We start from the raw sequence: 197,628 nt of genomic DNA, 5'->3' as shown, positions 1-197,628 counted from the left end.
GCACAGAACAAACATCGGATCATCGACGATCATATGGTGAAGCGCGTCATCCAGGGAGAATTGTCATAATTCTCCCTTCCTTTTGTATCTCACGCGGACAGATTGACCGTCACCAGCAGGACAACTTACGCCGTCAACTGTCGGACATTATACGTTAGCAGTAACAACATAGCAAAAATAAAGATGCTGTAAGAAAACCTATGCTTCTCGGCGTAATATTAATTCTTGATAGTTCTGAAGACTCATTCATGCAACGTACTTAAATAACACTTCCATCTTCACATTTTACAATCTTATAAGAGGCTTTTTCGAAAGCTGAAGGTTCTGCCCCCAAATTTGAGGGGAGCTTGTCGTCTTCCCCGTTTTGCGTAATCTGGCAAATCGCTGTTACCGGAATGTATGCAAATTTATGATTTACTTTATAGTAAGTGCAATTTTCTTATCTTGTTAAACTTCTTTATTTTTTCTTGCGACCGCCGCTTTTTCTTGTTCAACTGCTATCTAGGCAAGATCTTGATTTTCCTTCGCCCGCTAAACTCTATCCTTTCATAGAATACGTTTTTAGTATAAATTTCATGTTGTTGCCAATCGTGGTCGTGAGCTGATAAATTTAAAAAAGGACACTCATTTGGATGTCTCTCCTCTATTCTCAAACTCTATTTCCTGCCCTTAACCCCACACAGAAAACAGCCACCTCCTCCTCAGCGGACGGAAATGGCTGTTATGACTGTACCGGGAGTTGGACGTGTTTGCCGTCAGCGCGCCTTCGCGAGTTTCGTGCCGCGAACTGATGCCGCAGCGTATACGACAAGCGCTGTCCAGATGAGCGCGAAGCCGATGAGAAGAACCGGCGAGACCGATTCCTTGAACACGAATACGCTCAGTAACAGCATGATCGTCGGCCCGATGTATTGTACGAAGCCGAGCGTGGAAAACGCCATCCGGGCGGCCGCTCGCGCAAAGAAAAGCAGCGGTAGCGCCGTTACCACGCCGGAAAGAAGCAGTTCGACGAACGTGGATACAGGTAGCGTCCATGCCGTTGTCTTTCCCACGGTAGCCAAATAGATCCAGTAGCCGAGCGAAACAGGAAGGACTACAGCCGTCTCCGACAGCAAGCCTACAGAAGCGTCTTGTCCAATCTTCTTCTTCGCGAGGCCGTACAAGCCAAACGTCGCGGCCAGTGAGATTGAGATCCATGGGAACCGTCCGTAGTCGATGGCAATGATGAGCACCGCGGCGCTAGCGATGGCAATCGCGAGCCATTGGCCACGGTTTGGCTTCTCACGAAGGAAGACAACCGCAAGCAGCACGTTCAGCAACGGGTTCAAATAATAACCGAGGCTTGTCTCGACGACATGGTCGTTGTTGACCGCCCAGATGAAGATGAGCCAGTTAGCAGCGATCAGCAGTCCGCTAGCGGTGAGCGACAGCAGGAGCGAGCGGCTAGCCGCAATCCGCTTAAGGTCACCCCAGCGACGCTGGACGGTGACGAAAATACCCATGAAGACGAACGACCAGACAACCCGATGTGACAGAATCTCGCCTGCTGGCACATCGTTAAACAACTTCCAATAAAGCGGGAGAACCCCCCACATGATATACGCGATAATAGCATTGATCAACCCGTTGTTCATAATCAGTTTCCCTCCTCTCACTCCGTTGTCTTAACGGATTATACGCCTCGATCATCGTTTAAGTAAAGGGATTAATATTGGGGCCCAAATAATATGTTACGGTATTGTATTAAATAGAAAACCGTGCCCGATATGGTCAAACATCCCGCCGCGGGACATCGCATCCAATGTTTTCTCCGCCATCCGCAGCGCTGCCTCGTTTCCGTCCGTTGATCAGCAGCTCCGCTTATTCTTGATCTTCGAAAGTTTCTATTTCTATTACATGGAATGAATGGAAGTGAAATCCAACTAATTCCAATGTCAATTCAACCGCAGGGGGCATGACAGAAAAGTTATACCTTGCGGTTTTCATAAAATTCGCTTCTGCTACCAATAGTAGAGTATAGTAGAGTAGAGTAGTTGAAAATAGAGATTCCAGGAGGCTGCAGCCATGTCACAGGAGATTTGGATTAACCTACCGGTCAAAGATGTTGAGAGGTCAACCGCCTTTTTCAATGAGATTGGATTCCAGGCGGTGAGCGTTGGTAACGAGAGAGCCCAGCTTGCCATTGGCCAAACAACGATTCTGCTGTTCCCGGATGCGGCGTTTGAGAAATTTACTGGTTCAAAAACCGCAGATACTTCCCGCAGCGCAGAGGTGATATTTTCCATCGGCGCTGAAAGCAGAGAAGAAGTAGATGCCTTTATCCAAAAAGTAGAGTTTGCCGGAGGAAGCATCTTTGGCAAGCCGAGTGAAATTGAGGGCTGGATGTACGGCGCAGGATTTGCCGACCTGGACGGTCATCGCTGGAATCTGCTGTACATGGATAAGAGCAAAATGCCGAAACGCTAATATGGAAACGCCGGTCACCTGCATAAGGTCACCGGCGTTTTTTACACCCCGTATAATCTCTATTTGTCAGCGAAAGGCTCGCCCTTGATTTTCCATTCTCATATATCTTAACCATCTGTTACTTGAACTCTGCTGTAAATGTTCGTCTTTGCTTTGGCATAGTTAGATCCGCTCCTTATCTCTTCGATTGTTTGCAAAGTACTATATGCTGTTACTGGAAATAATTTGATTTACCGTTCGCAACGCAGAAGAGATCGCTCCTTCAATCCAACCGGGAAAAAGACTTGTATTATCGCCAGCAAAGTAAATTCTACCTTGTGCGGCAGACAGTTTCGGGAGCATTCGAATCATCTGTTTCGGCTTATACCAAGCATATGCACCTCGGGAGTATGGATTATGATCCCAGGAAAAGACCATCCCGCCTTCATAATTAGACGACAATTCGGGAAGCACCTGTTTGATTTCTGATACAGCTGAATTAATATTGCCAGTTCTGGATATTTCCCGCGCCGATTCACCGGAGGAGTACGAACAAATTAACCCCCTCCCTGAAGACATTTGAGCGAAGGTAGCATCAATCAACCATCCAATTTTGAGATCTGTATTTATTGTAGTAAAGGAACTTAAGTTGTTCCAGAATCTAGTTCTGCTTTGTACGACGGTACGCGTAACGGATGTAGTAAGTTGATTTTGAATGACATCATTTTTTTCTTTGCTAAGCGGCGGAGAAAAATGAATCGTGCGCAGGACTGTAGAGGGAATGGCCACAACGACCCGATCACAGTTGATAGTGAAAATTTCGCCGGAATTATTATATTGGACAGTTACTCCTTTATTACTATGTTCAATGTGCGTCACAGCACATCCATAACTGATATTTGAGCCAATTGTAAGGGCAAGCTTTTTCGGCAATTGATCCATTCCACCCACTATAGTTCGTGTACCACTTTCGGAACTGGTCATTTTTAGGTCAAGCAGACGCTGTAATGCAGATACTTTGCGAATACCATCTCCTAACATTTGCATATATCCAATTTCAAACAGCTTAATCGCACCCGAAGATGCCCCTTGACCTTTAAGATATTGTTCCATCGTCATGGAATCGAGCAGTACCGCTTGTTTTGTTGGCCACCCCGGCAAAAAAGGATTACCCGTTGCTTTAAGTCCCGGCTTAAGATATTTTTCGAACATTCCCGCATATCCTAAAATTCTTTCCTCGGCTGTAAGTGAAACAGGCCATAGTGCAGGTTCATCCGGAGAATCTATTATTAATCTCCCGTCGATATATGACAGACTTCTATTGGGGACTGGTAAATTTATCAATTGAACCCCGACTTGCTGGGCATAACTCAATGTGAGAAAATGATGCGCTCCAATGAAGGCAGCCCCCATTTCACAGAACAACCCGTCAGAAAATTGATCCCGCATCGTGTATACTCGACCACCCGGTTGACTATTTGCCTCTAATATACGCACATTATATCCTTGTTTCATAAGCTCTAAAGTGCATACCAACCCCGCCATCCCCGCCCCAATAACTACAATACGCTCCGGAAAACGACCTATCACCATAAAGTCCGATTCCTCCATATATTCCCATTAAAGGCATCATGTGCGATTATAATCATTTCGTTCGTGGGCTCTTCTTATTATTCTATGCTGTCCTTTACTTCAATAAAACAATAAAGAAGCTGCCTATCCCCGGGCCGGAAAGGATGCAACCTTTAAAACGGCTGCATCCGCGCTCCCGCTGTCCACATATTTGTTAACGTACGCAACCAGACTACCGCCCTGTTTCCAAGGCTTCCCGGAGTAATGCCGACAATGCAAAAATTTCTTGCTAGGACCTTAAAATCGATTTTTATATTCAGGAAAAAGCATCATTTTAGTGTTAATCTGACCACAGTCCCCATTGAGTTTCATATACACCGGGGCAAAGACCAACAGTGAAATATGCATTCCTAACATCGGATTTTGCGGTGTTATATGCTATTGTTGCTGTCGCTAAAGCAATTGCATATCCTCCAGTAGCTGCCCATGGCTGTAACGTAACGCCCCACTAATAAGTGCAATTGCATCCCCCAATGTTCTAAATTTTTCCCTATTTTTTCCATACCCCTGCAATAAAAATAAAATATTGGAAACTTTTCGGATAATTAGAAGTCTATATAAAAATAACACTTCAAACATGGTGGTGAAAAATTTGAAAAATAAATGGATTGCTTTGCTCGCTTGTATGGTGACTTTTATTCCATTTTCGGCGATACAGGCAAAGGCTCCAAAAGTGGGCGACTACGTAGGCGAGGCGTTAGCGACCGACATAGCAGCTTATGTAAACGGGGCCCCCATTCCGTCGATGAATATTGAAGGCTATACGGCGGTAACGGCGGAGGATTTGCGCAGCTACGGCTTCGACGTGGCGTGGTCGCCGACCTCGCGGTCGCTCGTCATTGAACCTGCAGCTCAGAAGGTGCAGCCTGTCGTCAAACCGAATCCAGCGGCCGATCGACCGATCGGAACCAAATTCAAGGATGTGCTGTACACGGACATCCGCACCTACTATGGCGACAAGCCGATTCCGTCGTACAATATTGACGGTCAAACGGCTATTAGGCTCAACGATTTGGCGCCATTCGGCACGGTCGATTGGACTCCGGAAAAACGTACGATTTCGTTCCAGGCGTCCCCGCCTCCCGCGAAGCCAGCAAATCCGCTACGTCAAGCAGGAGCAACGCTAACGGTGTCCAGCGAGAAGGACATCAATATCAAGCTACAGTTTACTGATGACGGCGAGTATCAGGATGGAACCAAGGTCGGATTCCCAAGGAACGGACTCCCCTTCTTCCAGTTAGCGCATTTCGCCGATCAGCTTGGCTATACGATAACGACCGATGGCACAAACGTGACGGTGTCCAGCGGGCTCTATGCTTTTCGTTTGCATCCAGATTCGCAAGAGGTGGAGCTTTACTGGGGGGATTCCTGGGTGAAGAGCTACCAGCTTGTCTTCCCTCCTCACAGAGCAGATGACAGTCTGTATCTGTATTCGTTAGACATGGGGAGACTGTTCGGATATACAGGCACCTGGAATCAGGAACAGCGGACGCTGGACGTGCGCTATGAATCGTATGCTGTCAGCGATTATGGCCTGCCCATTAAAGTAGATGGAGAGACAGCAACGGTCAAAGCGGCCGCGACACTCCCCTCCGATATGCCCTTCGGCAGTGCCGGCGAACTAAGGCTAAGTCTGGATAATAGCCATACATTCGGCAATGGCGGCTCGGGTGCGTTCGGTCAGCCGATCAATCAGAACGCTGTCGTTTGGGCGCAAGCCCCGATCCCGCTCGCCCTGGGTGACAACAACATCACGGCCAGGCTCTCATCGGGCGAGCGTATCCTATATTTGGCCCATTACAACGTGCAGACCTCCTTTGCCGATTATCCGCTGCAAGTGGATCTCCTGAGCTTTTCATTGGATCAAAGCAAACAGGGCTACCTGACTACCGATGCGACCGATTTTACGTTAACGGGCAAAGCATCCGGCAGTTTTTACATTAGCACGACAAAATGGGAGCTGGGCTCGCCCCCAACCGACTCATCACCAATGGCTGTCAACGTAGATGAAAACGGAGCTTTCCAAATGCCTTTGTCGCTGGAGCAGGGCAAAGGCTTGTATAAAGTGGATGTATTGACGACAGTTGCGACACCACGCGGTAGTTTAGGCTATCTGGATGCCGGGCACTTTTACGTAAATTTGCTGAGTGACGGACAGTAAACTGGATTTCGGGTGTACGGCAGATCTTACCCCTGTCGAGGCAACCTAGGAAAAATATACAGGAGAAGGTATCTGCCTTCGCGTTGTTATGAAATAATGACTATTGGATTTTTCAGCGAAATTACTGAATAATATGCTTCCGTTTTAAAAGGGCTATCGCCTCATTGACGCAGGAAGTGTTTATGAAAATGGCGGTATTTTCCCCATAGTACATAGCTTTTACTCTCACATGGCGGAATAAAGCTTCATAGATGCTTCGGATAACCCCCGGGGTGCCGGCGACGGTGTTCAGAAACTGAATTACGATTTCTTCCCGGAATCGAACCCCTAAGGAGCGCAGCACTTCCCGCACGCCGCGATTCGCCCGGACGCTGAAACGCCCAGGGGGACCAACGACGAGCTTCACGAAATTAAGGTTGCCTCTCTTGGTTTGTGTGTACCCGGTGATGCTAATTCCCCGATTGGCGATACCGTTCAAGATACGATTGAGGGTTTGATCATGGACGTGAACAGAAAATTGCAATCTTTTCAAATAATTTGTGTTTGAGGAACCCGGCATTTGTGCACTCCCTCCAGTTTTGCAATGAATATACACAATGTATTCGTTATGGAGGGAAAGAACACGGTACTTGCCCATGGGCTTGTAAATTCAAATATCCGTTTATTAACGAGTTGAATGCGGCGTTCACAGCATCTCCCCTTCACAAAATAGACAAGCACCGTTCATCATTTTTTGCACGCGTGCAGGAATAATGACATATTTAGAGAATTAATCCATATGTTTAATCTAGAAAATTGTGGAGGTCGATTTGAAATGAATTCAGTGAATTACCAAGGAAGGAATGTCATTATCCCGGAAAATCCAGTTTCCCGCTTTTTACTAAGCGATACCCGGGCAGCTTGGATCTGGCTGATCATCCGCGTGTATGTCGGATACGAATGGCTTGTCGCGGGTTGGCACAAAGTAACGGCTGACGCATGGGTAGGAGCCAAAGGCGGCACTGCACTTCAAGGCTTCGTCAAGGGAGCGTTGACGAAAGCGGAGAGTGGAGCGGACGTAACCGGCTGGTACGCCTCCTTCTTACAAAATGTTGTACTGCCCAACGCCAAAGTATTTGCGTACATGGTCGCTTATGGAGAAATACTGGTAGGACTTGGTCTTATCTTGGGCTTGCTTACCGGAATTGCAGCCTTTTTTGGCGGATTGATGAACGCCAGTTATTTGTTTGCCGGCACTTTAAGCACCAACCCTCTGCTTTTTGTATTAGCCACTTGGCTAGTATTGGCGTGGAAAGTAGCCGGCTGGTACGGGCTTGATCGCTGGGCGCTCCGATACTTGGGCACGCCGTGGCATGCCAAAAGCTCGACAAGTATGAAGCTGTAATATTCGAATCAAGGAACATCATCGTTCATTTACTAATGCTTCCCTTTAGCAGACAGGTATAAAAATCATCCTGCTGCTTGAAGGGGAGCATTTCTTATGGGCCAGCTTCCCGGCTCACAATAAGAACAAGATAGTGACTTGAAACTCTGAAAGCGCATCAGCTCATCGGCAGCTTGATGTACACCGCCGTTCCCCAGCCCTGCTTACTGCGGATCACGATTCCGTACGGCTCGCCGTAGGCCAGCTTGAGCCGCTTATTCGTATTGATCATGCCGATCCGTTCCGAATATTCGTCGTCGCTGTTCAGATCGCGTCTTATTTTGCGAAGCCTCTCCCTGCTCATTCCCAGCCCGTTATCGATAATTCCGATATGAACATCCGGTCCGACCAGCTCAATCCGGATTTTGATCAGGCTGCTCTCTTCCTTTTCCTTGATTCCGTGATAAATGCTGTTTTCCACGAAGGGCTGGAACAGCAGCTTCATTACCCGGCAGCCGATGACGACCGGGTCGTATTCCCAGATCATGTCGAATTTGTCCTCATACCTGTATTTCTGAATTTCAATATAGCTCTTCAAATTTTTGATTTCCTTGTTTAAAGAGACCGGCTCCTCCGGATTGGTCAGCGAATAACGCAAAATTTCCGATAGATTATCGATAATTTTCGTCATCTGGTTCGGCCTGCCGGTTAGCGCAATCGTCTCCCAATTCAGCGTTTCCAGCGTATTGAACAAAAAATGCGGATTGATCTGCGATTGCAGCGCGGTCAATTGCGCGACCTGCAGCTTGTATCTCCGTTCGGACAGCTGCACCTTCAGGAAGCTCTGCTCGATAAACGTTTTGATTATATTTTGGATAATGTAACCGAACTCGTCCTTGTCCTTGACCCGATCCGGCAGCGGATGCCCGCTCTCCGCAGAGTCGATAATATGAATGACGTTGGATATTTGCTTGTAGCGGCTGCGCGCGAAATAAAAAGCAAGAATAAAGCCAAGCACAAACGAAAGGAGCAGCAGCAAAATCGTAAGCTTGATGATCGTGAACGGAACTTGATACAACGCCTGCTGCGGCACAATGGAAATATATTTCCAGCCGTATCTTGCCGAGTTGAGCTGCGAGACGATATACGCCTCATTGTCGATTTTGGTCGTATAGAACGCTTCGTCCGACTTATTGATCGTCTCCAGATTCAGGTTCATGTCGTTCAAATATTTCGGCAGCTTGTCACTGAATACAATTTCGTTATTCTCATTGACGACGAGGATGGATTGTTCCGGTAATGTAGATAACGATTTCAGCATCTTCTCGATATACTCAGGCAAAATATTAAGCACAATCAAGCCGTTGACGGAATTGATTCTTTGATAGATCGTAACGAGCCGGGTCGGCTGCGCCTCGAAGCTGAACGGCTTGACGAGCCGCGGCTCAATCCACATATTGACATGCTCGTCCTGCTGAAGGAACTGGTTGTACCAGGCCGTGTCATAGTAGGCGCTAAATTCGGTCAAGCCTTCTTTGGAGGAGATAAACCGTCCGTTATCGTTGGGAAGATAAATATAGAAGGAATCAATGTACGGCCTTGCGTTGGCCGGCGCGCTCAGAAAGCTTTTGAGAATCGTATAAGAGATGATCTCCTCATGGGTTAAGCTGCTGTTCCTCATCATCGCGGCCAGCGCTTCAATAACTCGCTGATCGTTCCCGTAGACCAGACTCATCGGATCGGTTTCGCTCAAAATCAATTCGATATTTTCTTTCGTCTGCTTCAGCAGGTTGATCGAGTTTTTATTGATATCTTCCTTGATATAATTCTGAGTAATGAGAATGGACAGCGTCCCTAGTATGATGAGCGGTATAAGCAGAGGCAGCAAAAACATCGATAAATGCTTGACGAAAAAACGGGTCTTCATACGCTCTCCTTCCATTCTGTCGGTCTTTAGTGTCAGTGGGGAGAATCGCGGTAATCCCTTGGGCTTTTGCCGAAATACAGCTTGAACGCCCGCGAGAAATTTTTCGCATTGTCATAGCCTACCAGATTGCCGACCTCATACGTTTTGTATGTAAAATCCCTCAGCAGCTCGGCGGCCTTTTCCATTTTCACGGAAATCAGGTAATCGGAAAAGTTTTGTCCGGACCATTTTTTAAAATATTTGCTCAAGTAAAACAGATTCATATGAAAGCTGCGCGCCACTTCCTCCAGCGTCACCTCTTTATAGTGCTCCATCACATGGGACTTGATCGCCGCGACTTTCTTCTCGTGGTAGCTCTGTCCCTCGCCGTCTCCCGCGTCATCGGCCGTTTCTTCGCTCTGCGCTTCCAAGGCGGCCGGCGCCGCCGTCCCTCTGTGCCGCTCCTCGTCCAGCTCTGCCTTCACTCTGGTAAACACATCCAGCAGCTCTTCATATTTGGTCGGCTTGATAATATAGCTTTTGACACCGTAGATTAAAGCCTTCTGGGCATATTCAAACTCCCTGTAGCCCGTCAGAAACACAACCTTCGTTTTGTTCTTCCGGTTGTACAGCTCCTCGGCCAGCTCCACCCCCGACATGACCGGCATTTTAATATCGCTCAATACGACATCGACTTCATGCTTCAGAATGAAATCCAGCGCCTGCTTGCCGTTCTTGGCTTCGGACACAATTTCAAAGCCGAGCTCAGCCCAAGGGAAATAATTGCATATGCCGTTTCTGATTTTCGTCTCGTCGTCGGCGACCAGCAGCTTGTACATTTGAACCTCCTGCTCCGTCATTGTCGCGTTTCCCTTCAAGGTTATAAATTTGCGGTCGTAGAACTACTTACTTAATTATAGAAGATCGGCCATCGGCATGACAACCCAATCACAAATAATGAAGTCAAATGTCAAATCATGCGACCTTTCGTCATTTTGGTTTGGCGAAATTTCGGACAAATTATCAAACCTTTTGCCAAACCAGATGGATTTAACCTCGTAGGGCCTCTTGATATAATGAATCATGCGATGGAATGCTATTGACAATCATGACTGAAAAGGGGAACGTAATCATGGCTAAAGTAAAGAAGCTCATTGTCTCTGCATCAGTAATTTCATTACTCTCGACAACTCTCGCTGCATGTGGGAGCGAATCTCAAACTTCACAGGGAGGCGCTTCCGACTCCGGCAAACAAGTGAATCTGCGCTTTGCATGGTGGGGCAACGACGCGCGCCACAAAGCGACTTTGGATGCAATCGAACTGTACAAGCAAAAAAATCCGAACGTTACGATTGAAGCCGAATACGGCGGTTTTGACGGCTACGCTCAAAAAATGAAAACGCAATTGGCGGGAGGAACGGCCGCCGACGTTCTCCAGCTCGATCAGCCTTGGCTTGCGGAGCTGAGCAACGGCAATGAATTGCTGCTCAACCTGAACAGTCAGCAGACGATCGATCTGAAAAGCTTCGACGCGACCTATTTAAAAGATTATGTGACCTATAACGATAAGGTTGTCGGGCTGCCGATGGGCACGAACGGACGGACCCTGTTTTTCAATAAAACGTTAGCCGACAAGCTGGGCATTCAATACGATCAGAACTGGACTTGGGACAGCTTGCTCGAAGAAGCAAAAAAGCTCCACGACAAGGATAGCAAGATGTTCTTGATGAACAGCGACCTGGGCGTGGTCAACATTATGCTGATGTCCATGCTCAAGCAAAGAACCAACGAGCCTGCGGTCAAGGACGACTACACCTTGTCGTTTACAAAGGAGCAGGCCGCAGAAGCCTTCTCGTGGATTCAAAAAGCTTATCAGAACGGAGTTTTTCAGCCGCTTGGCGAAGCTCAGCTGTTCTCGGCAAAAACCGAACAAAATCCGAAATGGATCAATCAGGAATTCGTCGCAATCGAAGGCTGGAGCAGCGAATTCTCTAAATTCCAGGACTCGCTTCCTAAGGGAACCGAGCTGGTAACTACACTGCCGGCCGCTTTCAGCGATGCGAAAACCGGTCCTGCGGGAATTCGTCCCTCGATGGTCATCAGCGTCAATAAAAGCTCCGAGCGTCAGGAAGAAGCGCTGAAATTCGTCAACTTCCTGCTGACCGATCCGGAAGCTGCCAAGCTGCTCGGCGATGTCAGAGCGGTGCCTGCGGTCGAAGCCACCAGAAAAGCGGTTGTTGAAGCGAATCGATTGGATAAAAACATCGCCAATGCCGTAGACCTTGCGTCCAAAAAGCCGGCCGTACCGGATAACGCCATTACGCAGAACTCGCAGCTTAGCGATATCAGCCAAGATATTGTCCAAAAGGTCGCCTTTAACAAGCTGACTCCCGCTCAAGCCGCCGACGAGCTCATCAAGCGTTATGAAGATAAGCTGAAAGAACTGAAAAAATAATTGTTGCACGCAATGGAAGTGCCGCTGAAAGCTCAGCGGCACTTCTAATTCCAAACCGTATACGTAAGGATGATGATAGGTGAAAGTAAAAAAGAATTACCAGTATATCGGCTTGCTTTACATCAGCCCTTGGATCATCGGCTTTGCGCTCCTGGAACTGTACCCTTTCATTGCATCGTTGTACTATTCGTTCACTTCCTTCGATCTGATCAACCCGCCGAAATTTGTCGGATTGAAAAACTACATGACGATTTTCACCCAGGACGAAACCTTTTATAAGACGCTGCAGGTTACGCTCATTTACGCCCTGATCGCGGTTCCCCTCAAGCTGGCATTCGCTTTGTTCGTCGCCGTCGTCCTGACGGTCAAGATGCGCAGCGTCAACTTTTTCCGAACCGTGTACTACTTGCCTTCCATTCTCGGAGGCAGCGTTGCCGTAGCGGTGCTCTGGAGATTTTTGTTCATGAAAGAAGGGATCGTCAATCAGTTCACTTCGTTTTTTCATATTCCGCCGGTCAACTGGCTGGGAGAACCGAGCACTGCGCTGTTTACGATCTCGATGCTCAATGTGTGGCAGTTCGGCTCCTCGATGGTGCTGTTCCTTGCGGGGCTGAAGCAAGTGCCGGGCGAGTTGTACGAGGTGGGACGCGTGGAAGGCGCCTCGAAGCTCAGAATGTTTTTCTCCGTGACGCTGCCTTTGATCACACCGATCCTGCTGTTTAATCTGGTCATGCAAATCGTCAACGCGTTCCAGGAATTTACCGGCGCGTTCGTTATTTTACCTGACGGCGGACCGCTCCACTCCACTTACCTGTTCGGTATGAAGCTGTACGACGAAGGTTTTAAATTTTTGAAAATGGGCTATGCATCTGCTTTGTCATGGGTGCTGTTTGCGATCATTCTCGCATTGACTGCGCTTGTCTTCAGATCTTCCTCCTACTGGGCCCATTATGAAGATGGAGGCGACCAACGATGAGTTCGGAAACATTGCGAAAGTCCATTACGTTTATTTTTATGTGCTTGTTCGGTCTGGCCATGATATATCCGCTGATCTGGCTGTTTAGCGCGTCGTTCAAAACGAACGAGGAAATTTTCGGCTCGCTGAACCTGCTGCCGAGCAGCTTTAACTGGTCAGGCTACATCAACGGCTGGAAAGGCTCGGGACAATACACATTCGGCCTGTTCTTTATCAACACGTTCAAGATGGTCATTCCGACGGTCGTTTTCACGATTATTTCGACGACGGTGGTGGCTTACGGGTTTGCCCGGTTCCATTTTCCGCTGAAAAAGCTTTTGTTTTCATTGATGCTGTCCACCTTGATGCTGCCAAATGCGGTTGTTATTATTCCGAAATATATTATGTTCAAAAACTTCGGTTGGCTTAACAGCTACCTGCCGTTTATAATGCCGGCTCTGCTCGCCACTCACGCGTTTTTCATCTTTATGATTGTGCAGTTTTTCAGAGGCTTGCCGAGGGAGCTTGACGAGTCGGCCAAGATGGACGGCTGCAACTCGTTCATGATTTTGGTCCGCATCCTGCTCCCGCTGTCGGGGCCGGCCCTGATCTCCGCGGGCATCTTCCAGTTCATATGGACATGGAACGATTTCTTCAACTCGTTGATTTATATTACGAGCGTGAAAAAGTTTACGGTCTCGCTCGGCCTGCGGATGGCGCTGGACAACTCGGCCAGCACGCCATGGAACCAGGTGCTGGCGATGTCCGTCGTGGCGGTCATCCCGTGCGTGCTTGTCTTCTTCTTCGCACAAAAATATTTTGTGGAAGGCATCGCCACAACCGGGATCAAAGGCTGAGCAAGATCTCCTATATCGACAGTCCCTCGCGCCGTTATTGGCCGCATTGGCTGACGGTTGAATAACGTCTAACGAACAAAGACGGTAACAGTCTCGCTCGCGAAGCTGTTACCGTCTTTGTGAATGTATAGGCAAGCTGCGCCCGTCGCTTCATCCGACGGCGCTATTTCCGAACACATAGCGCTGCACCAGGCCCGCTAAACTCTAAACCTGGCAATCTGATTTTGTAATTGCTCGGCCATTTGGGATAAGGAAGCAGCGGAGGAGAACACCTCTTCCATGGAAGCCAATTGCTCCTCCGTAGAAGCGGAGGCTTGCTGGATTCCCAGTGCGGATTCCTCGACTGTATTGGAAATAAAGATCATGGAGTTGCTGACATGGTCCGTGCTAGCATACATTTGCTCCGCAGCTGCCGCTACTTCTTGAATTTGAGTCAGCACCTTTTGCACCGACCGGTCGATATGCTGAAACGATGTTCCTGCCGTATGGACCACGAGAATGCCTTCGTCTACTTCTTTAATGCTCGACCGCATTGATTGCATAGCCGCGTGTGTGTCTTGTTGGATCACGGATACAAGGCCGGTAATCTGATCGGAAGATTTCGACGATTGTTCGGCAAGCTTGCGAATTTCACTTGCTACTACCGCAAAGCCTCTCCCTTGCTCTCCTGCGCGCGATGCTTCAATGGAGGCGTTTAATGCCAGCAAATTCGTTTGTGCCGCTATGTCTGAAATCATTTTTACAATGTCCCCAATATCTTGGGATCGTGTTTCCAATCCATGAATGACTTCCGACAGCTCTTCAATTGTTTGATGTATAGAGCTCATTTGATCAATGACGCGTTGAATGGCATGATTGCCTTCCAATGACTTTTCGGCGGCATCCGAGGCAGACGATGAGACACTATGCGCATTGACAGCAATTTGTTGTGCGCCTACGGACATTTCATTGACTATGTGTACACTTTCTTTGACACTTTGAACTTGTTTGTCCGACCCGGCGGCGACCTCCTGAATGGCCGAGGCAATTTGTTCAGCAGCAACGTTCGTCTGTTGGGCGCTCGCTGTCAGTTCTTCCGAAGAAGCGGCCACATGTTCGGCGCCGGCAGCGGTTTGAGCGATGAGTTCACGAAGGTTACGAACCATTTGGTTGAAGGAATCGGCTAAATCACCGACTTCATCCCGAGTTCGCGCTTTAATTTGATTCAGTGTCAGATCGCCCAGAGCGATTTGTTTCGCCGCATTTGCGATGAAAACAATGGGTTTGGATATGAATCGGGAAATAACGAAGCCAATTAACACGGCCATTAGGAACGCAATGACACTAATAACCGCAATGACTTTCTTAACGGATGCGACCAATGCCGAGTTTTCTGCGCTACCCTCATCCACAAGCTGCTGCTGCCCGTCGGCAATTTCTTTAGCTCGGCTCTCTATGTCGCGGCCAATCTGAATCACATCTGAGGCGGCCTTTGCCGCAGCTTCCTTATTGGTCCCCATTAAAGCAATAACTTGGTCGGCATCTTGTTTGAATTGTTGATTAAGCTCGTATAGCTTGTTAATGTTGTCTTTGTCTACGTCGCGCTTTACCATCTTCAAAGTGGAATTCATAAGCTCTGTCAGGTTGTTATGCGCTTGATTGAACCTGTCTAATCCATCTTGATTCGGGCTTAACAGATAATCCCGTAAACTGCTCATCTGCTGGAGCGTCTCCGCCCTCATATCTTTGGAATTGGATAAGATTTTTTCCCGCCTATCAACCAAATCGCTATATGAATTGTCTACTTTTTCCAAATAATAATGAGACAGAGTACTTATCAGTCCTAGAAGAAGCGCTATAGCTAAAAAACCAGTTAATATTTTATTACCGATGGTGAATCTCATACGATACCTCTTTTTCTATTATTTTCAATTTTCAGGAGCGGCCGTCTTCACAGTACCCTTTTGTTCACATCTGAAAGAATCCGATACATCCTAACACACCCATCTGAACAATTTCTGAACAGCCGAAACTAAAAAAACCACCCCTGTTCCCCGTAAGGAATAGGAGCGGCATCGCTCTGCGATCAATCGCAATCATGTAATACTTTTACAGCAGCATGATTTGGTCCCGATCTGCTTCTTGCCCCTGTGCCTGTAATGGCCGATGATATTGAGGCAGCTTATCGTACAGAATCCGCGCAGCTTCTACTATCTCTCTATCCTCAACAGCCACTACTCGGGTGCGGACTTCAGACTTATCGATCTCCACGAGGCGTATGGAAGGATGGCACATGCACGCTGCAGTTTGAATAAAGCTCCACTGTTCTTCCCTTGCGATGGAGTGCACGTGATTGTGGTCGTTGAAGTAAAAGCCGGTTCCCTGTCTTTGTCGTAAAATAGCGCGCATATCAATGGCCAGATCCATATGCATCTTTTCATCCGTTGACGTAGCTGTCGTGTTATATAGGGGATGATGGGCAAACACGAAGATCGGTTTTGACGGAGAAGCATGCATTTGCGTTTCCAGCCAGTCCAATTGGTCCGCCTTAAAATGACCGCTGTAATCTTGCGGGTCCATTTCCCTGGTCGAATCGACAAACACGAATAGGGCATCTTCGGTTTCCAATACATCGTTCAACGGGTGATCCATCAATGATTGAATTTTACTTTTAGGTAATTCATAGGCATCGTGGTTGCCTAATATATGGCGAAACGATACGCCGGAATTACGAATATGCCGATAAACATGTTCAAATTCTTCCTCCAACCCCATGTGAGTCAAATCCCCAAGGGAGATGTGTACATCCGCTTCCATTTCAAAGAATATTTCCAAAAAATTTTCATAAAATCGTTCTTTAGCCAATAACAGCTCTTCATTCCCTTGTACCAACTGATGATCGAAAAAATGCAAATCTCCGATTATGGCCAGACGCATCGTTCCAGCTGAGGCAAGCGAGCCAAATGGCGTATCCTCTTGATAGACGCGCCAAGGAAAATCAAGATGGAGGCTACCACAATTCCGGGTAAAACCAATTTAAAGGCAATATGCCGAAATACACCGTAATCGTTACACCCGTCAATGATCGCAGACTCAAATACTTCCGTCGGAATTTGATCGTAAAATCCCATGAACAGCCAAATGGCCAACGGCAGCGAAAAGGTAATGTAGCTGATCAGCAGCCCGGTCAAAGAATTCAGGAGACCCACATTCTGATAAATAATATAGAAAGGAATCGTATAGACAAGGCCGGGAATCATCCGAACAATGATGACTGTGTATAATGCGGTATATTTGCCTTTGAAGTTATATCTTGAGAACCCGTAACCCGCCATCGTTGCCAACAATACCGCCCCGACGGTAGTTGCGACGGAGACAATCAAACTGTTCAAGAAATAGATTCCGGCTCCCCCTTTGGAAAATATTTCGATGTAGTTCCAGGCTTGAGATGGCACTGAACGGGAACCACAATATGTTTGACAACGCTTTTCCCATTGATTTGAGAAAGCAAAGATTGTACGGCTTGCCTGCCCATTTCCTTATAATTTTGCTTGATAAAATGAACATCCGGTAGACCGACTTCGTCAAAGGTTGTCATTTCTGCTTTGTTCAATAAAGACAACTGTTTCAAAGCTTAAGTCTTAAAAGCGCTTCATTATACTTTTCATCAAGAGTCGGAAAAATGATCATGCCATAGACGCCGATTCCTCTGAATTTTTCGATCGATCTTCGATAGAAGCGGCGTACTTATTGTTTTTACCCAGTATTTGATTCGTAATGTCATTATCCGATACGAAGGTTCCTTTGCCCTGGACTCTGACAACAATTCCCTGGTCCGCCAAGCTTGTCAAGGCATTCTTTGCCGTAATACTGCTCACATGATACTGATTCATCAATTCGCTTTCAGACGAGACCCGATCGCCCGGCCGCAAAGTTCCTTCGCGTATCTGATTAACGATGTATATATTTCTAGAAAAAGACTAAGAGCTATCCCTACGCCATGAATGGCAGAAGGATAGCCCTTTGTTTACCTTATCTTATTTGTTTACCTTATCTTATTTACCTTGTTTCACCGCTTCTATGCCGCCGATTTCTATCATTCTGCCTTCCAGGCGCGAATGCTCGCCGGCAAATCCGATCTGATGCCCGTAAATCGATTTTTCCAAAGAGGTAGAGGAAATCGACGGCGCTTCCCCTCGCAGAACTCTCACGAAATCGGCTACTAGCAATAAATCTCCGCCGCCGTGGCTGTCGTTCGTAACCGGCACCTCAACCCGTTTTTCCGAATACTCGTGTCCTTTGCGCGGATCGGGATGCCGGATGACAAAGCTGCCGTCCTCCAAAACGCCGGTTATTTCTCCCTTCGTGCCGATGATGTGAATGGTGCGGCATGGCCTGGAGGTTGCTCCTACCATATTGTGGCTCGCCGTACAGCCGTTGTCGAACTCAATGATGACCGACTGATGGTCCACTACATCGTTGTCGCAATGCCATACGCATCGGCCGTACGGATTGTCCGTCCGCAGCGATTCGATGCGCTGCTCCAGGCTCGGCTCCGATCCCAAGTACGAATTATCCCATACATAAAAGCCCCATCGCCCTTGATCGATATAATGCTTGCGCGCGGAATAGATGCAGCTTTCCTCTATTTGACAGTCGACCAAGCAGCGCTTGCCTGCGCCATGAGGCGCGTTTGCCGGCTTAAACTGCAGCAGCCCGCCGAAGCTGCTTACCTTGCTTGGCTTGTCGCCAACCATCCAGGAAATAATATCCAGATCATGACAGCATTTGGCCATCAGCATGGACGACTTGCATTTCTCTACCGAATTCCATTTCCCCCGAATGAAGGATACCGCCATATGATGATAGCTTACATGCTCGGCGGTTTGGATATTTACAATGTCGCCGATTTCCCCGGAGGAGACGGCTTCGCGGATCGCTCTGTAGAACGGAGCGTACCGCAGCACATGACAGATCATGACGGTTCGTCCATATTGGGTTGCCGTCTGATACAGCTGCAGCATTTCCTGCTCCGACGTAGCAATCGGCTTTTCGAGAAGAACGTCATAGCCGGCCTTCAGCAGCGGAAGGGTCGTTTGCACATGGAGATCGTCCATGGTTCCGTTAATGACCGCGTCCGCCAGTTTGGGCGCGCTTGCCAGCTGCTCCACCGTTTCAAAGCAGCAGCTGTCATTCAGGCCAAATTGTTTGGCCGTCAGCTTCCTGCGCTCCGGGTCCGGCTCTACGACGCCCGTTACTTGCAGCTCGTCCGGATGCTTCTTCGCATAGGAAGCATACAGCAGACTGCGGTGTCCTGCCCCTACAATAACGACGGTGATCGGTTTGCCGCTCTCCGATCTTTCGCAATGCTCAACATTCATCGCTCTTCATTCCTTTCACTGTAAGCTCTTGATTATTTTTTATTTTTCGAGTTGTACCATTCGGTAGCTTCTTTAATAATTTGATCTCCGCCACGCTTCTTCCAATCCTCTACAAACTTATCAAAGCTGTCGATCGGTTCTTTGCCGGTAATAATTTTTGCCGCCATCTCCATCCACAGGCCGTTTTTGCCCAGCTCCGGCTTCGACAGCATGGTCGGCGTTATCGGCATACCGACGCCATCGTTGACGCGTCCTTCATTTTTAGCGACACTCAGCGCGTTCAAGATCAAATCGGAATCCTTGCGGCCCTTCATAAATTCCTCGTTGGCCAGATAGGACGGCCCGACAAGACGCAGAAACATTAAGTGCATGTTTTCTTTATTGATTGCATCCACGGTAGTTGCATATTTATATTGGATCTTCGAGTTTTCCACCGTATAATCCTCGTTCTCCAAGCCATAATCCAGAAATTTTTGGGCTTCATCGGAGTAAAACCAATCCAGAAACTTAATCGCCGCTTCAGGATTTTTATTCGATTTAGGGATGGCCCACACATTGCCTACAGATGAGCTGAGACCTGTCCCTCCTTTGCCGTCGGGACCGACCGGCGCCGGGATATTGATGAGCGAGGACGAAGGCTCGGTCTGTCTGACCTCCGACTGCCATTTATCCGGATAGCTCGGGTCATGGACCCACATGCCGACTCTTGCTGCGCCTTTAATTTTCGCATCCCAATCTTTGCCCTGCTGCACGAATATTTCGTTGTCCATCAGCTGCTCTTTGTAAAGGCTGCGGTGAAGCTCCAGAGCGGTCTTCATTTGAGAGCGGATCAAGTTCGGAACGACTCGTTTAAACATCATTTTTCGCACTTCGTTCAACAGCAGCGAAAGAATAATGGGCGCCGAAAATCCGAATATGAGCTGATACAGGCTGATCAAAAGCGTATTGCGCAAAATCCGCGAAAATTCGGGGTACGCAAACAAATGTTCAAAATGCTTCAAACCGACAAACGGACTGCCCGTCACTCCTGAGAACACATTGTAATCCTGGAAAGCGATTACATTCCCGGCAATCGGGATGTAACGGAATATAACGAAAAATAACACTCCCGGCAAAATCATCGAGTAGACTTGCCAATTTTTCCATACAATCGATTTCCTAATCATATTACCACCTCATCTGTCGAATCATCCGGATAAGAAGATCATAAGCGCTTTCATGCAAACCGTACATGCCGTTTCTTTAGAAAACCTGCGTTTTTTTCTGCGGCTTCTGCAGATTGCGGCCAAATGAAAAAACCTTGAAGCTGCTCAAGGTTCTATTCAACGCCGATTCTTTTTCTATACTCTCTTGGGCTATATCCGAAATGCTTCTTGAAGGTTCTCGTAAAATGGGGATAATCGCTGTAGCCTACCGCTTGGGCCGCTTCGTACGTTTTGCAGCTCGAGTTATGAAGCAGCTCCTTCGCTTTCTCCATGCGCAGACGGGTCAAATATTGCACGAAGCTTACTCCCACCGCATCCTTGAACGACTGGCTCGCGTAGGATAAAGACATGTTCATCTGTCCGGCGATCGTTTGCAGCGACAGTTCCTCGTCCATGTAATGCTCCTCGACGTAAGCCACGGCCTGTTTGATTACGTGAAAAGCGCCGTGATTCCGCTTGGCCTGGACGCTCCGCACATGCGCGCTAACGCCGTCTTCCAGCAAACGCCATGCTTCAAGCTGCCCGAATGCTTCCTGGAACCGGTTGAAATCTTCGCCGCTCGGCTCAAGCAGCGTATATTTCTGCAGCTCCTTCCCTATAAACAGCAGCAGCTCATAGCATAGATGCTTAAACTGAGCCGGATCGGCCGCTTGTTCCGTACATTGAACATAAATGCCGGCCAGCTCGATCTGAATTTGTTTTTCGTTCAAGTCCCAGATCAGGTCGGCTATCCGCTGCCCGGACGTTTTACAGTACCACAGCCAGCTGCTTCTTTCGGAGGCCATTCTGGCTTTAGCGTCCAGCTTGCCGCGGATTTTCCGCAAAACCTGATCCAGCTGCTCCGGCCGAATCGGTTTCAACAAATAATCGGCAACTTCGGATTGCAGAGCCTGCCTCGCATACTCGAACTCCCCGTAACCGGATAGGATGACAATCTCGCACGGCAGACCGCGTACTCTGCATTCCCTGATCAGCTCCAGCCCGTCCATGACCGGCATGCTGATATCCGTAACGATCAAGTCGGGCGGGTTCTGCAAGGCCAGCTCCAATGCTTCCCGCCCGTCCTCCGCCGCTCCGGCTACCGTAAAGCCGCTGCCCGTTTCCGAAATCAGCTTGTGCAAGCTTTTCTTAATCATGTACTCGTCGTCGACAATTAACACTTTATACATTAGGCCAGCTCTCCCGTCTCATGCATCTTCCCGGCGGCAGCCGGCAGTATGACCTGGATAACGCTCCCGAGCTCGTCAGATTGCAGCACTTGAAGGCCGTATGGAGCGCCGAACAACAGCCTGATCCGCTGGTGCACATTGCGAAGTCCGATCTTTGTCGATACTTCATCCTCCCCATCCTTCATCGCCGGCTCGGATTCTTCCTTCAGAAAAAAACGGTTATAGCTGTCCATCGTCTCCCGGTCCATTCCTTTTCCTTTGTCTATGATCCTGAGCAGGTAGCGGTCATCGCTCCATTCCCCGGCAATGCCTATATAAGCCGGTTTAAGCCGATGCTTCTCGTAACCGTGGCGAAAGCAGTTCTCGACAAGAGGCTGAAGGGATAACCGCACCGCTTGTACATGCGAGATCGCTTCTTCGTCGATATGCATCTCGATGTGCAAATAAGGGAAACGCTCCTTTTGAATTTCCAGATACGTCCAAACATGTCCGATCTCGCCCTTAAGCGAGATAACCTGCATCGAATCGCCGATGCTGAAGCGGAACAAATCGGCAAGCGCCGTAGCCATTCGGCTGATCGGCATCACTCCTTCGACAATGGCGTAGGAATTGATCATTTCCAACGTGTTATACAGGAAATGAGGGTTTACTTGGGATTGAAGCGCTTGCAGCGCCGATTCCCTCTGTTTGATAACCAATTCCCTCTCCCTGATCTGGGACGTATGCACCTCTTCGATCAATCTGCGCAGCTCGCGGACCATTTTATTAAACCCGTGATACAGATTGCCGATTTCATTGCCCCGATGCTCGGGGGCCGTGACGCTCAGGTTGCCGTTTTCCGCTTGTCTCATCAGCCGTTCCAGCTTGGAAAGCGCATTCGTAAGCGAAAGCGAGAAGCCCCCGATAACCAGGATGACAACGGATGCAAAAATAAGCCCTCCCCATATGGTCACATTGCGCAAGGACAGCAGCTCGGCGGTCAATTCATGAATGGGAACCTGCGAAACGATAGTCCAATCCGTGTAAGGAGACTTATTAAATACGACCAGATCTTTCGAGGAGTGCTCGGAATGAATAAAAGCGCCTTGCTCGAGGTGTTGAATTTGCTCGGAATACCAATCGGGTACCGAAGCGCCACGCATCGACTTATCCGGATGGTATATCACCTGCCCTTTGGCATCGGCAATCCAGAGGAATCCGGTTTGGCCGATCTGAATCTGATCGACAATTCTGGATATTTCATTTAACCGCAAATCGATGATCAAAACGCCGTTCGTCTTATATTCGGACGCATCCTTGAACTTGCGGGTAATCGTCAAGAGCGGAATGTTATCATGCCAGCGAATCCCTACAACGGAATAGTTTTTAGTAGCCGGCATGTCCAAAAATCTCCGGTAGTCTTTCTCCGATAAAGACGAGCCCGAGCTGGAAACGGAAATCCCTTCGTCGGAAAAAATGCTGAACGAATAAATTTCCGGACGTCCGAACACGACCTGCTGCAAAAGCTCGTCTTGAATTTTTCTCGTCATCATAAACCGCTCGAACGATTGATCCGGGGTCAGCTTCATAAAGTCCCGGATCAGCGGATGCGTAATAAGCGGAAACGTCGTCCGTTCCAAATCCATAAAATAAGCGTTCAAATGCTCGTTGACCTGCTTCACGATCTGCTCGTTAAAATCAACCGCCGTGCGCTCTATCGATAATGTGGATTTATCGTACCATAGCTTCCCGAACACGAGCAAAGGAATACATACAAAAAATATAAACAAAGCAATCAACTTCGTGCGTATGGATAAATTCTTTTTCCCCATGTGCTTGTGATCTCTCCGTGATGAGAAATTGGAATCGCAAACCCGTATCGTTCGTTCGTACCGACCCATTGACATTTAGAATAACATAGTATTTAAGGTTGTTGTAACCATTTTATAAAAAAAATTTATTGCATATGTCCGTAAAAAAGCCGCCGAAAGGCAAGTGTCCTGCAGCAGCATGGCAACGAATTACTTACATTTTTTTCCTGCAAAAAAAGACAAACGGGCGGGTCTCAGCCTCCCATTTGCCTATTTTGATGCAGTCTGCTTATTTTTTTCTTTTGAACACGCAGATGACTTCCTTTGAAGACCCTTGGTGTTGGCTCGTGTCAAAACATGATACCAGCTCCCACCCGTTTGATCCCATCGCATTGAGTTCGTTGTCGAATTCTTCTACATCCAGCTTTCCTCCGGTAAAAAAACCTTTGGTGAAAAACTTCAGCGTTCTATATTCCCATTGTTCCATAATTGCATATTCCTTCCTTTTGCTCGGATCATATAAAAAAGCGATGAGTGCCTTGCTATCTTGCTTGGCAAGCATTTCAAGTATATTGTACCATACCACAGAAACCTCCGGAATATTTTCCGGAAGTCCCGCATCTTCCCTCCGTCCCCCTTATCCTCACTATAAAAACAACAGCTTATGGTTATCGAAATATATTTGATTAATCAACTTACGTTTATTATTATTAAAGCAAGACGTTTATTTTCTATATGAAAGCTTGGGGGATATGTACGATGGCAAAAGTGGATCGGAGAATTCTGAAATCGCAAGAAGCTATGAAAAAAGCGGTGATTGAATTGATGACGGAAAAAAATTTCGATGAAATTACCATTCAGGACATTGCCGATCGGGCAAATATTAACCGCGGGACGATTTATCTTCATTATCAGGACAAATTCGATTTATTGGATAAGCTCATAGAGACGCATATTAACGAGTTAAGGGAAATGGGTGAATGGGCTTGCAAGCTGGATTGGTACAGCGGTCTTTTGCCCTTTTTTGAATACTTCGAGAAAAACTATTTATTCTTTTCGACCATGTTGGCGAGTAAAGGGGCTCCTTCGTTTCGAACGCGGCTTCTCGATTATATTACGGAAGGATTCAAAGGCGAGATAGATAGAGAAAGCGGCAAAAATGCCGATTTAAGCGAAGAGGTTATGCTGCAATATGCCGGAACCGCTTATGTCGGCGTCATTGAATGGTGGATCAAAAACGGCATGCCGCATCCGCCGCAAGTTATGGCCAAACAAGTTGGAGTCATGCTGGAGAGATCGCTCTGACGAATGGCCGGCATCGCCTATTCTCTAGCTGCAAGACGTCCTTCCATCGGCGATCGGCAAGTAAAGAAGCACGCCGGTACCGGCGCGCCTCTTATGAATACCGGAGCGGCAAATACCGGCGTATTTAACCCGGACTGATTGCTGCGCATGCGTTCATCTATATCCCCTTGCTCAAGACTCTTCGAATAATTTCTCTCCCTTGTGCAATCGCCAGGCGATCTTCGCATTGCGCGGCAGATCCCGGGGAGTCGGGGCATGAGCGGCCAAGTAACGGGTAGCTGCGAACAATAGCGTTTGTTTGGCCCGTTCGGCCGACTCCCCGCTCGCGGAATCCCACCGTTCATATTCGGCAATAGCGGCTTCAAGCATTTGGAAGGAATGAAATTCGGCGTCTTCCCTCAATAAGGCGTGACCGAGCGCGTTGATCAGTTTAGATGGCTCTCCGCCCGCCTGCAAGAAACCGGCGACCCAATCGAAAGCTTCGTTAACCTGCTGACGCTTATCCATAATATCCAGCAAGCCCGAGGCGTTCAGCGGGTCTATGCCTGCTTTCGGTTTAGGCTTGGGCGCGGCAGGTACGTTCAAGAACCGGTCCAGGTAGAGACTTACGGCGCCGTAATAAACCGCGCGAAGGAGCAGCGGATGCCGGCTCCGGTTCAAAATCTCATGTACCGCATGCGCATAAGTGAACGTATGCAGTACGGCAATCCAATCGCCGAAATCGTTTTGGGTATGAAACCGGCAAATGCGTTCCGCAGCCGCAAGAGCAACGAATTGAGCGATTTGCACCGGGGAACAGCCGTCCGTCAGCAAATCGGTTATAGCCTGGATCGTCTCCAGCGGCTGATCGCCAAGCAGCAGCTTCAGCAATCGTTCTTCTTCTTCCTGGCTTAACGCTCTGGCGTCATGAAGCGAATTCAGCTGTTCAAGAGAGAGAAATGCCTGCTTAAGCGGCTCGACCAGGTTGACCGGGGATTGCCATTGATGCAGCTCTTCACTCCGCGTCGGATTGCCGAGCAGAGGCACCAGCGATGTAAGAATGCGTTCTTGCTCCGAAGGATCGGCCAAGGCGAGCGCTTCGAAAGCTTTGTTATGAAAATCGAGCGTATGGCCGCCGTCCAAATAAAAATGATCCGTTACCGCCAGCAGCATCATTTCCATGATGCGCTCATGCGTGAAGCCCCGGCGTATGGCCGTCAGCAGCACTCTCTGGGCGCCTTGGGTGTCTCTAACCTCCAGACAATTCCGATACCAGGCAATCAGCCGTTCTTCGCTCACTTCGCTGGCCGGCAGCGGCGTCAATAGATGGCGTTCCGCGCGGCTGGAGCGATTTCCGGCCACTTGATGCAGCCCATGATAGAGGGCGAGGATTTGAGAGTCCTTGTCCAGCTTCGGCAATATGCGGGTCATCGCGGTCAGAATCGTTAAGTCAGCCCCCCAGCCCGTCCCGTACTGCACGCCGAAAGCAATCCCGGCCCGCGCTATTTCCGGCGCAGCCACGCCGGATTCCATGAGGCCTACGACAGCCTTGGCGATGACGATTCCTATATTCTGCTCCAGTCCCTCCTGGAGCCGTGCCATATATTTCTCCCGGTTATACGCGTTCTTGGGAAGCGGGTTGACCCAAATCTCCCCGTCTGCGCATAACACTTCATGCGAGGAAACATCGTCCGCCCAAGGATCAAGCGTACCGCCGCTGCATACGTCAAACCGCGCATGATGCCAATGGCATGTCAATATGCCTTCGCAAAGGCTGCCCATATGGAGAGGAAAGCCAAGATGCGGACAGCGATTATCTACCGCGTACACGTTATCTTCGTGATAAAATACGGCGATCCCGCCTTTAATAACAATAGACCGCTGCTGCTTAAGCGCTTCCAATGAGCCGGCGTGCGTCCATTTATCCATTGTTTTCATCCGTAAACCTCCTCAGCTTTTCGGTGTGAGCTTTGTCCGCCCCTATTCATTATAACAAGGAGAATACCCGGCATGGCGAAAATTTGGAAAAAAATCCGTTCTTTACAACCGCACTTGCTGATTTTAATCAACGTATGTCTATATTTTAAGCGAACTCGGGATCATTGCAATCGTCTGGCCGCGAAAGCAGCTCAGGAAATTCCCGCCGCTTCCGCAATATATTCGACCAGATGGAGCGCACGCACAGAACCGGATAAACCGGCTCTTTCAATGCCTAATTTCATTTGCAGCAAGCATCCGGGATTCGTGGTAATGACCGCGGCGGCCTTCGTGCCGGTTACATGCTCCATTTTCCGGTCCAAAATGTCAATAGAGGCCTCGTAATGGACGATATTATAAATTCCCGCCGAGCCGCAGCACATCTCCGCCTCTTTCATTTCGATCAGCTCGACATTCGGAACGCTGCGGATCAGCTCAAGCGGTTCTTGGGTTACTTTCAGAACGTTGGTCATATGGCAAGAACGCTGGTAGGTCACCTTCTCCGGCGGATGATCCGCGACAAGGACGCCGCCGCACCATACGAGCAGCTGGGAAATGTCCTTCGATTTCGCCGCGAACCGCTTCGCCCTCTCCGACCACTGCGGGTCGTCGGCAAGCAAATGGTCGTACTCGGCTAGCATCGCGCCGCAGCCGCCGGCGTTGTTCACGATATAGTCCGCCTCTCCCCATTCAAAAGCGCGTTCAAAAGCGGCGATATTTCTTCGCGCGAGCGATTTGCTTTCGTCCAATTCTCCGGAATGGGCATGCAGCGCCCCGCAGCACGTCTGGTCATCGATCACGACGACGTCGCAGCCCGCTTCCGCCAGCAGCTTAACGGACAGCTCGTTAATGTTTCTGAACATCGCATCCATCACGCAGCCGGAGAAAAACGCAACCGTAAACTTCCGTTTTCCTTTGGCCGCAGTAAACCGCGGGAGATTCCGCCGTTCTCTCGGGGACACCGCAGGCGGCGTCGCCGCTTCGAATTCGCCCAGATGTGCGGGCAGCCTGCTCATGACGCCGCTTTTTCTGGCGACGGCTTGCAGACCGCTCTTCTCATACAGCCATTTGCCGTTTCCGATGAGATTCATCGCCAGGCGGCTCGGAAACACCTTTTTGAACAGCGTGTACCGCAGTATCCGCACCGGCAGGGAATACGACTTGCGCCGCACAATCGCCGCCCGTGCCGCCTCCAATATCGCGCCGTACTCCACTCCTGTAGGGCATGCCGTTTCGCAGGCGCGGCAGCCGAGGCACAAGTCGAGCGGTTCCTCGATGACGGAAAGATCCGTAATTTTTCCTTCGCCCGCCATCTTCACCAGGTTGATGCGCCCCCGCGGAGAATGCGTTTCCTTCCCCATCGTCGCGTAGGTCGGACAGGCCGGCAAACAATATCCGCACTGCACGCACGCGTCCGTCTTCTCGTATTTCAGTTCTCGGCGCAGCGCCACAAGCTGTTCGTTCATTCGCTCAACACCAGCTTTTGTCCCGGCTCGGGAAAAATTTTACCGGGATTCATAATATGATTCGGGTCCCACGCTTCTTTAATCCGCTTCATCATGTCAAGCCCGGCCGCTCCCAGCTCCATCTCCATGAAAGGAGCCTTCATCGTGCCGATGCCGTGCTCTCCGGACAAGGTGCCACCGAGCTGGACGGCCGCTTCAAAGATTTCCGCGACCGCCTGCTCCACCCGCCGCATTTCCTCCCGGTCCGACTTATCCGCCAAAATATTCGGATGAAGGTTGCCGTCCCCCGCATGGCCGAAAACGACCAGCTCAATGTTATACTTCGCCTTGATCTGTTGAAGCCGGCGGCACATTTCCGGGATTTTACTGCGCGGAACGGTGGCGTCTTCGGAAATTTTGGTCGGCTTGATTCGGACAATCGCGGGAGAGACGAGCTTCCTCGCCTTCCACACCTCGTCTTTCTCGATTTGCGTCCGGGGAATCCGCACCTCTCTAGCCCCGGCCTCGCCGCATACCTTGGATACTTGCTCGGCCTCGTCCTTAACGGCAGACGGATGACCGTCCAGCTCGATCATAATCATCGCCTCGGCGTCTTTCGGCAGGCCCGACGGCTCGTAGTTTTCCACGGCGACCATGGATGCTTGATCCATCAGCTCCATTTTGGCAGGCAGTATGCCCGAGGTCAAAATTTTCGATATCGCGCTCCCCGCATCGATAAGGCTGTCGAAGATCGCCATCACCGTCTCCGAGGCGGGCGGCTTGGGGATGAGGCGCAAGTACGCTCGCGTAATAATCCCCAGCGTGCCTTCGGAGCCGACGATCAGCTTGGTCAGATCGTACCCCGTGACGTTCTTCACGGTCCAGCCGCCGGTCCGAATCAGCTCGCCCTGCGGCGTAATCACTTCGAGCCCGATGACGTAATCCTTGGTCACCCCGTACTTCAAGCCGCGCGGACCGCCCGAATTTTCCGCCAAATTGCCGCCGATCGTCGATACATGAGAGCTGCTCGGATCGGGCGGGTACATCAAGCCCTTCTGCTCGGCTGCTTGATGAATGCTCGCGGTCAGTACTCCCGGCGACACGACGGCGACCAAGTCCTCCTCGTGAATCTCCAGCACCTGATTCATCACGGACAAATCGAGCACCATGCCGCCTTTCACCGGAAGCGGTCCCCCGCTTAAGCTGGTCGCCTGCCCGCGCGGATATATCGGGACGCCTTCGCGGTTAGCCAGCTTAACCAGCCCGATCAGCTCCTCGACGCTTTGCGTCTGGATAACGACATCCGGCAAATACGTGCCGAAGGAAGCGTCAAACGAATAGCTGTACCTGTCGCTTTCGTCCGTCAGTACCCTTCCGGTTTTGACGATGGATTTGATCTCCTGGATATGGGAAGCGTTTACTGCTTTCAACCGTTTTCCTCCTCATCTATGAATATGCATTGGATTTTGGCCGGCCCCGGCTCTTCCAGTCACTTATTTGTAATAGAAATTGTTCCATAATAATAGATCAAAATCAATCCTTGTTTTGATCTTCCCAGCGCTGCCGAATCCGATTTCGGTAAAAATACGCGTATTTATTCGGAAAATGGTAAATTTAATTTCATCCAAATATAGGAATAAGAAAATAAAATGGATATGTATATATTTTCTTCACTTAGGAGGAGAACCGGTGCTCAGCCTTTTTACCCAATCGAGATGCAGATTATTTGTCTTGGCGGTTTCCTTACTCTTCGGAATTGTAGGCATTTCGTGTTTGGTTATCTTCCAACCCCAAAAAGCTGAAAGCATCTTATCCGAAGCCATTCAGCAATCAGGCTGGTCCGTAGCCGCAATTAATTATAGAGGCTTTGGCTTAAGCGAAGGGGCTCCGACTCAAGAAAACGCATTTAACGATGCTGCTCTTATTTACGATTATTTCATTCAGCGGCAAGATATTGACCGTGAAAGAATCGTCCCCATGGGATATAGTCTTGGAACGGGGGCGGCCGTTCATTTATCGAATCTTCGGGCAACGAAAGGAACGGTGCTTGTCGCTCCCTTTCACAATCGTACGGACAAAATAAGCCGTTTGTTCCATCTATCCTATTTTCCCATGTCCGTCATTTTTAAGCAGCCGTTTAATTCCATATCCGTTCCATGAGGCTTGTTGACAAATGGGGAGGCAAAACGTATACAAAAACAATTGCCGGCGCCGACCACTTCTTGTTGTTTACTAGAGATGAGGCTTGGACGGAGATCAATGCCTTCTTGGCGGATTGGTAACGAGCAGACAAATAAGCGCCTCCATTAAGGAAGCGCTTTGTCTTGATTCAATCAAGAATGCCTGTTTTTTTCAGGTCTTCGATGTTGAAGTAATTTATTTTGTTATACCGTTTTATTTTGATATTTTTAACAGTGGTCTCAGCATTTTCTTGGCTTCTCCATCCATCTGGCAATGTCAAACGAAGATATTCTTCAGGCTGGGTAGAGAAAGGTGAGTTTGTAACTACCAAATCGTTTGGCTTCTCTTTGTCATAAACAACATAGTACCCATAAATCACGTCTAGAAGCCCTGACTGCATCCATCCTTCAGAAAGTTTAGGCGGTAAGGTTTTACGTCCCTCAAGTGTTGCTCTCACAAGCTCTCCATCATCTTCATCTGTAAACGTCCCAATAAAACTCCCATTTTTATAAGCATCGAAAACAATAGTACCATTCAACTCAACAAGCCCGGAACTATTGACAACCTTCGTATCAGGCTTTAATGTAATATTCCCTCCGGGAGTTGCCGGTGTCCCCGTCGCCGGGTCTGCTGATTGCTCCGTTGTCGCCGCCGCGTCGGACTTTCCATTAGTACCGATCTCCACACGTTTCAACTGATCGTTCCATGTATAATCCACACCGGTCAGATCGCCTAACTTGGCTAAAGGAACATAAGTGCTCCCGTCATAATTGAGGATTGGATTCGTCGAGTCCTTATATTCTTTTCCGTTTACAAAAAGCGGATAAGTAACCTCCGTCAATAGGTACTGCTTCACGGCATCCGCTAAAGCGGTCGTGCTAATCGTAAGCACACTGCCGATGATCATGCCGGCGACGATTTTTTTCACAAGCTCTCTCCTCCTGAAGCATAATATATATACTCTAACAGGATTCTTTGAAATTTTCCATAAATTGCTGCATTTTTGTCACGTCCCATTTTAACCGCTTACTCAAACCAATCGGTTACAGCTCCCCTGGAAGCTGAGGATACTTGTCTGGCATACTTGCCGAGCGCCCCGGACGATGCTTTCAATGGCGGCTGAACCCAAGCCTGGGCGCGCCGTTCCCATTCGGATTCGGATATATCGAAATGAATTTCCTGCGTCTTGCTGTCAATGGTGACTAGATCGCCGGTTTGCAGAAAAGCGATAGGACCGCCGACCTGCGCTTCCGGCGCGACGTGGCCGATGACGAAACCGTGAGAGCCTCCGGAGAACCGCCCGTCGGTGATGAGCGCGACTTCGCCGCCCAGCCCTTTGCCGACGATGAGCGCGGTAACCGATAGCATCTCGGGCATGCCCGGCCCTCCCTTGGGACCGCAATATCTGATGACGAGCACGTCGCCTTGTACAATCTCATTGTTCACGATCGCTTCCGTTGCCTCCGCCTCGCTGTCGTACACTTTGGCAGGGCCGGTAAACCGGTGTTTGCGCATGCCCGACATTTTGGCGATGGCGCCTTCGGGCGCAAGGTTTCCGCGCAGGACGACAAGCGGACCGTTCGGCTTCAGCGGATCGTCGAAGGGACGGATGATCTCTTGATTTTCCGCCAGGTCCGGAACCTCGGCCAAATTCTCGGCCAATGTCTTGCCTGTCACCGTCAGGCAATCGCCGTGCAGCAGCCCTTGGGCCAATAACAATTTCATCACGCCCTGAACGCCGCCGATATCGTTCAGATCCTGCATAACGTGCTTCCCGCTAGGCTTAAGATCGGCCAGATGCGGAACCTTCACGCGAATCCGTTCGAAATCGTCGTAAGTCAGATCGACTCCGGCCGAATGGGCAATGGCGAGCAGGTGAAGGAAAGCGTTCGTCGAGCCTCCCAGCGCCATCACGACCGTAATCGCGTTCTCGAAAGCCGGCTTCGTCATAATATCCCGGGGATAAATCCCCTTTTTCAAAAGCTCCATGACGGATTGCCCGGCATTCTCGCATTCCTTGGCTTTATCCGGAGAAATCGCCGGCGTCGAAGCGGAGCCCGGCAAGCTCATCCCCATTGCCTCGGCGGCCGTGGCCATCGTATTGGCCGTGTACATTCCCCCGCATGCGCCGGGTCCGGGACAAACGCTGCATTCGACCTTATGCAGTTCTTCTTCGGTTATCCTGCCGTCGTGATACTGCCCTACCGCCTCGAACGCGCTGACGATGTCCACCGGTTTGCCGTCCAAATAGCCCGGTTGAATCGTACCTCCGTATACATAGACGGCCGGTACATTCAATCTGCCGATGGCCATGAGGCAGGCAGGGGTGTTTTTATCGCAGCCTCCGATCGCCACCAATCCGTCGAAGCGTTCCGCTCCGGTTACGATCTCGATGGAATCGGCTATCGCTTCCCGGCTCGGCAAGGAAAAGGTCATTCCTTCGTGCCCCATGGAAATCCCGTCGGATACGGTAATGGTATTAAAGATCAGCGGAGCTGCGCCATGCTGCCGCAAACCTTGCTTGGCATGCACCGCAAGGTCGTTGATATGCATATTGCATGGGGTCACTTCGCTCCAGGTGCTCGCGACTCCAATCATCGGCTTCTTGAAATCCTCGTCCTTGAAACCGACGGCGCGCAGCATGGCGCGGTTGGGGGCCCGATTGACCCCTTCGCTGATGACTTTACTGCGAATTCTTAAATCCTTATGATCGCTCATGATTCGTTATCTCCTTCACTTAGAGTCTCATAAAGCTCGTGCATAGGGCGAATAATATTTTGTTTCATGATCTTGAGCGCCTGCTCGGAGTCCCCTTCCATCAGCGCCTCGATGATCCGGTCATGCTCGTCGGCCGAAGCCATGGTCGTCGTCATCGCTTGTTTGAGAAATACGTACTTGAACCGGCGGATATGAATTTGCAAGGATGCGCTGAAGGACTCGACGTACGGATTATCCGACAGGTCGACAATCAGGTTGTGAAACTGCTCGTCCAGCTCCATCGCCTTATACGGCTGCTTGGTCTCGATGGCGAGGCGGAAATCGGCATTCAGCTGCTTTAAGGTCTCGACTTGCTCCGAACTTATTCCTTGCGCGGCCTGCTCCGCCGCCAAACCGTGCAAAGCGGCCAGCGTCGGGTACATTTTCAAAATATCTTCCTTTTCGATCATCGTGACTCGCGTTTCCTTGCCCGGGTGCATGGATACCAAACCTTGAACCTCCAGCAGCTGAAAAGCTTCCCGTATCGGGGTTCGGCTCACCGACAACGTCTCGGCCAGCTCCGCATCGAGCAGCTTCTCTCCCGGTTGCAGCGTGCCGTCGATAATCCAGCGCTGAATTTGTGAAAAAGCTCTTTCTTTGGCGGACATACGAACCGGTGCGGAAAAATTTTGCGGTATCGGCAATGGAATCATCCCTTTACTTGTCGTGTTGTTATATGCAATATATCGCATATGAATGAAAAATGCAATAAGAAATCACTAGCGCACGGCAAAGGCATTAACGCAGCAAAAAAAGCCCTCACAAATGAGGACTTTCTCCAAGCAAGCGAATGAAACATCAGATGGCTGCTCACATGCCGCGCCAATATTCCCAAGTATGACCGCCGGGATGCTCGATATAAGTAAATGAGGTTCTTTTCACCTAATGTCCGTTAATCCCCCTATATTCAAACATGCTTATTGGCTGTCCCGCTTAAAGAGCCGTCCATGATGATGCATACCACCTATTTTTTTCCTTTTCCTGCCCGTGTTACCATTTGAACTGTATCGATCTTCAAAGAAAGGAGTCATTGCAGAAGCCGGATTTCAAATTAAGAAAGGATGATGATGTAATGAAAAAACGTTTGACCGCCTCATTGCTGGTACTCATTGCTTTATTCCTGGTCGCTCTCCCGGTAAGCGCAAGTTCGGTGGACCAATGGGTGGAACTCGACTATTGGAGCTCCTCTAAGGATTCTTACAGCCGATACGGCACGGACGTGTATATTAACGTAAGCAACACGGCGGCCGGCAGCAACCGAAGCAGCATATATTTTGAAGTCGTGGATGCATGGGAGGGCGTCATCGACTCCGGCGTCGTCATCCCTTCCTATGATTATTACAACAACATTCAAAACGGCGACTACGTGACATCCAGGGAATACCACTTTGATACGGCTCATCCCGTTCATGTGGTTCTCTACAGCATGAACGGCTACGGCAGCGAAGGCGATGCCTATATTGTGTGGGAGAATAATTAACTCATTTCGTTACGCGAGCGAAGCTCAAAATTCGCCTGTACATCGTTTTGTCCTTCAATGTGTTGAAGATGCTCATATCGGGCTTCGTATTGATCTCCAGAATCCATGGCTTCATGCGGGGATCGACGGCGATGTCGACACCGAAAGCGCGCTTGGTTTTGTAGCTTTTGGCGAGAACTTCGCTGGCTGTTTTGCCCAGATTTTCTATACTTTGAATGTATTTTTTTCGGGCATCCCGTTTCAGATGCGATTGGAGCAGCAGCTCAACGGGGAGCGGCGTTCCACCCGAATGATAGTTCGTTACTATTTTGTTAGGCCTAGCCAACCTTCCGACAATGCCTGTCGGGATGAATTGCCGATGCTTGTTCTTTTGCACCATGACCCGGATGTCAAACGCCCGATCATTATGCTTCAGCACGGCTATCCCTTTCTGAACGACAAACGGACGTTGGACTAACCTGCTATGAATGGAACGATATAAAGCGTCAATCGTAGGAAAGTGCCTGGAGGCGGTCCCGCTTCGCAGCGAAAAACCGTTTTTCATTTTGCCGATTTTATATATTCCATACCCTCCTGTGCCCGTATCTGGTTTCAAGTAAAGCGATTCGTACAGTCGGATCATTGCTTTTATATTGGCTTTAGTGGCGATCCGGGTATCCGGCAAAAAAGAACTTATAGATTGAAACCGTTTCATGAAGCGGTATTTCCCCAATTTTCCCATTTTATACTTCACCCTCTTCACATCATCAGCCTCCCGCGTTTTCACCAAACTAATATATGTGCGCAGAGGACATGTGCGGTATGGGCGAACGTTGATTTTTCAACTAAACATAAGCAGATACGTTAAAAAAAGCATGATCATTTTCCCAGCGGTTTGGGGGTGATCATGCTTTTTCCGTGCATGTTTTACATCGAAGACTTCTCCGCACGAACGGAAGCCGCTCTTCTCCCGCCCGCCAGGCGCTTGACGGACAGCCAACTGCTTGCACAGAGCACGCAGGCGCCGAACAAATACGGCAGGTCGATATGAATATCGAATAAAATGCCGGCAATCACGGGTCCGAATATATTGCCAAGGCTCATATACGCATTGCTCATCCCGGCCACAAGCCCCTGCTCCTCTCCGGCTTCCTTGGACAGCATCGTATTGATCGTCGGGCGTAAAATATTATTGAACGTAAAGAACAGCATCGTCATGAGCATTACATAGTAAAAATTGCCGGAAAATAGAAGGCACATCAGCGACACGGCGGATAACAGCAGCATGGCGCCTATTATCCGCTTTTCCCCGAACCGAAGCGTGATCCGTTCCGTTAGGAGAACTTGATTCAGCGTCCCTATTAAAGAACATACGGTAATGAGGATGGCGATCTCGCGTGTAGTGAAGCCGTATCCCTGCACTACGAAAAGCGGAAAAATCGCCTCGAAATGGGTCAGACCGAACGTAGTGGCAAAAACAATGAGCAGCAATATAAAATAACGGGAGGTCACCGAAAATGCAAGCTGACGAAACACATTCTCCCTGCTATTCCCGGATTGCCGGCGCGCCTGACGCACCTCCGGGGATAACGGCTCCCGCAGCAATTTCAGGCTGCATATCATGGCGAGCAATCCTGCGCACGCGGATGCATAGAACGGCGCTTTGATCCCCAGCTCCGCAAGCATCCCTCCGACGCCGGGCCCGATAATGAATCCCGAGGACATCGAGGCCCCGATCCACGACATCGCCTTGCTGCGCTGATCGTCAGTTGTAATGTCGGCGGCATAAGCCATAATGGCCGGTACCAATGCCGCAGAGCCCATGCCCCCGATTAACCGCGACACGAATAATAAGGGCAGCCCTCCCGCAACGGCCGCCAATAAGTTGGAAACGGCGAATAAGCAGAGCCCGGCGATAATCATCGGTCTACGGCCGTATTTATCGGACCACTTGCCCGCAATCGGGGAAAAGAGAAACTGTGTAAGTCCGAAGCAGGATACGAGCAGCCCGGCTGCCTGACCTCCCGCCCCAAATTCCTTGAGAAGATCCGGCAATATCGGAATGACAAGCCCCATGCCCAGCATGGCGAGAAACATATTTAATAGTAATAATGGAAATGCCGACTTGGAAAGCATCTGTTATCTCCTCTATAATCAAAATGAAAAAGAGCCTCGGATAGCGGCTCTCCTCCTTTTCTATGCCTCTAGTATATTACCATGCGTCTATTCATAAGGAAAATATATAAAATGTTACAATTCCTAATGTTTTTTATATACTGTGCTTCCATTAAAGCCATTTCAAGCCAATAGGTCCCAAGTCTATCATGCAAGCTCAGCTTTTCTTCCATTTGCTATGCCGAGACCAGGTATGCCTCGAACGGCGATTTTGCTACAATGAAATGGTTGTTTTAAGATCATACATTCGGGAAAGCAGGGACATTCATGCAGTATAAACATTCGGATGCAGGCGGGATTCCCCAGTCATCCGTTTCCATCGGTTCCTCTCCGGCGAAGTCCAAGGCGATCATGGTTGCGATTTTGGGCAGCTTGGCGATGATGGGCCCTTTAACCATCGATATGTATTTGCCGGCGCTGCCTACGGTAGTTACCGATTTCCGCACCACCGCTTCTACCGTTCAGTTAAGCTTAACCTTTTACTTAATCGGCTTGTGTCTGGGGCAGCTGCTTGCAGGCAGCATCAGCGACATCCGCGGCAGACGCGTTCCGATGCTGGTGGGACTGCTCGTATATGCTCTATGTTCGCTGCTCTGCGCATGGAGCCCGACGGTTTGGTGGCTCATTATTTTCCGGACGCTTCAAGGCTTCTCGGGCGCGGCAGGCATGGTCATCTCGCGGGCCGTTGTCCGCGATCTGTACTCGGGTACGGAGCTGACCAAATTTTTCACCTTATTGATGATGGTCAACGGCGCCGGTCCGATCGTCGCACCCATTATCGGGGGTCAATTATTGCGGTACACATCCTGGCATGGCGTGTTTGTCCTGTTATGCGGAGTGGGGATCGTCATGTTCTGCGCAGTTCTGTTCGGCTTGAAGGAAACATTGCCCGCGCATAAGCGCTCGAAGGGCGGCTTCGGGACTACGATCGGCACATTCGGCAGTCTTCTTAAGGACCGGGTATTCATGGGATATGCGATGTCCTCAGGCTTCGTCACCGCAGCTCTATTCGCTTATTTATCCGGCTCGTCCTTTGTTCTTCAAAACATTTACGGAGTTTCGCCGCAAATGTTCAGCTTTATATTTGCCGTCAACGGCGTCGGTTTCGTGGTGACCTCGCAAATTACCGGCAGACTTGTGGGCAGAGTGCCCGAGATTAAACTGCTCGTGAGCGGGTTCGTGATGGCCGCAGCCGGAGGCGTTCTTCTGCTGCTGATGCTGCTGCTCGGAGTGGGGCTGGCGGGGGTGTGGATCTCGTTCTTCCTGATTGTAAGCAGCGTAGGGATCGTCGGGCCGACAAGCTCGTCATTGGCTCTTCAAAGCAAAGGCAAAACTGCGGGAAGCGCCGCCGCGCTGCTTGGCGTTCTGTCGCTGATCTTCGGAGCGATCACCTCTCCGCTTGCCGGAATCGGCGGCGATCAGTCCGCTCTGCCTCTCGGCATCCTCATCGCAGCCGCCTCGGTCGGATCGATCTTGTGCTATGTGATCCTGATTCGCCGCGCGCATCGGAATAGCGGGACGGCATAAACCGTCTCGTCATCTAATCCGTCATTTCAATGAAAAAAGGCAGCCCGTCGGCTGCTTTTTTATTATCGCAAACTCGATCAGGAGAGCTCTTCCTCATTATCCGCCAGTTGAGTCTGCACATGCTCCTGCCTCGCTTGTTGAAGCTGTTCTTTGGCCTCCTGAATGTCCTGATCTCTGTTAACATTGCTGTGTCTGGCTTCATTCAATGCATGAAGCGCATGATTCATCGCGTTCTGGGCCTTGGTCCTCGCGCTTTGCTCTTGCGGATTCCCCTGTTGCTCCGTCATTCGCTATTCCTCCTTCATATAGGTAAACAAAATTAATATGGTCGGAATATTCGTTTGTCATTCATATTCTCCTGGGCTTTGCAAATAATATTCAAAGCACATCGAAACACTAAACCAAAAAAATCATCGGAGGACAGCAATGGATAACGAAAAAGAACGAGTGGAAAACGTCGAGAAGCCGGAAAATGCTGCGGACATAGTCCATGTTCCCGAAGGGGCGAAGGATTTTGTCGATATTATCGGAGACGAGAATCTCGATGCTTTTGGCAACGCCGGTTCCAATTCCCTTATCGGTCCGTAACGCGGCATAACCGCCTGCATGAAAACCTCGCCTTCCACCGGGACGATTCCTGTTCACCGTTGGAGCGAGGTTACGCATGAGGCGGTTTATTTGCATTGCAAACAGTTGAAATTACAGCTGCTTGCCGGTTTGGAATGATTCTGCGCAATTACGGCATATGCAGACTTTACCCCGCAGCGGTTCGGGCACCCGGTCTCTCAGCTCCCGGGGGATCGCTGCACGGAAGCACCAGCAGTCTCCCTGCTTCGCTTCGCAGTGATTGGGGCCGTTGCATATAGGGCAGCGGCGCTCATCGACGCCTGTTGTGTCGTTATTCAAGAAAGTTCCCCTTTCCGGCGAATCGGCTTTAATGAGACAGCTTGGCTTTGAGCCGTGCCTTCTCGGCCTCTTCTTCGGTAAATCCATCCTTCACCAGCTGTTTTTTGACTCTTACCGCAAAAAGGTCGGCTCCCAATTCCAGCTCCGGCGTATCCGCCGCTTTATACCGCTCGGACATCTGCTGAGTGGCATGCTTTAATTGCTTCCTCTTCTCCATGATCCCACCCTCTTGAATTTTTCCATATATTCTCATTATACATGATTTATATAGGGGAGCAATCCGTTTTCTTTTTCTATGGGAAAAGCCGGTTTAGGTCTGATCGAACCGTACGATCGACTGCTTCTTCTCGTTAACGATAAGCTGGAAGACGTCCGGGCGGCTGTAATGCCCCACGGCATCGAAGTCAAACCGGCTTTGCGTAATGAGAGAGCGGTCCAGCACAGCTAGCAAAATACCTTCCTGATGATAGAGCGGTTGGGCGATATATTCGCCGAGCGGTCCTACGACAGCGCTTCCCCCTCTGCTAAGGACGTCGTCGTCGCCCTCAATATCGTCATAGCACGACAAATCGGCCGGATAGGACGCCTTGGTCGCAAATTGGTTGCAAGCAATGACGTAACACCGTCCTTCGCAAGCGATATGCCGGATCGTGGCCTGCCACGTATCGCGGGCGTCCGCCGTTGGGGCCAGCAAAATATCGATGCCTTTGGCATACATGGCCGCCCGGGCCAGCGGCATATAGTTTTCCCAGCAGATCAACCCGCCGATTTTACCGAAGGGGGTGTCGATAACGGTTAGCGTACTGCCGTCGCCTTGTCCCCACAAAAGACGTTCGGAACCGGTAGGAACGAGCTTGCGGTGCTTTCCCAGCACTTCTCCTTCCGGCCCGATGTATACGATGGAATTATACAACGTGCCCGTGCTGAACTCCCGATCCCGCTCCACAACGCCGATTGCGAGGTACACGCTGAGCTCCTTGGCCAACTCGCCGAGCAGCGCGGTTTCTTCACCCGGTATGTCGATGGCGCTCTCCCAATAGCGCTGCCAATCTTTCCTTCCGTCGGACGTACGGCTTCCGACCCGCGCACCGAAGCTTAAGCCTCGCGGATAGCCGGGTATGAACACTTCGGGAAAAACGATCAGCTCCGCTCCTTGCCGAGCCGCTTCCTTCGTCATCTGCATGATCTTGTCCATAGCGGATTGCTTATCGAACAAAATCGGCGCGGCTTGAACGACGGCTACCTTCATCTGCTGCTTGTTCATTCCATTATCCCCCGATCTATGAATATATTCCGATTCGTTTACTATGATAAAGGAAAAGCGCGTAAAACAAACCATCCACTTCCGGTTATTTCGAACCATCCATGTTCAAATAATCGCTAAACAATTGTCATCGTTATGATAAAAACCAGAGTCTTCCTTTAGAATAAGGAATGGTATGATAAACATCACAACGACGTATTATTTTACGAAATAAAGGGTGATAAAATGATGTGGAAACCCGACCGGCAAGGCAAAAAGCCGCTATACGAGCAAATTGCCGACCACCTGGAGCAGCAAATTTCTTACGGCGAATTTCCGCCGGGCAGCTTGCTCCCGTCGGAACGGAAGCTGGCGGAGCAGCTCGGCGTAAACCGCAGCACCGTCATCTTGGCGTTCGCCGAGCTCCGATCGATGGGCATCGTTGAAAGCCGGACAGGCAGCGGAACGCGCGTCAGCCGAACCAAATGGGAAGCGATGCCGAAGCATACGCCCAATTGGAGCCGTTACTGCGAGGGAGGAAGCTTTCTGCCCAACCTGCCCTTCCTGCGCAAAATTCGCGAAGCGCTGGCGCAGCAGCCTTCTCTGATCGATATGGCCAGCGGCGAATTATCGCCGGATTTGGCGCCGACGGACGAAATTGCGGCGCTCATGAGCGAGCACCGGTACACTTCGTATTTGGGCTACGACAATCCGCAAGGCTATGTCCCGCTTCGAGAAGCGCTCGTAGGCTATTTGGACGCGTACCGAAAAATTCAGACGACCGGGTCGTCGATCCTGATCACTTCCGGCTCTCAGCAGTCGTTATATTTAATTACGCAATGCTTATTGTCTCCGGGGGATGCCGTAGCGATTGAAGATCCTTCCTATTGCTATTCGCTGCCGATGTTTCAATCGGCCGGGCTCCGCCTATTCCGGCTGCCTGTCGACCAAGACGGAGTGCGTCCGGAAGATATTCGCATTTTGTACAAAAAGCATCGCATCAAGATGGTGTTCGTCAACCCGAATTTTCAGAATCCGACAGGAACGGTATTAAGCATGGAGCGGCGCAGGCAGCTGCTCCATATCGCAAGCGAGTTGGGACTGCCGATTGTCGAGGATGATCCGTTCAGCCTGACTGCGTACGGCGAGGAAGCTCCCGTGCCTCTGAAGTCGATGGATACGAACGGCTCCGTTCTGTATATCGGCTCATTTTCCAAAATCGCCGCCTCGGGCCTCCGCATCGGCTGGATGGTCGCTCCGCATTCGATCGTGGAACGGCTGGCGGATGCCCGGCAGCAGATGGACTTCGGTCTTAGCGTGATTCCTCAGCAGGTGGCCGCCCAGTTCATCCAATCGTCATACTTTCAACCCCATTTGGAACGATTGCAGCTTCAGCTGCAGTTCAAGCGGGACCTCGCGATCGCCTCCCTGCGAAAGGAGCTGCCGGATTCGATTTCCTTCACGGCGCCTCAAGGCGGGCTGCATTTGTGGTGCCAGCTGCGGCATGATGTGCCCGACGGCAAGCTGCTGGAGGAAGCCGTCAGGAAAGGCGTCGTGTTTGTGCCCGGCAGCGTCTACGGCTCGGATGCGGGTTTCGTCAGATTCACTTATGCGAGAGCGAAGGCCGAGGACATCGAGACGGGCATTTCCGGCTTTGCGCAAGCGCTGCGGGAGCTGCTGAGCTGATCCGCCCCTTATAAGAAACAACCGCAGATACGAGGGCTCTGCGGTTGTTTTTTCATCGTTATACAGCATAATCCACATCGATCCGGCGACGATCACTACAAGAATGACCAGCCCGATAAATATAGCCCCGAGCAGAGCCGTTACGCCGAGCCAGCCGATCGGCGCGCTGCGCTGTCCACGGTGCATGGCAAGCAATGCCAAATAAGACCTTCCGGTTTACGGAAAGGTCCTACTGTGACTGGCGTTCCGCCTTGTGCGAGCCGGAACGCAAATAAGGCGCATCCCCCGGGAGGCCGGAAATTAGCTATGCGTCTGCACCGAGCCGATACGCGCGCTAACATGGGTACCCGCTTTTCCCGTCATCGCTGTAAATGCTTGAACCGCCGCATTAGCCACTTCCATGTCCTGAGTGCTGCTGCCCCCGCTTACGCCGACGCCGCCGACAAGACGGTCGCCGCTCATAAGAGGTATGCCGCCCCCCAGAATAACGATACGTCCGCCGTTGGTCGTATTAATCCCGAACGAAGGCCCGCCGGGCTGCGCCGCCTGCGTTAAATTGGCCGTCGGCATCCGCATGGCTGCACTTGTCCAGGCCTTGTTCTTGGAAATTTCGATGCCGGCCAGCCGCGCCTCATCCATCCGGTGAAACGCGACCAGGTTGCCTCCGTCGTCTACAATCGCGATATTGCTGGCGAGCCCCATTTGCCGGGATTTTTGTTCGGCCGCGTCGATCAACTTTTTGGCCGCCTCCAAAGTTAACTTAACCAAGCTCTCACTCCTTCCCCATACTGCTACAACATATGATGGGAATGTGAAAACCGTGATCAATGACTATCCGTTCGCAAGGTGAGCGCTCTCCGCCGACAAGGAAGCAGTGCCTCATACCGATACGCCGGTGCTTTTGGCAGCAGCCGATGCGTCGTACTTTTTGTAGACCGCCGCCAAAGCGAACAGGAACAAACAAGCGCATAGCGTGCCGAGCGGAAGCTGGGGCACAATATCGTCCGGAAATAGAAACGGCAGCAGCGGGAATGCATAAATGGCGGGCATCCGAACCTTCATCAGCAGCTGCAGCAGCAGCATCAGAACGATATCCAGCAGGGTAACGAGCAGCCAAGCGTCGATAGCGTAAAATAGCAAGGTGCCGACCGTCGCCGATACGGTCAGCGCAATCCCCTGCTTGAAGGCCGTTTTTCCGGTATAGTCCGGCTTCTGGATCGACTCGTAGATCACGACGATGACGGTCGGAATGACGGCCAGCCGCTCGAAACCGGTAAGCCCGCAAACGCCGAGCCAAAGAAACAGAAGGAGCAGGAACATCCACGTATTTTTCGAGGGGGAATGGACTTTCGGCTGCAGCGGCCGATGCCATCGGAACCGAATCACCGCAAGCATGAATACGAAAGTAAAGGAAAAGATAAGGAGGACCAGCGTCCAGTCATGCGCATCCGTAATCAAAGGCAGCAAGCCGGTCGCCAGCGACGGAGCGAAATTCGACCGGATCAGACGCAGGACGAGCATTATAAGAATAAACGTTAGGCCGACCTTCGCCAGATAGACCAGATGCAGCTGATTGACGGTAAATCCGATGACGGACGTAAGGGACGGCGCCAGACAAATGTTGAGCGGGTCCCTCAGCCAATTCGGATCGCGGTACGCCCACATGGCGACCGCCATCGCCGCCATTTCCGGAAGAATGCATTCTTTGGTGCCCCATAGAACGGAACCTCCGACCATACCCAGGATAAAAGCAAATGCCGCAAAATACGAACCTACCGTCGCTTTTTTCGCTATATTCATCTACTCTCCTTTCTCATCGGTTCGAATAACGTCTTGTTTTCCTTAACTACTTGAAGTATACATGCGCAATGTATAAAATAATAATATACGTTTTATATTATCTATAAGTACACTGTATAGAAGGTGTGGAATTGTCCATTAACTTGCACGCTTTGATGCTGTTTTATCATGTCGCTTTAACCGGAAGCGTCACGGAAGCCTCGAAGCGGTTAAATATTAGCCAGCCCGCCATTTCAGCGCAAATTCGCAATTTTGAAAAGCAGTACGGCATGATTTTATTTGAAAAAAAGGGCCGAAATCTGGTGTTAACCCCGTTTGGGCAAAAGCTTTTTAAACCGACTGAAAAATTGTTTATTCTGGAAGAACAGATTCACACTATGATTGAGGATTATCAGAAGTATCCCAAAGGAAAGCTGCGGATCTCCGGCAATTATCTTGCAACGAGTGTCCTGATTCCGAAATGGGCATCTCTTTTTAAGCAAAAATATCCCGAGGTCGAAGTGGTCATTTCAACTGTCAATTCGCAAACTGCATTCGATAGCTTACATCATTACGAAGTCGATATCGCTATATTCGGGAACAGCAATATTACCACTCAAACGAGCCACTCCCTGCAATGTTTGGAATTATACAGCGACGAATTTGTATTCGTAGTGGCGCCCAACCATAAATATGCCAACCGGCATATCTCCATAGAAGAAATGATCAGGGAACCGTTCATCATGCGGGAAGAAGGGAGCACGACAAGAAGGAGGCTAGTTGAAGTATGCGAGGCGCATAACGTGAACCCGCCAAAGATAGAGCTGCAATTTAACGGTCTGAACGAAGCGATCCAAGCCGTCGTAGCCGGATACGGGGTAAGTTATGTTTCTCTTCTTGTAGCAAGTCAATTCATTCAACGCGGAGAGTTGGCGACCGTAGAGGTCGACGGAATCCGGCTTACGAATAAAATCGTGCTCTGTTCTCATGAGCCGGCTTACCTCGAAGAATATATCCGCGACTTTATTTCGATAATCCTTAAAAATAAAGCTTAGCTGGAATTCCACATAAGCCAAAGAACCCCTTGGAAATGATTCCGCGGAGTTCTTCAGGGGCATTCTATTATTGCTAGACTCGATCAAGATGATACTCGATTGTTCGAAGGAATGACTTCGTCAACGACCAGTTCCTTTTGCGGCGTCGACACTTTCCCTTCTTTATCTTCAACATGAGCTTTCACGTAATATACACCGCTTTCCGGAAACATCGTCCGGGCGCGATACGTGCCGTCCAGCCAATGGGTAGACGTGATCCATTCATGCTTCTCGCTGTCTTTTCTCCAAATTTCAAACTCGACCTTGCTAGCATCCTTTACATCTTGATCCCCCTGTGTCAGATGAGCGTCTATAAGAACGGCGCGCCCAGGCAGAAGCACTTCCTGAACGGTTTGCACATCGACAATGACCCTGGAGGCTTGGCCATTCTCGACGCCAGCGGTTTGCGAACAAGCGGCGGCGATAAGAAGACCTGCAAGCGCCGGTAATAAGAGCATGCTCTTTTTCATATCATTCATCCCCTATCTTGTTGTTGTTTCAACCACCCTTGCAGCTTAAGTATACATAGGGGACTCTTCGATGAATAATATATTATTTGTACTATCTATATAAAAAGAGAATAGATTGCCGGCGATCCTACTTTTTAAACCGTTCCATGAGCAGCTTCGCTTGCGCCTCCATCTGCTTCTCGATCGAGATCGGATCGCCCGGGAGGAAATCGTTAACATTGACCTGAATAACCCGATTTTGAGTGACGACCGGCAAGCTGCGCCAGACCGGAGCTTCTTTAAGCTCTTGCTCCAGCTTGGCGTTATCGCCCTTCTGCCAATCGTAGACGGTCAGAAATACATAGTCGCCCACATAGTCCGGCAGCGTCTCAAGCGAAACTTTCAAATAGGACGGCTCCTTGTCCATAACGGCTTCCTGCACTTTGGCGGGCGGCTTTCTCCAGCGAGATCGTATTGCCCAAGTCATCAATGCCCTCAGACAAGCCTAACGGCTTCAGGAATGAGGAATCCCGGAATTGGCTCAATTGATTCGAGGTCGCTCCTATCGGTTTCACTCCTACAGCCAGCAAGTGCCCCATGAATTGATCGATGAGAATCCGCTGCGGATGCGCCGGAATCGTCACTTCATGACCCGCGTAATCCCGGAATACGCGGGTCATGTTCTCCGCCGCCGATGCCGCTTGGCCGTTGCCGGACTGGGACGTCGAAGCCGACGCAGAGTCTGTGCCGGGCGCCTTCCCGGGGGAACTTGCGCCGCAAGCGGCTAACAGTACGGCCAACAGCACGCTAATCGCTGTCGTCATAGTGAATTTGGGGAATAACTTCATCGCTTTTCTCCAGCTCCCTCTAATCAATAACGATTCTCATTATCATCGCAATAGTATACTCTATCCCCGTCCTCGTGACCATAGACGATTATGCTCATTGTGCCCGCTTCCTTCGGTATCGTTTCCGTCGGCTTCAAAGAACATATCTGGCGGCTGCGACATATTGGAGCTATAAAAGGGTGGTGATTTCGTCGAGTAGAAGTTTCCTTTAATGGCAATGATAGTGTATAGTTATAGCGTTAACATCAATAATTTTCCATTTAGGAGTGAAACTGATGTCCGTTAATGTCTATTTTAATTTCAACGGGAACTGTCGAGAGGCGGTAGAATTTTATGCGGAGGCGTTCGGCACGAAGCCGCATATCATGACCTTTGAACAAGCTCCGCCGAATCCCGACTTCCCTCTGCCGGAAGAAGCCAAACATCTGGTCATGCATGCGCGGCTGAATATCGACGGCAGCGTAGTCATGTTCTCCGACGTATTTCCCGGCATGCCTTTCACCGCCGGAAGCAACATCACAATTTCCATTGTCAATAAAGATGTAGACAAGCTGAAATCGTATTATCATAAGCTGAAAGAAGGCGGCGAAGTCCGTATGGAGCTTCAGGAAACGTTCTTTAGTAAATGCTACGGCAGCCTTAAAGACAAGTTCGGCATCGAATGGCAGCTCAATCACGATAACGGCGAAATGGGAATGTGAGAAAAGCTTGCCAATTGTAGCGAGAAAAGAACCTGGAGCTCAAAAACGCCCCGGGTTCTTTTCCATTCAGTATAACCCTATTCATCCGCTCCGATATTCACCGCGGCGCCCTGCACTCTGGGCTGGCCGTCGATATCGTAGTCGCCGATTATCGCCGTATCGGTATAGCCGGCATCGATCGCGGGAGAGACCGCCTTCAAATGAAAATCATGGCCCGCCTCATTGACAAATTGAGGATCGGCGAACAATGAATGCGCATCGTTGCCGGTAGCCGTTTGATAAGCGGAGAATCCGGTGCGCAGCGTATTTTTCCACTTCCACAAGCTGCCCGCACTGCCGGCCGGGGCGAAGTACAAGTTGTAATCGACCGTATTTCCCGTATTTTGAGTATACCCGTTATAGATCAAATAGTTGGAAGAGCTTGCCGCCATAATATTGTTTTTGATCACATTGTTTTTGGTATCGTACTGCACCAGCAGTTGTCCGCCGTTTAACCCGACCGTATCGTTTTTGTACAGCGTGTTGTTGACGATTTTACAATCTGTGGTGGAGCCCCTGTTCGTATCGTACCCGCCCATAGCGATGCCGGTATAGCGGTTGTTGTATACGATATTATTGCGGACGGTGATGTTGCTGGTCGAATGGTTTTTATGCTCCGAAGCGATTTCTATGCCGATGTCGTTGTTATAGCTGTAATTTTGCTCGATAACGGTGTCCTTGCCGCCGTCGACATAAATGCCGTCGGCCGCGTTGCTGCCGTTAGGAAGCGTTTTGCCGTAGGACGGATTGTTGTTCGATGAAATGTTGTATACGACATTCCCCTTGACGAGCCCGTTGCGTGCCTGATCATTGGCTTCGCTTGGAGCCGTGCCCTCGAAACCGATCACATCGATGCCGATATTATCGTTATCGTGAACAAGATTATTCGTAATGGCGAACGTATCGACGTTGCCGTTTACGACAAGCGATTCGCTGGAGCCGAGCACAAGATTGTACAGCTCATTGCCGTCGATCGTGATACCGCTGATCGGGCTTTTCTTGCTGCCGTAAACGGCGATGCCGTGCGCATCCCGTCCCAGCAAATCGGAACCCGTAGGAGTCGCCGTATTTTTGATGTCATGCACTTTGTTGTTCAAGAGGCTGATGCCGCTGCCGGCTCCTTCCACGTAAATGCCGACAGGCACTTTGTTGCGGGTCGACGTCGTAAAGTTGCGGATCTCGAAGCCTTTCACCGTAATATAACTGGCGTCGATAATTTGTACGAGCCCTTCCTCTTCGGTGACGGACAGGCCTGTGCCGTCGATGACCGGCAGCTCCGAAGCGTAATTGGTGAATGTAATCGGACCTGCTGCGGCAGAGCCCGAACGCGTAATGCTCAGCTTCTTGTTATAGGTGCCGCCGCGCACATATACCGTGCTTCCCGGAACGGCCGTATCGGCCGCGTGCTGCAGCGTTTTCCAAGGGGAAGCCAGCGTTCCGGCATTCGAATCGTTCCCGGTTGGCGACACGTAATACTCGGTTCCGGCCGCCGAAGCTTTCGGCGGAGCCGCATTTCCAAGAGCCAGCCCTAAGGCAGCGATGCTGAGGCCGATCAATGCTCGTTTACCGAATTTCAACATAAATTATCAGCTCCTTCAATCCAACATGTTTTTGCAGACTGCGTCTTCTTTTCCATCACATCCGCTTCATCACTGCCGGCTAATCCAACCTTGCAACATTCATTGTAAAATATACCGGCTTTCTTATTCCGGCCCTCATATTCCGGCTTCATTGTCGTTGCCGCTGGCTCCTATGCCGGAAGCCGGGTGTCGCTCGGCCATCACCTCCTTTCATACGAGTGCGCAAGAGCACCCTCCCGCCGTTAGCCGATACGGATGGCCGGCGAGCTGCCGCATGCGCTCTGCCCGCAGCCCGGAACGGCCGCCGGACAGGCGCGAGGCGCGCGAGCGAACCGGAGCTGCGCCGTCTTCGTGTTTCGGACGACGCCGGCCGATCGGACCCGCTCGCCGCCGCAACCTTACTACGCCTGCAAGCGCGCTACGCCCTCCGCCGTCGGCAGGCTGCCGGTACCTCCGACGCCCAGCGTCGATAGCGCGCCGCAAGCGTTGGCGTACCGCAGCAAGGCTTTGCCTGTATACCCGTGCAGGTATCCGTAGATCATGCCGGCATTGAAGCAATCCCCGGCTCCCGTCGTATCGACGGGCGAGACGCGATACGGCTCGGCGAAGACGATCGCACCGTCCGGCTCGCATAGCGTTGCCCCTTTGGAGCCTTGCTTGACGGCAATCCGGCCTGCGGATCGAGGCATCTGCGCGAACGCCTCCTCAAGCGACTCCGCTTCGAAGATGTGCAGCACCTCTTCCTCGCTCGGTATAAACCAATCCGTATGAGCGAGCAGTGCGACGATCCCTTCGCGATCCCACCGGTTCCGCACGTCCCAGCCGGCGTCGAACGAGGTAGTGACGCCCAGGCCGCGCGCCCGCTCGAACAGCTGCGGCCAATGCGGCCTCATGCCGTCCTGCAAATAATACGAGCCGAAGTGAAGATGGCTTGCTTCGTCCAGCAGCGCGTCCGGGATATGCTCCGGACCGACCAGCGGAATGCTGCCCGGATAAGTGAGCAATCCGCGGTCCGCCGGCGTAGAGAACGACATCGTCACCCCGGTTTGCACGCCGGGCAAGGCGACGACATGCTCGGCGTTCACGCCCATGCGCTCCAGCTCGGATATGCAGAACTTGCCGAAATCGTCGGCGCCGACCACGCTGACGAAGCGTACGTCCGCGCCCAGTGCCGCAAGCGCGCAGGCGGTAATCGCCGAGGAAGAACCGAGAACGACCTGAAAGCCGTCGACGAGCTTCTCGCGATTCCACTCCGGCATGACGTCCCGGCCGGTAATAATCATATCCACATTCAGCTCTCCGACGACGACTACGGTTGGGGCGCAGCCCCTTCTTTGCGCGCTCCTCATCGCAATACCGGGATGAAATCCCGCTCCGCTTCGTACAGCTCCTCGAACATGTCGCCGATTTCCTTCAGCGAGCATACGGCGGCCGACAGAGGATCGATCATAAGCGCATGCCGCGCCATTTCCTTGTCGTTCTCAAGCACGGCGCCGACCGCCAGCTCGAAGAACGCCATATTGGAGCGGCACAGCGCCGCCAAATGCTCCGGCAGCGCGCCGAAGCGGCACGGATTCACGCCGTTGCGGTCGACCATGCAGGCGACCTCGACGACGCCGTTTTGCGGCAAATTGGGAATGAGCCCTTCATTAGGCACATTGCCGTAAATGACCTTCGGCTCGTTCTTCAGCATCGCTTCAATAATGATCGCCGCGTACTCGTTGCTGGATTCGAGCTTCAACGGCTGCGTCCCTTCCAGCTTCCGCAAGATGTTCTCGTCGTTCTCCTTGCGCCAGATCGGCCAATTGTCGGCATAGTACCCGGTCGCGCCGTTATAGCCGGAGCTGCAGTGCTCGTCGATCAGCTCCTGCCGCTTGCGGTAATACGGAATGTATTCGGAGAAATGGCCGCTCGATTCCGAGACGAACGCGCCCAAATATTTCATAGCGTCGAACCGCACGGGATCTTTCCTCAGCAGATCGGGATTTCGAATGTTCTCGCGCAGCACCGGATACAAATCCTTGCCCTGATGCGTCAGCTCGACGAACCAGGACATATGGTTGATTCCCCCGGCTCTCCACTTCAACTCCCCGTACGGAACGCCCGCGTATTTAGCCAGCTGGCGCGACGTATTTTGAATCGAGTGGCACAGCCCGACGACCGGAATGTCCGTGATACGGGAAGTAAGCAGCGTCACCGCCGACATCGGGTTCGTATAGTTCAGAATGATGCTGTCCGGGCATAATTCCTCGATATCCCGCACAATGCCCATCCAGCTCGGCAGCGTGCGCAGCGTCTTGAACAGGCCGCCGGGTCCCAGCGTATCCCCGATACATTGATTCACGCCGTATTTGAGCGGAATCTCGTATTCGTAGCGGACGGTTTGCAGGCCGCCGACTTCAATCTGGTTAATCACGAACTGCGAGCCGGCCAGCACCTCTCTGCGGTCGACGGAGGCGATGACATCCCAGCGCTTTCCGGTCATCTCCACGATTTTCAAGACGAGCCTGCGGGCGATATCCAGCCGGTTCGCATCAATGTCGACCAGCGCGATCGTACCGCCCTCCACGCCTTCAATGTTCAAAATATCCACGGCGATTTCTTGCGTAAAGGCGCTGCCCGCGCCGATAATCGTTATTTTGGTCATAGGTTTTCTCTCCATTATTTGTTTATTTCATGCCGGTCATCGTCAAGCCTTTAATGAACTGCTTTTGGAAAATAAGGAACACGATAATGACAGGAATCGTAATCAGGACCGCCGCCGACATGACGACATTGTAATTGACGACATGCGTGCCGTTAAAATAAACGAGCGCCAGCGGAACCGTCATTCGGTCGATATCGTTGAGCACGATCAGCGGCCATAAATAGTTGTTCCAGGCATTCATGAACGTGAAGATGCCGAGCGCCGACAGCATCGGCAAAATCAGCGGCGCAATGATGCGCACCATCAGCTTCAGCTCGCCCGCCCCGTCCAGTCTGGCCGCCTCCAGCAGATCGTGCGGGATCTCCTCGATGAATTGCTTCGCCAGAAATACGCCGTACGAGCTGACCAGATTCGGCAGCACGATCGCTGTCAAACTGTTGATAAGCCCGAGCTTGGCCGTAATCAAATACGTCGGAATCATAATGACTTGAAACGGAATCATCATCGTCGCCAGCACGAGCAGAAACCAAATCCGCTTTCCCCGGAACTGATGCTTGGCGAACACGTAGCCCGCAAGCGCGCTGGTGAACAGCGTAGCCGCCGTGATGATGACCGAAGTAACGGCGCTGTTAAGCAGCCATGTCCCGAACGGGGCGTCCTCCAGCACCGTGCGGTAGCCTTCCAGACTGGGATGCTGCGGCAGGAAGCCGCCGGAATCCGAGATAATATCCATGTTGTCCTTGAAGGAAGACAGCACCATCCACAGATAAGGAATCAGCATCATGCCGGCCGTCAGCACGAGAGCTGCAATGACGGCGGAGTCGATCCAAACATTTTTGCGATGCATAGTATTTAGCCTCCTGTCAATACTCCCACTGCGTACGGCCCCATTTCAGCTGCAGCAGCGTGACTAGCAAGATAATGACCAGGAACAAAGTGGCCAAAGCCGAAGCGTAGCCCATATTCGAGTTGGAGAAGGCCTGATCGTAAATATGCAGCGCCAGCACCCTCGTCTCATTGAACGGCTCGCCTTTGGTCATAATCTGGAACTGCGGGAACGCCTGGAAATAAGAAATGACGGTGGTGATCGTAACGAAAAGCGTCGATCGGCTGAGCAGCGGGAGCGTCACATGCCTGAACAGATACCAGTGATTCGCCCCGTCCAAAATAGCCGCTTCGTAATACATCTCCGGTATCGAATCGAGACCCGCCATGAAAAGCACGATATTGTAGCCGATATCCGCCCACAGCGTCATCAGAATGACCGAAAACAGCGCATAATGCGGGTCGCTCAGCCATTGGACGGGAGCCAGATGGAGCTTGCCCAGCACCATGTTGAACAGCCCGTTCTGGTAGCTGAACATCGTGCTCCAGACGATCGCCGTACCGGCCAGCGGGGCAATCGTCGGCAGGAAAAATACGGTGCGGAACAAATTCTTCAGCCAGCGCACCCGCACCCGCTGAATGGCCATCGCGATCGCCAGCGTTATGACCAGATTCGCGATGACGGTGATGACGACGAATTTGCATGTGATCCACAGCGATTTCAAGGCGACGCCGTCCGTCAATATTCGCATGTAATTCGCCGCGCCGACATATCGGGCGTGATCGCTCATCGGATTGTATTGAAATACGGATAAAACGAGACTCCAGGCAATCGGCAGGAAGGCAAATACGCCGAACAACAGCAGCACAGGCGTTAAAAAAGTGAATACAAACCGCCTTTCGTTCCGGTAACGGACGGATTTCTTTTTTACAGGTTGCATTGGCTTGTTATCGCTCATCACAGTCGCTTCATTCATCCCCTGACACTCCGATCATTTATGGTTGTCCTGACTGTCGTTGATCGCTCTTTCCATCGTTTGGAGGCCGGCCTCCACGCTCTCCTGCCCCGTTGCGATCAATTGGAAATGGTCGTTCACTTGCTTGAAGAAGTAATCGCGGTCCGCTATGGGACCGATCCACTCCCCGTACCGGAGAACCGCAAGCGAGGTTTTCATATACGGATTTTGCCGGACGAATTCGGGGTCCTCGGCTACCTCCTTCTTGGCCGGAACCGTAAAGGTGCCGAGATTCCATGCTTTCAGATGATCCTTCCGCGCCATAAATTGAATGAAATCGAGCGCTTCCGCCTGCGCCTTGCTCTTCTCGGCGACGACGGTTCCCCAGCCGGATTCCGCTGCGAACACCGGCTTCTCCGAGGTGAACGACGGCACGGGCACATAGTCGAAATCCTGAACCTTGTAATTGTCTAAGCCCGCCGCGATCGTCCACGGTCCGCGATAGGTCATGGCGGAGCTGCCGCGGAAGAAATAATCCGAAGTGTCGAGCTGGCCGCCGAAGGCCGTCAAATCCGTCACCCGATCGTCGGCGACAAGCGCCTTCAGCGCCGTCATCGCCTTAACCGCTTCCGGGGTCCGGAAATTCACATGATCGTCCTCTCCCCAGAAGCTGCCCTTCTGCTGCAAAATGAGCGAAAGGAACGTAAAGGTAATATTATCCCCGGATACGAAGTCGAAGCCCTTTACTTTAATGCCTTTGTCATCCCGCACGGTCAGCTTCCTCGCATCTTCGACGAGTTCGTTCCAGGTGGCCGGCGGGCGCTCGATCCCCTTCTCCTTCAGCATCTGCGGGTGGATGAGCATGCCGCCGTTCTCGATGTTGTACTCCATCGGCAATCCGTACAGCTTGCCGCCCATCATATAGCCGCCGAGCGGAGCGTCGTAGTACTCCTTGCGCAGCGCCTCCCCGTTCGGAAGCTCGGCCAGCGCCCCGTTCCGCGAATATTCCGGTACCCAGGTGCCGAACATTTCGGCGATATCGGGAGGCGTTCTGGCCGAGAAGGAAGCTTTCAGCTTCTGATTGTAAATTTCATAGGGAAAAGCCTGGAAGCTGATCTCCACATCGGGATGCTCGCTTTGATATTCTTCAATCAGCTTCTTGTAGGCGTCGACGAAAGCGTCTTCCTGATGCCCCCAAAAAACAAGCTTTACTTTACCTTGCCCAGCGGTTGCATCCGGGTTATTTCCCGACGAACAGCCCGAAATCGCAACGGTTGCGCAAATTACGGAAAATATTGCGGCAAATTTTGAAAAACGCATGATTATTCCTCCTTTCAAGTTGATTTTGCACTTGCTCACCCTGCTCACATGAAAAATATAGCGCATTCAAAAGAAGTCGTCAACGTTTATTTTTCATGTTTTTGCCGCAAATTTTACTGTAATTTTCATCGTTTTTGCACAAAACTCAGTTGACCTTGCGCCTATTTTTACTTAACATAGATGATAGGATTTTGCCGCAAAAATAAGTCTGACATGGTGAAAAGGCAGGTTATAGATATGCCCACATTAAAAGATATCGCCGAGCGTGTCGGCGTCTCCATCTCTACCGTCTCCCGCGTGCTGGCCAACGAGTCCAACCGCGCGGTCAACAACCTTACTAAGCAAAAAATTTGGGACGCCGCACGCGATCTCGGCTATCCTGTCAAGCCGCCGACGCAAGAGCCGCAATCTGCGGCCAAAGGAATCGGCTGCATCGTATCGACGATGCAGGACCGTCATTACCATCCCTACTTTTCGGTTATTTTCGAAGGAATTGACAAGGAGCTGTCCAGGCACGGCTACAAGCTCTCGTTTACCCATACGCTGGAAGATTTGAAACGGCCGGACATTTTCCGTGAAGTGACGGAAGACGCGCAGGTCGAGGGCGTCATTCTCATTGAAGGGATCGACAGCAGCATTTACAGCCATATCAAAAAACATATCAAGCATATTGTCGGTATCGACGTGTCCGACCCGACCATACCTACGATCTCCTACGACCGGGTCGAGGCGGCCCGGTTAGCCGTCGCGCATCTGATCGGGCAGGGCCATCGCGACATTATGTTCATCGGCGGCACCGGATTGTCCGGCGACTTCGACCGCGAGAAGCGGTACCGCGGCTACAAGAGCGCGCTGGAGCAGGCAGGCCTTGCCGTCCGCCCGGAGCATGTGCTGAGCGCCGAGTGGGAGCCGGACAATGCATACCGGCTGATGCTGAAATTTCTCGATCAGCCCGGCGGCCCCCTCCCGACGGCCGTATTTGCGGCCAGCGACATTATGGCTATGGCCGCGATGCGCGCCATCTCGGAGAAAGGCTACCGCATCCCGCAGGATTTCGCCATTGTCGGCTTCGACGATAACGAGCCGTCGCGCTATACGGTGCCGCCGCTGTCGACGATTCATATCCCGACGTTCGAAATCGGAATCGTCGCCGCCAAAACGATGCTGCAGTGCATCGAATCTCCGTACCCGCTGCCCGTCAAAATTTTGCTGCCGTTCGAGCCGATGTTCCGGCAGTCGAGCGACTGGCGCGTACCGCAGCAGCCGTAACCTCCGTCAAGAGACCGGCCTACCCTGCTGTCTTCGCGAAACGAAACCCCGGATAAGCCAAAAGGACCTCGCCTCCGCTTCGTTGCGGATTTGAAGTCCCTTGGCTTTTCTTTATGTCCGAATGTTTTAAGCGTCCTGCAAATTTTGATCGTTTATTTCATCATCGCGATCGCATACAGCTTACATCATGATTTATTCCATCTTTTTTAGTGAAAATATCGATTCGAAATGATAATAAAGCCTTAATCAACACCGACAAAATTGCGTTTTGGTTATAAAAATCATTTTTTTGACGGAAAAAATCATTTTATGATTGATATTTCTAATTATTTCATTTAAACTGTCCTTACATACCCATGTATTCTATAGGAGGTCATCATTCATGAGTTTAACTTATAGCGAAGTTATCCAGCAATATTCCGCTTTACGCGAAACCTACAATTATATGCTGTCCAAGCGCGAAGACATCGTCGCCTTCGTCCGCAAGCAAGCGGTCTCGTCGATTACTTTCGTCGGCTGCGGCTCCAGCTACTGCTTAAGCGAATCCGCCGCTTTCTCCAGCCGTTTGCGTGCAGGACTTCCTGCGAGCGCTTTGGCGGGCGGAGACTTGATGCTCAACCCGCAGCGTTACCGCGCTTTGCTGGAGAACACGCTGCTGATTGCGCCTTCGCGCTCCGGTTCCACCAGCGAGGTCGTCGAAGCCGTCCGCCTCATCCGGACTGAGAAGCATGTTCCGGTTGTAGCGCTATCCTGCGTAACGGATTCCCCGTTGTCGCAAAAAGCCGATTTGTCCCTGGAACTGCCTTGGGCGTTCGATCACAGCGTATGCCAAACCAGAACGGTAACGAATTTGTATGTCGCCAATTTGCTTATCAACGCTTTCATCGGCGGCGACGAGAAGCTGATCGCCGATATTGGGACGGCGATCGAGCAAGGCGAAGCCTACATGAAGCGCGTGGAAAGCGGCATTCGCCAAGCGGCCGACTTCGCATGGACGAACGCGGTAGTGCTTGCTGACGGCGAGCTGCAAGGACTCGCCTCCGAAGGGGCGATCGCATTGACCGAAATCGCCAAAGTACAGGCGCATTCCTTCCACCTGCTGGACGTCCGCCACGGTCCTATGGTAACCGTCGGCGCAGATACGCTCGTAATCGCCGCGCTAACCGGAGACGGCACCGAGCATCAGAGCAACCTTATGCGCGACATTAAAGCGAGAGGCGCCAAAATCATCGCTTTCGCCGACCGCGCCGAAGCGGTGCCGCAGCAATTCGTCGATCTGGCCGTCATTTCCGACAATCAGCTTGACGTCGCGGCGCAAGGCATTCCGTTCATTTTCATCCCGCAAATCGTCGCCTTAAGCAGCGCCGAGCGCCAGGGCATTAACCCGGATCAGCCGGACGGTCTCGTCGCCTGGGTGAAGCTGTAATTCCATTCCCGGACGCGTCTGCGGAAGCAGTTCAAAACCTCCAATCCTGCCGTATCAGGCGAGATTGGAGGTTTTTTTCGCGTTCGCCGAACATTCGCGCTTCGGTATTTCTAGAGAAGACGGCGGTCGAAGCCGCCGGTCAGCCCGCATGCGGCTCATCGGTTTTCGCAACCGCCGTCATGCAGCCGGCAGCCGCTTGGCGATCGAACATCCTTCCGCGCTCCAGCATTTGAATAAACTGCTTCGACGCCGGGGAAAGAAGCTTGTTTTTGAAATACACATAACGGATTCCCCGCTCAAGCTTGACGCCTTGAATCGGAATGGAAGCCAGCAAGCCGCTGCGGATTTCCTGCGCGACGGCGAATTTGGACACGATGGACAACCCCAAACCGTGAATCACCCCCTGCTTGATCGCCTCCAGATTGCTAATTTCCATATCGCTTCGGAACGAAATGCCGTATTCCGCGAACTTGCCTTCCAAATAGGCCCGGGTGGCCGATTTTTTCGGCTTCCACAGCATCGTTTCTCCTCGTAAATCCTCGATGGCGCATGCTCCACTCTCTGCAAAAGCATGATCCGTCTTGGCGATCAGAACAAGCTCGTCCTTGTAGAAAGTGGCCGCCTGCAGCCGCGCATCGTCCAGCGGGATCTGGTCGGAGATCACGAGAAACTCCGCCTTGTTCGACTCCAGCATATCGATGAGCTGCCGGGACGACGTAATATTCATATTGATTCTAATCCCCGGATAAGCTTGATTGAACTCGCCGAGCAAAGCGGGCAAGAGGTATACTCCGACGAAATTGCTTGCTCCGAAAGATAACGTGCCGTGCGTCAAATCATCCAATTGCTGAAGATGATCCCGCGCCGATTGCAGCAAATTGACAATCTGCTCGGCATAAGGCTTAAACAGCTCGCCTTGCTTGGTTAAATACAGCTTTTTGCCGATGCGGTCAAACAGCGGGCTGCCGATGTCGTGCTCCAGCCCTTGAATCTGCATGCTGACGGCCGGCTGCGAGCAATAGAGCAGCTCCGCCGCTTCGGTAAAGCTCAAGCATTCCGACAAGGTCAAAAAGGTTTGCAGCTTCGTTAAATTCATCTCCCGCTCTCTCCCTCCATCCCCTTCAAATAAACCATAAGATCTTCTTATGATTATTCAAATAAAATCAAATTGTATTATCATTTTACGCTGACTATAATGAAAGCGCAACCATAAAACAAGGGAGGAACCAAAGATGACAGAGGAAGTGCAACCGGTGAATAAGGCGGCCGCCGATCCCCCGCCCGTACGGAAAAAAGGGCTGGAAGAGAAGATGAAGAGGTGGGGCATCCCTATCGCCATCATCGTGTTTTTGATTTTGTTTTTCATGCCGGCGCCGGAAGGCTTGAAGCCGGATGCGCAAAAATCGATTGCGATTTTCACGGGAGCGCTTGTGCTGTGGATTACGACCCCTATCCCCATTTACTTGACTTCGCTCCTGTCGATCCTGCTGCTTCCGCTAACCGGAGCGGTGAAGGATCAGGAAGCGGCATTCGGCACGCTCGGCTTTGACGTCATATGGCTTATGGTGTCCGCCTTCGTCCTCACTTCCGCTATTATGAAGTCGAACCTCGGCCGCCGCTTCGCGCTGTGGATGGTGACGAAATTCGGCAAGACGCCGGTGCGAACGCTGCTCGTGCTGGTGCTGATCAATTTCATCCTGGCCTTCTTCGTCCCTTCCACGACGGCGAGAGCTACGCTGATGGTGCCGATTTGCCTCATCCTGCTCGATATTTACAAATCGATTCCCGGCAAAGGCAACCTAGGGAAAGTTATGCTGCTGCAGGGCGTGCAGGCGGATGCGATCGCCACCTCGGGCGTGATGACCGCCACGGCGGGCAACATTATTGCGGTCGGGTTCATCAACGACCAAGCGGGCGGCCACATCGGTTACATGGACTGGCTGCTGGCTTCCATGCCGACGGCAATTATTACGATGCTGATCACGTTCTTCATCGGGCTCAAGCTGTTCTCGATCAAAGGCGAATCGGCTTTCGAACACGCGACCGACACGTTGAAGGAAGAATTGAAAAAACTCGGGCCCTTTTCCTTGAACGAGAAAAAAGCGACGCTGATTTTCGCGCTTACCGTCATTCTGTGGGCTACGGGCGATTACCAGAAAGGCTGGTTCGGCTTTGAAATCAGCACCGAGCAGACCGCCGTTCTCGCCGCCCTGCTCTGCCTGCTCCCCCGGATCGGACTGCTGACCTGGAAGGAAGCGAATATCAAGTGGGATCTGATGATTTTCGCCGCAGGGGCTTATGCCGTCGGCAATGCGCTGGATAAATCCAAAGGCGCGGAATGGATGATCAAGAAGGTGATCGCCGGGCTGGGCCTGGAGCATATGAGCCACGCCTTAGTCTATGTGCTTGTCGTTTTTCTCAGCATGTACAGCCACCTGATCTTTACGAGCAAGACGGTTCGGGTCACGATTCTCATCCCGGCGTTTATTGCGCTCGCCAAATCGCTCGGCATGGACCCCGTCGCCCTCGCGCTCGCATCGGCGATGACGCTGACGTATACGATCACGCTGCCGCCGCATTCCAAAGTCAATACGATTTATTTTGCAACCGGCTATTTCACTGTGTTGGATCAGGTCAAATATGCCATTGTGACTTGTTTTATCGGCGCCGCCGTCATCAGCCTGTCTTTGTTTACATGGTTCAAAATACTCGGATTATAACGCATACTGGAGGACATTACATTGCGCAGAAAAGTTATCGTCGCTATCGCAGACGGGCTGGGAGACCGCCCGCATCCGCTTCTTCATGATAAGACGCCGCTGGAGTCGGCAAGCCGCCATCATTTGGACCGGCTTGCCATGCAGGGCATTACCGGTATGATCGATTTGATCGGCCCCGGCATTCCGGTAGGAACGGATATGGGCCATCTCATCTTGTTCGGCTATCAGCCGGAGCATTACCCCGGACGCGGGCCGATAGAGGCGCTCGGCGTCGGGATGACGGTGGAGCCCGGCGACGTCGTGCTTCGCTGCAATTTCGCTACCGTAGACGACGAAGGGATCGTCCTGGACCGGCGGGCCGGCCGCATCCGGCAGGGCACTGCGGAAATCGCCGAAGCGCTGAACGGCATGACGCTCGAAGACGGCGTTCGCGTCTATATGCGAGCGGCCACCGAGCACCGGGCCGTCCTGATCGTTCGCGGCAGCGGATTGAGCGACCGGATCAGCGACTCGGACCCTCATGCGCCTAACGACGGGCATCCGTATCATGAAGTCCATGCGCTCGATGCGTCGGAGGAAGCACGCCGAACGGCCCGCTGCTTGAACCTCTTTTTACAGAAATCGCATGAGCTGCTCAGGTCGCATCCCGTCAATGAAGAACGCATCCGGCGCGGACTGCTGCCCGCCAACTTCATCTTGACGCGCGGAGCCGGACAGGCCGCGCATCTGGAGCCGATAACGCGCCTTCGGGGTATAACGGGCAGCTGCATCGCCGGCGAGAGCACCGTGCTGGGAGTCGCCCGGCTAGCCGGGTTCGAAGCTCTCACCCATACCGCTATGACCGGGAACCTCGACACCGATATCCGGCTCAAAGCGCAGTGGGCCCTTGAGCAAATCGCAGCGAAGGATATGGTGTACGTTCATATGAAGGCGCCGGATTTAAAAGGGCATGACAATGATCCGCGCGGCAAAGTGCAGGCGATCGAGCGGTTCGACGAAATGGTCGGCCTGATCGCCGACCAGCTGCCGGAAGACACTTATTTGGCGGTTGCAGCGGATCACTCCACTCCTTGCGAAGTCGGAGAGCACACCGGCGATCCCGTGCCCGTGCTCATCTATGGACCCAGCCTGCGCAGAGACCGGGTATTCCAGTTTACCGAGCTCGACTGCGTATACGGCGGACTCGGCCGTCTCACCGGACATCAATTCGTAACGACGCTGCACGGCTTGATGGGCTGCGTCCGGAAACAAGGCTCCTAAATCCGCCTCGAGCTCTCCATGAAATCACCTCGGAAAGCGAATGCGAAAAAAGGATGAACGCTGTCCCAGCGCTCATCCTTTGCTTTGTTTCGGTAGTGCTCGTCGTCATGACTATTCGTCGCTAAATTCAATATCGTTAAAATCGGCTATGTACTCCAGCTTATGATCGGAACGGTTCACCGCTGCGGCAAACAGCTCCTTATATGGCGTATCGGTTACGGCGATTCGGTTATCTCTTCGCTTCCACTGCTCCAGCACTTCTTGCGAAATCTCGAACGGCAGCAGCGGCTTGACGGAACGTTTGCTGTGAACCACGATATACTTCTGATTATCCATGGCCACAACCACGTTGTTCTTGTAAACCATCTGCAAATGCTTTTCCTTCTCTGTCTGGTGTGCGCTCATATGTTCCCCTCCGAATCGTATTATATTACATTCTATGGAATGAAACAATGAGAATAAAGTCATAAATGTCCATTTTTCAAACTGCTTCCATATCGGTGCGAGCCTGCAAACCCGCGGCTGCCGCGCATTCCGGCTCATTTTGCGGTTATTGCAGCTGCAACCCCATTCGCGATTTTATGGCCAGAATGACGTCCTTTTGCTCCTGAATTGCCCTCTTGTAATGATCCAGCTGCTTTACGTAAACGGCATATTCCTCTTCGGCTTCCTTCAAAGCCTGCTCCGCTTCGGCCAGTTTGATGCTTAATTGCTCTCTCGCCGCTTCATCGTCCATCCCGTTCGTCTCCTCTATGTGGTAAAAAAAGACCATCGAGCGATTCCCGACAGTCTTCTTCGCCTATTTTGTTTCAAGCAGCCCCAAAGCGGCGGCAGTATGTCTCCAGTTCGTCCATAACGACCGTGTATAAGACCAGTTCATTCACAACGGATTGCGTCGAACCGGGAAGTCGGCCGAATTTGGACAACAGCCCTGCAAGACCCGTATCGCCCGCAGGGACCCAGAACTGCACCTGCACTGCCTCCGGGTTATCGGAACGAATCAGACGGAGCAGCTCCTGCAAGCCTCGCAGGAACAGCGTCGTTCCCCGATAAGCTTTGTCAATAAAAGCGACCTCGATCTGGCATATATGGCGATCCTCGTACTGATTTGCGCCGGTGCCGTAGACAAAGCCTGCCGCTCCCGCCAATTCGTAAGGCTCTTCATTCCATATGAGCATAGCCTTACCGAAAATAAGCGGGCTTCCCAGGAAGCCCAGCTTGACTGCAAAAGAATACGGCAGGTTCAATTCATCATGCCGCTGCAGCAAATATTTGACATACGCTTCAAAGTCCATTTCAAGCAAGCAAGGACGAAATACGTATGACATTATTTGGATGCCGGTTGCGCTCTCAGCGTGTCGTTGATGATGACGAGCTTTCCAAAGCCGCTGCCTTTTTTAACGTCTTTATTGCCAAACCCTACTGGTGGAAACATGAGGGATTCGCCTCCTTCTTTTCATAATAAAATTCGCTGTCTCTAAAATGTATTATACCTTGTCGAACTTTTTTAGAATAGCCATTATTTTGTTAACTTTCACACAAAAGACAATTTCTGGCCCGAGAGCCCCCTCGCGCGTATAACTCATTTCGCTAAACTTGGAGTATAATCGGCATAAATAGCCGTTTTCTTGCAAAGCGGCTAATCGAAGCTCCTCCACTTCAGGATGTTCATTGACGATTTCGTTTACCCAAAACCGCAGTCCCTGCACAAAAAGCTTCGTCTTCCGGTGAGCCCGGTCGGCGATCGCCATATCGGCAAATGCGACCTCTTTGTCCTTGAACTCTTTCTCCGGCGTCCCGTGGTAATAGGCCAACACGCCGATGACTCGCCCGCCGACATCCCTTACCTGAATCAAATGGCCTTGCGACGTATAGGAATACAATAAACCGATGGCATCGACAACCGTAAACGAACGATGAAAATCATGCCGGTTTTCCAGCATAAATAAACTGGCTCGGGCAAAATCTTCATCTGTCGTACAACGCATACACTCTATCTTCATCGCGCTCCCCCTTTCATAAGTTCGACTCCTACATGCGCTGCTGCAGCGTATCCTCCAGTGTTCTCCGAATTTGCGGGTACTCCGCCGTCAGCTGCAAGAAGGCCTCGCGCCTCACGGACAGCAGAACCGCCGGACCGAGCGCGCGGACTGTAGCATTGCGGGGAATGTCCTTCAAAAGCGCAATTTCGCCAAAATGATCCCCGTCCTGCAAAACAGCTACCCGCTTCTCTCCCGCTTCAGGCGTATACTTCAAAATTTCTACTTTGCCGCGGACCAGAATATAGCATTTGCCGCCCTCGTCTCCCTGGCGCACGATCACTTCGCCCTCTTTGCAAGTTTCGGTTGCGAATAAACCGGCGATATTCTCAAGCAGCGCCGCTTCGATTCCTTGGAAGAAGGGAAGCTTCGCCAGACGCTCGACATCGACCGTGGCGCGGCGTCCGTCTTCGGACAAGTGGAATCCGTGCTGCTTCTCCCACAGGCTCTTGTAGAGCCCTTGAAGCTGCAGCAGCTCCGGATGGGCGCCGGACTCGACGATGCGGCCGTCCTGAAACACGTAGATCGTATCCGCGTCTACGACAGAGGCCAGCCGGTGAGTTACCGATACGATCGTCCGATGTCCGCGAATGCGCCGCAGCAATTGATTAATATCCGCCTCCGTAGCCGGGTCCAACGCCGAGGTCACTTCATCGAGCAGCAGCAGCTGCGGTCTTCTCAGCAGCGCTCTGGCAATGGCGATACGCTGCCGCTCGCCGCCCGACAACGAACCCCCTTCATGGTGAATCCAGGTGTCATAGCCTTCGGGCCAGCCTGCGATGATGTCGTGGATTCTAGCCTGCTTCGCCGCCTCTATCATATCCGCCTCGGTCACGCCTTTATTGTCCAGCAGCAAATTGTCGCGGATTGTCGCATGGAAGAGAAACGTCTCCTGCGTAACGAGCGTCGCAAGCGACCTCAGCGAAAACTCGCTGACCGTGCGCAGATCATGCTCACCGATCGCCACGATCCCGTCTTTCGGATCATAGAAACGGGATAGCAGCTGCAGCGCCGTACTTTTGCCCGACCCGCTGGGTCCTACGAAGGCGACGTACGTGCCCGGCTTGATATGCAGGCTGACGTCTTTTAACTGCAAGTTATCCTCGGTGTAACCGAAGCTGACCCGTTCCATCCGAATCCCGGCAAATGTTGCAGGAAGCTCCGCAGGCTGCGCGGCCTCCGGCACGTCGGGCTGCTGCTCGAGGATTTCCCCTATCCGGCGGAAGCTGATACGCGAATCAATCAGGTTCGGGAGCAGAAACGACACATTGGAGCCTGCCTGTCCTACGCTCATAAACAAGGTAAAGAAAGCCATAAACCCGCCCACCGACATCTCGTCATGGAAAATCAGGTAACCGCCGAAGCCGATCATAATTCCGTTCAAAATCAGCAACGTGGTTAGCGGCAGCCGCTCCATCAAGGAATTGGTCATATGCATTTTAAATCCCAAAGAAAACAGATTATGAATTTGCTCTCGGGCAAGCTCCCGGAAGCGCTGCTGCTGATGCAATCCTTTAATCGTCTTATGTCCTTTCGCCATCTCGTCGATCGTGTTGGAAAACCGCTCTTGAGCCTCCTTGTAGCCGGAGTGTACGGCTTCGGCTCTCCCTTGCAGCAGTCTGGGGCCCGCGAACATAAGAGCCGATCCGGCCAGCACGGCCAAGGTGAGCTTCCATTCGATCGAAAACAACATAAAAAGGCCCAGCAAAATGCTCAAAGCTTCCTTCAAAAAAAAAGGCAGCGAAATACGGATAACCCTCTCTATCGAAGCCATGTCTTCCGCGAAACGCGTAACCAGATCACCGACTCTATACCGCTGATAAAACGGCAGCGACTGCTTCTGCAAATGTGCGAACAACTCGTTTCTCAGCTGCCGGATTCCTTCGCCGCTGACCCTCCCGAGCGAATAATCTCCGCAGGCGCTTGCGGCAATATTGAGCAGTCCCCCGCCGAGCAAAATGCTCAAAATGACGATGAACACTTGAAAATTTTTCGGAGCAAAAGCCTCGTCCACCAAATATTTGAGACTCAACGGGGCCGCCACCGCATACGCCACTTCAAAAAAAATACTGAACAAAAAAACGCCGCACAACAGCTTGTAGACAGTAAAGTAGCGCAGCAAAGCCTTAAAAAAATTCACCTGAATCTCCGCCTCCCAGTATCAATAGATTACCGCAGTTTCTCAAGACTGTAAACGGTAACCAACGCCGGTTCGGCTAAGACGAAAAAGCCGTATCAAAGCGGAATTCAGGCGGCCATGCTGTCAGCAAGGAATAAGTATTGAACGGGCCAATCAGCATGATGCCAGACTTGGTGCTGACCCGCACGAGCGGGGGATGGCAAGGCGCCGCTTACATCGTTAATGGCAGTAAGACGAAGACCCCCGGCTTATCGCTGAGATGCCCACAGTCGCTAGATATGCGCCAACCATTGGAGGTGCACTTCACAATCGGACCGGGGGTTTTGTCATGAACGGCATTGCAGCTCCTCGTACGTCCGCCATAGTTTTTTCCACTTTCCGGGAACACTCTCGCTTCGGCTCGTATAAACGGCTTGCAAATAAGGGGATATAGGCGCCGCTTCCTTTTCCACCAGTACCTCCAGGATGTCGGAAGGCTTGCCCGGCACCAGCGAATCGTCCGTAAGCCCAAACCGTTCCAGCGGCAGAAACATCGCAGCGCTTTTCTTATAGAAGCACCGGTTCGGATAACGCGGAGAACTGCCGGAATCGTACTTGGACAATTTGATACGATCGTAGAAGTCGGTTAAGAACGCTCCCGCATCCAGGCGAAGGACGGCAAACTCTGTAGCGGGCTCCCTTCTTGTATAAGTGTCCATCATCTTTCGACAAGCTTGCAGCGTCGGCCAAAAAAACACATGCCGGTTCAGGATATCGCGAAATTGCTCCTGCGTCACGTCCGAGTCCAGCATCGCATCGGCGATTTTCAAATGAGGGTTGATCGTCATTTCATAGTTCCCGCACATTATTTTTTGCGCGGTCAAGCGGCGCTCCCGATCCGGCGAAGAGCAGATGCCGCGGCTGGACAGCAAAGCGTCGAAATGCGCAATAGCAGGCAAATTTGCCGTTCTTGTAAAATGGTACAAGGAGCTCCGGTTAGGCGATGCGGTAATCCTATGTACATCTCCTTCATGAGTCCCGCTCCTTCCGGGAAAACCGGCCGCTTGACAAACGGTTTGTCCCGTTACAAAATTTCACCGAGGGAACGAACAGCTTCTCTCATAGCTCATTATGCCATGTTCATCCTCCCTCCATAAGCGGTTTACCCGTGAACAGATCAAAAAATTATCAGAATATTCACATTTTTATTATTGACTTGAAAATGCTTACAGATTTACTATTTTACCCATAAAGAGAAACGACCATTTAAAGGGAGTGGATGTTATGAATGCCCCTATTGTCGATCGTTCCAACGCTTGCTATGAGGACTATATCCGATTCAGTAAACGTACCAAGTACGAGCTGGCCGCTCTCCAAAAAAGCTACTATGCGGAACTGCACTCCCTGCGCGAAGAATTGGACATATTGCTGCTTGAGCTCCAGAACATTCATTCCAGATTAAACCGGCCCTATATGCAGACAGCCTAGAAGAGTGGCGATATATTCGTGGCCGGTCCTTCCGCTCGTTTTACGCAAGCTTCTTCCGGAACGAGTTATGCATATTTATCCAGCAGCAGTGGCACAATAGGCTATGCATCGACGAGGAAGGAGCTGCCCTTGGCTATGAACGAAGACGAGAAAGATCTTTTTAACGAAACATCGTATACCGTTGCCGGGATCAATACGCCGGCGGATCAGGAAAACTGCACGGCGACCGATATGCTCAGCGACGCGGTTGCCGAGATGATGAACAGAATCGAAGAAGATTTTATAGGAGAACCCGAGCAAAAGTCCAAATAATTGGCTGACTGCTTAAAGCGGAACCGCAGACGAACGGCTTAACGGCGCGTCGTTTGTGGTTTCTTCCGGTTAAACGGAACCAATCCCCCAAAAGTGACGTGATGCTCTGAAGCTTATTCCGTCCGCATCCAGCCTAAGCTGGATCGGCGTCTAACCATTCCTCAGGGATCGTTTTATGGGTAGACTTTCCTTTCGGGGGAGCCCACGGATATCCGCAGGATATGGCTGCGCATCATTTCCTAAACAACAAAAAAACGGATGCGCAGCGCCCTTAATAAAGTCGCAGTCCGCGGTCATCCGTCCGCTGTAATGTAATTTACTCTATTTCCGTTACGTAGACAGGTCTGTTCTCGCTCATCGAACGATACGCCGCAAACACGGTGCGTAGCGTGATCAAATTATCCGCTATGCTGTTCTCCGGTTCGCGGTCCTCCTCAATCGCCCGCATCAATTCTCCCATCGTTCCCATGAAAGCATGGGGGAACCAACGCCCTTCCAGCTTCGGCGCATACAGAGTGCCGGGTTCAAGCAAGTTGCTGTACAGGCTGATCGTATCCTCTCGCCCTTCCGGATAATTATACAGCGCTCCGTTTGTACCTTTGACTACCCCTTCGGTGCCTTCGAACCGGAACGTCGCATACCAATCCTCCTGCGGCATCCGATTGTTATGATTGTCATGGACGAGCGCTCGAACGTCTCCCGGATATTTGATATGGATCATCGTCCTTGTTTCGCCGGCATAAGGCTGATTTGGAATTTTGGCGCCGTCCGCATATACGTATTCCGGTTGAAGCCCCAGCACATAACGAATCGAGTCCAGATAATGAATGCTGTGGTACATAACCTCCAGCGTCGATATTTGCGTCAACCACGGCCAGTTTTCCCACGGAGTATGCACATTGACTTGAACGGTGCCCTGCAGCAGTTGTCCCAGCCAACCGCGCGCCGCGATACTGCGGCTTGCCTGTATGCCCGGCGACCAGCGCATCTGCTGATTGACCGCCGCTTTGATTCCCGCCGCCGCGCAAGCGTCGACAAGCGCCCGCGCTTGCCCGAACGTCTCTGCGAGCGGCTTTTGGCACAGCAGATGCTTGCCGTAAGACGCCGCCTTGAGCGCAATGTCAGGCTGGTGCTTGGCCGGAACGGCTATATCGACAATCTGAATTTGCGGATCGGCCAGCATCGCTTCCAGCGTTGCAAATACTTTCATCCCCGGATACCGATTCGCCAGTTCCTCGGCTTTGGCCTGATTCATATCATAAATGCCCGCTACCTGAAACCCAGCCATCCGATAGGCCGGCAAGTGAGCTTGGGCGACGATTTCTCCTGCCCCGACAATCCCGATCGGTCTCGATCGGTCTATCGGCAGCTTCGGCCTGTAATCCACTTGAAGCGAGCCTGCCCGCTGCGGCTCCATAACCATATGAAATCCTCCTCTTCTTTATATATGAGTCTGTCCGATGAACCGCGTAGAAGGTATATATGCAAAATGACAGTGATCATGCGGCGTTAGCGGCAACAGCACCTGACAAGCGGTGGAATGCGGCGGCGCGCATACGTTTATACTTCCTCCGAGTGCTGTAGTCCCCGGATTTCTTGCTTGCATAGTCAGGCCCTTGAGTAGGTTAAAATCCTGCTTGCCGGCTCACGCGCGCCTATGCGCCAAAATGTCGTCAATCTGCTTCGCCGCTTGATCCAGCGCCGATGCGACATCCTTCTTCAGACGAAGCGCGTCGTTCACCATATGGGACAGCACTTCGTTCATCGCCGGATACTCGGGAATCGGCGGCGGACTGTTCACCTGTTGATGAACCCGTTCGATATGCTCGTAATACGGAAACTGCCGGCGCACCTCCTCGTCCCTCCAGGTCGACAATCTCGTCCCGTTGCCGCCGCATAGCGAAGTGGCTTTATCCATCTCCGCCGACGCCGTCTCCTTAATGAACCGGTATGCCGCCTCCGGGTTTCGGCTGCCGGCGGCAATGCCGAGAATCCAGTAAATATTGAGCGACATATGCCGCCCTTGCGGCCCGTCCCCCTTCGGAATAAGGCCTGTGCGGACTTTGCCGGTAATTTTCGACATGTGCGGCATATCCGCCACGGCCGCGAAGCCGGCCCAGTTCCACATCATCGCTGCGCCGCCTTGGGCGAAATAATCCCCGCTGCGGACGCTATCCATCTCCAGCGCCTCGGGCGGGACGACCCGATGCTTATGGATCAGGTCGACAAGAAACTGCAGCGCTTCGCGTCCGGCCTCATGCTGGAACGCAGCCTTTCCGTCCGGCGTTAACAAATGGCCGCCTCGGCTCCATAGATGAATCAGGAAATCGTACACGTTGTTGTGGCCGTCCGGGAACGACGCGGTCACAGCCCCGTACATTCCCTGTTCCGGGCGGGTAAAAAATTTCGCCACATCCACAAACTGCTTCCATGTCGCCGGAACATCCAGCGGATAACCGTATTCCCGGGCAAACGCGAGCCGCTCTTCGCCGTCCGTAAACAAATCGCTGCGGTAAATGAACATCTCCGGACCGTCATGATAGGCGATGCCGTAGATGCGGCCGTCTTCTCCCGTCTGCAAACCGCGCATGCTAGGAGCCCATGCATCTGGCCAGCCCTCCGGCGGATCTTCCTGCAAAAACCGGTCAAGCGGCAGCAAGAGCCCCTCCCGGATCGCTTCGGGCAGCCAGTCCGTAACGCATAGAAATAAATCATGAGCTCCGCTTAGCGCTTCCCGAGAAGTGACCATCCGGTCGTACAGCTTGTGAATTTCTTCGAACTCGCGCTCTACCCTCCAGCCGGAAAGCTTCTCGAAATGCTCCGCCTGAACGCCGAACGAAGCTTCAAAGCCCGCAAATTCCCGCGATATAAGCCGCAATTTCCGTACGTTCCGGTTATTCGTATCCGATGAATTCAAGCCGTCCGCCTCCTATTCGCTCCGTTTTTTTACCATTAACAGATGGTCGCAGACGAGCACGGTTTCTCCATGCTGGTTCGTCGCTTCGCAGCGCTCGCTTACAATCCCGTAATCGGGACGTTTATGGTGATCCTTCTTCTCATGGATCGTGACGCGCACACGAATCGTATCGCCGATAAACACCGGTTTGACGAACCTGAGCCGATCGTAGCCGTAAGAAAACGCCTCGGGATTTACCTCCGTCGCGGTCATCCCGACGGCGACGCTGAAAATAAGCGTGCCGTGGGCGATCCGCTGCCCGAAATCCTGCTGCTTGCACCACTCCGCATCCATATGATGCGGGTAAAAGTCTCCGGTCTGTCCGGCATGCATAACAATGTCCGTCTCGGTGATCGTTCTGCCGAACGACTCCCGGAAGGCACCGAGCTCATATTCCTCGTAATACTGCGAACGGATCATCCCGGCATCACCTCCTCTTTAATTTGCGCGGTATGCTCGCCGATTTTCGGCGCTCCGACGGGAGAGAACAGCAATTGACCGTCGATGCGGATCGGACAGCGGGTCGTCGTCAGCTTAGCCCCGTTCCCGTTCACCGTCTGCTGGGTCATGTTCAACTCGCGGAAAGCGTCATGGGAGAGAAGCCGCTCCCAGTTCAGCACGTCCGCGCACCAATAATCCGCCGGCTCCAGCCGGGCTATCCAATAAGAAGTGGTATTCGAGTGCAAATGGCGCTTCAAGATCGTTTTGATCTCGTCGCGATGCGTGAACCAGGTGGAAGGCTCATGGAACGCGTTCAGTTCATCGCAATCGAGCAGTTGTCCAAGCTGTACGACCGAGCCCATGGCGAGCGCCAAATAACCGTCGGCCGTTTCGTAAATGCCGTAAGGAGCTCCCAAATAAGCATTCGCATTGTTCACGGCGCTCCGTTCCGGCAGCTTGCCTCCGTCGTTCATATGCGTCGTCAGCACCTCGAATTGAACATCCAGAATCGATTCCAGCAGACTGACCTCCACGTATCCTCCCTTCCCGGTGACCGACCGCCTGACAAGACAAGCGAGAATCCCCTGCACAAGGTGGGCCCCGGCGAACATATCGGCTACGGACAGTCCGAACGGCACGGGCGGCTGATCCGCGTTCCCGTTCAGCCAGGCAAGACCGGAGAGCGATTGTACCAGCAAATCTTGTCCGGGCTTGCCGCTCCACGGCCCCGTTTTGCCGTAGCCGGTAATTTCCCCGTAGACCAGCCTTGGATTCCATTCCTTAACCGCATCGTAATGCAAACCGATTCGTTCGATAACGCCGGGGCGAAAGTTTTGAATCATCACGTCCGCCTTCTCGATCAGTGCACGGATGAGCTTCAAATCCTCAGGGTCCTTCAAATTGGCCGAGACGCTCTCTTTGTTGCGGTTGATAGAATGAAACAACGTGCTGTCCCCGTCCAGCTCCAGATTGGAGACGTATAGTCTCCGGCACAAATCTCCCCCGTCGGGCCGCTCCACCTTAATGACTCTAGCTCCCAGATCGGCAAGCCGCAGCGCTGCGGACGGACCCGACAGAAATTGCGCAAAATCGAGCACCAGCAAGCCTTCCAATGGTTTATATCCGGTCGTCGTCATGCCTGCTTCTCCTTTGATATGATCAATGATTCACGGTACAGCACGTTCAACCGCTCCAGGATGCGGCCGGCATTGCCTCCGTGCATCATATATTCGCGCACGCAATCGCCCGCATGGTCCTGAAAATGCAAATAGCCGTTATAGCGCGGTCTCATATAAGCCCGGTCGAGAGCAGGCAGCGTCCCGGCAAAATAACGGCTGCTGACGCGGTTGGTTTCTTCATCCGTCCATGCTCCCCTATGTCCGGGCTGACCGCCGCTCATCGTATACAGCGTCCGCTGCACTTCGGGGGACGCTGCATACTGCGCATAGCGCACGGCTTCCTCCTTATGGGCGCAGAAGGCCGACACGGCTAGTCCCGTTCCCCCCAGCGTCGTTCGCAGCGGTCCGGTTGCGCCGAAGGAAACGACATCCCCAAAACTAAGCGTCTTGGTCGAATAGCCCTCGCGCGCATAATTGGAATATCCGTAAGCGAACGGACAGTAACCGATCTCATCGATCCGGCTCATCGCTTCGTATACGGCGATCGGGTTCATCCCGAAGATGTCGCTGCGGCAGTAAGCCGCGAGCTCGCGCAGGCTGTCCAGCGCAGCTTGCCCGATCTCCGCCGACACTACGATCTCATCGCTGCGGAACGGCTCTTCGCCGTGCGCCAGGCACAGCGTATAGAAATTCATCAGACTATCGATGGCAATCGCCGGGAAAGCGACCATGTTCTTGCGGGCGAGCCGCAATAGGCTATCCCAATCCTGCGGAACCGTCTCCCCCTCCCGTTTCAACACGTCCTCCCGCCAGGAAGCTACGGGCGCGGCAGCATCGATAGCCAAAGCCGTTTGACTTCCGTCGAACTCGTAGCTCTTATGGGATACGCCGACGGAATGGGCGGCTTGGTCTTGCAAATAGTCTCCGTTTATATATTCGTTAAGCGGAAGAAGCACCTTCGAACGGGCCGCGTATCCCGCCCAAGGATGATCGATTACAAGCAGATCGTATTGCTCGACTAGCTTCTCGATCGGCGCGTCGGCAAACTCCTGAAGCGACCGCTTCTCCCAGCGGATATCGACGTCCGGATTCAGTTCGGCAAACCGCTGCGAAGTGGCGGCCATCGGCACGAAGCCCCGCGTATGATTCCATGTAATCCCTCGAAGAACAATACTCATTACAGTCCCCCCGTACATCAAGTCAGCTTCGTTATTAAAAGACCCATATAAGGCTTGCCCGGCAGTTCCACCCGGCATGATCCTGTGAACGTTCCGTCAAGCGGAACAGATTCCATAGTCCACGTATCCAGCAGTTGAATGCTGAATTGCGCGTCATCTGGAAGATCCACCACCCGGTAAGCCGGACGGTGAATACCGAAATATTGCAAATAATATTCGCCGGCAATGCCGATGGTGGGCACATCTCTTACAGGCAGAGGCTTCAAGCCCGGCGGCGCTTGCTCCAGTACGCTGCGCAAATATTGAATGCGCGGCCCGCTGTCTCCGTACAGCCTCCCGCCTTTGGCCCACCAGATTTCATCCTCGGGATGGACGAAGGTTTCCCCATGGGAGACATACCCGCCTCGGGTAACGCCGTCCCAAAAGCGTCGTACCATCTCCTCGCCCGTCAAATTGCCCCAGCGCTGCGGAATATTGCCCTCATAGCCGCATTCGTCGATGACGACCGGCTTGCGGTACAGCTTCTGCCACTCATGCGCCAAACTCACATCCCAATGCTGGATGCTGCAATGAGTGACCCAAGGCTTGCCATGATCGTACATGACAATGCTCGCCGGATCGTACATCCGGGTTCCATTATGAATCGAACGCAAATGATCGTAAGGGTCTTCGGTCTGCACGATGCGGAATAACCGGTCCCAATCTGACGGTGCCTTCGCTTTCATAAAATCGTATTCATTGGCCAGCGACCACCACACATTGCAATAAGGAGACAAGCGGGCTATCGCATATTGCAAATATAGCTCGTCGGCATGGGGAGGCATTGCATCGAACCCCCATCGCCCTTTGTCATACGGATGAAAAAGGATCAAGTCCGCTTCGATGCCAAGCTGCTGTAATTTCACAATACGCTTCTCCAGCCGCCGAAAGAACAATGGGTTGAATCTAGTAAAATCAAATCCGTCTCGCGGGTTGCCCTCAAAGGGAAAGAGCTCGGGTTCCGTGCCGTTGAAGCTGTAATTTTTCGGAAAGACGCACATGCGGATTTTGTTAAACGGCGATTGCGACAACGTGTGCAGCGTCTCTTCCTGGAGACGGTCTTCTTGATGGGTCCAGGCGTAGCACGTTGTTCCGAACGGATAATACGCGGTGCCGTCCTCGTAGGCAAAATGATATTCATCGCGAACCCGGACAGGTCCGCGGCTCCCAGGGGCGGGCTTCGAACAGCGGAAGCTCCCCTCGATTCCCGCAAGCTCGGGAATGTTGCTGGACGTTATATAAGACCAATCCCCTAATGCATCAGGCATGCAGCGAACGCGATACATTCCGTCGCCGTCATAGAAGCCTCTCGTCCGCAGCGTCCGGTTTCCATGACGAAAAATCGCCTCCAACCGGATGTCCCTATACGGATTTCCCGCCGCCGGGCCTTTCAGCGCCAAATCAAAAATCCCCCAGCAAGGCACGCTCGAACCGGACTCCCTCGCCCCCCTGTTAATCAAGTTCATCACTCCCCTTGACGAATTGTTGCGGCATGTAAACAAACTAAATCTCTACTGGAAATTTAGTTCACAGCGTAAAAAAGTAATCGTTTTCGTCGATTCCCACCCATATTATACCTGACCTACCAGTTTGTCAATTAGGCATTTCCACCCGATAACACGTGAATTCGATCCATTTTCCGGTTCAACTAAACCGTTTTAGTTCGTTTACTTTATTTGTTGTTTATACATTGGCAATTTAGTATAATGTTTAGTGACATTCTTCCATAAAAATACGGCAAATTACAAGGTATAACCAAAGGAGTGCATGTTGATTGAAAATGGACGATATCGCCAGATTAGCTAACGTATCCAAGTCAGCCGTATCTTTGGCGTTGAACGGCAAGCCGGGAATCAGCATGGAGACCCGGATGAAAATAATCAATATTGCCAAGGAAAGCGGGTATACCCCGCGCGCACAGACGCGAACAGAAAAAACAAGTGGCTCTTCAAACATACTTCGCTTTGTGGCATGCACCCATTCCGGAATCGTGCTGGAACATTATGCCCAGCAGCCTTTTTTCATGGAGCTTATTCATTGCTTTGAGGAGCAGTGCCGCTCCAACGGATATTCCCTGTTCTTTTCTTCCGTGCCTTCAGACCAGTTGGAACAGCAGATCGGCCAGTTGGAAACGGAGAACGAATCCAGCGGCATCATTCTTCTCGGAACGAACCTGTCCAAGGAACAAATCAGACTGATCAGCGGCAAGCAGCCGAATCTGGTAGTGCTGGACACTTGTTATGAAACGGAACAGGCCAATTTTGTCGTAATGAACAATAGGATGGGGGCCTATCAAGGAGCTAAGCATCTGTTAGACTCAGGCCATCGTCGGATCGGCTATGTGCAATCCCAGTATCGAATGTACAACTTTGATATGCGAAGACAAGGCTTCCTCGCTTGCCTGGAAGAGCACGGAGTTGCGTTTGACGAACGCGATGCGTTCACCGCTTCCCCCACCGTTGTAGCCGCCTACCCGGACTTGGTCGAGCTATTCCGCCGGCGCAGCGGCGATCTCCCTACCGCCCTGTTCTGCGAATGCGATTATATCGCCATTAGCGTGATTAAATCGCTGACCGAAGCAGGTCTTCGCGTACCCGACGACGTGTCGGTCGTCGGCTTCGATAATATTCATGAAGCGGTCGTTATATCGCCCGAGCTGACAACGATTCACGTTGAGAAAGAAACGATTGCGGAATTGGCCGTACGCAAACTGATGGGCATGATCGAACATAACGATCAGGTCACGGTAAAAACGATGGTGGACACGCACCTGGTCATCCGCAAATCATCCCGTCCGCTTCTTGAGCAAGTCAGCCAGATGTAAAGCGGGACTGGCTGTGCGGTCAAAGCCGCATGTATGCGGTAAATTCGAACGAAGACGCCTGAGAGCGGCAAAAGACCCCTGTCCTATGATGAACGGCGCGTTCCTTGCGAACCCGTTCCATCAGTTGCCCAGGGGTCTTCCCTATTTCATACGGCTATAAAATTTTGTTCCACTGCTTGCGGCTGTGCGAATCCAGAGCCTCTACCGACTCAATCTCACAGCGGCGCCCCTCGATATCCGTAATAAGATAACGCCCGGAAGCGGGCGACTGCAGATGCTCGTGCAGGTTGCGCAGCGCGAGCGTCATAGCGCCGAGCGTCGTCTCCACCTTCCATATCCATAGAGCGGGTTTTTGCGCGATGCTCTCAATGTGGGTGACCCGCGGGATCAAATATCGAAGATTCAGCTCCCGTACGGCTTCCTCCCGGCTTCCCGCCTCCAGCTCCTCAAGCTCTCGGATCAATCCGATTTCTTCCTCCTTCGGCGTGCGTACGGATATGTACTCCATCGGCCGGGAAAAGGGATAGGAGCGATACAGCAGCACCTCCGGGTACTCCACCCCGTCGATAACCGCTTGCAGAACGCCCCCTTCGCTTCGCCCGAACCATACGCTGCCGGCATTCAGCATAACGATTTCATATGGATCGCGCATCAGCTTTGCACCCCCTTAATTTTGGACAGCTCCCGCTGCGCTTCAACCAATTTATAATAAACTCCCTGTTTATCGAGCAGCTCTTCATGCGTTCCTACCTCGACGATCTCTCCTTTGTCCAGCACGACCAGCCGGTCGGCATTACGCAGCGTAGACAGCCTGTGGGCGATCGCGAATGTCGTTCTCCCCTTCACAAGACGAGAGATTGCTTCTTGAATCTGCCTTTCGGTCTCCGTATCTACCGAAGCGGTCGCTTCGTCAAGGATCAGTATGCGCGGATCGTGCACGATCGCCCGGGCGATTGCAATACGCTGTTTCTCGCCGCCCGACAGCCGGTGTCCGCGCTCTCCCACCTTTGTATCGTAGCCGTCCGGCAGCCGCACGATAAAATCGTGGGCATTGGCGATCTTCGCCGCCCTCATGATCTCCTCCGGCGTCGCATCCGGCTTGGAATAGGCGATATTTTCCGTAATCGTTCCGTCGAATAAGAAGGTTTCCTGCAGCACGACGCCGATTTTTTTGCGCAGGTCCTCCTGCTTAATCTTCTTTAGAGGGACCCCGTCGATGGCGATCTGACCTTGGGTCGGGTCGTAGAAGCGGCAGATCATATTGATCAGCGTCGATTTGCCTGCGCCCGAATGACCTACGAGACCGATCATTTCACCCGCGGCTACCGTCAAGTTAATATTTTTCAGCACGGGATGATGAGCTTCATAACCGTAGGATACCTGGTTCAGCACGACCCTGCCTTCCACCCAATCCAGCGGAACCGGCTCGATATCGTCAGACACGTCCGAAGGAGTATCCATGATCTCGAATACGCGATCGGCGGAAGCCATCGCCCGGCTGGTCCAGTTCAGCGCCTGGCTGAACCATTGGAGCGGACCGAACAGCATCCCGAGGTAAGCGGTGAACGCCATTAACGTACCGAGCGATATTTGGTCGCGCAGCACCATCCAGCCCCCGAAATACCATACCAGAATGGCGCCTGAGGTAGAAATAAGGGCAAACAGCGGGAATACGCCCTGCCACATGCCGTCGGCCCGAATATTTTGCTCCACAAGCTCCAAGTTCGCCTCGCCGTAACGCTTCATCTCCGTTGGTTCCTGTCCGAACGCCTTAACGACGCGAATGCCTTGCAGCGCATCGCCGACCAGCATATTGAGCCGGTTGATCGCTCTCCAATGACGGTGCCAGCGGGAGCGAATCGTCGGCCAAATGATCATCGAGGTAATCACGATCAGCGGCGTAGGGATAATCGCGTAAATCGCCAGCTTCCAGTCGAGACTGACCATCATCGCAATAATCGCCGCCAGCATCAGCACCTGCCCGGAAATCCACATGACCCCGTCGGTCAAAAACTGTCTCATCGCTTCGGCATCGCTGTTGACCCTGCCGATAAATTGCGACGTTTGCCGCCGGTCGAAAAAGCCGAGCGATAGCCGCATCAGCGAAGAATAAATATCTTTGCGGATATCCCCCATCAGCTTGCCGCCCACCCAGACGCCGACATAGCCGCGCAGCGTCTGCATGACGGACAGCATGATTCTCGTCCCGGCAAGACCAAGCACAAACCAGAGCAGGGCTAATCCGACGGTCTTCGGCTGCAAAACGTCATCCACAATCACCTTGGTGAGAAAAGGCGGCACCAGCTCCATCAAGGTTGCGGCAATCAGCATCAGCGCGGCCGTCGTCATCTGCGCGCGGTAAGGCTTGGCATAGCTCAGCAGCCGGACGGCCACCTTGCCTTTGTCCGTACAAACCGAGCATACGGAAGTGCCTTCCAGCAGCGGCGTGCCGCACTGCTTACATCGGCGGGGCAAATCCTTGACCGACGCCGCAGGAAGCGGCTGATTTTCAGAAAGCGCTTTAATAAGTCTGGCGGCAAAGCCGAATTTTCCGGCATGACCGGAGGTATACCGGACGAGCGCAACCGGGCCCTTCGGCGTGTCCGCGGTCAATGTGCCGCCGCCGATCGCATTGACGATGCGGCAATCGGCGACCTGAGCCGCCAGCAGCTGCGCGAGCCGTTCCCCAGTGCGGCTGCAAACCATCACCTCGTCCTCGGTCACGATCAGCCACCGTTCCCCCTGCCCGCCGTGCTCATCCACATCCGCCATAGCGGCGAATAAAGCCGGAGCGGCCAGCTGGGATTCTACGGCAAGCGGGAGCTTTTCCAAAATCGACATGAACTGTTCTCTCCTTTTTCTAAAGGCATCTTCTTCTTACCGATTCGGACGTCTTTGCAAGCTTGTCATCGAGTATATGTACGAACATCATTGGACGTTCGGCCTTACCTAGCTTATGCCTTATGGAAATATAATCCAAGGGCGAGAAAAGTTTAAAATAAACTTTACTATAACTACCTTAGAAGGGTAGTGAAAAATTCCGCTGCGCTGTCCATTTGATCCTCCAATCGCAGTTGAAATCGGATTCTTTGGATTGTTTTTTCATTTTTCTATGGAGAGAATCCGTTTTCAAAGGCGAACGCTTCGCTTCTACAGATTGCTCTCGCTTAGCGAAGTATGCTTTTTCACCACTCTTCTAAAAATGGAAACATATGTTCCCTTTTGATCATTTTAACAAATGACACCGAGGTTGTAAACCATTATTTTCCTTTATATTTTATTTATCCCAAAAAGCCTTTCCGGCCAGAACGCGCGTCACCTGCCCGCAATTCCATCCTAGCCTGAAAGGCTTCTCTTGATCTTATTCGCATCGAACCCGCGTTATCCCCCTGTGCGTACCCGTTCGAAGAAATCCGGCGGGCCGACCTGTCCTCCCTTCAACACCACTTCCAGACCGTCCAGCCTTTCGTCCTCCGAATACGCCCGGCATAACGGTCCGCCCGGAACGACCGGCGCGATCATCTCCAGCGCGTATAAATTCAATTGAGAAGCGGCAAAGCCCGAAGTATCGCCTCCGGCCAGCACCAGCCTTCTCACTTTGGTGCGCAAGATCAGCTCCCTCGCCAATGCGCCGAGACGCCTGCCGATCAACTCTCCGCTCGCCGCCGTGCTTCGCCCACGCTCTCTAAGCATCGCCTGTGTACGCTCAATGGCATCGTCTTCCGGCCCGAGCGCGGTATACAAGATGACGCTGTGGCCGACACCGAGCAATCTGCTTGCCTGTTCCAGGAAGGGAGCCAGCGCCTCGGACGCCTCATCGTCTTCCGCCATGCAGAGCTCCGCCGGAACCTTTATGCCCGTGAAGCCATGCGCCAGCGCCCACTCAATCTGCGCCTGCGTAACGGGCGAGCAGCTGCCGGAGATGACGAGCAGCCGGTCCACAGCGTCCGCAGGCGCCATAAGATACTCGGAAGGCAGCTCGCCGGTACTCTGCCAGTGAGCAACGAGCGCATACTCCACGCCCGAGGAGCCGGCGGCAAACAGCGGCGTCTTCCCGCTTTCCCGCGTCAGCAGCGCACCGATGCTGCGCAGATGCCGTTCGTTCAGCACGTCGAACAAAACAATATCCGGCTGCTTCGCCAGCAGCTTGCGGTAGGCCTCCTCCAGCAGCTCTCCCTCTTGCTCCAGACTAATGATATCCATGAGCTCAATGGTCAGCTCCGTCTGCCTAGCCAAGTGCAGCCTCAGATCCGCCTCGTTCATCGGAGTAATCGGATGCTTTCGCAAATTGGGATGCCGGTCCAGCCGTACGGCATGATCTCCGACGGCGGCAAAATGATTGCCGAAGACGGTATAGCGCCCGAGCACAGGAGAACCCGCTATGACAGGGATATAGGGTCTATCCGGAAAATGCTTCTGCGCAAGCTCGATCACTTTGCCGATACTGCCGGTCTCAGGAGAGGAATCGAAGGTAGAGCATACTTTATAATGGGTGATGGGAGCGCCGAATACCCGCAACGCTTTAAACACCTCGGGCAAAGCGCGCTCCATTTCATCCGGCCGCATCGTACGGCTGACTCCGGCGACCCCGAAGCCGTCGTAGCCGGCGAATTTGGCGTCCCACAGCGCCTTGTCCGGCACTTCCATGAATAAGATGACGCGCAGCCCTCCCCTCGTCAACGCTTCCAACACATCCGTCGATCCCGTAAAATCGTCTCCGTAATAACAAATCCGCATTGGACTCTCACCTTCCCGCTTCGGGTTTACCCCAGCAAATCGAGCGCCTGCCGCAGCTCCGGACGACCGGCGGCATATTCCTCCAGCGGTACGCCCGCGAGCGCCGCTTCCCAGCCCTGCACGAAGCTGCGGAAGCCGGCACCGAAGCCTCCGGGATGACCGTGAATGCCGCCTCCGGCGATGTTCATTACATCGACCGTCTGCAGCTCACGGTATGTTTGCGGAGCCGATCCGGCCCATTGCTTCGAGGAAAGCACCGGAAGTACTCTGTCCGACTCGTCGCGAATCGGTGTCAGGCAACCGCGGACTCCGTCAATGACCGAAGCATTATCTTCATAAAATTTATTGTTCAGCCCATTCACATGCAAATGATCGACCCCGCTCAGACGGCACAGCTTCTGGTAGGCGGCGAACGACATGCCGAGATAAGGATATCTCGACATCATTCCCCATTGATTGCGGTGACCGTGTATACAGACCTGCGCATGTTTGCGCAGATGCGCCACGCCGGCCAAGCCGATGCTGTTAATGCTTACCATCACGCAATTGCCGCCATGACGCTGCACCGTTTCCAGATGGCGCAGCATCGGCTCGATATCGTCCGTAATGTTGAAGGCGTACATCGTCTTTTTACCGGTCCGGTCAGCCGCTCTCTCGATTTCTTCCATTGCTGCCTTAACTCGCTCAGCAAGAGGGGCATAAGGAGGGTTTCCGTGTACCTCGTCGTCTTTGATAAAATCGATTCCGGCCGAGGCCAATTCGCGGACGATCAGACGCAGCTGCTCGGTAGGCAGGCCGACATTCGGCTTAATGATCGTTCCGATAATCGGCCTGCCGTAGACGCCGGTCATTTCTCTTGTCCCGCCGATCCCGTAGCGCGGCCCTTCATACCGCTCGCTGAAAGCTTCCGGAAGTTCGAGATCGATTAGCCGTATGCCGGATAGTTCTTCCAGCTCGAACAAGTTCCCTGCCACTGTAGCCAACACGTTAGGAATGGAGGGGCCGATATTTTCATAAGGAAAGGCGATTTGGACGATGCCCCTCTTATATTCTCCTTTGCTTCCCGAAGGAATCTTGGCTCCCGGAAGAGACGGAAACGGCGAGCTCTCCAGCGGCTGAATGGACAAAATACGCGCCCGGTGCCGTTCCTTCAAGCTTTCCGTCTCACCCGCAATCGGCATGAAAGTCCCTGTGGACTGCTCGCTGACGATAATCTCCGCAGCCTGCTCCAATGAGAAGGCCGTTTCCAGCAAATAAGTAGCGACAATCGGGCTGCTCATCGCGCGTTCACCTTGCCCATCCGCTCCAGCTGTTCCCTGACGGCGATAATGCCGAGGCGAGGACTGGAATACACGGGGAGCCCGGTCGCCTGCCGCAATGCTTCTTCCATCCGGATCATGGAGCCTTGCGCCAATACGAGCACATCCGCTTGCTCCGCCGCTTTCTTGGCGGCCTCCAAAATGAGGCGGTCATGCTCCTCCGGCTGCCCCGACGTTAACGCCTGATACGCTCCCTCTGCCAGAGCATCGGCAATATTTACACTGCGGCCCTTCAATTCCGCTTCCTTTTGCAGCAGCCTGCGAGTCGGCTCCAACGTAGTGGGCAGCGTAGCCAGCACTCCGATTCGATCGAAGCCCTGCACAGCTTGCTGCGCCATCGCTTCGTCAATTTTCACAATAGGCACACCGATCATCGGCTTCGCCCAATCGGCCACTTCGCCGACGGACGAGCAGGTATTGAAAATGACGTCGGCTCCGAGCTCCTCGGCATGCCTGTAATATTGGAACAGCCTGCGGGTTACTCCCGGCGTTACCCGTCCTTCCCGAATGACTTCGGCGATGAGGCTATCGTCCAGCAGCGTCACCAGACGGCAGCCGGGAAGCTCTTCGCGAAACAACGGCTGAATTCTTTCTGCCAATCCTTGCCCTGTATAAATTGCGGCTATCGTTGTCATAGTTACCTTCCTCCTCTTGTTTAGCTTGCCGAATGGCTGTTCGCGCCGAGCCGATCGACCGGACTTCCAGTTCCCTCCAGCCGCCCGTCGCGGTCGAGCCATTGCCGGGCATCCGGCAAATCCAAATAACGAAGCATTCCCGGCATAATGAAGCTGAGCGAATCCGTTTCGTCATAGAACGGTTCCCTGATCCAATCGGCTATGCTGTTCATGCATTCGTCCATTCGAACCGATGCTGCTCGTGGGTCCAGCAAAGCCGCCAGCGCTGCATACATGCCGTATTTCCCATGACCGTACAGTCGGATGTCGCTCGGGTCAATATTTTTGAGAGAGAACGCCAACTGAACGGCTCGCAGAACATCATAGGTGCGCACGGCGGCCATGCTGTCGCCGAGCCACATCATTTCATCGGTATGCCGGTCGATAATGCCAAACCGTTTGAACGGCCGATCCGTCGGCGAGTTGAGGTGCGGGAGCAGCGGGCCGATTCCGGTCGGATTCAGAACGAACGCAATTCGGCCAGCCGCACATGTCTCTTCAATCCATTGGGCATGGGCCTCCAGCTGACTGGACCCGCCGTCCCACACGGCAATCGTCACCGGCAGCTTCTGACCGTGAAGCCTGGAATCATAAAACTGCAGCGCATGATTAAGCAGCCCAGGCTGACTCCACCAGATGGAGCGGAGCACCCATAGCTGTCCCACTTCGCCTCCCCCCGAGGGACGGGGATTCAAATCGCACAACTGCCTGTTATAGAACACCGTCCGTTTCAGCCAAGCCATAGCCCGACTTTTCCGTTCTTCCTCGCCAAGCGCTGCCCGCTTTCCTTCAAATAAAGCTAATCTATCCACATTTTCCGCAAAGACGCTTTTCGCTCCTGCAAGCTCTCCGATGACCTGACCGCTCTTTGTGCACAGAAGCTGTTCACTCGGTATCAGCTCAATTTGCTCCTCGGCCGGAGTTACGGCACTGCCATTCAAATAGTTGGAGAAAAAGGCTGCCGCCGCCTTAGCCAGAGGCACCGTGAACCGGTGCACATTCTCATCCTCGAATAGCTGCAGATCTTCGCCTCGGCCGAACATATCCCAAAAGCGGCGGTTGACCCCGACCGTATGACGAGGCGCTTCGATAGGCACCGAATCGTAGGTAGTGGCAAGAATCATTACGGGACGGGGAGCCATCGCCAGCACAATATCTTCGTGATCGAAGCCGTAAGCGGAGAAACCCGGCCACTTCTGCTCCGCATCCTGCGCCTTGCCCGTCAGCAAAAAGTAAGGACGGTTCATAATAAAACCGCCCGGCGCTGCGGCTGCAATACGCGTATCGTACATCATAAGCAGCGAGGTTTGGGTGCCGCCCCCGGAATGGCCTGTAACCCCGATCCGCTGCGGGTCAACCTCGGGGCGAGCACTCAAATAATCGACGGCGCGCATGGCGTCGTGCAGCATATAACGGGCCAGACTGTCGCCGAGCGGCATACACTGGCGGCCGACATTTTCATGCTCCGTCACGCTGGTCATCGGAGCCTGGTCCGTCTGCGGATCATAGTACCCGAACCGTTCTCCCTGTCCCACCGGGTCCAGAGCCATCACGACGAGTCCGGCGTGGACCAGATAATAGCATACCGTCTGATATTCGTCGCAATGCTTCGCCTGTTCCCTATGTCCGCACAGCAGCAGCACGGCCCCTCTTCGTTCCGTAATCCCATCGGGTATATATACATTCGCAGTTGCGTACACTTCCGGTCTCGGTTCAAAAATCACTTTGTCCACGCGGAATCCGTTGCCTTCCACCGTGCCTGTCACCTTGGCATTCAACGGCGTATCGGAGGCGGGCATGCCTCCGATACATCTCTCCAGCCCTTCGCGGATCTGCTGCTGTCTCTGCTGCAGCGCCTGACGGTCTTTGATCGCAAGCCGCGCTTCCTCTCCCCGCTTGGCTGCGCGCATAGCCGCCTCGTATACCCAACGCGGCAGCTGGCTTTTCACATCGAAGTGAGCGATGCCCACATTTTCAAATTTATCGTACACTATCGTAATCTCTCCTTCTTCCGTTAATGAGTTCCGGTCGCCCCGGTCATCGTCTTCCCGGCCAGCAGCTCCGTTATACGAACGGGCTGCCCGGTTTGAGCCGACTTCCATATCGCTTCGCCGGTCAACACCGAGTACGCCCCCGCCTCCGCTCCCGCCATAATCGGATACGTTCTTAGCGGATCGGCGCCAAGGAACAAATCCTCCAGGAGCAGCGGATCTCCTCCTCCATGGCCTCCGGGACGCGGGACGACATGAATCGTCTCCTTGCCTCCGAACAGAGGGTAATAATCGATCGTCTGCTCCGGCACCGGATAACCGGCGCGCTTGGAGAGAACTTCCTGCGTTTCAATGCGGCCTTTGGTGCCGTTAATAGCCAATCGGTAGCCTTCATACGGCAGGGAGAAATTAACCGAATAACTCAGCATCGCTCCTTTATCGTATTTGACTACCGCAGTATAGGTATCTTCAATGTCGATCTCGGAATCGAAAATGCAGCCGTCCGCCCGGTAGCCGGTATAAGCTCCCGGTTTCACATCCAGCTGCGTCAGATGATCGTCCTCCGGAACCACTTCCTTGCTGCGGGTAGACCAGCGCATAAAATATTGACAGCGCTGCTTCACTTGACAGGTGCCGCAATATCTGCCGTCTTCCCTGGCCGGATTCAGCTCGCCTTCCGGTCCGAAATAATGAAGGGCGCCGTACGCAAACGCCTCCAGCGGCTTTTGATCGATCCACCAGTTGACAAGGTCGATATGATGCGTGCTTTTATGTATGGACAAGCCTCCGGAATTTTGTCTTTTGCGATTCCACCGTTTGAAATAGCTCGCCCCGTGATACGTATCCAAATACCAGTTCAGATCGACGGAGGTTACCTTCCCCACTTTCCCCTCAAGCACCAGCTCTTTTATTCTCGTATGGATCGGAGCATAGCGATAGTTAAAGGCGACGTAGAGCGTTCCTCTACTGCCGTTTTGCGCCTCCAACACCCTACGACAGTCACTGCTGGTCGTAACCATCGGCTTCTCCGAAATAACGTCCAAGTGATGCTCCAGACCCTTGACGATATACTCGGCATGGGTGTGATCAGCTCCGGCTACGATGACGACATCCGGCTTCGTCTCCTCAATCATTCGCTCGAATTGCTCCGGAGCGTAGACGGGCAGTCCGTTCAATGCGGGAAACTTGCGGAAGCAATTGGCGAACCTGCCCGGATCGGCGTCGAGCAGCCCGACAATTTCGCAGTAGGGCTGGAACGTCTCCAGCATGGAACGGATGAACATTCCGTTCGCTCTCGTGCTTACCCCGCATATGACATATCTTTTTCTCGCCACAATGCATTCCCTCCATTCTACTGTAAGTATACAAAGCTACTCGATGCAAAGAATTAGTAAATCCGATCTTGATTATAGGCGGATTGCGCTCAGCCTTATTTGGACCAAAAAAATTGCCTCCGCCTTATGAAGGCAGAGGCCAGGTCTATTTAAAAGGAGGAGAAAACCGGAAGAAGAAACGCTGGATTATTTCAAAGTAACGACCACATTCTTTTCCTTTTGGTCGGGCCCTACGGCCTTGATTGTGAAGCCTTGCAAATTCACTTTGTCCATAGAATATTGGCCGCTCTTCGGCTTAAAGACAAGCTTGTAATCATCGGTCATGTACAAGGTATCCTTGTCCTCTTCCTTCGTGCCCGCTTTATAAGTCACGTCAGCAAGCGTGATACTGACGCCGAATAAGTCTAAAAATGGTGTCGCCATCTCCGAATTTTTATTCTGGGATTTATCTGCTGTATTTGTAAATGTATTATTAAGGTCATCTTTTACTTGCAGGTTACTAAACTTAGTATCCCAAATATAATAATCGTTGATATCCGAAGGCGATATTGTTTTTGCCCCGCTATATTTGAGTTCGCTAAATTTCAAATCAGAAGCAAACACGGTTAAATTCATCTGGACTGTCTTGGTACCGTTAGGAGTAGTGAATCCGATAAGCGCGGTCGTGCTGCCCGGATTCAGTGCAACAATTTTCTTAGGGTCGCTCGGATTATCCACGGAGACAATATTCGGAGTGGAAAAAACCACACTCGTTATTTTTGGAGTCGGAATCGAAATATCAAATCCATCCTTATCCTTTGCTACTATATTTTTAAAATCTTTCACTAAATTGCTCTTGTTAGCTAAAATGTATTTGGCATCGCTTTCGATGGCTATCTTTTTTTCCTTATTCGATCTCTGAATGATACCTTGATCGATTAAGAATTTACCGACTGCAAAATAACTTGAATCCATCTCCGCGTAGTAATTAAGCTCCCTGTCCTTGCTGTTGAGCTCGGCCCAGGTAAAGCTCTGCGTCCTCGCCGTCATCGAGCTTATTTCAGCGGCAATCGGCCACTTCGTCGGATCGGTTTCCTTAGAATCCTGCTTCGCTTTGACCAATCTTGCCGTTAAGGAGTAGCTTCCCAGTTTTTTGGTTGCTGGCGTCACTTCGACTCCTTTGCCGGCCGCATCCTTCGCTAACTGCCTTATAACCGGATTTGCATCGTTGATTGCCTGCTTGCCGCCACCGGTCGCTTTACCGGTATATGCACCTTCATCGCCGCCGATCCGTTTAAGCTCGTATTCCATCTGATATTCGTTGCTTGTTGGAGTAAATACCTCGTCGTATTGATCTTTAATATTAAATTTAAAAGTAAAACCTTTATTGGCTTCAGGAATCAGCCTATACACATGCGTTTGATCAAAATCGAGCCTCTCCAGCGTGACAGGTACTCGTTCGTCTTTCACATCCAAATCGCGGACGGTTTTTTGACCGCTGTCCCTCAAGGAGGCCTCAATCGAAGCTTTACCTGAACCTGTAGCTTCCAATATCGCTATATTGCCCCCACTGTTAACGGCTCCACCATCGCTGGAGGAAGGGAGCTTAATGCCTCCCGTGCTTCTTACCTGAAGCTCTCCGGACTTATATAAGTCCAGCTTTTCTTGCGTGCTGAATACGTATCCTTCGGCATCGCGCACAATTAATTCAAGCGATAGGTTCTTATCCCCCTCCGCAATGACGCCGGACGGCTCCTTCACTTCCACGCTCGCTGGAACCTTCGGCGTCACCACACTAATTCGCAAACTCGCGTCTTCCCCCGACCCCATGGACATCAGATGAAGAACAGATGACGTATCGTGCTTGAAATCGGAGTAGGTTTCCAGTACGAGCTCGGGATACCCGTCGTTATCGTAATCCTCAAACGTGTTGTCCTTCATATTAGAGAACAAAGATTCTCCCTCGACACGCTTGTAAATGCCGGTTTCCAAATCCTCCAGATTGTCCATCCGGTAGCCGTATTGATCGTACGCCGTGAACGATAAGTAGGCTTTATTGCCCGGCTGCAAATATTGTTTGCTGCCGTGAATGGCAAGCTTGCCTAGTTTAATTTTCGATACGATTGCAAAATCTCCGATAACGAACGACTTATTCACCCGCAAATCATTCGTTCTGTCATAGATCGATACCATAATGCTGCTGCCGCGTTTTTCTTCCGATAAATCCAGCTTGAACGCCTGCTCGCGGGGAACGTTGCTAACCGATATTCTCGAGGCATACACATCGAACATACCGGCGGCCGCTTCGGTTTGCTCTCCATACTGGTTCAGCTGCCTAAAGTCGACGATAACTTTGGAACGAGGCAGCTGGTCCGACGAGTTTACGAACTCCAGCTTTTCCGCACGTTCATCCTCCGCAGTAAATTCGGCCGTTTTCGTTTCTACGCTGTCATCGTCGAGTCCGGACAATTCAACCGTGTAGCTTCCTTTCCGCAGCTTGGATTCCAATGTGATCGTAGCGGATTTTTTATCTTCCGACCAAGCTAATGTTCCAGGCCACTCGACTCCGTCCTTTTTCACGGTTAATACCGCTCTTGACGATTTGGTCGAATCAACGGCTTTGTCGAAGGCCACCGTTACTTTTCTCGCACCGGTCGGCTTCGCTTCAGTAACGGAAATTTTACCCTCTTCGATCATAGTGAGCTCTTCGTAAACCCGCTTCGCTTCATAAGCCGACTCCACGAGCATTCTTCGCGTCACCATCCGGTCGCCGTAGAAATGTCCGTCATCCTGATTTTGCATAATGTTCAATTGCAGCGCCATCGTAACGAACCGCGCTAACGTATTGGAAACCTTGTCCAAATTGGAAGGGCTTGCGTCCGTAATCGGCGTCACTTTCCTTGCTTCATCCGCTTTGCCGATACCGTAAATCAAATATTTGGCGAAATCCTGCCGGGAAATGTTGCTGTCTCCGTCGACCACCATACCGTCGCTCGTAATCAAGCCCAGCTTTTCAAATTCGGTCCGGAATTTATTTGTAAGCGCTTCATCATCCTCGCTGGCAAAAATCGTCTCGCTTACTCTTACGAACTCGCTGCGAGTAATCATTTGATCGATGCCGAAATCGTCTTCAGCTTCCGCTTGCAGCACACCCTTGGCCAGGAAGAAGTTGAACCTGTTCTTCAACTCATCGGGCAGCGCTTTCAAATCGTTGTATTGATCCGCCAAATTTTCCGTCCCGATCGCAGTAGCTGTCACGTCCTGAGCTCCAGCTTCGGCCTCTCTCTCAACTGCTGGGGCAGCCTCAGCGTCGGTTTCACTATTTACAGTCTCTACCTCAGCATTTGCCGCCGCATTCGTATCGGCATAAACGACCACCGACATCATGGACATGGATAGTAGGGATAACGATACGATAGCTGATACAAACTTTTTCTTTTGCGTTTTCTTTTTCATTTCGCACCTTCTTTTCATAGTAATTTCATATGTCAACATTTGTCTTGTATATAAAATAGTATGAAACCATAAGTTCGTTATAGGCTGTTTCTTGCATGTTTATAGGTATATTTTTCTTTCTGAGCCAAGGGACCGGCTGCCGCCCCGAACGGAACGGCAGCCGAAAACCAACCGCCGGTTTACCAGTAATATTCCTGCTCAAGTCTACGGTATTGGCCCATCTTCATCGGAGCTTTATCGAAGATTTGCCGATGATTGTAGAACGGATGATGCGTTCCTTCCGGGCTTAAATGAACGACATCGTCACCGCGCCACTGAGTAACGAATTCTTCTCCCATCGCTTTTTCGACAGTTTGCCGCTTGCTGACCGGGAACGTTACCGTTATCGTTTCGCCTTTACGCGTCTCGCCCAAATCAAGAAAACGCTGCTTCACCCACATGCTCGGGTCGCTGCCGGATTGCGTGTGCGCAGTACCGTCCAATTCTCTTTGAATCATTACTTTGGCGTATCCCGCCCAATCCGGAATGCGCAGCAGAAGCTTAGGTATGTTCTGATGGATGTCCAGCACGACTTTGCCTTCATGCGGCAGATGGCTGCTCACATCCAGCCAGCGCGATCCTCTGTTGAGCAGGAAGTTCACGCTGACCGTGCCGTTGTTTTCAGTCATAGTATTGCTCCAGCCCATGAACAGCCCGCGGGTACCCGAGCCGATGCAGCAGGTTTGGAGATCGCTTGTGTGGCCCCTCCCTCCGTGCTTGTCGCAGCAGAAGTCGTTCGGAGCGGAATAACCGGCGAAGGCGCCCCGCGCCCGCTCGGCCACGTTATAGAACGATTTGAGACCGACGTCGTCCGCATCTTTATGATCGAGGCTGACGACCCAATCCAGGTCGAGCAGCTGCGATTCCGTCAGATGGTTGCGCAGAAACCGCTCGACGACCGCCCAATATTCGGTATATCCGCTTTGCGCCAGCATAATCCCTGTCGAGATGAGGTCGACCAGAGAGCAGGTTTCATGCTCAAAAGCCTGATCGTGCATATCTCCCGGCGTCCAGCCGAACGCCGTGCTCCATGTAAGCGCCCAGTCATAGCTCTTTTTGACGAAATGCGTGAGCGAAGCATCGCGAGTAAACCAAGCAAAGCGGGCCAAGGCGTCAAGCGTCCCAATGCGCGTATGGAAATGGCCGCTGCGGTAAGCAAGCGCATCGTTAAAGCTGCCGTCCGGGTTAAACACCCCGCTGCGCTGTACGATCAATGCCGCAAAATATTGGCATAGCTCAAAAGCATCCGTATTGCCGGTCAGCTCATGGTACTTCAGCAGCGGCATAATCAAGCGCCCGCAGAATGCGGCGGGGTCCGGGGCAAGCCGCAGCTGCACGGCATTGTTGGACGGCCAGCCGTTCACGGTATATTCCGAAGCAGGGTAATACCATACATCCCGTTCCTTGACCGCGATCCGCTTCAATGCGGCGACATGCTTGTCGGCCACGCTTTTAATTTTGCGGTCTCCCGTCGACATATACCAAGAAGTCAACGCGAGAATAACCGCTCGCTGATCGATTAAGTTGGCGGTCGGCTCCCATGGCGCTTTCGGATTTTTCATCCGGTAGCTCAGTCCGTCGTCCTTGAAAAAACCGAGGAAGTTCTCGCGGTACTTGGCTTCGATATCCAGTCCCCTCTCCTCTCCCGACATATGCCTGGCCAAGACCAGGGCATCGATCAGACGGCCGTGGCTGGAGCCGTAGTCCCAATCCCCATGAGTCAAATAAGCCGGCTGCTCCAATAAATTGGCGGCAAAGAACGGGATATGCTGATGGTCCTCATCCGACATGCCGATAATGGCATGAAGCACGTGGCCTGCCCGCTCCTCCAACATTAACGTATCGGGTATTAACTTTTGATTTTTAGTGATCATGCTCATCATCCGAATGCTCCTTCTCCATATAATTTGTTCATTTAATCCTCTCCAAGCTTGACAGCCTGATGAATGCGGATTCTCGAAACGATATGCGCCAGAATCATTAGCGCGACGGCAATCATAACGGTAACAATCCAGTACAGACGCACTTGATCGTGCGGATCGAACGTTACCTTAAACGGCGGCACCTGCGTCTTCGGATCGAACGACATTTCAAACAATGGCACGAACAGCTGGCTCGCGATGCCCCCTGTCATAACACCGATTCCGATCGCCGCTCCGGATATCAATACCTGCTCGCCGATCAAAATGACCAGCAGCTGAAAAAAAGAAATGCCCATAGCCCTTAATATCCCGAATTGCAGCGTTCGGGCACGCAGCGATAAAATCCAGTACAGCAAAAAACCGAAAAAGCAAATGAAAACGGAAATAAGGAAGCCGAGCGTCATCACGCCGTTGATCGCCATTTGGAACGGGTCTTTAATCGCCTTGATCTGCTCCTGCTTGGCATCGCGAAGCGATTCGATCTCGTAGCCGTGGTCGGAAACCGCCTTGTACACCGCCTGGCTGCCGGCTCCTTCTTGAAGCTTCAGCCAAACTTCATAAGGCTCCAATGCCAAATTATTTTGAATGTATGACAAATGGCCGACGATGAGCATCGGCTTTTTCACTTTGGTTGTCGTTCCCGCTTTGGAGGTTACCGTCACCGTGTCGTTCGCTCCAGGGTTAGGATTCCAAGAAGGCCAATAATCGATAATTCCGTAAACGGTGAACTGGGCTCCTTCAACACCCGACCAGCCGACGGTAATCGTATCCCCCGTCTTAACGCCGTAATCTTCAGCCATGGATCGGGAAATCAGCACGGAGGACGGTTTGGCGGCAATCAGGTTCAAATAGTCGTAGAAATGATGATCCAGCAGCCCCGACCGCAGCCAGGCGGTTTGCCCGAAATCCTTGGTCTCAATGCCCATCAGTTCAACCGTATCCTGCGTCTTCCCTTTGGCAAAGGACGCGTCTTTCCTAATAAACACCTTCGCGGCATGCTCTACCCCAGGCAGCTGCGTGAACGGCAGAAACGAAGGCTCGGTGTACTGCGTCTTGTGCGGCGTTGCTGCTTCCGCATCGTCTTCCGCCGATTCGTCTCCCTCCTCGCTGAGCAGGCCGGTAAGAATAGCCGGAGGCGCGTCGTTCTCCCAGCGGATTTGCATCGTAATATCGGCTCCGGCCGCATAGCGGATCTTGTCCGTCGTATTTTTGTTAATCGTTCGCGTTGCGCTGGCACTGAACAGTCCCGTAGCGATCGTAATGATCAGAAACACCATAATATATTGATACTGAGTCGAGGAACGGCTAACCTGCAGCAGCGTAAAATACATCGACGGAGACCACCATCTGCGGCCCGAGCTGTAAATCAGACGCATCATCCACGGGTACAGCCGAAGCACGAGCAGCCCCATCCCCAGAATGAACAGCGCGGGAATAAGAAACAGCAGCGGATCGACCCGCAAATCTCCGGATTTCAAGCCGAGCGAGAGCAGGTCCTTGATACGGCTCTTGTAGTTATACAAGCCGTACAGAGCAATTCCAATGACAATTACGTCGATATAGTACGTATGCCAGAACGAGCTTTTTTTCTGCCTTGCGGACTGCTGCTTATGCCCGACGATCGTCATTTTCGTGGCCAGCAGGACGGGAATGAGCGTCATGACAAGGGAGCTGCCTACGGCGATCAATGCATACAGAAACGCCTCCCTGTTCAGCGATACGTCCAGCTTGGCGCGCTGCACGAATTCCAGAAATCCGCTGGATGCTCCCAGCATCTTGGTCAAGTACATCCCGGCATAAGGTCCGACGAAAAAAGCGACTATTCCAAGCACCAAGCCCTCGACCGCATAGCCCATAATAATTTGCAGGCGGCTCGCGCCACGGCTCCGCAATACGGCGATCTCCGTCTTCTGCCTTTCCGTGATCAGATTGGCTACCATATAAAGGTAAAAACCAAGCATCAATACGACAGGAACGTTGAGCGACCACAGCATGATTTTCAAATTCGCTTCTTTGACATAGTACGCTCCAAGCGTTTTCAATGCAGGGGCGTTGTAATTGTGATTTTCGTAGAGCTCATCCATATGCTTGTCGATTTGAAAATGCGCGGCAATAAACGTGTTGATCGTCGGCAGCGTCATCTTCGTGTAATCGAGCGCCCAATACCAATAGCTGGATTGGATCTGCAGCTTGCCCCCTGCAGTAAAATCTTTTTCAAACAGGCCGTAATCAATAATAAAGCTGTTCTTATAGCTGCTTGGAATGTTGTACCAGAACACATCCGAGTAATTGCTTCGGTCCAAGACTCCTACCGGCTTAATCTGAACTTCTGTCTGGTTGCTCTCATCCCGAATGATAAACACGGTATCCAGCACCATACCGAGCTCCGTCAGCGCCTCCGGGACGACGAGCGCTTCATATACTCCATTCACCGGTTCTTTGGCCGGAAGCCGGCCGTCAACAAGCCGGATATGCTTCTCCAATCCGTCGATAGCCGTAATATCGGCCGACCGCTGCCGGGTCGTATCCACCTTGTCCGGTTCCGCCGGAGTGACGTTATAACGCTGAGTGGCTCGTTCGCGAACATAATACTGCTCCGGAATACCGAACCTTTCGCCCATCGTTTGAAGGAATGCATCCGATTTCGCCAGCTTGACGCTTTTCTCCTTATCTTCCGCAGGCAGGTGAGCCGACAGCCAATAAATGCCGGGATATTGGCCGAAGCTTGCCTGAAGCTGCTGAAGTTCCTGGATCAAGAGACGCTGCAAAATCGCATTCGTATAAATCGGCATGCTGCTTGTCAATGCGACAGATATAATCAACCCGAACAGCAGACTAAGCTCCAGCCATTTATTATTGATCATTTTGCGCAGGATCATCGTAAAAATCGCCAATGTCTTAGCCTCCTAGTTCGCCAAAATGATTTTTTGGCCCTCGCTTACGCCCTTGCGGATCTCCACCTCCGTCGCAGCGACAATTCCCTTCTCCACGTCGATTTCCTTGCGGCTTTCCCCTTCAAGCACTTGCACATAATCGCGCCCCATATAACTGCGCAATCCCGCTCTCGGGATGACGATCACATGGTCTCTGCTCTCCGTAACGATGGTGATATCCGCCTGCGAGCCGATGGTCACGTCATCGGGCAATCCCTCCACATCGATGACAAGGGATTTATTGTTCTTATCCTGCACCACCTTGTTATCGCTTGGAGCTGCGGTCATCGGCGTCTGTACGACTTTGCCCGGGTACGTCTTGTCCTTGATTTTTACCGTAACGTCCATGTTGATTTCCACACCCGCCAGGTCGTTCTGACTGGAAGCGGTATAGATCAGCTTCATCTGCTTCGGATCGGCTAACGTGACCACTTGTTTGTAAGCGGCAACTTCATCTCCGGGCTCTATCGAATCGACGAAGGTGACGATGCCGTCGACCGATGCGACGAGCTTGGAGTTTTCCAGCTGCTTTTGCAGCGAATTCAACTGGATTTGCGCACTTTCCATATCGAGCTTCTTCAGTTGGACTGAAGGATCATCCGCTCCTTTGTCGGCGATTTCCTGCACCAGCGAAATTTTCGCCTTTTCGATGGCAATTTCCTGAACGCGGATTTTCGTTTCCAGTTCCCCCGTATCCGTCACGGCAACAACGTCCCCGCTGCTCACTTTATCTCCCAGCTTGACATTGAGCGATAACAGCTTTCCCGCCGCTGTCTTGTAATACAAGTAGTCTGTCTTGTCGGAGGCAAAGGTCGCCACCCCGCTGATTTGTTTGACGATAGCGGCCCGCTTCGCTTCGAAAACGTTCAGCGTCTCCTTCACCGGCTCGACGAGCGGAGGCGCAAGCTCCTCTTCTTCTACAGGAAGCAGCGAGCATCCCGTCAACGCCGACATGGATATCCAAATTCCGAACGTTAGAAGAATCTTATGCATCAGCTTATTCGACATGTTGACCAGCCCCCAATGCGTGTTACCATCACCTTACTATGAAAACGCTGTCGTGTTTTGGGGGATTTAATTCATCTTTATAGGTTATTTACTCCATCCTTATACGATAACGCCGTTCTCAATGAAAAAGGGAAAACCCCGAGAGGAGTTTTCCCTTCCATACGATACATTTAAAGAACTATGGACGATTACAGCGCGCCGACCGCCCATAAGCAGGACGCATCAAATAGCTTCCATGCTTCATCCGTTGCATTGTCCTTCATAGCACCAGCTTCCCCTCCATACATAACCGTACGCGCCACTACCGTTTCGCCCAAAATATTTTTTGAGCCTTTCTCATAGCCGATAACGATAGCTTTGCTCGGGTCGCTTTTGAGGCTTGCAATGACGATGCCGTCGCTGCTCGGAATGCCGTAAGAAATTTGCTCAGGCTCATAATAAAAGTCCACATCGCCCTTCAAACCGGCAGCCAGCGGATGATCTTCGGTTTTGATAGTAATGGCCGTTTGCTTCTTCACGGAGGTTCCTTCGGAAACGGTCGAGAAGTCGGCGTCGCCGAACGAAATCGATTTATTATAAACGATCGGAATTGGAACGTCTTTCAGCTTTTTCTTGACATATTTGGAGTTCGTAGACGAGCCGATGACGATAAGATCAAACCCTTGTACCGAGTCCACCGTCAGCTTGGTGCTGGATAGACGAGTTACCTCGAAGCCAAGCGACTGCATACGGCTTACAATTGCTTCCTCCTCTTGGCGCAATTTGACTCCTTGCATATCGCTCGTAATAATAACTTTTTTCCCTTTGACGGACACTTTATCCGACTTTGCATTCGGTTCCGCCGGTTTGGTGTCCGGCTGCGGCGTTGTCGCAGGCTCCGTCGGCGTCACAGGCGTCACAGGCGTCGTTGGCGACGTAGGAGTCGTTGGAGTCGTCGGAGCGGCCGTTCCTTTATCGTTAAACAGCTTTTTGGCTTCATAGCTCGCGAGCGCCAGCATTTTGCGCGTAGCCGGAGCGCTTCCGTCGAACTTGCCGCTATCGAGGTTCGTCAGCAGCTTTTTGTCCAAAGCAAGGGCCACATAACCTTGAGCCCAGCCGTCCACGCTGCTGTCGGACACAGGAGTAGCGGATTTTACCGCATCGTCCAGTCCGAGACCGCGGATCAGAAATGCCGCCAGCTCCTGGCGGGATACCGGACCCGAAGGGTTGTACGTTTTGCCTTCGGCGTCGTAACCGTTGGTCAAGCCGGCCTTCTTCAGCGCCTCTACGTAAGTCAATGCCCAATGATCGGAGCTGACATCGTTAAACGAAGACTTTGTAAGCGTTTTATCCATAGGCAGCGAGAAGATGATAGTCGCCACCTTGGCGAACTGGGCACGGTCCATTTGAGCGTCCAGGCCGAACGTATCGTCGGTCAACCCGCTGAACACGCCCTCGCGAATCAATTCATCCAGCTTGTCCTTCAGCTCCTGAGGCTGATCCTTCAAATCTTTAAAATCGTTTACGCTCTTAACCGGAGCGGAGCTCCCCGTATCGGCTGCAAATGCGAACGGGATCACCGTCAGCGATAAGAGAAGGAAACATAATAGTGAAGAAAACAGTTTTTTCATTTAGTGCACCTTCCTAAATTTAGTGTGACTGCCTGTGGCCTTCCTGAATTTTATCGGCAAAAACATAATAGTTTGAGCTACCACCCCCTTTCTCCCGACGGTTTGAATCATCCATCATCCGTGGCCTTTCTTCCCTTTAAACATAATACGAATTACGCAAAAGATTATAGGGGCTTTGGAGCATCATTATAGGTTCATTATTCCTTCTATTATTTTTGCGCCGCTTTGTTCAGCTCTTCCTTGGCGGCTTTTTCGGTCAAAATCGCCTTCGTCTCCTTCTCTTCCGTCATGCGCAGCGCCGTTACCGTATCTTTGGACTCTTTGAAAATGAGCGGATCGAACACGTTCTGGGTCGCAACCAAATGATAGGTCAGGCCCGGGGCACGCGCAGGCGTGGCGCCGGCATATTTGCCGTAAAAAATCGAATCGATATGCTTGCCCTGCATTTGCGGCAAGTTTTTGCCGAAAGCGGCCTGCACCGCAGGCGTTTGCACCGGCACCACATTGCCTTCCTTGGCCAGTTCAATTTGCATTTCCTCACTTAGAAGGTAGGTGATAACCTGAAACGCCAAATCTTTTTTCTTCGATTGCTTCGTAATATAGGCTGACATCAAATTCGGCTGGTACCTCGTTTCGGGCAAATCGGCGAATACGGGAACCGTGGAAATATCAAAATTCAACTGCTTGTTATCTTCATAAAATTTGACGATCCGGTCGGCAGAAGCGACAGCCATCGCAATGTTGCCTTGAGAAAACTTTTCTACCGTATCGAATTGGTTGGCGGGAATGTCGTAAAACCTCCGCAAATTATCCACCAGTTTCTTCCACCCGTCCGACACCAGGCTCGCCTTGTCTTCCGTCGCGCTTAACGGATGAAGCGACAGCTGATTGTAATTCATATAATGGCCGGGATTTTGCGAATACCCTTTATAGGTAGTTTCCCCTTCGACGCGGGTCAGCTTCTTGGCCTTCTCGTAAGCCTCGTCGTACGTCATTCCGTTATGCGGGTAGTCGACTCCGAATTTATCGAATATGTCTTTGTTGTAAAAGAGCAAAAAGTCCCCGATCAAAAAAGGAAGACCGTAGACGGCGCCGTCCCGGGAAATATTCCGCATCCGGTCCATCGAGGGGCCGTTCAGCTTGCTTGTGTCGAAATTGTACTTCTTAATGAGCTCCCTCATGTCGTATTGAAGGTCGTTATCGAGAATATAGCGGTTGAGATTCAAATGCGAGTCGTCCATAATAATGTCGGGAACCGTGCCCGCCGCAATCAGATCCTGATATTGTTTGCCGGGGTTATCCCAGTGAACATGCTTGATCCGGATGTCGGGAAACTTCTTCTTGATAAACTGACCGATCTGCTTCTCGAATATGTCTTCCTTGACGTAAAACGCAGGCCATACCGTGTAAATAAACAATTCGTTGTCCGGCGACGCCGCTTCCTCCTTTCCTTCTTGAACTATGGCGGGGGCGGATTCGCATCCCGCTAACAAGACGGTCGCTGCAGCTATAAGCAGCGTCAACTTCACACTATTGCGCATCGGTAGCTTCCTCCCTTGGATGGTTTGCTCCGGGATTGCTCCGGGAATGACAGTCTATACAGCCAAAGCAAAGAGGCGCTCCTCCATCCGAATCGTTTCATGGTAGAAGCGCCCCTAAGCTGTTTCAGTTACCTGTTTCTCTATTTTGCCGCCGCTTTGTCGACCTCGGCCTTGGAAGCCTTGAGCGTTTCGATCCCTTTGGTAGACTGTTCCTCGATCATCCGCAATGCGGTAACGGAGTCTTTGGATTCTTTAAAAATAAGCGGAGCGAATACATTTTGCATCGGCACGTCATACCATAACAGACCATTAGCCCGCGCCGCAGGCGGCATCGCCGTCTTGCCGTTGTAGATCGCTTTAATATTCTTGCCTCTCATTTGCGGCAGGTTCTGTCCGAATGCCTCCTGCACCGCTTGGGATTCCATCGGCACGAGCACGCCCTCTTTGGCCAGATCGACCTGATGCTCCTCCGACAAGATGGCCGCCATAGCCTGGAAGGCCATATCCTTCTTCGTCGATTGCTTCGTTATATACATCGAGTAGACGTTCGGCTGGTAGCGCGTATTCGGCGCTTGGCTGAACGACGGAACGGAGACGATATCGAAGTTCAAGTTTTTGTTCTGCTCATGATACGTAACCAGATGATCCACGGTCGCAACCGCCATCGCAATATTCCCCTTGCTAGCGAAGGTCTCTACGGTATCGAACTGGTTAGCGGGGATATCGTAAAATCTGCGCAAATTGTCTACGACCGTTTTCCATTCCGGCGTATTCAAGCTGGCTTTATTTTCCGTCAGGCTTAGCGGGGACAGCGAGAGCTGGTTGTAGTTCATGTAATGCCCCGGATTTTGCGAAAAGCCTTTGTAAGTGATTTCACCGTCCACCCGCGTCAGCTTTTTGGCCAGCTCATAAATTTCGTCGTAGGTCATCCCGTCCTTAGGATAATCCACGCCGAACTTATCGAATATATCCTTGTTATAAAACAACACGAAATCGTTATTGTTGTACGGCAGCCCGAACAGCTTGCCTTCCGGGGTCAAATTTTTCATTTGCGCGACAAGCGCCGGATTCAGCTTGGTCACGTCAAAATTATATTTTTTAATCAAGTCCCCGATATCGTATTGGAGATCGTTGTCAAAAATATAGCGCTGCACATTCATACGGGTGTTATCGAAAATCAGGTCCGGTATCGTACCGGCCGCGATCATATCCTTATATTCTCTTCCTTTATCCCAATGCACGTGCTTGATCGTCATATCCGGAAATTTCTTTTTCAAAAATTGACCGATCTGTTTATCGAAATTTTCCTCCTTGGAAAAGTACGGGGGATTCACCGTATAAATCAGCAATTCGTTATCGGGTGATTTCTGATCCGTTTTACCTTCATTGGTTGCAATTTCGGATATAGCCGGATTATCGGTACAACCGGCCAAAAGACCGATAGATAGCGCGATGAGCATCGAGCCTTGAAGCTTTTTATTCATGCTCTATTCCCAACCTTTCTTTTACTATGTAAAATCAGCCGTTTTGCAGCGTCCATAGAACGAGATTATCAAGCAGTTTCCAGCAAGCGTCCGTCGCATTTTCCTGTAATCCGTTGTTTAGAAAGAAGAAGGAGACACGCGCTTTCACTTCGTAGCCGTCATCGGCTTTGGTGCCTTTGTCGTAATAGTAAATAGCCGCCTTCTCTTTATCGCCCGGCGCGGTAGCGATGATCTTCGCTTCTTTGCCCGGGAGGCCGTACCCGATGCCGATCTTGCTGTTCGTTTCCTTATAAATGTCGACGGAGCCCGATAGCCCGCCTGCAACCTTATGATCGCTGTCGACGATATCGATCGATTTCACATTGAGTACGTTGGCATTCTCCTCAATGGACGATAAGCCGAGGTAGAACATACCGTGGTTTTTTACGTATACGGTCGGAATCGCAACCTCTTTCATGATGCCTTCCTTCAAAATTTTGGAGTTCGTCGTTTGACTGAAATAGACCAGATCCATCCCTTTCGTGTCATCGAGCGTAAACTCCTTGTCGACTGCCCGCGTCACTTTGAAGCCCAGCTTCGATAAGCGGTCAGCGACAAAATCGTCCTCCGGGGCTCTCTCCCTTCCGACCATTACAAGCTTCTTGCCTGCGGCGGAAATCTCTTCTTTCTGCTCTGCTGCCGGCGCAGGTGCGGCAGGTGCCGGAGTGGCTTTCGGCGCTTCGCCGGATGCTTCGGCAGCCGGGGCTTTCGTCTCCTGCGCAGGCTGCTGCCCATCGGCCTTCGGCGCTTCCGGCGCCGGCTTGGCCTCATCGGCCGGAGCTTTCGTTTCGGCTGGCTTCGGCGATGCCTCAGGCGCACTCTTATCCATGTCTGCCGGCGCTTTCGCGTCGTCCTTCGGCGCATCTGTCGGAGCCGGCGACGGAGTCGGTGTTGGGGATGGCGATGGCGATGGGGACGGTTTCGGCGTGCTGGACGCCTCCGCGCTTTTCGGCGCCGTTCCGCCATCCGCCTGATTCGCTGCCGGGGAACCGCAAGCGGCGATGGAAATGGTCATGATAATCGCGATCAGCAAAGCTATTAAACGCTTCATTACTACTTCTCCTCCTATGAATGATAATGTTGGCAATAGCAAACCTCCAGCTCCACCTTTCGAGTGCCGCTGGAGGTTGCGCTATGATTACTTATTGGCTGCCTTTTCCGTTAAAATGCCTTTGGTCGTTTGTTCCTCGATCATCCGCAGCGCAGTCACGGAATCCTTGGATTCGCCGAAAATGAGCGGCGAGAACACGTTATGAAGCGGAACGTCAACATATGTCAAGCCGTTGGCGCGGGCGGCCGGAGGCATCGCGTTTTTGCTGGCGAAGATCGCCTGCGTATGCTTGCCCTGCATTTGCGGCAAGTTTTTGCCGAACGCTTCTTGAACCTTCTGGCTTTCCAGCGGTCCGATAATCCCTTCCTTGGAAAATTCGATTTGCATCTCTTCCGACAGCAGGTACTGCAAAATTTGGAACGCCAAATCTTTTTTCGTCGATTGCTTCGTAATATAGGCCGCATACATATTCGGCTGCGCTTTCGTATTCGGAAGATCCGAGAACGACGGCATGGACGCAATATCGAAATTCAAGTTTTTGTTCTGCTCATACCATTGAATAATTTTTTCCGACACGTGCACGCTCATCGCCATATTGCCTTTCGGGAAATCGTCGACCGAAGTAAACTGGTTGGCCGGAATTTCGTAGAAGCGTCGCAGATTGTCGACCTCCCGTTTCCAGCCCTCGGTATTGAGCTCCGCTTTATCCTCCGTCAAGCTGAGCGGCGACAAGGACAGCTGATTATAGGTCATGTACAAGCCGGGATGCTGCTGGTACCCTTTGTACGTTTTCTCGCCTTCGACGCGGGTCAGCTTCTTCGCCAGCTCGTAAACCTCGTCGTAGGTCATGCCGTCCTTCGGATAATCGACGCCGAACTTATCGAAAATATCTTTGTTATAGAACAAAACAAAATCGCTCAATTGGAACGGCAACCCGTAAATTTTGCCTTCCGGCGTCACGTTTTTCATTTGAGCCATCGCCGCAGGATTCAGTTTGCTCGTATCGAAGTTGAACTTTTTGATCAGATCGGTCATGTCGTACTGAAGATCGTTTTTGAGAATATAACGCTGCAAATTCATCCGCGCGTTGTCGATAATAATATCGGGAATCGTTCCGGCGGCGATCAAATCCTTGTATTCTCTTCCTTTATCCCAATGCACGTGCTTGATCGTAACGTCAGGGAACTTCTTCTTCAAATATTGCCCGATTTGCTTATCGAAAATTTCTTCCTTTGCATAAAAGGCCGGATACGACGTGTAGATGAAGATTTCGTTAGCCGGAGATTCCGGCGTTTTGGTAGCGCTGGGCTCCTCCACAGGGTTGGCAGGAGAAGCGGTACAGCCGGCAATCATGGAGACCGTAGAAGCGATCAACAGCGTTGACTTCAATGCTTTTTTCATTTTTGACAAGATCCTCCCTTATTCGTTTCTGACATCGTTTCAGTAATTTCTCTACGGGCCGTGCAAATCATGTAAACGCTTTGAAAATTCGTTATCGGCGATCCTGCACGGCCGATTTCAATAGATTAATGATCTATTAATACTTTATTACGAAAAGAGTCCGCTTTCATTGGGCGAGAATTCATTTTTATAGGTTATTTGTGCTGCATCTCCTTCGCATCATGCTCCGGTTACCCACTGCACCGCCGCGTCGAACAGCTTCCAGCCGTCGTCGGTTTGGTTAATCTCCTCGCCGCCGACCAGATAAAAGTAAACTTCTCTCGCCGGCAGCGGCTCTTTGCTCATATTCGGCGTCCCCTTCTCAAATGCGCAAATGACCGCCCGCCGCTCGTCATCGGGAGCGGAGGCGATGATGTCACCGCCTTCGGGCACGACAAAACCGATTTTGCCCTCGGACTGGTACACGGTAACATCGCCCTTAAACCCTGCCGCCATAGGATGATCCGCCTTTTTGATCGTCACGGCTCGGCCCCTGAAATCGCCGTTATCGATATCCGACGATTTGCCGGACAGCTCGATATCGCCTATGTTTTGCGATTCCGCATAAATTACCGGCACCGGCGACTTTTTCAGCTTATCTCCCACCTTGCCGGAATTGACGGTCGAGCTGACGAATACGAACCGGTACGCCAGCGCTTGTTCCGCCGTAAGCTCTTTATCGGCCGTAACGTAAACCTCGTAGCCGAGCCCCTTTAACCGCTTCACGACCAGAGCGTCTCCGCCCCCTTCCCTGCCGACGAACAGCACCTTCTTGTTGGCCTCGGCCTTCGGGGCCGTCACGGAGGAAGAGCAAGCGGCCAGCAGCATAACCGCCATGATCACCGCGATCCAGCTTAGCTTCCTTTTCATAACCATAAACGCCTCCCCGCTATTTTTTTCCGAGAGCCCATTGCACGGCCGCATCGAACAGCTTCCAGCCGTCATCCGTCTGGTTGATTTCTTCGCCCTCAAACATGTAGAAATACACCTCGCGGGCGGCGACCGTGTTGCCTTTCACATTTTTCACGCCTTTATCGTACGCAAAGATCGTCGCTTTCTGATCCTCACCCGGTACGGTAGCGACGACGATCGCTTCTTTGCCGGGGATGGCGAAGCCCATCTTGCCGTTATCCTTGTACACGTCGATCTTGCCCTGCAAGCCGGCGGCCAGCGGGCTGCTGCCGTCCTTGATCTCAATCGTCTTGGCCGCGTTTCCTCCGGTCAGGGAACCGTAGGCTTCGACGTCCGTCATGCCGGTATCGCTTGTCGACTGCGGCTCGGCGTATACGACGGGCACCGGAATGTTTACGAAAATATCTTTGATTTTATTCGAATTGACGGATTCGCTGACATAGATAAGCGCCATCCCATTCGCTTTCTCGGCCGTCAACTCTTTGTCGGCGACCACGGTGACTTCCAATCCGTGCTCCTGCTTCAGCCGTTTGGCGGTAATGCCGTCTCCCCCGCTATCCCTGCCGACGAACAGCACCTTGTTCCCCGCAGCGGCAGGAGCCCCGGACGAGCCGGCCGGAGCGGAATTGCAGGCCATCAGGCTCAATAACATCATGACAGCAACGATTGCAACCAAGAAACGTTTCATTCGAACTACCCCCTGTACATTAGTGGTAAAACCAACACCAAACCATTCCTGAGCGCCTTTTAAAGCTGTGATGAAAAGCGCCTACTGCGCATGCGGAAGCATCTTCCGATCGCTGTTGTTCCCGAATTTCTTGAACTTGTTGGCCCTTGAATGAGTTGAAATTCGGAAACAAAGGCGAACGCTTCGCTTCTCCTTATTTGCCGCCGTTGGCCGCAGCCCATGCTATGGCCGCATCGAATAGCTTCCAGCCGTCGTCCGTCAGCTTGGATTCCTCGCCTGTCGGTAAGGAAAAATATACTTGGCGGGCGGGAACGGCTTCATTATTAATATTTTTGGCCCCCTTTTCGTAGCCGAAAATGGTTACTTTCTTGTTGCTTCCGCTGGCAGGATATTCAGCTATCACCACCGCGTCTTTGCCCGGATGCAAACCGTAAGAGATTTTGCCCTCCTCTTTATAGATGGCTACCGTATCCTTAAGTCCCGCCGCCAGCGGATGCTTGCTGTCCAGAATATGGACTGTTCTGACCTTGTCTTCATCACCGTACTGCGATACTCCGACAAGCCCCGCATCGCTTGCCGCCTGATTTTTGGCAATGACGACCGGCACCTTCGACGTTTTAAGCTTGGCGTCCATCTTCGAGGAATTTACCCCCTCGCTTACGTAGACAACGCCGTAGCCGTTCGCTTTGTCGACCGTAAAATCTTGATCGACGACATCCATCACCTGATAGCCCTGCTTCTTCAAATGATTGATGATGAACGCCTCGCCGCCGCCTTCTTTTTTGCGAATGACCATAGCTTTCTTGGCATTCGCCGAGCTTGCCTGCACCCCGCCGGAGGAGGCGGGAGCGGAAGAGCAGGCGATGATCGAACCGAGCATAACGATCGACACCATTAGCGTGACCCATGCTTTCACAGGACGAACCGAATATGTTCTCATGTGCATCGTTCCTTTCTTTGATTTCATTTTATTTGGAATGGTTAGATACAAACTTCGGTTTACTCTACCAAACCGGTTCTTTCGACCCCTTCGATAAACCAGCGCTGCGTGAACGAATAGAGCAGCATCGGCGGAACGATCATGAGGAAGGTGGTGGACATCCGAATCGCTTCATCCGTCACCGACGGGCCGTACTGCTCGGCTTGCTGCCTTAAGGCGGTAGCGATCCGCGAAATGCCCATAGACAGAGGCGCCGTCTCGATATCGGCCAAATACATGCTAGGCAAGTAGAAATCGTTCCAGGTCCAAATGAAAGAGAACAGAAATACGACAAGAATCGCCGGCTTGGCCAGCGGCATCATCACTTTGTAAAAAATTTTGTACACGCTGGCTCCGTCGATCCGCGCCGCTTCCTCCAGCTCCTTCGGCTGGGTTGAGAAAAACTGACGGTAAATGATGACGAACAGCGCTCCCTTAAGTCCCAGACCGAAGAAGGCGGGGACGATAATCGGATAAATCGTATTCAGCAGGCCGAGCTCCCGGGCATAAATAATGTTCGGCAAAATCGTCACCTGCATCGGCACGATAAAAGTCAGCAGCAGGAAAAAAAACATGACGTTCTTGAACGGCACCTTCAATCTGGCGAACGCATAGCCGGTTACTGCGCAGGACATCGTCTGCAGCAAAGCGACCACCAGCGCCATCGTCAAGCTAGTTGCAAGCGCTTTGGGATATTTCAGCCACTCCCACGCATCCTGCAGGTTGCCAAGATAAATTACTCTCGGAAACCAGTTGACGGCGGGATCGAGCAGGTCGTCGGCGTTTTTAACCATCGTCGTCACCATATGAAGAATCGGCTTCAAATAAATGTAGGCCGTATCGAGCAAAATCAGGTAAATAAAGATCCGGAACAACAGCCCTTTATCCGCTTCTCTGCCTATAAGCTTATAGCGGATGTTCAAGAGCCAGGACCAAAGGGCCGGCTCCTTCCCATTCCTCGTTCTTAAACCGATCACAAGCATCGCCCTTTCGACATTGGAATCAATGATCTGGAATCTGACTATCTGGAATCTCTTTGCGATTTGGTCGCCCTGCTGAAAATAATGAAGATAATGCTCAAAAATACGCTGATAATGACGAAATAAATCCAGATGAGCGCGCTATATTGCCCGTATTCGCTGTCCCGCACTTTTTGCAGAATCGGGTTCGTCGGGAACGTGAACAGGTCGACGACCGTATAAATCATGTTCAAGAAAATGAACGGCGTCATAGCCGGCAGCGTAATTTTCCAGAACGTTTCCCACGGGCCTGCCCCGTCGATCCGCGCGGCTTCATAGGCGGAATTGGAGATCGTCTGCCTGCCTCCCAGGAAGATCAAGATTTGCACGCCGGAATACCACAAAATGAGCACGAACGAATCGAGAACGCCGATCAGCGGACCGGACCAGGTAGCCGATAAATTGGCTTTAATGATCCCGGATACGTTGTATTTGGACATAAAGCCCAAATCGCCTTCGCCTTGTGTCAGAAACTCCTTCACCACCTCGCCGGTCGATAAAATGACGGGAAGAAAGAAGATGGCTCGGAAGAAGGTCCGCCCCGCAAATTTTTGATTCAAAATAATCGCGATAAGCAAGGCGAAGATGACGATAATCGGAATCATGAACAGCGCTTGTCTTAGGAACGGCAGCAGCTGGTTATACAGCATATCCCCGTTTTCGAATAAAATGTAACGGTAATGCGTCCATCCGACGAACTGGGTGGTCGTGTAACTGGCCGTTATCGTCACCTTCTGAAAGCTCATGAAAAGCGAGTAGCCGAGCGGGAACGCCATAAATACGAGAAATCCGATAAACCAAGGGGCAATGAAGATCGACCCTTCGACATATTCAAGCAGGGATGCGCGCAGTTTCAGTTTACTTTTCATCGTCCGGCTCCTCCTTGAATAACGACAAAGTTTTGTGCGGGCACTTCCATGCCTTCGCTCCGGTAAGGCTCGATGCCGTAGTTGACGACGATCCGTTTGCCGTTCTCATACGTCGTTTCCTTGACATTCGGAGCGATCGTCCGGTGACTCGTAATAAATTGGTTCTGCACGTCGCCCAACGCTTCGTTATACTGTTTGTACTGCTCGGCGGCCATGTCCGCCCAGTCCGCAAAATGCGTGTTATAGTAGCGGATGCCGTACGCATTGACGAATTCCTTCGTCTCCGCCCTGGTGAATACGAAGGAAGGAGCGGCCCCGTACTCGATATCCCGCAAAAAGTCGTTGATATCTTCCTGACGGTTATTTACGTATTCTGAGGAGTAAGTGATAAGCCCGTGCGCCGCGATTTGGGCGAACGGAACGGCCTCGTCGGTGAATAAGTCGTAGGAATGGTCGTATACGAGATTCTGAATATGGTTGATTTCCGGCAGCGCGTAGAAGCTGGATTGGTTTCCGATGACGCCGCCGAGCGTCTCCTTAATGTTCTTCAAGATCGACTCCTGCACATCTCTCGCCTCATCGCGGTGCGAGCCGTAGGACGAGTTGTAATCGCTGAACAGCCGCTGCCCGATCCGGTTGACGCCAAGACCGTCTACGCCAAGCTCCTTGTAAGCGGCAAGCTGCTTGCTCACCATCTCCGCCGCGAATTTATCGCTTGTCACAGGCACTCTCGCATTGTTATAGAGCGGATTGAGATTCAGTTTGCGGCCGGCCAGATTGACGACGGCGTGGAATTTCTCGTCGAAGCCCCCGGCTCCCGTGTTATTCATCCCGTACTCCGTATCGAGATAGACGGGGAAGCCCTTGCTGTGGGCGTCGGCGATGAACGCTTTCATCCCTTTGTCGCCTCCGACCCGAGGATCGGCGGGCAGCGACTCGCCGAACGAGCTGTAGCCGTCCTTCTGCCAACCCATGAACATCAGCGACATGTTGCGAATTCCTTTGTCATACAGCGAATGAACCATTTCGGTCGCTTCCCCGGTGCTGGTCAGAGGGATGTACCGGTCGGTAACGATCCCCTTCTCGCGGTCGCCGCCGATAATATCCACATGCATCGGAAGATCGGCGTTTTTGGCGCTCGTGCGCTGAACGCCCTTCTCGTTCATCAAGTAATCGCGGTATTTCTGCGCCATGCCGACATAATCCGCTTGCTCGCTGCCGAGAATATAATATCTTACGACCCGATCGCTGCCGAACAGTTCGTTTTTATTGTAGTCCACAAAGCCCCATTCGTCGGGAGAATTCCGGCTCGTAAATTGCAGGAAGCTGGAGCGGAAATTCATCGTCGTCGTAATCCAGTTGTAGCCGCTTAATACGCCCGAAGGCGAAGCCACGACATTGGCGTATTCCTCTCCGTCCTGCAGCACGGCGAGAAAACCTTTGGAACCGGTCTTCATGCCGAATACCGGCATAATGATTTTGTTGCGGTTATTGCTTAATCCGGCAAATGTATTGTCTTGCCCGTATACGCTTTCATCGTATAGCTTATTGACATTCAGCTGATTATCCTTGAAGCGGATGAGCGCCCCGGCCCCGTCCGGAATCAGCATGTAGCCGTCCTGCCCGGCGGAATATTCCGCGCCGAAGAACGGGAACAGCCTCACCCATACAAGGCCCATCTTCGTTTCCTTGATGCCTTCGCGGACAACCTTCGTCTCCACGTAATCTTTCTCGATTTTGACTTCCACGGGGATCGTAAAGCCCGTCTCCGGGAACTCATAGGTTAAGGCGAAGCCGCCGGGAATCGTCCGCACATCCTTCACCTTGCCGCTTTCTGCGGGGATATTCGTTTCCTTAGCCTGCAGAATGCTCTTGGAAAAGTCCACGTATTGCACCATGAGCGGAGACGCCAGATGCTTCTTCCAATTTTCCGATATTTTCTCCTGAGCCCAGTACTGGGGATCGGGATACGAACGGAATACGTTGTTATTCCTTTTATCCTCCACGATAAAATGTCCCGTGCCGGCATCCATTTTCAGCCGCAGCGCGTCGGACTCCGCAACGGTTTTGAAGTCGCTATCCTTGGGCAGCTGCGCCTGAATCCCCTTCTGAGGAGGCGCCGAGCTATCCTGCCCCGCCATAATATTTCGGGCCTCAGGCGGCGTCCGGAATTCAAACTTGGCGTTAGCCAGCAAAACCGCGACGGCGATCAAGAGCAGAACGGTTACAATGGCGGATGGTTTATTTATTTTGCCGAGCCAAGTCATCTCAAGAGCACCTCCTGGAACATCTCGTAAAACAGCGATGCCAAATCGTTCGTCAATCCGGCGGTAATGAAGATCAGCACTCCGATGACCAGCATAGTGCAGAGGGTGAGGAAAACATTCATCACCGTCTCGCCGACGCTGTAATTATGCACCCATTGAATTTTCCAGAACATCAGGAGCCCTATCCATACGAGCATCGCATTGGCGATAAAGTTGTAGATGGACGATTCGGATAACGTCATGACGTTGGATATAAGGGCGAGCGGAATGCCGATGATAATGTAAGGCACCAATGCGTAAGCGCTGCCGATTAATATATCTCTAAACCGTCCCTCTCCGCGGTAAATGGAGCTGACCAGATAGTTGGCGATAATCCAGGTGATCCATACGATAAAAAATTGCGTAAAGATCGAATAAACATCGACCCGAACTGCCATATTGAACGAAAAGCTGGTGAAAAACTCCTTGAACAGCAGCGCTCCGTAAACGCCTATCATAATGAGCAGCGCCGCGGCATAGCTGCCTTTGCCTTCATACCGGACCGCGGTAAACCCGTCGACCGGATGCTTCAAAATGTAGAGGGAGTGCTTCAAATGAAGAATAAAGCTCCACTTCCATCTCGGTCTGTTTTTCCACTTTAAGCGGAATCGGCTTTTGGCCGTAAGCCGGTCAAGTACGACCAGCGCGATCGTCCCGAAAAACACGATGCTGGCGATCCAAGAGAAGTTTTTCTGGAACCAGCGCATTCTAATTTGCCAGAAGGCGTCGGAATAACCTTCATGGTCCCCGGCTTCCTTGAACAGCTTCTCCGCTGCCTCGAAATTTTCTTTCTTGTAGGCCGCTTTGGCCAGCCCCAAAATCGCCGGCGTGAACTGTGCGTTCATGCGCAGCACATCCTGCCAAGGCTTCTCGCTCGCTTCGTAATACCCTGCCAGCGTCTGCTGGTTCGCTTGATTAACCTTCTCGCCGAACTCCGACAGGCGGAATACTTGTACGATATTCTCCTGATCGTCGAGAACGAACAGCTCGTTGCGCGAGTTGACGTCCAGCGCGACCGGGCTTTTGATCAGCCCGACCTGCGAAGAGCCGACAGCCGAAGGGCCGCCCCAGAAATAAAGCAGATTGCCCGAGGAATCGTAATGGCTTATATATTTGTACTGCTGGTCGACAACGATCATATTGCCGTTCTGGTCTACCGCGACGTCGATCAACTGCGGCATGGTAACGACGTTCGCCTGAAGAAGCGCCGTATCCATCGGCCGGTATTCCCCGAATTCCTTCTGCGAGCTGCGCAGCAGGTTCTCCCCTTTAATATTCAGCTTCTTCAATTGGTCGGTCTTGATCGTTCCCCCGGTAACGGTATAAATATAACCGTTCTTATCCGTGGCGACGCTGTTGATCGTCTCCGGCTTCTTGGCGATCTCGTTGGCGTACATTTCCTTGGTGTACAGCCAGCGCTTGAGCGCATCCAGCGCGGAAAGCACCGTTTTGTTGGCGCCGAAAAAGCCTTGAAACTTGCCGCTTCCGTCCAACAGCACCAGTCCTTCGTAGCCGCCGTGAACCGCTACGTACAAAAAGCCGCGCTCATCGACCATGACTTTGGACGGATCGTATACGAACGTATCCGGGATGTACCTGGAATCGGGCCGCTTATATTCTTGCTGCAGCTTGCCCGTCTTATCCAGCTTGATTACCCGCTTGTTGCCCGTATCGGCGACATAAATATCGCCTTCCACGGTGACGAACACGCCCTCCGGTTTCAGCAGCGGGCTCTCGGGCACCGTAATATAGCGGATCAGCTGCCCTTGTTCATTCATATGAACAATCCGGTTATTGCCCGTATCGGCGATATAAATGTCATTGTGCGGATCGATAAAAATATCCTTCGGCGTCTGCAGCGGCGACTTGATCCTCTGCGCCGGATTGCCGGGATCGGGAACGGACAGATCCTGCCCGATGACGCCGATCGGGTAATACGCGGGCTGTAGCCATATCAGATTGCCGTTGCTGTCCTTGGTGAACGTGGAATATTTCACTCCCGCCTCCGCCGTCGCAGGCAGCAGCGCAATGCACAAGATGATCAAGGACAGAAGCAGCTTCCACCTATTGCATCTTATTTTCATGCTCTTTCCTCCAATTCTGTCTCTTCATTCGATCTTGAATCTGTCCTGCGACTGCGGAGTTAAGACCGGCTGAGCAGTCTTATCCGTCCAAACAAGCCGTACGGACGCAGGTTATAGTCCGGGGTATAGTCCGCCCCCTCCTTGCGAAACGACCCCCAGCTTGTTGTGGAAGGATCTCCCGATCTAAGGTGAAACGGACCGAGCATATTGCGCGGGCTGCCCATCACTTCAAGATCGATCCGGTTCTCGCCTTCGCGCAGATACTCCGTAAGGTCTACCAGATTAGCCGCTCGCCATGGCACATGACCCGCCGTTCGGCCGTTGACTCTGACCTCCGTCGTGACCGCGGAGTAGTCCCCCAGCTCCAGCAGCATCCTGCGCCCCCGCGGCGGATCATTCTGTACGAAATCCAAGTGATAGACGATACTGCCGCAATAATGCGGATATCCTTGCAGGCACCAGTCGCCCAATGCAAGCTTTGCAGGCTCGGCAATTATTGTTCGTTCCCGGTCCAGCGCAAAGCCGCCGATCAAATAGATGTCCTCCACTTCCATCCGGTTATGATAATGACAGGATAGCGTCAGTTCGTTCGCACCCTGCTTCAAAGGGGGCAGAAGCACCTTATCGAACGAGCGGTCGAGGAACCAGCCGTCCGGCGTATTGGCGGCCGGCATTCCGTTCAGCCGAATATCGTATTGCTCTGCCGATTCGACCACCAGGTGCACCGGTTCTGCCGGAACTTCCGCTGCGTCGAACGAAAACCGGAATGACGCCGGCGTGCCGTTGCCGGGATGAGGATCGTGAATCCATTTGTACCGCTGCTCGATTCCGTTGCCGTACACCTGCCTCATGCCGAGCTTCTCCCTCACATCCCGCTGCGCCCGCCAAACGTCCATTTCCTCCGACCACTCGCCGTGGCCGCCGAGCCGGTAAGAGCATCTGTCCAGCGTCAGCACGTTTGGCGCGGTGCGGCTGAAGCCGCATACCGGTCCGAGCTCCGTGATCAAGGATAACGATTCATTCGCCGCGGCGGGCTCCCGGGAGGCGTTCGCTTCACGAACCGGGCCGTCCGCCTGTTGGCTTGCAGCCCAAGACCCGCCGCCGAAAACGTACAATGCCGATCCGGCCGGGCCCAGCTCCGCATTCCATTGGAGAAAGCCGCCTGCCGCCTCCGCTTCGATCGTCTTCACCGCGCCGGTCAGCGGACACCACTGCTCGACGGCGCCGCCGCCTTCCAGGCGGATGCGAACCTGATGAGTCCCTTCCCGGTCGTTGTTGACGACAAACAACAGCCGGCTTCCGGCCTGATCCAGCTCGCGCAGCATGTAGAGCAGCTCGGGCGCTTCCAGCTGCTGCCCGTTCGTCAAGCTGACCCGGCGGGGGCTTATCGCTTCAAGCGCTTCGATCACCCGCTCGGTCTCCTCCGCCTCCGTCACATTCGGATGATCATACAGCTGCGAGAGCCGCTCTGCGGCTTCTCGACCTTCGATCATCGCGGGCCGCGGACCCGTCGCGACGATGCGTCCGCCTGCATGAACGAATTGCGTAAGCAGACGGAACGTGCTCTCCAGCATCGTGTCGATAGGCGGAATGACGACGACGGAATATTCCGCCTGCTCAACGGCCAGCTTGCCTCCGCGCACGGCGCCGACGTCCGCCATAATCGTCTCGTCGCCGAGATCGATATCGTAATGCGCTCTCAGCAGCTTGCCTAAAAAGGCGTTGAACTCGTGGCCGAAGTGATTGGCCGCGGACACATCCTTATCCTTTCCCCTCGCCTGGGCCCCGTACGGCAAGGTGCCGATACGGCTCCAAGCCGTCGAGGCCGGATGCAGCACGAGCACGTCGCGCACCGGCTTGCCTTCGCTCAATACGGCGGATAACCGCGCGAAGTAATCCTCCGCGACATGGTTATACTTCCACCAGCTCGTATTGTAGTTGAATACCGGGGGATAATCGCGCTTACGGCAGCCCTTGATCGAATATAAGGCCAAATGCTGCGAGCGGACGTTCACGCCGAGCACATATTGGAAGTCGCCGATCCATTTCTGCCCTTCGAAGGTGAAGCCCCAGCCCGTGCAGCCGTACGTTTCCGTAAGCACCTGCTTGCGTCCGAACTGATGGGCTACGCTCGTGCACTGCTTAACGGTTATGTATTCGCTCGTTTGCTCGTTCAGCATATCGATGCCGGGAACTTGTTGGTACCGGTAGTTCGGCATGACCGCTCCGCATACGCGGGTGGCGGTGCCAAGATTGTTCTCCCACAAATAATGTCCGGTAAAAGCGATCCCGTTCCCGTCGCACCAATCTCCGAGCTGTTTGGAGTACGCCTCGCTGAACCGCTCGGTGAGCGTTCTCCAGTAATCATGCCTTACCCATGCGGATTTTTCCCCGTCAAAGTACAAATAAGGAACGGCTTCCAGCACATCGTAACCCCGCCGCCGCTTGAAAAATCCGGCAAACGATTCGCTCCACGGAAGCCAGCCTCGGCCCGGCGTAAACCGGCAGTGCCGGTCATGAACGCTCGGCTCGTCGGTGAACACGCCGCGAACCGTCCGGCCGAACTGGCCGCCGACCTCGCGCTTGTACGCCTCGTACGTAATGTCGATAAAGGCTGCGACGGTATCGGGGTTCAAATTGTCGGGCGGCGCCTCGTTATTGAACCATTCGCTCCGCTCGGATACTTCCACGCGGAAAACGAGCAGCACCTCATGCCCGCCCAGCTCAGGCTTTCCGCCCACAGGCAGCCGCTCGCACCGCAGCATGCTTCGCTCTTCGATGACGGCGCGGAATAACGCAACCGCATCGGAATAATCCTCAGCCAGGCTGCCCGGCGCAACAACCTCCAGCGTAAGCCCTTTGGCGCGGAAGGCGTCGCCTCCTCTTGCCTGCACCAGCCCTCCGGCGAACCCGGACGGCCAGCGGTCCTCGTCATAGAGCCATACGTGCATGCCCAGCTCTTCGGCCGCCTGTACGGACCGGCGAACGCAATCCATCCATTCCGGACCCATGTACACGGTCTCCAGTCCGTCCCGGGAATGAATGAAAAATCCGCCCATTCCCTGCTCCTTCATCTGCTTGATCTGCCGGACCAGCTCTTCTCCGTCCAGCTCATCGTTCCAGGCCCAGAAAGGGACGGAACGATATTCCGTTCCCGGCCGTTCGAACCGCCGGAGCAGCCGCTCCCGCACGTCCATGCTACCGCCTCCTCGTTTGCGTAAGGTGTTAAGCGGGCGCTTAAGCTTCGTCTTCTCCGGCCTGCCTTAAAATAAGCACGCCCTTCGGCTCCAGCCGAAGCAGACCGCAAACCTCCGTCCCGCTCAGCAGCTCCGTACGAACGGTATCGCCCGCATCGATTTCCCGTTCTTCGTCCGCATGATTCATAATAAAGGTATACCGGATTCCGTCCTTCTCCCGGCAGGTTACTTCAACATCCTCGGGCGCTTCGCATAGCGGCGCGATTCCCGCGCGTTCGCATAGATAGCCCATCCACTTCCGCAGGAACGCTCCGTCCGGCTCCGCAGCCGCATACCAGGCTTCTCCGCGGCCGTAGGAATGCCGGGTGATCGCCGGACATCCGGCGTAATAATCGCCGCCGAATACGGCAACGGCCTCCGCGCCCTCCGTATGCACCGTTTCGCAAGCGGTACGGCAAGCATAGGCGCCTTCCAGCGATCCCAGAGGCTCCTGCATGACCAGCGAATTCCGCTGCTCAGGAAATAACGCGTCGATCTCCTCCACCCAGATGCCGAGCAGCTTGCGCAGTTCTCCGGGATAACCGCCCGGGGTGACGAGATCGGTTTCATTCACGATGCCGCTGAAGAAGGTCGTCACCAGCGTCCCGCCCTGCTCGACGTAGCGCTCCAGTTTCCCGGCGAAGCCCTGCTTCACCATGTACAATAGCGGCGCGATGACCAGATCATACCCACTCAAATCCGTCTTGACATGGATTATATCCACCTGCACATGATTGCTGTACAAAGCGTCGTAATATTTTTGCACCTGATCCAAATATTTGATATAGGAAGAGGGGCCTCCGCCCAGCTCGACCGCCCACCAGTTCTCCCAATCGAACAAGATGCCGACGCGGCTCTTGATCGTGGAACCGATCAGCTGTCCGCCGAGCCGCTGCAGTTCTCCGCCCAATTGGGCGCATTCCCTGAACACTCGCGTATGCTCATGGCCCGCATGATCGATGACCGCTCCGTGGAACTTTTCATAAGCTCCGAGCGACCGCCTCAGCTGAAAGAACATGATCGATTCGGCGCCCCGCGCAATCGCCTGATAGCTTCTGACCCTCATCACGCCGGGGCGCTTGACCGGATTGACGCTCTTCCAGTTGATCACCCCGGGACTTTGCTCCATCAGCATGAACGGAGCGCCGTCCTTAATCCCTCGCATCAGATCGTACCTCATAGCCATATAGCTTTCCGGCGTATGATTCTCGGGATAAATGTCCAAGGCGGCGATATCCAGATACGGCGCCCATTTAAAATAGTCCAGCGGCTTATACGTCCCGTTCCCTTGAAAATTGGTCGTGACGATGGCGTTTGGCATCACTTCTTTAATGGCGTCGTACTCGATCAGATAGCACTCCAGCCAGCTGTCGCAATTAAATCGGAAGAAATCGAGCGTAATGCCTTGAAAAGCCGTCTGATCCGCGTTGCCTCCCGATAACCCTTCGCTGAGGCCGCTGGGAAGAACGATCTCCTCCCAGTCGTAGAACGTATGGCCCCAAAACCGGCTGTACCAAGCCTGATTCAGCTTCTCCAGCGTGCCGTAGCGCCGCTGCAGCCACTTGCGGAACGCTTGCTCGCAGCGCTCGCAGTAGCAGCGAATGCCGATTTCGTTGTTGACATGCCACAAGAGCAGCGCCGGATGATCCTTGTAACGCTCGGCCAGCTTGCGCGCCATCAAACCGGCATAATGCCGGAAGGTCGGGCTGTTCGGACAGGAATTATGTCTGCGTCCGTATTTGCGCTGCTTGCCGTCGGCCGTCACCGTCAGCACATCGGGATATTTCCGCGCCATCCAGGCGGGATGGGCCGCCGTGCTAGTTCCCAAGCAGACCTTAACCCCATGCTCTTGCAGCTTGTTCATCGCCTCGTCAAGCCAATCGAAGCGATACGTCGTCTCATCCGGCTGGTTGAGCGACCAGGAGAATACGTTCAGCGTGGCGATGTCGATGCCCGCCAGCTTGAATAAACGCATATCTTCATCCCAAATGTCCCGCGGGAACTGCTCGGGGTTATAATCGCCCCCGTATACGATTTTGGAAAAAGCAACCGGTGCAAAGCTCATTGCTCAACCTCCTGTTTTCCATTCGCTTCCTTATGCCGTTCACCTTCATCCGCTTCTGCCAGCGGCTTCGGCCGCGCTCTTCCCAATCCCCAAGGCGATCGGTCTCGCTCCGAGAACGGCTTCAGCCGGACGGAGAACTCCAACTCCTGCGCCTTCAGCAGATAGCTGTCCAGCGGCGGAGCCTCGCCGCAGCTGTGATTGCCGATGGGAGCCTGCCGGTAGTCGAGATGCAGGATCGTTTCATTCAGCCGGATCAGATCGTACGTATGCTTCGCCTTGCTCAAATTGTCCGTCGAATAGTGGCCCGCGCTGACATCCAGCTTAGGTATGCCGCCTATATACATCCCGGTTCCCGCCGCATTCGTCACGACCGCCCACCGGACATCGGCTTTATTGCCGTTCTCCTGAGGCTTAATATAAGGAACGAACTGCTCTTGAACCGAGCCGCCGTATACGCCGAGCCGCCCGCTTTCTTTACGGTCCTCGTAACACTCGTGAGGGCCGAGACCGAACCAGGAGAAGCGCTCGAATGACCCCGGCAGCGCCAGCTCGAAGCCGAACCGCGGCAGCGGAGGAAGCCCTTCTGCCGGAACGATCCGCGCTGTCATCACGATATCGCCGCTTCCGTAGATTTCATACTTCGTCCATGTCCGGAAGCAGACCGGCAGACCGGCGGCCCCTAGCGCGCCTCGCACCTCAATGGCGAGCGCAGATTCCCCGTGCCGGAACGTCTCGACCGTGTCGACACGCTGCTGCAGCGCATCGAAGCCCGCTTTCCTCCATTCCTTCGCCTGGCGGGAATCGTTATCGATCGGCGCCCGCCACAGCTGCAGCTTCGGCCCTGCCGTCAATAACGGAACCCCGTTATATTGCCAAGCTTCGATTCCACCCTTGCCGATATTGAACTTGATGAAGAATTCGTCTCCCTCTATGTCAAGAAACCGTTTCGTTTCGATTATGTTTACCGCAGGCATAGATTCCGGCGCGATATAAGATGGCGTCTTCCGCTGTCCGTTCGAAACATCGGCCGCAATCATAATCTCCAGCGGAATATCGGCCCAGGCGACCTCATGCCCCCGCGGAGCCCAATCGGACGCTTGCTTCAGGGCGAAGCGGATATGCATCCAGCAGACTCCGCCCTCATGAACCGCCAGCTTTTTGCTCCAGGGGATATGTACGGTCGTCTGCTCTCCGGCGCCCGTATTCAGCTCGGGCAGTGCCCCCTGCTCCAGCATCCGTCCGTCGCAGTAGAGCGTCCAAGTACCGGCCAGATGTTCGAGGGTAAGAAAGTCGTAACGATTATGCACGGCGATCAGCCCCGACTCCATATCGACCGGCTCGATCTTGACCGGCTCCAGCACCTTTTTCACCTCGAATATCGATGCCTTCGGCCTGCGGTCGGGAAACAGCAAACCGTCAATGCAAAAATGGCCGCTGTTCGGATGATCTTCGAAATCGCCGCCGTATGCGTACCAAGCTTCCCCGCTGTCGGTATGCTGCAAAATGCCGTGATCCGCCCATTCCCAGATCAATCCTCCGAGCAAGCGCGGGTACTTGTACACCGCATCCCAATATTCCTTCAGATTGCCGACGGAATTGCCCATTGCGTGGGCGAACTCGCACATTAGATAAGGTCTCGGGTCCTCCTTCTCTCCCTCGGCGATGACCGCTTCCAGCGACGGATACATGCTGCTGACGATATCGACGACCGGGGCGTCCTTCGCTCTTTCATAATGAATCGGACGGGACGGATCGGCCCTGCGTATCCAATCCGCCATCGCATCATGGTTCGGGCCGTATCCCGATTCGTTGCCGAGTGACCAGACGATGATGCTGGGATGGTTTTTATCCCGCTCCACCATGCGGATCGCGCGATCGACAAAAGCTTCCTTCCATGCCGGGTCTTCGGCCAAATAGCTCTCGTTGCCGACAAAATGGCCGCCGTGCGTCTCCAAATCCGCTTCATCGATCACATACAAGCCGTAATGATCGCATAAATCCAGCCAACGTTTATCATTGGGATAATGGGACAAGCGGACCGCGTTCATATTATGCCGTTTCATCAGCAGGATGTCCTCGATCATCGATTCGTAAGGAATCGTAAACCCGAGCTGCGGGTGAAATTCGTTGCGGTTAACCCCTTTCAAAATAACGGCTTTGCCGTTCACCAGCAGTTGACCGTCCTTCACGGCGATGTCCCGAAAGCCTACCGCTGTGCTTGCCGCTTCCAGCACTTGATCTTGCCCGTCGGTTAATTCCAGTCCGAGGTAATACAGATGAGGCGTCTCCGCGCTCCAGCGAAGGGGCGCGGCCACCGTAATCTCCGCTTCAAGCGCCCGCCGTTCTCCTGCAGCCAATTCGTCCACGATGACGGCCGAGCCTTCGCAAACTTTGTTTCTCATGCCGTCAAGAAGCGAAATGCGCATGTGGCACGGCTCGGCGGTCCGGGAATCGTGATCGTTGCCGATGTCAATCTTTATACTGAGCACCGCATCCGCCGTCTGCTCCGGGAAGCGGGTTTGGACCGCCACATCCCGGATATGCGCATGCGGAGCGGATTTGATATAGACGTCCCGGAAGATACCGCTTAACCGCCATTTATCCTGATCTTCCAGATAGCTGCCGTCGCACCATTGATATACTTGGACGGCGATGACGTTCTCCCCCCGCTTCAGCAGCGGCGTAATGTTGAATTCCGACGGCAGATGCGAGCCCTGCCCGTAGCCGGCCGGATGCCCGTTCACCCATACGTGAAAGGCGGAGTCTACCCCTTCGAACACGAGAAACTGCTGCCGATCCTCCCAGCCTCCGGGAAGCCGAAAGCTTCTGCGGTAGCAGCCCGTCGGATTGTCGTAAGGAACGTAAGGCGGGTCGATCGGGAACGGGTAGTAGCTGCTGGAATAGAGCGGTCGTCCGTACCCTTGCATCTGCCAATTGCCGGGGACGTCGATACGAGCCCAGCCTTCAGGCTGAAAGGACGGCTCGAAGAAATGGTCCGGCGCCTCATCCGGACTGTCCGCGTAATGGAAATCCCAGCTTCCGTTCAGCGATAAAAAGTAAGGAGAAGCGGCGGGCTCGTTCGCCATCGCCGACTCCAAATCGGCGTAAGGGATCAGACCGACGGAGGGCGGCTCCGCATTGCGGCTTAGCACGTCGAGATTTTGCCAATCCGGCATCGCTTGTTTGTTAACGTCCACGTCGTATGTCCCCTTTCGTTATTTTGCAAGTTCCGCCTCTTGGAACCGTATGGCGTTTTGCAGCATTAAGGCGATGACCCAGGAAGGATTCCATTTATTGCTGTGGCCGCGGTGGTTCCAGTTCGTCTGGAAAAAGCCTTCGGCCTGCTCGCCGATAATATCGAATTTCCATTCTCCCGGCTTCGTGCATATGCCCTGACCGAGCGCATCGAAAATCATGCGCCCCCAGCGCTCGTCATCCGTCCGGCCGGTCGAACGCCCGAAATCCCACAACTCGAAGGTCGGGAAAAACACATCCAGATGATGATTTTGCACGCTGACTCCCGGCCAACCCGCCGCCTGAAAGCCGGCCTCCCGGAACATGGAGCCTTTATCGTATACGGGATTCCACATATAGACGAAGGTCAGGAGCCATTCGGCCGAAAGCTGCGCCCATTCCTCATAAAGCGGCTTGCCCGTCGTTTTATACAGATGGTAAGCGGCCAGGAAGAAATACATACCCGCTTCCTTATCCTCGCATTTGGCATCCAGCGTGGAGCGGGCGAAAGGACGATCGAACGTCGCTGCATGCAGCTCGTAATAGCACTGCATCATCGCTTCGGCCGCAGCCAAATAATCGGGCTGCCGCGTAATCCGGTAAGCTTGCACCAAAGCGATCAGGCAGGGCAGCCCTGCCGCCGTAATCATATTATCGTAGGGTTTTCCGGAGAGATCCCAAGCCGCGGGAAGGATTCCGTCCTGCAAACCTCCGCGGATAAACAGGTCGGCCGCATCGCAAACGGCTCGCACCCATTCCTCCGGTATCGCTCTGCCTTGCTCGCGGAACAGCAAAATAATGTCCCCTAAATCCGCTATCGTTTCGCCGTAGGCTCTGCTGGATACGACCTTCTCCTGACCGGAACGGAAATCGTCCCAGCGGGTTTCATGCAACATATAAGAGCTGTGGCGGATTCCCGGCACTTCGGTTTCGCTTTCCTTAACATAGAAGCTCGCCGCCTGCTCGCATCTTGCGATGCGCTCCTCTTCCCCCCGGGAGAAGCCTAGCTTGGCGTCGCACCAGGCCAGCTTCAGACATTGTCCGGTCCAGCCGTACATATAGTGCAGCGGATGCTTGGAGACATTGCCGAAGGAATTCGAATCGGTAAATTTGATATACCCTGCCGCTCCCCCGGCCCCGGTTCTCCACCTGTCATCCAGCGCGTTCGACTTCAACCGTACGATCTCCGCCGCTGTATGCGGTTTGGCGCCTTCGGGAGCAAACAGCTCGGAAGCGGCGCGAACCACCTCGCGGAACGCTTGGCCCGAGCGGCCGATTGCGCCCCAATGAAGCGCATACTCCTTTTCCAGCGCAAACCCGGGCGCAAAATCGAGATAGCCGCCGTCGTAAGGCTGCGTCCTGCTTTTGGACACATAGACGACGTCTTTCTCGCCGTTCATCATCAGCACGCCGCTCATGGCGGCAAACGTCAGTCCCCGCTCCTCTTGAAGCGCTCCCAGCGATCCGTAATGGACCTTGCCGTCCGGAGTTTCGACATAGCTCGGGAGAGAGAATAAGGTAAGGAAGCGAGCTTGCTCCCCTTCCCGCCACTCCGCGTTTACCGCAGGAATCGGCAGGCGGTGCTCCTCGCATAGAAACCCTCGGCCCGCTCCTTCTCCGAGCTTGGGAACGATCCGCTGCGGATCGGAGGACGGATTATTGTTGTAGATCATATGCGGGATCGTTACCTTCTCCTCTTGCTTTCTGTCCAACGGGAACAGCAGACCCGCTGCCGCGTCGCGCAGCGTCATGCCGCTGCGATTCTCCCAGGCAGCGGAAATCCGCAACAGTCCGTTCGCGTCGAAGCCGAGACGTAAGGAGAATCGTATCCCGGACAAGTCGCCTTCGACAACAAGGCGCTCTTGCTCCTCAGACAACTTGGTGTGATTCAGTCGCACAGGCTCGCTGCTCCAAGGTTTACGGACGGAGAAACACAACATTTCCTGCAGCCGTCCTTCGAAATAAACGGCGGATGATTCTTGATCCCGCAGCGAAATCGTCACTTCATCCCGCTCCGCCGTCACTTCCGCCGACTTCCGGCGGTCTGCGCTGAACACCGTGTACCGCGTCATGCCTTCGCACCTCCGCTTTGCAATAGGGTAATTAGTAACCTGTCGAGCGTCGGATTAAAGCCGACCCTTCCCGACAGCGGGAAGCAAACGGCGTAAATCCGGCCCTTGCCGACTTTTTTCTCCGCAATGATCGGCAGCTTGCGCTTCTGACCGTCGGACTCGCCCTGCGTCGTATAGGAGAAGACGATCGGCTCCAGCCCCTCCCCCAGCAGATGGCTGTGGCTGATTCCGTCGAGGCGGTCGTTTTGCAGATTGTAAAAGTAAGCGAAATCGTCATGCTTCATCCATTGCAGCTCCGGCCGGTTCGCATTTACTCCGAGCGTATACACTTCTTTGTACTTGGCCGTCTTGATTTCGCCGCCCTCCAGCTCCCAGCAAGTATGGTTGGAAGTAGATACCGGACGTCCCAGAATGAACATGGCGGTCGCTCCGTGACGGACTTTTTCCAGCAGCGAGGTCCGGTGCCGCACGAACGCCTCCTTCGTGGAAACGATAATCGCCCCGTCCTGCGCGTCGTCCTCCTCGTATGAAGAACTCTCCAGATCGAGCAGCGAGCACAGCACTTCCGATTCGGAGTCCAGATAAGAAGCGCGAACCGGCTTCGGCTGCAGCCGCCTCATCCGGGCGAAGGCTTCGAAACGGAAGCGTTCCGCGTTAAGCTCCGCTCCGTGCTCGTCGATTAAGGCCGCATCGATGAAGAACGGCTGCCGCTCCGCCGTCGGCGGCACAGAGAAGCGGATAGTACCGGCATAGCGAGAGGATGTCTGCGGCAAATCGCATGTCATTTCGTAGCTCCCGTAATCCCTCTGGCCGTCGCGCAGCGTAGCGATGATCCGGCAGCCTTCGTAGCTTTGATCCGTATCGTTCAAGAGCCACGCTTCGATTTCCATCGTTTCCCCTTCATACACTTTCAGGCGGTCGCAGCGCAGGTTCACCCGCACCGGCTCCAGACATTGCTTATAGGTGAAATATGCCGGCTTGGGAATGCGGTCGGCTCCGACCAGCGCCTTCATCCAGCCTGCCGGCCATGCGTCGATCAAGAGATGGATCGCCGTCGAAACGACCAGATCCGTTCTTCGCCGCCAAGCATCGGTCATCAGCTTCGTCGCCAGACATTGGTGCTGCTGGCTCGCTTCAATCCAGCTGTGCATCGAATGCTGCTCCCCGAACCAATCGCCGTGCATCGCATACGTCTGCGCTCCCTTGATCCGGTTCGGCGACCAACGCTCCTTTGTATCTTCGGGCAGCCATTCTCTTGGATAGCGGCTCGTCATTAGCTGCGCATTGTCCAGCCCTTCTGTGCCATACTCTCCGCAGCCCGCTTTCCAGCCCGGACGAATGGCCGGCAGAAAGCCTTTGTGCAGTTTTCCGAGAGTAATTCCGTTATTCGTGTACCACATCGTATAGCAATGAAAATCGGGCAAGCCTTCACGTGTCGGCGGGTTATAGTCGCCGTCCGCGTTTTTCACCACCCGGTCGGGATTTTCCACATAAATCGCCTGGCGAGCGGCGATGAAGAACGCTTCCAATTCGTTGCGGTGCAAATGCCGATGTCCTTTGCGCCGCTTCTCCGTACGCGACGGCTCGTTAATCAGCGACACCATGACGGAGGAAGGATGGCTGCGAATCAGCCGTTCCATGTCGGCCGCCTGACGGACGCCTTCCACGAACTGATTGCGGCGGATAAAGCCGAAGGTCGGCAAGTCGCATTGGTGCATCATGCCCAGCATGTCGAAATAATCGTAAATTTCCTCCTGCACGGGCCGCTGCGTAATCCGATAAAAGTTCATATTCGCCGCTTTGGCGATCAAGATGTCGTCGATGAGCTGTTCCGGCTTGTTTTGCATCACGCACTGCTGCAGATGTCCCATTTCATTGGCTCCCCTGAGAATGACGGGGCGGTTGTTCAGATAGAGCGTTCCTTTCGGCTCTCCGTCTTCATCCATATGAAACTTGCGCATGCCGAACGTGCGGTCCAGGCAATCGGTGCAAACGCCGCCGTTATTCACTTCGACGCGGGCTATGTATAGATAAGGCGCGTCCGGCTCCCACATACGAAACTGAGGGAAATCGACTTTATAGCGAAAATAATTGATTCCCGGCCCTGCGTAAGCTATCTGAAAGCTTAACGGGCCGATGCCGGTTCCGGCAAAATTTTTCGGGATCAGCTCCAGCTGCATTTCGAAATCTTCCAGCAGCTTGTTCGTCGTGTTCATCGCATCGATCCACACCTCGACATGGCCTTCGTCGAGGTTAGGGCGCACGAACACATCTTGGATGAATAACTCCGAGCGCTGTTCCAAATACACCGCATTATAAATGCCCGCTCCCGGGGGGCAATGATTCCAGCCGCTGTACGGATCGTCCCAGCCCGGCCCCGTCGCCGCATACATTTTGTCCCCGTCCAGCTTCGTTCCGCCTACCCCCATCATCGGGTAATCGTTATCGACTTCGACGACAAGCGTATTATGCTGCTGCAGGAAGTCGGTCACATCGAATTCGAACGGGGCGAAGAAGCCTTCGTGACTGCCGATGCATTTGCGGTTTAAATAGACGGTCGCTTTATAATCGACTCCTTTGAATACGAGAAATACCCTTTTGCCGGCCTGAACCGGTTCGTAGGCAAACTCTTTACGGTAAAATCCGGTCCATTTGCCCTTATCCCCCGACGGCCCGCGAAAATCAGGCACCGTGGCCTGCTCCCAATCGCCCTCGCCTTCGAGCACGCGAGTGAAATTCGCATCTTCCGCCGTTTGATAACGGAACTGGAAGCGGGTATGCCGCTGCCGATCCCGCGTCAACGAGGGCGCCGGAGCCAGATTGCGCATGAAAGGCCGATATTTCATGCGCAGCAGCTGCAGCTCATGCTGAAACATGGTCAGCTGCGTCTCGTATGAAAAGGCCGGGACCTCCTTGGCCATCTCCGATCCCGGAGCGAAATACGCTTTCTCGTAAGCTATCGGAGGAATTTCATGCAATTCGTCTTTATTTCCCGGATGTTCGCGAAAGGCGATTTCGGCGAACGGGTCCAGATGTTGGGTCTGCTCCAAATGAATTTCCTCCTTTACTGCATAAACTGGAACCTTGGAACTATGAAACCTGGGGCCGCTTTCTTCAATACGATAGCAAGCGCCAGCCCCTGTTCCGGTTTCCAAGTCTTATCCTGTCTTCTTATGTCGAACGGATTTCAAAATCCAATTCGCTTCCGTCTTCATTCCGTGCGTACATCCGAACTTCTTCCTTCCCGAACCGCTGCATCCAGCAGTCCGCGTCGCCGAGAAACGGCTGTACGGCTTCCCGAACGTTTTCACTTAGGAAATCGTCCGTGACAAGCCATTGTCCCAAGCCTTTGGCTCCGCTTATTCGGACATCGGCGGGACAGTCCTTTGGCAGCAGCCAATCGGCTATGACGACGACAGCCCCGTCCTCGGCCTTTTGGCGCAGCGCCTGAAATGTTGCATCCGACAAATCGGAACCGCCCGCCATGATCAGCTTAGGCCGGCCGAGCTGCCGTCCCGTTACATATCCGTCGTATACGAGGACGTTATGAACGGGATACAACAGCGGATGAATCGGCTTCCGTCCGCTGCCTATGTAGCCTTTTTCCAAAGGAAAGCGTTCTATGGAAACCTCCCGCTTCAGCTCATGCCTCGGGAAGTCGTATCCCGGTATATGCATGCAGCTTCCGTACGCGGGAATGCGTCCCCTGCTGAGCAAATGCCATATGGTAAACACGCTTTGACTGCGTGCAATGGACTCTTGATCCGACGAGCGGTTTCCGAACAACCGTTCATTTTGACCATAGTTGCTGTCGTCGGAATGAATGATCACGATATCCGGATCGGCTTGCGAATGATGCCACCGGAGCGGATGCCCGGGAACATAGCTTTTAACGAACTCAAGCCAAACTTCGCCGAATTCCGTCTTCGTGAAGCCCTCGCCCGTGCTGCGGAGAAGCACATCGGCATTTTCCACAAACAGATGGGACGGGCCCATCCAATAGCCCATTCGGAGAGCCGAAGCGAACTCCTCCGGCGAATGTCCGGGGAACCCGTGAAACCGCGTGAACCATGCCCCTGTATCGGGTCCCCACAGATCGGCGCATATCCACATGTTTCTTCCGTACTGCTTCGCCGCCCCCAGCGCGGTAGAAAGCTGCAGCGATTGGAACGATTCCTTCATGATCTTGGGACACAGCTCCATCCCCGCTCTGGCGTAAGTATGGAACGAAGTCGGAAACACCTGCTCGGAAATCAGCGGCATCGCCCCCGGATTGCGGCCTGCCCGGTTCATTGCGTCCCCGACATGCCGGACTCTGCCGCGCACGGCCGACTCGACGCCGAGCCGGGATCGTTCAAGCGTCTCGCCGTCGGTGAGTCCCCAATGCGGGAACCAGCCGTCCTTGCGGTACTGTGCCGCATTGATTTGCAAATGCTCCGGTTCGTCGTACAATAAGCCGATGCAGCGTCCGGAGGCGGCAGCTTGAGCCAAGGCGTCATCCGGCAGGTCGTACCGGTTCGTGCCCTCGACCCAGGGCCCGTTGATGTTGCCGTACTCGTTGCCTAGACAAATATCGAGCCCCGCTCCGGCCACATCTTCCAGAAGCTCCTTGTAACCCTGCATTCCCGGCAACGCATGATGGACGTAGAAGTCCGCCTGCAGTTCTTGAAGCGCCCGGATAAACGCTTGCGGCTCAGGTCTCGGGTCCTGCGACGGGCACACGCTTCCGGTTCCCGTTCGCATGACCGAATCGGAAGCTTCTTTGCCCCACGGGTCCTGCCAAGCGACGACAGGTCCTTGAATGCCTAACCTCGGTTTACGCTTCATGGGCATCACGCGCATTCGGTTTTGCTTCCCCCGCCGCTGCAAACGCTTGCCGAATCAGCTGCAAACATTCCTCGACTTCTTCCGGCTTGGCATGTTCAAGAATTAACGGCACATCCGGCAGCCTTTTCATCAGAAATTCCGCATAAACGTTCCAATCCGCCTGTCCCGCGCCTACCCTTGGCGTCGTAAAGCCTTCGTCGGAATAAAGCGAATCCTTGGCGTGAGCGATCGGGGACTGACCGGCAATGCAATCGAAGATTTCGGTCATCGCCCGGCGCTGAGCTTCCAAGCCGCTCAAATCTTGCACCGTCAAATAATTGAACGGGTCCATGATCATGCCGAGCCCTTCCGTTCCGAGCTCCTGCAGAAGCCGCTGCGCCTGTTTCGGCTCGGCCAGCACATTCAGCGCGAAGCCTTCAAGCAGCAGCACCGCATTATTTTCCGCCGCGCGTCTTTGAAGCCGCTGCGTAATGGCGAGAAGCTGCTCCCACGCTTCCGGCGAACGGTTTCCTTCGTAATCCCGCCATGCGTTGGAAGGATGCAAGCTTCCGGTTTCCGTGGCGATATATTGGGTTCCATAAGCGGAGCACAGATCGATCATTTTCTCCAGCTGGACCAATTTTTCTTCGCGTTTTGCCAAATTCGGATTGAGCAAATTCGTATACCCCGACAGGCCGACGATCTGAATGCCTCTGCTTGCAAAAATCCGACAAATTTTATCGGCCCTTGCGGTAGAGAACGGCTCGTCATCCATCACCTGCAGCTTCTGCTTGATGTCCAGTTGAACGTAACGGAGCCCGTGCTTCCCGGCCTCCTCCGCCATCGCTTCCGCAGAGAAACCCATATAGACATAACTCATAAATCCGAGTTCGTTCATCCTCGTTCGCCCCCGCTCCAAATTTCCGTTCTCTCGACGACCCTGCCTTCCTCGCTGGAGGCAACCATCGCCGTCGTCATCGCAATCGTCTGCAAATTGTCCTCGATCGTTACCGGAGGCTCCTGTCCTTGATCGAGCGCGGTAATAAACGCGAGCATGGAACCCGCGAAGGCGTCCGGGAACCAGCTTCCCTTCAGCTTCATTTCGTGAATGACGTTTTTATGCTTGTTAATCGCCATATACAGCGTATCCTGCGTGCACCACAAGCTTCCTTCGGTCCCGTCCACCCACCATGTATTGCTGTGGGAACGGTTCGCTTTGGCGATGTTGTTAAAATGAAGCGAAGCCATAAACGGATGTCTGCCGCCCTTCGGACCGAATTCGACATTGGCCGAATAGATGAGCGGATCAATCGCATTCTGCTCCCTCAGTTGAGCCGTCGTACAGTGCACTCTGGACCAATCTTCGGGATACGGGTTAAAATAACGGCATAAATCGACATAGTGGACGCCGTGATCGACGATATTGAAATTTTTCATCTTCGTCCACCACCAACCGGCCTGATCCTGGAACGAGCGCATATAATGATGAATGCTGTAGATTTCTCCGATCAGCCCCTGCTCGATCGCCAGCTTCAGCGCTCTGTGCGCCGGAGCCCACCGTGCCTGCTGGTTCACGCCGAGCACGATGCCGAGACGCCGGGCTTCCTCGCCGAGCAGCTGCGCGTGCTTGATGTCCATGGCAAGCGGTTTCTGACATAAAACGGGGCGCGGCGCTTGGCTGATGCTTCTCAGCACCTCCAGCCTCGGTGCCGGATGGATCGCCATGTCGATCACCGCTACCTCCTCCATCTGCAGCAGCTCGTTCACATCGGTCGTCCATCTCGGAATGCCGAATTTCTCCGCCGTTGTTCGGGCCGCTTCCTCGCTGACATCGCAGCATGCGGCAATATGTAAACCATACTTGCGGTAAGCGGGCAGATGCGCCGTGTTCGCTATGCTTCCGCAGCCTATGAGTGCGATGCCGTATCGGTTTAAATCGGATATATGAGATTTTCTCGGTAAGTAATCTTCCGGTCTTATAAATTCCATTCTAATCACCTCTCGATTTTTACTTTACACCAGTTCAAAACAACATATATAGGTTGTTTCTGCCCACTTTCGGGGCGGATTGCAGCAAACAGGCCACCCGGTTAGGATGGCCTGTCTGTGATAGCTCCGAACGATGCAGCGCGAAGCTTGCGCTTATGCTCTTACGATTGCGACGAGGCCCGGCTCGGCTCTATAGGCTGAGCCTGCTTTTGCGCCGTGAGGACATACGTTGCTCCGGCAGCGGCTTCAAATTCGGTCAAATAACCCGATGTCCGACACACTGCCGGCTTGCCGTTCATCTCCACCCGCAGCGGAGCCTCGGGACGGCGGCAGGCGATACGGCATATTCCCGATTGCGTCGCTTTCAGAACGCAGCGGGTCAGCTCGCCCGCTTCCCATTCCATGTCGATCTCATAGCCTCCGCGCGCGCGCAGCCCGGATACTTGACCGCTCTGCCAGACGCTCGGCAGCGCCGGAAGCAGAGCGATTTCTCCGCGGTGGGATTGCAGCAGCATCTCGGCGATGCCGGCAATGCCGCCGAAATTGCCGTCGATCTGGAACGGCGGATGATTGTCGAACAAGTTAGGCAGCGTCGACAGGGAGAGCAGCAGCTTCAGATGCTCGTAAGCCTGCTCCCCATCCTCCAAGCGGGCATAGAAGTTAAGAATCCAGGCCCGGCTCCAGCCCGTATGGCCTCCTCCGTGCTCCAGCCGGCGCTCCAGCGTCCTTCTGGCCGCTTGCGCCCATTCCGGCGTATGCCGCACATGAATGATTTCGCCTGGATGCAGGGCGAACAGATGGGAGATATGCCGGTGACCGGGATGCACCTCATCCCAATCCTCCACCCATTCCTGCAGTTGACCGTGCTTGCCGATTTGCGGCTTCGGCAGCTTGCGCAGCGCCGTCTCCCACTCCGCGCGAATCCCGTCGTCCATCTGCAGCAGCCCGGATGCTTCGATGCAAGCCTGGAACAAAGAGTAAACAATTTGCGTGTCCATGGAAGGGCCGATGCACAGGCAGCCTACGCTGCCGTCCGACCCGATATATTTGTTCTCGGGCGAAGTGGAAGGCCCGGTGACGAGCCGCCCCTGCATATCCTCGAACATATAGTCGAGGAAAAATTCGGCCGCTTCCCTCATGACAGGATACGCTCGTTCGCGCAAGAAACGCCCATCCAGCCCGAAGCGGTAATGCTCCCATAAATGAAGCGACAGCCAGGCCGCTCCCATCGGCCAGATCGAGCCCGGCATAAAGTTGCCCTCGATTTGGGTCGCGCCCCACATATCCGTATTGTGATGCGCTACGATACCTCTGCAGCCATACACCTTCTGGGCCGTAATTCTGCCGTTCGGGCGCATCCGGTCGATCAAATCGAATAAAGGCTCGTGACATTCCGACAGGTTGCATACCTCAGCCGGCCAGTAGTTCATCTCCGTATTGATATTGATCGTATACTTGGACTCCCATGGCGGCGTAAAGCTTTCATTCCATATGCCTTGCAAATTGGCCGGATTCGAGCCGGGACGAGAGCTTGCCATCAGCAGATAACGCCCGAACTGAAAGTAGAGCGAGATCAGGGAAGGATCTTCCGCCCCCTCTTTCCATCTTTGGAGCCGCGCATCCGTCGGAAGTAAAGCGGTTTCATCCTTTTTGGCGGCTGGTCCCAAATCCAGCTTGACACGCTGCATTTTAGCCGTGTGGTCGGCCAAATGATCCTGCTTCACCCGCTCGTATCCTTTGCCCGCGGCATGCTCCAGCTGCTGTATGCATTCTCCCAGCGGATCTTCACAGCGGAAAGTCGTACCGGCGGCGACATAAAGCGTAACGGTCTGCGCCCCGTGCACGGAGAGAAAATCGCCGATGACGCTCACCGTGCCTCCCTCGGCCACCGCTTTGACCGCCGCCGTCAGCGTCACCCCGTCGCGGCCGCATTCGCCCCTCATCACAATCGTGTCCTTACCGAAACGATGGGAGCCTTCGTCGAACGGTCTGCGGCTCAAATTCATCCGTAGGTTCAACATCCCCGGCCGGTCGCACGAAACCCGGACGACCATAACCTGATCTACGGCGCTGCTGAACAGCTCTCTGACATGAGGCACGTCGTTCAGGCTGTAGCACACATGGGCAATGCCCTGCTCGATGTCGAGATCTCGGTAATAATTGGAGATCATCTTCTTCTCCCCGTCATGGTACAGCTGCAGCTCGCCCAGCGGCTGATAAGGATGAAGCGATTTGGGAATGGACATCATTCCCATCTGGGCCAGTTCCTCCGCTTCCACATGGTTTCCCTTCATCAGCAGCCGGCGGACCTCCGGCAAATATTTGCGCCCGTCCGGGTTATTGCCGTTAACCGGCCCTCCGTACCAGACAGAATCTTCATTCAACTGAAGCCGCTCTTGATTGACCTTGCCGAAAATCATCGCACCGAGCCGCCCGTTTCCTATCGGCAGCGCATCCGTCCAGGCTCTTGCCGGCTTCTCGTACCACAGCTTCATCGTTCCCGTTGATTTACGCAAAGATTCCATAATATCTCTCCTCTTCTTAAACTAAGTCGGATCGTTTTGCCGAAGCCAGGTGATATTACATGCGGCCGCCGCGGTCGATAATGGTCTTGGCAGCACACGCGCCGCCCCGACTCCCTATCGGCTCCGGTCACTTGTTAACCGCACGTCTAATGCGCAGAGCGTAATACAATTGGGCAGGCAGATCAATGCGGAACCTTCCTGCAAACTCCCCCTGCAGCGGGGTGATCGTCATGTTCCACGTATCGATCAAGTCGACGCAATACTGCCCTTCCGGAAGCGAAAATTCTCGGTAACTAAAGCGATGGGGACCGAAATATTGCAAATAATATTCCCCGCTTACCTCCAGCGTAGCCGCATCAAGCCTGTCGCTGCTGTAAATCATATCCGCGGGCGCTTCTTCCAATATCCGGCTGAAGAACCGGATTCGCTGCACGCTTTGTCCCTTCAGCGATCCTCCGTGTGACCACCAGAGCGGCCCTTCCTCCTCATCGCCTAAGTAGGTCTCTCCGTGGGTCACATAGCCTCCGCGACAGCGGCCTTCCCACATCCGCAGCACCATCTCCTCCGCCGTCAGGCTTCCCCAGCGCTTATCCAGATTGCCTTCATAACCGCATTCGTCGATAATGACCGGCTTGCGGTACTGCTTCGTGCATTCCGAGGCGACCCTCACATCGCTGTGCTGAATACTGACGTGGGTAATCCAGGGAACGCCGAAGTCATACCAAGTGCGGCAGTTATGTATCGATCGGAGATGACCGGCCGGGTCCTCCTCCTGCACAATACGGAAAAACCGCGTCCAATCCTCGGGCCGCTTATGGGTCATCAGATCGTACTCATTGGCAAGCGACCACCAAACGTTACGGAATGCGCTAAGCCTCGCGACAACATATCGCAGATAACGCTCGTCCTCCTCAGCCGTCATGCGGTCGAAGCCCCAGCGGCCTTCGTCGTACGGATGGAACAAGATCAGGTCGGCCTCGATGCCCAGCTCGGCCAAATCCTTCACTCTCCGCTCCAAATGGGCGAAATAAGCGGGATTCGGGCGGCTAAAGTCAAAGCCTTCATCGGCAGAACCGGCAAAAGGATATATCGGGGGCTCCGCCTGATTAAATTCGTAGTGTTTGGGAAACACGCACATTCTTATTTTGTTGAACGGGGTCTGCCGCAGCGTGCGCAGCGTCTGCTCCTGCAGCTCTTCCTCCTGCAAATGCCAGACATAGCCGGTTGTGCCGATCGGCGTATAGCGAGTGCCGTCGGCATATTGAAAATGAACCTCGTCCTTGACCCGGACGGGCCCATGATTGCCCTCTTCTCGGCCGGAGCAGACGAAACTCCCCCGGGTGCCGTCCAGAGCGGGACAGTTCGCGCTGACCGAGTAAGTCCAATCCCCTTCGAGCTCGGGCATAAAGCGAATGCGGTATCTCCCTTCCCCGTCGTAGAAGCCTTCTACCGCCGCTTCATATTCGCCGCAGCGAAAGCAAGCGCTTAACCTGACATCCGTAAAAGGGTTGCCCTCGGCGGGCCCTTGAAGCGTCAGCTCCATCAATCCCCAACGGGGCACAATCGTATCGGTGCTCGTACTCAGTACGTTCTCCTCCTCTCTTTCCGGCCCCTCATACTTTCTGAAGGCGCAAAGCCATGTACGGTTTGCCGGGAAGCCTCACTTTGGATTTTCCTTGAAAGACGGGTTCCAGCGGGGTTATCGTCATATTCCATATATCGATGAGCTCCGCCCGGAAAGCGGCGTCTTCCGCCAGCTCGACGTACTGGTAGGCGGGCTGGTAATTGCCGAGATAAATCAGCTTGTACGTCCCGTCCTCCCCGGCCTGAATCCAGTCTTCCGGAGCCTCCTCCATAATCCGGCGCAAGAAAGCGATACGCTCGGCGCTTTCTCCGTACATCAATCCTCCGAACGAAATCCAGGCCCGCGTCTCGCGGTCGATGAACGACTCCCCATGCGCTACGAAACCGCCGCGCGAGAAGCCTTCCCAGAACCGGTGGACCATCTCCAGGCCCGAAATATTGCCCCATCGTCTCGAGCTGTTGCCCTCATAGGAGATTTCATCAATGACAATCGGCTTCGCCGCAGCTTCGCGCCAATTGGTCGTCAAAGCCGCGTCCCAATGCTGGATGCTCTGATGCGTAATCCAAGACTTCGTATAGTCGTACAGCGTAGACGATTTATACATCTTCGTTCCGTTATGAATCGAGCGCAGATGCTGATACGGATCGCACTGCTGAACGAATTGGATAAGGCGGTCCCAATCCGCCACGGTTTTAAATTTATTGAAATCGTATTCGTTGGAGAGCGACCACCATACATTGCGGTAAGCGGCCAGCCTTGCGATCACATAACGCAAATAAAAGCAGTCTTCCTCCGGCTCCATATTATCGAAGCCCCAATGCCCCTTATCGTACGGATGGAACAAAATCAGGTCGGCTTCGATCCCGAGCCGCTGCAGATCCTCGATTCTTCGCTCCAGATGGGCGAAGAACGACGGGTTAAAGCGCGTTTTGTCAATATCCTCGGGACAAGTTCCGGCGAAGGCAATCTGCGGCGGCTTCATGTCCCGCGTCGGCAAGAGGCACATTCTCACCTTATTGAACGGCGAATTTGCCAATGAAGCCAGCGTATGCTCCTCCAGTTCCTCATTACCGAGATGCGTCCAATGATAGCAGGTAGTTCCGAACGGCATATAGCGCGTGCCGTCTTCATATTCGAAATAATGTCGGTTCTTCACCCGCACCGGACCATGATTGCCCGCAGACGGAGCGACACAGAGAAACTCGCCGGCAATGCCGTCAAGCTCGCTGCAGCTGCTCCTTGTAACAAAGCGCCACACGCCCGGTTCGTCCGGCATGAAGCGGATTTTGTACGTTCCGTCCCCGTCATAGAAGCCTTCGGGCTCCAGCCTTCGGTTCTTGTATTGAAACGTTGCAATTAGCCGCACATCCCGGTAAGGGTTTCCCCCGCTCGGCCCGCTTAAGGCGAGCTCGAACCGTCCCCATTGCTCCACCCGGTCCTTCCACTGCTTTATGCTCATCGGTACTGGCGCCTCCTTCCTCTGTTCCGTCTTATTTAATGCCGGAATGAGCCATTGTAGCAATGACCTTGCTCTGGAATAACAAAAAGATGATCAAATTCGGTAAAAACATCAGCAGCGCCGCAGCCGCAGCCGCTCCCTGCCTCGCCACGCTGTTAGCCATGCCGCTGGTCAGCGTCGAGATGTAGAACGGGAACGTTTTCATCTCTTCCTGCTGCATGAACAGCGTCGACGTCTCCGTATTCCCCCATGCGGCGTTGAAGGCAATAATGCCGATCGTAGCTACGGCCGGCATTATGACCGGCAGCACGATTTTCATAAAAATCGTATACTCCCGCGCCCCATCCATCTTCGCCGAGTCAAGCAGCTCGTTCGGCAGCTGGTCGATAAACTGCTTCATGAGAAACACCCCGGTCGGCACTGCGACCATCGGCATAATATGGCCGAGATACGTATTCATAATGCCGAGCTTGCTGACGACCAGATACCGGGGGATAGCTACGGTTTCCGGAGCAAACAACAGCGTCAGCAAGATCATCCCGAAGACGAGCTTATGTCCCGGAAATTTATGCTTGGAAATCGGATAAGCGCACATCGCGCTGACTACTGTAACAATTATAACGCATAAAATCGCCACGACGACACTGTTAAAAATATATCTTGTAATCGGTATCGCCGTACCTTTGGTTATCGCCAGCAGCTCGACGAAATTTTGAAACGAAGGATGCCGGGCAAAAATGTTAGGCGGATAAATAAACAGCTCCTGATACGGCTTCAATGCGTGGTTCAAAATATATACGAGCGGCATCAGCATAAAAATGCTGAGCACGACCAACAGCAGCACCGCAAATTTCTCGAACGGCCCGAGCCTGTTCAGCCTCGACCTTCTTCGCCACGGAATCAGCTTTCCCAGCTTCTCCGCGCTCATGACTTTCATCTATTCGTCCTCCTTCGTTCCGAACAATCTCCAGCAGAGCTTGTTGGCTGCGTAAATAAGAATCAGCAGGAATACGGATAATGCCGTAGCATACCCGAGCTCGAAGCGGGTAAAGCCGTAATCATCGATCTGGCTTATAATGAGATGCCCCGCATACTGCGGCGTCGGATTCATCCCGGACAGCTGCGTGCCGATCCCCCCGGCTTTGAATGCGCCGACGATCGCCATGACCGCGCCGAAAAGCATCTGCGGCTTGGTCGATGGTATCGTAATATACCAGATTTCCTCGAGCCTGCTTTTAATTCCGTCCAGCCTTCCCGCTTCGTACAGCTCGTGATTGACGTTCAATATGCCGGCCAGCATCGCCAGAAAGCCGATCCCCATGCTGGACCATAAAGTGACGACGATCATCGACGTCATCAAATGCTCCTTGCTTGTCACCCACAATACCGGCTCGTTGATCAGACCCAGCTTGATAAGGAAGCTGTTCAAGTAGCCGATCCGGTCGCCGGATAACAACGGCAGCCAGATGATGCTCATCGCCACTCCGCCCGCAAGGGACGGAGTATACAAGGCGAGAGTAAACCATTTGCGGTAGACGCCCGGCAGTATGGAGATTAGCCAAGCGAGCAGGAACGAGGCGGCATATCCGCCGGGACCTACGATCGTCGCAAACTTGAACGTATTCGGAATCGCATACTTGATCAAAATCAAATCCTGGGAAAGCATATACCGGAAATTGGCCCAGCCTACGAACCTCGGCGGCTCAAGCGAGTTGTAATAGGTGAAACTAAGCCCGAAGGCGGCGATAACCGGGATCATGATAAAAATCATAAAGCATATCATGAACGGTGCGATAAACACATACGAAGCGCGGTACTCCCATATCGCTTGAAAAGGCGACATCCGCTTCTGCTTCGCCCGGCTTGTGGAAGTATGCGCTGCCGTTACGGCCTGCTCACTTTTTAACATACTTATCCACCCCTTCCCACGGTTTGGTTATACTAGGCAAGTTTAATGACTTCACGACATTGCCGTTGTCGTCGATAAAATGGAATTCCTGCATTTTCCTTTGAATCTCCCTGTCGATATCGACAATGGCGGTCTCCAGAGAGGTTCGGTAATTGATTCCGTCCACGACCGTCCGGTTCCAGGCGTTCTGCAGCTCGCGCTCCATGAAATAGCTGCCCGGTACGTTAGGAATTTCTCTGAACCATCTCCACTGCTCCATGATCGCGTTCAAATCGTCTTTTTTCCAAGGAAGCTTGGCGAAAGCGTCGATATTCGACGTGTTCCAGCGGAAGCTGACGCCGTTCAGCGTCTCCAGATCAGTGCCGTAGCGCTCCTGAATTTCAGCCGACGTCCACCATTTGAGAAACTCCCAGCTCTCCTGCGGCTTCTTCGTTTGTTTGAAAATTGCGGAGGATTGCATGCCTCCGCCCATCCAGCGGGCTACAGTGCCGTCCGGCTGCTTCACGCCGGGAATCGGAGCGACGCCCCACCACCCGTTCAGCTCGGGAGCGGCTACCGTCAGCTCGATATACATCCCAAGATCGCCGATCCCGAGCGGGATCGTGCCGTCGCGGAAATGCTGATAAAAACTGGAGAGCGAGCGGTCGACCGCGTACTTGTTGTACAGGTCGGTCCATTTCTTGAACGAATCGAAGCCCTTCTCCGTTCCGAGTGCGGTCTTGGAACCGTCCGCCGCAAAATAATCGGCGCCGTTCTGAAGGAAGAACGGGTTATGGCCGACCGGCGTAATGTTCATGCCGTTTTGCTGCAGAATCGGCAGCATTTTATACACATCGTCCCAAGTGTCGGGGACGCTAAGGCCCAGACTTTGCAGCACATCCTTGCGGTAATACATCATCTGGAACGTCTGCGTTTCCGGCATTCCGTAGTAGCCGCCGTTATAATAGAACGGCGTCCACGAACCCGGAGCAAACTGTTTGTACACTTCGTCAAAATCCGGAAATTGCTTTAAATCGTATATTCCGTTACGCATTGCATACTCGAACGGCAAGTCCTGTCCGAGCCCCAAAGCGACGTCTGGCGCTATCCCCGCGGCGTTCATCAGCACGAGCAATCCTGCGTCGGGGAGCAGGTTGACCTTCACTTTGATGCCGGTCTGCGGGGTGAACGATTCATTGGCCAAATCCTGCAGCAAATTCACATAGTCCCTTCCGCGCAGCACCCACACGTTCAGTACATCGTCCTGCATTTTATTCAAATTTTCCTTCGGCATAAAGGAATAAAAGAAATTAATGAAGGCCCCTTGAATTTTTTGCGGCATCGACGCTTCCATTTTCGGAAAGCTCTTCTCTACCGGCGCAATGAAGATCCGGTCGAGCTGGAGCGGCTGTGTATTGAGCTGCTGAATCAAATCGCCGATTTTCCCCTGCAGCGTCACCAGCCGGCTCGCTTCGTACGGAATTTCATTCTCGTTTTTCAGCAGCGACTGAATGTCCTGCTCGACGGTCACGATGCCTTGCGACACGGCGTCCGGACGTCCGTTAACGGTTTCCAGCCTTGTGCGCACATCGGCCAGCTTTTTCCCGAGAGCGCCTAATTGCTCGATGAAGCCCGGAAGATCCTTGCGGATTTCCCATGTCCGGTTTTTATCGTCCACGCCTCCCGTCAGCGCTTTTAAATCGGCCGCCAGCTTTTTCAAATCGGCAATGCCGCTCTCCAGATCGATAATGACCGGCTTCAAAGGCGCTTGCGTTACGCGCATCGATAACGTATTTTTTCCTTTTTGCAAATAAAATTCGAACGGCTTGCCTGCGCTATCCTCCAGCGTAACGCCTTTCCAGCCGGAAGCGTACAGGAAACGGTACGCCTTCAGCTCGGCAAACGGCACCTTGCCGTTAATCGAGATCGTACGGAAGGACGAACGGTTCGAGAGGAACGACTGCTGCGCCCGCATCGCGATCTTGTAATACCCGCTTTCCGGAACCTCGAAGCTCCAGCTGGCCTCCTGATTGCCGGTGGACCACCGTTCTCCGTCGATCGTATTGTATGTAATTTTGCCCCGTACGTACGGAACGGATGCGATGTCGTTGTCATAAGACAACGGGATGGATGAATCGTTTTTCCAATCGACCTGCTCGGCCTCGATGACGATCGGATCGGCTTGCACCGCAGCCGCGTCGGCCGGAGACGTTCTTCGGACCGTCTGATACGGGTCCGTAATGACCGGCGCTTTGAACGAGACGGATTCGATGGCGACCGGATCGCTGCCGGCGAAGCGAATCTTGTGCTTGCCCGGCGTCAAATACCAGAGCAGCGGGTCCTCATACGAGCCCCCGGAATCGCGGAACGAATCGCTCAGCCAGCCGGAAACATCTTCCGCCATCGGGCGTATCTCGTCTCCGTTATCGTCGGTGCGCGCCGGAAGCTGGTCCTTCCAATGCCGATACAGCTGGACGGATTTCGATTCCAGATAAGGATTGGCTCCGTCCACCGATACGTTCCAGGCGATCGGCTTGCGGTGCTTCGGATCGACGAACGGATGGTACGAAAGCTCCATCGTGTACAACCCGCCTTGCTCGACGTTCACCTCATATTCAATCCATTCGTCGCCTTGAGCGTTCCATATCAAGACGTTGTTTTTCCCGTCGTAAGAGCCTGCGCTCACATTCGCCTGCTCGGACTTGCCGCTCACCGCATTGCCGGGAACCGTAATCATTCCCTTGTGGTCCATGGCGGCGCCGTTTTTCTTCCACTTCTCCAGCACTTCCAAATAGTACGGATCAAGGGATTGACTCTCATCCGCTTTCTTCACAATCCCGGTAGTCTTTGCATCGGTCGCGCCGCTTCCCGGCGACTCGCCGCTGCCATCGGCGAGCCCGGGGAGCGTAGGGCCCAGCACAAAGACGAGCGCCAGCACAGTGGCCAGCCACGGGCGGGTTCTTACTAATGTCTTCAACTCCATCCCTCCGCTGTTTCTTTAGCTTCAAGCTTAGTATGCCAAATTATCCATCGTATCTTTATCGAAGAAGAGCGCTTTATTCATCGCAAGCGTTAGCGTCAGCTTTTCATTTTCTACAAATTGATGTTCGGGACGGGTGCGGACGATAAACAGATTCGGCGCGCCGATGTCCATATACAAATACAAGTCGGCTCCCATCAGCTCATTAATTTTTTGTATTCCGACGATTTGGGCACCCGGATTCGCCTCGCGAAAGGCGGGCTCAAGGTGGACGTTCTCACAGCGAATACCGAGAATCACGTTGCGGTCGACCTTTTTTTTGCTGCGCAGCACGTTCGAATGTTCGGCAGGGATTTTTAGCGCGTAACGGCTTGTATGAAACTCCAGCTCGCCGTCGGCGTTTTCCTTGATTTGCCCCTCCACCAGATTGATCGGCGGCGTTCCGATAAAGCCCGCTACGAACATGTTGCGCGGGTGATTGTAAATTTTTTGCGGCGTATCGACTTGCTGAATGATGCCGTCTTTCATCACCACGATCCGATGCCCCATCGTCATCGCCTCGACCTGGTCATGCGTGACGTAGACCATCGTTACCCCGAGTTGCTTGTGCAGGCGGATAATCTCGGTCCTCATCTGCACCCTCAGCTTGGCGTCCAGATTGGACAATGGCTCATCCATCAAAAACACCTGAGGATTGCGCACGATCGCCCGGCCCAAGGCTACGCGCTGGCGCTGACCGCCGGACAACTGCTTCGGCTTGCGGCTTAAAAACTGCTCGATTTCGAGAATTCTCGCCGTTTTTTTGACTGCAAGATCGATTTCATGCTTGGGCATTTTGCGCAGCCTGAGACCGAAAGCGATATTCTCGTATACGCTCATATTCGGATACAAGGCGTAGTTCTGAAATACCATCGCAATATCGCGATCCTTGGGCGGCAAATGATTGACCAGTTGGTCTCCGATATAGAGCTCGCCGGAGGAAATGTCCTCAAGCCCAGCGATCATGCGGAGCGTTGTCGATTTGCCGCAGCCGGACGGTCCGACCATAACCAAAAATTCGCCGTCGAGAATTTCCAAATTAAAATCTTTTACGGCCTGCCCTTTTTCCTTTCCGTATCGTTTTTCGATGTGGTTTAAAAGAATGCGCCCCATTGCGGCACCCCCAATAATCATTTTCATAGCTTTTGACAACGGTTTCACATTTCCGCCGGAAACAAAGACATTCGCCGCACAGACCTGCTGGGTCCGGTGGCTTGACTTCACCGAAGCGCTGAGCGCCGGGAAGCGATATTTCTATTGGCGATAAAAACTACCTCTATTCGCGGTCGCTCATCGATGCTTGTGCTTCGGTAAGCGTTTTTACCTCCACATAGAAATCCTGACTTCACCGAAGCGCAAGCGCCGGGAAGCGATATTTCTATTGGCGATAAAAACTACCTCTATTCGCGGTCGCTCATCGATGCTTGTGCTTCGGTAAGCGTTTTTATCATTATACCTCCACCCCATTACGCGATTATAGGTGATGATAACTTACTCTATAGGGTAATCATGCTCAGGCTCTCAGCGCGGAAGCCAGCCATTCATAGGACCGGCGCCCCGAAACCTCGTGTTTGCCCGGAAATAAATCGCTTCCGAGACGTTCTCCAGCCCCCTCGGCGGCGTAGATTCCCTCTAGCGCCGAGAGCGCAGCCTTCACGGACTCGCAAGGAAATAACGGGTCCTCTGTGCCCGATTCGACAAACAGCGACCTAGGCGCGATCAGCCCTATCAGCTCGGGTAAATCGGCGTAAGGCAAAATAGACGGCAAATAATTGTCGATACAATGATTCATCGCAAGCAGACTGCCCCGGAACGTGCTCGCATAGGCGCTCAGCACCGCCGCCCCGATCCGCTCATCCAGAGCCGCGCTGAAAGCCGCGATCATTCCCCCTCCGGAGAAACCCATCGTTCCGATCCGCGCCGCATCGACCTCGCTCCTGCCGAGCAAATAATCCAGCGAACGAATCGCTTCCAGAACACGCAATCCGGCCGCCGTTCTGCCGTACATCAGCAATCTGGAGGCAAGCGCATGGCAGGAGCTCGCTTTCCGCGGATCTTTGCTCCGCTCCGCAGCAAGCCGCCGATCGCCGAAGCCGATAATTTCGGGAGCCATCACAACAAGCCCCCGCCGCACAAGCTGCAGAGCGAAATGACCGGTAAGCCCCGGATTCCCCTCCTCGCCGGCACCGTCCGGCTGTAATCCGACAATTTCCCGGCTCCCGTAACCGTGCCCGTGCCAGGCGATCACAGCAGGAGCAGGTTGAGCGATTCCATGCGGAATCAGCAAATATGCAGGCATTCGCAAACGCTCAAAGGTGGTGTAAGCGATGCGCTCCAGCGTATAGCCGTCCTTCTCTTGCCGCTCCAGCAAAACCGGGTTCAACGCCTCGGGCATTGCCGGGAACCGGCCGAGCGATTGCAGCAGCCGCTCTCTCACCTCATGCTTTCTCTGCTCCCACGGCTTAAGCTTGCTTGCCTGCCCGTTCAACGCCTGGCTATCATACAAATCGTTTAAAAATTCATCCGGCGACCACATCGATCATCCCTCCGCTTGTTTTTCTGGAATCCGTCTAGAAGCGGTGAAAAACGCTGACTGCGCATGCGAAAGCATCCTCCGATCGCTCTTGTCCCCTGATTTCTTGAATGTTTGGGGATGGTTATTTCCTTTTTCCCACGGAGAAAATCCGTTTTTCCCCAGATTTAAATGGCCCCTCCGCTCTTTTTTCACCGGCTTTCTAAACCTTGTGCACTCTGCGCAGTGCAAAAAGAGCTGCACCCGTATGATGGCCAGCCCTCCTAGCTTAAAGCGATATCGCTTTGTCTTCGAATTCCTGAAAGTTTTGTCTGTACTGACGAGGCGTCACGCCGGTTTTTTTGCGAAACAGCGCATGGAAAAACTTCATATCCAAATAACCGACCTGGTTGGCAATTTGATAAATCGGGATATCGGTCGATTTCAGCAGCTCGCAGCATTTTTGAATACGGACATTTTGCAAATATTGGGTGAACGTAAGTCCTGTCGTCTTTTTAAACAACCGTTGAAAATGGCTCGCGCTCAAGTAAAAATAATCGGCTACATCCTGAACTGTAATGTTCTGCGTGTAGTTGCATTTGATGAAGTGGACGACTTCCTCCAGCTTGCTGAACGACGCCGGCTCTTCTTCATTTTTCAGCTCGAACCGCTTCAGCATCACAAGCATCTGTATGAGGAGGGCGACCAGCACCGTGTCGAAGCCGGTGTTTCGTTTCAAATATTCGGAGTACATCGTTTGGAACATCGCCGAGAACGTATCGTGTTTATCTTGAAAATGCAGCCACCGTTCGCTGCACTCATGCGGATAGTAAAAAATATTGTATGTAAACGAGTCCTTTTGCAAAATAGACTTCCACTGATCCAGCAGCTCATTGCGGAAGATACAGTTGTAAATGACCAGCGTCTTGTCCTGCTTCGGCGAAGACGGGCGAAATACATGCGAGGTTCCGATAGGAATGAGGAACAGATCGCCCTGCTTGATCGGAATGACCTGATCTTCAATATAATGATAGCCGCTGCCTTCCCCCACAAAGCTGATTTCCGTAAAATCATGCGTATGCTGCGCCGTTGTAAACGATTCCAATTCGCGATTGATGAAAATATCCATATTTTCGTCAAAGAAGAGGTCGCCACATAAATGATCGATTCTTCCGTTCATGTCCATTCACCTCAGGTACATGATATTTGTGTTGCTCCAGCCAGAAAATGCCGCAATTCGGCCGAGGACAGGAAATTTATTCCTGCCTCGCCCACTCTTCTTCTACACGAACATACTTAATTCCTTTTCGCAAGTATGAAAATGCGACATGAATCGCACCGTCTTTTGTCGTAATAATGGAGGGATACGAATATCCGATCTCGGAGTCCTTGTACTCCAGATCCGCCATCTGCACGTTACGGAAGTACGGCCATGTCTGCCCTTCATCTTCGGATATGGCCAGCGTAAGCGGCGTGCGCAAAGGCTTCCGGCGGAAATTTCCTTTGCTGGACACCCAGCGGAATTGGTCGCGCTCCATCGTGGAATCGTTGAAAATAAGCGCCAGATGACCGTTATGCAGGCGGGTCAGCTGAATGGACGAATTGTTGTTGGCAAGCTTGCTTTTAACCGGAACGGTCCAGGTTCTTCCCTTGTCATAGGAATGGCTCGTATAAATCCGGTCGGCCTGCCGGCTGCGGAATACGGCATACAGCACACCGCTGCCTAGCTCCACAATATTCATTTGGACGCGGTGAACGCTTCCTTGAACCGGGTGTTCCTGCCAGGTACGGCCTTGGTCCGTACTGATCTGGACGACGCTGTAATGTCCGTCCATCTTGCAATAATAGGCCGGCAATATCCAGTCGCCGTTGCTCAGCACCACAATCGGCTGGCGCAGGAAGATGCCCATACCGTCGAACAGCACCTCGGGAGGTCCCCAAGTGAAGCCCCTGTCTTCGGAAATGCGGCGGACGACTCTGGACGTTTTCTGATTATGCGGCTCGTTCGACGTATGCATCAGCCATAGCTTACCGTCCGGCGCCTGAAACAAAACCGGATTTTGCTCCGATCTCTCCGGATCGCCCGACAGCTGCACCGGCGCTTCCCAGACATGCGAGCCGGCAGGCAGCCTGGACATGACGATATTCGTATCGGGATTGCCTTCCCCGCTTCCGTTGAACCAAACGCACAGCAAATCTCCGTTATCCAGCTCCAGCAGATTGGCCGCATGGCTGTCATTCGGATGAATAACGGGAAGGAACGCTTCCCGGATGGAGGAATCGTTCTCCGGCACGGTGACGACTCCGTTAAATCGACTCATAACGACACCCCTTGTCCTTGATGAATGAATTGTTGCAAAGAAAATTCCCGACGGCACAGCGTCTCTGCCTGAAAGATCCGCTTCCCGTTCACATACACGCAGTAGCCTGCCTCCAGAGGCTGCTGCCCGCAGTCCGGTCCGCAATCGCTTACAAGCGGATTCCGGTACGAAATCCGAATATCGGCTCCGGCCGCCTTCACCCGATCCAGACAAAAATAATCCAGCCCGATGTCGATCGGATCGATGATCAGTCTGTCCTGCTCTATGTTCAGTCCGGCTACGTGGGAAATAAGCAGATCGATATAGTAAGAATGATTGTATTCCTGCTCGTCGCTCAGCGGTTCGCCCGTCTCGCTGTTGTAATGCTCCACAAGCCCCGGCTGGTTCAAATCGCGCTGCATGAAATGGAGGAACGAATATTCACGGAAATAATGGGCGAAATCGCCATCGAATCGGTGATTCCTTCGCTTGCTCTCCTTAGCCAGCGCATCCAGCGCGATGGAATTCGTATACGGCCATGTCGGTCCGTCCCATACGCATCCGTTGCGGCCTTTGACGAAATGGCCCATCCAGCCTCCTTCCTTGGAGTAAGCCGGGCAATCGGCGGATACCGAAGGAAACGGACATCTCGTGCGGAACTCCCGCTCGTTCAGCAAATGCTCGATCATACCGTCGAACCGTTCGTCGATCATCTCCGCCCAGCCGGGATAAATGCCAACGATGTTTTTGACCATCGCCTTCTCGTCGGTTTCATAGTGCAGATCGTAGAAAAATTGCGTTTCCTCATCCCACATTTTGGCGATAATATCCCGTTTGATCTCCCCCGCCAGCTCCGCATACGCTTCCGCCTCCGGATCGCCGAAGGCTTCGCATAGCTTGGCTACGGCCTGCGTGTTCAAGTAATGATAAACCGCCCGATCTACCCTTTTCAGATGGGTATACGTGGCTTTATCCTTCGGATTTCTCGGGTAATTATGAAAATACCAGTAGCTGGGCTGGTACTCCTTGCCTGTTCGCGTATGTTTGTGCTCAATCAGCAGTTGATCGGCATCGTTGCCGTGTATGCGTTTCCACGAAGCAACCTGTTGTTTCAGAGAAGGAAGGAGTCGTTCAACCGCCGAGCGGTTTCTATGTACAAGGTACAGCTTGTAGGCCGCCCAACAGGAGAAATTAGCGAAGGAATGCATGATCGTATCGACGGTCATGCAGCAGTACATCCCGTTTTCGTCCGCGCCTTCCTTCATATTTTGCAGCGAGCCTTCGCAATAGACCGGATCATGATACCACCTCGCATCCATCAGATGCAGCGGTACGGATAAATTGATCAGCTTGCTGAATTCCCAGCCGCCTTTACCGAACGGCTTTTTGCTCTTTTTGTGGGATCGTCCCTCGTAAAACAGCGGATGCTGCAAATGACCGTACTGCGGGTCCGCCAAATTATGCCGCAGCAAAAACCAGCGATACGCCCAGGTTTTGTTCAGCAGTTCGTCGCTAGAGCGAAACACAGGCGTTTTGTCGAACCAGGACTGGTACTGTTTCTTATACTCCGCGATGATCTGATCGGCGTTCGTTCCCTGCCGTACATAGCGCAGCGCCCGCTCTCTCAATACCTCACGGCTGTCCCGGCCGTCGATTCCGAATGCCCCGGCAACGATCAGTTCTTTCGTCTCTCCCGGCCTGATTCGCAATTCGCTTAGCAAGCCCGGTTCGCTTACAGCGATGACCCCCGTTACATCGAAACTGTAATGCTCGATTTCAAATGTGCCTTGCAGCGTGCCCCCTTCGCATTCGCTGAACAGGTCCTCATAAGTCTCAAGCCGCAAAACAAGATCTTCCTTGCCGCCATTCGTCCAGGTCTGGCACGACACCGCACAATCGTCCCAAGCAATAAACTTGCGCTCCGTCAAGGACAAGCGACCGCTTTCATATTCCATCAGCAGATGGCTGGGAAACCACTGCGTCCGGCAAGGCTCGAAGCTGACGATCCCCTGAGCGGTTACGGCGTACAACAAAGGAATGTTGATCTTGTGGATAAAATCGAATCTGCCGGCAAATCCGGGCCTGGGCTCCACATAATCCGCCCATAGCCTCGCTCCGGTGGAACCGAGCAGTAACGCGCCGGGAAGCGTGCGCAACGCCTTCTTCCCCGCCTGCAATTCCTCATCCCAAAGGCTGCCCGTTGGCATGAACTCTCCTCCGTTCTGAGCTAATTAATATTCAATTTACTTACATGCTTAAGTATATAAAATTTCAATGCGCGATGAGTGGTGGTTATCTGCTCAATCTATAGGGCAATTACACTTATTCCCTTTGCTCCATGATGCAATGAATCCCCTAGTCCGGTCCGGGAACCGGTAGGGGATTCGCTATGGCTTGGAACGGGCTTCCGGCGGCTGTTAAGAAACCGCCTCCGATAGCCGAATATGATAAAAGGCGATGCGCTCTCTTCTCCACGTGTATGTAATATACAGGTCGCTGCCTCTGGCGACGATCGCCGGATACGAATATTGCTTGATCCCTTCGTCCAGCTTCAGCTCCTGCTTCCACGTCCTGCCGTTATCCTCCGACAGACGCAGCACAAGCGGGGTTCGCGGTCCCTTCTTCTTCCCTTCCTCGGTGCGGACGGGATTGTAGACAAGCGCGAGCACGCCGGAATCCAGCTTCGCCAGATCGATCCCGCTGTTATTGTTCGGCAGCTCGGTAGCATACGCCTCGCACCAGGTTCGCCCGCCGTCGGCGGAATCGCTGCGGTATATTTCCCCCTCCGTGCTGCGCGTCAACATATGCACATTTCCCGGAACGGACTCCCATAGCGCCGGTTGGATAATCCCCTTCCCCCTCAGGCGGCTGTGGTCGATCGGCACAGTTTCGCTGCGATGCCATGTCGTCCCTCCGTCAAGTGACAGATCGACGAAGCAGTCCCAAGCCGGCTCCAGCGAAGCCGGAGCGGCGATCGTCCCGTCATGCAGCAGAATGGGCTTGTTTTTGACAGGCCCCCGGCCTCCCGCATCTCCTTCCACCAGCTGTACGGGCTCGCTCCAAGTAATCCCCTGATCCTCGGAATACATAACCATCGTAACCCATTCGGCAATGGAATGGCCTACTTTATAATACAACTGCAGCACTCCGTCGGGTCTGAGAAACAGCACCGGATTCCAATGCGGCACTCCCTCGCGATCGGCTGCCTTGACCGGGGCCGTCCATCCCTCCAGGTTGCGCCGCGAGACCCAGATGGCTACATCGCCCGCCTTCTCCGCAGTGCCGCCGAACCAAGCGGCTATAATCTCACCGCCGGGCAGCACCTCCAGCGTCGATGCGTGGCAGCTCGGGAACGGTCTGTCCTCTTCGAAAATAAATTCCTTCACAATATGTTTATATTCTACCAACAATGAATCCCCCTTCTGTCCCGTGCAGCGCCGCCTCCTGTTGCAATCGGGAGAGCGCGCCGCTTCCTCCTTCGGTTATACGGGCACTATGTCGTAGCTTTGCCCGGCCTCCGTATGCCATACAAGCTCATGTCCGGTGCTCTCGCCGGCAATATCGGCTCCTCCGCGCCGTACGGAAACCGGATGCGGCGTCCATAAGCGGCAGGGCTTGCCCGCCGAAGATAACAGCCGGGCGCGGACTAATCGGCCCTCCGCCCATTCCATATCGATCTCGAATCCGCCGCGGGCGCGCAGACCTTTGGCCGTTCCGCGAGACCACTGCTCGGGGAGCGCGGGCAACAGACGCACCCGGCCGCCATGGCTTTGCAGAAGCAGCTCGGCGATCCCTGCTGTCCCCGCCAAATTGCCGTCGATTTGGAAAATATCGAGCTTCACCTTCGGGTGCCGGTGCGCATTCATCAGGTTCAGATGCGTTCCGGCCAGCAATTCGTTCAAAAACCGATGGGCCTTGTCAGGCTCGCCCAGACGCGCCCAGAAACTGACCGTCCAAGCGCAGCTCCATCCCGTATGCGCCCCGCCGTGAGCCAGCCTCCGTTCCAATGAGGCGCGACAAGCTTCGATCCAGACCGGATCGTCTTCCCGCGTAAACAACCCGAGCGGATGCAGCGCGGCCAGATGGGCGATATGGCGGTGTCCCGGCTCCAGTTCATCATAATCTTCCGCCCACTCCTGCAGCTGCCCGTGCTTGCCGATCCGAAACGGCGGCAGACGGCGCAGCGCCTCTTCCAGCTCCCCGCACAACCGCGCCTCCTTCTGCAGAATACGTCCCGCTTCGATACAATGGCCGAACAAGTCGCGGATCAGCGCCATATCCAGAGTGGAAGCGTAGGTTACGCTGCTTTGCTGGCCGTCCGCCGTGACGAACATATTCTCCGGCGACGTCGAAGGACAAGTTACGAGCTGGCCGTCAGGGCCTTCCACCAGCCAGTCGAGGCAAAACAAAGCAGCCTCCTTCATCGCCGGGAACGCCCGCTCAAGAAATCGCTCGTCTTGGCTGAAAGCGTAATGCTCCCATAGATGATGGCACAGCCACGCGCCCGCCATCGGCCAAAACGCCCAACTCGGAGATCCTCCGACCGGAGTCGACGTTCTCCATAGGTCGATGTTATGGTGAGCGGTCCAGCCTCTGCTGCGGTAGTGAACGGCGGCCGTCTGCCGTCCCGTCCACCGCAAATCCTCAATCCAATCGAGCAGCGGCTGGTGGCATTCCTCCAGATGGCAAACCTCCGCCGGCCAATAATTCATCTCGACGTTGATATTCGTCGTCCAGCTGCTGCACCAGGGCGGCTGCGTCTTATCGTTCCATATTCCCTGCAAGTTGGCCGGCTGAGTGCCCGGGCGCGAGCTCGACAGGAGCAAGTATCTCCCGTATTGAAAAAAAAGCGCCGCCAAGCCCGGGTCATCCGCCCCTTCTCTTACGGCGCGAATCCGCTCATCCGTAGGCATCCCGTTCATCGCTTCGTCTCCCAGCTGCAGCGCGGCGCGGCCGAAGTAAGCGCCGTATTCTTCGATATGCCGCGCTTTCAGCCGCTCATAGCCCGCTGATGCCGCATGATCCAGCCGCGACTCGCACAGCCGCGCCGGGTTCGGCGCCGATGCGGAAGCGGGATCGCCCCTGAAGCCGTTATAGCTCGTTGCCGCAGCGATGAACAGCGTAATCGCGCCTGAACCGGTAATCCGCATTCTGCCGCCGCTCGTCTCCACCTTGCCCTTCTCCACCTCGACATGAATCTGCAGCTCGAAGCTCATGCCCTTGCCTTCTTCATACTTTACCGGATCGGGCGCCTTCATCGTGTTCGGAAGCACATGATACGGGCTGCGGCCGGAGAGCTTAAGCCGGTTCGGCGCCGTCTCGCTCACCGTATAACGGAGCGGACTGTGCAGAAGCACGGTGAGCGCCGTCTTGGCGTTATGATGCAGACGTACGGCCATCACCTGATCGGCGGCCGATACGAATACCTCCCGCGTGCAGAGCGCTCCTCCCAAACGGTAACGGGTCCTTACGATCCCTTCGTCCATGTCCAGCTCTCTGCGGTAACCTGTCGCTTCTCCCTGCTCGTCAAACCACAGCTCCATATCGCCGAGCGGCATGTACGACTCGATCTCTTCTCCTTCCATGTATTGTTCGATGATGCCCTCCGCTTCCTCATGCCGCCCTCCGAAAATCAGTTGGCGCGCATAGTCCAAATGCAGTTGGACGTCGTGGCGAACCTTTTCTCTCGGCTCTCCCGACCATAAGGTATCTTCATTGAAGCTGATCCGCTCTCTCCCGGCGCCTCCATATACCATGCCTCCGAATCGGCCGTTGCCGACGGGGAGCGCCTCGAACCAATGGCTCGCGGCTTGTTTGTACCAGATCGCCGAACGGCTGCCGGTTCCGGACATTGGTTTTCCTCCTCTTCGCGGGTAAGGCCGGGAAGCCGGACCTGGTAATGTCCCGGACAAGCCCCCCGGCCGTCGTCATCCTATTCGTATAACCAATCCAGCGTTTCCACGCCGTCGTTTTTATGCTCGACATTTCTCGGGCGAATGCTCTGCCCTGCAGGCACGACGCCGAGAAGCAGGTACGCTCCTTTGCCGAAATCCAGCGTATGCCGGCCGGCATCGAACCGGAAGGCGTGAACGTTAACCGAAGGGTATGCGTACAAGCGCAGTCCTTTTTTCAGCAGCGGCTCGTAGCCTCCCATATCGTCGGCATGCGTATTTTCCTCCAGGCTCGGGGCCTGCAGCCACTGCTGATCCTTGGAATTAAAATATCCGATCAGCACTTGCGCCGGCTCGGCAAGCTCGAATTCGAGAGCAATGCCGCGAAGCCCCGCTTCCCGCTGGCTGAAGCGCACGCCGGTCAAGCCGTCGAGCTCCTCCGCGCAGCCGACGATATGAATATCGCCGTCCGTGAACACCTCCGCGCCCTTCTCCACGCGGAAGGTTTCCGCATGGCCGGAAAGCAATGTGAACGAAGCCTGCTCCAGCGCGGAAATCGGCTGCTGCCTGTTCTTCAATGCCTCCGGCAGCGTTCCCGACTTCAGCTCTTGCACATGGAAGCGGAAACGATCCAGCTCCTGCTCGTACACCGGCAGACATTCGCGCCAGTGCCTGAACTCCATTCCGTTGCGAATCGGCACCTTCCGCTGCGGCGTCTGCATACTGTTGGCGAACAGATACGTATCGTCCGTCAAGCTCGTCAATCTGCGGTAGCTGTTCAGGCTGCTTTCCATGTAATCGCCCGCCCGCTCCAGCAGATCGGTCCGCTGAAAGTAATCATCCTGCACGGTATGTTTATACGTTAACAAAAGGATCGCTGCCCGTACTTTATCCGCATATACGCCCACCATCTCGCGAATGGCCTGAACATCGCTTCTCAGCCGCTCGAACTCGGCGCGGCCCCGCGTCACGGCGCCCGCCGCCCGATCGATCGCCTCCAGCGCATCCTGCGCATGGCGCTCGCTGTCCGCGATAATGTCCAGCGGCGTCTCTCCGACATGAGGCTCCTTGCCCAGCTCCCTGACGACGTACTCCTCAAGCCGTTCTCCCTGAGGCGACTGCGATTCCCACAAATCCGGCCACGGCATATGACGCTCCGGATTCGTAAGCTGGCTCATCGTCATCCCGAGGCTCATCGTCTGGCGGTTTCCTTCGGTTATGCCGAAGCGGCGCAGCAGCTTAGGCGCACACTCGCCCGCCGCCTCATAAGCGTCCAGAATCGCTTCGCCCGCTTCCCGGCTGCCGTACCGCTCCGCCAGAAGTCCGCTCCAATAATGACGTTCCGCTTCGGGATCGCGGTCCGGGTTCCAGGCGTAGCGGAACCAGGCCGCATACCAAATCCAATCCCGGTCGATTTGTCTAAGGCGCGGCGCGCCTTCCTCCGGCTTATCCGGCGAATAAGGCCAATCCCAGAAGAACAGCGGATACAGATGAAGCCCGTTCGACTTCAGCCGGTATTTGGCGGCCTGCATGCATTTTTGAATGAACGCCGGCGCGCCGTAACGGAACGGCTCCAGATTGGCGAGAATATGTACGTTCACGATATGAATCGTCTGCAGCGAGCCGAGACGGTTATGAATGTCCTGCCATTTCCCCCTCGGCGTATAGGTCGTCAGCGATTCGCCGTTGTACTTGGCCTCGGTGTACAAGTTCGGATACAGCGGCAGCGCAGCTTCGATCACCTTTTGCGGCTCGATGGCGTGGGAGCGCAAAATGATCGGCGGCTTCTCCTTGACGTCGGAGTGACGGAGCCCTTCCAGCAGTCCGGCGATGATCGTATCGTTAAACCATTCGACGCCGTAAATTTGCCCCTGCAGCGCTTCCCCCAGGCAGACCATCAAGCCGACGTTCGGGAAAGAGCGGACAAAGGCCGCGATCGATTGCTTGTAATAATCGCCGGTCAGCGGAAGCGGCTTCGGCTGATGCAGCTTCAGCCCGTGCTTCTCGGCGAACGGCAGCGGAATATGAATATTGTAAAATTTTAGCACGAGCCAAATGCCTCTGCGGTCGGCCTCCTCCGCCAGCCAGCGGAACGTATCCACGTTCAGCGCAAATTCCTCTTCGGTCACTTCCAGCGCCTCGGGGTAATCCTCCAGCTTGACGAGCGAGGAGAACGGATGCCCGCTCCACAAGTAGATGATGTTGCAGCGCTGCTCCAGCAGCATATTCAGAAAATCGAGCCACAGCGCCCGGTCGTAAAACCACGGGAAGCGCCCCGGCGTTATCGGGTATTCATACGTTTGCCGCGGCGGTTCAACCGTCGTCTTCTGCAATCCGATAGCCGGACCGCGCAGCGAGAAGTCGGGCGCATCGCCGTAGGCGAGATCCTTCGGCAGCTTTCCCGCTTTCCCGATGCGCTCGGCAAGCTCCTGGCAGCCGTACAGCACGCCTGAATCGTTCCCCCCGGAAACGACGGTTAAATTCCCCGGCAGGCTGCACAAGTAAAAGCCTTCCTTGGCCGGAGCCTCCGTATGATACAGCAGCACATCGCGCCGTTCAAGCTCTTGCAGCAGCGCGGATTCGCCGCGGCTGCCTGCGTACAATCGGATTTCGTCCTCCGCCCGGTAATTGTCCCAGCTCCAGTCCGCCTCTTGCAGCCGGACGTCATAGCCGGCCTGCTGCAGAGCTTCCTGCAGCAGCCGGATGCCGTATTCCACCCGCGGCGCGGGCCGGCTGTCATGGCCGATAGTGATCGTTAACATGAGTCGGTGTTTCCCTCCGTTTCCTTGTATCGTTTCTTGGGTATCGTTTCCTTGTATCGTTCTACAGTCCGCCTCTATTTCAAAAACAGCTCGATAACCGGCACCGTTACATTCGGCTGCTTGACGGGAAGCGATAGCGTCAGCGTACTCTCGTCTCTGCCTTCCCGATAAGCGCCTTCCTCGATCCCGCTCTGCACGAAGCCTTCCTTGAAGCGGATTTCGGAGGCGTCGTTCAAGAGCTGGGCATATTCCACCCGTCCCGCGAAGCCGCGCAGATGAATATTTTTGAACGGCCAGCTGTAGACGTGCAGATACATCCGATTCGTCTGCGGATTATAGGTCAGGCGGCAGTCCCTCGGGCATTCGAAGGAATCCGGAGCCTGAGTGCAGCCGTAGATGGACCGACTATGCCGCTTCATCCACTCGCCGATCCCTTTCAGGCGGTCTATGGCGCGCTCGTCGAATTCTCCTCTTCCGGTCGGACCGACATTGAGCAGCAGATTGCCGCCTTTGCTCACGACGTCGATCAGCATTTTGATCAATACCTCGACGCTCTTCCAAGTCTCCTCCTCGCGGTGGTAGCCCCACGAACCGCTGAACGTATGGCAGGTTTCCCATACGACGCGTTTGCCGTTCACCTCCACCCAGCGGGTCGGAATATACTGCTCGGGCGTCGTAATGTCGCCCCCAATCTGCAGCCGATCGTTGAGCAATATATTCGGCTGCAGCTCCCGGATCATCCGAACCAGCTCGGCGCTGCCCCAATCGTCCTTGCCTTTACCGGCCAAGCCGTTCTCCTCGGGGAACGAGAAATCGTAGAACATCAGATCGACCGGCCCGAATTCCGTAAGCAGCTCGCGGGTTTGACCGAATAAATAGTCGCGGTATTGCGCAAAATCCCGCTGCTTGCTAGCTTCGATGAACTCGGGATCGAAGCGCAGCGGATGCTTCGGATCGACCGTATAATGCGGATGATGCCAGTCGATCAGCGAATGATAGAAGCCGACCTTCATATCGCGGCGGCGAAACGCATCGACCATCGGCCTAAGCACGTCCCGCCCTGCCGGACTGTTAGGAGCTTTGTAATCGGTCAGCTTGCTGTCCCACAGGCAGAAGCCTTCGTGATGCTTCGTCGTCACGACGAAATATTTCATCCCCGCGTCGCCGGCGAGCTGAGCCCATAATTCCGGGTCGTACAGATCGGGATCGAACCGTTTGAAATATTTGCCGTATTTCTCCGGAGACAGTCTCTCCCGGGATTGCAGCCATTCATGCCGCGCTCCGAGCGAATATAACCCCCAATGAATAAATAAACCGAACCGGTCTTGCGTAAACCATTCGCTGTTGCCCGTCGTAGGTTGAATCTCAAAAGTCACTTCGCTTCCCCCTTGAATGGATTATGAAGATTGCATCATTTGATCCGGCATCGCATCCGAGCCGTTCTCTCGCGCCTGCGCCCCGCTTGCCCGAGAGAGCCGCGAAATGAACGTATAGCTGCCGGAGCCTGCTTCGAACACCGTGTAACCGCCTTCCGTCCGCAGGTTATGGACCGAATCGTAAACCTGCAAGCTGTCGTTTAAAATAACTCCCGGTACATAGACAGTCGCGGTCGTATTAACCGGAATGGCGGCCTTCATCACGAACCAGGATTGCTCCCGCTTCCACTCGACGCGGATCGTGCCGTAGACGGAGCGAAACTCGCCCGAAGCATGCTGCAGCCCTCCGCCTGGACGCGGCCGCAAGATCAGATGCTTATATCCCGTCCCGTCGCCGTTGTTGATGCCGAGAATGTTCTGATACATCCATTCGCCGACGGAACCGAGGGAATAATGATTGAACGAATTCATGCCCGGATTCTGGAAGCCGTCCGTTTCCGTCCAGGCGTCCCACCGCTCCCAGATCGTGGTCGCTCCGTGCTTGACCGAATACAGCCAGGAAGGGAACGTATCCTGCATCAGCAGCGAGTACGCCACATCCTCGCGCCCCGCCTCCGTCAAGGCGGGCAGCAGATAGCCGACGCCGAGAAAGCCGGTCGTCAAATGGTTGCCGTGCTCTTCGATATTGCGGACCAAATGCTCCGTCGCAAGGCTCCGTTCTTCCCCGGAAAGCAGGTTCATCTTCAGCGCGAGCACGTACACGGTCTGCGTATCTCCTTTGATCCGCCCGTCCCGGCCGACGAAAGCGCGCCGGAAAGCCTCCTTGATCTCAGCGAATAACCGGTCGAACCGCTGCGCGTCTCCGGTTTCTCCCAGCGCGGCGGCAGCCTGGGCGAGCAGCCGTGTGCTGTAGGCAAAATAAGCCGTATCCAATACGTCCTTCGGCGTCTCCGCATTGACCGAAAGCCAATCGCCGTAGTTGGAATAACCGGGACGGATCAAACCGTCGCTGTTCGCCTGCAAATACTCGACCCAGCGCACCATGGCCGGGTAGCATTCCCGCAGCGTCCGACGGTCTCCATACACTTGATAGACCGTCCATGGAATGACGGCGCCCGCATCTCCCCAGCCTCCGTTATCCGGAGCATGCCAGTTCAGCTCTTCGTGGTTATGCTTGAATTCCTCCCAGCCGGCATCCGGCGCTACGTCGGGAAACGCTCCCGAAGCGTGCTGGGCATCCATGACATCGATCATATATTTATGGAAAAAGCGGCCGACGTCCATATTAAAGCTGGCGGTACGGGCAAAAATCTGCGCGTCTCCCGTCCAGCCGAGCCGCTCGTCGCGCTGCGGACAGTCCGTCGGCACACTGATGAAATTGCCGCGCTGGCCCCACTCGATATTGCTGAGCAGCTTGTTCAGCATCACGTTCGACGTGTGAAGCTCGCCGGTCCGCGCAGTCGCCGAATGCACGACTCTGCCGATAACCGTATTCAGCGTAGGCGGGCTTAAGAGGCCGGCCACTTCGACATAACGGAACCCGTGGAAGGTGAAATGCGGCTCCAATACCGCCTCCTTCTCCCCGTTCAGCATGTACGTCTCCTGCTGTACCGCTTCGCGCAGATTAATGCTGTACAGCGTATTATCGGCGTTCAGCATTTCGGCGCAAGCCACCGTCACCGTTTGTCCCGGCGGCGCATCCTCGACGCGAAGCCGGACCCAGCCGACCATATTTTGTCCCATGTCAAAAAGATAGGTCCCCCGCTCGGTCCGCTTCAGACTGACCGGAAGCAGCTCCTTCATCACCCGAACAGGCGGGTCGATCTGCGCGGTTAGCGCGCCGTCGTAGCGCCCCAGCACGACAGGCCGCTCCCAGGCGGCATCGTCAAAGCTCGGCAGCTTCCAGCCTTGCGGCTCCAAGCGAGAGTCGTAGGCTTCGCCTTTTAACAAATCCGAATACAGGATCGGACCTGCGAACGTTTTCCACGTTTCATCCGTTACGACCTGCGCGGAGGTGCCGTCCTCATATTCGATATGAAGCTCGACGAGCAGATGAGGATTGTCTCCATACCGGTTATTGCCGAACATTCCCACATGACCGGCATACCAGCCGGTGCCTACAACAGCGCCGACGGTCATCTCTCCCGGCTGCATAAAGGCCGTCACATCGTAGGTTTGGTACTGTACGCGCTTTCCGTAATCGGTCCAGCCCGGAGCAAAGTAATCCTGCCCGACCCGTTCCCCGTTCAAGTGCAGCTCGTACAGCCCCAGTGCGCTGGCATAAGCGAAGGCTTGCCTGACAGGCTTTTCCACCCGGAACGACCTGCGGAAATAGGGGGATGGCAGCAGCCCCTCATACTCGGTTTGCTCCGGTTTGGATCTGGCGATCCAGCGGGCCTTCCACTCGCTTCTCTCCAGAATCCCCATCGAATATCGGGCGATGCCGCTCCAAGCGGACGGCTGGTCCTCCCCGTCCCAGACTCTGACTTTCCAATAGTACACTTGGCGCGATGCCAGCGGGCTCCCGTCATACTCTACGTGAACCGATTGATCGGATAACACCTTACCGCTATCCCAAACATCGGGGGCGTCGTCCTTCAGCCGCTGCACGCTGGTCGCCGCCATCACTTGATAAGCCGTCTGAACCAGGCCGTAAGCTTCCGATTCCATGATCCAGCTGAATCTCGGCTTGCGCGTATCGAGCCCTAACGGGTTCTCGAAGTATTCTGTCTTCAAGTCGGTTATTTTCATCCTTTTCTCCCCTATACGCAAATAAATGATGTTTCCTTCGCTTGCAACCAGTTTACAGGAATGCCGTGGAGCAACTATAGGGCGAATTCATCCTCTTTATAGGCGCTGACTTGCACCTTCGCCCCCCCGTCGGCCGCTTGTCCCAAGCTCTCGGGCGAAAAACAGCAAAAGCTGCAACCACAGAATTGTGGCATGCAGCTTCTCCTTGTAAAAAGCTAAGACTTGTGGGCCAGTACCGCCTTAAGCCATGTAGACGCCATTAAGGTGTCGCCGAGGCTATTCATATGGACGCCGTCGGTCGTCAGATCCTGTCCGGTGTCGCAGCCGATGAAACGGATAAACGCCTCATGGGTCGGGACGAGAATGGCGCCGTATTGCTCCGCCAGCCGGTTCACCGCCTCGACGTACGGCTTAAGCAGCAGATTGCCCGTCGAGTCCTCGTACTCCTTGATGACCGTAGGCTGCATCAAAATCAGCCGGCAGCCCGGAATCGAGCTGGCCCGGTCCAGCAGACGGCGGTACACTTCTTCGAAGCGGTCCGGGTACACCTGCTCGACATCCGGCGCATCCATCTGCCGCCATACATCGTTAATGCCGATCGATACGGATACCCACTGCGGTTTATGATCCATAACATCCAGCGTCCACCGCTTCTCCAAGTCGATGACCCGGTTGCCGGAAACGCCCTCATTAATGATTTTGAGCGAGAGCTCCGGATAAAGCGCCGTCAGCGTATCATGCAGCATGCGCACGTAGCCGTTGCCCAGCTTCAGCGGGTCTTTTTTTCTCCCCTTATCCGTAATGCTGTCGCCGATAAAAACCATTTTGTCCTTCGCCTGAAAAAGCATAATTGCCTGTCTCCTCCTCATTCATTCGGGTATGCCGGCATCGCCGCTCTTCGTCAACAAGGCTGGGATACCGTTTGCAAATAACGCTTCACCAGAACGTACAGCTCATCGAGCTGCTCCACCTCTAGGCGGTGGTTGCCGCCGAAAACCGCCGCATCTTTGGAACGGCAATGCAGTCCGATGTCCAAACCCTTCCTGCCCAGATGATACTTGGCATTAACGGGATATTGCTGCAGTTCGATCAGCGAAGCCGCTCCGATAAAGGCTTGAATCGCTTCGGCCGCCTCCGGCTCCTCCTGCCAGCGTGCGGTCAGCCGGACGTAGAGATCGGGATGAAAGTTGGCCATCACGCCGCTGAATCCGGCCGCCCCGAGCTTCAATGAAGCCAGCAGCGTCGCCGAGTTGGCGTTAAAAATTTGCAGCGGACTGCCCTTCACCGCTTCGAGCTTCGCAGCCAGCTGCGGCAAGCTGCAGCAGGTATCCTTCAGGAACCAAAATCTTCCCGTTTCGGCGCACCAGCGCAACGTTTGCGGCGACAGAAGCCTTTTGTACGGGTAAGGACATTCATATATGCCAAGCGGCACGCCGGGCACCCGCTCCAGCAGCCGCTGCGTGCGCTCCATCCATACGTCGTCGGATTCGCTTTGCTTCGCCAGCCGGTTGCTTACCAGCACGACTGCGGCGACGCCGGTATCGGCGATGCGCCCGATCTCCTCGGCTTGCCCCTCGGGTCCGTCCGAAATATGTCCGGATGCGATGACCGGCACCCTGCCCGCAGCCTGGTTCTGTACAAACCGTGCAAGCTTGACCCGTTCCTCCAACGAAAGGTAGAACATTTCGCTGGATTGACATACCGCGAATAACCCTTGCACGCCCTGTCCGATATACCATTCCACCAGCTGCTCCAAGGCATGATAATCCACCTCAAAGCTATCGGTAAACGGGGTAATCATCGTCGGCCATACGCCGCTTGGTATGCTGTTTGCAATCATCGGCAGCAATCCTTTCATCATCGTTTCCCTTACTATAAGCGGAATCGGCCGAACCGGAAATGGGGGATTCAAACCAACTCCGTCGCCCGGCGGCGGACAGAAGGTTCAATTCACCTATAGTTGCAGCCGGTTAACCCCCAATTTTATCCATCCTCTTATAGTAAGCTGACAATGAGAATAAAGCGCTTTATCCAAGGAGGTCCGCATGAATATTCAACCTTATTTAACCCCTTACAAATGGGGCAAGCCGGTGCTGACCGGCTCCGGCATTCCGGGTCGTTTTGACTATAATGCCGTGGATTGCCCGTTCGTGTTTCAACATAACGGCCGCTTTTATATGATGTACGTCGGCTTTGACGGCACCGGCTATCAGACGGCCCTGGCAACGAGCGGCGACCTGCTGCACTGGGAGCATCTCAGCGTCATCCTGCGCCGCGGCGAGGGTTCGGACTGGGATTCCGTCAATATTGCCGGAACCTGGATGATAAAGGAAAACCGACTTACAGCGCCTCCCGTGCTCAAAAAATGGAACAATAAATATTGGCTCGTCTACCACGCTTACCCGCATACCGGCTACGAAGAAGGTTCAGCCAAAATCGGTATCGCCTGGACCGAGGATGAAGATCTGCTTACATGGCACCGCTGCAGCGAGCCGATTCTCGCACCCGAGGACGGCGCCGACTGGGAAAAGGGCGGCCTTTATAAGGAATGTCTCGTCGAGCATGAGGGGCGCTTTTATTTATTTTACAATGCCAAGAACAAAAACAAAGGCCGCTGGATCGAGCAAACCGGCGTCGCTTTCTCCAGCGATTTGAAGCATTGGGAGCGTTACGAGCATAACCCTGTGCTGCCCGTCACTCCGGAAGAGTGGGATTCCGGCTTCGCCAGCGATCCCTGCGTGCTTTTGAACGGGGATGAGTGGGTCATGTACTACTTCGGCTTTAATTACAAAAAAGCCCAGGAAGGCCTCGCCTTGTCGCGTGATCTTCTCAACTGGCAGAAACATCCCGATCCGATCATTACCGTCGGCGAAGAAGGCGGCATCGATTCGATCTTCGCCCACAAGCCGTCCGTGATAACGCATCAAGGGGTGCTGTATCATTTTTACTGCTCTTGCAGACCGTATCGTGAAGGCGATCCGACCTGCAATTACGGCAAAGAATTCCGGACGATTACCGTAGCGACCTCTCACGAGCTGCCCGGCGCTTCCGGAAAGGAGCGGTGCGAAGATGCAGCCGGATAATCTGCTCGTCGAACATATGCCTAATCCGCTCGGGCTCGACGTCCCTTCCCCCGCATTCAGCTGGAGCTATCAGGGCGGCCAAGAACGCGGCCGTTATCAAACCACCTACCGTATTATCGCATCCTCCCGCGAGGAAGACGCCCTGCTCGGTCACGGCGACGTATGGGATAGCGGCAAGGTGCTCGGGCGCAGAAGCATCCATGTGCTGTACGGCGGGAAAGCTCTGCTTTCCCGTAAACGATATTACTGGAAAGTACAGACATGGGATCAAGATAACCGGATGAGCGAAAGCGGCATTGCGTGGTGGGAGATGGGGCTTTTGAGCGGCTCCGACTGGCGGGCGAAGTGGATCGGCGAACCGGTTCGGGATGCTTCGGAGCAGGATGCCCTGCCGATATTCCGCAAGGAATTCGTTATGCGGCGGCCAGCAGTCCGCGCGCGCGTCTATGCTGTGGGTCTGGGGCATTACGAGCTGCGGCTGAACGGACGCAAAATCGGCAACGATGTGCTCGAGCCCGGCTGGACGAATTATAACAAAACCGGCCTCTACTCGGTATACGACATTACCGAGCTGCTGCAGCAGGGGCCTAACGCCGTCGGCGTGCTGCTCGGCAACGGCTTCTACAATGTGACCGGCGGGCGGTACCGCAAGTTCAAAGGCTCGTTCGGCAGGCCGAAATGCCTCGTTCAATTGGAGATCGTGTACGACGACGGCACGGAGGACGTTATCGTCACCGATACCGGGTGGCAGACCGCGCCCGGACCCGTCACCTTCTCCTGCATCTACGGCGGAGAAGATTACGATGCCCGGCGCGAACCCGCCGGCTGGGACTTGCCCGGCTTCCGGGCCGAAGACGGCGATGCTTGGCAGCCGGCAGCCGCAGCCGAAGCCCCTTCGGGCAAGCTCAAGCGGCAGGCGACGGCGCCGCTTCAGGTGATGCGCTCGTTCCGGCCGGTGCACATCGCCGAACCCGCTCCCGGCGTCTATGTCGCCGATTTCGGACAAAACTTCTCGGGCTGGGTCGCCCTTACCGTATCGGGTCCGGCCGGATCGCAAATAACGCTCACGCCGGCGGAGCTGCTCCGCGAGGACGGTACCGTCAACCAGAAGTGGACGGGATCTCCTTACAAGCTGAAATATACGCTTAAGGGCGAGGGCGATGAAGTTTGGTCCCCCCGCTTCACCTACTACGGCTTCCGTTACGTCCAAATTGAAGGGGCCGCTCTCACCCTAACCGCTCAAAACCGCGGAAAAACCGGCGCAGAACTGCCGATGCTGCTTGCATTGGAAGGTCAGATGATCTATCCCGACATCCGTACCGCAGGCCGCTTTGCTTGCTCCGACGAGCTGCTGCGGCGTACCCACGAGATCATCAATTGGGCTATGCTCAGCAATACGAAGAGCATTTTTACGGACTGCCCGCATCGGGAAAAGCTGGGCTGGCTGGAGCAGGTCCATCTTATGGGGCCGTCCCTCGCTTACAATTACGACGTTCAGTCACTCTTTGTCAAGACGATGGAAGATATTCGCGACGCGCAGCTTGCAAGCGGCATGGTTCCTACAACGGCCCCGGAGTATGTGGTTTTCTCGGAACAATGGCGCTGCTTCCGCGATTCCGTCCCTTGGGGAGCCGCCTACGTGCTGATCGGCTGGAACTTGCATCAGCTGTACGGTCATACCCGCATATTATCCGAGCATTATAAAGGCATGAAAGCTTATATCGATTATGTTACCGCCAATTCGGATGATTATATCGTCCGCGGAGGCCTTGGAGACTGGTACGATGTAGGGGACGAGGACCCCGGTTTCGCCAAAAATACCCCCGTTGCCCATACGGAAACGGCCATGTACTATCATGCGGTCGATGTATTCGTGAGCATCGCCCGGCAGCTGGGACGGCTTGAAGACGCCGCCCGCTACGAGAAGCTGCGCGAGCAAATCCGGACGGCGTTTAACCGGGAATTTTTCGACCCGGCCTCTTGCCGCTATGCGACCGGAAGCCATACTTCCCAAGCTATGCCCCTCGTTCTGGGACTGGTCGACGAGCGTTACAAGCAGCAGGTGTTGGAGGTGTTAATCGAGGATATTCGCGGCCGCCGGTTCCATACTACGGCCGGGGACGTCGGCCACCGTTATGTACTGCTGGCTTTGGGGGAGAACGGCCGTTCGGACCTTATCTACGAAATGACCCGGAGCAAGGAGCATCCGAGCTACGGCTATCAGCTCGCCCATGGGGCGACGACGCTGACGGAAGCCTGGGACGGTCCGACGGTGGGCAAATCGCAAAATCATTTTATGCTGGGGCATTTGGAAGAATGGTTATACGCCGGGTTGGCCGGATTTGCTTACCGGTATGATCATGAGCTCGAAACTTACAGCCTGAGCTTCCGGCCTTTCGTCACCGGGGAAGTGGAAGAAGCGTCTGCGGAGCATCATTTGCCTGCCGGGACCGCAAGCATCCGCTGGCGGCGCGACGGCAAAGCGCTCACGCTGGACATCGCGATTCCTCCAAACTGTATCGGCGAAGCGCGCATTCCGGCGTCGGCCTTGACCGCCGAAGCGATCACGGAAGGAAGAACGCCCCTATCGGCGCGCCATGATATCAAGCTTAGCCTGTCCGCCGATAGCCATACCGATGTCGTTCATGAAGCGGTCATTCGGCTTTCTTCCGGACATTATCAGCTCCGCGCCCTGCTGCCGTAAAATTTCCCCTTTCTGAGAACGTCGCCCAATGAAACGGCCGCCTTCTTTCCGCTACACGGGGAAGAAAGCGGCCGTTCTCTGATTACGGTAGGGGCAGTGATCCGGTCAAGATCAACGCCTTTTATCGCTTGCCCGTCTTTCTTACGAAGTCGGGCATTCGGCGCATCATCCGCTCCTGGTCCCGCTGGAAATCGAACTGCTCGTATAATCCGTGCGCATCCGCCGTGCCCAAAATTCCCATCAAATCCTTCAATTCATCCGATTGCACGATAGCCTGAACGAGTTTTTTCCCGATCTGCCTGCCTCTATACGCTTCATCGACGAACACGTCGCACAGCCAGTACATCGTGGCTCCGTCCGTGACGACCCGCGCGAAGGCTACTTGCCTGCCGTCTGCGTAAGCGCCGTAGCAAATCGAATTGTCGATAGATTTCCTAATTCTCTCTTGCGATCGCTTGTTGGCCCAGTAGCTTCTGGAGAGGAAGCCGAGCACTACATCAAGCTGAAGCAGCGACTTGTCGCAGCTAATAACGATAGATTCATCCGATCCATTCATACGGTAACGCCTCCTGATTATGGTCTTCCTTCCGCCGTTTCGTCCCTCCGCTTAATCCCCGAACCCGGTATCCGGCTCTGCGTTCAGATGGCTCGTATCATTCATCCTGCATACGGTTTTGTTTCGATTCCAGCTCGTAATCGTCAAATGCGTAATGCTGCACGGATCGATATCGAACGATACCTTCGCTACCAGCTCGGGGGGAAATTCCAGCCACCAATGAATGATGGCATTGATCGTATTGCTATGACTGACGATAACGGCCGTCTCCGCTTCATCCTCGCGAATGCTCTCCATAAACGCGAATACGCGCTTTTGCAGCATATTCCAGCTCTCGCCTTCCGGATAAGGAACCCAATCCAGCAGAGGCTCGGTCATCGGCAGCTCCAGCCGCCGGGCCTCATCTTTGGACTTGTCCGCCGCCAGCCCGTTATTCAGCTCCCGCAGCTGAGGAGCAAGTGTAGGCTGCTTCTGGAACATAGCGCCGATGATTGCCGCCGTCTCGCCGGCTCTCGCCTGATCGCTGCAGTAGCAGTTGAAGGGCTTGCCGTCCAACAGTTCCTTCAGCCGTTCTCCCGTCTTCCGCGCTTGTTCTCTCCCTATGCCGGTGAGCTGCGAATGAGACCAGCCCCCCGCCACGCCTTGCAGCAAATGATCCGCCTGGCCGTGCCGGATCAAAATAAGCTCCTTCAAACCGATCACCTCCCTGCGCTAAAATAAGATATTAATGCGAGCCGACGAGCTCGTCCAACGAAACCGGATAGAGCGGCTTGCTGAGCTCCAATATCGCTTTGGCATACTCTTGAATTTCTTTCTGCGCATCATGTTCGAGACGCTGGTTCAAGAAATGGCATATCGATTGCAGGGAAGCCGTCCAGTACCAACGGACATACATTCCGTACGCCGGCAAAAAAAGCCTCGCCTGCTCCGCGCAAACGCCGTCGTTTAGAGCCGCTTCGTATTTACGTATTCCTTCTTCGATATACTCCCTAAGCTCGGCGGTCAGCTTGTGTCCCTGCTCCGTCGGAAGCAGCTCGCCGCTCCCCTGCTTGGAATGAGCCGGCTGGCTTCTCCATTCGCCGCTGGCGGGAATGTAGAACGCCGGTTCCTCGGTTATGTATCTGCGGCTGGACTCGTTCCACGCTTCCAGACTGTCTCCGGTCCCCTCATAATGGGCAGAGCCGACGACATACTTCCACCACTGTCTGGCCACCATCAGCGGGGCGTAGATTTCATATTGCAGCATGACGTGCCGAAACGGCGACGTATGGCCTTCTCTGGCCAGGAAACGGATCAAACGAATATCTTTATCGCTCAGCTCCGTCGATTCTTTGGCATACGAAACGCGGGCCGCATTGACGACCGTCAAATCCGCCCCCATGTGGTTCACCAGTCTTACATAGCCTTTATCCAACACTTCAATAAATGACATCGTCTTCTCTCCTCTTTCGGCATGGTGAATGCGACGACGGCCGAAGCAAGCGAAGGCCGCTATATAACCGCCGAACGAGTAGCCGGAACCGATAAAAGACTCATACTGCGCAGCTTCTTGCGGATCATGCTCCCATACTTTTACATAAGGTTCCTCAAGGTCCGCCAACTCAAGCCGGATCGTCGTGTGCAGCGGAGTCTCTTCCTTGAACGCCCGATACATTTGGTTGGAGCTGTACCCGCATCCGCCCAGACTCAATTGATCGCCCGCATCAAATCGCTCCAGCGGCCCAATGTCCATCGCTCGCTCTCACCCGATCTTCCAATTTATTCATACTGCCGAAACGTTTCCTTCCCTTCGGTGTTCGTTTGCGAATCCCACAAGGCGCTCAGCTCAAAGGTCCCTTGGTTAAAAAACAACGGAAACCGGCGCTTAAACCAGCTTTGCATCGGAAGCTCCAATGCTTCCTCCTTATCGACCCACAACAGATCGCCCTCCGGGGGATTCTGCAGCAGTTCGCCTTCGAACTCCGTTACCAAATAGTTGAACACCATATATCTAAGGTTTTGACCCGGATCGCAAAACTCGTCCAGACCTTTGTATGCGATCCGTTTCACGGTAAGCCCGGTTTCTTCTTTCACTTCGCGGATCGCCGCATCGACGATGCTTTCAGGAAAATCTACTTTGCCCCCGGGAGCGATATAACCGGGAAATCCTTTCTTATCCGGCCTGTTGATCAACAGCACCTGATTTCCGTTTTGCACCATGCACATCGTGTACAGTTTAACATTGAGCGTCACTGTGATTTACACCGCCTACTATACTAAATGGACCATCTTTATCCTATACAAGCTACTTCTCGCTGCGATTCCGTTTGAAATTCAGCAATGCCGAAATGGCAAAAAGCACCGCTACGCCAATATAACCGTATTTCACCGTGGTAGAGGTAGTGATGAAGCCGGCGACGACGAAAGCGATGGCGGCCAACAAATTCAATATGCCTATATACAAATACGGATTCTTTTTCATAACAAGCTGTTCCTACTCCCATTCACAAATTTGACCTTGCCCTGCCGTGCCTTACAAGACCTTCCCTTTATTGTAACACGAAAAGCCCGAAGAACAAGGTAAACCGCAGGCTCAACATACTCTCTTACAGCCTCCTTCTATGGGCTCGAATGATATTTTTCAAATCGCCGGAAGGGAAAACCTGGGGCTTTGTCGAATATTTTCTTGTCAAGCGATCCATTCCGGATTTGCCAGCAAGCCAGTCCTAACCGTAAGCCATCTTAAGCCCCCGGGAGCGTTTATGTTAAGCTATTTCAAAGATTACTTATTGAATATTTTCTTTATTTTCTCCCCGCTGGTGTTTTATCCGTACATATACAAAACGAGCAGCAATCCGTTCTTATACCGTTTGCTGCTCTATGTTCTTGTCTCCGTCGCCCTAGTAACAACGATGTCATTTCCTATTGAATTAAACGGTTTGAAATACGATTTTCGTTCGATTCCGCTGACTATCGGTTCGTTATACGGGGGCTCTCATGTTTCCGCTTTGCTTTACTTGACTCTTGTCACATACCGCTATTTGACGGGCAACCCCAACAATTGGCTTTACGCGGTTTCCTTGCTCCCCAGCTTTCTGATCGTCTACATGACGCTCAGAAACTATTCCAAGCGAAAATTGCTGCACAAGCTCCTCTTGGCCGTCACCGCCTGCACCTGCATTAAAATGATTACCTTCTCGTTTTATTTATCCGCTCTCGGGCAGATGAGGCTTCTGTTCGTCGATCCTTGGACGACGCTGGAAACTTATATTTTACAAGCGTTCATCGTCGGTTTATGCGTCTATTTGATCGAATGCCTGAACCGGTATTTCCGCATGCAGGAAGAAGTGATTCAGAGCGAAAAAATAAAAATCGTCAGCGATATGGCCGCTTCCGTAGCTCACGAAATCCGCAATCCGCTGACAACCGTCAGAGGGTTTATTCAATTATTGGGCGCCGAGCACCTGGATCAGGACAAAAAACAGTTTTACCGGAACCTGTGCCTGGAGGAATTGGACCGGGCGCAGCTGATTATTACCGATTATCTCACTTTAGCCAAGCCGGACCCGGAGCTTATCGAAAACATCGACATTCGCGAGGAAATCCGGTATTTATCGAACGTGCTTATGACCTACGCCAATTATTACAATATTCACATCAACACTGTGATCGAAGAGACGAGCGTTCTTCACATAACCGGAGACAAATATAAATTCCGGCAAGCGTTGATTAACATCGGAAAAAACGGGATCGAGGCTATGGATCACGGGGGACTTCTCGAAATCTATGCGACGGCGGACAGCGAAGGCGTCGCCATCACGATCAGCGATACCGGGAGCGGTATGACCAAAGAACAAATTCAACGGCTCGGGAATCCGTATTATTCGACGAAAGAGAAAGGCACCGGGCTTGGAACGATGGTATCGTTCGGCATTATTAAGAAGATGAACGGCAAAATTGATATTCAAAGCGTTCCCGGCGAAGGGACACTTTACAGGCTGGTGTTCCCCAAAGCCGATATGCCGGAGTCCGCCAGCTAACGGCAGTTGTCCCGCTCTACGCCTTCATCAGGAGCCCGTTTGGTTCGCCCGGCAGCAGTGCAGCAGTCCGGCAGATCGGTTATTCGCTATATGAATAACCCTCTTGTTCTCCGTTTGCAAGGAGCAGTTCAAATTCGATCTCGTGCCTAATCGGGATTCCTTCATCGCTATACAGCGGAATGCTCGGCTTATGCTTTCTCGCCTCTTGAACTGCATCGGCATAAAAGCCTCTCATATTGAAGCCACGCTTCTGATAGAATCGGATGGCCTTCCAATTTTCGTTCGTCGTAATCAGCCAAACTCTCGCGCATTTCCTCTCGTCAGCCTTAAGCCTGACGAGCTCCAACAACCGGGTACCGATCCCGACGCCTTCTTTCGTGCTCTTCAGAGATACGACTTCACATTCGTCGTGCACGATAGTATATACGATAAAACCAAGAACTTCCGCTTCATTATCCGCCCTTGCTTTCACAGCTATAAACCCCGGTAATTTCTGTAGAATATGCACCTGCTTGCGCGAAATCACAATATCTTCTTGAAACGGATATCGATCCGTCTCGTTTAACTCGATGAAGGTTACGTCGCCCTTTTTCACAGCTGCCTCCCCTTGTATTCCAACGACAAAATGATAATTCCCATTTTATCACATTTCCATATTTAGGGTATAGAAGAAACAAAAAAAGCTTGAAAACTCAAGCTTTTTGGCGGCGCTTATAGCGTCGGCGACGGTTCCTGCACTTCAATCTGGCTGGCTTGCAATCAACCTTCGATACTGAAAATGACCAGGTTGTTCCATTCTCCCGCGTTTTTCGTAAATTCATCCTGATCGATGATGGAATATTCGTTGGAATCGGGTTCAAAAATGACGTAGTACGATTTATTGGTTTCTCTAAACAGTTTTTTGGCCATGTCGATGGCATATTGTTTTGTCAAATTCGACGCCCCCTACGCACATATTAGGTCAGACGAGCCCGTCCGTTACCGACTGTTCCGATTTCGCCGGGTAAAAACTCCCTCTCTCCCAGGCAAGGACGAAAGCTTCATACCGCCTCTGCTGCGGGCAAAAGCGAAGATCGCCAAAATAACGGGCTATCGCATATTTCTGCGAATCATGCGCCTTTAGCGCCGCCGCTTTCATATCCCACCATGGTTCGGTATCGATGGAGACGGAAGGGCGATGTCCTTGTTCCTTCAGCGTTTCCGACGCAACGTAGTACAGCTTCTGCACGGACGGACAGTCCCCGCTCAAGACGGCGGATGTCGTTATTTTGGAAATCGCCATATGATCCGGATGGAAGTTTCCCCCGTCTTCCGGGAAGGTAATTACAATTTCAGGCTCATGTGCCCGGATAAACTCGGCTACGCGCTTCACGAACCATACGTCGTCCGCCGCGTTCAGCTTGCCGTCCGGCAAACCCAGATGCTCTACGCGCTTAAGCCCGAGTATAGCCGCCGCCCGCTCCATTTCTTTCTCGCGCCTTGCGCCAAGCTGCTCCTCAGTCAAATGGCCGACGTCGCCGTTTTTTTTGCCCGCATCTCCCCTGGTAGCCAGCAGTAAAATAGGCTGGTCGCCGTTATCGGTCAGCTGCCTGATCAAGCAAGAAGCAAGGAACGTTTCGTCATCGGGATGGGCAAATATGAAGGCCGCGGTACGTTTCATCGTTCATCCTCCTCCTCTCCCCATTATATCAATTGTTATCTTGGGAGATAAGAGCCTGCGGCAAATTATTAGGCCCACACGCCGTCTGATAGATTTGCATATAATACAACATGTCCTGCTAGAAAAATGGAGTATCGTTGCAGCAGGAAAACCATCGTCCGGAAGGGAGGGGTTTGTTATGTCACGTACGCGCAATTACCGCAAGTGCAAGCAATATATGAACAAGCAGGTTCGAATTAAGACGACCGACGGTCGTGTATATCAAGGCACCATCGTCAAGCTGGACAAACACAGAGTCTATCTGCGAGTGTCCCGCAACCAGACCGGAAATAAGGCCTCCGTTTCTTTTTTCCCGTTTCTGCTGCCGCTCGTGCTGTTCGACCTGCTCGTTATCGTTTTGCTGGAACGGCCCTTTTTTAGAAGATTCTAACGCGTTCGGTTCAAAACATGCAGCCCCTCTCCATAAGAAGCGGGGCTGCTGCTTTCAGGCTGTCGCCGGTTGTTCTTTAGGCAATGTATAAGGCTCCTTGGCGCATACTCCGGCTTGATACAGATTGGAGCTGAAGTAATGAAAGCCGCTTTTGAAAACGAATTCACGTTCGCTAAAACCAAGCGGATGAAGCTGCTTGCACAGTATGCAATAGTACATGATATGCACCCCTTGTTTCCTACTTAATTCAAATTATCACTATGTTTATGAATAAAATGTGATGATTATGCTTATCCCTGTGAATTAATTGTAAAAAATAATGAGAACCCCTATTTTCTCCGCCGTAATACTTCGAAAATCTTTCTACCATATTTTGAGGATTACCAATAACTAGGGCGCATGATATACTACTCCCAGATACACCACTAATGGCTAATGGGAGGATTATATGACAAAAGCAAGTTGGCTAACCAGAACCATTGTTGGAGCAAGCTGTCTCACCCTTGTTTTGACATCCGCTATGATCACCGCCCCGATCTCGGCTCATGCCGCAACCGCAGAAGTTCAATCGACTGCAACCGCCAGTCAGAAGGCGGACAAGATTATCGCCAAGGCGAAGTCCTTACAGGGCAAAGTACGCTATGAATTCGGAGTGAACAATCCGTCTAAGATGATCTTCGATTGCTCCTCTTTTACCAAATATGTATTTGGCACTCAAGGAGTCACGCTCAAATGGGGTTCCACCGCACAGAGCAAACAGGGCACCTATGTCAGCAAAAGCAACTTAAAAAAAGGCGATCTGATCTTCTTCAGTACGACAACGCCGGGGAAAGTTAATCATGTTGGTATTTATATCGGAAACGGCCAATTTATACATAACACAATTGGCAGCTCCGTGAACGGGGTCATTATAAGCGATCTGAGCAAATATTCGAGTCGCTATATTACAGCTAGAAGAGTATTGTAACAGAAGATAATAAATAATCCCTATTGGAAAAGTAGAGTTTTCCGCAATGCAGATGCCTCTTCCTTGAGGCGCATTCCGCCTTCGGCCCGCGCTTTCCAAGGCATTGCAGAACGGCAAATGTAAGGCCCGCACGTTCCGCTTATAGCTTGAGTGTAAATTATTTGGTAAATAAGACGCAATAGGTTGATAGAACCAGAACTAGTCCTATGACACTTTTTTTGTATAGGTCTGTCGAAAGCTTGTCGCTTTAGGGCGTATTTTCTCCGGTCCGGACTTGCATTCTTAAGCGCCGCACGAGCTCCCCAGGAACTTTAAAAGCACCGATTTGGGGCCGCAGCCACTGGCGCGCCCGGCAGATGCGCACTCGAAAAACGGATTCACAATGAAAGAAAGAGCCTATCCTGACAAGGTTAGGCTCTCTTCTTCGTTGACCGCAGGGCGCGGCCCTGCCGGCAAAAACAGCAGGCAGGCTGTCATATTATCCTTCGGAGGCTCATATAATGAATATCATGTCCAAAGATGAACAAGCATGAGACCTCAGTAAAAAAAGGGGAGTGGAACTGCACATGTGGGAAAGCGTGTTGAAGAAAGATCAATGGGAAATCCAGGTTGATCAGGATCACAAATCGATCTTGCTCAATGTTTCCACTAATGCGGCCGGCAGCGGGCACGTATCGCTGCAGCTCGACCAATCGGAGCTCTTCGAGCTGCTGCACACCTTCTTATCCATCAACCGTTCCTTCAACAATGAGACGATGTATTACGACGATCTGGCCGCAGATCATTCCTGATAAGAAGGTGCAGGCGCGCCGGAAAAAACCAAAGACAGCCCGATAGCGATTGAACCGTCCTCAAGTGCCAGAGAAGCATGCAAAAACGGAGGAGCGGTTCAAAATCGATCAGGCTGTCTTTTTGTCACATCCGGATATTATTCCCGGTGAGGCTATCGAAGCATCTGTTCATACAATGCGGCATATTCCTGCGCCGATTGCGTCCAGCTGAAATCTTTTTGCTTAATATTGTCCATAATGCGGGCCCAAGCTTCCTCTTCGCGATACAGCCGCACCGCCCGCTCGATCGTATACAGCATGTCATGCGCATTGTAATGCGCGAAGCTGAACCCCGTGCCTTCGCCTGTCGCTTCATTGTAAGACTGCACGGTATCCTTCAGGCCGCCGGTCTCCCGGACGATCGGCACCGAACGGTACCGCATCGCTATCAGCTGCCCGATCCCGCACGGCTCGAACTGCGACGGCATCAGGAACAAGTCCGATGCCGCATAAATTTGCCGGGCCAAGCCTTCGCTGAACGTGATGTTGGCGGACACCTTGCCGGGATAGCTTTCCTGGGCCCAGCGGAACAGCTGCTCGAAGCGATGTTCTCCCGTTCCGAGAATAACCCACTGCGCATCCAGCGCCATGAGCTCGGCCATCACGCGGTCGATCAAGGCGAGTCCCTTCTGCTCGACCAGACGGGTTACCAGAGCGATCAGCGGCACATCCTTGCGTACCGTCAGCCCCAGCCTCTCCTGAAGCTTCAGCTTGTTCTGCTGCTTCTTCTCCAGCGAATCGCGGTAATGGACTTCCAGATTCGGATCGGTCATCGGATCGAACTCGGCGTAATCGATGCCGTTGACGATTCCGTACAGCCGGTGGCTTTGGCTGCGCAGCAGGCCGTCCAAATATTCGCCGTAGAACGGCGTCTGAATTTCCGCCGCATACGTCGGACTGACCGTCGTAATGAGATCCGAATACAACAGCCCGCCTTTCATAAAGCTGGCTCCCCCGTACTGCTCCAGCGCATAACCGGTAAAATGCTCGTCCCCTAGCGCGAAGAAGTCCTTGAACAGCTCTTTGGCGAATACCCCTTGATATTTCAAATTATGAACCGTCATCATCGTTTTGATATGAGCGTATTTCGGCTGGTAGCTAAAATGGGCGCGGTACAATACCGGAATCATTCCGGCCTGCCAATCGTGACAGTGAATCACATCGGGAATGAAATCGATATGCTGCAGCGAATCCATAACCGCCCGGCAAAAGAAAGCGAACCGTTCGGCATCGTCCTCATATCCATAGCAGCCCCGGCGGCGGAAATAATATTCATTGTCGACGAAGTAAAATACGATCCCCTCATGCTCCAACTTCAAGATACCGCAGTACAGCTGTCTCCAGCCCATCTGCAAAGTGAAGGTGGAGACGGTTTCCATCGCCTGCGCATACTGATCGGGAATATCTTCGTATTTCGGCAGTATGACCCTCACGTCCAGTCCCTGCCCCGCCAATTGCTTCGGCAGAGAGCCTATGACATCCGCCAAGCCTCCCGTTTTGACGAAAGGTACGGCTTCCGATGCGGCAAATAACACTTTCATGGCTTCCCACTCCTTTTCAATTGAGACTTGCCCGAAGAAAAAAAGACGGGGCGCCTCGAATGACGTCCCCGCCTTATCGCGCGTCAGATAACCTTCGTTTTGGAAGCGATGAACGGCGCCTGTTTATCCCCGGTAAGCACCCGGCCCCTGCTAATAAATACGTCCTTGTCGAGAATCGCATTTTCGATAATGACATTTTCTTCAATCTCGCAGTTTTGCAAAATGATGCAGTTTTTCACATATGCGCCCTTGCGGATTTTGACGCCGCGGAACAAAATGCAATTCTCCACCTTGCCTTCGATCACGCAGCCGTTGGCGATCAGGGAGTTGCGGGTATGGGCGTTATCGGCGTATTTGGCCGGAGGTTCGTCTTTGACTTTGGTAAAAACGAGATTTTTTTGAAAGAACAGCTCGCGCCAAACATTCGGATTCAGAAGCTGCATGCTATGTTTATAGTAGCTTTGAATCGTATTCACTATGCCAGTATGTCCTTTATGCTCGTATCCGTAAACGCTGAGCTTGCCGATATTTTTCATAATGCCGTCGCGGACCAAATGATCGTAGCCCTGCGCCAGGCAAGACTCGACCATGTCAAGCAGCAGCTCCTTGCTCATCACGTACATTTCCATCGAAATATTGTCGTTGCGCAGACGGCCGGAATGATCTTCCATCACGGTAACCTGTCCGTCTTCTTTGACGGCGAGCCGGCGGAATTTGGCGAATTCCTCTTCTTCCGCTTCCTTGTAGACGACCGTAATATCGGCGTTTTTCTCCAAATGGTAATCCAGCACTTCGTTGAAATCGAGGTTGCAGACGATATGGCTGCGGGAGATGACGACATATTCCTCGCGCGCCCGGTAAAAATAATCGCGGTGGCTGTAAAATTGGAACAGGTCCCCGCGGGCCATCCCCGTCGTTTCGTGCAAAATCGCAGGCAAGAGGAACAGCCCTCCGCGTTTGCGGTCCAAATCCCACTCCTTGCCGGAGCCGAGATGGTCCATCAAGGAACGGTATTTATGCTGTGTAAAAACGGCGACGTTCTCCATCCCGGAATTGACCATATTGGAAAGCGCAAAATCGATCAGCCGGTACCTCGCTCCGAAGGGAACCGAAGCCACGCAGCGGGAATAGGTCAGTTCTTCCAGATCATCAGGCTCGTTCACCAGATTGATAACACCCATCATTCGCTTCATACGAACTCACCCTTTCAAGTTGGTCATCGTCGCCATACTGATAGTTTCATTGCCGCCGATCAAGATGATGTTGGAATCGCCGTCCGCGTCTCCGATGACGCAGCCGTCTTCTACGACGGTGTTCTCCCCTATGATCGCCTTATATATTTTTACGTTGTTCCCGATCTTCACATTCGGCATGATGACGGAGTCCTTGATGTAGCAGCCTTCGCCAACGTGCACGCCATAGAACAATACGGAATGATCGACTTCTCCGAATACGCTGCAGCCCTCGTTGACGAGCGAGCGTCTGATTTGCGCCGTCGGAGCCACATATTGGCCCGGCTGGCAAGGATTGACCGAATAGATCCGCCATTCGCGGTCGTTCAAATTAAACTGCGGCTCATTTTCCAGAAGATCCATATTCGCTTCCCATAAGCTCTCGATCGTGCCGACATCTTTCCAATAACCTTCGAACGGATAGGCATATATGTTTAATTTTTCGCGAAGCATCAGCGGTATGACATCTTTACCGAAGTCCTTGCTGGATTCGGGATTGTTCTCGTCCATCGTCAGGTAGGCTTTAAGCACCTGCCAATTGAATATGTAAATGCCCATGGAGGCCAAATTGCTCTTGGGCTCTTTCGGCTTCTCGGCGAATTCGACAATACGTTCGTCGTCGTCCGTGCTCATGATCCCGAAGCGGCTTGCTTCATCCCATCTCACTTCGATGACGGCGATCGTGGCGTCGGCGCCCTTTCTCTTATGAAAATCGAGCATCCGATCGTAATCCATCTTATAGATGTGGTCGCCGGATATGACCAGAACGTATTCCGGATCGTACTGCTCGATGAATGATATGTTGCGGTAAATAGCGTTGGCCGTACCCCGGTACCAATCGCCGCCCTGCTGCTCCATATAAGGGGGCAGCACGGTTACCCCCCCGCTTTTGCGGTCGAGGTCCCACGGTGTCCCGATGCCGATATACGAGTTCAGCACGAGCGGCTGATACTGCGTCAGCACGCCCACCGTATCGATGCCCGAATTGGTGCAATTGCTCAAAGTAAAATCGATAATGCGATATTTCCCTCCAAAATGAACAGCGGGCTTCGCCAATTTATTGGTTAACACTCCTAAACGCCGTCCCTCGCCCCCTGCGAGCAGCATGGCCACGCACTCTTTTTTGCGCATCGAACCTATCCCCTTTCTCTTTTTCCAGCAGCTTCTTTGCGTCCAATTTTGACAGGCTTCAAAACAACGGTTGCAAGCGGGGGAATCGTAATATGCAAGCTGCAAGGCTGGAAGTGCCAAGACACGTTCTCCGTCTTGAGCCTTCCCGTATTCAACTGCCCGGACCCTCCGTAAACAGGGGTATCGCTGTTAAACCGCTCCGTATATTCCCCCGCAAAAGGTACGCCAATCCGGTATCGTGCGTGGGTTACCGGAGTAAAATTGCAGACAATGATCAAAAAATCATTCGGATCGCTCGATTGTCTGGTGAAAGTAACAATGCTCTGGTTGTGGTCGTGCGGATCAATCCAGGAAAATCCTTCGGGGCTGTGGTCCAGCTCCCAAAGCGCTTTTTCTTGCAAATAAAGGTGGTTTAAATCGTGGACGTACTGATGCATGCCCCGGTGACTGTCATAGCCGAGCATTTCCCAGTCCAGATCCTCAAGATCCTTCCATTCGTCGAACTGCCCGAATTCGCCGCCCATGAACAGCAGCTTTTTGCCCGGATGCCCCATCATATAGCCGTACAGCACCCGCAGGTTAGCGAATTTTTGCCAGTAATCACCCGGCATTTTGTTGAGAAGCGATTTCTTGCCGTGCACGACCTCATCGTGAGATAAGGGCAGCACGTAATTTTCGGAGTAGGTGTACATGAAAGAAAAAGTTAGCAAGTTATGCCGGCCCTTGCGGAAATACGGATCGCATTCCATGTAGCGCAGCATGTCGTTCATCCAGCCCATGTTCCATTTGTAGTTGAATCCGAGGCCTCCGTCATGCACAGGCGCGGTAACGAGGGGCCAGTCGCTCGAATCCTCCGCCATCATAAGTGCATCCGGATAATGGGCAAATACCGTCTGGTTGAGCTTCTTCAAAAACGCAATCGCTTCCGGATTGTCTTCCCCGCCCTGCTCGTTCTTGATCCACTGCTCGCGCGGCTTGCCGAAGTTCAAATACAGCAAGCTGGCGACGGCGTCGACCCGCAGACCGTCAATATGGAACATATCCATCCAGAACAAGGCGTTGGAGATCAGGAAGCTGACGACTTCCGGCTTGGAGAAATCGAAGGCCATCGTCCCCCACTCGGGCTTCTCGGCTCTGAGCGGATCGCTGTGCTCATAGAGCGGCTGGCCGTCAAAATGGCGCAGGCCGTGATCGTCCTTCACAAAATGCCCCGGCACCCAGTCCATAATCACGCCGATTCCCTGCTGATGGCAGCGGTCGACAAAATACATGAAATCCTTCGGCGTTCCGAAGCGGCTGGTAACGGAGTAGTAGCCCGTCGCCTGATAGCCCCACGAGCGGTCAAAAGGATGCTCGGCGAGCGGCATCAGCTCGATATGGGTATAGCCCATGTGCGCGACGTAATCCACCAACTCGTCGGCCAGCTCACGGTACGTATAGTACCCGTCGCCCGGCTTCTTTTTCCATGTGCCCATATGGACCTCATAGATGTTCATCGGCCGGTCGTACGGCAGCTGCCGGCGCTTCGCTTCCTGCCAGGCGTCATCATGCCATTCGTAACCTTCCAGCGAACAAACCCGGGAGGCCGTTCCCGGCTTCAGCTCGGAATGAAAAGCGTACGGATCGGCCTTCCATACTAGCGTTCCGTGCGAGGTGACGATCTCGTATTTGTAATACTCGCCCTCGCGGACATTTGGCACGAACAGACTCCACACGCCCCAAACGCTGATTTTGCTGAGGACATGCTCGCTGCCGTTCCAGTAATTAAAATCTCCAATAACGCGGACTTCGCGCGCATGGGGGGCCCAGACGGAAAACCGAACGCCAAGGGTCCCTTCATGCTCCGTAAAATGCGCCCCCAACACCCGGTAGCTGCGGAATAAATTCCCTTCATGAAACAGGTAAAGATCTTCCGGACCAGGGATTACGCTCATCATAGGTCACACATCCCTTATTGTTCAATTTTGCGCCTCTAATATTGAAATACTACATCGATTGGCAAATTCCTCTCCGTTTTTTTCAAATAGTTCGTTAATTCTAAAAACATACTTATTTTCCGTCCGAGGAGGATTTTGTCAATTCGTCTGGAATACTTTTTATTGGGCGATTCGAGTATACGAGTAAACGTCCTGCATTCGCTCCGGCGATTCGAACAAGGACTGCCCGAAGCTGGCCGTAAGGCAAGAAAGGATGTCATTACACGAATGAACGACAAATTGAAAGGCTTGGTGCTTGGCCTCTCTCTCGGCGTTATGCTGACAGGGAGCGTGGCTTACGCCAGCGGAACTCAGATTGAAGTATATTTCCAGAACCTGAAATATATGTTTGACGGTTTTGAGAAAAAACCGGCGGAAGATCAGGGCCAAGGTTTCATCTACAACGGCACGACCTATGTGCCTCTTCGTTTCGTCAGCGAAGCTCTCGGCAAGGACGTCCAATGGGATGACGAGACCCAGACGATCTGGGTCGGCAAGAAGCTCGATACGGCAGCAACCGTCGCCGAATATCAGGGAGGACAGGTGACGCGCGGCGATTACGAAAAGTTTGCGGCCGTCATGCGCTTCCTGAACCCGCAAAACGCGCAGCATGAGCAGGACAATCAGTACAAACAGTATATTATTGACCAAATCGCCGCATCTCATATCATCGCCGGCAAGTTGGATGAAGAAACGGCCGCCAAGCTTCCCGCTCTCGTCGACGGGCAAATGCGGCAATTGGAGCAGCTGAATTCGTCCTCCGCCCAAACCTTAAGCGAGCAATTGAAGCAGCAGGGCCTCAGCGAGGACGATTTGAAAACGTTTGTCCGGGATACGGTAACGCTGCAGACCTGGTCGACCAATGCGGTCGACGATGCGACCGTCAAAGCCGAATACGACAAGAAAGCCGCAAGCGGCGACGAGAGCGTCATTACCGCATCGGTGAGACATATTCTCGTGATGAACGAGGACGATAAAGGCAGCAAGCTGCCTAAGGAAACCGTCGACGCCAAGCTGAAGGAAATTCAAGACAAGCTTGCGGCCGGCGCCGATTTTGCCGAGCTGGCCAAGCAGTATTCGGAAGACCCTGGCTCCAAGGATAACGGCGGGTTATATGCGAATGTGCCGGTGAGCCAATGGACCGAGAATTTCAAGAAGGCGACCATGACGCTCGAACTGAATAAAATCAGCGATCCGATCGAGACGGAATACGGCTACCATATTATCCGCGTGGAATCGCGCGGCGTCATTCCTTATGACGAGCTGAAAGAAACGCTTAAACAATCGTTATCGCAAACGAAATACAATGACTTCATGACCAAAGAGCTTCCGGGCCTGATCACGAACGTAGAATTGCCCCAATAAGCTTGTTCCGATTATGGGAAAAGACGACAGACCGGCCAACGAGCCGGTCTTTTTGTCATCGACTTTTGTATAAAAAGCATGATGCTGTTCTCGGTTGACTTTCCCCAGGCCGCTCCATGGCTTTACGCAAGCAATTAGTGTAAAATGTGGTAGGTGCTTTTTTTGAACAACGGAATGCACACGGGAAAATGATAGAAGGAAGGTTACATTATGTTTGCAGCACATGATTGGAAAGATTACGAATTAATCGATACGGGAGACGGCGAGAAGCTGGAGCGTTGGGGCAGCATCGTTCTGCGCCGGCCGGACCCGCAAATTATTTGGCCGATTCACAAGGAAAACGGCTTATGGCGGGGCGCCGACGCCCATTATCATAGAAGCGCGAGCGGCGGCGGTCAGTGGGAATATAAGAAGGAGCTGCCCGAGCGGTGGACGATCTCCTACGACAAGCTGTCGTTCCATATCAAACCGACCAGCTTCAAGCATACCGGACTGTTCCCGGAGCAAGCCGCCAACTGGAAGTGGATGATGGATAAAATCCAGGGAGCGGGCCGCAAAATCCGCGTCCTCAATCTGTTCGCCTATACGGGCGGCGCCAGCGTAGCCTGCGCCTATGCGGGGGCGGACGTATGCCATGTCGACGCGTCCAAAGGGGTCGTGCAGTGGGCCAAGGAAAATTTGCATCTGTCCGGACTCGGCGACCGTCCCGTACGCTTTATCACCGACGACGTGTTCAAATTCGTACAGCGCGAACAGCGCCGCGGCAGCAAATACGACGCCATCATCATGGACCCTCCTTCCTACGGGCGCGGCCCGAACGGGGAAACTTGGAAGCTGGAGACGAATCTGTACCCGTTCGTGGAACAGTGCATGCAGATTATGTCGGACAGGCCGCTGTTCATGCTGATCAATTCGTATACGACCGGCATTTCCGCCACCGTATTGAAAAATATTTTGGCCATGTCGATGGGCCGGGCCTACGGCGGCAATATCACCTGCGGCGAAATCGGCCTGCCGATTACCGCTTCGAAGCTCATGCTCCCTTGCGGCATTTTGGGCCGTTGGGAGGCGTAACGGATGGCGCAAGCCTCTCTCCCCGCCATAGAAGTGCTGTATGAAGACAACCATGTGATCGTCGTCGTCAAGCCGGTGAATGTGCCGACCCAGGAGGACGATTCGCGGGACCCTGACTTGCTGACGATGATCAAGCAGGATTTAAAGCATCGTCACCGCAAGCCGGGCAACGTCTACCTTGGGCTTGTGCACAGGCTGGACCGTCCGGTCGGGGGCGTCATGGTGTTCGCCAAAACGTCGAAGGCCGCGTCCAGACTATCCGACGCGGTGCGCACCCGCTCCATCCGCAAAATCTACACGGCGGTCGTAAACGGAAGGCCGCAAGAGCCGCATGGGACGCTAAAGCATTATTTGCTCAAGGATACGAAAACGAATATGGTATCCGTCGCCGTTCCCGGCAAGCCGGGGGCCAAAGAGGCCGTGCTCGACTATCAGGTGCTCGACCATTCGGAAGGTCTCTCTCTCGTGCAGGTCGAGCTTCATACGGGACGGCCGCATCAAATTCGCGTGCAATTTGCGGCAATCGGCTGCCCGCTCGTCGGAGACCAGCGATACGGCGCCCATCTGACGAAGCCCGGTCAGCAAATCGCGCTTTGGTCGACCGAGCTCAGCTTCGAGCATCCGACGACGAAGGAGACGCTAAGCTTCCGTTCCGCGCCTCCCGCATCATACCCTTGGTTTCTTTGGAGCGAGAAGCTGCAATAGCGCGAGTATCCATGAGCAATGATCGGAACCTAAGCTTCGGCACAGAGCGCCCCATCATGCATGCGCACAAAAGCCTGTTTCCGCCATTTGGCAGAAGCAGGCTTTTTAATGTGCCGGGACGTTTGGCGCACCCCGCATGGAAGCACGGGGCTCACTATGACCCGATATCTATCAATCTATCATCTTTGGTAAACCACAGCCTGTAGCAAAGCAAGCTGAGCAGAATGCTCGTCAATGCCGCCGAGGAGACTAAGGCGAACATGATAAGCACCTGATAGCGGACCGCTTCCACAGGATTCGCGCCCGCGACGATCATCCCGGTCATCATGCCCGGGAGCTGAACCAGCCCTACGGTCTTCATTCCGTCTATCGTCGGAATCATGCTGGCCTTGACGGAGCGCTTGAGCGGCTCGTGAATCGCTTGGCGCGCAGAAGCTCCGAGCGACAGAAGCGCTTCAATCTCCCCTTTGGACGCCTGCGCCTCGCGTTTCATCTGATTGATGAACAGGCCGGAGACGACCATCGCGCTGCCGATCGTAATTCCGCTCATCGGAATCACATACTGCGGCGTCCTCTCGATAATGTCAAGGCTGAGCAATAGCCCCATCGTCACCGCTTCCGTCGCGAAGATCGCAATCGCAATTCGCCATCGTATGCCGGCAAGCCCTCGCCCTCTATGCCCCGCATTCCAGGAAGCGACCGCAATCATCGTTCCTATAATCAGCAGCAAAAAAACAACGTTGTCCGCATTAAACGCAAACTGCAGCACGTAGCCGACCAGCAGCAGCTGAACCGCCGATCTTACCGTACCGATAGCGATTTCCTTTTCTAAACCCAGCTTCTGCCACATGGAAATTAAAATCGTCACGGCAATGAAAACAAGAGTAAAGCCTAACGCCGTATTCGTCATTCCGGTTTCCCCGCTCCTTCACGGAATCTGTAAAAATTTGCGCGCCGCTTCGGAATCGGGACGCTGAAAAAACAATTCGGTGTCCATGTTCTCAAGCAGCGTATGCTCGGCCATAAACCAGACCTTGTGGCTGTTCTGACGAGCCTGCTCCAGGTCATGGGTCACCCAGATCATCGAAGCCGCTTCCTGCCGATGCCAGGAGGCGAGCAGCCGCTCGACGGCTTGCTTGCTGTGCAAATCGAGCGATGCGGTAATTTCGTCGAGCAGCAAAATATCCGGACGCAGCAGCAAAGAACGCACCAAAGCGACGCGCTGCTTCTCCCCGCCCGATAGGTCGGAAGCGCGCTTGCCCAGGTCCAATTGCTCCAGCCCGCAGTCCCGGAGCAATTGGCTGGCCAATGCCCGGTCAAACGGCTGCTTATGTAAAATGCTGACGGCCCTCAGATTATCCTCCACGCTCCCCGGCAGCATGACGGCATGCTGGGCGACGTAGCATACCTTCTTCCTCCATTCCTGCGAAGTCCATTCTTCCGGCTTTCGCCCCCGATAGCGGATGCTTCCTTCGCTGGCTGCGTCGAGAAGCCCGATGATTCGCAGAAGCGTGCTCTTCCCTTGCCCGGACAAGCCGAGCAGCGCGATGACCGCAGGCTGCTCCAATCGCGCCGTTACGCCTGAGAACAGAACCCGCTCCTCCCCTAACGCAGCGATCCGCTTGCTCAAACCGTTCATATCCAATATTAGTTCCGTACTCATCGCCAAACTCCTCTCCTGCACCGACAGCCGTTCACATGATATGACGCCTATCATTATACCAGCTCGCGCCTGCCCATTCACGGCTTTAACGCAAACAGGCAAGGAGGAAGCTCTCCCCCTTGCCCTAAGCCATGCCTGATCGGCGTTGTACCGGCGACCTTTCCCTGCCCTGAATGTCGGCCCTGCAAGTGCGGTGAATACATGAGCGACCTGCGGCTGCATGTTCACCGTGCTTCCAGAGCGATACGTCGAATACACGCTGCTTATTATATGAGCCGTCTGCCCCATTCTTTTTACGCGTTAGCGACTTTTCCTAACAAGTACACCAGGAGCTGCTGATTATGAGAGGAAATCCGGCTCAAATAATTTTGCAGAAAATGCTCGCGGATGCTCAGCCCTCGCTGACACTCGGCCTTTCCTTTCTCGGTCACATGAACCCACACGATCCGGCGGTCCTTCTCGTCGCGTTCGCGCGAAATCAGCTCGGCCTTCTCCATCCGGTCCAGCAAGGTCGTAATCGCGGCCGGCGTCGTCGTCAAAAATTCAATGAAGTCCGAAGGCTTCATCCGATCGCGGCCCGACAGCAGCTCGAGCACCGTCAGCTGCCCTTCCGTTAACGTCGGGGCCAGCTCCGTCTCCATATGGATGCGCAAATCCTTGGAAAGCTTCCACCACAGCTTCGCAAATTCCTGAGTAATCACATTTCATCACTCCTGTATCTACCATACTTTACTTCGAGTTTCATAAAATGGGCTCTTAGGAAAGTTCATCCGGCCGTTCTTGCTGTAGTTCCTATTATACCATCGCCAAAGCGCGGATTAAAGGTTAACAGCGTAAATATTTTAAGACTTTAAACGATAAAAATCAGGAACATTAGACCCCATTCAACATATATTGCAATATGGGCTTTTGACTATAGGCGGAGCTTGTCAATTTATGCGAAGGAGTGATGCGGACATGGAGGCGTGGAAAAAGCATATCGGAGAAAAAGCGCTGGAGAAAGGCATAATAAACGACCCACAGTGGCTGGAGAAGCTCGATGATACGATGCCAGTGTGGGCCGTTTTGGACCTTTTCTTACAGTTTGTTGACCGGCTGGAGCCGGATTACAACAGTTACGATTAATCGATCTTGAGCAGATCCGCAATCAAATCGGTTTTCGCGACGGCAATGACTTGGCGACCGGTCGATTTGCGCTGCTCGATCGGCGTTTTCTCGGACGAGAACGACATCCGTTCGCCGCTTTGCAATACGGCCGTCAGAAGCAGTTCTTCCTTAACGGTGTAAGCTTTGACTAGCGCTGCACCGTTCGGTTTAACCCGCTTGCCGTCTTTAAATTCGAAGGTGAAGATCCCTTTGCCGCCCCGCCCTTGCACGGGGTAATCGAGAATGAGAGAACGTTTGGCGTACCCGAGATCGGAGACGACCAGAAGCTCTCCTTCCTCGCCCTGAATCCATTCGGCGCTGATTACTTCGTCGTCCTCTTTCAGCTGAATGCCGCGAACGCCGGCAGCCGCGCGCCCCATCGGGTTGACTTCGTCTTCGCGGAAGCGGATCGCCATCCCCTGCTTCGTTACCAGCATAATATCCTGGTCGTTCGTGCTCAGCTTCACGTCGATCACCGCGTCATTCTCGCCGACCTTGCACGCTACGATGCCGATCGACCGGTTCGTCATATACTCCTTCAGATCCGTACGTTTGACTTGCCCTTTCTTGGTCACGAAGACAAGCGACTTGCCCTGCTCCTCGAAGGTACGGATCGGAATGACGTTCACGATCTTGTCGTCCTTCGGAATAGGAATGACGTTGACGATGGCCGTGCCGTTTTCCTTCCATTTGTACTCGGGAACCTGATGGACCGGAAGCAAGTAATATTGGCCCTTCTGGGTGAAGATCAGCAGGTTTTCCAGCGTATTCACTTCCAGCAGATAGCGCACATAATCGCCCTCTTTAAGGCCCGTCTTCTCCAGCTCGCCGCCGGAACGGGTGAAGGACAGCTTGCTCGTCCGCTTGATATAGCCCTCGCTCGACAAGGTCACGAACACGTCCTCGGCCGCAACCATAACCTCCAGGTTGACCTTGAGCTCCTCTACCTCGTCCTGAATGTCGGAACGGCGGTCCACGCCGAATTTGGTACGAATCCCGGTCATTTCTTCCTTGATGACGTTCATCAGCTTCTTCTCGCTGCCTAAGATTCCTCGCAAATAGGCGATCGTCTTCTGAACCTCCTTCAATTCCTTCTCGATCGAATGAATCTCCAGATTGGTCAGCCGGTACAATTGCAGCGTCAGGATCGCGTCGGCCTGGCGTTCGGTGAAGCCGAACTGCGCGACCAGATTATTCTGGGCGTCCTGGCGGTTTTTCGACGCTTTGATCGCGGCGATCACTTCATCCAGTATGTTAAGCGCCTTGGCCAGCCCTTCCAGCACGTGAGCGCGGTCCTCCGCCTTTTCCAGCTCGTACCGGGAACGGAATGTGATCACTTCTTTTTGATGGTCGATATAGGCTCTCAATATTTCAAGGACGCCCATTTGCTTCGGCGTCTTATTGACGATCGCCACCATATTGAAATTATACGTCACCTGCAAATCCGTCTTTTTGAACAGATAAGCGAGAATCCCCTGCGCATCGGCGTCCTTTTTCAGCTCCACGACGATTCGCAGGCCGTTGCGGCCGCTTTCGTCGCGGACGACGGAGATGCCGTCGATTTTTTTCTCCAGACGGATGTTTTCCATGGACGTAACCAGACGGGATTTCACCACCTGGTACGGAATTTCCGTAACGACGATCTGCTGGGCTCCGCCGCGCACTGTCTCAATTTCCGTGCGCGCGCGCAAGTAAATGCGCCCTTTGCCCGTCCTGAACGCTTCCTTGATCCCCTCGGAGCCCATAATGATGCCTCCCGTAGGGAAATCCGGCCCTTTAAGAATCTGCATCAGCTCGTCCAGCTCCATGGAAGGCCGGTCCATCAGCGCCACGCAGGCGTCGATCACTTCGCGCAGATTATGCGGCGGAATCTCGGTGGCAAATCCTGAGGAAATGCCGCTGACTCCGTTCACGAGCAAATTCGGATAACGGGCCGGAAGCACGACAGGCTCCTTCGTCGAATTGTCGAAGTTATCCTTGAATTGCACAGTGCGCTTCTCGATGTCGCGCAGAAGCTCCATCGCGATTTCCGATAAGCGGGCCTCGGTATAACGCATCGCGGCAGCCGGATCATCGTCGATCGAGCCCCAGTTGCCGTGGCCGTCGATCAGAGGATGTCCCATCTTCCACGGCTGAGCCATGCGGACCATCCCTTCGTAGATCGAAGCGTCGCCATGCGGATGATAGTTACCCATCACGTCGCCGACGGTCTTGGCCGATTTCCGGTACGACTTGTCCGGCGTATTGCCGGCGTCGTACATCGCGTACAAAATGCGCCGCTGCACCGGCTTCAAGCCATCCCGCACATCGGGAATCGCGCGGTCCTGAATAATGTATTTGGAATAGCGACCGAAACGGTCGCCCACTACTTCTTCTAAATATGCGGGTAAAAAGCTTTCCAATATCGTCACAGTTCACCTACTCCTCGAACTCGGTAAAGTCGACATTCTCGATGATCCAGCGCTTCCGCGGATCGACCTTGTCTCCCATCAGCGTAGATACGCGCCGTTCGGCTTTGGCCGCGTCCTCAATCCGCACCTGCAGCAGCGTCCGGGTCGCCGGGTCCATCGTCGTCTCCCACAGCTGATCCGGGTTCATCTCGCCCAAACCTTTATAGCGCTGCAGCTCGATGTTTTTGCCCAGCTCCTTCGATAGCGCCTGCAGCTGCTCGTCGGTCCACGCGTACCTGATCGTACTGTTTTTGCCTGCTTTCTTCGTCACCTTATACAGCGGCGGCTGAGCGATGTAGACTTTGCCCGCATCGATCAGAGGCTTCATGTAGCGGTAGAAGAACGTCAGCAGCAGCACCTGAATGTGCGCGCCGTCCGTATCGGCATCGGTCATGATGATGATTTTCGCGTAATTGCTTTCGGACGCGTCGAACTCCGGCCCTACGCCGGCTCCGATAGCCGCGATGATCGCTTTGTACTCGTCGTTCTTCATAATGTCCGACAGCTTCGCCTTCTCCGGGTTCATCGGCTTGCCCTTGAGCGGCAAAATCGCCTGATGCTTCGAATCCCGCCCTTGCTTGGCCGAGCCCCCGGCGGAATCCCCTTCGACGATGAACAACTCGTTGCGGGAGTAATCCTTCGACTGCGCCGGCGTCAGCTTGCCTCCCAGGTTCGAGCTCTCGCTCCTGCCCTTCTTGCCGCTGCGCACTTCCTCGCGGGCTTTGCGCGCCGCTTCGCGGGCTTTGGCCGACTGCACGGCCTTCTTCATGATCATCTGCGCCACTTGCGGGTTTTCCTCTAGGAATACGGCCATTTTATCGGACACGACCGAGTCGACCGCGCTGCGCGCCGAAGCGCTGCCGAGCTGATCCTTCGTCTGGCCGACGAATTCGACCTCGCCCATCTTGATGTTGATGACCGCCATCATCCCTTCGCGCAGATCCTGGCCGTCGAGATTTTTATCCTTTTCCTTCAAAATCCCGCTTTTGCGGGCATAATCGTTCATAACCCGCGTGTAGGCGGTTTTAAAACCGGTCTCATGCGTGCCGCCGCCGCGGGTCGGAATCGAGTTGACGAACGAAACGATCGTTTCCGTGTAACCGTCGTTGTACTGCAGAGCCACTTCGACCTCGATATCGTCCTTTTCCGCGGTAAAATGAATAACCTCGTGCAGCACGTTCTTCTCTTCATTCAAAAATTGAACGAATTGACTCGCTCCGCCTTCGTATTGGAACGTCTCCTGCTTGTCGGACCGCTCGTCCTTGATCGTCACCTGAAGTCCCGAATTCAAAAAGGCGATCTCTTGTAAGCGCTCCAGCAGCGTGTCGTAGTTAACGGCCGTGCCGCCTTGGAAAACGCGCTTATCCGGCTTGAATGTCACCTTGGTGCCGGTTTGCCTCGTGTTTCCGAGAACCTCCAGCCCCGCGACAGGCTCGCCCACATGCTCTATGCCCTGCTCGTCGACCCAATATTCGAACCGCTGCCGGTGAATCTTGCCGTCGCGGTATATCGTGACCTCCAGCCATTCCGACAGGGCGTTCGTTACCGAGGCCCCTACGCCGTGGAGACCGCCGGATTTCTTATACCCCCCGCCGCCGAACTTGCCTCCGGCATGCAGAATCGTAAACACGACTTGAGGCGTCGGAATACCGGTCTTATGCATTCCCGTCGGAATGCCGCGGCCGTTATCCTGGACGGTGATCGATTGGTCTTTATGAATCGTAACGTCAATCTTGCTGCAAAATTTAGCGAGATGCTCGTCGACCGCATTGTCGACGATTTCCCATATCAAATGATGAAGCCCCGACGCGCTGGTGCTTCCTATGTACATCCCCGGTCTTTTGCGGACCGCCACGAGGCCTTCCAGCACCTGGATATCGTCGGCGCCGTAATCTGCCGCCGGCGCGGCGGCTGTGCTTGTGGCAGTTGTGCTTGGGAACAAATCGATTTGCTCCGTCATCGCAGCCCCCCCTTTACTCTTGAAACTTTCGCCTTCGCGAAAGTTCTATTGTGCATTATAACATCTAGCGCCGTCAGTTCAATATATCTTTTTTCGTGAAGACCGCGAAAGAAACCGCCACGGAAACCAATCCCCATACGGTCAAAACGCTTAAGGAAAACGGCAAATCCATGCCTTTAATGGGCGGAAGCGAGCCGGTCAAGTAATCGGTCAGGCGCAAATTGACCATGAATAAATATTTTGCCGTCTCCCAAGAGGATACCATATTTGTCAAGATTGTGCCCGAAATAAGCACCGCCAGCATGAGTCCCATGCCTGCCGCCGTGCTGCGAATCAGCACAGATACCATCAGCGACATGACGGCGACCACGACAGCCGAGAACCAGACAAGGCCGAATTCCATGATCAGGTACAGCCACTGTTCCACCGGCCGGACGAAGGAAGTGTCCACTTCCGTGCCGACGATTTTAAAGCCGAAAAATACCGGCATATCCCATCCGCCGTAGCCGAAGACGACGCCGGAAATCAGGTAGCACAGCACCGCCGTGGCGATGACGATCAGCGACGTGAACAAGATTAGGCTGACCAGCTTGCTCATCAAGATTTTCCATCGTCCGACCGGCCTTGTCAAGAGCAGCTTGATCGTGCCCGTCGAATGCTCGGAGGAAACCAGGTCCGAAGCGACGACCATCACCATGAGCGGAATGAACAGCCCGACCGCGTTTTTAATGAATTCTCTTGTAAAGGTTACCCCGTTAGGAGCCGCGGGATTCACATCTTTATCCAAATAATATTGCGCCAGCATCACTTCGACCTTGCGGAACTGCTTCCACTCCTCCGGCACGCGGGCGCTTCCTATGCTGCGCGTGTAATCGACGATCTTCTGGCGCTGCTCGGCCCGCCAATCGGAGGTGCCGAACTGCTTAAGATTATTTTGCGCCACCTTCATCTGCGCATAAGTAAACATCGGAATAAGGGCAGCCAATATGAGCAAAACGACAAGCAGCCGTTTCTTCTTTATTATTTTGATGCACTCGTTTTTGATTAACGGATATATGCTAACCAATGCGTTTCCCCTCCGTTAAACTTAAAAATAAATCCTCGAGCGTCGGGCTTTTCGTCTCTACGCCGTACAGCTGCACTCCCGCTTCGACCAGCTCCCGCGTCAGCTGCGGAATCGCCTCGGACTTAAGCTGCGTAACGATGTCGTGCACGGCCGGCTCGGCGGCCGGCCTGTCGAATTCCTCCGGCCGGTGAATCACTTCCAGCACAACGGCGTCCTCCTGCCGCTGCAGCAGCCGAAGCGCCCGGTCCATTGGCGCAACCCGCCAAATGACGCGACTTGCCGATTCGTCGATAAGGGCGTCGACCTCGCCGACTTTAATCACTTCGCCGTGGCTGATGATGGCTACCCGATCGCACATTTGCTGAATTTCGCTCAGCAGATGGCTCGATACGAACAGGCTGAGGCCGGTTTGCGCCAGCCGCTGAATAAACTCGCGCATCTCTTTAATCCCCTGCGGGTCAAGGCCGTTGGTAGGCTCGTCCAATATGAGCAGCTTCGGATTGTTCAGCAGCGCCTGAGCTATGCCGAGACGCTGCCTCATCCCGAGCGAATAAGTTCTCACTTTATCGTGAATCCGCGCGTCCATCCCGACGATATCGACGACCTCTTGAATTCGCTTCGCGCCTACTCCGGGCAGCATCCGGGCGAAATGCTCCAGGTTTTCCCAGCCGCTTAAATACGAGTACAGCTCCGGGTTCTCGACGATACAGCCGACATACTGGAGCGCTTCGTTATGCTCTTTGTGCACGTCATGCCCGCAGATCGTAATCGAGCCTGCCGTAGGGGCGATCAAATCGACGAGCATGCGGATCGTCGTCGTTTTGCCGGAGCCGTTGGGCCCTAGAAAGCCGAAGATTTCACCGGCGTAGACCTCGAAGGAAATGCCCTTGATGATCTCTTTCTTTTTAATCGTTTTCTTGACGTTCTTGACCGACAAAACAACTTCCGCTTGGCTTCCCATCCCACTCTCTCCCTTATATCGAAAATCGGCTGCCGCCAAAATCCCGGTAACTGTATTTCTCGGCTTAAGTCCTCGTTCACCGGGGTTTTAAAAGTGTGCTATTGGACGATCTGCGCGATCCGTTCGGCGATCCGCTCGTATCCGTCCTGATTCGGATGGAAATGATCCGTATACAAATATTTGTTCAAGTTCAGCTCGAACAAGTCGTACGTCGGCACGAGCACCATATTGTTATGCTTGTTGACGATTTCGAATGCGGAGCGGTTCCATTCGTCGATGAGGACGGAGCCCTCCCGCTTGTCGTCAAGATCAAGGAACGGGTGGTACAGCCCGACGTAGCAGACGATCGCGTTCGGATTTTGCTTCGCCACGGTATCCAAAATTTGCTCCAGCCGCTTCAGCGCCGCAGGCATCCGCTCTTTGGCCGCGCCGGGATTGAACCCTTCATCCGAGGAGCCGTTAAAGATTCCTTGACCGCCTTCGAACAAATCGTTGCCGCCGGCGGTGAGCAGAATAAGGTCGGCTTGTCCGATCGCTTTGCCGATGTCCTTTTTGGCTTCCATATCCTTCAGCACGTCGCCTGTCGTGAAGCCCGGAATCGCAAAGTTGTTAAGAATAAAGACCGGCTTGCCGAACTGCTTCTCCAGCTTTTCTTTCACTTGACCGACATACCCGCGGCCGGATAAATCGCCGGTCCCCGCGCTGAGCGAGTCGCCCAAGGCAACAATTTGAATTTTGTCTTTGGACGCAAGCGGGGTTTCCTTCGGTTTGGCCGTCTCTTGGGGAGCCGCCGCTTCATTTTGCGCCGCCGGCTTCGGAAACATAATCTGATTGACGGCATAGCCGAATCCGTACATACAAAGCAAGGTCGATAACAAGGCGGCGAATCCGACCGTTCGCCACAAAAATCGAGTAGACAGCAAGTGCATTTCTCCCCTTTTTCAGCATTCGACATCTTAAGTTGTTTTCATTTTTAGAGTAGCGGTTTATGCGGCGATTTGCAAATTTCAGCCATTATCGGCGCTGCCCGCACCGAATTTTTGGCAATAAAAAGAACCGGTGATCTGGCCTCATCCCGGCATTATCCCCAATTATTCCCTTTTCTCTCCGATTTCAGACAGCGTCCAAAGAACCGCTCCTATCTAATCGTCGGCCTTCGCCAAATAAGTGAGCGGATTCAGCTGCTTCTCCCCTTTGCGCACCTCAAAATGCAGGTGAACGCCGGTGGCATTCCCCGTCTGGCCCATAATGCCGATTTTTTCGCCTTTTTGGACAAGCTCGCCTTCGGCGGCAACAATTTTGCTCATATGCCCGTACAACGTGCTATAACCGTTTTGATGGTCGATGATGACACAATTGCCGTATCCCGTCTTCCAGCCGGCAAACGCGACTTTGCCGTGATCGGACGCCAGGATGCCCGATTGCTCGGAGACCATATCCGTACCCGGATGGAAAGAACCCCACCGCCGTCCGTATTCGCTGGTCAGCTTCGCCCGGTATACCGGCCATGCGAAAACGCCCGTTCCTACCCCGGGAATCACCTTCGTGCCCTTCCTCACGACCGCCTGCTTCGCCGGCTTGAGCAGCGCTTCATCGGAGCGCGCTTCGTCGACCAGTTCCCCGTTGATCCGCGTCGTCAAGTAATGGACTTCCTTCAGGCCGCTTTCCCCGTCAGTTACGGTTTCCTTGTTTCCGGCCTTCATCTCGGGATCGTCGATATATTGCGTATCGTAAGGCACCTCGACGGTTTCCGCCCGTTCCGTCACCGTTTTGACCGTCAAGAGAGGCTGCAGCACCGTCAAATTCAACACGTCCCCGACACGGATGACCGTACTCTTAATCGACGGATTGTTGTCATATATCGTTTTTTGGCTAATATGAAACTTATAGGCGATACAGGAGATGCAGTCGCCCCGCTGCACGGTATACTGCACCGGCTGGACGCCCCCGGTTTCGATCCGCTTCAGCAGCTCGCCGTTATCGTCGATATCGCCTGGTTTCAGCTCTTTGGTAACAAGCTGTATTTGCTGTACGAATTCTACCGACTTCAGCAGCAAACCGTCCTGTTCTTCCGCCTGCTGCACATACTTGCTTTTGTACAGGTCAAATAACTGGTTCACCGCCGCGGCGTCCTTAACATAACCGAGCGGCTGACCGTCAATGACGACTTGCACCCCTTTTGTCTGAATCTTGACTTTACTCTCCAGCGCGCGCAGTACCTGCTCGTTGTCGAACGCCGCCTTGTATTCCCGCTGCTCCAAATAATGAATCGGATCGATCAGCAGGCCGGTCTGCACCGTCGGATACATCGTCGCGGCCTCTTCCCGCTTCTTCTTCAGCCAATCGCTCACTACCGTCTTGTCGCTAACTGCGCCGATCAATTCCGTTCCTGCAAACACTTGATAGCGGGTTACTTTATGCATCGTCATGTATACATAACCAGAGGAGAGGAGCAGAACGAGCACCGTCATCATACAGCAGCAGACGACCAACCATTTGTCCTTTTTCCAGCCTATTATGTAATCCACTTGTACCTCCCGTTTGTCAAGCCGTTGTCAAAGCCCACCTTTCTATCGTATTCCTTCTCGTCCCCGATTATCACCCGATTTGTCCATGGAACGATAACGTCCCTTCAAGCCAAGCCCGCTTCAGTCCGGGCTGATGCCCGCTCGCTGCGCGTGTTTGCCGCCTCGATATTTTTTACGCTCCTCTTAAAAGGGTGGTGAAAAAGTCCGCTGCGGCGTCCATTTGATCCTTCAATCGCTGTTGAAATGGGATTCTTTGGAATGCGAATATGCGAAAAAAGGACGCCGTAAGGCGCCCTCCTTCGCTGCTTCGCTCTATTTAGCTTACTTCCCGCAAGAATCGATACTGCGCTTGAATCAAGCCGTAATAAATCCCCTTCTGACGCATCAGTTCCTCGTGATTGCCCTGCTCCATTATATTGCCGTGATCCAGCACGACGATGTTGTCGGCGCTGCGGATCGTCGAGAGCCTGTGAGCGATAATGAACGACGTCCGGCCCGCCAGCAGCGTCTTGAGCGCTTCCTGAATTTTGAGCTCCGTTTCCGTATCGATGCTCGCCGTCGCTTCGTCGAGAATGAGAACGCGCGGATCGGCCAGCAGGGCGCGAGCGAACGAGATCAGCTGCCTTTGGCCCATCGACAGCACGTTGCCGCGCTCCTGAACTTCCGTATCGTAGCCTTGCGGCAAATTAACGATAAAATCATGCGCCCGCACCGCCTTGGCGGCGAATTCAATCTCCTCGTCCGTGGCGTCCAGCCGCCCGAAACGGATATTATCGCGGATCGTGCCGGAGAAGATAAACGTATCCTGCAGCACGATGCCGACCTGGGAGCGCAGGCTCGGGATCGACACGTCGCGGATATCGTGGCCGTCTATCGTGATGGTTCCGCTCGTTATGTCGTAAAACCGGCATAGCAGGTTAATAATCGTGCTTTTGCCCGACCCTGTGTGACCGACCAAGGCGATGGACTGCCCTGCCTTCACGCTCATATCGATGCCCTTGAGCGCAAGTCTGCCAGGCTCATACTCGAACTTCACCTGCTTCAGCTCAATATCGCCCCGCACCGGAGGCAGCGGCTTCGCATTGTCCGCCTCCGCCACATTCGGCCGCTCGTCGATAAACTCGAAGATACGTTCGGAGGATGCCATCGCGATCAGCATTTGCGAGTACATTTGCCCGAGACGGTTAATCGGCTCCCAGAAGTGGCCGATATACGTCGCGAACGCGACGAGCAAGCCTACGGTGATTTCCTGCTGCTGAATGAGATGCGCGCCGAACCAGAACAAGATACAGTAGCCGATAGCTCCCGTCACTTCGATGATCGGGTTGAACGATTGGTTCAGCGTAGAGGCTCTGTTCCACGATTTGTGGTTATCCATGTTCATCTCGTCGAAGAAGGCGATATTCTCTTTCTCCTGGGTAAACGCCTGCGTAACCTTGATGCCTTGGATACATTCGTTCAGATGCGCGTTGATGCGCGACTGCTTCGTCTGCACCACCTGCCAGGCGCGCCGGATATGTAAGCGCAGCTTCGTCGAAATGACGAACATGATCGGCACGGTGACGATGATGGCGGTACCCAGCTTAATGTTGTAAAATAATAGGATAAGAACAATTCCGACCAGTTGAACGCAATCGATCAGCAGGTTGACGACGCCGTTGGTGAACAGATCCTGCAGCGAATTGACGTAGTTCGTAATCCGGACGAGGATCGAGCCGGCCGGCCGCTTGTCAAAAAATTTGAACGACAGCGTCTGAATATGGCTGAACAAATCATGGCGCAGATCGTAGATGACCTTTTGGCCTATCGTGTTCGTATAGCGGATGCGGTAATTGTTGGCGGCCCATTGGATCAAATAGAGCGCCAGCATGCCGCCTACGCATTGCATCAGAAGACGGCTGTTGCCTTCCTTCAGCGCATGGTCGATCGCGTAGGCGATGAGCAGCGGGTTGAGCAGCTTCGTTAACGCGCCGACAATCATCATCGTAACGATGACCGGCAAGATTTGCTTGGCATAAGGCTTCATGTAGCGGCTGAGCCGCTTCACCTGTCCCCAATCGAATTCTTTGTCCAACACTTCATCGTCCTGATAAACGAAGCGCTTCCCGGACTGCGAGGCTTCCTTGTTTTCCTGCCCCGTTTCGGTTGTAGCCGACTTGCTCACTGTGCGAACCCCCCTGCTTTGATGTGACCAGCTGCAGCTACCTGATCGGTCGCCCGGTGCGGCTTGAATGCGGCTTCCGCGCCTCCGTCCGCATCCGCGTCCGGCTGGTCGGCGAATTGAATTTTGTACGTTTCCAGATACGGCCCTTCCTGCCGCATTAACTGATCATGCGTGCCTCTTTGCACGATCCGCCCTTCGTCGAGCACGATGATTTCGTCCGCATGGCGCAGCGAAGAAATCCGGTGGGCGATAATGAACGTCGTTCTCCCTTTCATAACCTCTTGGAAGCCTTGCTGGATTTCATGCTCCGTCTCCATGTCGACCGCGCTTGTCGCGTCGTCGAGAATTAAAATTTTCGGGTTTTTGAGCAGGGCGCGGGCGATTGCAATCCGCTGCTTCTGGCCGCCGGAGAGCCCCATGCCTCTTTCGCCCACGATCGTGTCGTAGCCGAGCGGCAGCTCCATAATAAAATCATGCGCTTTGGCCAGCTTGGCGGCGTTAACGATGTCGTCCGTCGAGATGTCCTTCACGCCGTAAGCGATATTGTTGCGAATCGTCGAAGAGAACAAGAACGTCTCTTGGAAGACGATCGCCATCTGATTGCGCAGGCTTTCCAGCGTCACGTCGCGGATATCTCTGCCGTCGATTTCGATCGAGCCTTCCTTCACGTTATAGGCGCGCAGCAGCAGCTGAATCACCGTCGACTTGCCGGAACCGGTGCCGCCGAGCAGCCCGATCACCGATCCTGCGGGAGCATCCAGCTGGAAATGATGCAGAGCCGGCTGTTTATCCGTGTAAGCGAACGTCACATCGTTGAACTTCACATGCCCCTGGACCTGTTCGCTCGTCAGCGCTATCGCGTTGTCTTTATCCTTTACATGCACGTATTGATGCAAAACTTCGAGCATCCGCTCGCCGGCCGCCTTCGACTGGGTAAAGTTATTAATATGGAAGCCGATGCCCCAGAGCGGGCCGATAATATACCAAATCAAGCTGAAACAGGCAACCAGTTCGCCCAGCGAAATCGCATCGTTAATGACCATGTAGCCGCCGATGCCGAGCAGAATGACGACGCTGAGGTTCGCGAACAGCTCCATGAGCGGAAAGTAACGCGCCCAAATGCCGGATGTCGTCACGTTATTGACCTTGTAATCCTCGTTGCGCTCGGAAAACTTGCCGATCTCGAACGGCTCGCGGGCGAACGATTTGACCGTGCGCACCCCCGTAATATTTTCCTGAACCGAGGTCGTCATCGAGCTCATCGATTTGCGGATCGAACGGAATGCCGGATGAATCTTGCTTTCGAAGCGAATCGCCGTAAAGACGAGAAACGGCATAAATACCATCGTAATCAGCGTCAGCTTCCAGTTGATGGTCATCATCATGATCGTGCCGAAAATGAACATCATGAAAACGTTTAAGATTTGCACGAAGCCGAACCCTATAAAATCCCTTACCGCCTGCAAATCCGCGGTCAAACGGGACATCAGGTCGCCCGTGCGCGCTTTGTCGTAATACTGGAACGACAAATACTGCAATTTCTTGTACAATGCGTTCCGCAAATTGAATGCGGTTTTGTTGCCGAGCTTGCCGCTCATCACCCCATGCAAAAACTGGAAAAACGCTTTGCAGCTTACCACCCCTACGACCAGTAATGACAGATAAGGCACCACGGAAAAATTGTTTTTCGAAATCACATCGTCGATCAGGTAGCGCAGCAGGTTCGGATAAACCAGTCCCAGCGCCGTTGCGGTCATCAGCGAGAAAATCGATGCGAACAAATACTTTTTCTCCGACCAGTAAAACTCCTTCAGTTGCCTAAAGACTTCCATGGTGACCCCCTCCAGTGAACTTGCAGCCCCAAAAAAGGCCGCTTAAGCAAAAATGGCTTCCGAAGCAGCCAAAGCCGCGTTCGAAAGCGTTCGCTTTTTTTGAATATTAACATCATCCCTAAGGGGCGGCAACAATACCCGATGGCATAATTCTCCTTAAAGGGAGAAATAAGCGCGTTTCTTCACAAAATGGCAGCACAATCCACCTATATCACGTATTTAATGCCAAATCTCGCCATATGTAAACCCTTTCAATAAAACCGCTAAAAACGGCCGGTTCCCAGGGATAAACCGGCCTTGAATCAGCCTGAAAAGCCAGGTAATCTTTGCTTGAAAAAAATCTTTCCGCCCCTTCCGCGGGGCGGAAATCGAAGTTTGTAAAGAGGCAGAGCATGGACGGCGGATGGCGCGCCTCCGATCGGTGACGCGCTCCGCCCTCCGATTACCCGCCGGACCGTGTCTAACTGCAGCCGGCCGTTAGGAAAGGTAGCCGAGCAGCTTGCCGTGCTTCGCTTCCAGCTCCCCTATATCGACCTTCATCTCCAGCGCGGCGAGCTGCCCGTCGGCGTATTCGCCCAGCTCCTCCTGCATCCGGTCCGCCAAGGCGCGGTACCACGCTTGCAGCTGCTCGCGGTATTCCGCTTCCAGCCGGTCGGTCTGCTGCTGCACATAGACGGCTAGCGGCTCGTTAATGCGCGCCTCCAGCTCCGTACGCATCGACTGCTTGCCGCTGCCCTCGAAGAAATGCTTGGCATTCTTGTAAAAGCCGGCAAGCCATTTGACGGTAACGGCTTCCTGGGCGTTGAATGTCCCCGACACCTCCGGCGTCCGGAACGATTGCGCTTCGTAAGCCGACGGGCGGAAGCCGGACAAGTCCGCGCCCAGCGCATGCAGCCACTGCTCTCTGCGCTTTTTGGCCGTCTGGTTGATCGCATTCTCGACCCGCAGCGTCGTAGCCAAAATTTCCTGCGACAAGTCGAAGGAAATCATCCGGCGCAAATCGTCCCAAGCGGACTGCACCAGCGCTCTCGCATCCTTGCCTTCCTCGCGGAACACAGCAGGGTTGAATGCCAGATTGAACAGCTCGCCGAACCGGAACGTGACGCGCTGCTTGACATAATACAGCAGCTCCTCGATCTCCTTGCGCAGCTCCCGCTCCTCCGGTTCCGTGGATAGATCTTGCAGCATCCGGACCGCTTCGCCGAATGATTGGCGGATCGCCGACGCCTTGTTCAGCCGCTCGCTCTCGTCCGACTGGGCGCTTGCGATCCAGTCCTTAAGCACGTCCGCGGCGCGCACCAGATCGCTCTGCCCGGAGCGAACTGCGATTTCGGTCAGCTCCTCCAGCGAGAAGCGGACGAAGTCCTGCTCGAAGGAGGCGATGCCCGACGCCTGCACCGTCTCCTCGTCGCCGGCCAGCTTGGCTTCGAGCGCATAATAGCTGGACAGCGGATAAATGCGCGGATGACGGATGCCGTGCTGCTGCAAATTGCTCTCCACATGGGCTACCACCCCGTCCAGCTCCTCCGAGGAGGAAGCCAGATCGGCGGCGTTGACGATGAAGAACATTTTATCCAGCTCAAAGCTGTCCTTCACCCGTCCGAGCTGCAGCAGAAATTCTTTATCCGCATGGGAAAACGCATGATTATAATAAGTGACGAAAAGAATTGCGTCCGCATTTTTGATGTAATTAAAAGCAACCCCCGTATGGCGGGCGTTAATCGAATCCGCTCCCGGCGTGTCGACCAGAACGATGCCTTGATCGGTTAACGGATTGGAATAATAGAGTTCGATCAGATCGACGAAGCACGATTTCGCCTCATCGGCGGCGTATTGGCCGAACTGCTCCGCATCGACGCGCAGCTCGCCGCCGATATGCGGCTTCATCTCGGGCCAGCCGCGTTCTACGGCCTTCAGGAACGTGTAATGCGGCTTGCCCTTGGCCGACACCTGATCGGCCGACAAGCGGCGTATCGCCGCCAGGCTGTCGTCCAGACCGGAGACGGCGATGCCGAGCACCTCCAGCGAGTAACGGATGTCGTCGGTCAGCCGGTCCATGCTCTTCAGCACGACCTTCGCCGTGCCGTGCGGCCAGCCGTTCTCCGGCTCCGGCGGCATGATCTTGTTGATCGCCGCCGTCGTCGGATTCGGCGACACCGGAAGCACCCGTTCGCCGATCAAGGCGTTGGCGAACGACGATTTGCCCGCGCTGAACGCGCCGAACAGCGCGATCGTGAAGCGGCTCCGCTCCAGCCGCTCCGCCTTCTCCTGCAAGGAGCGGCAGATGCTCGCGAGCGGCGCCAAGCCGGCGAGCTCGCCGGCCCCGGCGGCCAGCC

156 protein-coding genes are annotated in these 197,628 nt (G+C 53.4%); 31 read left to right on the top strand and 125 right to left on the bottom strand.

Annotation, left to right across the window (positions count from 1 at the left end; all coding sequences use genetic code 11):
* Positions 1–755 precede the first annotated feature (755 nt).
* Positions 756–1,634, bottom strand: a complete 879-nt coding sequence (gene rarD, locus N0M98_RS06890; RefSeq protein ID WP_259617361.1) for an EamA family transporter RarD — start codon at positions 1,632–1,634, stop codon at positions 756–758.
* Positions 1,635–2,064: 430 nt separating this feature from the next.
* On the opposite strand from rarD, the gene N0M98_RS06885 reads away from it, so the two are divergent.
* Positions 2,065–2,466 (top strand): VOC family protein, encoded by a 402-nt coding sequence (locus N0M98_RS06885; RefSeq protein WP_259617360.1) that lies wholly within the window; start codon positions 2,065–2,067, stop codon positions 2,464–2,466.
* Between the two features lie 201 nt (positions 2,467–2,667).
* On the opposite strand, the gene N0M98_RS06880 is transcribed toward N0M98_RS06885, so the two are convergent.
* Positions 2,668–4,038, bottom strand: a complete 1,371-nt coding sequence (locus N0M98_RS06880) for a flavin monoamine oxidase family protein (protein ID WP_259617359.1) — start codon at positions 4,036–4,038, stop codon at positions 2,668–2,670.
* 631 nt (positions 4,039–4,669) lie between these two features.
* Here N0M98_RS06880 and N0M98_RS06875 point away from each other — a divergent pair.
* Entirely contained in the window at positions 4,670–6,238 is a 1,569-nt protein-coding gene (locus tag N0M98_RS06875) for a hypothetical protein (protein ID WP_259617358.1), read from the top strand.
* A gap of 121 nt (positions 6,239–6,359) precedes the next feature.
* Here N0M98_RS06875 and N0M98_RS06870 read toward each other — a convergent pair whose 3' ends face one another.
* On the bottom strand, positions 6,360–6,797 hold the full coding sequence (locus N0M98_RS06870; RefSeq protein ID WP_259617357.1) for a hypothetical protein: 438 nt from the start codon (positions 6,795–6,797) through the stop codon (positions 6,360–6,362).
* 255 nt (positions 6,798–7,052) lie between these two features.
* Here N0M98_RS06870 and N0M98_RS06865 point away from each other — a divergent pair, with 255 nt between their 5' ends.
* A complete protein-coding gene (locus tag N0M98_RS06865) occupies positions 7,053–7,622 on the top strand; it encodes a DoxX family membrane protein (protein ID WP_249863927.1) in 570 nt (189 codons plus the stop codon).
* A 157-nt stretch (positions 7,623–7,779) separates the two neighbouring features.
* On the opposite strand, the gene N0M98_RS06860 is transcribed toward N0M98_RS06865, so the two are convergent.
* A complete protein-coding gene (locus N0M98_RS06860) occupies positions 7,780–9,528 on the bottom strand; it encodes a sensor histidine kinase (RefSeq protein WP_259617356.1) in 1,749 nt (582 codons plus the stop codon).
* Between the two features lie 32 nt (positions 9,529–9,560).
* On the bottom strand, positions 9,561–10,346 hold the full coding sequence (locus tag N0M98_RS06855; protein WP_259617355.1) for a response regulator transcription factor: 786 nt from the start codon (positions 10,344–10,346) through the stop codon (positions 9,561–9,563).
* A gap of 416 nt (positions 10,347–10,762) precedes the next feature.
* On the opposite strand from N0M98_RS06855, the gene N0M98_RS06850 reads away from it, so the two are divergent.
* From N0M98_RS06850 to N0M98_RS06840, 3 genes are all read left to right on the top strand, one after another.
* Positions 10,763–11,962, top strand: a complete 1,200-nt coding sequence (locus N0M98_RS06850; RefSeq protein ID WP_259617354.1) for an ABC transporter substrate-binding protein — start codon at positions 10,763–10,765, stop codon at positions 11,960–11,962.
* 79 nt (positions 11,963–12,041) lie between these two features.
* On the top strand, positions 12,042–12,938 hold the full coding sequence (locus N0M98_RS06845) for a carbohydrate ABC transporter permease (RefSeq protein WP_259617353.1): 897 nt from the start codon (positions 12,042–12,044) through the stop codon (positions 12,936–12,938).
* A complete protein-coding gene (locus N0M98_RS06840; protein WP_259617352.1) occupies positions 12,935–13,774 on the top strand; it encodes a carbohydrate ABC transporter permease in 840 nt (279 codons plus the stop codon). Before N0M98_RS06845 ends, N0M98_RS06840 begins: the two co-directional genes overlap by 4 nt.
* Before the next feature lie 197 nt (positions 13,775–13,971).
* Here the strand turns inward: N0M98_RS06840 and N0M98_RS06835 are convergent, their stop codons facing one another.
* The 10 genes from N0M98_RS06835 to N0M98_RS06790 form a co-directional block, all read right to left on the bottom strand.
* On the bottom strand, positions 13,972–15,657 hold the full coding sequence (locus N0M98_RS06835; protein WP_259617351.1) for a methyl-accepting chemotaxis protein: 1,686 nt from the start codon (positions 15,655–15,657) through the stop codon (positions 13,972–13,974).
* Between the two features lie 205 nt (positions 15,658–15,862).
* Complete coding sequence (locus tag N0M98_RS06830; RefSeq protein WP_259617350.1) at positions 15,863–16,690, bottom strand: metallophosphoesterase family protein; 828 nt, start codon at positions 16,688–16,690, stop codon at positions 15,863–15,865.
* Entirely contained in the window at positions 16,675–17,145 is a 471-nt protein-coding gene (locus N0M98_RS06825) for a carbohydrate ABC transporter permease (RefSeq protein WP_249863933.1), read from the bottom strand. Before N0M98_RS06825 ends, N0M98_RS06830 begins: the two co-directional genes overlap by 16 nt.
* Positions 17,142–17,366 carry a hypothetical protein gene (locus N0M98_RS06820; RefSeq protein WP_259617349.1) on the bottom strand — a complete coding sequence of 75 codons (225 nt, stop codon included), beginning with the start codon at positions 17,364–17,366 and terminating at the stop codon, positions 17,142–17,144. The genes N0M98_RS06825 and N0M98_RS06820 overlap by 4 nt, the downstream gene beginning before the upstream one ends.
* Positions 17,367–17,439: 73 nt before the next feature.
* Positions 17,440–17,700 (bottom strand): GntR family transcriptional regulator, encoded by a 261-nt coding sequence (locus N0M98_RS06815; protein WP_259617367.1) that lies wholly within the window; start codon positions 17,698–17,700, stop codon positions 17,440–17,442.
* Between the two features lie 108 nt (positions 17,701–17,808).
* On the bottom strand, positions 17,809–19,134 hold the full coding sequence (locus N0M98_RS06810; protein WP_259617348.1) for a Gfo/Idh/MocA family protein: 1,326 nt from the start codon (positions 19,132–19,134) through the stop codon (positions 17,809–17,811).
* A 32-nt stretch (positions 19,135–19,166) separates the two neighbouring features.
* A complete protein-coding gene (locus tag N0M98_RS06805; protein ID WP_259617347.1) occupies positions 19,167–20,300 on the bottom strand; it encodes an extracellular solute-binding protein in 1,134 nt (377 codons plus the stop codon).
* 152 nt (positions 20,301–20,452) lie between these two features.
* Positions 20,453–21,508: a response regulator transcription factor gene (locus tag N0M98_RS06800; protein WP_259617346.1), complete on the bottom strand. Its 1,056-nt coding sequence runs from the start codon at positions 21,506–21,508 to the stop codon at positions 20,453–20,455.
* Positions 21,508–23,319 carry a sensor histidine kinase gene (locus N0M98_RS06795; protein WP_259617345.1) on the bottom strand — a complete coding sequence of 604 codons (1,812 nt, stop codon included), beginning with the start codon at positions 23,317–23,319 and terminating at the stop codon, positions 21,508–21,510. The genes N0M98_RS06800 and N0M98_RS06795 overlap by 1 nt, the downstream gene beginning before the upstream one ends.
* A gap of 268 nt (positions 23,320–23,587) precedes the next feature.
* Entirely contained in the window at positions 23,588–23,884 is a 297-nt protein-coding gene (locus N0M98_RS06790; protein ID WP_259617344.1) for a DUF4177 domain-containing protein, read from the bottom strand.
* 173 nt (positions 23,885–24,057) lie between these two features.
* Here N0M98_RS06790 and N0M98_RS06785 point away from each other — a divergent pair, with 173 nt between their 5' ends.
* Complete coding sequence (locus N0M98_RS06785; protein ID WP_259617343.1) at positions 24,058–24,603, top strand: TetR/AcrR family transcriptional regulator; 546 nt, start codon at positions 24,058–24,060, stop codon at positions 24,601–24,603.
* Positions 24,604–24,774: 171 nt separating this feature from the next.
* Here N0M98_RS06785 and N0M98_RS06780 read toward each other — a convergent pair whose 3' ends face one another.
* From N0M98_RS06780 to N0M98_RS06770, 3 genes are all read right to left on the bottom strand, one after another.
* Positions 24,775–26,520: a Rieske (2Fe-2S) protein gene (locus tag N0M98_RS06780; protein WP_310943262.1), complete on the bottom strand. Its 1,746-nt coding sequence runs from the start codon at positions 26,518–26,520 to the stop codon at positions 24,775–24,777.
* 191 nt (positions 26,521–26,711) lie between these two features.
* Positions 26,712–28,025 (bottom strand): (Fe-S)-binding protein, encoded by a 1,314-nt coding sequence (locus tag N0M98_RS06775; protein WP_259617342.1) that lies wholly within the window; start codon positions 28,023–28,025, stop codon positions 26,712–26,714.
* On the bottom strand, positions 28,022–29,434 hold the full coding sequence (locus tag N0M98_RS06770) for an FAD-binding oxidoreductase (RefSeq protein WP_259617341.1): 1,413 nt from the start codon (positions 29,432–29,434) through the stop codon (positions 28,022–28,024). Before N0M98_RS06770 ends, N0M98_RS06775 begins: the two co-directional genes overlap by 4 nt.
* A gap of 259 nt (positions 29,435–29,693) precedes the next feature.
* Here N0M98_RS06770 and N0M98_RS06765 point away from each other — a divergent pair, with 259 nt between their 5' ends.
* Entirely contained in the window at positions 29,694–30,164 is a 471-nt protein-coding gene (locus N0M98_RS06765) for an alpha/beta hydrolase (RefSeq protein WP_259617340.1), read from the top strand.
* 169 nt (positions 30,165–30,333) lie between these two features.
* On the opposite strand, the gene N0M98_RS06760 is transcribed toward N0M98_RS06765, so the two are convergent.
* The 3 genes from N0M98_RS06760 to N0M98_RS06750 all read right to left on the bottom strand — a co-directional run bounded on the left by N0M98_RS06760 (position 30,334) and on the right by N0M98_RS06750 (position 33,586).
* Positions 30,334–31,113 carry a stalk domain-containing protein gene (locus tag N0M98_RS06760; protein ID WP_259617339.1) on the bottom strand — a complete coding sequence of 260 codons (780 nt, stop codon included), beginning with the start codon at positions 31,111–31,113 and terminating at the stop codon, positions 30,334–30,336.
* A gap of 98 nt (positions 31,114–31,211) precedes the next feature.
* Positions 31,212–32,903: a dihydroxy-acid dehydratase gene (gene ilvD / locus N0M98_RS06755; protein ID WP_259617338.1), complete on the bottom strand. Its 1,692-nt coding sequence runs from the start codon at positions 32,901–32,903 to the stop codon at positions 31,212–31,214.
* Positions 32,900–33,586 (bottom strand): GntR family transcriptional regulator, encoded by a 687-nt coding sequence (locus tag N0M98_RS06750; RefSeq protein WP_259617337.1) that lies wholly within the window; start codon positions 33,584–33,586, stop codon positions 32,900–32,902. The genes ilvD and N0M98_RS06750 overlap by 4 nt, the downstream gene beginning before the upstream one ends.
* Before the next feature lie 428 nt (positions 33,587–34,014).
* Between N0M98_RS06750 and N0M98_RS06745 the strand changes: the two genes are divergently transcribed.
* A complete protein-coding gene (locus N0M98_RS06745; RefSeq protein ID WP_259617336.1) occupies positions 34,015–34,422 on the top strand; it encodes a hypothetical protein in 408 nt (135 codons plus the stop codon).
* A 1-nt stretch (position 34,423) separates the two neighbouring features.
* Here N0M98_RS06745 and N0M98_RS06740 read toward each other — a convergent pair whose 3' ends face one another.
* Together N0M98_RS06740 and N0M98_RS06735 are read right to left on the bottom strand one after the other, a co-directional pair.
* Positions 34,424–35,164 (bottom strand): YheC/YheD family protein, encoded by a 741-nt coding sequence (locus tag N0M98_RS06740; RefSeq protein ID WP_259617335.1) that lies wholly within the window; start codon positions 35,162–35,164, stop codon positions 34,424–34,426.
* A gap of 164 nt (positions 35,165–35,328) precedes the next feature.
* A complete protein-coding gene (locus N0M98_RS06735; protein WP_259617334.1) occupies positions 35,329–36,537 on the bottom strand; it encodes an MFS transporter in 1,209 nt (402 codons plus the stop codon).
* A 390-nt stretch (positions 36,538–36,927) separates the two neighbouring features.
* On the opposite strand from N0M98_RS06735, the gene N0M98_RS06730 reads away from it, so the two are divergent.
* A complete protein-coding gene (locus N0M98_RS06730; protein ID WP_259617365.1) occupies positions 36,928–38,103 on the top strand; it encodes a multidrug effflux MFS transporter in 1,176 nt (391 codons plus the stop codon).
* A 77-nt stretch (positions 38,104–38,180) separates the two neighbouring features.
* Here N0M98_RS06730 and N0M98_RS06725 read toward each other — a convergent pair whose 3' ends face one another.
* A complete protein-coding gene (locus N0M98_RS06725) occupies positions 38,181–38,390 on the bottom strand; it encodes a hypothetical protein (RefSeq protein WP_259617333.1) in 210 nt (69 codons plus the stop codon).
* Positions 38,391–38,529: 139 nt separating this feature from the next.
* Between N0M98_RS06725 and N0M98_RS06720 the strand changes: the two genes are divergently transcribed.
* Positions 38,530–38,691, top strand: a complete 162-nt coding sequence (locus N0M98_RS06720; RefSeq protein WP_259617332.1) for a hypothetical protein — start codon at positions 38,530–38,532, stop codon at positions 38,689–38,691.
* A 111-nt stretch (positions 38,692–38,802) separates the two neighbouring features.
* On the opposite strand, the gene N0M98_RS06715 is transcribed toward N0M98_RS06720, so the two are convergent.
* The 3 genes from N0M98_RS06715 to N0M98_RS06705 all read right to left on the bottom strand — a co-directional run bounded on the left by N0M98_RS06715 (position 38,803) and on the right by N0M98_RS06705 (position 40,273).
* Positions 38,803–39,009 carry a cysteine-rich CWC family protein gene (locus N0M98_RS06715; RefSeq protein WP_259617331.1) on the bottom strand — a complete coding sequence of 69 codons (207 nt, stop codon included), beginning with the start codon at positions 39,007–39,009 and terminating at the stop codon, positions 38,803–38,805.
* Positions 39,010–39,037: 28 nt separating this feature from the next.
* On the bottom strand, positions 39,038–39,226 hold the full coding sequence (locus tag N0M98_RS06710; RefSeq protein WP_259617330.1) for a hypothetical protein: 189 nt from the start codon (positions 39,224–39,226) through the stop codon (positions 39,038–39,040).
* Between the two features lie 93 nt (positions 39,227–39,319).
* A complete protein-coding gene (locus tag N0M98_RS06705) occupies positions 39,320–40,273 on the bottom strand; it encodes a carbon-nitrogen hydrolase family protein (protein WP_249863955.1) in 954 nt (317 codons plus the stop codon).
* Between the two features lie 228 nt (positions 40,274–40,501).
* Here N0M98_RS06705 and pdxR point away from each other — a divergent pair, with 228 nt between their 5' ends.
* Positions 40,502–41,938, top strand: a complete 1,437-nt coding sequence (gene pdxR / locus N0M98_RS06700; protein ID WP_249866179.1) for a MocR-like pyridoxine biosynthesis transcription factor PdxR — start codon at positions 40,502–40,504, stop codon at positions 41,936–41,938.
* 300 nt (positions 41,939–42,238) lie between these two features.
* Here pdxR and N0M98_RS06690 read toward each other — a convergent pair whose 3' ends face one another.
* Both N0M98_RS06690 and N0M98_RS06685 read right to left on the bottom strand, forming a co-directional pair.
* A complete protein-coding gene (locus tag N0M98_RS06690; protein WP_259617329.1) occupies positions 42,239–42,706 on the bottom strand; it encodes a GlcG/HbpS family heme-binding protein in 468 nt (155 codons plus the stop codon).
* 111 nt (positions 42,707–42,817) lie between these two features.
* Positions 42,818–43,738, bottom strand: a complete 921-nt coding sequence (locus tag N0M98_RS06685) for a hypothetical protein (RefSeq protein WP_259617328.1) — start codon at positions 43,736–43,738, stop codon at positions 42,818–42,820.
* A gap of 155 nt (positions 43,739–43,893) precedes the next feature.
* On the opposite strand from N0M98_RS06685, the gene N0M98_RS06680 reads away from it, so the two are divergent.
* A complete protein-coding gene (locus N0M98_RS06680) occupies positions 43,894–44,772 on the top strand; it encodes a LysR substrate-binding domain-containing protein (RefSeq protein ID WP_259617364.1) in 879 nt (292 codons plus the stop codon).
* An 83-nt stretch (positions 44,773–44,855) separates the two neighbouring features.
* On the opposite strand, the gene N0M98_RS06675 is transcribed toward N0M98_RS06680, so the two are convergent.
* The 3 genes from N0M98_RS06675 to N0M98_RS06665 form a co-directional block, all read right to left on the bottom strand.
* The gene (locus tag N0M98_RS06675) at positions 44,856–45,281 is read right to left on the bottom strand and encodes a FixH family protein (protein ID WP_259617327.1); all 426 of its coding nucleotides are present in this window, start codon (positions 45,279–45,281) and stop codon (positions 44,856–44,858) included.
* A gap of 127 nt (positions 45,282–45,408) precedes the next feature.
* Complete coding sequence (locus tag N0M98_RS06670; protein WP_259617326.1) at positions 45,409–45,666, bottom strand: substrate-binding domain-containing protein; 258 nt, start codon at positions 45,664–45,666, stop codon at positions 45,409–45,411.
* Complete coding sequence (locus N0M98_RS06665; protein ID WP_259617325.1) at positions 45,650–46,108, bottom strand: substrate-binding domain-containing protein; 459 nt, start codon at positions 46,106–46,108, stop codon at positions 45,650–45,652. The genes N0M98_RS06670 and N0M98_RS06665 overlap by 17 nt, the downstream gene beginning before the upstream one ends.
* Before the next feature lie 275 nt (positions 46,109–46,383).
* On the opposite strand from N0M98_RS06665, the gene N0M98_RS06660 reads away from it, so the two are divergent.
* Positions 46,384–46,809: a VOC family protein gene (locus N0M98_RS06660; protein ID WP_249863960.1), complete on the top strand. Its 426-nt coding sequence runs from the start codon at positions 46,384–46,386 to the stop codon at positions 46,807–46,809.
* Between the two features lie 77 nt (positions 46,810–46,886).
* Here N0M98_RS06660 and N0M98_RS06655 read toward each other — a convergent pair whose 3' ends face one another.
* The 6 genes from N0M98_RS06655 to N0M98_RS06630 form a co-directional block, all read right to left on the bottom strand.
* On the bottom strand, positions 46,887–48,428 hold the full coding sequence (locus N0M98_RS06655) for a right-handed parallel beta-helix repeat-containing protein (protein ID WP_259617324.1): 1,542 nt from the start codon (positions 48,426–48,428) through the stop codon (positions 46,887–46,889).
* 401 nt (positions 48,429–48,829) lie between these two features.
* Complete coding sequence (locus tag N0M98_RS06650) at positions 48,830–49,777, bottom strand: carbohydrate kinase family protein (protein WP_259617323.1); 948 nt, start codon at positions 49,775–49,777, stop codon at positions 48,830–48,832.
* Positions 49,774–51,075, bottom strand: coding sequence for an alpha-galactosidase (gene melA, locus N0M98_RS06645; protein ID WP_259617322.1), 1,302 nt, complete (start codon positions 51,073–51,075; stop codon positions 49,774–49,776). The genes N0M98_RS06650 and melA overlap by 4 nt, the downstream gene beginning before the upstream one ends.
* 22 nt (positions 51,076–51,097) lie before the next feature.
* Positions 51,098–51,922, bottom strand: a complete 825-nt coding sequence (locus N0M98_RS06640; RefSeq protein ID WP_259617321.1) for a carbohydrate ABC transporter permease — start codon at positions 51,920–51,922, stop codon at positions 51,098–51,100.
* 16 nt (positions 51,923–51,938) lie between these two features.
* Positions 51,939–52,877, bottom strand: coding sequence for a carbohydrate ABC transporter permease (locus N0M98_RS06635; RefSeq protein WP_259617320.1), 939 nt, complete (start codon positions 52,875–52,877; stop codon positions 51,939–51,941).
* A gap of 15 nt (positions 52,878–52,892) precedes the next feature.
* Positions 52,893–54,176 carry an ABC transporter substrate-binding protein gene (locus tag N0M98_RS06630; RefSeq protein ID WP_259617319.1) on the bottom strand — a complete coding sequence of 428 codons (1,284 nt, stop codon included), beginning with the start codon at positions 54,174–54,176 and terminating at the stop codon, positions 52,893–52,895.
* Positions 54,177–54,413: 237 nt separating this feature from the next.
* On the opposite strand from N0M98_RS06630, the gene N0M98_RS06625 reads away from it, so the two are divergent.
* On the top strand, positions 54,414–55,445 hold the full coding sequence (locus N0M98_RS06625) for a LacI family DNA-binding transcriptional regulator (protein ID WP_249863967.1): 1,032 nt from the start codon (positions 54,414–54,416) through the stop codon (positions 55,443–55,445).
* 382 nt (positions 55,446–55,827) lie between these two features.
* The gene (locus N0M98_RS06620; protein WP_249863968.1) at positions 55,828–56,871 is read left to right on the top strand and encodes an SIS domain-containing protein; all 1,044 of its coding nucleotides are present in this window, start codon (positions 55,828–55,830) and stop codon (positions 56,869–56,871) included.
* Between the two features lie 139 nt (positions 56,872–57,010).
* Here the strand turns inward: N0M98_RS06620 and N0M98_RS06615 are convergent, their stop codons facing one another.
* Positions 57,011–57,967 (bottom strand): LysR substrate-binding domain-containing protein, encoded by a 957-nt coding sequence (locus tag N0M98_RS06615; RefSeq protein WP_249863969.1) that lies wholly within the window; start codon positions 57,965–57,967, stop codon positions 57,011–57,013.
* A 136-nt stretch (positions 57,968–58,103) separates the two neighbouring features.
* Between N0M98_RS06615 and N0M98_RS06610 the strand changes: the two genes are divergently transcribed.
* Both N0M98_RS06610 and apgM read left to right on the top strand, forming a co-directional pair.
* Positions 58,104–59,591: an SLC13 family permease gene (locus tag N0M98_RS06610; protein ID WP_249863970.1), complete on the top strand. Its 1,488-nt coding sequence runs from the start codon at positions 58,104–58,106 to the stop codon at positions 59,589–59,591.
* 21 nt (positions 59,592–59,612) lie between these two features.
* Positions 59,613–60,851, top strand: a complete 1,239-nt coding sequence (gene apgM / locus N0M98_RS06605; protein WP_259617318.1) for a 2,3-bisphosphoglycerate-independent phosphoglycerate mutase — start codon at positions 59,613–59,615, stop codon at positions 60,849–60,851.
* A 111-nt stretch (positions 60,852–60,962) separates the two neighbouring features.
* Here the strand turns inward: apgM and N0M98_RS06600 are convergent, their stop codons facing one another.
* From N0M98_RS06600 to N0M98_RS06575, 6 genes are all read right to left on the bottom strand, one after another.
* Positions 60,963–61,256, bottom strand: coding sequence for a hypothetical protein (locus N0M98_RS06600; RefSeq protein ID WP_249863972.1), 294 nt, complete (start codon positions 61,254–61,256; stop codon positions 60,963–60,965).
* Positions 61,257–61,401: 145 nt separating this feature from the next.
* Entirely contained in the window at positions 61,402–61,587 is a 186-nt protein-coding gene (locus N0M98_RS06595) for a hypothetical protein (RefSeq protein WP_249863973.1), read from the bottom strand.
* 73 nt (positions 61,588–61,660) lie between these two features.
* On the bottom strand, positions 61,661–62,179 hold the full coding sequence (locus N0M98_RS06590) for a hypothetical protein (RefSeq protein WP_259617317.1): 519 nt from the start codon (positions 62,177–62,179) through the stop codon (positions 61,661–61,663).
* 159 nt (positions 62,180–62,338) lie between these two features.
* Complete coding sequence (locus N0M98_RS06585) at positions 62,339–62,854, bottom strand: hypothetical protein (RefSeq protein WP_259617316.1); 516 nt, start codon at positions 62,852–62,854, stop codon at positions 62,339–62,341.
* Positions 62,855–62,882: 28 nt separating this feature from the next.
* Positions 62,883–65,030 (bottom strand): ABC transporter transmembrane domain-containing protein, encoded by a 2,148-nt coding sequence (locus N0M98_RS06580; RefSeq protein WP_249863976.1) that lies wholly within the window; start codon positions 65,028–65,030, stop codon positions 62,883–62,885.
* Between the two features lie 326 nt (positions 65,031–65,356).
* Complete coding sequence (locus N0M98_RS06575; RefSeq protein ID WP_375295449.1) at positions 65,357–65,995, bottom strand: DUF7002 family protein; 639 nt, start codon at positions 65,993–65,995, stop codon at positions 65,357–65,359.
* A 298-nt stretch (positions 65,996–66,293) separates the two neighbouring features.
* Here N0M98_RS06575 and N0M98_RS06570 point away from each other — a divergent pair, with 298 nt between their 5' ends.
* Together N0M98_RS06570 and N0M98_RS06565 are read left to right on the top strand one after the other, a co-directional pair.
* Positions 66,294–66,497 (top strand): hypothetical protein, encoded by a 204-nt coding sequence (locus N0M98_RS06570; RefSeq protein WP_249863978.1) that lies wholly within the window; start codon positions 66,294–66,296, stop codon positions 66,495–66,497.
* Between the two features lie 129 nt (positions 66,498–66,626).
* A complete protein-coding gene (locus N0M98_RS06565; RefSeq protein ID WP_249863979.1) occupies positions 66,627–66,809 on the top strand; it encodes a hypothetical protein in 183 nt (60 codons plus the stop codon).
* Between the two features lie 316 nt (positions 66,810–67,125).
* On the opposite strand, the gene N0M98_RS06560 is transcribed toward N0M98_RS06565, so the two are convergent.
* The 6 genes from N0M98_RS06560 to N0M98_RS06535 all read right to left on the bottom strand — a co-directional run bounded on the left by N0M98_RS06560 (position 67,126) and on the right by N0M98_RS06535 (position 74,007).
* The gene (locus N0M98_RS06560) at positions 67,126–68,232 is read right to left on the bottom strand and encodes a Gfo/Idh/MocA family protein (protein WP_249863980.1); all 1,107 of its coding nucleotides are present in this window, start codon (positions 68,230–68,232) and stop codon (positions 67,126–67,128) included.
* 222 nt (positions 68,233–68,454) lie between these two features.
* Positions 68,455–69,726 (bottom strand): ABC transporter substrate-binding protein, encoded by a 1,272-nt coding sequence (locus N0M98_RS06555; RefSeq protein ID WP_249863981.1) that lies wholly within the window; start codon positions 69,724–69,726, stop codon positions 68,455–68,457.
* A 12-nt stretch (positions 69,727–69,738) separates the two neighbouring features.
* Positions 69,739–70,185 (bottom strand): MaoC family dehydratase, encoded by a 447-nt coding sequence (locus N0M98_RS06550; RefSeq protein WP_249863982.1) that lies wholly within the window; start codon positions 70,183–70,185, stop codon positions 69,739–69,741.
* A complete protein-coding gene (locus tag N0M98_RS06545) occupies positions 70,182–71,342 on the bottom strand; it encodes a CaiB/BaiF CoA transferase family protein (RefSeq protein ID WP_259617315.1) in 1,161 nt (386 codons plus the stop codon). The genes N0M98_RS06550 and N0M98_RS06545 overlap by 4 nt, the downstream gene beginning before the upstream one ends.
* The gene (locus N0M98_RS06540) at positions 71,339–72,502 is read right to left on the bottom strand and encodes an ABC transporter substrate-binding protein (protein WP_259617314.1); all 1,164 of its coding nucleotides are present in this window, start codon (positions 72,500–72,502) and stop codon (positions 71,339–71,341) included. The genes N0M98_RS06545 and N0M98_RS06540 overlap by 4 nt, the downstream gene beginning before the upstream one ends.
* Positions 72,503–72,519: 17 nt before the next feature.
* Positions 72,520–74,007, bottom strand: a complete 1,488-nt coding sequence (locus tag N0M98_RS06535; protein WP_375295448.1) for a DUF5605 domain-containing protein — start codon at positions 74,005–74,007, stop codon at positions 72,520–72,522.
* A gap of 314 nt (positions 74,008–74,321) precedes the next feature.
* Here N0M98_RS06535 and N0M98_RS06530 point away from each other — a divergent pair, with 314 nt between their 5' ends.
* Positions 74,322–75,365, top strand: coding sequence for a LacI family DNA-binding transcriptional regulator (locus tag N0M98_RS06530; protein ID WP_310943267.1), 1,044 nt, complete (start codon positions 74,322–74,324; stop codon positions 75,363–75,365).
* A gap of 154 nt (positions 75,366–75,519) precedes the next feature.
* Here the strand turns inward: N0M98_RS06530 and N0M98_RS06525 are convergent, their stop codons facing one another.
* From N0M98_RS06525 to N0M98_RS06285, 49 genes are all read right to left on the bottom strand, one after another.
* Positions 75,520–76,017 carry a DUF1854 domain-containing protein gene (locus N0M98_RS06525; protein WP_249863986.1) on the bottom strand — a complete coding sequence of 166 codons (498 nt, stop codon included), beginning with the start codon at positions 76,015–76,017 and terminating at the stop codon, positions 75,520–75,522.
* On the bottom strand, positions 76,017–78,206 hold the full coding sequence (locus tag N0M98_RS06520; RefSeq protein ID WP_249863987.1) for an ABC transporter ATP-binding protein: 2,190 nt from the start codon (positions 78,204–78,206) through the stop codon (positions 76,017–76,019). Before N0M98_RS06520 ends, N0M98_RS06525 begins: the two co-directional genes overlap by 1 nt.
* Before the next feature lie 540 nt (positions 78,207–78,746).
* A complete protein-coding gene (locus tag N0M98_RS06515; RefSeq protein WP_259617312.1) occupies positions 78,747–80,102 on the bottom strand; it encodes a four-carbon acid sugar kinase family protein in 1,356 nt (451 codons plus the stop codon).
* A 26-nt stretch (positions 80,103–80,128) separates the two neighbouring features.
* The gene (locus N0M98_RS06510; protein ID WP_259617311.1) at positions 80,129–81,382 is read right to left on the bottom strand and encodes a ribulose-bisphosphate carboxylase large subunit family protein; all 1,254 of its coding nucleotides are present in this window, start codon (positions 81,380–81,382) and stop codon (positions 80,129–80,131) included.
* Positions 81,379–82,056 (bottom strand): aspartate/glutamate racemase family protein, encoded by a 678-nt coding sequence (locus tag N0M98_RS06505; RefSeq protein WP_259617310.1) that lies wholly within the window; start codon positions 82,054–82,056, stop codon positions 81,379–81,381. Before N0M98_RS06505 ends, N0M98_RS06510 begins: the two co-directional genes overlap by 4 nt.
* A gap of 20 nt (positions 82,057–82,076) precedes the next feature.
* Positions 82,077–84,086, bottom strand: coding sequence for an alpha/beta hydrolase family protein (locus N0M98_RS06500; protein ID WP_259617309.1), 2,010 nt, complete (start codon positions 84,084–84,086; stop codon positions 82,077–82,079).
* 23 nt (positions 84,087–84,109) lie between these two features.
* Positions 84,110–85,420, bottom strand: coding sequence for a Gfo/Idh/MocA family protein (locus tag N0M98_RS06495; protein WP_259617308.1), 1,311 nt, complete (start codon positions 85,418–85,420; stop codon positions 84,110–84,112).
* 186 nt (positions 85,421–85,606) lie between these two features.
* Positions 85,607–88,657: a hypothetical protein gene (locus N0M98_RS06490; RefSeq protein ID WP_249863994.1), complete on the bottom strand. Its 3,051-nt coding sequence runs from the start codon at positions 88,655–88,657 to the stop codon at positions 85,607–85,609.
* Between the two features lie 377 nt (positions 88,658–89,034).
* Complete coding sequence (locus tag N0M98_RS06485) at positions 89,035–90,777, bottom strand: glycoside hydrolase family protein (protein ID WP_259617307.1); 1,743 nt, start codon at positions 90,775–90,777, stop codon at positions 89,035–89,037.
* 32 nt (positions 90,778–90,809) lie between these two features.
* Positions 90,810–93,710, bottom strand: a complete 2,901-nt coding sequence (locus tag N0M98_RS06480; RefSeq protein WP_259617306.1) for an ABC transporter permease — start codon at positions 93,708–93,710, stop codon at positions 90,810–90,812.
* A 12-nt stretch (positions 93,711–93,722) separates the two neighbouring features.
* Positions 93,723–94,757, bottom strand: coding sequence for an efflux RND transporter periplasmic adaptor subunit (locus N0M98_RS06475; protein WP_259617305.1), 1,035 nt, complete (start codon positions 94,755–94,757; stop codon positions 93,723–93,725).
* Positions 94,758–94,945: 188 nt separating this feature from the next.
* On the bottom strand, positions 94,946–96,367 hold the full coding sequence (locus N0M98_RS06470) for an S-layer homology domain-containing protein (RefSeq protein ID WP_259617304.1): 1,422 nt from the start codon (positions 96,365–96,367) through the stop codon (positions 94,946–94,948).
* 209 nt (positions 96,368–96,576) lie between these two features.
* Positions 96,577–97,908, bottom strand: a complete 1,332-nt coding sequence (locus N0M98_RS06465) for an ABC transporter substrate-binding protein (RefSeq protein ID WP_259617303.1) — start codon at positions 97,906–97,908, stop codon at positions 96,577–96,579.
* Positions 97,909–98,048: 140 nt separating this feature from the next.
* The gene (locus tag N0M98_RS06460) at positions 98,049–99,392 is read right to left on the bottom strand and encodes an ABC transporter substrate-binding protein (RefSeq protein WP_259617302.1); all 1,344 of its coding nucleotides are present in this window, start codon (positions 99,390–99,392) and stop codon (positions 98,049–98,051) included.
* A gap of 34 nt (positions 99,393–99,426) precedes the next feature.
* Entirely contained in the window at positions 99,427–100,482 is a 1,056-nt protein-coding gene (locus N0M98_RS06455) for a prolipoprotein diacylglyceryl transferase (RefSeq protein WP_259617301.1), read from the bottom strand.
* Positions 100,483–100,569: 87 nt separating this feature from the next.
* Positions 100,570–101,883 carry an ABC transporter substrate-binding protein gene (locus N0M98_RS06450; protein WP_259617300.1) on the bottom strand — a complete coding sequence of 438 codons (1,314 nt, stop codon included), beginning with the start codon at positions 101,881–101,883 and terminating at the stop codon, positions 100,570–100,572.
* Between the two features lie 219 nt (positions 101,884–102,102).
* Complete coding sequence (locus tag N0M98_RS06445) at positions 102,103–102,792, bottom strand: hypothetical protein (protein WP_259617299.1); 690 nt, start codon at positions 102,790–102,792, stop codon at positions 102,103–102,105.
* 19 nt (positions 102,793–102,811) lie between these two features.
* The gene (locus N0M98_RS06440; protein ID WP_259617298.1) at positions 102,812–103,522 is read right to left on the bottom strand and encodes a hypothetical protein; all 711 of its coding nucleotides are present in this window, start codon (positions 103,520–103,522) and stop codon (positions 102,812–102,814) included.
* A gap of 193 nt (positions 103,523–103,715) precedes the next feature.
* Positions 103,716–104,462, bottom strand: coding sequence for a hypothetical protein (locus N0M98_RS06435; RefSeq protein WP_259617297.1), 747 nt, complete (start codon positions 104,460–104,462; stop codon positions 103,716–103,718).
* Positions 104,463–104,521: 59 nt separating this feature from the next.
* Positions 104,522–105,484 carry a carbohydrate ABC transporter permease gene (locus N0M98_RS06430; RefSeq protein WP_375295447.1) on the bottom strand — a complete coding sequence of 321 codons (963 nt, stop codon included), beginning with the start codon at positions 105,482–105,484 and terminating at the stop codon, positions 104,522–104,524.
* Between the two features lie 38 nt (positions 105,485–105,522).
* Positions 105,523–106,389, bottom strand: a complete 867-nt coding sequence (locus N0M98_RS06425; protein ID WP_249864007.1) for a carbohydrate ABC transporter permease — start codon at positions 106,387–106,389, stop codon at positions 105,523–105,525.
* Positions 106,386–108,656 (bottom strand): DUF5696 domain-containing protein, encoded by a 2,271-nt coding sequence (locus N0M98_RS06420; RefSeq protein WP_259617295.1) that lies wholly within the window; start codon positions 108,654–108,656, stop codon positions 106,386–106,388. Before N0M98_RS06420 ends, N0M98_RS06425 begins: the two co-directional genes overlap by 4 nt.
* Positions 108,653–110,779, bottom strand: a complete 2,127-nt coding sequence (locus N0M98_RS06415) for a YIP1 family protein (protein WP_259617294.1) — start codon at positions 110,777–110,779, stop codon at positions 108,653–108,655. The genes N0M98_RS06420 and N0M98_RS06415 overlap by 4 nt, the downstream gene beginning before the upstream one ends.
* 59 nt (positions 110,780–110,838) lie before the next feature.
* Positions 110,839–113,976: a glycosyl hydrolase gene (locus N0M98_RS06410; protein ID WP_259617293.1), complete on the bottom strand. Its 3,138-nt coding sequence runs from the start codon at positions 113,974–113,976 to the stop codon at positions 110,839–110,841.
* A gap of 40 nt (positions 113,977–114,016) precedes the next feature.
* A complete protein-coding gene (locus N0M98_RS06405; RefSeq protein WP_259617292.1) occupies positions 114,017–116,080 on the bottom strand; it encodes a beta-galactosidase in 2,064 nt (687 codons plus the stop codon).
* Complete coding sequence (locus tag N0M98_RS06400; protein ID WP_259617291.1) at positions 116,077–119,277, bottom strand: glycoside hydrolase family 2 TIM barrel-domain containing protein; 3,201 nt, start codon at positions 119,275–119,277, stop codon at positions 116,077–116,079. The genes N0M98_RS06405 and N0M98_RS06400 overlap by 4 nt, the downstream gene beginning before the upstream one ends.
* 18 nt (positions 119,278–119,295) lie before the next feature.
* A complete protein-coding gene (locus N0M98_RS06395; protein WP_259617290.1) occupies positions 119,296–121,386 on the bottom strand; it encodes a hypothetical protein in 2,091 nt (696 codons plus the stop codon).
* The gene (locus tag N0M98_RS06390; RefSeq protein ID WP_249864014.1) at positions 121,383–124,436 is read right to left on the bottom strand and encodes a glycosyl hydrolase 2 galactose-binding domain-containing protein; all 3,054 of its coding nucleotides are present in this window, start codon (positions 124,434–124,436) and stop codon (positions 121,383–121,385) included. Before N0M98_RS06390 ends, N0M98_RS06395 begins: the two co-directional genes overlap by 4 nt.
* A 121-nt stretch (positions 124,437–124,557) precedes the next feature.
* On the bottom strand, positions 124,558–126,228 hold the full coding sequence (locus N0M98_RS06385; RefSeq protein WP_259617289.1) for a hypothetical protein: 1,671 nt from the start codon (positions 126,226–126,228) through the stop codon (positions 124,558–124,560).
* Positions 126,203–127,090, bottom strand: coding sequence for a sugar phosphate isomerase/epimerase family protein (locus N0M98_RS06380; RefSeq protein ID WP_249864016.1), 888 nt, complete (start codon positions 127,088–127,090; stop codon positions 126,203–126,205). Before N0M98_RS06380 ends, N0M98_RS06385 begins: the two co-directional genes overlap by 26 nt.
* Entirely contained in the window at positions 127,087–128,181 is a 1,095-nt protein-coding gene (locus tag N0M98_RS06375) for a Gfo/Idh/MocA family protein (RefSeq protein WP_249864017.1), read from the bottom strand. The genes N0M98_RS06380 and N0M98_RS06375 overlap by 4 nt, the downstream gene beginning before the upstream one ends.
* Before the next feature lie 161 nt (positions 128,182–128,342).
* On the bottom strand, positions 128,343–130,706 hold the full coding sequence (locus N0M98_RS06370; RefSeq protein WP_249864018.1) for a glycoside hydrolase family 95 protein: 2,364 nt from the start codon (positions 130,704–130,706) through the stop codon (positions 128,343–128,345).
* Between the two features lie 127 nt (positions 130,707–130,833).
* On the bottom strand, positions 130,834–132,291 hold the full coding sequence (locus N0M98_RS06365) for a DUF5605 domain-containing protein (RefSeq protein WP_259617363.1): 1,458 nt from the start codon (positions 132,289–132,291) through the stop codon (positions 130,834–130,836).
* A 28-nt stretch (positions 132,292–132,319) separates the two neighbouring features.
* Positions 132,320–133,750 (bottom strand): DUF5060 domain-containing protein, encoded by a 1,431-nt coding sequence (locus tag N0M98_RS06360; RefSeq protein WP_259617288.1) that lies wholly within the window; start codon positions 133,748–133,750, stop codon positions 132,320–132,322.
* 31 nt (positions 133,751–133,781) lie between these two features.
* Positions 133,782–134,687 (bottom strand): carbohydrate ABC transporter permease, encoded by a 906-nt coding sequence (locus tag N0M98_RS06355; RefSeq protein WP_249864021.1) that lies wholly within the window; start codon positions 134,685–134,687, stop codon positions 133,782–133,784.
* Complete coding sequence (locus N0M98_RS06350; protein ID WP_375295452.1) at positions 134,688–135,593, bottom strand: carbohydrate ABC transporter permease; 906 nt, start codon at positions 135,591–135,593, stop codon at positions 134,688–134,690.
* A 52-nt stretch (positions 135,594–135,645) separates the two neighbouring features.
* Complete coding sequence (locus tag N0M98_RS06345; RefSeq protein WP_249864023.1) at positions 135,646–138,621, bottom strand: extracellular solute-binding protein; 2,976 nt, start codon at positions 138,619–138,621, stop codon at positions 135,646–135,648.
* Positions 138,622–138,648: 27 nt separating this feature from the next.
* A complete protein-coding gene (locus N0M98_RS06340; protein ID WP_249864024.1) occupies positions 138,649–139,770 on the bottom strand; it encodes an ABC transporter ATP-binding protein in 1,122 nt (373 codons plus the stop codon).
* A 400-nt stretch (positions 139,771–140,170) separates the two neighbouring features.
* The gene (locus N0M98_RS06335) at positions 140,171–141,193 is read right to left on the bottom strand and encodes a dienelactone hydrolase family protein (RefSeq protein ID WP_259617287.1); all 1,023 of its coding nucleotides are present in this window, start codon (positions 141,191–141,193) and stop codon (positions 140,171–140,173) included.
* Positions 141,194–141,458: 265 nt separating this feature from the next.
* Positions 141,459–142,349 carry an AraC family transcriptional regulator gene (locus tag N0M98_RS06330; RefSeq protein WP_249864026.1) on the bottom strand — a complete coding sequence of 297 codons (891 nt, stop codon included), beginning with the start codon at positions 142,347–142,349 and terminating at the stop codon, positions 141,459–141,461.
* A 76-nt stretch (positions 142,350–142,425) separates the two neighbouring features.
* Positions 142,426–143,490, bottom strand: a complete 1,065-nt coding sequence (locus tag N0M98_RS06325) for a sialidase family protein (RefSeq protein WP_249864027.1) — start codon at positions 143,488–143,490, stop codon at positions 142,426–142,428.
* Complete coding sequence (locus N0M98_RS06320) at positions 143,487–145,676, bottom strand: MGH1-like glycoside hydrolase domain-containing protein (protein WP_259617286.1); 2,190 nt, start codon at positions 145,674–145,676, stop codon at positions 143,487–143,489. The genes N0M98_RS06325 and N0M98_RS06320 overlap by 4 nt, the downstream gene beginning before the upstream one ends.
* A gap of 210 nt (positions 145,677–145,886) precedes the next feature.
* Positions 145,887–146,876 (bottom strand): sialidase family protein, encoded by a 990-nt coding sequence (locus N0M98_RS06315; protein WP_249864029.1) that lies wholly within the window; start codon positions 146,874–146,876, stop codon positions 145,887–145,889.
* 75 nt (positions 146,877–146,951) lie between these two features.
* Positions 146,952–149,321: a glycoside hydrolase family 95 protein gene (locus N0M98_RS06310; protein ID WP_259617285.1), complete on the bottom strand. Its 2,370-nt coding sequence runs from the start codon at positions 149,319–149,321 to the stop codon at positions 146,952–146,954.
* A gap of 80 nt (positions 149,322–149,401) precedes the next feature.
* The gene (locus N0M98_RS06305; RefSeq protein ID WP_259617284.1) at positions 149,402–152,122 is read right to left on the bottom strand and encodes a hypothetical protein; all 2,721 of its coding nucleotides are present in this window, start codon (positions 152,120–152,122) and stop codon (positions 149,402–149,404) included.
* Between the two features lie 74 nt (positions 152,123–152,196).
* The gene (locus tag N0M98_RS06300) at positions 152,197–153,498 is read right to left on the bottom strand and encodes an alpha-L-fucosidase (protein WP_249864032.1); all 1,302 of its coding nucleotides are present in this window, start codon (positions 153,496–153,498) and stop codon (positions 152,197–152,199) included.
* Positions 153,499–153,519: 21 nt separating this feature from the next.
* Positions 153,520–156,249: a family 78 glycoside hydrolase catalytic domain gene (locus N0M98_RS06295; protein WP_259617283.1), complete on the bottom strand. Its 2,730-nt coding sequence runs from the start codon at positions 156,247–156,249 to the stop codon at positions 153,520–153,522.
* Positions 156,250–156,464: 215 nt separating this feature from the next.
* Positions 156,465–157,097 carry an SGNH/GDSL hydrolase family protein gene (locus N0M98_RS06290; protein ID WP_259617282.1) on the bottom strand — a complete coding sequence of 211 codons (633 nt, stop codon included), beginning with the start codon at positions 157,095–157,097 and terminating at the stop codon, positions 156,465–156,467.
* Between the two features lie 53 nt (positions 157,098–157,150).
* Positions 157,151–158,110 (bottom strand): dihydrodipicolinate synthase family protein, encoded by a 960-nt coding sequence (locus N0M98_RS06285; protein WP_259617281.1) that lies wholly within the window; start codon positions 158,108–158,110, stop codon positions 157,151–157,153.
* 184 nt (positions 158,111–158,294) lie between these two features.
* Here N0M98_RS06285 and N0M98_RS06280 point away from each other — a divergent pair, with 184 nt between their 5' ends.
* Entirely contained in the window at positions 158,295–159,332 is a 1,038-nt protein-coding gene (locus N0M98_RS06280; RefSeq protein WP_259617280.1) for a glycoside hydrolase family protein, read from the top strand.
* On the top strand, positions 159,319–162,036 hold the full coding sequence (locus N0M98_RS06275) for a family 78 glycoside hydrolase catalytic domain (protein WP_259617279.1): 2,718 nt from the start codon (positions 159,319–159,321) through the stop codon (positions 162,034–162,036). Before N0M98_RS06280 ends, N0M98_RS06275 begins: the two co-directional genes overlap by 14 nt.
* 121 nt (positions 162,037–162,157) lie before the next feature.
* Here N0M98_RS06275 and N0M98_RS06270 read toward each other — a convergent pair whose 3' ends face one another.
* The 5 genes from N0M98_RS06270 to N0M98_RS06250 all read right to left on the bottom strand — a co-directional run bounded on the left by N0M98_RS06270 (position 162,158) and on the right by N0M98_RS06250 (position 165,053).
* Complete coding sequence (locus N0M98_RS06270) at positions 162,158–162,592, bottom strand: GNAT family N-acetyltransferase (protein WP_259617278.1); 435 nt, start codon at positions 162,590–162,592, stop codon at positions 162,158–162,160.
* 51 nt (positions 162,593–162,643) lie between these two features.
* On the bottom strand, positions 162,644–163,285 hold the full coding sequence (locus N0M98_RS06265; protein ID WP_259617277.1) for a histidine phosphatase family protein: 642 nt from the start codon (positions 163,283–163,285) through the stop codon (positions 162,644–162,646).
* Positions 163,286–163,316: 31 nt separating this feature from the next.
* Complete coding sequence (thyX, locus tag N0M98_RS06260) at positions 163,317–164,024, bottom strand: FAD-dependent thymidylate synthase (RefSeq protein ID WP_259617362.1); 708 nt, start codon at positions 164,022–164,024, stop codon at positions 163,317–163,319.
* Positions 164,025–164,350: 326 nt separating this feature from the next.
* A complete protein-coding gene (locus N0M98_RS06255) occupies positions 164,351–164,797 on the bottom strand; it encodes an 8-oxo-dGTP diphosphatase (RefSeq protein ID WP_249866182.1) in 447 nt (148 codons plus the stop codon).
* A 79-nt stretch (positions 164,798–164,876) separates the two neighbouring features.
* Positions 164,877–165,053, bottom strand: a complete 177-nt coding sequence (locus N0M98_RS06250; protein ID WP_259617276.1) for a hypothetical protein — start codon at positions 165,051–165,053, stop codon at positions 164,877–164,879.
* A 280-nt stretch (positions 165,054–165,333) separates the two neighbouring features.
* Between N0M98_RS06250 and N0M98_RS06245 the strand changes: the two genes are divergently transcribed.
* On the top strand, positions 165,334–166,611 hold the full coding sequence (locus tag N0M98_RS06245) for an ATP-binding protein (protein WP_259617275.1): 1,278 nt from the start codon (positions 165,334–165,336) through the stop codon (positions 166,609–166,611).
* A 79-nt stretch (positions 166,612–166,690) separates the two neighbouring features.
* Here the strand turns inward: N0M98_RS06245 and N0M98_RS06240 are convergent, their stop codons facing one another.
* The 3 genes from N0M98_RS06240 to N0M98_RS06230 all read right to left on the bottom strand — a co-directional run bounded on the left by N0M98_RS06240 (position 166,691) and on the right by N0M98_RS06230 (position 168,271).
* On the bottom strand, positions 166,691–167,206 hold the full coding sequence (locus N0M98_RS06240) for a GNAT family N-acetyltransferase (RefSeq protein ID WP_259617274.1): 516 nt from the start codon (positions 167,204–167,206) through the stop codon (positions 166,691–166,693).
* Between the two features lie 164 nt (positions 167,207–167,370).
* On the bottom strand, positions 167,371–167,544 hold the full coding sequence (locus tag N0M98_RS06235) for a hypothetical protein (protein ID WP_249864044.1): 174 nt from the start codon (positions 167,542–167,544) through the stop codon (positions 167,371–167,373).
* 28 nt (positions 167,545–167,572) lie between these two features.
* A complete protein-coding gene (locus N0M98_RS06230; RefSeq protein WP_259617273.1) occupies positions 167,573–168,271 on the bottom strand; it encodes a PIG-L deacetylase family protein in 699 nt (232 codons plus the stop codon).
* Positions 168,272–168,449: 178 nt separating this feature from the next.
* Between N0M98_RS06230 and N0M98_RS06225 the strand changes: the two genes are divergently transcribed.
* Positions 168,450–168,701 (top strand): LSM domain-containing protein, encoded by a 252-nt coding sequence (locus tag N0M98_RS06225; RefSeq protein WP_259617272.1) that lies wholly within the window; start codon positions 168,450–168,452, stop codon positions 168,699–168,701.
* A gap of 54 nt (positions 168,702–168,755) precedes the next feature.
* On the opposite strand, the gene N0M98_RS06220 is transcribed toward N0M98_RS06225, so the two are convergent.
* On the bottom strand, positions 168,756–168,920 hold the full coding sequence (locus N0M98_RS06220; RefSeq protein WP_249864047.1) for a DUF3973 domain-containing protein: 165 nt from the start codon (positions 168,918–168,920) through the stop codon (positions 168,756–168,758).
* A 229-nt stretch (positions 168,921–169,149) separates the two neighbouring features.
* Here N0M98_RS06220 and N0M98_RS06215 point away from each other — a divergent pair, with 229 nt between their 5' ends.
* Both N0M98_RS06215 and N0M98_RS06210 read left to right on the top strand, forming a co-directional pair.
* On the top strand, positions 169,150–169,668 hold the full coding sequence (locus N0M98_RS06215; protein ID WP_249864048.1) for a C40 family peptidase: 519 nt from the start codon (positions 169,150–169,152) through the stop codon (positions 169,666–169,668).
* Between the two features lie 566 nt (positions 169,669–170,234).
* The gene (locus N0M98_RS06210) at positions 170,235–170,459 is read left to right on the top strand and encodes a hypothetical protein (protein WP_249864049.1); all 225 of its coding nucleotides are present in this window, start codon (positions 170,235–170,237) and stop codon (positions 170,457–170,459) included.
* 152 nt (positions 170,460–170,611) lie between these two features.
* Here the strand turns inward: N0M98_RS06210 and glgA are convergent, their stop codons facing one another.
* The 4 genes from glgA to glgB form a co-directional block, all read right to left on the bottom strand.
* On the bottom strand, positions 170,612–172,039 hold the full coding sequence (gene glgA / locus N0M98_RS06205) for a glycogen synthase GlgA (RefSeq protein ID WP_249864050.1): 1,428 nt from the start codon (positions 172,037–172,039) through the stop codon (positions 170,612–170,614).
* A gap of 83 nt (positions 172,040–172,122) precedes the next feature.
* Entirely contained in the window at positions 172,123–173,223 is a 1,101-nt protein-coding gene (glgD, locus tag N0M98_RS06200) for a glucose-1-phosphate adenylyltransferase subunit GlgD (RefSeq protein WP_375295451.1), read from the bottom strand.
* A gap of 15 nt (positions 173,224–173,238) precedes the next feature.
* A complete protein-coding gene (locus tag N0M98_RS06195) occupies positions 173,239–174,402 on the bottom strand; it encodes a glucose-1-phosphate adenylyltransferase (RefSeq protein ID WP_259617271.1) in 1,164 nt (387 codons plus the stop codon).
* Positions 174,403–174,407: 5 nt separating this feature from the next.
* Positions 174,408–176,339 carry a 1,4-alpha-glucan branching protein GlgB gene (gene glgB / locus N0M98_RS06190; RefSeq protein ID WP_249864053.1) on the bottom strand — a complete coding sequence of 644 codons (1,932 nt, stop codon included), beginning with the start codon at positions 176,337–176,339 and terminating at the stop codon, positions 174,408–174,410.
* Between the two features lie 267 nt (positions 176,340–176,606).
* Here glgB and N0M98_RS06185 point away from each other — a divergent pair, with 267 nt between their 5' ends.
* From N0M98_RS06185 to N0M98_RS06175, 3 genes are all read left to right on the top strand, one after another.
* Positions 176,607–177,743 (top strand): peptidylprolyl isomerase, encoded by a 1,137-nt coding sequence (locus tag N0M98_RS06185; RefSeq protein WP_259617270.1) that lies wholly within the window; start codon positions 176,607–176,609, stop codon positions 177,741–177,743.
* A 210-nt stretch (positions 177,744–177,953) separates the two neighbouring features.
* The gene (locus tag N0M98_RS06180; RefSeq protein WP_249864055.1) at positions 177,954–178,817 is read left to right on the top strand and encodes a class I SAM-dependent methyltransferase; all 864 of its coding nucleotides are present in this window, start codon (positions 177,954–177,956) and stop codon (positions 178,815–178,817) included.
* Between the two features lie 3 nt (positions 178,818–178,820).
* Positions 178,821–179,522 (top strand): RluA family pseudouridine synthase, encoded by a 702-nt coding sequence (locus N0M98_RS06175; RefSeq protein WP_249864056.1) that lies wholly within the window; start codon positions 178,821–178,823, stop codon positions 179,520–179,522.
* Between the two features lie 154 nt (positions 179,523–179,676).
* Here N0M98_RS06175 and N0M98_RS06170 read toward each other — a convergent pair whose 3' ends face one another.
* From N0M98_RS06170 to N0M98_RS06160, 3 genes are all read right to left on the bottom strand, one after another.
* Positions 179,677–180,432: an ABC transporter permease gene (locus tag N0M98_RS06170; RefSeq protein ID WP_259617269.1), complete on the bottom strand. Its 756-nt coding sequence runs from the start codon at positions 180,430–180,432 to the stop codon at positions 179,677–179,679.
* Between the two features lie 18 nt (positions 180,433–180,450).
* Entirely contained in the window at positions 180,451–181,185 is a 735-nt protein-coding gene (locus N0M98_RS06165) for an ABC transporter ATP-binding protein (RefSeq protein WP_259617268.1), read from the bottom strand.
* A gap of 293 nt (positions 181,186–181,478) precedes the next feature.
* Positions 181,479–181,886 (bottom strand): MarR family winged helix-turn-helix transcriptional regulator, encoded by a 408-nt coding sequence (locus N0M98_RS06160; RefSeq protein WP_249864059.1) that lies wholly within the window; start codon positions 181,884–181,886, stop codon positions 181,479–181,481.
* A 256-nt stretch (positions 181,887–182,142) separates the two neighbouring features.
* On the opposite strand from N0M98_RS06160, the gene N0M98_RS06155 reads away from it, so the two are divergent.
* Positions 182,143–182,310 (top strand): hypothetical protein, encoded by a 168-nt coding sequence (locus N0M98_RS06155; protein ID WP_259617267.1) that lies wholly within the window; start codon positions 182,143–182,145, stop codon positions 182,308–182,310.
* Here N0M98_RS06155 and gyrA read toward each other — a convergent pair.
* The 9 genes from gyrA to N0M98_RS06110 all read right to left on the bottom strand — a co-directional run.
* Positions 182,307–184,742 (bottom strand): DNA gyrase subunit A, encoded by a 2,436-nt coding sequence (gene gyrA, locus N0M98_RS06150; protein ID WP_249864061.1) that lies wholly within the window; start codon positions 184,740–184,742, stop codon positions 182,307–182,309. The two genes, N0M98_RS06155 and gyrA, sit on opposite strands and share 4 nt — an antisense overlap.
* A 7-nt stretch (positions 184,743–184,749) precedes the next feature.
* Positions 184,750–186,741 (bottom strand): DNA topoisomerase IV subunit B, encoded by a 1,992-nt coding sequence (gene parE / locus N0M98_RS06145; RefSeq protein ID WP_249864062.1) that lies wholly within the window; start codon positions 186,739–186,741, stop codon positions 184,750–184,752.
* A 73-nt stretch (positions 186,742–186,814) separates the two neighbouring features.
* The gene (locus N0M98_RS06140; RefSeq protein WP_249864063.1) at positions 186,815–187,807 is read right to left on the bottom strand and encodes an ABC transporter permease; all 993 of its coding nucleotides are present in this window, start codon (positions 187,805–187,807) and stop codon (positions 186,815–186,817) included.
* Entirely contained in the window at positions 187,800–188,768 is a 969-nt protein-coding gene (locus tag N0M98_RS06135) for an ABC transporter ATP-binding protein (RefSeq protein ID WP_249864064.1), read from the bottom strand. The genes N0M98_RS06140 and N0M98_RS06135 overlap by 8 nt, the downstream gene beginning before the upstream one ends.
* Before the next feature lie 98 nt (positions 188,769–188,866).
* Entirely contained in the window at positions 188,867–189,697 is an 831-nt protein-coding gene (locus tag N0M98_RS06130) for a GDSL-type esterase/lipase family protein (RefSeq protein ID WP_259617266.1), read from the bottom strand.
* Between the two features lie 213 nt (positions 189,698–189,910).
* The gene (locus N0M98_RS06125; protein ID WP_259617265.1) at positions 189,911–191,296 is read right to left on the bottom strand and encodes a M23 family metallopeptidase; all 1,386 of its coding nucleotides are present in this window, start codon (positions 191,294–191,296) and stop codon (positions 189,911–189,913) included.
* A gap of 316 nt (positions 191,297–191,612) precedes the next feature.
* Entirely contained in the window at positions 191,613–193,460 is a 1,848-nt protein-coding gene (locus N0M98_RS06120) for an ABC transporter ATP-binding protein (RefSeq protein WP_249864067.1), read from the bottom strand.
* Complete coding sequence (locus tag N0M98_RS06115; RefSeq protein WP_249864068.1) at positions 193,457–195,292, bottom strand: ABC transporter ATP-binding protein; 1,836 nt, start codon at positions 195,290–195,292, stop codon at positions 193,457–193,459. The genes N0M98_RS06120 and N0M98_RS06115 overlap by 4 nt, the downstream gene beginning before the upstream one ends.
* Before the next feature lie 477 nt (positions 195,293–195,769).
* Positions 195,770–197,628: dynamin family protein (locus tag N0M98_RS06110; protein WP_259617264.1), on the bottom strand; the 1,859-nt coding region annotated here is incomplete at its 5' end.

The organism is Paenibacillus doosanensis (assembly GCF_025060755.1).
Lineage (GTDB): Bacteria > Bacillota > Bacilli > Paenibacillales > NBRC-103111 > Paenibacillus_S > Paenibacillus_S doosanensis.
This window is presented reverse-complemented; position numbering and strand designations above follow the sequence as displayed.

Bases quoted from the DNA above. Each gene is read 5' to 3' on its own strand.
- N0M98_RS06225 (WP_259617272.1), top strand. From the start codon at position 168,450: ATGTCACGTACGCGCAATTACCGCAAGTGCAAGCAATATATGAACAAG.
- N0M98_RS06415 (WP_259617294.1), bottom strand. From the start codon at position 110,779: ATGAAAATAAGATGCAATAGGTGGAAGCTGCTTCTGTCCTTGATCATC.
- N0M98_RS06685 (WP_259617328.1), bottom strand. From the start codon at position 43,738: ATGAATATAGCGAAAAAAGCGACGGTAGGTTCGTATTTTGCGGCATTT.
- N0M98_RS06795 (WP_259617345.1), bottom strand. From the start codon at position 23,319: ATGGGGAAAAAGAATTTATCCATACGCACGAAGTTGATTGCTTTGTTT.
- N0M98_RS06185 (WP_259617270.1), top strand. From the start codon at position 176,607: ATGAACGACAAATTGAAAGGCTTGGTGCTTGGCCTCTCTCTCGGCGTT.
- N0M98_RS06210 (WP_249864049.1), top strand. From the start codon at position 170,235: ATGTGGGAAAGCGTGTTGAAGAAAGATCAATGGGAAATCCAGGTTGAT.
- N0M98_RS06870 (WP_259617357.1), bottom strand. From the start codon at position 6,797: ATGCCGGGTTCCTCAAACACAAATTATTTGAAAAGATTGCAATTTTCT.
- N0M98_RS06650 (WP_259617323.1), bottom strand. From the start codon at position 49,777: ATGAGGAGCGCGCAAAGAAGGGGCTGCGCCCCAACCGTAGTCGTCGTC.
- N0M98_RS06540 (WP_259617314.1), bottom strand. From the start codon at position 72,502: ATGAGTATTGTTCTTCGAGGGATTACATGGAATCATACGCGGGGCTTC.
- N0M98_RS06305 (WP_259617284.1), bottom strand. From the start codon at position 152,122: ATGTTAACGATCACTATCGGCCATGACAGCCGGCCCGCGCCGCGGGTG.
- N0M98_RS06735 (WP_259617334.1), bottom strand. From the start codon at position 36,537: ATGCTTTCCAAGTCGGCATTTCCATTATTACTATTAAATATGTTTCTC.
- N0M98_RS06780 (WP_310943262.1), bottom strand. From the start codon at position 26,520: ATGAAAACAATGGATAAATGGACGCACGCCGGCTCATTGGAAGCGCTT.
- N0M98_RS06720 (WP_259617332.1), top strand. From the start codon at position 38,530: ATGGATAACGAAAAAGAACGAGTGGAAAACGTCGAGAAGCCGGAAAAT.
- N0M98_RS06805 (WP_259617347.1), bottom strand. From the start codon at position 20,300: ATGATTAGGAAATCGATTGTATGGAAAAATTGGCAAGTCTACTCGATG.
- N0M98_RS06355 (WP_249864021.1), bottom strand. From the start codon at position 134,687: ATGAAAGTCATGAGCGCGGAGAAGCTGGGAAAGCTGATTCCGTGGCGA.
- glgB (WP_249864053.1), bottom strand. From the start codon at position 176,339: ATGATGAGCGTAATCCCTGGTCCGGAAGATCTTTACCTGTTTCATGAA.
- N0M98_RS06625 (WP_249863967.1), top strand. From the start codon at position 54,414: ATGCCCACATTAAAAGATATCGCCGAGCGTGTCGGCGTCTCCATCTCT.
- N0M98_RS06115 (WP_249864068.1), bottom strand. From the start codon at position 195,292: ATGGAAGTCTTTAGGCAACTGAAGGAGTTTTACTGGTCGGAGAAAAAG.
- N0M98_RS06175 (WP_249864056.1), top strand. From the start codon at position 178,821: ATGGCGCAAGCCTCTCTCCCCGCCATAGAAGTGCTGTATGAAGACAAC.
- N0M98_RS06165 (WP_259617268.1), bottom strand. From the start codon at position 181,185: ATGAGTACGGAACTAATATTGGATATGAACGGTTTGAGCAAGCGGATC.
- N0M98_RS06375 (WP_249864017.1), bottom strand. From the start codon at position 128,181: ATGGAATTTATAAGACCGGAAGATTACTTACCGAGAAAATCTCATATA.
- N0M98_RS06640 (WP_259617321.1), bottom strand. From the start codon at position 51,922: ATGCATCGCAAAAATGTTTGGATCGACTCCGCCGTCATTGCAGCTCTC.
- N0M98_RS06560 (WP_249863980.1), bottom strand. From the start codon at position 68,232: ATGGTTATGGAGCCGCAGCGGGCAGGCTCGCTTCAAGTGGATTACAGG.
- N0M98_RS06525 (WP_249863986.1), bottom strand. From the start codon at position 76,017: ATGCGCGATCCATATGAAATCGTTATGCTGAATGCCGGCAGCGTATGG.
- N0M98_RS06170 (WP_259617269.1), bottom strand. From the start codon at position 180,432: ATGACGAATACGGCGTTAGGCTTTACTCTTGTTTTCATTGCCGTGACG.
- pdxR (WP_249866179.1), top strand. From the start codon at position 40,502: ATGTGGAAACCCGACCGGCAAGGCAAAAAGCCGCTATACGAGCAAATT.
- N0M98_RS06595 (WP_249863973.1), bottom strand. From the start codon at position 61,587: ATGGACGATGAAGCGGCGAGAGAGCAATTAAGCATCAAACTGGCCGAA.
- N0M98_RS06280 (WP_259617280.1), top strand. From the start codon at position 158,295: ATGAATATTCAACCTTATTTAACCCCTTACAAATGGGGCAAGCCGGTG.
- N0M98_RS06405 (WP_259617292.1), bottom strand. From the start codon at position 116,080: ATGAGCTTTGCACCGGTTGCTTTTTCCAAAATCGTATACGGGGGCGAT.
- N0M98_RS06290 (WP_259617282.1), bottom strand. From the start codon at position 157,097: ATGCTTTTTCAGGCGAAGGACAAAATGGTTTTTATCGGCGACAGCATT.
- N0M98_RS06785 (WP_259617343.1), top strand. From the start codon at position 24,058: ATGGCAAAAGTGGATCGGAGAATTCTGAAATCGCAAGAAGCTATGAAA.
- N0M98_RS06340 (WP_249864024.1), bottom strand. From the start codon at position 139,770: ATGGGGCGCATTCTTTTAAACCACATCGAAAAACGATACGGAAAGGAA.
- rarD (WP_259617361.1), bottom strand. From the start codon at position 1,634: ATGAACAACGGGTTGATCAATGCTATTATCGCGTATATCATGTGGGGG.
- N0M98_RS06450 (WP_259617300.1), bottom strand. From the start codon at position 101,883: ATGAAAAAAGCATTGAAGTCAACGCTGTTGATCGCTTCTACGGTCTCC.
- glgA (WP_249864050.1), bottom strand. From the start codon at position 172,039: ATGAAAGTGTTATTTGCCGCATCGGAAGCCGTACCTTTCGTCAAAACG.
- N0M98_RS06195 (WP_259617271.1), bottom strand. From the start codon at position 174,402: ATGCGCAAAAAAGAGTGCGTGGCCATGCTGCTCGCAGGGGGCGAGGGA.
- N0M98_RS06460 (WP_259617302.1), bottom strand. From the start codon at position 99,392: ATGAATAAAAAGCTTCAAGGCTCGATGCTCATCGCGCTATCTATCGGT.
- N0M98_RS06665 (WP_259617325.1), bottom strand. From the start codon at position 46,108: ATGAAGTTATTCCCCAAATTCACTATGACGACAGCGATTAGCGTGCTG.
- N0M98_RS06220 (WP_249864047.1), bottom strand. From the start codon at position 168,920: ATGTACTATTGCATACTGTGCAAGCAGCTTCATCCGCTTGGTTTTAGC.
- N0M98_RS06710 (WP_259617330.1), bottom strand. From the start codon at position 39,226: ATGGAGAAGAGGAAGCAATTAAAGCATGCCACTCAGCAGATGTCCGAG.
- N0M98_RS06455 (WP_259617301.1), bottom strand. From the start codon at position 100,482: ATGAAGCGTTTAATAGCTTTGCTGATCGCGATTATCATGACCATTTCC.
- N0M98_RS06550 (WP_249863982.1), bottom strand. From the start codon at position 70,185: ATGATCCGTTCGCAGTATTACGAGGAATATGAGCTCGGTGCCTTCCGG.
- N0M98_RS06215 (WP_249864048.1), top strand. From the start codon at position 169,150: ATGACAAAAGCAAGTTGGCTAACCAGAACCATTGTTGGAGCAAGCTGT.
- N0M98_RS06230 (WP_259617273.1), bottom strand. From the start codon at position 168,271: ATGAAACGTACCGCGGCCTTCATATTTGCCCATCCCGATGACGAAACG.
- N0M98_RS06430 (WP_375295447.1), bottom strand. From the start codon at position 105,484: ATGCTTGTGATCGGTTTAAGAACGAGGAATGGGAAGGAGCCGGCCCTT.
- N0M98_RS06350 (WP_375295452.1), bottom strand. From the start codon at position 135,593: ATGTCGCCTTTTCAAGCGATATGGGAGTACCGCGCTTCGTATGTGTTT.
- N0M98_RS06295 (WP_259617283.1), bottom strand. From the start codon at position 156,249: ATGAAAATAACCGACTTGAAGACAGAATACTTCGAGAACCCGTTAGGG.
- N0M98_RS06530 (WP_310943267.1), top strand. From the start codon at position 74,322: ATGGACGATATCGCCAGATTAGCTAACGTATCCAAGTCAGCCGTATCT.
- N0M98_RS06245 (WP_259617275.1), top strand. From the start codon at position 165,334: ATGTTAAGCTATTTCAAAGATTACTTATTGAATATTTTCTTTATTTTC.
- N0M98_RS06385 (WP_259617289.1), bottom strand. From the start codon at position 126,228: ATGCGCGTGATGCCCATGAAGCGTAAACCGAGGTTAGGCATTCAAGGA.
- N0M98_RS06630 (WP_259617319.1), bottom strand. From the start codon at position 54,176: ATGCGTTTTTCAAAATTTGCCGCAATATTTTCCGTAATTTGCGCAACC.
- N0M98_RS06505 (WP_259617310.1), bottom strand. From the start codon at position 82,056: ATGACAACGATAGCCGCAATTTATACAGGGCAAGGATTGGCAGAAAGA.
- N0M98_RS06615 (WP_249863969.1), bottom strand. From the start codon at position 57,967: ATGAATTTAACGAAGCTGCAAACCTTTTTGACCTTGTCGGAATGCTTG.
- N0M98_RS06255 (WP_249866182.1), bottom strand. From the start codon at position 164,797: ATGTGCATGGTGCAAAACGGAAATCAGGTGCTGTTGATCAACAGGCCG.
- N0M98_RS06345 (WP_249864023.1), bottom strand. From the start codon at position 138,621: ATGGAGTTGAAGACATTAGTAAGAACCCGCCCGTGGCTGGCCACTGTG.
- N0M98_RS06600 (WP_249863972.1), bottom strand. From the start codon at position 61,256: ATGAGCGCACACCAGACAGAGAAGGAAAAGCATTTGCAGATGGTTTAC.
- N0M98_RS06285 (WP_259617281.1), bottom strand. From the start codon at position 158,110: ATGATGAAAGGATTGCTGCCGATGATTGCAAACAGCATACCAAGCGGC.
- N0M98_RS06680 (WP_259617364.1), top strand. From the start codon at position 43,894: ATGCTGTTTTATCATGTCGCTTTAACCGGAAGCGTCACGGAAGCCTCG.
- N0M98_RS06360 (WP_259617288.1), bottom strand. From the start codon at position 133,750: ATGAGCATAAAGCAGTGGAAGGACCGGGTGGAGCAATGGGGACGGTTC.
- N0M98_RS06610 (WP_249863970.1), top strand. From the start codon at position 58,104: ATGACAGAGGAAGTGCAACCGGTGAATAAGGCGGCCGCCGATCCCCCG.
- N0M98_RS06130 (WP_259617266.1), bottom strand. From the start codon at position 189,697: ATGCACTTGCTGTCTACTCGATTTTTGTGGCGAACGGTCGGATTCGCC.
- N0M98_RS06440 (WP_259617298.1), bottom strand. From the start codon at position 103,522: ATGAAACGTTTCTTGGTTGCAATCGTTGCTGTCATGATGTTATTGAGC.
- N0M98_RS06325 (WP_249864027.1), bottom strand. From the start codon at position 143,490: ATGAGTCGATTTAACGGAGTCGTCACCGTGCCGGAGAACGATTCCTCC.
- N0M98_RS06635 (WP_259617320.1), bottom strand. From the start codon at position 52,877: ATGAATGAAGCGACTGTGATGAGCGATAACAAGCCAATGCAACCTGTA.
- N0M98_RS06270 (WP_259617278.1), bottom strand. From the start codon at position 162,592: ATGAATGGATCGGATGAATCTATCGTTATTAGCTGCGACAAGTCGCTG.
- N0M98_RS06585 (WP_259617316.1), bottom strand. From the start codon at position 62,854: ATGAAGATAGAGTGTATGCGTTGTACGACAGATGAAGATTTTGCCCGA.
- N0M98_RS06705 (WP_249863955.1), bottom strand. From the start codon at position 40,273: ATGAACAAGCAGCAGATGAAGGTAGCCGTCGTTCAAGCCGCGCCGATT.
- N0M98_RS06320 (WP_259617286.1), bottom strand. From the start codon at position 145,676: ATGCCAACGGGCAGCCTTTGGGATGAGGAATTGCAGGCGGGGAAGAAG.
- N0M98_RS06410 (WP_259617293.1), bottom strand. From the start codon at position 113,976: ATGGACGTGCGGGAGCGGCTGCTCCGGCGGTTCGAACGGCCGGGAACG.
- N0M98_RS06275 (WP_259617279.1), top strand. From the start codon at position 159,319: ATGCAGCCGGATAATCTGCTCGTCGAACATATGCCTAATCCGCTCGGG.
- N0M98_RS06855 (WP_259617355.1), bottom strand. From the start codon at position 10,346: ATGTACAAGCTGCTGGTCGCCGACGACGAGACGAAAATCAGAAACGGC.
- N0M98_RS06535 (WP_375295448.1), bottom strand. From the start codon at position 74,007: ATGAACTTGATTAACAGGGGGGCGAGGGAGTCCGGTTCGAGCGTGCCT.
- parE (WP_249864062.1), bottom strand. From the start codon at position 186,741: ATGACGGAGCAAATCGATTTGTTCCCAAGCACAACTGCCACAAGCACA.
- N0M98_RS06840 (WP_259617352.1), top strand. From the start codon at position 12,935: ATGAGTTCGGAAACATTGCGAAAGTCCATTACGTTTATTTTTATGTGC.
- N0M98_RS06880 (WP_259617359.1), bottom strand. From the start codon at position 4,038: ATGGTGATAGGTCGTTTTCCGGAGCGTATTGTAGTTATTGGGGCGGGG.
- melA (WP_259617322.1), bottom strand. From the start codon at position 51,075: ATGACCAAAATAACGATTATCGGCGCGGGCAGCGCCTTTACGCAAGAA.
- N0M98_RS06865 (WP_249863927.1), top strand. From the start codon at position 7,053: ATGAATTCAGTGAATTACCAAGGAAGGAATGTCATTATCCCGGAAAAT.
- N0M98_RS06335 (WP_259617287.1), bottom strand. From the start codon at position 141,193: ATGTGGTCGCCGGATGAATTTTTAAACGATTTGTATGATAGCCAGGCG.
- N0M98_RS06380 (WP_249864016.1), bottom strand. From the start codon at position 127,090: ATGAACGAACTCGGATTTATGAGTTATGTCTATATGGGTTTCTCTGCG.
- ilvD (WP_259617338.1), bottom strand. From the start codon at position 32,903: ATGAGCGATCATAAGGATTTAAGAATTCGCAGTAAAGTCATCAGCGAA.
- N0M98_RS06395 (WP_259617290.1), bottom strand. From the start codon at position 121,386: ATGACGCGGTACACGGTGTTCAGCGCAGACCGCCGGAAGTCGGCGGAA.
- N0M98_RS06730 (WP_259617365.1), top strand. From the start codon at position 36,928: ATGGTTGCGATTTTGGGCAGCTTGGCGATGATGGGCCCTTTAACCATC.
- N0M98_RS06660 (WP_249863960.1), top strand. From the start codon at position 46,384: ATGTCCGTTAATGTCTATTTTAATTTCAACGGGAACTGTCGAGAGGCG.
- N0M98_RS06675 (WP_259617327.1), bottom strand. From the start codon at position 45,281: ATGAAAAAGAGCATGCTCTTATTACCGGCGCTTGCAGGTCTTCTTATC.
- N0M98_RS06655 (WP_259617324.1), bottom strand. From the start codon at position 48,428: ATGTTGAAATTCGGTAAACGAGCATTGATCGGCCTCAGCATCGCTGCC.
- N0M98_RS06155 (WP_259617267.1), top strand. From the start codon at position 182,143: ATGGAGGCGTGGAAAAAGCATATCGGAGAAAAAGCGCTGGAGAAAGGC.
- N0M98_RS06810 (WP_259617348.1), bottom strand. From the start codon at position 19,134: ATGAATGTTGAGCATTGCGAAAGATCGGAGAGCGGCAAACCGATCACC.
- N0M98_RS06330 (WP_249864026.1), bottom strand. From the start codon at position 142,349: ATGAACGGAAGAATCGATCATTTATGTGGCGACCTCTTCTTTGACGAA.
- glgD (WP_375295451.1), bottom strand. From the start codon at position 173,223: ATGATGGGTGTTATCAATCTGGTGAACGAGCCTGATGATCTGGAAGAA.
- N0M98_RS06475 (WP_259617305.1), bottom strand. From the start codon at position 94,757: ATGTCGAATAAGCTGATGCATAAGATTCTTCTAACGTTCGGAATTTGG.
- N0M98_RS06135 (WP_249864064.1), bottom strand. From the start codon at position 188,768: ATGGGAAGCCAAGCGGAAGTTGTTTTGTCGGTCAAGAACGTCAAGAAA.
- N0M98_RS06775 (WP_259617342.1), bottom strand. From the start codon at position 28,025: ATGAACGAACAGCTTGTGGCGCTGCGCCGAGAACTGAAATACGAGAAG.
- N0M98_RS06860 (WP_259617356.1), bottom strand. From the start codon at position 9,528: ATGAAGACCCGTTTTTTCGTCAAGCATTTATCGATGTTTTTGCTGCCT.
- N0M98_RS06250 (WP_259617276.1), bottom strand. From the start codon at position 165,053: ATGAAAAAGAATCCGTATTTGTATATAGGCATATTGAATTTGTTGGCC.
- N0M98_RS06725 (WP_259617333.1), bottom strand. From the start codon at position 38,390: ATGACGGAGCAACAGGGGAATCCGCAAGAGCAAAGCGCGAGGACCAAG.
- N0M98_RS06180 (WP_249864055.1), top strand. From the start codon at position 177,954: ATGTTTGCAGCACATGATTGGAAAGATTACGAATTAATCGATACGGGA.
- N0M98_RS06545 (WP_259617315.1), bottom strand. From the start codon at position 71,342: ATGACGACGACCGGATATAAACCATTGGAAGGCTTGCTGGTGCTCGAT.
- N0M98_RS06830 (WP_259617350.1), bottom strand. From the start codon at position 16,690: ATGCGTCTGGCCATAATCGGAGATTTGCATTTTTTCGATCATCAGTTG.
- N0M98_RS06570 (WP_249863978.1), top strand. From the start codon at position 66,294: ATGAATGCCCCTATTGTCGATCGTTCCAACGCTTGCTATGAGGACTAT.
- N0M98_RS06445 (WP_259617299.1), bottom strand. From the start codon at position 102,792: ATGAAAAGGAAGCTAAGCTGGATCGCGGTGATCATGGCGGTTATGCTG.
- N0M98_RS06835 (WP_259617351.1), bottom strand. From the start codon at position 15,657: ATGAGATTCACCATCGGTAATAAAATATTAACTGGTTTTTTAGCTATA.
- N0M98_RS06485 (WP_259617307.1), bottom strand. From the start codon at position 90,777: ATGATGAGCATGATCACTAAAAATCAAAAGTTAATACCCGATACGTTA.
- N0M98_RS06470 (WP_259617304.1), bottom strand. From the start codon at position 96,367: ATGAAAAAACTGTTTTCTTCACTATTATGTTTCCTTCTCTTATCGCTG.
- N0M98_RS06800 (WP_259617346.1), bottom strand. From the start codon at position 21,508: ATGTATAAAGTGTTAATTGTCGACGACGAGTACATGATTAAGAAAAGC.
- thyX (WP_259617362.1), bottom strand. From the start codon at position 164,024: ATGTCATTTATTGAAGTGTTGGATAAAGGCTATGTAAGACTGGTGAAC.
- N0M98_RS06515 (WP_259617312.1), bottom strand. From the start codon at position 80,102: ATGCGGATTTGTTATTACGGAGACGATTTTACGGGATCGACGGATGTG.
- N0M98_RS06510 (WP_259617311.1), bottom strand. From the start codon at position 81,382: ATGAGCAGCCCGATTGTCGCTACTTATTTGCTGGAAACGGCCTTCTCA.
- N0M98_RS06435 (WP_259617297.1), bottom strand. From the start codon at position 104,462: ATGAGAACATATTCGGTTCGTCCTGTGAAAGCATGGGTCACGCTAATG.
- N0M98_RS06465 (WP_259617303.1), bottom strand. From the start codon at position 97,908: ATGCGCAATAGTGTGAAGTTGACGCTGCTTATAGCTGCAGCGACCGTC.
- N0M98_RS06370 (WP_249864018.1), bottom strand. From the start codon at position 130,706: ATGGAATCTTTGCGTAAATCAACGGGAACGATGAAGCTGTGGTACGAG.
- N0M98_RS06520 (WP_249863987.1), bottom strand. From the start codon at position 78,206: ATGTCGATTTTGGAAAAGCTCCCGCTTGCCGTAGAATCCCAGCTGGCC.
- N0M98_RS06310 (WP_259617285.1), bottom strand. From the start codon at position 149,321: ATGTCCGGAACCGGCAGCCGTTCGGCGATCTGGTACAAACAAGCCGCG.
- N0M98_RS06745 (WP_259617336.1), top strand. From the start codon at position 34,015: ATGAAAAAACGTTTGACCGCCTCATTGCTGGTACTCATTGCTTTATTC.
- N0M98_RS06425 (WP_249864007.1), bottom strand. From the start codon at position 106,389: ATGAAAAGTAAACTGAAACTGCGCGCATCCCTGCTTGAATATGTCGAA.
- N0M98_RS06620 (WP_249863968.1), top strand. From the start codon at position 55,828: ATGAGTTTAACTTATAGCGAAGTTATCCAGCAATATTCCGCTTTACGC.
- N0M98_RS06590 (WP_259617317.1), bottom strand. From the start codon at position 62,179: ATGTCATACGTATTTCGTCCTTGCTTGCTTGAAATGGACTTTGAAGCG.
- N0M98_RS06885 (WP_259617360.1), top strand. From the start codon at position 2,065: ATGTCACAGGAGATTTGGATTAACCTACCGGTCAAAGATGTTGAGAGG.
- N0M98_RS06420 (WP_259617295.1), bottom strand. From the start codon at position 108,656: ATGACTTGGCTCGGCAAAATAAATAAACCATCCGCCATTGTAACCGTT.